This window comes from Rhodococcus sp. NPDC004095 (genome assembly GCF_053604015.1).
In genome coordinates this window covers 113,311-337,992 of sequence record NZ_JBSGGS010000007.1, presented here as the reverse complement: position 1 = coordinate 337,992, position 224,682 = coordinate 113,311, and the positions used below count along the sequence as shown (strand labels likewise).

At 69.3% G+C, this 224,682-nt stretch carries 225 protein-coding genes, 1 tRNA gene, 1 pseudogene and 2 riboswitches (2 of these 229 cut by a window edge); of the genes and pseudogenes, 96 read left to right on the top strand and 131 right to left on the bottom strand.

The window, feature by feature from the left end; genetic code table 11:
- A protein-coding gene (locus tag ACWEPG_RS16470) for a helix-turn-helix transcriptional regulator (RefSeq protein ID WP_452594811.1) crosses the window boundary here: on the top strand, positions 1-852 show its 3' portion. The gene continues 93 nt to the left of window position 1, outside the view; only the last 852 of its 945 coding nucleotides appear in the window; its start codon lies beyond the left edge, outside the window; its stop codon occupies positions 850-852.
- 52 nt (positions 853-904) lie between these two features.
- Here the strand turns inward: ACWEPG_RS16470 and ACWEPG_RS16465 are convergent, their stop codons facing one another.
- Positions 905-1,258, bottom strand: coding sequence for a VOC family protein (locus ACWEPG_RS16465; RefSeq protein WP_450133072.1), 354 nt, complete (start codon positions 1,256-1,258; stop codon positions 905-907).
- Between the two features lie 111 nt (positions 1,259-1,369).
- Between ACWEPG_RS16465 and ACWEPG_RS16460 the strand changes: the two genes are divergently transcribed.
- Positions 1,370-2,338, top strand: a complete 969-nt coding sequence (locus tag ACWEPG_RS16460) for a Dyp-type peroxidase (RefSeq protein WP_452594810.1) — start codon at positions 1,370-1,372, stop codon at positions 2,336-2,338.
- A gap of 69 nt (positions 2,339-2,407) precedes the next feature.
- Here the strand turns inward: ACWEPG_RS16460 and ACWEPG_RS16455 are convergent, their stop codons facing one another.
- The 5 genes from ACWEPG_RS16455 to purS all read right to left on the bottom strand — a co-directional run bounded on the left by ACWEPG_RS16455 (position 2,408) and on the right by purS (position 6,201).
- Complete coding sequence (locus tag ACWEPG_RS16455) at positions 2,408-2,887, bottom strand: carboxymuconolactone decarboxylase family protein (protein ID WP_450115370.1); 480 nt, start codon at positions 2,885-2,887, stop codon at positions 2,408-2,410.
- A complete protein-coding gene (locus ACWEPG_RS16450; RefSeq protein WP_452594809.1) occupies positions 2,884-3,993 on the bottom strand; it encodes an NAD(P)H-dependent amine dehydrogenase family protein in 1,110 nt (369 codons plus the stop codon). Before ACWEPG_RS16450 ends, ACWEPG_RS16455 begins: the two co-directional genes overlap by 4 nt.
- Positions 3,994-4,035: 42 nt before the next feature.
- The gene (locus ACWEPG_RS16445) at positions 4,036-5,067 is read right to left on the bottom strand and encodes an NAD(P)H-dependent amine dehydrogenase family protein (RefSeq protein ID WP_452594808.1); all 1,032 of its coding nucleotides are present in this window, start codon (positions 5,065-5,067) and stop codon (positions 4,036-4,038) included.
- A gap of 214 nt (positions 5,068-5,281) precedes the next feature.
- A complete protein-coding gene (purQ, locus tag ACWEPG_RS16440; RefSeq protein WP_450133075.1) occupies positions 5,282-5,959 on the bottom strand; it encodes a phosphoribosylformylglycinamidine synthase subunit PurQ in 678 nt (225 codons plus the stop codon).
- Positions 5,956-6,201 carry a phosphoribosylformylglycinamidine synthase subunit PurS gene (purS, locus tag ACWEPG_RS16435; RefSeq protein ID WP_007529998.1) on the bottom strand — a complete coding sequence of 82 codons (246 nt, stop codon included), beginning with the start codon at positions 6,199-6,201 and terminating at the stop codon, positions 5,956-5,958. Before purS ends, purQ begins: the two co-directional genes overlap by 4 nt.
- Before the next feature lie 206 nt (positions 6,202-6,407).
- On the opposite strand from purS, the gene ACWEPG_RS16430 reads away from it, so the two are divergent.
- A complete protein-coding gene (locus tag ACWEPG_RS16430) occupies positions 6,408-7,055 on the top strand; it encodes an MBL fold metallo-hydrolase (protein ID WP_452594807.1) in 648 nt (215 codons plus the stop codon).
- A 25-nt stretch (positions 7,056-7,080) separates the two neighbouring features.
- Here the strand turns inward: ACWEPG_RS16430 and ACWEPG_RS16425 are convergent, their stop codons facing one another.
- Positions 7,081-7,458, bottom strand: coding sequence for a VOC family protein (locus ACWEPG_RS16425; RefSeq protein WP_452594806.1), 378 nt, complete (start codon positions 7,456-7,458; stop codon positions 7,081-7,083).
- A gap of 79 nt (positions 7,459-7,537) precedes the next feature.
- On the opposite strand from ACWEPG_RS16425, the gene ACWEPG_RS16420 reads away from it, so the two are divergent.
- Together ACWEPG_RS16420 and ACWEPG_RS16415 are read left to right on the top strand one after the other, a co-directional pair.
- A complete protein-coding gene (locus tag ACWEPG_RS16420; protein WP_450133078.1) occupies positions 7,538-8,269 on the top strand; it encodes a TetR/AcrR family transcriptional regulator in 732 nt (243 codons plus the stop codon).
- Positions 8,270-8,388: 119 nt separating this feature from the next.
- Complete coding sequence (locus ACWEPG_RS16415) at positions 8,389-8,976, top strand: TetR/AcrR family transcriptional regulator (RefSeq protein WP_450115377.1); 588 nt, start codon at positions 8,389-8,391, stop codon at positions 8,974-8,976.
- Between the two features lie 6 nt (positions 8,977-8,982).
- Here ACWEPG_RS16415 and ACWEPG_RS16410 read toward each other — a convergent pair whose 3' ends face one another.
- The 6 genes from ACWEPG_RS16410 to ACWEPG_RS16385 all read right to left on the bottom strand — a co-directional run bounded on the left by ACWEPG_RS16410 (position 8,983) and on the right by ACWEPG_RS16385 (position 14,549).
- Complete coding sequence (locus ACWEPG_RS16410) at positions 8,983-9,687, bottom strand: DUF2334 domain-containing protein (protein WP_452594805.1); 705 nt, start codon at positions 9,685-9,687, stop codon at positions 8,983-8,985.
- 99 nt (positions 9,688-9,786) lie between these two features.
- On the bottom strand, positions 9,787-10,272 hold the full coding sequence (locus tag ACWEPG_RS16405) for a glutathione peroxidase (protein WP_450115379.1): 486 nt from the start codon (positions 10,270-10,272) through the stop codon (positions 9,787-9,789).
- Positions 10,273-10,292: 20 nt separating this feature from the next.
- Positions 10,293-10,445: a hypothetical protein gene (locus tag ACWEPG_RS16400; protein WP_452594804.1), complete on the bottom strand. Its 153-nt coding sequence runs from the start codon at positions 10,443-10,445 to the stop codon at positions 10,293-10,295.
- Positions 10,442-11,407 (bottom strand): class 1b ribonucleoside-diphosphate reductase subunit beta, encoded by a 966-nt coding sequence (gene nrdF, locus ACWEPG_RS16395; protein WP_450115381.1) that lies wholly within the window; start codon positions 11,405-11,407, stop codon positions 10,442-10,444. The genes ACWEPG_RS16400 and nrdF overlap by 4 nt, the downstream gene beginning before the upstream one ends.
- Positions 11,408-11,468: 61 nt before the next feature.
- Positions 11,469-13,589, bottom strand: coding sequence for a S9 family peptidase (locus ACWEPG_RS16390; protein WP_452594803.1), 2,121 nt, complete (start codon positions 13,587-13,589; stop codon positions 11,469-11,471).
- A gap of 78 nt (positions 13,590-13,667) precedes the next feature.
- On the bottom strand, positions 13,668-14,549 hold the full coding sequence (locus tag ACWEPG_RS16385) for a phosphoribosylaminoimidazolesuccinocarboxamide synthase (protein ID WP_450115383.1): 882 nt from the start codon (positions 14,547-14,549) through the stop codon (positions 13,668-13,670).
- 37 nt (positions 14,550-14,586) lie between these two features.
- Between ACWEPG_RS16385 and ACWEPG_RS16380 the strand changes: the two genes are divergently transcribed.
- Both ACWEPG_RS16380 and ACWEPG_RS16375 read left to right on the top strand, forming a co-directional pair.
- Entirely contained in the window at positions 14,587-16,008 is a 1,422-nt protein-coding gene (locus tag ACWEPG_RS16380; RefSeq protein ID WP_450115384.1) for an MDR family MFS transporter, read from the top strand.
- Positions 16,009-16,013: 5 nt separating this feature from the next.
- Complete coding sequence (locus ACWEPG_RS16375) at positions 16,014-16,358, top strand: SelT/SelW/SelH family protein (RefSeq protein WP_452594802.1); 345 nt, start codon at positions 16,014-16,016, stop codon at positions 16,356-16,358.
- A 10-nt stretch (positions 16,359-16,368) separates the two neighbouring features.
- Here the strand turns inward: ACWEPG_RS16375 and ACWEPG_RS16370 are convergent, their stop codons facing one another.
- The 3 genes from ACWEPG_RS16370 to ACWEPG_RS16360 form a co-directional block, all read right to left on the bottom strand.
- Positions 16,369-17,358 carry a pyridoxal-phosphate dependent enzyme gene (locus tag ACWEPG_RS16370; protein WP_452594801.1) on the bottom strand — a complete coding sequence of 330 codons (990 nt, stop codon included), beginning with the start codon at positions 17,356-17,358 and terminating at the stop codon, positions 16,369-16,371.
- Positions 17,359-17,459: 101 nt separating this feature from the next.
- Entirely contained in the window at positions 17,460-18,140 is a 681-nt protein-coding gene (locus ACWEPG_RS16365) for a PaaI family thioesterase (protein ID WP_452594800.1), read from the bottom strand.
- A 58-nt stretch (positions 18,141-18,198) separates the two neighbouring features.
- Positions 18,199-18,651, bottom strand: coding sequence for an HIT family protein (locus ACWEPG_RS16360; protein WP_450115388.1), 453 nt, complete (start codon positions 18,649-18,651; stop codon positions 18,199-18,201).
- Positions 18,652-18,809: 158 nt separating this feature from the next.
- On the opposite strand from ACWEPG_RS16360, the pseudogene ACWEPG_RS16355 reads away from it, so the two are divergent.
- Positions 18,810-20,219, top strand: a pseudogene (locus tag ACWEPG_RS16355) (FAD-dependent oxidoreductase); the annotation flags it as partial.
- On the opposite strand, the gene ACWEPG_RS16350 reads toward ACWEPG_RS16355, so the two are convergent.
- The gene (locus ACWEPG_RS16350; RefSeq protein ID WP_452594799.1) at positions 20,139-22,037 is read right to left on the bottom strand and encodes an ABC transporter ATP-binding protein; all 1,899 of its coding nucleotides are present in this window, start codon (positions 22,035-22,037) and stop codon (positions 20,139-20,141) included. The pseudogene ACWEPG_RS16355 and the gene ACWEPG_RS16350 sit on opposite strands and share 81 nt — an antisense overlap.
- A gap of 132 nt (positions 22,038-22,169) precedes the next feature.
- On the opposite strand from ACWEPG_RS16350, the gene ACWEPG_RS16345 reads away from it, so the two are divergent.
- Positions 22,170-22,589, top strand: a complete 420-nt coding sequence (locus ACWEPG_RS16345) for a MarR family winged helix-turn-helix transcriptional regulator (RefSeq protein WP_450115389.1) — start codon at positions 22,170-22,172, stop codon at positions 22,587-22,589.
- 61 nt (positions 22,590-22,650) lie between these two features.
- Here ACWEPG_RS16345 and purB read toward each other — a convergent pair whose 3' ends face one another.
- The 4 genes from purB to ACWEPG_RS16325 all read right to left on the bottom strand — a co-directional run bounded on the left by purB (position 22,651) and on the right by ACWEPG_RS16325 (position 26,995).
- On the bottom strand, positions 22,651-24,072 hold the full coding sequence (gene purB, locus ACWEPG_RS16340; protein ID WP_452594798.1) for an adenylosuccinate lyase: 1,422 nt from the start codon (positions 24,070-24,072) through the stop codon (positions 22,651-22,653).
- A 69-nt stretch (positions 24,073-24,141) separates the two neighbouring features.
- Positions 24,142-24,753 carry a TetR/AcrR family transcriptional regulator gene (locus ACWEPG_RS16335; protein ID WP_450115391.1) on the bottom strand — a complete coding sequence of 204 codons (612 nt, stop codon included), beginning with the start codon at positions 24,751-24,753 and terminating at the stop codon, positions 24,142-24,144.
- Between the two features lie 118 nt (positions 24,754-24,871).
- Positions 24,872-26,059: a pyridoxal phosphate-dependent aminotransferase gene (locus ACWEPG_RS16330; RefSeq protein WP_450133090.1), complete on the bottom strand. Its 1,188-nt coding sequence runs from the start codon at positions 26,057-26,059 to the stop codon at positions 24,872-24,874.
- Between the two features lie 9 nt (positions 26,060-26,068).
- Positions 26,069-26,995, bottom strand: coding sequence for a LysR family transcriptional regulator (locus ACWEPG_RS16325; protein ID WP_450115393.1), 927 nt, complete (start codon positions 26,993-26,995; stop codon positions 26,069-26,071).
- A gap of 122 nt (positions 26,996-27,117) precedes the next feature.
- On the opposite strand from ACWEPG_RS16325, the gene ACWEPG_RS16320 reads away from it, so the two are divergent.
- From ACWEPG_RS16320 to ACWEPG_RS16310, 3 genes are read left to right on the top strand one after another with little or no spacing between them, the layout of a single operon-like run.
- Entirely contained in the window at positions 27,118-28,491 is a 1,374-nt protein-coding gene (locus tag ACWEPG_RS16320; protein WP_450115394.1) for an MFS transporter, read from the top strand.
- Positions 28,492-28,517: 26 nt separating this feature from the next.
- A complete protein-coding gene (locus tag ACWEPG_RS16315; protein WP_450115408.1) occupies positions 28,518-29,255 on the top strand; it encodes a 3-hydroxybutyrate dehydrogenase in 738 nt (245 codons plus the stop codon).
- A gap of 58 nt (positions 29,256-29,313) precedes the next feature.
- Positions 29,314-30,135 carry an alpha/beta hydrolase gene (locus ACWEPG_RS16310; protein ID WP_450115409.1) on the top strand — a complete coding sequence of 274 codons (822 nt, stop codon included), beginning with the start codon at positions 29,314-29,316 and terminating at the stop codon, positions 30,133-30,135.
- A gap of 15 nt (positions 30,136-30,150) precedes the next feature.
- Here ACWEPG_RS16310 and ACWEPG_RS16305 read toward each other — a convergent pair whose 3' ends face one another.
- Positions 30,151-31,797 (bottom strand): GMC family oxidoreductase N-terminal domain-containing protein, encoded by a 1,647-nt coding sequence (locus tag ACWEPG_RS16305; RefSeq protein ID WP_450115395.1) that lies wholly within the window; start codon positions 31,795-31,797, stop codon positions 30,151-30,153.
- 269 nt (positions 31,798-32,066) lie between these two features.
- Here ACWEPG_RS16305 and ACWEPG_RS16300 point away from each other — a divergent pair, with 269 nt between their 5' ends.
- Positions 32,067-33,188, top strand: coding sequence for an alpha/beta hydrolase family protein (locus tag ACWEPG_RS16300; RefSeq protein WP_450115396.1), 1,122 nt, complete (start codon positions 32,067-32,069; stop codon positions 33,186-33,188).
- Positions 33,189-33,325: 137 nt separating this feature from the next.
- On the opposite strand, the gene purD is transcribed toward ACWEPG_RS16300, so the two are convergent.
- Genes purD through ACWEPG_RS16285 form a run of 3 tightly spaced genes read right to left on the bottom strand, consistent with a single transcriptional unit; the run spans position 33,326 to position 38,083 of the window.
- Positions 33,326-34,576, bottom strand: a complete 1,251-nt coding sequence (gene purD / locus ACWEPG_RS16295; RefSeq protein WP_452594797.1) for a phosphoribosylamine--glycine ligase — start codon at positions 34,574-34,576, stop codon at positions 33,326-33,328.
- Positions 34,577-34,586: 10 nt separating this feature from the next.
- Positions 34,587-36,836 carry a glycosyltransferase family 39 protein gene (locus ACWEPG_RS16290; RefSeq protein WP_452594796.1) on the bottom strand — a complete coding sequence of 750 codons (2,250 nt, stop codon included), beginning with the start codon at positions 36,834-36,836 and terminating at the stop codon, positions 34,587-34,589.
- Positions 36,833-38,083, bottom strand: a complete 1,251-nt coding sequence (locus tag ACWEPG_RS16285; RefSeq protein WP_452594795.1) for a glycosyltransferase — start codon at positions 38,081-38,083, stop codon at positions 36,833-36,835. Before ACWEPG_RS16285 ends, ACWEPG_RS16290 begins: the two co-directional genes overlap by 4 nt.
- A gap of 102 nt (positions 38,084-38,185) precedes the next feature.
- Between ACWEPG_RS16285 and ACWEPG_RS16280 the strand changes: the two genes are divergently transcribed.
- The 5 genes from ACWEPG_RS16280 to ACWEPG_RS16260 all read left to right on the top strand — a co-directional run bounded on the left by ACWEPG_RS16280 (position 38,186) and on the right by ACWEPG_RS16260 (position 42,228).
- Positions 38,186-39,268, top strand: coding sequence for a DNA polymerase III subunit beta family protein (locus ACWEPG_RS16280; RefSeq protein WP_452594794.1), 1,083 nt, complete (start codon positions 38,186-38,188; stop codon positions 39,266-39,268).
- Positions 39,265-39,774, top strand: a complete 510-nt coding sequence (locus tag ACWEPG_RS16275) for a hypothetical protein (protein ID WP_452594793.1) — start codon at positions 39,265-39,267, stop codon at positions 39,772-39,774. Before ACWEPG_RS16280 ends, ACWEPG_RS16275 begins: the two co-directional genes overlap by 4 nt.
- An 88-nt stretch (positions 39,775-39,862) precedes the next feature.
- Positions 39,863-40,363, top strand: coding sequence for a thioesterase family protein (locus tag ACWEPG_RS16270; RefSeq protein WP_452594792.1), 501 nt, complete (start codon positions 39,863-39,865; stop codon positions 40,361-40,363).
- A 39-nt stretch (positions 40,364-40,402) separates the two neighbouring features.
- Positions 40,403-40,828 carry an HIT family protein gene (locus ACWEPG_RS16265; RefSeq protein ID WP_450133099.1) on the top strand — a complete coding sequence of 142 codons (426 nt, stop codon included), beginning with the start codon at positions 40,403-40,405 and terminating at the stop codon, positions 40,826-40,828.
- Between the two features lie 245 nt (positions 40,829-41,073).
- Positions 41,074-42,228: an oxidoreductase gene (locus tag ACWEPG_RS16260; RefSeq protein ID WP_452594791.1), complete on the top strand. Its 1,155-nt coding sequence runs from the start codon at positions 41,074-41,076 to the stop codon at positions 42,226-42,228.
- Between the two features lie 174 nt (positions 42,229-42,402).
- Here the strand turns inward: ACWEPG_RS16260 and ACWEPG_RS16255 are convergent, their stop codons facing one another.
- From ACWEPG_RS16255 to ACWEPG_RS16245, 3 genes are all read right to left on the bottom strand, one after another.
- Complete coding sequence (locus tag ACWEPG_RS16255; protein WP_450133101.1) at positions 42,403-43,311, bottom strand: poly(ethylene terephthalate) hydrolase family protein; 909 nt, start codon at positions 43,309-43,311, stop codon at positions 42,403-42,405.
- A 75-nt stretch (positions 43,312-43,386) separates the two neighbouring features.
- Entirely contained in the window at positions 43,387-44,790 is a 1,404-nt protein-coding gene (locus tag ACWEPG_RS16250; RefSeq protein WP_452594790.1) for a sensor histidine kinase, read from the bottom strand.
- A gap of 5 nt (positions 44,791-44,795) precedes the next feature.
- A complete protein-coding gene (locus ACWEPG_RS16245; protein WP_450116596.1) occupies positions 44,796-45,500 on the bottom strand; it encodes a response regulator transcription factor in 705 nt (234 codons plus the stop codon).
- 119 nt (positions 45,501-45,619) lie between these two features.
- Positions 45,620-45,682, top strand: a riboswitch (guanidine-III (ykkC-III) riboswitch).
- Positions 45,683-45,696: 14 nt separating this feature from the next.
- Between ACWEPG_RS16245 and ACWEPG_RS16240 the strand changes: the two genes are divergently transcribed.
- Entirely contained in the window at positions 45,697-46,011 is a 315-nt protein-coding gene (locus ACWEPG_RS16240; RefSeq protein WP_450116595.1) for a DMT family transporter, read from the top strand.
- A gap of 49 nt (positions 46,012-46,060) precedes the next feature.
- Entirely contained in the window at positions 46,061-46,870 is an 810-nt protein-coding gene (locus tag ACWEPG_RS16235) for an ABC transporter (protein ID WP_450116594.1), read from the top strand.
- A gap of 18 nt (positions 46,871-46,888) precedes the next feature.
- On the opposite strand, the gene ACWEPG_RS16230 is transcribed toward ACWEPG_RS16235, so the two are convergent.
- From ACWEPG_RS16230 to ACWEPG_RS16220, 3 genes are read right to left on the bottom strand one after another with little or no spacing between them, the layout of a single operon-like run.
- Positions 46,889-47,599, bottom strand: a complete 711-nt coding sequence (locus ACWEPG_RS16230; protein WP_450116593.1) for a dienelactone hydrolase family protein — start codon at positions 47,597-47,599, stop codon at positions 46,889-46,891.
- A gap of 45 nt (positions 47,600-47,644) precedes the next feature.
- Positions 47,645-48,037 (bottom strand): tail fiber domain-containing protein, encoded by a 393-nt coding sequence (locus tag ACWEPG_RS16225; protein ID WP_450116592.1) that lies wholly within the window; start codon positions 48,035-48,037, stop codon positions 47,645-47,647.
- A gap of 7 nt (positions 48,038-48,044) precedes the next feature.
- A complete protein-coding gene (locus tag ACWEPG_RS16220) occupies positions 48,045-48,173 on the bottom strand; it encodes a hypothetical protein (protein ID WP_450116591.1) in 129 nt (42 codons plus the stop codon).
- A 156-nt stretch (positions 48,174-48,329) separates the two neighbouring features.
- On the opposite strand from ACWEPG_RS16220, the gene ACWEPG_RS16215 reads away from it, so the two are divergent.
- Both ACWEPG_RS16215 and ACWEPG_RS16210 read left to right on the top strand, forming a co-directional pair.
- The gene (locus tag ACWEPG_RS16215) at positions 48,330-48,692 is read left to right on the top strand and encodes a hypothetical protein (protein ID WP_450116590.1); all 363 of its coding nucleotides are present in this window, start codon (positions 48,330-48,332) and stop codon (positions 48,690-48,692) included.
- 126 nt (positions 48,693-48,818) lie between these two features.
- Positions 48,819-49,082, top strand: a complete 264-nt coding sequence (locus tag ACWEPG_RS16210) for a hypothetical protein (RefSeq protein ID WP_452594789.1) — start codon at positions 48,819-48,821, stop codon at positions 49,080-49,082.
- 239 nt (positions 49,083-49,321) lie between these two features.
- On the opposite strand, the gene ACWEPG_RS16205 is transcribed toward ACWEPG_RS16210, so the two are convergent.
- A tRNA-Thr gene (locus tag ACWEPG_RS16205) sits at positions 49,322-49,396 on the bottom strand.
- Positions 49,397-49,476: 80 nt separating this feature from the next.
- Positions 49,477-49,890, bottom strand: a complete 414-nt coding sequence (locus ACWEPG_RS16200; protein ID WP_452594788.1) for a VOC family protein — start codon at positions 49,888-49,890, stop codon at positions 49,477-49,479.
- Positions 49,891-50,000: 110 nt separating this feature from the next.
- Between ACWEPG_RS16200 and ACWEPG_RS16195 the strand changes: the two genes are divergently transcribed.
- From ACWEPG_RS16195 to ACWEPG_RS16185, 3 genes are all read left to right on the top strand, one after another.
- A complete protein-coding gene (locus ACWEPG_RS16195; RefSeq protein WP_450116587.1) occupies positions 50,001-50,942 on the top strand; it encodes a helix-turn-helix transcriptional regulator in 942 nt (313 codons plus the stop codon).
- A gap of 79 nt (positions 50,943-51,021) precedes the next feature.
- Positions 51,022-51,396: a nuclear transport factor 2 family protein gene (locus ACWEPG_RS16190; RefSeq protein ID WP_452594787.1), complete on the top strand. Its 375-nt coding sequence runs from the start codon at positions 51,022-51,024 to the stop codon at positions 51,394-51,396.
- Between the two features lies 1 nt (position 51,397).
- Complete coding sequence (locus ACWEPG_RS16185; protein ID WP_452594786.1) at positions 51,398-52,852, top strand: threonine/serine ThrE exporter family protein; 1,455 nt, start codon at positions 51,398-51,400, stop codon at positions 52,850-52,852.
- A 100-nt stretch (positions 52,853-52,952) separates the two neighbouring features.
- Here ACWEPG_RS16185 and ACWEPG_RS16180 read toward each other — a convergent pair whose 3' ends face one another.
- From ACWEPG_RS16180 to ACWEPG_RS16170, 3 genes are all read right to left on the bottom strand, one after another.
- Positions 52,953-53,186: an MbtH family protein gene (locus ACWEPG_RS16180; protein WP_450116584.1), complete on the bottom strand. Its 234-nt coding sequence runs from the start codon at positions 53,184-53,186 to the stop codon at positions 52,953-52,955.
- Positions 53,183-54,550 (bottom strand): lysine N(6)-hydroxylase/L-ornithine N(5)-oxygenase family protein, encoded by a 1,368-nt coding sequence (locus ACWEPG_RS16175; protein WP_450116583.1) that lies wholly within the window; start codon positions 54,548-54,550, stop codon positions 53,183-53,185. Before ACWEPG_RS16175 ends, ACWEPG_RS16180 begins: the two co-directional genes overlap by 4 nt.
- A 179-nt stretch (positions 54,551-54,729) precedes the next feature.
- A complete protein-coding gene (locus ACWEPG_RS16170) occupies positions 54,730-55,530 on the bottom strand; it encodes an alpha/beta fold hydrolase (protein WP_450133111.1) in 801 nt (266 codons plus the stop codon).
- A 174-nt stretch (positions 55,531-55,704) separates the two neighbouring features.
- Here ACWEPG_RS16170 and ACWEPG_RS16165 point away from each other — a divergent pair, with 174 nt between their 5' ends.
- The 3 genes from ACWEPG_RS16165 (at position 55,705) to ACWEPG_RS16155 (ending at position 58,482) form a co-directional block, all read left to right on the top strand.
- The gene (locus tag ACWEPG_RS16165; protein WP_452594785.1) at positions 55,705-56,640 is read left to right on the top strand and encodes a tyrosine-protein phosphatase; all 936 of its coding nucleotides are present in this window, start codon (positions 55,705-55,707) and stop codon (positions 56,638-56,640) included.
- 158 nt (positions 56,641-56,798) lie between these two features.
- Positions 56,799-56,972: a hypothetical protein gene (locus ACWEPG_RS16160; protein WP_450116580.1), complete on the top strand. Its 174-nt coding sequence runs from the start codon at positions 56,799-56,801 to the stop codon at positions 56,970-56,972.
- Positions 56,899-58,482: an alpha,alpha-trehalose-phosphate synthase (UDP-forming) gene (locus ACWEPG_RS16155; RefSeq protein ID WP_450116579.1), complete on the top strand. Its 1,584-nt coding sequence runs from the start codon at positions 56,899-56,901 to the stop codon at positions 58,480-58,482. The genes ACWEPG_RS16160 and ACWEPG_RS16155 overlap by 74 nt, the downstream gene beginning before the upstream one ends.
- A 67-nt stretch (positions 58,483-58,549) precedes the next feature.
- Here ACWEPG_RS16155 and ACWEPG_RS16150 read toward each other — a convergent pair whose 3' ends face one another.
- From ACWEPG_RS16150 to ACWEPG_RS16095, 12 genes are all read right to left on the bottom strand, one after another.
- Positions 58,550-59,164: a h domain protein gene (locus ACWEPG_RS16150; RefSeq protein WP_450116578.1), complete on the bottom strand. Its 615-nt coding sequence runs from the start codon at positions 59,162-59,164 to the stop codon at positions 58,550-58,552.
- Entirely contained in the window at positions 59,161-59,967 is an 807-nt protein-coding gene (locus ACWEPG_RS16145; RefSeq protein WP_450116577.1) for a hypothetical protein, read from the bottom strand. The genes ACWEPG_RS16150 and ACWEPG_RS16145 overlap by 4 nt, the downstream gene beginning before the upstream one ends.
- Positions 59,934-61,346: an MCE family protein gene (locus ACWEPG_RS16140; protein WP_450116576.1), complete on the bottom strand. Its 1,413-nt coding sequence runs from the start codon at positions 61,344-61,346 to the stop codon at positions 59,934-59,936. The genes ACWEPG_RS16145 and ACWEPG_RS16140 overlap by 34 nt, the downstream gene beginning before the upstream one ends.
- On the bottom strand, positions 61,343-62,575 hold the full coding sequence (locus ACWEPG_RS16135; RefSeq protein ID WP_452594784.1) for an MCE family protein: 1,233 nt from the start codon (positions 62,573-62,575) through the stop codon (positions 61,343-61,345). The genes ACWEPG_RS16140 and ACWEPG_RS16135 overlap by 4 nt, the downstream gene beginning before the upstream one ends.
- Positions 62,572-63,855 (bottom strand): MCE family protein, encoded by a 1,284-nt coding sequence (locus tag ACWEPG_RS16130; RefSeq protein WP_450116574.1) that lies wholly within the window; start codon positions 63,853-63,855, stop codon positions 62,572-62,574. Before ACWEPG_RS16130 ends, ACWEPG_RS16135 begins: the two co-directional genes overlap by 4 nt.
- Positions 63,852-64,904, bottom strand: a complete 1,053-nt coding sequence (locus ACWEPG_RS16125; RefSeq protein WP_450116573.1) for an MCE family protein — start codon at positions 64,902-64,904, stop codon at positions 63,852-63,854. Before ACWEPG_RS16125 ends, ACWEPG_RS16130 begins: the two co-directional genes overlap by 4 nt.
- Positions 64,901-65,926: an MCE family protein gene (locus ACWEPG_RS16120; RefSeq protein WP_450116572.1), complete on the bottom strand. Its 1,026-nt coding sequence runs from the start codon at positions 65,924-65,926 to the stop codon at positions 64,901-64,903. Before ACWEPG_RS16120 ends, ACWEPG_RS16125 begins: the two co-directional genes overlap by 4 nt.
- Complete coding sequence (locus tag ACWEPG_RS16115) at positions 65,926-67,107, bottom strand: MCE family protein (protein WP_450116571.1); 1,182 nt, start codon at positions 67,105-67,107, stop codon at positions 65,926-65,928. The genes ACWEPG_RS16120 and ACWEPG_RS16115 overlap by 1 nt, the downstream gene beginning before the upstream one ends.
- Positions 67,108-67,112: 5 nt before the next feature.
- Positions 67,113-67,964, bottom strand: a complete 852-nt coding sequence (locus ACWEPG_RS16110; RefSeq protein WP_450116570.1) for an MlaE family ABC transporter permease — start codon at positions 67,962-67,964, stop codon at positions 67,113-67,115.
- Between the two features lie 4 nt (positions 67,965-67,968).
- Positions 67,969-68,733 (bottom strand): MlaE family ABC transporter permease, encoded by a 765-nt coding sequence (locus ACWEPG_RS16105; protein ID WP_450116569.1) that lies wholly within the window; start codon positions 68,731-68,733, stop codon positions 67,969-67,971.
- Between the two features lie 615 nt (positions 68,734-69,348).
- Entirely contained in the window at positions 69,349-70,254 is a 906-nt protein-coding gene (locus ACWEPG_RS16100; protein ID WP_450116600.1) for a 3-oxoacyl-ACP reductase, read from the bottom strand.
- 120 nt (positions 70,255-70,374) lie between these two features.
- Positions 70,375-70,569, bottom strand: coding sequence for a ferredoxin (locus ACWEPG_RS16095; protein ID WP_450116568.1), 195 nt, complete (start codon positions 70,567-70,569; stop codon positions 70,375-70,377).
- A gap of 225 nt (positions 70,570-70,794) precedes the next feature.
- Between ACWEPG_RS16095 and ACWEPG_RS16090 the strand changes: the two genes are divergently transcribed.
- The 5 genes from ACWEPG_RS16090 (at position 70,795) to ACWEPG_RS16070 (ending at position 76,991) form a co-directional block, all read left to right on the top strand.
- On the top strand, positions 70,795-71,970 hold the full coding sequence (locus ACWEPG_RS16090) for an acyl-CoA dehydrogenase family protein (protein WP_450116567.1): 1,176 nt from the start codon (positions 70,795-70,797) through the stop codon (positions 71,968-71,970).
- A gap of 39 nt (positions 71,971-72,009) precedes the next feature.
- A complete protein-coding gene (locus tag ACWEPG_RS16085) occupies positions 72,010-73,122 on the top strand; it encodes an acyl-CoA dehydrogenase family protein (RefSeq protein ID WP_450116566.1) in 1,113 nt (370 codons plus the stop codon).
- 143 nt (positions 73,123-73,265) lie between these two features.
- Complete coding sequence (locus tag ACWEPG_RS16080) at positions 73,266-73,997, top strand: esterase/lipase family protein (RefSeq protein WP_450116565.1); 732 nt, start codon at positions 73,266-73,268, stop codon at positions 73,995-73,997.
- A 16-nt stretch (positions 73,998-74,013) separates the two neighbouring features.
- Positions 74,014-75,303, top strand: coding sequence for a lipase family protein (locus ACWEPG_RS16075; protein ID WP_450116564.1), 1,290 nt, complete (start codon positions 74,014-74,016; stop codon positions 75,301-75,303).
- Positions 75,304-75,368: 65 nt separating this feature from the next.
- The gene (locus ACWEPG_RS16070; protein WP_450116563.1) at positions 75,369-76,991 is read left to right on the top strand and encodes a long-chain-fatty-acid--CoA ligase; all 1,623 of its coding nucleotides are present in this window, start codon (positions 75,369-75,371) and stop codon (positions 76,989-76,991) included.
- Positions 76,992-77,113: 122 nt separating this feature from the next.
- Here the strand turns inward: ACWEPG_RS16070 and ACWEPG_RS16065 are convergent, their stop codons facing one another.
- From ACWEPG_RS16065 to ACWEPG_RS16055, 3 genes are all read right to left on the bottom strand, one after another.
- The gene (locus ACWEPG_RS16065) at positions 77,114-78,544 is read right to left on the bottom strand and encodes an NAD(P)-binding protein (RefSeq protein WP_450116562.1); all 1,431 of its coding nucleotides are present in this window, start codon (positions 78,542-78,544) and stop codon (positions 77,114-77,116) included.
- Between the two features lie 106 nt (positions 78,545-78,650).
- The gene (locus ACWEPG_RS16060) at positions 78,651-79,766 is read right to left on the bottom strand and encodes an NAD(P)H-dependent flavin oxidoreductase (RefSeq protein WP_450116561.1); all 1,116 of its coding nucleotides are present in this window, start codon (positions 79,764-79,766) and stop codon (positions 78,651-78,653) included.
- A complete protein-coding gene (locus ACWEPG_RS16055) occupies positions 79,766-81,418 on the bottom strand; it encodes an acyl-CoA synthetase (protein WP_450116560.1) in 1,653 nt (550 codons plus the stop codon). The genes ACWEPG_RS16060 and ACWEPG_RS16055 overlap by 1 nt, the downstream gene beginning before the upstream one ends.
- Before the next feature lie 79 nt (positions 81,419-81,497).
- Between ACWEPG_RS16055 and ACWEPG_RS16050 the strand changes: the two genes are divergently transcribed.
- Together ACWEPG_RS16050 and ACWEPG_RS16045 are read left to right on the top strand one after the other, a co-directional pair.
- A complete protein-coding gene (locus ACWEPG_RS16050; protein WP_450133126.1) occupies positions 81,498-82,322 on the top strand; it encodes a crotonase/enoyl-CoA hydratase family protein in 825 nt (274 codons plus the stop codon).
- Positions 82,323-82,436: 114 nt separating this feature from the next.
- Positions 82,437-82,889, top strand: a complete 453-nt coding sequence (locus ACWEPG_RS16045; protein WP_450117235.1) for a PPOX class F420-dependent oxidoreductase — start codon at positions 82,437-82,439, stop codon at positions 82,887-82,889.
- 126 nt (positions 82,890-83,015) lie between these two features.
- Here ACWEPG_RS16045 and ACWEPG_RS16040 read toward each other — a convergent pair whose 3' ends face one another.
- Both ACWEPG_RS16040 and ACWEPG_RS16035 read right to left on the bottom strand, forming a co-directional pair.
- Positions 83,016-83,981 carry a hypothetical protein gene (locus tag ACWEPG_RS16040; protein WP_450117234.1) on the bottom strand — a complete coding sequence of 322 codons (966 nt, stop codon included), beginning with the start codon at positions 83,979-83,981 and terminating at the stop codon, positions 83,016-83,018.
- A 163-nt stretch (positions 83,982-84,144) separates the two neighbouring features.
- Positions 84,145-85,185 (bottom strand): LLM class F420-dependent oxidoreductase, encoded by a 1,041-nt coding sequence (locus ACWEPG_RS16035; RefSeq protein ID WP_450117233.1) that lies wholly within the window; start codon positions 85,183-85,185, stop codon positions 84,145-84,147.
- 85 nt (positions 85,186-85,270) lie between these two features.
- Between ACWEPG_RS16035 and ACWEPG_RS16030 the strand changes: the two genes are divergently transcribed.
- Genes ACWEPG_RS16030 through ACWEPG_RS16010 form a run of 5 tightly spaced genes read left to right on the top strand, consistent with a single transcriptional unit; the run spans position 85,271 to position 89,829 of the window.
- Complete coding sequence (locus ACWEPG_RS16030; protein ID WP_452594783.1) at positions 85,271-86,242, top strand: Zn-ribbon domain-containing OB-fold protein; 972 nt, start codon at positions 85,271-85,273, stop codon at positions 86,240-86,242.
- A gap of 14 nt (positions 86,243-86,256) precedes the next feature.
- Positions 86,257-87,321, top strand: coding sequence for a thiolase domain-containing protein (locus ACWEPG_RS16025; RefSeq protein ID WP_450117231.1), 1,065 nt, complete (start codon positions 86,257-86,259; stop codon positions 87,319-87,321).
- The gene (locus ACWEPG_RS16020) at positions 87,321-88,496 is read left to right on the top strand and encodes a thiolase domain-containing protein (protein ID WP_450133130.1); all 1,176 of its coding nucleotides are present in this window, start codon (positions 87,321-87,323) and stop codon (positions 88,494-88,496) included. Before ACWEPG_RS16025 ends, ACWEPG_RS16020 begins: the two co-directional genes overlap by 1 nt.
- Before the next feature lie 15 nt (positions 88,497-88,511).
- Positions 88,512-89,375 (top strand): TIGR03619 family F420-dependent LLM class oxidoreductase, encoded by an 864-nt coding sequence (locus tag ACWEPG_RS16015; RefSeq protein ID WP_450117229.1) that lies wholly within the window; start codon positions 88,512-88,514, stop codon positions 89,373-89,375.
- Positions 89,376-89,382: 7 nt separating this feature from the next.
- The gene (locus ACWEPG_RS16010; RefSeq protein WP_452594782.1) at positions 89,383-89,829 is read left to right on the top strand and encodes a nuclear transport factor 2 family protein; all 447 of its coding nucleotides are present in this window, start codon (positions 89,383-89,385) and stop codon (positions 89,827-89,829) included.
- 183 nt (positions 89,830-90,012) lie between these two features.
- On the opposite strand, the gene ACWEPG_RS16005 is transcribed toward ACWEPG_RS16010, so the two are convergent.
- Complete coding sequence (locus ACWEPG_RS16005) at positions 90,013-91,275, bottom strand: cytochrome P450 (RefSeq protein ID WP_450116885.1); 1,263 nt, start codon at positions 91,273-91,275, stop codon at positions 90,013-90,015.
- A 163-nt stretch (positions 91,276-91,438) separates the two neighbouring features.
- On the opposite strand from ACWEPG_RS16005, the gene ACWEPG_RS16000 reads away from it, so the two are divergent.
- The 3 genes from ACWEPG_RS16000 (at position 91,439) to ACWEPG_RS15990 (ending at position 93,828) form a co-directional block, all read left to right on the top strand.
- On the top strand, positions 91,439-92,605 hold the full coding sequence (locus ACWEPG_RS16000) for a steroid 3-ketoacyl-CoA thiolase (protein ID WP_450116884.1): 1,167 nt from the start codon (positions 91,439-91,441) through the stop codon (positions 92,603-92,605).
- Between the two features lie 7 nt (positions 92,606-92,612).
- Positions 92,613-93,077, top strand: coding sequence for a nitroreductase family deazaflavin-dependent oxidoreductase (locus ACWEPG_RS15995; RefSeq protein ID WP_450116883.1), 465 nt, complete (start codon positions 92,613-92,615; stop codon positions 93,075-93,077).
- A 76-nt stretch (positions 93,078-93,153) separates the two neighbouring features.
- Positions 93,154-93,828 carry a GNAT family N-acetyltransferase gene (locus ACWEPG_RS15990; RefSeq protein WP_450116882.1) on the top strand — a complete coding sequence of 225 codons (675 nt, stop codon included), beginning with the start codon at positions 93,154-93,156 and terminating at the stop codon, positions 93,826-93,828.
- A gap of 66 nt (positions 93,829-93,894) precedes the next feature.
- Here ACWEPG_RS15990 and ACWEPG_RS15985 read toward each other — a convergent pair whose 3' ends face one another.
- Positions 93,895-94,809, bottom strand: coding sequence for an SDR family oxidoreductase (locus ACWEPG_RS15985; RefSeq protein WP_450116881.1), 915 nt, complete (start codon positions 94,807-94,809; stop codon positions 93,895-93,897).
- Positions 94,806-95,585, bottom strand: a complete 780-nt coding sequence (locus tag ACWEPG_RS15980) for an SDR family oxidoreductase (protein WP_452594781.1) — start codon at positions 95,583-95,585, stop codon at positions 94,806-94,808. The genes ACWEPG_RS15985 and ACWEPG_RS15980 overlap by 4 nt, the downstream gene beginning before the upstream one ends.
- Before the next feature lie 161 nt (positions 95,586-95,746).
- Between ACWEPG_RS15980 and echA20 the strand changes: the two genes are divergently transcribed.
- From echA20 to ACWEPG_RS15960, 4 genes are read left to right on the top strand one after another with little or no spacing between them, the layout of a single operon-like run.
- The gene (echA20, locus tag ACWEPG_RS15975; RefSeq protein ID WP_450133135.1) at positions 95,747-96,532 is read left to right on the top strand and encodes a (7aS)-7a-methyl-1,5-dioxo-2,3,5,6,7,7a-hexahydro-1H-indene-carboxyl-CoA hydrolase; all 786 of its coding nucleotides are present in this window, start codon (positions 95,747-95,749) and stop codon (positions 96,530-96,532) included.
- The gene (locus ACWEPG_RS15970) at positions 96,532-97,422 is read left to right on the top strand and encodes a CoA transferase subunit A (protein ID WP_050063664.1); all 891 of its coding nucleotides are present in this window, start codon (positions 96,532-96,534) and stop codon (positions 97,420-97,422) included. The genes echA20 and ACWEPG_RS15970 overlap by 1 nt, the downstream gene beginning before the upstream one ends.
- Entirely contained in the window at positions 97,419-98,168 is a 750-nt protein-coding gene (locus ACWEPG_RS15965) for a CoA-transferase subunit beta (RefSeq protein ID WP_450133137.1), read from the top strand. The genes ACWEPG_RS15970 and ACWEPG_RS15965 overlap by 4 nt, the downstream gene beginning before the upstream one ends.
- The gene (locus ACWEPG_RS15960) at positions 98,165-99,232 is read left to right on the top strand and encodes an NAD(P)H-dependent flavin oxidoreductase (RefSeq protein WP_450116877.1); all 1,068 of its coding nucleotides are present in this window, start codon (positions 98,165-98,167) and stop codon (positions 99,230-99,232) included. The genes ACWEPG_RS15965 and ACWEPG_RS15960 overlap by 4 nt, the downstream gene beginning before the upstream one ends.
- Before the next feature lie 102 nt (positions 99,233-99,334).
- On the opposite strand, the gene ACWEPG_RS15955 is transcribed toward ACWEPG_RS15960, so the two are convergent.
- Positions 99,335-99,613: a DUF2277 domain-containing protein gene (locus ACWEPG_RS15955; protein WP_452594780.1), complete on the bottom strand. Its 279-nt coding sequence runs from the start codon at positions 99,611-99,613 to the stop codon at positions 99,335-99,337.
- 148 nt (positions 99,614-99,761) lie between these two features.
- Between ACWEPG_RS15955 and ACWEPG_RS15950 the strand changes: the two genes are divergently transcribed.
- Positions 99,762-100,376 (top strand): TetR/AcrR family transcriptional regulator, encoded by a 615-nt coding sequence (locus ACWEPG_RS15950; RefSeq protein WP_452594779.1) that lies wholly within the window; start codon positions 99,762-99,764, stop codon positions 100,374-100,376.
- Between the two features lie 112 nt (positions 100,377-100,488).
- Here the strand turns inward: ACWEPG_RS15950 and ACWEPG_RS15945 are convergent, their stop codons facing one another.
- Together ACWEPG_RS15945 and ACWEPG_RS15940 are read right to left on the bottom strand one after the other, a co-directional pair.
- Entirely contained in the window at positions 100,489-101,643 is a 1,155-nt protein-coding gene (locus tag ACWEPG_RS15945) for an acetyl-CoA C-acetyltransferase (protein WP_450116874.1), read from the bottom strand.
- 15 nt (positions 101,644-101,658) lie between these two features.
- A complete protein-coding gene (locus ACWEPG_RS15940) occupies positions 101,659-102,282 on the bottom strand; it encodes a TetR/AcrR family transcriptional regulator (protein WP_450116873.1) in 624 nt (207 codons plus the stop codon).
- Between the two features lie 40 nt (positions 102,283-102,322).
- Here ACWEPG_RS15940 and ACWEPG_RS15935 point away from each other — a divergent pair, with 40 nt between their 5' ends.
- Positions 102,323-103,084: an SDR family NAD(P)-dependent oxidoreductase gene (locus ACWEPG_RS15935; protein ID WP_452594778.1), complete on the top strand. Its 762-nt coding sequence runs from the start codon at positions 102,323-102,325 to the stop codon at positions 103,082-103,084.
- Positions 103,085-103,226: 142 nt separating this feature from the next.
- Here the strand turns inward: ACWEPG_RS15935 and ACWEPG_RS15930 are convergent, their stop codons facing one another.
- Both ACWEPG_RS15930 and ACWEPG_RS15925 read right to left on the bottom strand, forming a co-directional pair.
- Complete coding sequence (locus ACWEPG_RS15930) at positions 103,227-104,036, bottom strand: SDR family oxidoreductase (RefSeq protein ID WP_452594777.1); 810 nt, start codon at positions 104,034-104,036, stop codon at positions 103,227-103,229.
- The gene (locus ACWEPG_RS15925; protein ID WP_452594776.1) at positions 104,033-105,232 is read right to left on the bottom strand and encodes an acyl-CoA dehydrogenase family protein; all 1,200 of its coding nucleotides are present in this window, start codon (positions 105,230-105,232) and stop codon (positions 104,033-104,035) included. Before ACWEPG_RS15925 ends, ACWEPG_RS15930 begins: the two co-directional genes overlap by 4 nt.
- Before the next feature lie 76 nt (positions 105,233-105,308).
- Here ACWEPG_RS15925 and ACWEPG_RS15920 point away from each other — a divergent pair, with 76 nt between their 5' ends.
- The 6 genes from ACWEPG_RS15920 to ACWEPG_RS15895 all read left to right on the top strand — a co-directional run bounded on the left by ACWEPG_RS15920 (position 105,309) and on the right by ACWEPG_RS15895 (position 111,668).
- Positions 105,309-106,886, top strand: coding sequence for a FadD3 family acyl-CoA ligase (locus tag ACWEPG_RS15920; protein WP_452594819.1), 1,578 nt, complete (start codon positions 105,309-105,311; stop codon positions 106,884-106,886).
- A gap of 2 nt (positions 106,887-106,888) precedes the next feature.
- Entirely contained in the window at positions 106,889-107,764 is an 876-nt protein-coding gene (locus tag ACWEPG_RS15915) for an enoyl-CoA hydratase (protein ID WP_450116886.1), read from the top strand.
- The gene (locus tag ACWEPG_RS15910) at positions 107,764-108,903 is read left to right on the top strand and encodes an acyl-CoA dehydrogenase family protein (protein ID WP_450116869.1); all 1,140 of its coding nucleotides are present in this window, start codon (positions 107,764-107,766) and stop codon (positions 108,901-108,903) included. The genes ACWEPG_RS15915 and ACWEPG_RS15910 overlap by 1 nt, the downstream gene beginning before the upstream one ends.
- Positions 108,900-109,889 (top strand): acyl-CoA dehydrogenase family protein, encoded by a 990-nt coding sequence (locus ACWEPG_RS15905; RefSeq protein WP_452594775.1) that lies wholly within the window; start codon positions 108,900-108,902, stop codon positions 109,887-109,889. The genes ACWEPG_RS15910 and ACWEPG_RS15905 overlap by 4 nt, the downstream gene beginning before the upstream one ends.
- A complete protein-coding gene (locus ACWEPG_RS15900) occupies positions 109,886-111,013 on the top strand; it encodes an acyl-CoA dehydrogenase family protein (protein ID WP_452594774.1) in 1,128 nt (375 codons plus the stop codon). The genes ACWEPG_RS15905 and ACWEPG_RS15900 overlap by 4 nt, the downstream gene beginning before the upstream one ends.
- Positions 111,014-111,182: 169 nt before the next feature.
- Positions 111,183-111,668, top strand: coding sequence for a nuclear transport factor 2 family protein (locus ACWEPG_RS15895; protein WP_452594773.1), 486 nt, complete (start codon positions 111,183-111,185; stop codon positions 111,666-111,668).
- Positions 111,669-111,672: 4 nt separating this feature from the next.
- Here ACWEPG_RS15895 and ACWEPG_RS15890 read toward each other — a convergent pair whose 3' ends face one another.
- On the bottom strand, positions 111,673-112,011 hold the full coding sequence (locus ACWEPG_RS15890) for a winged helix-turn-helix transcriptional regulator (protein WP_450116865.1): 339 nt from the start codon (positions 112,009-112,011) through the stop codon (positions 111,673-111,675).
- Between the two features lie 130 nt (positions 112,012-112,141).
- On the opposite strand from ACWEPG_RS15890, the gene ACWEPG_RS15885 reads away from it, so the two are divergent.
- A complete protein-coding gene (locus tag ACWEPG_RS15885; protein ID WP_452594772.1) occupies positions 112,142-112,489 on the top strand; it encodes a DoxX family protein in 348 nt (115 codons plus the stop codon).
- 3 nt (positions 112,490-112,492) lie between these two features.
- Here the strand turns inward: ACWEPG_RS15885 and ACWEPG_RS15880 are convergent, their stop codons facing one another.
- Positions 112,493-113,314 (bottom strand): HAD family hydrolase, encoded by an 822-nt coding sequence (locus ACWEPG_RS15880; protein WP_452594771.1) that lies wholly within the window; start codon positions 113,312-113,314, stop codon positions 112,493-112,495.
- Positions 113,315-113,397: 83 nt separating this feature from the next.
- Between ACWEPG_RS15880 and ACWEPG_RS15875 the strand changes: the two genes are divergently transcribed.
- Entirely contained in the window at positions 113,398-114,273 is an 876-nt protein-coding gene (locus tag ACWEPG_RS15875; RefSeq protein WP_450116862.1) for an aldo/keto reductase, read from the top strand.
- Between the two features lie 11 nt (positions 114,274-114,284).
- On the opposite strand, the gene ACWEPG_RS15870 is transcribed toward ACWEPG_RS15875, so the two are convergent.
- Complete coding sequence (locus tag ACWEPG_RS15870) at positions 114,285-115,481, bottom strand: cytochrome P450 (protein WP_450116861.1); 1,197 nt, start codon at positions 115,479-115,481, stop codon at positions 114,285-114,287.
- Positions 115,482-115,608: 127 nt separating this feature from the next.
- Here ACWEPG_RS15870 and ACWEPG_RS15865 point away from each other — a divergent pair, with 127 nt between their 5' ends.
- Together ACWEPG_RS15865 and ACWEPG_RS15860 are read left to right on the top strand one after the other, a co-directional pair.
- Positions 115,609-116,454 (top strand): SDR family oxidoreductase, encoded by an 846-nt coding sequence (locus ACWEPG_RS15865; RefSeq protein ID WP_450116860.1) that lies wholly within the window; start codon positions 115,609-115,611, stop codon positions 116,452-116,454.
- A complete protein-coding gene (locus tag ACWEPG_RS15860) occupies positions 116,451-117,182 on the top strand; it encodes an acetoacetate decarboxylase family protein (protein ID WP_452594770.1) in 732 nt (243 codons plus the stop codon). Before ACWEPG_RS15865 ends, ACWEPG_RS15860 begins: the two co-directional genes overlap by 4 nt.
- Here ACWEPG_RS15860 and ACWEPG_RS15855 read toward each other — a convergent pair whose 3' ends face one another.
- Positions 117,183-117,626: an SRPBCC family protein gene (locus ACWEPG_RS15855; protein ID WP_452594769.1), complete on the bottom strand. Its 444-nt coding sequence runs from the start codon at positions 117,624-117,626 to the stop codon at positions 117,183-117,185.
- A gap of 315 nt (positions 117,627-117,941) precedes the next feature.
- Between ACWEPG_RS15855 and ACWEPG_RS15850 the strand changes: the two genes are divergently transcribed.
- Positions 117,942-119,978, top strand: a complete 2,037-nt coding sequence (locus tag ACWEPG_RS15850; protein WP_452594768.1) for a neutral/alkaline ceramidase — start codon at positions 117,942-117,944, stop codon at positions 119,976-119,978.
- Between the two features lie 70 nt (positions 119,979-120,048).
- Here the strand turns inward: ACWEPG_RS15850 and ACWEPG_RS15845 are convergent, their stop codons facing one another.
- A complete protein-coding gene (locus ACWEPG_RS15845; RefSeq protein ID WP_452594767.1) occupies positions 120,049-120,924 on the bottom strand; it encodes an SDR family NAD(P)-dependent oxidoreductase in 876 nt (291 codons plus the stop codon).
- A 163-nt stretch (positions 120,925-121,087) separates the two neighbouring features.
- Here ACWEPG_RS15845 and ACWEPG_RS15840 point away from each other — a divergent pair, with 163 nt between their 5' ends.
- Positions 121,088-122,122: a 2Fe-2S iron-sulfur cluster-binding protein gene (locus tag ACWEPG_RS15840; protein WP_452594766.1), complete on the top strand. Its 1,035-nt coding sequence runs from the start codon at positions 121,088-121,090 to the stop codon at positions 122,120-122,122.
- Between the two features lie 80 nt (positions 122,123-122,202).
- On the opposite strand, the gene hsaB is transcribed toward ACWEPG_RS15840, so the two are convergent.
- Genes hsaB through hsaA form a run of 4 tightly spaced genes read right to left on the bottom strand, consistent with a single transcriptional unit; the run spans position 122,203 to position 125,746 of the window.
- Positions 122,203-122,784: a 3-hydroxy-9,10-secoandrosta-1,3,5(10)-triene-9,17-dione monooxygenase reductase subunit gene (gene hsaB / locus ACWEPG_RS15835; protein ID WP_452594765.1), complete on the bottom strand. Its 582-nt coding sequence runs from the start codon at positions 122,782-122,784 to the stop codon at positions 122,203-122,205.
- Positions 122,784-123,683, bottom strand: a complete 900-nt coding sequence (hsaC, locus tag ACWEPG_RS15830) for an iron-dependent extradiol dioxygenase HsaC (RefSeq protein WP_452594764.1) — start codon at positions 123,681-123,683, stop codon at positions 122,784-122,786. The genes hsaB and hsaC overlap by 1 nt, the downstream gene beginning before the upstream one ends.
- Positions 123,683-124,558, bottom strand: a complete 876-nt coding sequence (gene hsaD, locus ACWEPG_RS15825) for a 4,5:9,10-diseco-3-hydroxy-5,9,17-trioxoandrosta-1(10),2-diene-4-oate hydrolase (RefSeq protein WP_450112261.1) — start codon at positions 124,556-124,558, stop codon at positions 123,683-123,685. Before hsaD ends, hsaC begins: the two co-directional genes overlap by 1 nt.
- 12 nt (positions 124,559-124,570) lie before the next feature.
- Positions 124,571-125,746, bottom strand: a complete 1,176-nt coding sequence (gene hsaA, locus ACWEPG_RS15820; protein ID WP_450112262.1) for a 3-hydroxy-9,10-secoandrosta-1,3,5(10)-triene-9,17-dione monooxygenase oxygenase subunit — start codon at positions 125,744-125,746, stop codon at positions 124,571-124,573.
- Positions 125,747-125,983: 237 nt separating this feature from the next.
- On the opposite strand from hsaA, the gene ACWEPG_RS15815 reads away from it, so the two are divergent.
- The 3 genes from ACWEPG_RS15815 to ACWEPG_RS15805 are packed head-to-tail and all read left to right on the top strand — an operon-like array spanning position 125,984 to position 127,748.
- Positions 125,984-127,165: a Rieske 2Fe-2S domain-containing protein gene (locus ACWEPG_RS15815; protein WP_450112263.1), complete on the top strand. Its 1,182-nt coding sequence runs from the start codon at positions 125,984-125,986 to the stop codon at positions 127,163-127,165.
- On the top strand, positions 127,162-127,503 hold the full coding sequence (locus ACWEPG_RS15810) for a hypothetical protein (RefSeq protein ID WP_452594818.1): 342 nt from the start codon (positions 127,162-127,164) through the stop codon (positions 127,501-127,503). The genes ACWEPG_RS15815 and ACWEPG_RS15810 overlap by 4 nt, the downstream gene beginning before the upstream one ends.
- 29 nt (positions 127,504-127,532) lie before the next feature.
- Complete coding sequence (locus ACWEPG_RS15805) at positions 127,533-127,748, top strand: hypothetical protein (protein ID WP_452594763.1); 216 nt, start codon at positions 127,533-127,535, stop codon at positions 127,746-127,748.
- A 14-nt stretch (positions 127,749-127,762) separates the two neighbouring features.
- Here ACWEPG_RS15805 and dmpG read toward each other — a convergent pair whose 3' ends face one another.
- The 3 genes from dmpG to ACWEPG_RS15790 all read right to left on the bottom strand — a co-directional run bounded on the left by dmpG (position 127,763) and on the right by ACWEPG_RS15790 (position 131,572).
- The gene (dmpG, locus tag ACWEPG_RS15800; protein ID WP_452594817.1) at positions 127,763-128,815 is read right to left on the bottom strand and encodes a 4-hydroxy-2-oxovalerate aldolase; all 1,053 of its coding nucleotides are present in this window, start codon (positions 128,813-128,815) and stop codon (positions 127,763-127,765) included.
- A gap of 5 nt (positions 128,816-128,820) precedes the next feature.
- Positions 128,821-129,744, bottom strand: a complete 924-nt coding sequence (locus ACWEPG_RS15795) for an acetaldehyde dehydrogenase (acetylating) (protein ID WP_452594762.1) — start codon at positions 129,742-129,744, stop codon at positions 128,821-128,823.
- A gap of 205 nt (positions 129,745-129,949) precedes the next feature.
- A complete protein-coding gene (locus ACWEPG_RS15790) occupies positions 129,950-131,572 on the bottom strand; it encodes an FAD-binding protein (protein WP_452594816.1) in 1,623 nt (540 codons plus the stop codon).
- A gap of 125 nt (positions 131,573-131,697) precedes the next feature.
- Between ACWEPG_RS15790 and kstD the strand changes: the two genes are divergently transcribed.
- From kstD to ACWEPG_RS15775, 3 genes are all read left to right on the top strand, one after another.
- Positions 131,698-133,407 (top strand): 3-oxosteroid 1-dehydrogenase, encoded by a 1,710-nt coding sequence (gene kstD, locus ACWEPG_RS15785; RefSeq protein ID WP_450112266.1) that lies wholly within the window; start codon positions 131,698-131,700, stop codon positions 133,405-133,407.
- A gap of 13 nt (positions 133,408-133,420) precedes the next feature.
- Positions 133,421-134,281, top strand: coding sequence for a MaoC/PaaZ C-terminal domain-containing protein (locus ACWEPG_RS15780; RefSeq protein WP_452594761.1), 861 nt, complete (start codon positions 133,421-133,423; stop codon positions 134,279-134,281).
- A 77-nt stretch (positions 134,282-134,358) separates the two neighbouring features.
- Positions 134,359-136,143 carry a cholesterol oxidase substrate-binding domain-containing protein gene (locus ACWEPG_RS15775; RefSeq protein ID WP_452594760.1) on the top strand — a complete coding sequence of 595 codons (1,785 nt, stop codon included), beginning with the start codon at positions 134,359-134,361 and terminating at the stop codon, positions 136,141-136,143.
- 93 nt (positions 136,144-136,236) lie between these two features.
- Here the strand turns inward: ACWEPG_RS15775 and ACWEPG_RS15770 are convergent, their stop codons facing one another.
- Both ACWEPG_RS15770 and ACWEPG_RS15765 read right to left on the bottom strand, forming a co-directional pair.
- On the bottom strand, positions 136,237-137,679 hold the full coding sequence (locus ACWEPG_RS15770) for an MFS transporter (protein ID WP_452594759.1): 1,443 nt from the start codon (positions 137,677-137,679) through the stop codon (positions 136,237-136,239).
- Positions 137,676-138,512 (bottom strand): mycofactocin-coupled SDR family oxidoreductase, encoded by an 837-nt coding sequence (locus tag ACWEPG_RS15765; protein ID WP_452594758.1) that lies wholly within the window; start codon positions 138,510-138,512, stop codon positions 137,676-137,678. Before ACWEPG_RS15765 ends, ACWEPG_RS15770 begins: the two co-directional genes overlap by 4 nt.
- Before the next feature lie 186 nt (positions 138,513-138,698).
- Here ACWEPG_RS15765 and ACWEPG_RS15760 point away from each other — a divergent pair, with 186 nt between their 5' ends.
- Positions 138,699-139,607: a bile acid:sodium symporter family protein gene (locus ACWEPG_RS15760; protein ID WP_452594757.1), complete on the top strand. Its 909-nt coding sequence runs from the start codon at positions 138,699-138,701 to the stop codon at positions 139,605-139,607.
- Here the strand turns inward: ACWEPG_RS15760 and zapE are convergent.
- Entirely contained in the window at positions 139,490-140,554 is a 1,065-nt protein-coding gene (gene zapE, locus ACWEPG_RS15755; protein WP_452594756.1) for a cell division protein ZapE, read from the bottom strand. The genes ACWEPG_RS15760 and zapE overlap by 118 nt on opposite strands.
- A 68-nt stretch (positions 140,555-140,622) precedes the next feature.
- Between zapE and ACWEPG_RS15750 the strand changes: the two genes are divergently transcribed.
- Positions 140,623-141,276 (top strand): TetR/AcrR family transcriptional regulator, encoded by a 654-nt coding sequence (locus tag ACWEPG_RS15750; RefSeq protein ID WP_452594755.1) that lies wholly within the window; start codon positions 140,623-140,625, stop codon positions 141,274-141,276.
- A gap of 33 nt (positions 141,277-141,309) precedes the next feature.
- Here the strand turns inward: ACWEPG_RS15750 and ACWEPG_RS15745 are convergent, their stop codons facing one another.
- Genes ACWEPG_RS15745 through ACWEPG_RS15730 form a run of 4 tightly spaced genes read right to left on the bottom strand, consistent with a single transcriptional unit; the run spans position 141,310 to position 143,647 of the window.
- Positions 141,310-141,645, bottom strand: coding sequence for a DUF202 domain-containing protein (locus tag ACWEPG_RS15745; RefSeq protein ID WP_452594754.1), 336 nt, complete (start codon positions 141,643-141,645; stop codon positions 141,310-141,312).
- Positions 141,642-142,061: a YidH family protein gene (locus tag ACWEPG_RS15740; protein ID WP_452594753.1), complete on the bottom strand. Its 420-nt coding sequence runs from the start codon at positions 142,059-142,061 to the stop codon at positions 141,642-141,644. Before ACWEPG_RS15740 ends, ACWEPG_RS15745 begins: the two co-directional genes overlap by 4 nt.
- Complete coding sequence (locus tag ACWEPG_RS15735) at positions 142,048-142,965, bottom strand: TauD/TfdA dioxygenase family protein (RefSeq protein ID WP_452594752.1); 918 nt, start codon at positions 142,963-142,965, stop codon at positions 142,048-142,050. The genes ACWEPG_RS15740 and ACWEPG_RS15735 overlap by 14 nt, the downstream gene beginning before the upstream one ends.
- Positions 142,966-142,987: 22 nt before the next feature.
- Positions 142,988-143,647 carry a TetR/AcrR family transcriptional regulator gene (locus tag ACWEPG_RS15730; RefSeq protein ID WP_452594751.1) on the bottom strand — a complete coding sequence of 220 codons (660 nt, stop codon included), beginning with the start codon at positions 143,645-143,647 and terminating at the stop codon, positions 142,988-142,990.
- A 294-nt stretch (positions 143,648-143,941) separates the two neighbouring features.
- Between ACWEPG_RS15730 and ACWEPG_RS15725 the strand changes: the two genes are divergently transcribed.
- From ACWEPG_RS15725 to ACWEPG_RS15705, 5 genes are all read left to right on the top strand, one after another.
- The gene (locus ACWEPG_RS15725) at positions 143,942-145,438 is read left to right on the top strand and encodes an MFS transporter (RefSeq protein ID WP_452594750.1); all 1,497 of its coding nucleotides are present in this window, start codon (positions 143,942-143,944) and stop codon (positions 145,436-145,438) included.
- A 39-nt stretch (positions 145,439-145,477) separates the two neighbouring features.
- Positions 145,478-147,826: an arylsulfatase gene (locus ACWEPG_RS15720; RefSeq protein WP_452594749.1), complete on the top strand. Its 2,349-nt coding sequence runs from the start codon at positions 145,478-145,480 to the stop codon at positions 147,824-147,826.
- Positions 147,827-147,918: 92 nt separating this feature from the next.
- Positions 147,919-148,854, top strand: coding sequence for an ABC transporter ATP-binding protein (locus ACWEPG_RS15715; protein ID WP_450112280.1), 936 nt, complete (start codon positions 147,919-147,921; stop codon positions 148,852-148,854).
- Positions 148,844-149,656, top strand: coding sequence for an ABC transporter permease (locus ACWEPG_RS15710; RefSeq protein WP_450112281.1), 813 nt, complete (start codon positions 148,844-148,846; stop codon positions 149,654-149,656). Before ACWEPG_RS15715 ends, ACWEPG_RS15710 begins: the two co-directional genes overlap by 11 nt.
- Before the next feature lie 132 nt (positions 149,657-149,788).
- Positions 149,789-150,142, top strand: coding sequence for a VOC family protein (locus tag ACWEPG_RS15705; protein WP_450112282.1), 354 nt, complete (start codon positions 149,789-149,791; stop codon positions 150,140-150,142).
- 79 nt (positions 150,143-150,221) lie between these two features.
- On the opposite strand, the gene ACWEPG_RS15700 is transcribed toward ACWEPG_RS15705, so the two are convergent.
- From ACWEPG_RS15700 to ACWEPG_RS15675, 6 genes are read right to left on the bottom strand one after another with little or no spacing between them, the layout of a single operon-like run.
- Positions 150,222-151,949, bottom strand: a complete 1,728-nt coding sequence (locus tag ACWEPG_RS15700) for a CocE/NonD family hydrolase (protein WP_452594748.1) — start codon at positions 151,947-151,949, stop codon at positions 150,222-150,224.
- Positions 151,942-152,907 carry an MBL fold metallo-hydrolase gene (locus tag ACWEPG_RS15695; protein ID WP_452594747.1) on the bottom strand — a complete coding sequence of 322 codons (966 nt, stop codon included), beginning with the start codon at positions 152,905-152,907 and terminating at the stop codon, positions 151,942-151,944. Before ACWEPG_RS15695 ends, ACWEPG_RS15700 begins: the two co-directional genes overlap by 8 nt.
- 1 nt (position 152,908) lies before the next feature.
- Positions 152,909-153,826 carry an alpha/beta hydrolase gene (locus ACWEPG_RS15690; RefSeq protein ID WP_452594746.1) on the bottom strand — a complete coding sequence of 306 codons (918 nt, stop codon included), beginning with the start codon at positions 153,824-153,826 and terminating at the stop codon, positions 152,909-152,911.
- A gap of 12 nt (positions 153,827-153,838) precedes the next feature.
- Positions 153,839-154,966 carry an FAD-dependent oxidoreductase gene (locus ACWEPG_RS15685; RefSeq protein ID WP_452594745.1) on the bottom strand — a complete coding sequence of 376 codons (1,128 nt, stop codon included), beginning with the start codon at positions 154,964-154,966 and terminating at the stop codon, positions 153,839-153,841.
- A gap of 54 nt (positions 154,967-155,020) precedes the next feature.
- Positions 155,021-155,974: a phosphotriesterase family protein gene (locus tag ACWEPG_RS15680; RefSeq protein ID WP_452594744.1), complete on the bottom strand. Its 954-nt coding sequence runs from the start codon at positions 155,972-155,974 to the stop codon at positions 155,021-155,023.
- 46 nt (positions 155,975-156,020) lie between these two features.
- Positions 156,021-157,037 (bottom strand): phosphotriesterase family protein, encoded by a 1,017-nt coding sequence (locus ACWEPG_RS15675; RefSeq protein ID WP_452594743.1) that lies wholly within the window; start codon positions 157,035-157,037, stop codon positions 156,021-156,023.
- Positions 157,038-157,184: 147 nt separating this feature from the next.
- Between ACWEPG_RS15675 and ACWEPG_RS15670 the strand changes: the two genes are divergently transcribed.
- Positions 157,185-157,772, top strand: a complete 588-nt coding sequence (locus ACWEPG_RS15670; RefSeq protein WP_452594742.1) for a TetR/AcrR family transcriptional regulator — start codon at positions 157,185-157,187, stop codon at positions 157,770-157,772.
- Here ACWEPG_RS15670 and ACWEPG_RS15665 read toward each other — a convergent pair.
- From ACWEPG_RS15665 to ACWEPG_RS15640, 6 genes are all read right to left on the bottom strand, one after another.
- On the bottom strand, positions 157,732-159,441 hold the full coding sequence (locus ACWEPG_RS15665) for an MFS transporter (RefSeq protein WP_452594741.1): 1,710 nt from the start codon (positions 159,439-159,441) through the stop codon (positions 157,732-157,734). The genes ACWEPG_RS15670 and ACWEPG_RS15665 overlap by 41 nt on opposite strands.
- Positions 159,442-159,663: 222 nt before the next feature.
- Positions 159,664-160,587, bottom strand: a complete 924-nt coding sequence (locus ACWEPG_RS15660; RefSeq protein WP_450112291.1) for a LysR family transcriptional regulator — start codon at positions 160,585-160,587, stop codon at positions 159,664-159,666.
- Between the two features lie 41 nt (positions 160,588-160,628).
- Entirely contained in the window at positions 160,629-161,765 is a 1,137-nt protein-coding gene (locus ACWEPG_RS15655) for an NAD(P)/FAD-dependent oxidoreductase (protein WP_452594740.1), read from the bottom strand.
- Positions 161,762-161,971, bottom strand: a complete 210-nt coding sequence (locus tag ACWEPG_RS15650) for a ferredoxin (protein WP_450133178.1) — start codon at positions 161,969-161,971, stop codon at positions 161,762-161,764. Before ACWEPG_RS15650 ends, ACWEPG_RS15655 begins: the two co-directional genes overlap by 4 nt.
- Complete coding sequence (locus ACWEPG_RS15645) at positions 161,968-163,146, bottom strand: cytochrome P450 (protein WP_450112294.1); 1,179 nt, start codon at positions 163,144-163,146, stop codon at positions 161,968-161,970. Before ACWEPG_RS15645 ends, ACWEPG_RS15650 begins: the two co-directional genes overlap by 4 nt.
- Before the next feature lie 89 nt (positions 163,147-163,235).
- A complete protein-coding gene (locus tag ACWEPG_RS15640) occupies positions 163,236-164,003 on the bottom strand; it encodes an IclR family transcriptional regulator (protein WP_450112295.1) in 768 nt (255 codons plus the stop codon).
- Between the two features lie 59 nt (positions 164,004-164,062).
- On the opposite strand from ACWEPG_RS15640, the gene ACWEPG_RS15635 reads away from it, so the two are divergent.
- The 4 genes from ACWEPG_RS15635 to ACWEPG_RS15620 are packed head-to-tail and all read left to right on the top strand — an operon-like array spanning position 164,063 to position 168,010.
- Complete coding sequence (locus tag ACWEPG_RS15635; protein ID WP_450112296.1) at positions 164,063-165,199, top strand: cupin domain-containing protein; 1,137 nt, start codon at positions 164,063-164,065, stop codon at positions 165,197-165,199.
- The gene (locus tag ACWEPG_RS15630; protein WP_450112297.1) at positions 165,196-166,032 is read left to right on the top strand and encodes a fumarylacetoacetate hydrolase family protein; all 837 of its coding nucleotides are present in this window, start codon (positions 165,196-165,198) and stop codon (positions 166,030-166,032) included. The genes ACWEPG_RS15635 and ACWEPG_RS15630 overlap by 4 nt, the downstream gene beginning before the upstream one ends.
- A complete protein-coding gene (locus tag ACWEPG_RS15625) occupies positions 166,029-166,739 on the top strand; it encodes a maleylpyruvate isomerase family mycothiol-dependent enzyme (protein ID WP_450112298.1) in 711 nt (236 codons plus the stop codon). The genes ACWEPG_RS15630 and ACWEPG_RS15625 overlap by 4 nt, the downstream gene beginning before the upstream one ends.
- An 11-nt stretch (positions 166,740-166,750) precedes the next feature.
- The gene (locus ACWEPG_RS15620; RefSeq protein WP_450112299.1) at positions 166,751-168,010 is read left to right on the top strand and encodes an FAD-dependent monooxygenase; all 1,260 of its coding nucleotides are present in this window, start codon (positions 166,751-166,753) and stop codon (positions 168,008-168,010) included.
- Positions 168,011-168,092: 82 nt separating this feature from the next.
- Here the strand turns inward: ACWEPG_RS15620 and ACWEPG_RS15615 are convergent, their stop codons facing one another.
- From ACWEPG_RS15615 to ACWEPG_RS15590, 6 genes are all read right to left on the bottom strand, one after another.
- A complete protein-coding gene (locus ACWEPG_RS15615) occupies positions 168,093-169,262 on the bottom strand; it encodes a lipid-transfer protein (RefSeq protein WP_450112300.1) in 1,170 nt (389 codons plus the stop codon).
- Positions 169,259-169,669: a MaoC family dehydratase gene (locus ACWEPG_RS15610; RefSeq protein WP_450112301.1), complete on the bottom strand. Its 411-nt coding sequence runs from the start codon at positions 169,667-169,669 to the stop codon at positions 169,259-169,261. Before ACWEPG_RS15610 ends, ACWEPG_RS15615 begins: the two co-directional genes overlap by 4 nt.
- Entirely contained in the window at positions 169,669-170,670 is a 1,002-nt protein-coding gene (locus ACWEPG_RS15605; protein ID WP_450112302.1) for a bifunctional MaoC family dehydratase N-terminal/OB-fold nucleic acid binding domain-containing protein, read from the bottom strand. Before ACWEPG_RS15605 ends, ACWEPG_RS15610 begins: the two co-directional genes overlap by 1 nt.
- Positions 170,667-171,833: an acyl-CoA dehydrogenase family protein gene (locus tag ACWEPG_RS15600; protein WP_450112303.1), complete on the bottom strand. Its 1,167-nt coding sequence runs from the start codon at positions 171,831-171,833 to the stop codon at positions 170,667-170,669. Before ACWEPG_RS15600 ends, ACWEPG_RS15605 begins: the two co-directional genes overlap by 4 nt.
- Positions 171,818-172,927 (bottom strand): acyl-CoA dehydrogenase family protein, encoded by a 1,110-nt coding sequence (locus tag ACWEPG_RS15595; RefSeq protein WP_450112304.1) that lies wholly within the window; start codon positions 172,925-172,927, stop codon positions 171,818-171,820. The genes ACWEPG_RS15600 and ACWEPG_RS15595 overlap by 16 nt, the downstream gene beginning before the upstream one ends.
- Before the next feature lie 110 nt (positions 172,928-173,037).
- The gene (locus ACWEPG_RS15590; RefSeq protein WP_450112305.1) at positions 173,038-175,215 is read right to left on the bottom strand and encodes an acyl-CoA dehydrogenase; all 2,178 of its coding nucleotides are present in this window, start codon (positions 175,213-175,215) and stop codon (positions 173,038-173,040) included.
- Between the two features lie 127 nt (positions 175,216-175,342).
- Here ACWEPG_RS15590 and kstR point away from each other — a divergent pair, with 127 nt between their 5' ends.
- Positions 175,343-175,999, top strand: a complete 657-nt coding sequence (kstR, locus tag ACWEPG_RS15585; RefSeq protein ID WP_450112306.1) for a cholesterol catabolism transcriptional regulator KstR — start codon at positions 175,343-175,345, stop codon at positions 175,997-175,999.
- A 14-nt stretch (positions 176,000-176,013) separates the two neighbouring features.
- Positions 176,014-178,554 (top strand): trehalose-phosphatase, encoded by a 2,541-nt coding sequence (otsB, locus tag ACWEPG_RS15580; RefSeq protein WP_450112307.1) that lies wholly within the window; start codon positions 176,014-176,016, stop codon positions 178,552-178,554.
- Positions 178,555-178,621: 67 nt separating this feature from the next.
- Here the strand turns inward: otsB and ACWEPG_RS15575 are convergent, their stop codons facing one another.
- Positions 178,622-178,993, bottom strand: coding sequence for a nuclear transport factor 2 family protein (locus tag ACWEPG_RS15575; protein WP_450112308.1), 372 nt, complete (start codon positions 178,991-178,993; stop codon positions 178,622-178,624).
- A gap of 120 nt (positions 178,994-179,113) precedes the next feature.
- Positions 179,114-180,223 (bottom strand): LacI family DNA-binding transcriptional regulator, encoded by a 1,110-nt coding sequence (locus tag ACWEPG_RS15570; protein ID WP_450112309.1) that lies wholly within the window; start codon positions 180,221-180,223, stop codon positions 179,114-179,116.
- Positions 180,224-180,308: 85 nt separating this feature from the next.
- On the opposite strand from ACWEPG_RS15570, the gene ACWEPG_RS15565 reads away from it, so the two are divergent.
- Genes ACWEPG_RS15565 through ACWEPG_RS15550 form a run of 4 tightly spaced genes read left to right on the top strand, consistent with a single transcriptional unit; the run spans position 180,309 to position 186,846 of the window.
- Positions 180,309-181,439, top strand: a complete 1,131-nt coding sequence (locus tag ACWEPG_RS15565; RefSeq protein ID WP_450112310.1) for a metal ABC transporter solute-binding protein, Zn/Mn family — start codon at positions 180,309-180,311, stop codon at positions 181,437-181,439.
- Entirely contained in the window at positions 181,436-182,269 is an 834-nt protein-coding gene (locus ACWEPG_RS15560) for a metal ABC transporter ATP-binding protein (RefSeq protein WP_450112311.1), read from the top strand. Before ACWEPG_RS15565 ends, ACWEPG_RS15560 begins: the two co-directional genes overlap by 4 nt.
- Before the next feature lie 13 nt (positions 182,270-182,282).
- Positions 182,283-183,170, top strand: a complete 888-nt coding sequence (locus tag ACWEPG_RS15555) for a metal ABC transporter permease (RefSeq protein ID WP_450112312.1) — start codon at positions 182,283-182,285, stop codon at positions 183,168-183,170.
- 49 nt (positions 183,171-183,219) lie between these two features.
- Positions 183,220-186,846, top strand: coding sequence for a hydantoinase B/oxoprolinase family protein (locus tag ACWEPG_RS15550; RefSeq protein ID WP_450112313.1), 3,627 nt, complete (start codon positions 183,220-183,222; stop codon positions 186,844-186,846).
- Here ACWEPG_RS15550 and ACWEPG_RS15545 read toward each other — a convergent pair.
- From ACWEPG_RS15545 to carD, 8 genes are all read right to left on the bottom strand, one after another.
- Positions 186,843-188,246 (bottom strand): MFS transporter, encoded by a 1,404-nt coding sequence (locus tag ACWEPG_RS15545; protein WP_450112314.1) that lies wholly within the window; start codon positions 188,244-188,246, stop codon positions 186,843-186,845. The genes ACWEPG_RS15550 and ACWEPG_RS15545 overlap by 4 nt on opposite strands.
- Before the next feature lie 60 nt (positions 188,247-188,306).
- Positions 188,307-188,996 carry a ZIP family metal transporter gene (locus ACWEPG_RS15540; RefSeq protein ID WP_450112315.1) on the bottom strand — a complete coding sequence of 230 codons (690 nt, stop codon included), beginning with the start codon at positions 188,994-188,996 and terminating at the stop codon, positions 188,307-188,309.
- A gap of 170 nt (positions 188,997-189,166) precedes the next feature.
- On the bottom strand, positions 189,167-190,372 hold the full coding sequence (locus tag ACWEPG_RS15535) for an amidase family protein (RefSeq protein ID WP_450112316.1): 1,206 nt from the start codon (positions 190,370-190,372) through the stop codon (positions 189,167-189,169).
- A 63-nt stretch (positions 190,373-190,435) separates the two neighbouring features.
- Complete coding sequence (gene rlmB / locus ACWEPG_RS15530) at positions 190,436-191,413, bottom strand: 23S rRNA (guanosine(2251)-2'-O)-methyltransferase RlmB (protein WP_450112317.1); 978 nt, start codon at positions 191,411-191,413, stop codon at positions 190,436-190,438.
- Between the two features lie 2 nt (positions 191,414-191,415).
- On the bottom strand, positions 191,416-192,822 hold the full coding sequence (cysS, locus tag ACWEPG_RS15525; RefSeq protein ID WP_450112318.1) for a cysteine--tRNA ligase: 1,407 nt from the start codon (positions 192,820-192,822) through the stop codon (positions 191,416-191,418).
- Between the two features lie 11 nt (positions 192,823-192,833).
- Positions 192,834-193,310 carry a 2-C-methyl-D-erythritol 2,4-cyclodiphosphate synthase gene (gene ispF / locus ACWEPG_RS15520; RefSeq protein WP_450112319.1) on the bottom strand — a complete coding sequence of 159 codons (477 nt, stop codon included), beginning with the start codon at positions 193,308-193,310 and terminating at the stop codon, positions 192,834-192,836.
- Positions 193,311-193,322: 12 nt separating this feature from the next.
- Positions 193,323-194,030, bottom strand: coding sequence for a 2-C-methyl-D-erythritol 4-phosphate cytidylyltransferase (ispD, locus tag ACWEPG_RS15515; RefSeq protein ID WP_450112320.1), 708 nt, complete (start codon positions 194,028-194,030; stop codon positions 193,323-193,325).
- A gap of 22 nt (positions 194,031-194,052) precedes the next feature.
- The gene (carD, locus tag ACWEPG_RS15510; protein ID WP_345352957.1) at positions 194,053-194,541 is read right to left on the bottom strand and encodes an RNA polymerase-binding transcription factor CarD; all 489 of its coding nucleotides are present in this window, start codon (positions 194,539-194,541) and stop codon (positions 194,053-194,055) included.
- A 278-nt stretch (positions 194,542-194,819) separates the two neighbouring features.
- Between carD and ACWEPG_RS15505 the strand changes: the two genes are divergently transcribed.
- The 3 genes from ACWEPG_RS15505 (at position 194,820) to radA (ending at position 197,634) form a co-directional block, all read left to right on the top strand.
- The gene (locus tag ACWEPG_RS15505) at positions 194,820-195,440 is read left to right on the top strand and encodes a hypothetical protein (RefSeq protein WP_450112321.1); all 621 of its coding nucleotides are present in this window, start codon (positions 194,820-194,822) and stop codon (positions 195,438-195,440) included.
- Between the two features lie 170 nt (positions 195,441-195,610).
- Complete coding sequence (locus ACWEPG_RS15500; RefSeq protein WP_450112322.1) at positions 195,611-196,138, top strand: gamma carbonic anhydrase family protein; 528 nt, start codon at positions 195,611-195,613, stop codon at positions 196,136-196,138.
- A 95-nt stretch (positions 196,139-196,233) separates the two neighbouring features.
- Entirely contained in the window at positions 196,234-197,634 is a 1,401-nt protein-coding gene (gene radA, locus ACWEPG_RS15495) for a DNA repair protein RadA (protein WP_450112323.1), read from the top strand.
- Here the strand turns inward: radA and ACWEPG_RS15490 are convergent.
- The gene (locus ACWEPG_RS15490) at positions 197,631-198,191 is read right to left on the bottom strand and encodes a PaaI family thioesterase (protein ID WP_450112324.1); all 561 of its coding nucleotides are present in this window, start codon (positions 198,189-198,191) and stop codon (positions 197,631-197,633) included. The two genes, radA and ACWEPG_RS15490, sit on opposite strands and share 4 nt — an antisense overlap.
- A gap of 99 nt (positions 198,192-198,290) precedes the next feature.
- Between ACWEPG_RS15490 and disA the strand changes: the two genes are divergently transcribed.
- Positions 198,291-199,370, top strand: a complete 1,080-nt coding sequence (gene disA, locus ACWEPG_RS15485) for a DNA integrity scanning diadenylate cyclase DisA (protein WP_450112325.1) — start codon at positions 198,291-198,293, stop codon at positions 199,368-199,370.
- 71 nt (positions 199,371-199,441) lie between these two features.
- On the opposite strand, the gene ACWEPG_RS15480 is transcribed toward disA, so the two are convergent.
- On the bottom strand, positions 199,442-200,134 hold the full coding sequence (locus tag ACWEPG_RS15480) for a hypothetical protein (protein WP_450112326.1): 693 nt from the start codon (positions 200,132-200,134) through the stop codon (positions 199,442-199,444).
- Positions 200,135-200,218: 84 nt separating this feature from the next.
- Positions 200,219-200,851: a carbonic anhydrase gene (locus ACWEPG_RS15475; RefSeq protein WP_450112327.1), complete on the bottom strand. Its 633-nt coding sequence runs from the start codon at positions 200,849-200,851 to the stop codon at positions 200,219-200,221.
- A gap of 33 nt (positions 200,852-200,884) precedes the next feature.
- Here ACWEPG_RS15475 and ACWEPG_RS15470 point away from each other — a divergent pair, with 33 nt between their 5' ends.
- Positions 200,885-201,799 (top strand): A/G-specific adenine glycosylase, encoded by a 915-nt coding sequence (locus ACWEPG_RS15470; protein WP_450112328.1) that lies wholly within the window; start codon positions 200,885-200,887, stop codon positions 201,797-201,799.
- Positions 201,800-201,870: 71 nt separating this feature from the next.
- Here ACWEPG_RS15470 and ACWEPG_RS15465 read toward each other — a convergent pair whose 3' ends face one another.
- The 3 genes from ACWEPG_RS15465 to ACWEPG_RS15455 form a co-directional block, all read right to left on the bottom strand.
- Positions 201,871-202,236 (bottom strand): Imm51 family immunity protein, encoded by a 366-nt coding sequence (locus ACWEPG_RS15465; RefSeq protein WP_450112329.1) that lies wholly within the window; start codon positions 202,234-202,236, stop codon positions 201,871-201,873.
- A gap of 62 nt (positions 202,237-202,298) precedes the next feature.
- On the bottom strand, positions 202,299-203,051 hold the full coding sequence (locus tag ACWEPG_RS15460; protein ID WP_450112330.1) for an alpha/beta fold hydrolase: 753 nt from the start codon (positions 203,049-203,051) through the stop codon (positions 202,299-202,301).
- Positions 203,052-203,099: 48 nt separating this feature from the next.
- A complete protein-coding gene (locus tag ACWEPG_RS15455) occupies positions 203,100-204,566 on the bottom strand; it encodes an MFS transporter (RefSeq protein ID WP_452594739.1) in 1,467 nt (488 codons plus the stop codon).
- 100 nt (positions 204,567-204,666) lie between these two features.
- Here ACWEPG_RS15455 and ACWEPG_RS15450 point away from each other — a divergent pair, with 100 nt between their 5' ends.
- Together ACWEPG_RS15450 and ACWEPG_RS15445 are read left to right on the top strand one after the other, a co-directional pair.
- A complete protein-coding gene (locus ACWEPG_RS15450; RefSeq protein ID WP_450112332.1) occupies positions 204,667-205,062 on the top strand; it encodes a MarR family winged helix-turn-helix transcriptional regulator in 396 nt (131 codons plus the stop codon).
- A gap of 40 nt (positions 205,063-205,102) precedes the next feature.
- The gene (locus ACWEPG_RS15445; RefSeq protein ID WP_450112333.1) at positions 205,103-205,414 is read left to right on the top strand and encodes an antibiotic biosynthesis monooxygenase family protein; all 312 of its coding nucleotides are present in this window, start codon (positions 205,103-205,105) and stop codon (positions 205,412-205,414) included.
- 54 nt (positions 205,415-205,468) lie between these two features.
- Here ACWEPG_RS15445 and ACWEPG_RS15440 read toward each other — a convergent pair whose 3' ends face one another.
- Positions 205,469-206,260: a helix-turn-helix domain-containing protein gene (locus ACWEPG_RS15440; protein ID WP_452594738.1), complete on the bottom strand. Its 792-nt coding sequence runs from the start codon at positions 206,258-206,260 to the stop codon at positions 205,469-205,471.
- Positions 206,261-206,392: 132 nt separating this feature from the next.
- Between ACWEPG_RS15440 and ACWEPG_RS15435 the strand changes: the two genes are divergently transcribed.
- The 3 genes from ACWEPG_RS15435 (at position 206,393) to ACWEPG_RS15425 (ending at position 207,988) form a co-directional block, all read left to right on the top strand.
- Complete coding sequence (locus tag ACWEPG_RS15435) at positions 206,393-206,755, top strand: nuclear transport factor 2 family protein (RefSeq protein ID WP_450112335.1); 363 nt, start codon at positions 206,393-206,395, stop codon at positions 206,753-206,755.
- A 93-nt stretch (positions 206,756-206,848) separates the two neighbouring features.
- Positions 206,849-206,966: riboswitch (cobalamin riboswitch) on the top strand.
- A 27-nt stretch (positions 206,967-206,993) separates the two neighbouring features.
- Entirely contained in the window at positions 206,994-207,188 is a 195-nt protein-coding gene (locus ACWEPG_RS15430) for a CbtB domain-containing protein (RefSeq protein ID WP_450112336.1), read from the top strand.
- Positions 207,179-207,988, top strand: a complete 810-nt coding sequence (locus tag ACWEPG_RS15425) for a CbtA family protein (RefSeq protein WP_450112337.1) — start codon at positions 207,179-207,181, stop codon at positions 207,986-207,988. Before ACWEPG_RS15430 ends, ACWEPG_RS15425 begins: the two co-directional genes overlap by 10 nt.
- Before the next feature lie 83 nt (positions 207,989-208,071).
- Here the strand turns inward: ACWEPG_RS15425 and ACWEPG_RS15420 are convergent, their stop codons facing one another.
- The 6 genes from ACWEPG_RS15420 to ACWEPG_RS15395 all read right to left on the bottom strand — a co-directional run bounded on the left by ACWEPG_RS15420 (position 208,072) and on the right by ACWEPG_RS15395 (position 215,519).
- Positions 208,072-208,818: a DsbA family oxidoreductase gene (locus ACWEPG_RS15420; RefSeq protein WP_450112338.1), complete on the bottom strand. Its 747-nt coding sequence runs from the start codon at positions 208,816-208,818 to the stop codon at positions 208,072-208,074.
- Between the two features lie 182 nt (positions 208,819-209,000).
- Positions 209,001-209,180, bottom strand: coding sequence for a hypothetical protein (locus ACWEPG_RS15415; RefSeq protein WP_450112339.1), 180 nt, complete (start codon positions 209,178-209,180; stop codon positions 209,001-209,003).
- Between the two features lie 183 nt (positions 209,181-209,363).
- Entirely contained in the window at positions 209,364-209,798 is a 435-nt protein-coding gene (locus ACWEPG_RS15410; protein WP_450112340.1) for an OsmC family peroxiredoxin, read from the bottom strand.
- Between the two features lie 94 nt (positions 209,799-209,892).
- A complete protein-coding gene (locus ACWEPG_RS15405) occupies positions 209,893-211,524 on the bottom strand; it encodes an MFS transporter (RefSeq protein WP_452594737.1) in 1,632 nt (543 codons plus the stop codon).
- 131 nt (positions 211,525-211,655) lie between these two features.
- Positions 211,656-212,822 carry an alpha/beta hydrolase family protein gene (locus ACWEPG_RS15400; protein ID WP_450112342.1) on the bottom strand — a complete coding sequence of 389 codons (1,167 nt, stop codon included), beginning with the start codon at positions 212,820-212,822 and terminating at the stop codon, positions 211,656-211,658.
- Between the two features lie 150 nt (positions 212,823-212,972).
- Positions 212,973-215,519: an ATP-dependent Clp protease ATP-binding subunit gene (locus tag ACWEPG_RS15395; RefSeq protein ID WP_450112343.1), complete on the bottom strand. Its 2,547-nt coding sequence runs from the start codon at positions 215,517-215,519 to the stop codon at positions 212,973-212,975.
- A 415-nt stretch (positions 215,520-215,934) separates the two neighbouring features.
- Here ACWEPG_RS15395 and ACWEPG_RS15390 point away from each other — a divergent pair, with 415 nt between their 5' ends.
- On the top strand, positions 215,935-216,909 hold the full coding sequence (locus ACWEPG_RS15390) for an Acg family FMN-binding oxidoreductase (protein ID WP_450112344.1): 975 nt from the start codon (positions 215,935-215,937) through the stop codon (positions 216,907-216,909).
- Between the two features lie 14 nt (positions 216,910-216,923).
- Here the strand turns inward: ACWEPG_RS15390 and ACWEPG_RS15385 are convergent, their stop codons facing one another.
- From ACWEPG_RS15385 to ACWEPG_RS15340, 10 genes are all read right to left on the bottom strand, one after another.
- Entirely contained in the window at positions 216,924-217,889 is a 966-nt protein-coding gene (locus ACWEPG_RS15385) for an esterase/lipase family protein (RefSeq protein ID WP_450112458.1), read from the bottom strand.
- Positions 217,890-217,990: 101 nt separating this feature from the next.
- Positions 217,991-218,335 carry a histone-like nucleoid-structuring protein Lsr2 gene (locus tag ACWEPG_RS15380; protein WP_450112345.1) on the bottom strand — a complete coding sequence of 115 codons (345 nt, stop codon included), beginning with the start codon at positions 218,333-218,335 and terminating at the stop codon, positions 217,991-217,993.
- Between the two features lie 117 nt (positions 218,336-218,452).
- Positions 218,453-219,961 carry a lysine--tRNA ligase gene (gene lysS, locus ACWEPG_RS15375; protein WP_450112346.1) on the bottom strand — a complete coding sequence of 503 codons (1,509 nt, stop codon included), beginning with the start codon at positions 219,959-219,961 and terminating at the stop codon, positions 218,453-218,455.
- A 93-nt stretch (positions 219,962-220,054) separates the two neighbouring features.
- On the bottom strand, positions 220,055-220,477 hold the full coding sequence (locus tag ACWEPG_RS15370) for a rhodanese-like domain-containing protein (RefSeq protein WP_450112347.1): 423 nt from the start codon (positions 220,475-220,477) through the stop codon (positions 220,055-220,057).
- Positions 220,474-221,043: a cysteine dioxygenase gene (locus ACWEPG_RS15365; protein ID WP_450112348.1), complete on the bottom strand. Its 570-nt coding sequence runs from the start codon at positions 221,041-221,043 to the stop codon at positions 220,474-220,476. The genes ACWEPG_RS15370 and ACWEPG_RS15365 overlap by 4 nt, the downstream gene beginning before the upstream one ends.
- 169 nt (positions 221,044-221,212) lie before the next feature.
- The gene (locus ACWEPG_RS15360) at positions 221,213-222,028 is read right to left on the bottom strand and encodes a type III pantothenate kinase (RefSeq protein ID WP_450112349.1); all 816 of its coding nucleotides are present in this window, start codon (positions 222,026-222,028) and stop codon (positions 221,213-221,215) included.
- A 2-nt stretch (positions 222,029-222,030) separates the two neighbouring features.
- The gene (gene panD / locus ACWEPG_RS15355; RefSeq protein WP_450112350.1) at positions 222,031-222,471 is read right to left on the bottom strand and encodes an aspartate 1-decarboxylase; all 441 of its coding nucleotides are present in this window, start codon (positions 222,469-222,471) and stop codon (positions 222,031-222,033) included.
- Positions 222,472-222,487: 16 nt separating this feature from the next.
- The gene (gene panC / locus ACWEPG_RS15350) at positions 222,488-223,420 is read right to left on the bottom strand and encodes a pantoate--beta-alanine ligase (protein WP_450112351.1); all 933 of its coding nucleotides are present in this window, start codon (positions 223,418-223,420) and stop codon (positions 222,488-222,490) included.
- Positions 223,417-224,358 carry a Rossmann-like and DUF2520 domain-containing protein gene (locus ACWEPG_RS15345; protein WP_450112352.1) on the bottom strand — a complete coding sequence of 314 codons (942 nt, stop codon included), beginning with the start codon at positions 224,356-224,358 and terminating at the stop codon, positions 223,417-223,419. The genes panC and ACWEPG_RS15345 overlap by 4 nt, the downstream gene beginning before the upstream one ends.
- Positions 224,359-224,467: 109 nt before the next feature.
- Positions 224,468-224,682, bottom strand: partial view of a DUF6779 domain-containing protein gene (locus ACWEPG_RS15340; protein WP_450112353.1) — the 3' end only. It continues 847 nt past the right edge of the window; the window shows 215 of its 1,062 coding nt (coding positions 848-1,062); its start codon lies beyond the right edge, outside the window; it ends in the stop codon at positions 224,468-224,470.

Below are 224,682 nucleotides of genomic sequence, written 5' to 3'. Positions count from 1 at the left end.
GTCACGCAACGCACGGTGCGGCGAGATGTCGACCGGCTGCGTGAGATGGGCTATCCCATCGACGCCGACCTCGGCGCCCACGGCGGCTATCGCCTGGCGGCGGGCACGTCGATGCCGCCGCTGCTTCTCGAAGACGACGAGGCCGTCGCCGTCGCACTCGGGCTGCGCACGGTCGCCGTCCACGGCCTGCCCGAGCTCGCGGACGCCGGCGTCCGCGCGCTCACCAAGCTGAGCCAGTCGCTCCCCGCCCGGCTGCGAGAGCGTGTGCGCACCTTGGGCATTGCTGCCATTCCCCGGGCGCGGGCGTCGGGGAACACCGTCGACGCGGACGTCCTCACCGTGCTCTCCGCCTCGATCGCGAATCGGGAACGAGTCCGCCTGGAGTACGAGGATCGCAGCGGCCATCTCAGCGCCCGACACCTCGAACCACAACGGCTGGTCAACATGAATCAGCGTTGGTACCTCGTCGCGTTCGACCTCGATCGCGACGATTGGCGCCGCTTCCGGGCGGATCGGATCTCGGCTCCGCGAGGCACAGGAGCCCGGGCGCGGGAACTCATGCCCGACGAGGAAGTGCTCGCGCACCTCGAGCGCGCCGAGCTCGCGATGGCGCCGACACACCGGGCGGATGTGACACTGCACCTCCCGCTCGCGCTCGCCCGCATGCGTTTGCGTGATCACCTCGGTGACGGTGAGCTCACGGCTGAAGGCGATACGACCAGATGGCGCACCGCGTCGGACACCGTGGAGTGGCTGGCGTTACGGCTGCTCATTCTGGACTGCCGCTTCGTCGTGCACGGGCCTCAGGAGCTGAAGGATCAGCTCAGCAGGATCCACGAGCGGACCCGCTGATGGTCGGTGTGCGAGGCGCCCTGTCCCCGGTCGTCAGTGCTGCCCCAGGTCGTCAGTGCGGCTGCCCCGACACGCAGAAGCGATTGCCGTCCGGGTCGGTCAGCGTCACCCAGCGGAAACCGTCCATGTCGTGCCGCTCGTACTCGCTCGCGCCGGCGTCGACCAGCCGCGCCACCTCCGCGTCGAGGTCGGTCGACGACAGGTCCAGGTGCACCCGGTTCTTGCCGGGCGTCGGGTCCGGCACCTTCTGGAACGCCAGCTTGTAGGGTGCCCCCGGGATCCCGACCAGGTAGAACCAGCCGTCGTTGTCCGCCTCGACCCGGCCGCCGGTCTGCTCCGCCCACCAGGTCGCCAGCGGACCGGGCTCAGCGCTGTCGAACGTGATCATCGCCAGTGTCATCGTCATGGCGGCACGGTACTGCCGGGCACCGACATGTGCGCCGGCGCCGGTTCGCTCCGCTACGGTTGTCGCCCAGGACAGCCACTGCCTGCACAGACCGATCACGGAGTGAAACGAATGCCCGAAATCTTGCCCGCTGCAGCCGCTTCCGAGTCCCAGACGGTGGCGAGCCCGTTGACTCCGGCGGCGATCTTCCTGGTCGCGACGATCGACGAGGGCGGCGAGTCGGTGACGCGGCAGGTGCTCGCGGACGCGGCCGGCCTGCGGCGGTCGGTGGGGCTGCGACTGCCCGGTGCGGGGCTGGAGCTGATCGTGAGCATCGGGTCCGCGGCGTGGGACCGACTGTTCACCGGGCCCCGGCCGGCGCAGTTGCACCCGTTCCCGGTCCTGCGCGGCGCCAGGCATCAGGCCCCGTCCACGCCGGGTGACCTGCTGTTCCACCTCCGCGCGATGAGCATGGACGCCTGCTTCGAGCTCGCCCACCACCTCATCAAGCGGCTGTCGGGCGCGGCGACGGTCGTCGACGAGGTGCACGGCTTCCAGTACTTCGAGAACCGTGACCTGATCGGGTTCGTGGACGGTACCGAGAACCCGAGCGGGAAGGAGGCGGTGGCCGCCGTCACCGTCGGCGACGAGGACCACGCGTTCAGCGGCGGCTCCTACGTGCACGTGCAGCGGTACGTACACGACATGGACGCGTGGGAGGCGCTGCCGGTTCCGGAGCAGGAGAACGTGATCGGCCGCACCAAGCTCGACGACATCGAGATGGGCGACGACGTCAAACCGGCCAACTCGCACGTCGCGCTCAACGCGATCAAGGACGAGGAGGGCAACTCGATGGAGATCCTGCGCGCCAACATGCCGTACGGCCGCGTCGGCGACGGTGAGATGGGCACCTTCTTCATCGGCTACTGCCGTACCCCGGACATCACCGAGCGGATGCTGGAGAACATGTTCCTCGGCAACCCGCGCGGCAACTACGACCGGCTGCTGGACTTTTCGACGCCGGTGACGGGCTCCGCGTTCTTCACCCCGAGCGCCGACTTCTTCGACGCGCTGCCCGCCCCGCCGGCCCCCGTCGCCTAGCGGACCGGTCGGGCCGCTGGGCCGACCACCGATGCCGGCGCACGGGCCGTTCCGTGCACCGGCTCCCGCTCAGTGCCCGGGCAGCACGCAGGTGGTGTCCAGGCCGAGGACGTGGTTGAGCCGGCCGAACGCCAGCCACGACCCGATGCTCATCGACAGTTCGACGATCTCGGCCTGCGTGTAGTGCGCAGTCATCCGGTCCCAGAACTCGTCGTCGAGTCCGTGGTGGTCGAGGGCGTACCGCTCGGCGTACTCGGCGGCGAGGCGGGTGCGGTCGTCGAAGGCCTCGGTGGTGCGCCAGTTCTCGACATCCTCGTCGAAGCCGATCTCGACCTTGACGCCGTCGCGGTCGGTGCGCCAGTCCTGGCAGAAGATGCAGCCGTTGATCTGGGCGATCCGAAGCCGGGCCGCCTCGAACGCGCGCAGGTCGATGCTCGAGTGCTCGTACACCGACAGCGAGAACTGCGAGGCGGCGATCCCGATGCCGGGGACCATCTCACCCCACACGTAGCCGATCGGGTCCTTGCCCTCGGGGATGTCGATGTTCATACCGTCGTCCTTTCCGATGTCGTGAACCTGTCCGATGCGGTGAGCTTGCCGACGCCAGGGCGCAGCGGCACGTCGAGCGCGTCGTAGAGACCCGGCTCGGCGGCCACGAGCCAGTCGATGGCACCGACCAGGCGCCCGACCGCGGTCGCGTTGCCGCCGGCCGACCGGTTGCCGCCCTCGTCGGTGGCCTCGACGGCGACCTCGATCCGCGGCCTGCCCTCGATGATCACCTTGTGGGCGCCGGCGCCGCCGTCCGCGGGGCTGGGCCAGTCGGGCGCGCAGGACGGGTGGATGCGGGTGACGTGCTCGATCACGATTCGCGGCTCGCCGCCGACGATGCCCTGTACCTCGAACCGCAACGCGCCCTGGGTGCCCTCCTCGAAGTCGCCCATGGTCGCGGTGGTGACGGTGGATTCCAGGGGCCTGCGCAGGAGGGTCTCGCGGATCTCGTCGAGTTCGACACCGAGCGCCCGCGCCATCATCCGGACCTGACCGCCCCACACCATCGTCGGAATGCCGGGCGCAACCATCGGCGGCGCGTAGTCCATGGGCTGCCCCATGCCGACCAGCCACCGGACGGAATCGGGCTGGTCGTAGGTGGAGTAGTCGAAGATCTCCTGGCAGCGGATCACGTCGACGGTGGTCGCCAGACCGCTGAGCAGCAGCGGCAGGACGTCGTTGCCCCAACCGGGGTCGATGCCGGAGGCGAACAGCGATCCACCACCCTCGTCGATCGCGTCCTGGATCGCCTGACGCATCTCGGCGGGCGCGCTGCGGTGGTCGTACAGCGGATACGGGGATGTGGTCACGACGACGGCGCCGGCCCGGATCGCGACGACGATGTCGGCGAGCGCGTCGTCGGGTCGGATGTCGCCGGACGCCGCGTACACGACGGCGTCGGGCTTCGACGCCAGCACGGCGTCGACGTCGGCGGTGGCCGCGACTCCGAGCTCGCGGCCGACGTCGCCGAGGTCACCGGCGTCGCGGCCGACCTTGTCGGGGTTGTGGACGAGGACGGCGGCGAGTTCCAGTTCGGGATGCGCGTCGACGGCGCGGATCGCCGCGCGGCCGACATTTCCGGTGCCCCAGACGACCGTGGTGATCATGGCTGCGCACGCTACGACATGGAACAGGTTCTCGCGGCGGAATCAGGCGCTTCGCGCGACGTCGAGCGCGTCGTGCACGCCCGGCGGCCGGCCCGCCAGCACCGCGATCGCGTCGACAAGCCGGTCGACGGCGGCCGCGGCGCCGTCCCGGGACCCCGGCTCGATCGTGACCTCCACCCGCGGATCCCCCTCGACGACCACCAGGTGCACGGTCCCGCCCGCGGGCACGGTCGGCCAGTCGGGCGCGCAGTCGGGGTGGATCCGGCCGATGTGTTCGATGACGATCCGAGGCTCACCGTCCACGATGCCCTGCACCTCGAACCGCACCGCGCCCTGACCGCCCGCCTCGAACTTGCCCATGGTGTCGGTTTCGACGGTCACCTCGATCTGCACTCGGTCCACGGATTCCCGGATCAGGTCGAGTTCTACGCCGAGGGCGCGCGCCAGCAGCCGCACCCGGTCACCCCACACCATCGTCGGCATCCGCGGCGCCAGCATCGGCGGCAGGTAGGACAGCGGCTCTCCCATGCCCATCAGGTAGCGGACCGATCCGGGGAGGTCGTAGCCCGAGTAGTCGACGATCTCCCGGCAGCGGATCGACCGCGCGCCGGCGTCGAGGCCGCCGAGCACCAGCGGCAGCACGTGGTTGGCCCAGTCCGGGTCGACGTCACCCACGTACAGGGAACCGCGACCGGCCACGATCGCGGACTGGATCTCCTCGCGGACCACGGGTTCGGCGGCGCGGTGGTCGTGCAGCGGGTAGATCGGCGGCGTCACCACCACGGCACCGGTCCGCAGCGCCGCGACGAGGTCGGCGACCGCATCGCGAGACCGGGTGGTGCCGGAGCCGGCGTAGACCACCGCACCCGGACGCGTCGCGAGCACCGCGGCGGCATCGTCCGTGGCGACGATCCCGAGCGTGCGCCCGAGTCCGGCGAGGTGGCCGGCGTCGCGACCGACGCGGTCCCCGGCCGGCACGAGGACGGCGGTCAGGTCCAGCGCCGGATGCGCGTCGACGGCGCGGATCGCGTCCCGCGCGATGCTGCCGGCGCCCCACACGATGGTCGAGATCATGGCCGGACGGTAGCAGGACGGGGCGCACTCCGCCGCCGGGCACGTCCCGGGAAAAGCCGCGTGCACAGGGCTTTCCGCGCCTGCACACGGGTGTTCGGCGGACATCTCCCGTGTGCATGCGGGAACGGGTGTGTGCACGCGGGTTCTGTGCGGGGTGGGCACGGCATGACGAACGACGGCCCCGGGAGTCCCGGGGCCGTCGGTGCGTCCGACGTCAGGCGGAGACGACGCTCTCGAGGACGGAGTAGAACATGCCGAGCCCGTCGTCGCTCGGGCCGGTGAGCGGCTCGGTCGCGTGCTCGGGGTGCGGCATCAGGCCGACGACGCGGCCGTTCGCGGACGCGATGCCCGCGATGCCGCGCTGCGAACCGTTCGGGTTGTTGCCGGCGTAGCGGAACACCACACGGCCCTCCCCCTCCAGCTCGTCGAGCACCTTCTCCGACGCCTGGTAGCGGCCCTCACCCGACTTGAGCGGGATGAGGATCTCGGCGCCGGTCTCGTAGCGGGTGGTCCACGCGGTCGAGGTGGACTCGACCTTCAGCCACTCGTCGCGGCAGATGAAGTGCAGGCCCTCGTTGCGGGTCAGCGCGCCGGGCAGCAGACCGGCCTCGCAGAGCACCTGGAAGCCGTTGCAGATGCCGAGGACGGGCATGCCACCCTTGGCGGCCTCCACGACCTTGCCCATCACCGGCGCGAACCGGGCGATCGCGCCGCAGCGCAGGTAGTCGCCGTAGGAGAAGCCACCGGGGACGATGACGGCGTCGACACCCTTGAGGTCGGCGTCGCCGTGCCAGAGGCTGACGGCCTCGCCACCGGACAGGGTCACCGCGCGGGCGGCGTCGACGTCGTCGAGGGTGCCCGGGAAGGTGATGACTCCGATACGGGCGCTCATGCCTCGACGTCGATTCGCCGCACGGCCCAGTCCTCGATCACCGTGTTGGCGAGCAGGCCTTCGGCGATCTTCTCGAGCTCGGCGTCCTCGACGCTGCCGTCGATCTCGAGCTCGAACCGCTTGCCCTGGCGGACGTCGGACACGCCGGCGAAGCCCAGCCGGGACAGCGCCCCGACGATGGCCTGCCCCTGCGGGTCGAGGATCTCGGCCTTGGGCATGACTTCGACAACGACACGGGCCACGTGCTGCTCCTCGCTTGGTGCTGCGTTTGTGCCCGGGAGAATCACGCGGGCAACTGGCAGTTTACCGGTCCACCCGCCCACCCTCCGCACCGCCCGACCACCGCCGAGTGAACGGAACCGTTCAGTCGATCGGATCGACCGAATGCTTCCGTTCACTCGATCACCGGAACCGCTGGCCCGGTGTGAACCAGCGCATACTCGAGGGCATGCAGCTCACCCACTTCGGCCATTCCTGCCTGCTCGTCGAGCACCTCGGTTCGAAGATCCTCTTCGACCCCGGCAACTTCTCGCACGGCTTCGAGGGCATCACCGGTCTGGACGCGATCGCGATCACCCACCAGCATCCCGACCACGCCGACCCGGCCCGGTTGCCGGCGCTGGTCGAGGCCAACCCGGATGCGGCGCTGTACGCGGACCCGCAGACGGCGGCGCAGCTCGGCGACGGCTGGACGGCGGTGCGTCCGGGCGACGCGTTCAACGTCGGGCGGGCGCACCTGCGCGGCACCGGCGGCAGGCACGCGGTGATCCACCCCGACCTCGCGGTCATCGACAACACCGCGTTCCTGCTCGGCGACGACGAGCACCCGGCCCGGCTGCTGCACCCGGGCGACTCGCTGTACATCCCACACGAGAAGGTCGACGTGCTCGCGCTGCCCGCGGCCGCGCCGTGGCTGAAGATCTCGGAGGCGATCGACTACCTGCGCGCGGTGGCGCCTCGGGTGGCGGTGCCGATCCACCAGGCGATCCTCGCGGACCAGGCGACCGGCATCTTCTACGGCCGTTACTCCGAGATGGCCCCGGCCGGCACGGAGTTCCGGGTGCTGAGCGAGGAGTCGGGCACCGAGGTGTCCTGAGCCGGACCGCGCACAGGGGTTCCGCTCACAGCCACTGCACCAGTTGCCAGACGATGCCGTTGGGGTCCGAGAACTGGCAGTAGCGCTCACCCCAGGGCTCGGTCTCGGGTTCGGTGACGACGGTGGCACCTGCTGCGGCGATGCGGGCGAACTCGGCGTCGATGTCGTCGACGACGAACACGATCAGCAGGCCCTGACCTGCCGGTCCCGCGATCGACGCCGGCTTGAACGTGCCCAGGCCGGTGCGCAGGAAGATCACGTTGACGCCGGCGTCCGGGTGCGCGAGGGAGACGAAGCCGTCGTCGGCCATGGCCTCGGTGAAGCCGAAGTGGGTCTTGGCGAACTCCGCGGATGCGGCGGGGTCCGCGACGTTCAGGGAAAGCGCGGTGCCTGCGATCTTCATGTGACCTCCACTCGACGAGAAACCTTATGCAACGTACAACGTATTTCCCACATCGGATTGTTCCCACCGGAGGTGCCCGATGGCGCTGGACCTGATCGACCTGCTGTGGCGAGACCACCCCGCCGCACCGAAGGGCGGCACCCGGGGGCCGCGGTCGAAGGTCACCACGGCACAGACCGTCGACGCCGCGCTCGCCGTCGCCGACGCCGAGGGTCTGGACGCCCTGACCGTCCGACGGATCGCGGCCGACCTGGGGATCTCCACGATGGCGCTCTACACGCATGTGGGGTCCCGCGACGATCTGCTCGTGCTCATGGCCGACGCCGTCCGCGCGCGTCGGCCGCGGGCGCCGTACCGGAGCGACGCCTGGCGCGACCGGGTACGCCAGGTCGCCGAGGAGGAGCTGGCGCTGCACGCCGCGCACCGGTGGCTGATCGACGTCACCGACCAGCGCACGTCGTTCGGCCCCGGCACGATCGCGCACTACGACCACGACCTGCAGGCCTTCGACCCGACGCCCTTGGACGACGTCACCCGCGACGCCGCACTGACGTTCGTCACGGACTTCGTCCGGTCCGCGGCGCGTGCTCGCCGGCCCGACCCGCGGGCCGCCGACATCGCCGAGGCGTGGTCGAACTGGAACGAACGGCTGGGCACCTACCTCGGCGCGGACTTCGGCCTCGCGCGACGGGTCGGCGCCGCCGCCGGCGCGGCGATGAACACGTCGTACAGTCCGGACGCCGCCTGGAGTTTCGGGCTCGACCGCGTCCTGGACTCGTTGTCCGTCCTGATCGAGCCGGACCGCTCGTGACGCGGTCGAGCGTGCGCGACTGTCACTGTCGAGCGAGGCAGGTCGCGGCACGTCCGGTGTGTCGGCACCGTCACACCTCGGCGATCGAGGCCGACCGCGGACGTACCTAAAATGGTGCGGTGCCGAAACTGATCGACCACGACCAACGAAAGCAGGAGATCGCCGAGGCGGTGTGGCGCCTGATCCTGCGCCACGGCATCACCGCGGTCTCGGTGCGCGACGTCGCCGCGGAGGCCGACCTGTCGACCGGATCGCTGAGGCACACGTTCGCGAGCAAGGCCGATCTGCTTGCCTACTCGATGCGACTGGTCCACGTCCGGGCGCGGTACCGGATCCTCACACACGTGACCGTCGCGGAGCCGCGGGCCCGCGCGCTGGCGATGCTGTCCGAGCTGCTCCCCCTCGACGACGTCCGGCGCTGTGAGATGGAGGTCAACCTCGCCCTGGTGGCCGAGGCGCCGGCACATCCCGAGCTCGGGGCGATCGCGCTGGACGCGCAGAGGGACATGCGGCTCGGATGCGGGAAGATCCTCGCCGACCTGGCACGGCACGGTCTGGTCGCCGCGTCGCGGGACATCGACGCCGAGGCGATGCATCTGCACGCGTTGATCGACGGCGCGGCGATGCACGCCGTGCTCGGCGAGACGGACAGCCCGGAGAGTGCGCTGCGGATGGTCACCGAGCATCTCGACTCGCTCGCCGGGTAGACCCGGCTACGCAACCTCGAGGTCGTCCCGGCGCGACCGCCAGCGATAGGTGTCGGCGCGGGCCTCGTGGTGCAGGGCGAGGTCGACCGCGTCGAGCACGGCCTGCCGCGGACCGGGTTGCGCGAGCTGCTTGGCGGAGATCGCGAGCCGGACGATGCCACCGCGACGAGCGGTCCGACCGGCTCCGAGCACCAGCGCGCGACACCGCCACGGTTCCGAACGGAATCCGTCGCCGATGCCGAGCACCCGCGCCTTCACGACGGTGCCGCGGTCGAGGTCGTGAATGCCGGTGAGCCCGGCGAGCGGCCGGAATCCGGTGTGCGGCAACGCCGTCACCGCGCCCTGCGACGCCTGCCAGCGGGGCGCCGCGAACGCCCGGGTCCGCAGTCCCGTCTCCTCCATCACCCGGTCGGCGGCGAGCAGGCGCAGCGTCGCCTCGTGCTGCGGCAGGGCCGCGAACTCGGCGCGGCGCTTCTTGGTGGCGGCCTGGTCGTAGCCGTGCAGCACGATCGCGTCGCCGCCGTCCCGGCGGGTACGCAACCAGTCCTGGGTCGGTTCGTCCCGTACGAGTCGGTATTTGTCCTTGAGCCGCGGGGCGACCAGCAGCGACAGCGGTACACCCCGCGCGTCCATCTCGTCCGCGAACCCGGCTGCGAGTTCCCGGGTCTCGTCCCTGATCCCCGACACCGACACGATCAGCGTTGCGGCCATGCGGTCAGCCTGGCAGCCGAAGATGAACAGGCGCTGACGCGCTCGTGAGCGGTTTGTGGGTCCCTGGACCCGTGAACCGCGCACGAGCGGCGGAGCCGCCTACAACAGGGCGTCGATGGCCGACACGACCTCGGGGGCGTCCGGCTCGGTGCGCGGGCGGAAGCGGTTCGCGACGGTGCCGTCGGCGGTGATCAGGAACTTCTCGAAGTTCCACTGGATGTCACCGGCAGCGCCCTCGGCGTCGACGGCCTGAGTCAACTGCGTGTACAGCGGGTGCCGGTCGTCGCCGTTGACGTCGATCTTCTCCAGCAGCGGGAAGGTGACGCCGTAGGTGGTCGAGCAGAACTCCTGGATCTCCTCGGCGGTGCCCGGCTCCTGGCCCATGAACTGGTTGCACGGCACCCCCACGACGGTCAGACCGCGGTCGGCGTAGTCCTTCGCCAGCTGCTCGAGGGCGGTGTACTGCGGGGTGAGACCGCACTTGGAGGCGACGTTGACCAGCAGGATCGCCTTGCCGCCGAGGGCGCGCAGCGAGGTCGCCTCGCCGGCAAGGGTGTCGATGTCGATGTCGAGGAGATTCGTCATGGCGACCACCGTACGTGCGCTCAGCCCCGGGCGGCGGGCAGTGCCGCCAGGCCCGCGTCGATGGAGTCGAGGGAGGCCAGTGCGGCGCGATGGGTGGCGGCGTTGCCGAACTTCACCGCGACGACCTTGCCCGGGCTTCGTACGGCGCGACCGAGCAGGCCCGGACGAATCACCGCTCCCAGTCGGAGTCCTCCGTGGGCTCGGGGGTGGGCAGGGCGTACGCACTGCCCGCGCCGGAGAAGAAGTCGTGAGTCTCTCCCGCCCCCGGGTCGAGAGCCGCCAGGATCTCCGGGCGGACGATGCACTCGGCCGCCGCGAACCGCGGGCCGTAACCGAGGTTGGCCAGGGCCCGGTTCGCGTTGAAGCGCATGAACGGGAGCACCTCGCCGGTCCAGCCGACTCCGTCGTACAGGTCGTGCGCGTACCCGACCTCGTTGTCGTACAGCGCCTGCAGCAGCTCGTGGGTGTAGGTGCGGTGCCGGGCGCGCACGCGGCCGTCGGCCCGGTCCAGCGCCCGCCTGCAGGTGTGGCCGATGTAGAACCCGTGCACGGCCTCGTCTCGCATGATCAGCCGGATCAGATCGCCGGTGTTGGTGAGCACGCCGCGGGAGACGAAACGCAGCGGCAGGTAGAAGCCCGAGTAGAACAGGAACGACTCCAGCAGGACGGAGGCGGCCTTCCTGGCCAGCGGGTCGTCGCCGCGGTAGTGGTCCAGCACGATGCCCGCCTTGCGCTGCAGGTGGAGGTTGCGTTCGGACCAGTCGAACGCCTCGTCGATCTCCCGGCTCGAGCACAGGGTGGAGAAGACCGCGCTGTAGCTCTTGGCGTGTACCGACTCCATGAACGCCATGTTGGTCAGCACCGCCGCCTCCTGTGCGGTACCGGCGTCGGCGATCATCGCGACCGCGCCGACGGTGGCCTGTGCGGTGTCGAGCAGGGTCAGGCCGGTGAAGACCCGGATGGTCAGCCGGCGTTCGGTCTCGGTGAGGGCCCGCCACGAGGGCACGTCGTTCGACAGCGCCACCCGTTCGGGCAGCCAGAAGTTGCCGGTCAGCCGGTCCCACACCCGCACGTCCGTGGGGTCGGGCGGCCGGGTCCAGTCGATCGCGTGCGCGCGACCCGCGCCTGCGGCCACGTCCCCATTGTCCCCCGACGGGGTGGCCGGGGGACGTCGAGGGACCCGGTCGGCCCGGCGGTCAGCTCGCGCCGACGGTGTCGAGCACCCAGGCGTACTCGAACGCGACCTCCCGCCACTTCTCGTACCGGCCGCTGACGCCGCCGTGGCCGGCGCTCATCTCCGTCTTGAGCAGGAGCGGCGAGTCGCCGGTCTTGGTGGCGCGCAGCTGCGCCACCCACTTGGCCGGCTCCACGTACAGCACCCGCGTGTCGTTGATGCTGGTGATCGCGAGGATCGCCGGGTAGTCGTGGGCGCCGACGTTCTCGTACGGGCTGTACGAGCGCATGTAGTCGTAGACGTCCTTGTCCGCGAGGGGGTTTCCCCACTCGTCCCATTCGATGACGGTCAGCGGCAGGGACGGATCGAGGATCGAGGTGAGCGGGTCCACGAACGGCACGTTCGCCAGGATCCCGGCGAACAGCTCGGGCGCCAGGTTCGCCACCGCGCCCACCAGCAACCCGCCCGCGCTGCCGCCGTCGGCCACCATCTGCTGCGGCGTCGTGCGCCCGGTGTCGACGAGATGCCGTGCGCAGGCGACGAAGTCGGTGAAGGTGTTCTTCTTCGACAGCATCTTGCCGTTGTCGTACCAGTGCCGGCCCATCTCGCCGCCTCCGCGCACGTGCGCCACCGCGAACACCACGCCGCGGTCGAGCAGCGACAGCCGGGCCACCGAGAATCCGGGGTCGGTGCTGGCCTCGTAGGAGCCGTACCCGTACAGCAGCAGCGGCGCGGGGTCATCGCCGCCGCGGCGCCGCACCAGCGAGATCGGGACCCGGGTGCCGTCCTCCGCGGTGGCCCAGTCGCGGTGCTGCTCGTAGTCGGCGGGGTCGTACCCGCCCAGCACCGGCTGCTCCTTCCGCAGCAGCAGCGTCCCGGTCGCGATCTCGTAGTCGTAGACCCGGCTCGGCGTGATGAAGGACGTGTATCCCATTCGCAGCAGCGGGCTTTCCCACTCCGGGTTGGACCCGGCGCCGACCGAGTACAGCTCCTCGCCGAACTCGAGCTCACGCAGATCGCCGTACCCGGAGTCGGTGAGCGGCCACACCGCGAGTCGGGTCAGCGCCTCCCGCCGATAGCTGACCACCAGGTGACCGGCGAACGCGTCGACGTCCTCGAGGCGGACGTCGGCGCGGTGGGCGATCAGGGTTCGCTGCTCGGTCGGATCGGCGACCGGGGCGTCGACGAGGGTGAAGTTCTCCGCCTTGACCCCGTCCACGATCCCGTTGTGCAGGATCAGGAACCGGTCCTCACCGCCGACCACGGCGTGCTCGACGGCGTACTCGACGCCCTCCTCGCGGGGCAGTACGACGGTGAATTCGCCCTCGGGGTTCGCGGATTCGAGGTACCAGATCTCGGAGGTGATCTTCGAGCCGAGCCACACGGTCAGGTACTTCTCGCTCCGGGTGGATCCGAAGCCGACCCAGTACCGCTCGTCGGGCTCGTGGAAGACGCGCACGTCCGCGGACTGCGGCGTGCCCAGCTCGTGCCGCCAGACGGTGTCCGGCCGCCACGCGTCGTCCACGGTCAGGTAGAAGACGTGCCGGTTGTCCATCGACCAGGTCGCACCGGGCGCGGTGCCGGGGATCTCGTCGGCGAGCAGCTCGCCGGTGTCGAGGTTCTTGAACCTCAGCAGGTAGCGCTCGTCGCCTGCGGTGTCGACGGAGTACGCGAGCAGGGTGCCGTCCAGGGTCACCGACATCGCGCCGAGCGCGAAGAAGTCGTGACCCTCGGCGAGCTCGTTGCCGTCGAGCAGCACCTGCTCGCCCTCGATGTCGGTGTCCGCGGCGAGGACCGGCGGCGTCCAGTCGTCGGGCCCGGCGATCGGGCAGCGGCAGTGCACCCCGTACTGCTTGCCCTCGAACGAACGGGCGTAGTACCACCACTGCCCCATCCGGGACGGCACCGACAGGTCGGTCTCCTGGGTGCGGGACTTGATCTCCCCGAAGATCGACTCCCGCAGCGGCGCCAGGTGCTCGGTCTGCGCCTCGGTGTGGGCGTTCTCGGCCTCGAGATATGCGACGACCTCGGGGTCGCTCTTGTCCCGCAACCACTCGTAGTTGTCGACGAACGTGTCGCCGTGGTGGGTGCGCGGCTGGGGAACCTTCTTCGCGACCGGAGGCGCAGCGACGGGCGAACTCATGCCGCCCACCCTATGCGCTGTCCCCCGGTCGCCGTGGGCGCGCCCCGGGCGCGCCCCGAGTGCGGCCGGGACTGTCCTTTAGAGCCAGTCGGCGAAGGACAGTCCGGAGATCCGCTCGTATGCCTCGATGTAGCGGGAGCGGGTGGCGTCGATGATGTCCTGCGGCAGCGGCGGCGGGGGCGTGTCGGAGGCGCGGTCCCAGCCGGAGTCCGGCCCGGTGAGCCAGTCCCGGACGAACTGCTTGTCGAAGCTGGGCTGCACCTTGCCCGCCTCGTAGCCCTCCGCGGGCCAATACCGCGAGGAGTCGGGGGTGAGCACCTCGTCGGCGAGCACCAGGTTGCCGTCGGCGTCGATGCCGAACTCGAACTTGGTGTCCGCCAGGATGATTCCCCGCTCACCGGCGAAGATCGCGGCGCGGGAGTAGATGTCGAGGGTGTCCTCGCGCAGCTTGAACGCGAGGTTCTGACCGAGCTGATCGACGATGGTGGCGAAGTCGACGTTCTCGTCGTGGTCACCGAGCGCGGCCTTGGTCGCGGGGGTGAAGATCGGCTCAGGCAGCTGCGACGCCTCGACGAGACCCTCGGGCAGCTCGACGCCGCACACCGCGCCGGTGCGCTGGTAGTCCGCCAGCCCCGACCCGGTGAGGTAGCCGCGGGCCACGCACTCGACGGGCACCATGTTCAGCTTCTTGACCACCAGCGCGCGGCCGAGCACCTCCTCCGGGATGCGCTCGTCGTCCGGCGGCCCGGCCAGGTGGTTGTGCGCGGTCAGCCGGTTGAAGAAGAACACGCTCATCGCGGTGAGCACCCGGCCCTTGTCGGGGATCGGGGTGCTCAGGATGTGGTCGTAGGCGGAGATCCGGTCGCTGGCGACGAGCAGCAGGTGCTCGTCGTCGATGGTGTAGAGGTCGCGGACCTTGCCGCCGGCCAGGTGGGTGTAGTCGGAGAGTGAGGGGCGCACGGGCCAACCCTATCGGGTCTGCCCGATACTCGATCAGATGGCAATCGAGATCGACAGACGCGACATCGGGCTGCGTTCGGAACGCGGCCCCGTCCTGGCGTCGCTGATGCTGACCACCGCGCTGGTCGCGCTGGACTCCACGGTCATCGCGACCGCGGTGCTGACCATCGTCCGCGACCTCGGCGGCTTCGGCCAGTTCCCGTGGCTGTTCTCGATCTATCTGCTCGCGCAGGCGGTCTCGGTGCCGATCTACGGCAAGCTCGCCGACCTGTTCGGCCGCAAGCCGGTGATGCTGTTCGGCATCGCGTCGTTCTGCCTGGGTTCGGTGCTGTGCGGCCTGGCGTGGTCGATGCCGGCGCTGATCGCGTTCCGGGCGATCCAGGGTCTCGGCGCCGGCGCGGTGCAGCCGATGAGCCTGACCATCGCCGGCGACATCTACACCCTCGCCGAACGCGCGAAGGCCCAGGGCTACCTCGCCAGTGTGTGGGGCATCTCCGCGGTGGTCGGGCCGACGCTCGGCGGGGTGTTCTCCGAGTACCTGTCGTGGCGGTGGATTTTCCTGGTCAACGTGCCGCTGTGCGCGGTCGCCGCGTGGGCGCTGCAGCGGCACTTCTCCGAGCAGCCGCGCCGCGACCGGCCCCGGATCGACTATCTCGGCGCGGTGCTGCTGACCGGCGGCGCGGCCCTGGTGATCCTCGGCCTGCTCGAGGGCGGGCAGGCGTGGGCGTGGGGGGCGCCGGCGTCGATCGCGGTGTTCGGGAGCGGTGCGGCGCTGCTGGTGGCGTTCGCGGTGGTCGAGCGGCGCGCCGCGGACCCGATCCTGCCGCCGTGGGTGCTCACCCGCCGGGTGCTGGTGGTCAGCAGCACGATCTCGGCCGCGGTCGGCGCGATCATCATGGGCCTGACGTCGTACGTGCCGACGTTCGTGCAGGGTGTGCTCGGTACCGGCGCGCTGGTCGCCGGATTCGCGCTCGCCACCCTGACGATCGGCTGGCCCATCTCCGCCTCACTCGCAGGCCGGCTGTATCTGCGCGTCGGTTTCCGCGTCACCGCGCTGATCGGCGCGGCCGCGGCAGTCGCGGGTATGGCGCTGACGACCGGCCTGGACGCCGGGTCGCGGGTATGGGAGGTGGCGGTGATCTGCTTCGTGATCGGCGCGGGCATGGGCCTGGTGTCGAGCCCGACGCTGATCGCCGCGCAGTCCAGCGTGGACTGGTCGCAGCGCGGTGTCGTCACCTCGACGAACATGTTCGCCCGGTCGATCGGCAGCGCGGTCGGGGTGGCGGCGTTCGGCGCGATCGTCAACGCCCGGCTGGACGGAACCGACACCCCGGCACCGGAACAGTTGTCGGGCGCACTGCACCTGGTGTTCCTGGCCGTGACCGCGACCGCGGCGGTGATTCTGGTGGCGGCGGCGTTCATGCCGAGTCGTGTGCGCTCCCCCGATTTGGCAGGCTGAGGGTCATGGGATCCCCGGAGGCACATCGGGCGAGGGTGCGCATCACGTACTGCACGCAGTGCCAGTGGCTGCTGCGGGCGGCGTGGATGGCGCAGGAACTGCTGAGCACGTTCGGCACCGACCTCGGCGAGGTGGCCCTGGTCCCCGGCACGGGCGGCGTCTTCCTGGTCGAGGTCGACGGCGCCGTCGTGTGGGACCGGTCCCGCGACGGCGGCTTCCCGGAGGCGAAGGTCCTCAAGCAGCGGGTCCGTGACGTCATCGATCCGGGCCGGGACCTCGGCCACGCCGACCGCCCGCGGGACCCGCGCACGGGTCGCGCCGCGACGGGACTGCCGGACCCGCAGGGCTGAGCGACGACGCTCAGCGCGGTCCGTACGTGTCGACGAACACGATCGGCGCGTCCCCGAACATCGGGTGCCGGTCGAGGGCGATCGCGGCGGCGAAGGCCTTGGCGGTGTACACCGGATCGAGTGTGAGCCCGGCCGCGGCCGCGACCCGCTCGGCGGCGGCAGCCTCGACCGTCGGGTGGCCGTATCCCGGCCCGAGCCAACGCCGGGTGACGACCAACGATCCGGGCGCGAAGTCGACCGCACCGAGCCGGGCGCCGCGGCTGCGCAGCAGCCGCTCGGTGCGGCGCGCGAGCCCGATCAGATTGCCCTCCGCCAGCGGCAGGGTGTCATTGACCACGACCGCGACCACCCGGGTGTGCAGGCCGGCGAGCCGCAGGCCGAGCAGCAACCCGGCCGCGGTGCCACCGGACCCGACCGCGGTGACCACGGCCGCGGGCTCCGGCATCTCGCCGCGGTCGACCTGCGCGACCAGTTCCAGCGCGGCGTCGACGTAGCCCAGGGTCCCGATCGGGGTCGATCCGCCGGCGGGCAGGTAGTACGGGAGCCCGTTCCGGGCGAACAGCCAGGGGGCGGCCGCGATCGTGCGGGCCTTTGTGTGGGTCCGGTGCACCGTCGCCCCGGAGGCGTGCAGACGCGCGAGCTGTGCCCGAACGTGCTCGTCCACCGGCTGGTCGACGAGGGCCAGCGCGGTGTCGACGCCCTGCTCGCGCGCGTACAGCGCCGTCGCGAGCCCCCAGTTGGTGCCCAGCGCCCCGACGGTGAGGATCCGGCGCGAACCCCGGGCCGCGACGTCGGGCAGGATCCATTCCAGCTTGCGTATCTTGTTGCCGCCCCAGCCGCCGTCGCCGAACCCACTGTCGTCCTTGCACCACAAGCGGTTTCGGTCACCGAGACCGTCCAGCCGGGTCAGCGGTGTCGGCCGCGATCCGAGCCGCAGGTGCGGCAGCGTCGCGGCGAGCTCCGGGTAGCGGCGATGCAGTTCGGGGCGAGCGTCACCCATGACGTCGGCGCGCTTCTCGTCGTCCGTGCATTCGAGGTCCGAGCATTCGCGGTCCGTGCATCCGCGCAGATTACGCAACCCGCCGCGCCGACGTCGGCGGTTCAGCCTGCGGTCGACGCGGTCTGATCCGTAACCGCCTCGCGCGCCCAGCGCGGCAGGATGAAGATGCCCTCGGCCTCGACGGTGACGCCCTCGGCGTCGGCGATGTGTCCCCTCACGAACGCCTTGACGCCGTCGATCCGATCGAAGCGGGCCTCGGCGTGCAGGTCGCCCAGTGGTGTCGGGCGCCGGTAACGCAGCGTGAGTGTCCCGGTCATGCCGGGGCGGCCTGCGGCGACCGCGGTGTCCCCGAGGAGCTGGTCGAGGATCAGCGCGCTGACGCCGCCGTGGGTGAGCCCGGCCGGGCCCTCGTACTGCGGTCCGAGGCGGAAGTCGGCCCAGACGCGGCCGTCCGCGTCGTAGTGGAGTTCGAGCGGCGGCGCGACGGGGTTCCGCAGGCCGTCGGCGGCGTTGCCCCAGCCCCGCTTCCAGCCCGAGGCGCCCCAGCGGACGCCGTAGGGGCCGGGGATCGCCTTGCGCCGCAGCAGCGCCGTGGCCTCCTCGACGAGTTCGCGGGCGCGCCGGACGTCCGGGTCCTCGACCTCGGTTTGCACGGTGGCCGCGATCAGGGCGCGGACGCTGTCGGTCAACGGACCGTAGAGGTCGACCTGGCGCTGGATCTCCTCGTCGGACAGGTTGTCGCTGACGTAGAGAAGTCGCTGGTCGGGAATCGATTCGGTCACGTTGCCTCGCTCTGGTTCCGCACTACACGCAATGTGCATGCTACATACGTACGGATGGTCAACCGTCCGCGAGGCGTCGCCGGATGGTGCCGGCGAGATAGTCGAGGTCGTCGCGGCGCGGCATCGTCGGGCGACCCCGTAGCCCGAAGCCGTCACCGCCGCTGCGCGGGATGACGTGCAGGTGCACGTGGAACACCTCCTGCCCCGCGGCGACGCCGTCGGCGAGGAAGAGGTTGACGCCGTCGGCGCGCGGGCCGTCCTCGGGTTCGCCGGGGATCCGGGTTCCGCCGTCCCGCAGGGCCGTGGCGATCCGCTGCCCGACCGCGAACACCCGGCGTCCGTCCTCCGGGTCCAGCTCGGCCAGCCCGGACGCGTGCGCCTTCGGGACCACCAGCAGGTGCCCCGGGGTGAAGGGCCGGATGTCCATGAACGCGACGGTGTGCTCGTCCTCGTGGACGATGCTGGCCTCGGCCGTGCGGGCGACGATGGCACAGAAGACGCAGGGGGTCATGCTCGTCGATGTTATCGACGCGAAAGCCGAAGTTCCGTCGACCCAAGAGAATTGGGCACCCGTCCCGTCCAACGGGCAACCGCCTTCCCGACCCGACCCGGCGGACCTAGCGTGACCGGCACCACACCGATGTCCGGTGTCGACCACAGGAGAACCCGATGAGCGCACGCGTACCTGTCACACCGATCGACGCTGCCGAGATCGACACCTACGACCACGAAACCGACGTCCTGATCATCGGTTACGGCTGCGCCGGCGCCTCCGCCGCGCTCGAGGCGAACGCCGCGGGAGCCGACGTCGTGCTGCTGGAACGACAGAGCGGTGGTGGCGGTTCGTCGGCGCTGTCCGGTGGCGAGATGTACCTCGGCGGCGGCACCCCGATCCAGGAGGCGTGCGGATTCACCGACACCGCCGAGGACATGGAGAAGTTCCTGCTCGCCGCGCTCGGCCCGGACGCCGACCAGGAGAAGGTGGGCCTCTACAGCCGCGAGAGCGTCGCCCACTTCCAGTGGCTCGTCGACAACGGCGTGCCGTTCAAGCCGTCGCTGTGGGATTCGCCGACGTGGGTGCCGCCGACCGACGACGGCCTGATGTGGATGGGCGAGAACGCCTACCCGTTCCACGAGATCGCCGAGCCCGCACCGCGCGGGCACCGCGTCACGTCCGACGGCTTCGGCGGCAAGGTGCTGATGGCGGTGCTCGGCGAGGCCGTCGCCAAGACCGACGTCGCGGTCCACACCGACACCACCGCGCTGCGGCTGATCGTCGAGGACGGCCGCGTGGTCGGCGTCGTGGCCCGGCACTTCAACGACACCGTCACCTACCGCGCCCGCCGCGGCGTGATCGTCACGACCGGCGGATTCGCCGACAACAAGGAGATGCTCGCCCAGCACGCCCCGCAGCTGGTGGGGCTGGGCGTCAACTCCGACGGCGGCGACGACGGCCGCGGCATCGTGATGGCGCAGGGCGTCGGCGCGGCGGTCAAGCACATGTCCGCCGGTCAGGTCGGCATCTCGCTGGTGCCGGGAATGATGGTGCGCGGCATGATCGTCAACAGCGTCGGTCAGCGGTTCATCAACGAGGACGTCTACCCCGGCCTGGTGGGGCAGGCGGCCCTGTTCAAGCACAACCTGCAGGTGTGGGTGATCCTCGACGAGCAGGCGTACGAGGAGATCCCGGTCGACGAACGCTGGGGCGTGCAACCGCATTTCGTCGCCGAGACCCTCGAGGAGCTCGAGCGCGAGATCGGGATGCCCGAGGGCGCGCTGCAGACCACCGTCGGCGAGTACAACCGGTACGCCGAGCACGGCGAGGACCCCTACTTCCGCAAGTCCTCGCGCTGGCTGCGCCCGCTGCAGTCGCCGTTCGCCGCGATCGACGTCCGCCGCGGCATGGCGCCCCCGGAGTACGGCGACGGCGGCACCGGGGGCGGCGGCGCCGAGGTGTTCACGATCGGCGGCCTGCGCACCACCGTCGACGGGCGCGTCCTAGACCTCGACGGCGACCCGATCCCGGGACTCTTCGCGGCCGGCCGCGCGACGTCGGGCCTGCACTCGTGGGGCTACATCAGCGGCACCTCGCTGGGCGACGGCACGTTCTTCGGCCGCCGCGCGGGTGTCGCCGCGAGCGAGTAGCGCCGCGTACGAACCACCGCGGGCGACCAGGTCGTCGTGACTGCCGCTCTCGGCCACCCGGCCGTGGTCGAGGACGACGATCTGGTCGGCGCCCCGGACCGTGGAGAGCCGGTGCGCGATGGTGATCGTGGTGCGACCCCGGCTGACGGTGTCGAGGGCGCGCTGGACGGCGGCCTCGGTCTCGTTGTCCAGGGCACTGGTCGCCTCGTCGAGGACCAGGATCTTCGGGTCCCGCAGCAGGGTGCGGGCGATCGCCAGGCGCTGCTTCTCGCCACCGGAGAACCGGTGACCGCGGGCGCCGACCATGGTGTCGTAGCCGTCGGGCAGGGAGACGATCAGGTCGTGCACCTGGGCGGCGCGGGCCGCGTCCTCGATCTGCGCGTCCGTGGCGTCCGGGCGGGCGTGCCGCAGGTTGTCGCGGATGGTTGCGTGCAGCAGGTAGGTCTCCTGGGAGACGACGCCGACCAGTTCGGACAGTTCGGCGAGCGTGATGTCGCGCAGGTCGACGCCGTCGACGGTCACCCGGCCCGACGTCGGGTCGTGCAGCCGGGCCACCATCGACGCGAGAGTCGTCTTGCCGGAACCGGTCTCACCGACCAGCGCCAGCGAGCTGCCGGCCGCGGCGGTGATCGAGACGTGATCGACGGCGTCGCGGTCGGCGCCCGGGTAGCGCAGGACGACATCCTCGAAGCGGACGGTGCCCGCCACCGCGTCGCGGGGCATCGGGACGGGCCGCTCGGGATCGTCGATCTCGACGGGCAGGTCCAGGTACTCGAAGATCCGGCTGAACAGGGCCAGCGAGCTGGTCACCGAGACGCCGACGTCGAGCAGGCTCATCAACGGCCGGAACAGCGCCCCCTGCAGGCCGGTGAACGCGACCAGGGTGCCGATCGACATGCCACCGGAGGTCGCGGGCAGGCCGGCGACGAGGTACAGCAGCGCGGGGATGGCGGCGAAGACGATGTTCATCGTGGCCATCCGCCAGCGGCCGGAAAGCTGGGAGCGGACCTCGAGGTCGGACAGGTGCGCGGAGGTGTCGGCGAATCGCTGCGACATGGCGGGGCCGTTGCCGAGGGTCTTGCCGAGCTGGACGCCGCTGATGGACAGCGACTCCTCGATCTGCGTCTGCATGTCGGCGAGGGTGCGCTGGCGCTGCGTGGTGATCTCGCGGCGCATCCGGGCGACGCGGCGGGTGAGCCAGATCGCGGGCGGCAGCACGATCAGCGACAGCAGCGACAGCCGCCAGCTGAGCACCGCCATCGCGACCGCGGTGCCGACGACGGTGGTCACGTTCGAGGCGATGGAGGTGGCGGTGGAGGTGACGACGGTCTGCATGCCGCCGATGTCGTTGGTGAGGCGGGACTGGATCTCGCCGCCGCGGGTGCGGGTGAAGAAGCCCAGGGACTGGCGCTGCAGGTGGGTGAAGACGTCGGTGCGCAGGCCGTGCATGATGCGCTGGCCGACGGTGGTGGAGAGCCAGGTCTGGACGACGCCGAGCACCGAGCCTGCGACGGTGACGGCGAGCATCGCGATCACGGCCCAGACCAACAGCGGCACGTCCTGTTGCGGGATGGCGCGGTCGATGACGGCGCGCACGAGGAACGGGTTGGCGAGGGTGATCACCGAGGACGCGACGATGAGCGCGACGACGACGGCGATCTGGGTGCGGTAGGGGGTGAAGAGGGCGCCGATCCGGCGCAGGCTCACCGGCTTCTCGGCCAGTTGGGCGCGATCGGCGGGGTCGATCTTCATCTGGCGGCCCGGTCCGGGTCCGCCAAAGTGGGGGCTTGTCAATACAACCACCCCTCTCGAAGTGTCGGGGTAAGACATACTGAGGTTGCCTCACTATGAGGCAACCGTCAAGTGGCTGTAGGGTGAATCACCATGATCACCGACCGTCCCGACACGCTGCGGGACCTCGTGATGTCGACCGCGCGGGGCCTGCGCCGGCGCTGGGTGGCCGCCCTCGAACCGTGGCAGCTCTCCCCGCACGAGTACCGCGCGCTGCACGCGATCGGCCACGGTACCGACCCGGCACCCCGGCTCGGCGACGTCGCGAAGGCGCTGCGCATCGCGCCGCGGTCCGCGACGGAGGTCGTCGACCGGCTCCAGGACCGCGGCCTCGTCGAGCGGATCCCCGACGCACTCGACCGCCGGGCGACGTGCGTGCAGCTGACCGAGGACGGGCGGCGGACCGTGCGCGACCTGCAGCAGGCCCGCGACGCCGACGCCGACGACTACTTCGCCGCCCTCGACGACCACGACCGCGCCGAGCTGCGCCGCATCCTCGGCAAATTGCGCTGACGCGCCTGTGCGCGAGTTCGGTGACTCTGGCTACCGAACTCGCGCGCAGGCGGCGAAGCCGCTACAGGATCGGGGACGGCTTGTAGCCGGCCGCGTCCGGGTACTGCTCGACGAGCAGCTCGACCCGGCGCACGACCGAGGCGACCTGCGCCTCGGCGGCACCGATGAACGCCGACTTGTCGGCGAGCGCCGCGTCGAGGGCGGCGCGGTCCAGCGGCAGCCGGTCGTCGGCGGCGAGCCGGTCGAGCAGGTCGGGCTCGCGGCCCTCCTCGCGCATCGCCAGCGCGACCGCGACCGCGTGCTCCTTGATGACCTCGTGCGCGGTCTCGCGGCCGACACCGGCGCGAACCGCCGCCATCAGCACCTTGGTGGTCGCCAGGAACGGCAGGTAGCGGGTGAGCTCCTTCTCGATCACCGCCGGGTAGGCGCCGAACTCGTCGAGCACGGTCAGGAAGGTCTCGATCTGCCCGTCGATCGCGAAGAACGCGTCCGGCAGCGCGACACGGCGGACGACGGAGCAGAACACATCGCCCTCGTTCCACTGCGCGCCCGCCAGCTCGGCGGCCATCGAGGCGTAGCCGCGCAGCACGACCTGCAGGCCGTTGACGCGCTCGCAGGAACGGGTGTTCATCTTGTGCGGCATCGCGGAGCTGCCGACCTGGCCGGGCTGGAAGCCCTCGGTGACCAGCTCGTGCCCGGCCATCAGCCGGATCGTGTGCGCGAACGACGACGGCCCGGCGCCGACCTGCACGAGCGCGGACAGCACGTCGTGGTCGAGCGACCGCGGGTACACCTGGCCGACGCTGGTCAGCACGTGCGCGAAGCCGAGGTGTTCGGCGACCTTCGCCTCGAGGAACTCGAGCTTCTCGGTGTCGCCGTCGAGCAGGTCGAGCATGTCCTGCGCGGTGCCCATCGGGCCCTTGATCCCGCGCAGCGGGTACCGGTCGATCAGTTCCCGCAGCCGGGTCAGCGCGACGAGCAGCTCGTCGGCGGCGGACGCGAACCGCTTGCCGAGGGTCGTCGCCTGCGCGGCGACGTTGTGGCTGCGACCGGCCATCACCCGAGCCGAGTACTCGGCGGCCTTCTCGCCGAGCCGCGCCGCGACCGCGACACCATGCGCGTGGACGTGCTCCAGCGACCGCAGGACCTGCAGCTGCTCGACGTTCTCGGTGAGGTCGCGGCTGGTCATGCCCTTGTGCACGTGCTCGTGGCCGGCCAGGGCGTTGAACTCCTCGATGCGGGCCTTCACGTCGTGCCGGGTGATGCGCTCGCGGGCGGCGATGGAGTCCAGGTCGACCTTCTCGATCACCCGCTCGTAGTCGGCGAGCGCCTCGGCGGGCACCTCGATGCCGAGTTCGGCCTGCGCCCGCAGGACGGCCAGCCACAGCTGACGCTCGAGGACGATCTTGTGCTCGGGCGACCACAGCGCCTTCAGCTCCGGGCTGGCGTAGCGGGTGGCAAGGACGTTCGGGATGCGGCTCACGGACACCCAGTTTACGGCCCCGCCCCGGACTCCGAGTGCACGGCCGGGACTGGGGGCCGCCGCGGACGATTACACCGCGACGGACGGCGCGACGATGTCGATCACCTGCGACAACATCTCGCGGGCGAGTGCCTTCGGGTCGGGGTCGCCCTCGCTCAGTGCACCGACGACGGCACCGTCGACCACGTACACGAGCCGCCGCAACCCTTCCCGGTGCACCTCGCGGCCGGAGCGGTGCAGCACCAGCACGATCAGCGCGTCGAGGTCGGATCGCAGCCTCCGCTGGACCTCCCTCAGTTCCGGATGCCGCGCGAACGCGACGAACCGTTCGTACCGGTTGACCAGTTGGGCGTGACCGCCCTTCCCCTCCTCGAACACGCCGACGAGCATGTCGACGATCAGTTCCACCGTCGCCTCGACGCCACGGGAGCACGACGACACCTCGTCGATCCGCGCCTGCATGACATCGAGCTCGCGCGCGCCGCACCGTTCGACGGCGGCGGCCGTCAGGTCGTGCAGGGAGGCGAAGTAGTAGGTGGTCGACGCCAACGGCACCCCCGCCCGGGCCGCGACCGCGCGGTGCCGGACGGCATCGAAGCCGCCCTCGACGAGGAGGTCGGCGGCCGCGTCGACGAGCGCGAGCCGTCGACGCTCGCCCTTCGGAGTCGCCGCAGCAGTCACCGGGTCATTTTGGCAGCGGAGTCGAAAGCCGGTGCCGAAATGGCGAATTCGCGTTTGACACTTCCCGTCAGGTGAGAGCGCACAGGTCGCGGCCGGACACCGAGACGAACGCTCGGCGTCAGCCGCGCAGTGCCGCGCTGCGTTCGAGCCGGGCGAGGGCCTCGGCGACCTCGTGGGTCTCGCCGGCGAACGACATGCGCAGTGTCCGGTCGCCGTGAACGGTGTCGAAGTCGATGCCCGGCGCAACCGCAACCCCGGTCTCGCGCAACAGTTCCGCACACCACGCCGTGGAGTCGTCGGTGAGGTGGCCGATCCCGGCGTACACGTAGAAGGCGCCGTCCGCGGGGGCGAGTTCGGTGATGCCGAGCCGCGGCAGTTCGGCGAGCAGCAGGTCGCGGTTGACCGCATACCGCCGCACGTGACCGTCCAGTTCGGCGCGCGACTCCTCGGTGAAGGCGGCGACGGCCGCATACTGCGAGATCGCAGGCGGACACACGGTCATGTTCGACGCCAACCGCTGCAGTGGCCGCAGCATGGCGTCGGGCACCAGCGCCCAGCCGAGCCGCCAGCCGGTCATCGAGAAGTACTTCGACACCGACCCGATGACGATGGACTCGCGGGAGGTCTCCCATGCGCTCGAGACGGCCACCGGCACACCGCTCGGCTCGGTCGACGTCCCGAACTCGATGCCGTGGTAGATCTCGTCGGAGATCAGCAGGGTGCCGTGGTCCTCGCACCAGCGGGCGAGGGCAGCGAGTTCCACGGGGTCGATGACGGTGCCGGTCGGGTTGGCCGGGCTGGCGACGATCAAGCCCGCGGGCGGTGCGTCGAGCGCGTCGAGCATCGCGACGGTCGGCTGGTAGCGGGTCTGCGGTCCGCAGTCGAGTTCGACGACGCGGCAGCCGAGCGCGGCGAGGGTGTTGCGGTACGCGGGATAGCCGGGCCGGGCCACGACGACGGTGTCGCCGGCGTCGAACGCGGCGAGGAACAGCAGGGTGAACGCACCGGAGGACCCGGTGGTGACGACGACGTTCTCCGGGTCGACGTCGATTCCCGACTCGCGCGAGTGGTAGCCGGCGATCGCCTCCCGCAACGCCGCGATTCCGAGGGTTTCGGTGTAGCCGAGCACCTGGGTGTCGATCGCCTCCCTGGCCGCCCGCAGCACGGGCGCAGGCGCCGGCGTCGAAGGCTGTCCGGCGGCGAGGGTCAGGACGTCGCCGTGGGTGCGGGCCCGTTCGGTCGCCGCCTTCCACACGTCCATGACGTGGAAGGTGGGAACCTGGGACCGCTGGGATTCTGCACGCACACCTCGACGCTAGCGCGGCGGCGGCGTGGACGGACCCACTCCCCCCAGGAGGGCGCCCCGCTGCGCGTCGACGGTCTCCCGGAGCGCCCCGATCACCGCGGCGACCTCGGGACGACGCAGACCCTCGGGTCGGGTCACGAGCCAGTAGGCGAGCCGCGCCTCCACCTTCGTCGGCAGCACGCGTACCAGGTCGTCGTGGCGATCGGCCATGAAACAGGGCAGCAGTCCGATGCCCGCAGCGGCCCGGGTCGCCTCGACGTGCACGAAGACGTTGGTGGACGTCACCGATTCCCGCATCGAGACGGTCAGCCGCCGCGCCAGGTCGAGTTCGTCGACCTGCAGCATGGAGTCGATGAAGTAGACGAGGGAGTGGTCGGCCAGTTCGGCGACCGTCCGTGGCGAGCCGTGCTGCGCGAGGTACGCCCGCGACCCGTACAGGCCCAGGGTGTAGTCCGCCAGCCACATCGCTTCGGCACGGTGGACCTGGGGCTTGCCGACGACGACCTCGATGTCGAGGCCGGACCGCTGCTGCGACGCCCGTCGGGTCACCGCGACGATCTCGACGGACACACCGGGGTGTCGTCGGCGCAGTAGCGACCCGGCCGGCGCCGCGATGTAGGCGCTGAACCCGTCGGTGGCCGAGAGTCGGACGACGCCCTTGAGGTGGTTGTCGCCGGCCGGGTCGGCGACGAGTCCGCGCACGGCCGCTTCGACCCGTTCGGCGGCGGCAAGCGCCTGTCTGCCCAGATCCGTGAGCTCCCACCCGCCCGCGGCCCTGGCGAGCACCCGGCCACCGAGGCTCCGTTCGAGTGAAGCGATCCGCCGGGAGATGGTCGTGTGGTTGACGCCGAGATCGTCGGCTGCCGCGTTGAAGCGACCGGTCCTCGCGACCGCCAGCATTATCAGCAGATCGTCTGCGCTGGGCCCGGTCACCATAACTGCATATTCGCACATCGTGCGTGCAGCTTGCGTCATTGTGAGCGCAGAAATATGCATCGATACTCGGCAGGAACAAGCAGCTGTGGCACCGGTCACATCACCCGGACGAGGAGTTACGCATGAGTGTCGGCGAGTCGACGAGGGCGCAGGACAACCCGCCTTCGGGATTGAAGAAGGTGGTCGGCGCCTCGATGGCGGGCACCGTCGTCGAGTGGTACGAGTTCTTCCTGTACGGAACCGCGGCCACCCTCGTGTTCAGCAAGGTGTTCTTTCCCGCCGGCGGCAACGAACTCGACGCCGTCATCGCCGCCTTCGTGACCTACGCCGTCGGCTTCGTCGCCCGACCGCTCGGCGGCATCGTGTTCGGTCACTTCGGCGACAAGTTCGGCCGCAAGCAACTCCTGCAGTTCAGCCTCCTCCTCGTCGGCGTCGCGACCTTCCTGATGGGCTGCCTTCCCACATTCGGACAGATCGGCTACTGGGCTCCGGCGCTGTTGGTGACGTTGCGGTTCGTCCAGGGCTTCGCGGTCGGCGGCGAATGGGGTGGGGCCGTGCTGCTCGTCGCCGAGCACAGCCCGAACCGCTCGCGCGGATTCTGGGCGTCGTGGCCGCAGGCCGGTGTGCCGGCGGGCAACCTGGTCGCGACCGTCGTCCTGCTGATCCTCACGACGACGCTGACCGATGCCGCCTTCCTGAGCTGGGGCTGGCGCGTGGCGTTCTGGTTGTCCGCCGTGATCGTCCTCGTCGGCTACTACATCCGCACCAAGGTGACCGACGCGCCGATCTTCGTCCAGGCCCAGAAGGAGGCCGAGGAGATCAAGGCCACCTCGTTCAGCGTGGTCGAGGTGCTCAGGCGTTACCCCCGTGGCGTCCTGACCGCGATGGGGCTCCGCTTCGGCGAGAACGTCATGTACTACCTGGTCGTCACCTTCTCGATCACCTACCTGAAGGTGGTGGTGAAGACCGACACCGCGCAGATCCTGTGGTGGATGCTGATCGCGCACGCCGTCCACTTCGCGGTGATCCCGTTGGTGGGCCGCCTGTCCGACACCATCGGCCGCCGGCCGGTCTACATGATCGGCGCGGTCACGGCGGGCACCTGGGGCTTCTTCGCATTCCCGATGATGAACAGCGGCCACAGCGTGGTCATCCTCGGCGCGATCATCATCGGCCTCGTGTTCCACGCATTCATGTACGCGGGGCAGCCGGCGATCATGGCGGAGATGTTCCCGACGCGCATGCGGTACTCGGGTGTCTCGCTCGGCTATCAGGTGACGTCCATCGTGGCCGGCTCACTAGCCCCGATCATCGCGACCGGCCTCCTCAGCCGCTACGACTCCGCGTGGCCGATCGCGATCTACCTGGCAGCGTCCTGCCTGATCACTGCGGTCGCGGTGCTCGTGGCCCGGGAGACCAAGGGCATCTCGCTCGAGTCGGTCGACGCCGCGGACGCCCGGATCCTCGCGAGCGAGAAGGCCGGTGTCCCCGCGTGACCGAGCACACCCGACCGGAACAGACCCTGACAGGCAGGCGGGCACTGGTCACCGGCGGCGCCAGCGGCATCGGGGCGGCGTCCGCCCGCGCCCTCGCCGCCCGCGGAGCGCACGTCACCGTCGCCGATCTCGACGACGTGGCCGCCGAGTCCCTGGCCGAGGAGATCGACGGCTCCGCCTGGCGCGTCGACCTCCTCGACACCGGGGCACTCGAGAACCTGGTGCTGGAGACCGACATCCTCGTCAACAACGCCGGCATCCAGACGGTCAGCGCGATCGAGGATTTCCTCCCGGCCGACTTCCGGCGGATCCAGACCCTCATGGTCGAGGCGCCGTTCCTGTTGATCCGCGCGGCGCTACCGCACATGTACGCGAACGGATTCGGCCGGGTCGTCAATGTGTCCTCGGTTCACGGGCTGCGCGCGTCGGCCTACAAGTCCGCGTACGTCACCGCGAAGCACGGACTCGAAGGACTGTCGAAGGTGACGGCCCTCGAGGGCGGTCCGCACGGCGTTACGAGCAACTGCGTGAATCCCGGGTACGTCTCGACACCGTTGGTGCAGAAGCAGATCGCCGATCAGGCACAGGTGCACGGCATCAGCGAGTCGGAGGTTGTCGAGAAGGTCATGCTCACCGAGAGCGCGATCAAGCGCCTGGTCGAGCCCGCGGAGGTGGCCGATCTCGTCACCTGGCTGGCCGCCCCCGGCGCAGCGATGGTCACCGGTGCGTCCTACACCATGGACGGTGGTTGGACGGCACGGTGAGGCCGCCGATCGGCGCCGACCGGCACACACTGGAGCGGTGGTGCCGTCGGCGTCGATCCTGCTGCGTGTCCTGGTGACCGTGCTCGCCCTGCTGTGCGTCCTCGCGCTCGTCGCCTGGTGGTTCCAACGCCGGCTGATCTACTTCCCCGACAACTCCCCCGTGCCGCCCGCATCGAGCGTGTTGCCCGGCGCCGAGGACGTCCGGTTGACGACGGCCGACGGCCTCGAACTGCGCGGATGGTACGTCCCTCCGACCGCGGCGCCCGGTCGCGACCTCACCGTGCTCGTCACCAACGGCAACGGCGGCAACCGCGCGGGCCGGGCCTCCCTCGCGGCCGCGCTCGCCCGCGACGGCTTCGCGGTGCTGCTCTTCGACTACCGCGGGTACGGCGGCAATCCGGGGACGCCGACGTCCACGGGACTCGGACTCGACGCCCGGGCCGCACACCGGTTCCTGACACGGGACAAGGGCGTACGACCGTCGCGGCTGTTGCACTTCGGCGAGAGCCTGGGCACCGCGGTGGCGACGGACCTGGCGCTCGAGCATCCGCCGGCTGGACTGCTGCTCCGGTCGCCGTTCACCGACCTGGAGTCCCTCGCGCGCCGCATGTTCTTCGGGTTACCCGTCGGGTTCCTGCTGCGGGACAGGTTCGCGGTCGCGGACGCGGTGTCGCGCGTCGACGTCCCGACGACCGTCGTGTACGGCACCGCGGACGACATCGTGCCACCCGAGCAGAGCAGGGCCGTGGCGGCGGCCGCCCGTGGACCGGTCGACGTGGTCGCGCTGGACGGCGCCGGCCACAACGACGCCGTCATGTTCGGCGACGTCGTGGCCGGCGCGGTGGCCGCGCTGGCCGACCGGATCGACCCTCAGGAGTAGCGGGGCCCGTGTGCGCTACATGTCACTCGCGATGATGTTCTCGATGTTCCGCTCGGCGAGCGCGGTGATCGTCACGAACGGGTTCACGCCGGTGTTGCCGGGGACCAGCGCCCCGTCCATCACGTACAGCCCGGAGTAGCCGTTGAGCCGTCCGTGGTTGTCGGTGGCCTTGTTCAGCACGGCGCCGCCGAGCGGGTGGTACGTGAAGTGGTCGCCCCACGTCTTGGTGACGCCGAACAGGTCGGTCCGGTAGATCGTCCCTTCCTTCTTGTTGATCTTGTCGAAGACCGCCTTGGTCATGTCGATGCCCTTCTGGTTCTGCGCCGCAGTCCAGGTGAGGTCGACCTTGCCGGTGCCCGAGTTGAACTGGAACCGAGCGCGTTCCGGGTTCTTCGTGATCGCCAGGTAGAGGCTGACGTAGGTCTCGAGGCCCGCCGGGAGCGGGGCGATCTCGGCGAAGATCGGCGCCGCCGCGTCCGACCAGTTGTCGATGCCCATGGTGGGGATGGTGGCCTGCTTGCTGCCGGTGGCGTCCCACATGTGGTTCGCGCGGCCGACCATGATGTTGCCGTTGTTGCCCCAGCCCTCGCCGACCTCCGACGACAGGTTGGGCAGGTGCCCCTGCGCCTTCATCGAGACGAGCAGCTTGCTGGTGCCGACGCTGCCTGCGGCGAAGAAGACCTTGTCCGCGGTCACCGTCTTGGTTGCGACGACGTTGCCCTGCTCGTCGATCTGCTCCATCGTGACGTCGTATCCGGCGCCGGACGCGGGAGCGACCTTGGTGACGCGGTGCAGGCTGGAGATGGTGACCTTGCCGGTCGCCGCGGCCTGTGCGAGATAGGTCTTGTCGAGGGACTTCTTGCCTGCGTTGTTGCCGTAGATGACCTCGCCGCCGAGGGCCGAGGCGGCGGCCTGGCCGGCGGCCTCCTTCTTCATGTAGTCGAAGTCGTACACGTTCGGAACGAAAGCCGTTGCGAAGCCGGACCGCTCGGCGGTCTTGCGGCCGGTCCGGGCGAACCCGTACCACGGGGTCGACTCGAACCACGACTGATCGATGTTGTTCACACCCAGCGTCGAGTTCGCGCGCGGGAAGAAGGTGTTGTACATCTCGTTCGCGTCGACCGAGGGCAGGATCTCCTCGAACCAGGACCGCTTCGGGGTGACGGCCATACCGCCGTTGACGAGGGAGCCGCCGCCGACGCCGCGGCCCTGGTAGACCTTGATGCCCCCGAACTTCTCGGAGTCGAGCACGCCGACGTATTTGTCGATGCTCTTGTTGATGCCGAAGCCCATGAAGTTGCTGACCGGCTGATCCGTCGTGGTGGACAGCCACGTGGAGCGCTTGTCGGGGCTGAGCATGCCGGAGAAGATCTTGCCGTCGGAACCGGGGGTGGTCCACTCCCGGCCCATCTCGACGATGTGCGCGTCGATGCCGGCCTGGGCCAGGCGCAGGGCGGTGACCGAGCCACCGTAGCCACTGCCGATGATCAGGGCGGGCACCCGGTCGCCGGTGTTCAGCGCGCGTCGCGGCGCGGCGGCGGCGGACACCCACGACGAGGACAGTGCTGCGGCACCGACCGCGAAACCCGATGCCGCCAGGAACCTTCGACGGTTCAGCCGGGCGGAGGTGATGGCATTGCGGGACGTCCGGAACTCGCTCAACGAAGCCTCTTTCGGTCACAATCGAATATGGACTGACCCGTTATACAGTCGAGTTCTCGGCCGAACCTCCATTACCGGCAGGTAATTTGTGCACTTGGTAAGAATCATCCGAACCCATCGAAATTCCCTGCGAGACAGGCAGGTTCGACGGTAACCTCCTTGCCCGCGTCGCGTTCGAGGCATGAATCTCGGGAAACGACGCACCCCACGGCCGGGAGCGGCGTCACTAAGGTCGGGCAACGAGTACCGTCCCCGACCGAAAGGCCACCATGCCCAGAGCCACCCGACGCACCGCGGCCGCGGTCGCCGCCGCACTCGTGACCACGTTCGGCGCCGCCACCGGCGCCGGGCCCGCCGCGGCCGACCCGGCAGGCATCGTTGTCGAGAGCGCTCCGGCCGGTCCTGCGTCGGAAGTGCCGGGCGCGGCCGAGGCCCGCACCTTCACGTACCGGACCGCGGGGGCCGGCGGCCTGTCCGGAGGCATGGTGTTCGAACCCGAAGGCACCCCGCCGCAGGGCGGTTGGCCGATCGTCGCATGGGCGCACGGCACCGTCGGGATGGCCGACGGGGACGCGCCGTCGCGCAACGGGGTGAACTACCCCATCTATCGCACGCTGTTCGGGGACTGGCTCGACCGCGGATTCCTGGTGGTGGCGACCGACTACGCGGGTCTCGGAACCCCTGGCCTGCACCCGTACCTGGACGCCGACGTGGCTGCACGCAACGTCGTCGACTCGGTGCGAGCCGCCCGGGAGCTGTACCCGGCGGCGGCGTCGCGGTGGGCCGTCGCGGGCCAGTCGCAGGGCGGGCATGCGGCCCTCGCGACCGCAACGCGCGCCGAATCCCTGGCTCCCGAACTGGATTTCCGCGGCACCTTCGCCAGCGGGGCGCCGACCAACCTGGACCGCCTGGCCGCCCTCGCCGGACCCGACTTCCCGAACCTGCGGCTCGACGGACTGACCCTGTACCTCGCGTACATCGCTGCCGGACTGCGCGAATCCCGGCCCGACCTCGACCTGAATCAGTACCTGACGCCACTCGGCCGGGACCTGGTCGACGCCGCCGACACCACCCCACTCGCACAGTTCAAACCGCGCGCGAACGCGATGTCGGTCGGCAGCATGTTCGTGCGGTCACTGGCCGGCACGCCCGTCCCGCAGGCGCTGACGGACTATCTCGGGGTTTCCCCGTACGGCTTCGACCGTCCGGTCATGCTGGTGCAGGGGCTCAGCGATCGGGTCGTTCCGCCTGCGTTGGGCCTGTTGTTCGCGGCCGAACTCACGGTGGCCGGCCAGCAGTACCAGCTCGAACTGCCGTCCGCCGGGCACGTCGACGGCCTCGAACAGTCGATCCCCGAAGCGGGCGCCTTCCTCGAGCGCATCCTCCGCTGACCACCTCCCCGTACCCCCACCCGGCGACTGAACGGAAGCGTTCACTCGATCAGATCGACTGAATGTTCCGTTCACTCGCCGGGGCAGTCGGGCTCCGGACGCCCCTGGGACCGGGCGGGGTCGGACGACGGGCGGGATCAGATGCTGATGCGACCCTCGACGGCGGCGAGGCCGATGTCGGTGCGGAAGTGCCCGCCGGGCAGCTTGATCGCGTCGAGCCTGGCGTAGGCGTCGGCGCGGGCGCCCTCGAGGTCCGCGCCGGTTCCGACGACGCTGAGCACCCGGCCGCCGGCCGACACGACCGCACCGTCCGCGACCTTGGTCCCGGCGTGCAGGACACCTTCGCCCTCGGCGCCGACGATCTTGTCACCGGTGCGCGGGGTGCCCGGGTAGTTCTCGGCGGCCAGCACGACGGTGACGGCGGCGCCGTCCCGCCAGTGCAGCGGCGGCAGCGACGCGAGGGTGCCGGTCGCGGTCGCGTTCAGCGCCTCGCCGAGCGGCGACTCGAGCAGCGCCAGCACGGCCTGCGTCTCGGGATCACCGAAGCGGCAGTTGAACTCGACGACGGCCGGGCCCTCCTTGCCGATGGCCAGGCCGGCGTACAGCAGGCCGGAGAAACCGCTGCCCCGTGCGACCAGTTCGGCCGCGACCGGCTTGACGACGTCCTCGACGATCGCGGTGACGGTCTCGGCAGGCAGCCACGGCAGCGGGGTGTAGGCACCCATGCCGCCGGTGTTCGGGCCGGTGTCGCCGTCGCCGACGCGCTTGTGGTCCTGCGCGGGCAGCAGCGGCACCACGGTCTCGCCGTCGACGAGGCAGAACAGGGACACCTCGGGGCCGTCGAGGAACGACTCGAGCAGCACCGGGTGCCCGTGCTCGAGGATGTCGGCGGCATGCGCGCGGGCGGCGGCCCGGTCCGTGGTGACGACGACGCCCTTGCCCGCGGCGAGCCCGTCGTCCTTGACGACCCAGTTCGGGCCGAACCGGTCGAGTGCCTCGTCCAGCGTGGCCGGGTTGTCGACGACCTCGCTGTGCGCGGTCTTCACCCCGGCGGCGGCCATGACGTCCTTGGCGAACGCCTTGGAGCCTTCGATCCGGGCTGCGTCGGCGGACGGCCCGAAGCAGGCGATGCCCGCCGCCCGCACGGCGTCGGCGACACCGGCGACCAGCGGCACCTCCGGTCCGATCACCACCAGATCGGCCTCGACCTGCCTGGCGAGGGCGACGACGGCCTCACCGGAGGCCGCGTCCACCGGGTGCTGCTCGGCGATCTTCGCGGTGCCGGCGTTGCCGGGAGCCGCGAAGAGCGCCGTCACGCCCGGATCACGGGACAGGGCGAGCAGAAGGGCATGTTCACGGGCTCCGGAGCCGATAACGAGTACGCGCACGGACCTCAGACTACGTTCCGGTCTGCCCGGTCGGCGCGGTCAGGTCGTACAGCGTGACCCCGTCGACGGTGCTGGAGGTGAAGTTCTGCGTCACCCATTGCGTGATTTCCGACGCCGTACCGCTGCCGCCCATGCCGCCGCCCATGCCGCCGCCGGCGATGAAGTAGTGGACCTTCCCCTCGTCGACGTACTGCTGGAACTGCTGCAGGGTCGGTGACGGGTCACTGCCGTTGAACCCGCCGATCGGCATCACCGGCCGCTGGGTGGCCAGCTGGTAGCCCGATGCGCTGTTGGAGCCGATCGCGGCGGCGACCCAGGTGTAGCGGTCGGCGCCGTCGGTCAGCAGCGCGGTCAGTTCGTCGCTCGGCCGGCTGCCGTTGAGCAGCCCACCGACCGCGCCGCCACCCATGCCGCCGGGCAGCTCTCCCGTCGGCAGGCCGCCGGGCGCCTGCGCGAAGCCGTCCCGACCGACGCCGGGCGCCTGCCCCATCCCGCCGGGCATCTGCCCCATCCCGCCGGGCGTCTGCCCCATCCCGCCGGGCGTCTGCCCCATCCCGCCGGGCATCTGCCCCGTCCCGCCGGGCGACTGGCCCATCGCACCGGGCATCTGCCCGCCCATCCGCTGTCCGGCGGCGCGGCCGTCTGCACCGCCCGGACCGCCGCGGCCACCGAAGCCCATGCCCCCGGTGTTCGGGCCGGCGGAGACGATCGAGCCCGTGTGCGGGGTCGCGATGGTGTGGACGGCGTACGCGGTGGGCCCGGCCAGTCCCGCGAGCAGGACGGCGACCGCGACCCCGGCGGCGAGTCGGCCGGTCAACCGGGGCAGCAGCAACCCGGCTGCGGCGACCACACCGACGACGAGCACCACCCAGCGCAGCCAGGGCACGAAGGTTGCGCTGCGGCCGAGCAGCTCCCACGACCACACCGCGGTGACGAGCATCGTGACGGCGGAGGTCACGCGCACCCACAACAGGTCGCGGTGGCGCCAGGCGGTGACCGCGCCGGCACCGACGAGCGCGCCGATCATCGGCGCCAGCGCCACGGTGTAGTAGGCGTGGAAGATGCCGGCCATGAAGCTGAACACCAGACCCGTGGTCAGCAGCCAGGACCCGAACAGCACGAACGTGGCGCGTTTGCTGTCCGTGCGGGCGAGCCTGCCCCGCAACACGATTCCGAGGACGCCCAGGATCAGCGCGGCCGGGATCAGCCACGCGATCTGCCCGCCCTGAGCGGAGTCGAACATGCGGGTGATGCCGGTGCTCCCCCACATGCCGCCACCGCCTCCGCCGGGGCCTCCGGGCGGCATCCCGCCGGGCACCGCACCCACCGCCGTCTCGGCCACCGCGCCGCCGGCACCCTGGCCGGCGCCCAGCCCCTGGACGGCACCGCCGTCGCGGCCGGGGGTGACGCTGCCGCGCTCGTTGCCGTTGAGGCGGCCGAGCCCGTTGTAGCCGAGGGTCAGTTCGAGGATCGAGTTCTCCTGCGAGCCACCGATCCACGGCCGCGAGTCGGCGGGCCACAGTTCGACGGTGAGCAGCCACCAGCCGGCGGAGACCACCATCGCGGCCAGCGCCGCGAACAGCTGCGCGATCCGCTTGCCGAGCTTCGGCGGGCCGAACAGCAGGTAGGTCAACGCCAGCGGGGGCACCACCAGCATCACCTGCAGTTGCTTGGTCAGGAAACCGAACCCGACGAAGACGCCGGTGAGCACGAGCCAGCGGGTGCGTCCGTCCTCGATCGCGCGCAGCAGGGCCCACGCGGCGGCGAGCGTCAGCAGCACGAGAAGCGCGTCGGGGTTGTTGAACCGGAACATCAGCGCGGCGACGGGAGTCACCGCGAGCACCAGCCCGGCGAGCAGACCCGCACCCGCGCCGAAGCGGCGGCGGACGATCGCCCAGAGCAGCGCGACCGACGCGACCCCCATCAGCACCTGCGGCACCAGGATCGACCACGAGTTCAGGCCGAACGCCCGCACCGACAGTTCCATGATCCACAGGGACGCGGGCGGCTTGTCGACGGTGATGGAGTTCGCGGCGTCCGACGAGCCGAAGAAGAACGCCTTCCACGACACCGAACCCGCCTGCACGGCCGCGGAGTAGAAGGAGTTGGCCCAGCCGGAGGCACCGAGGTTCCACAGGTAGGCGACGGCGGTGCCGATCAGCAGGGCCGCGAGCGCCCACGGCTCCCAGCGCGACCGGGGTCGCGGTGCGGGGGCGTCGGGGACCACCGGTTCGTGGTCGAGTACGGAGGTTGTGGTCACTGGTCGACTCCCTGGGGCTGACTGCGGAACGGGGTGGGGTGCCGGAACACCCACCGGAGTGCAACGAAACGAGACACGGTGGCAACGAGATTCGCGACCACGAGGACCGCGAGCTCCACGTGTCGGGACGCGCCGGGCGCCCAGTGGTGCAGGACGAACAGGGAGCCGCTGGTGAGCAGCAGTCCGAACGCGAACACGGCGAGACCCTGCAATTGATGCCGGGCCGCGCCTTCGGATCCGCGGATGCCGAACGTGAACGCGCGATTGGCCGCGGTGTTGAGGACGGCCGTGATCAGCAGCGCCGTGAAGTTCGCGGCCTGCGCGCCGAGCGCCGAGTGCAGCATCAGGTACAGCACCATGTACGCGAGTGTCGACCCGATGCCGACGACGCCGAACCGCACCAGCTGCCCGACCATCCCGTGCGGGACCCCCGCGACGAGGGGCTCGCGGCCGAGGCTGGTGCGCAGCGCGGCCACGGGCAGTTTGCCGGTGGCCAGCGCCCGCCCGACCCGGACCACACCCTTGAGATCGGCGACGGCGGTCGCGACGATGTCGACGGTGCTGTCGGGGTCGTCCACCCAGTCGACGGGAACCTCGTGGATCCGCAGCCCGACGCGTTCGGCGAGGACCAGCAGTTCGGTGTCGAAGAACCAGCCGGTGTCCTCCACGAGCGGCAGCAGCTGGCGCGCGACATCGGTGCGCATCGCCTTGAAACCGCACTGGGCGTCGGAGAACCTGGCGCGCAACGCGCCACGGAGGATCAGGTTGTAGCAGCGGGAGATCACCTCCCGCTTCGGTCCGCGCACCACCCGCGACGAGCGCGAGAGCCGGGAGCCGATCGCGAGATCGGAGTGCCCCGACACCAGCGGCGCCACCAGCGGCAGCAGCGCGTTGAGGTCGGTCGACAGGTCGACATCCATGTAGGCGACGACCTGCGCGTCGGACGCGCTCCACACGGTCCGCAGGGCGCGGCCGCGGCCCTTCTCGTCGAGGTGCACCACCCGCACGTTGTCGAATTCGGCGGCGAGCCGGTTCGCGACGGCGAGGGTGGTGTCGGTGCTCGCGTTGTCCGCGACCGTGATCCGGCTGGGGTAGGGCATCGCGTCGGCCAGGTGCCGGTGCAGTCTACGAACACAGCGGTCGAGGTCGCGTTCCTCGTTGTAGACCGGGACGACCACGTCGAGCGTCACCGTGCCTGCGGCCGGCATCGGCAGCTGCGGGTCGCGGCGAAAGAGAGACTTCGTCATGGCAGCAACGGTGACGGCCGAACCTGCGCCCTCGCTGGACCGTGACTGGCAGTTTCCTGTGCGCCTTGACCTTCGGGTTACCTGAAGCCCGATGATGACCGGGTGTCACATGCCGAACTGATCACCATCGGGGTCTTCGCCCGGTCGAGCGGGCTGACCCCGAGCGCGCTGCGCTTCTACGCGGATTCGGGTCTGTTGCAGCCCGCCGAGGTCGATGCGGCGTCGGGCTACCGCTACTACACCCGCGACCAACTCGACCGTGCCGTGACGATCCGCCGGCTGCGCGAGATCGACATGCCGCTCGAGAAGATCGTGGAGGTCCTCGATGCCGGCCCCGAGGAGGCCGCCGTCCTGATCGACCGACACGTGGACGACCTCGCCGAGCAGGTGCATCGGGCCCGGCGGACGGCCGCCGAGGTGCGCGGGGGTCTCGGCCGCACCGGCGGGCCGCTGCCGGTGGCGACGGTGCCCGGCCCGGTGCTCGCGACGGCCGTCGAGCAGGTCCTCGCGGCCACCGCACACGAGCCGGACCATCCGGTGCTGGGCGGAGTCCGGCTCGAGGCGTCCGCCGCGTGCCTGGTGCTGACCGCGACCGACCGCTACCGGCTCTCGACGCGGACGGTGGCGCTCGATCCGCCCTGCCGGATGGACTGGGCGGGCACCCTCGACGGCGACGACCTGCGCCTGGCCCTGCCGTGGACGCGGCGCCGGACCGTCGTGGAGTTGGCCGCCGACCGCCACGGCCTGCACCTGCGCGCCGACGGCGACACCCGGCACTGCCGCCTGCTGGCCGACCCCTTCCCCGACCACCGCGCGATGCTCGACGCGCTCGCCCCGGTCGTCACGCGGGCCGTCGTGCCCCGGAACGCGCTGGTGCACGCCCTCGAACGGCAACGCGGCCATCGTGTGCTGCTGCGGGTGTCGGGATCGGCGGTGGCGGTGTCGACACCCGACGCGGCCGGGAGCCCGGTCGTCGTCGCCGCCGGTGTCCACGGACCCGACGCGGAGATCACCTTCGAGATCACCACGCTTCATCCGGCGGTCGCGACCGCGGTCGGACCCGACCTGATGCTCGACATCGCGGCAGCCGACCAGCCCGTCCTCGTCCGCTCGGCCGACGACGGGGATCTGACCACCGTGGCGATGCCCGTCCGCCCGACCCCTGACGAAGGAGACGACACATGAGCGCACCGAATCCGACCGACGACAGCACCATGGATGCGATCGCCGCGGCGACGACCGTCGGCCGGGGCGGCGATCCCGACACCGCCCGCAGCCAACTGCTGGCGCTGTGGGAGCGGATCACGCCGACCGGGGACGCGCTGCACCGCTGCACGCTGGCCCACTACCTCGCCGATCTGTACCCGGACCCGGCACAGGCCCTGATCTGGGACGTCCGGGCACTCGATGCGGCGGCGGCGCTCACCGACGAGCGCACGCAGCGCCACCATCCGGGACTGCGGGTGGCCGGCTTCTACCCGTCGCTGCACCTGAACATCGCGGACAATCTCCGCAGGCTCGGATCGTTCGACGCGGCCCGCGAGCACGTCGACGCCGGACGCGGGAGCGCGCACGCGCTCGCCGACGACGAGTACGGCGCCGTGTTGCGTCGCGCGCTCGACGAGGTCGAGGACGCGGTGCGGCAGCGGTCGACGACCCCGCGCCCGAGTGCGCCCGGCCGGGCGGGCTGACGGCACGGGACTGCCATCGCGGCCGCGCTGTCCCGCTCGGCGGGAATCGGCCACGATGCGGACCGGTCGAATTCCTAGCATTCGCGTCATGACCGAGGCCTCGTCCGTCCCCACCAGCGCGGGCCCGTGCCGGAGTTTCGAGGCCACCGTTCGCGACGACTGGATCGACGTCAACGGCCACATGAACGCCCAGTTCTTCGGGCTGCTGATCTACGACGCGCACGCCCGGTTCACGGATCTCATCGGTCTCGGGGACGACTACGTCGAGCGGACGCGGTTCGGCAAGGTGGTTGTCGAAAGCCACATCACCTACGAGCACGAACTGCGGCTCGGCGAATCGGTCGGCGTGGACTCCTGGTTGCTCGGGGTCGACGACAAGCGAGCGCACTTCTTCCACGAACTTCGGTCGCTGGCCTCCGGTCGACGCGTCGCCACGGGCGAGCAGTTGGACCTGCACTTCGACCTGCGGTCTCGTCGGGTGGCGCCGTTCCCGGCGGATGCCCGGGCCAGGCTCGCGCAGTTGTCGGCGGTGCAGTGTTCCGCCGGGGTCCCGGCCGGAACCGGACGCACCCCGGGCGTTCGGGCCTGAGGATCTCCCCGCCACGGGGCGGGGCGCATAATCGCAGCCATGGCATCCGTGTTCAGCATGATCATCGCCGGCGACCTGCCGGGCCGGTTCGTCTGGGAGGACGAGGACGTCGTCGCCTTCCTGACCATCAACCCGATCACCCAGGGGCACACCCTGGTGGTTCCGCGCGCCGAGATCGACCAGTGGCAGGACCTCGACGGCGAGGTGTTCGCGAAGTGCTCGCGCGTCGCGCAGATCATCGGCCAGGCCGTGCGGAAGGGCTTCGATGCGCCCCGCGCCGGCCTGCTGATCGCCGGCCTGGAGGTGCCGCACCTGCACCTGCACGTGTTCCCGGCGTACAGCCTGGGCGACTTCAACATCTCCGGTGCCGACCCGAACCCGTCGCCCGAGTCCCTCGACGAGGCGCAGGCCACGATCAAGGCGGCCCTGCGCGACCTCGGCCACGACGCGAACGTCCCCGCCTGACCGAAGCGTCCGATCCCCGCCCGTGCCCCTCGTCCGGCCCGCAGATCCCGCCGGTCCCCGGCATGAACGGAACCATTCAGTCGATCTACTCGACTGAATGCTTCCGTTCATGCCGAGCGGGGGGGCGGGCTGTGGCGGGGCTTTGGCGGGGCCGGCCGGGAAGGTCCCGGCGAGCGGGACATGACGTGCACGGCAACGGGTCGACGGGGTTGATTGGGGTTCCCTGCCCGTCCCCTTCAGGAGTTGTGACCGCCATCGTGACCGCCACCGATTCCCCGCTGTACCGTCCGTTGCGCGTTCGCGGGCTCGAGCTGCCGAACCGCATCGTGATGTCCCCGATGACGCGCACCCACTCCCCGGGCGGTGTGCCGACCGAGGACGTCGCGCAGTACTACCGGCGGCGTGCCGAGGGCGGCACCGGACTGATCGTGACCGAGGGTGTCGCGATCGGTCATCCGAGCGCGGTGGATCACCCGGACGTGCCGAACATCTACGAGCCTGCGGCCGTCGACGGGTGGCGGCGAGTGGTCGACCAGGTGCACGAGGCGGGCGGCCGGATCGCGCCGCAGCTGTGGCACGTCGGCCCGCTGTTCGGTGCGATGCGCCGCATCGACGACGTGACGCCGATGCGCCCGTCGGGCGTGTGGGGCGAGCCGGGCGTGACCTCCTACTCGCAGGACTACGTCGAGCGCGCCGTCGTGCCGACCGCCGCGATGACCGAGTCGGACATCGAGGCCGTGATCGCCGCGTACGCCGACGCGGCGCGGACGGCCGCCGAGATCGGCTTCGACGCGATCGCAATCCACGGCGGCCACGGCTACCTGCTGGACTCGTTCCTGTGGGCCTCGACGAACCTGCGGGACGACGCGTGGGGCGGAGACCTGCAGCGGCGCACCGCGTTCCCCGTCGCCGTGCTGCGGGCGATCCGCGAGGCGATCGGCGAGGACCTGCCGATCATCTACCGTTTCTCGCAGCACAAGCAGCAGGACTTCGCCGCGCGCCTCGCCGAGACGCCCGAAGAGCTGGGCGCCATCCTCGGTGCCCTCGTCGATGCCGGGGCGGATGTTCTCGACGCCAGCTCCCGCCGATTCGACGCCCCGGCGTTCGAGGGTAGCGACCTGTCGCTGGCCGGCTGGGCCAAGCGCACCACCGGTGCGATCACGATGGCCGTCGGTTGCGTCGGACTCGGCAAGTCGCTGCGCGACGGCCGCCTGGCCGGGCCGACGGTGGAGTCCGTCGACAATCTCGACGAGCTCGAACGACGCCTGGCCGCAGACGAATTCGACCTCGCCGCGATCGGGCGCCTGCACCTCGCCGACCCGCGCATCGCGGAGACGCTGCGCGCAGGCGGTCCGCTGCCCGAGTTCGACCGCCGCGTCCACGAGGCCGTCCTCACCTAGTCGACGGTGCCGGGCGGCCCCTCATTCCGCCCGGCACCGTCTTCCGCCACCGCTCCACCCGCCCCGTTCTCGGTGCGCCCGGAGGACCGCCGCACCCTCACGGGTACCCGATTTCGGGTCCTCCGGTTCTTCGAGTCCTGGCGATTCTTCGACGCCCCCCTCGGGTCCGTCGATTCACCAACCCTTGACCGCGGTCCCGTCCCACCCCGGATCCGCCAACAGCTCCGGTGCCGGACCGACGAAGGCGCGCGCGGCGTCGTTGTCACCAGCGAGGGTGAAGCGCAACCACGCGGTGAGGTACCCGCGGAATCCACCTCCGTCGGTCGGCCAGTTGTGCCCCACCCCCAGCAGGCGGCCGCGGGCCGCGGGACCCGGGCTCAGGCCCTGGTAGGCGGCCTGCGGAATGGCCGTCGAGACCGGATCCTCGGCCCCGGTCAGATAGAACACCGGACCGGTCAGGCGAGTCACGTCGATCACGTCGACGGGCCGAGTGGCCCACCAGGGGTCGGGTAGGTCGAGCACGGCGGTGGAGGTGATGAGCCCGTCGGAGTCGGTGCTGGCGTTGATCGAACCCCCGGCGCCCTGCGAATGTCCGACCGCGGCGACGTGAGCGATGTCGATGCGATCGTGAAAGACGCTCGCCGGGTTGTCGTTCTCCGCCAGGATGTAGCGCGCTGCCGCCAGGATCTCGGTCCCGTCGCCGGTGACGCTGCTGTCGGCGACCACGACGACGAAGCCCCAAGACGCCAGGTGGCGTAGCAACTCCTCGTACTGCCTGTACGTCGCGTAGCTTCCGTTACCGAAGGTGACCACCGGATGGCGGTCGGGACCGGTGGCGATGTCGGCGGGATGGAACACCTGATATCCGGGCACCGCAACCGATGTGACGGCGTGCATGCCGGTGGCCGCGTAGCGCTCGCTGACGGGTTGCCGTTCGGGAGTAGCGGGAGCCACCGGTGCCGCGGGAGCCGATGCGAGCGCCGGCGCCGAGAATCCGGACGCCATCGGCATCGCGATCATCGCGCTGACGATCAGTGTCCGGGCACATCGGGTGGAGGGCAGCAGAGGTCGCCGTAACGTCACGGACCCACCCTACCCAGCGCGGTCGGAAGAGAAGTCGGTGTCGAGCGCCGGCGTGGAACCGGTTCGCAGAACCGGCTACTCGTCCCCGCTGACACGCGGAAGCAACACCCGGAACACCGCTCCCCCACTGTCGGGGGACTCCACGGTCACGGTGCCACCGTGCGCGGCGACGAGGGCAGCGACGATGGACAGGCCCAGCCCGCTGCCACCGGACTGCCGGGTGCGGGACGAGTCGGCCCGGTAGAACCGCTCGAACACGCGGTCGCGCGCTTCGGCGTCGAGGCCCGGCCCGGTGTCGGCGACCTCGAGCAACGCGTGCTCGCCGACGGTGCCGACCCGCACCGTTATCGCGGCGTCGGCGGGCGTGTGGCCGAGAGCGTTGCCCACGAGGTTCGTCAGCACCTGACGGATCCGGGCGTCGTCGCCGAGCACCTCCGGCCGCCCCGGGCCGTCGACGACCTCCAGCGCGATGGACCGCTCGGGGGCGATGGCCCGGGCCGCGTGAACGCCGTCGGCCGCGACCGTCAGCAGATCGACCGGGACCTGTTCGAGTGGACGCTGCGCGTCGAGCCGGGCCAGCATCAGCAGGTCCTCGACGAGCAGGCCCATCCGGGACGCCTCGGACTCGATCCGCGACATCGCCTGACCGGCATCGGGAATCGCACCCTGCCGATAGAGTTCCGCGAATCCGCGGATCGTGGTGAGCGGGGTGCGCAGTTCGTGGCTGGCGTCGGCGACGAACCGCCGCATCTTCTCCTCGGAGCGGCGGGCCGACTCCTCGGACGCCTCGGTCGCGGCGAACGCCGTCTGGATCTGCTCGAGCATCCCGTTCAGCGCGACCGTCAGCCGACCGACCTCCGTGCGGTCCTCACGGATCGGGATCCGTTGGTGCAGACGCCCTTCCGCGATCGCGGCCGCGGTTTCCTCGACCTCCACGAGTGGTCGCAGGCTGCGGCGGACCACGAAGTACCCGATCACCCCCAGCGCGACGAGGACCACGACACCGATTCCGATCTGCAGACCGATCAGCCGTTCCACGGTCGCGTCGACGTCGCCGAGTCGCACCGCGACCGTGACGGCGCCGTCCGGCGTCGTCGACGTCAGCACCCGCCAGTGCTTGTCCGGGTCGCCGATCGAGCCGACCGTCGCCGGTCCCGACCCGGTGTACTCGGTGAGATCCGGATCGACCGGCAGGTCGTTGATCTCACGGGTGGCCCCGTCCGGGGTTTCGCTGCGCACGTAGAACTGGCTCGGAGGGCGTGACGGCCCCGGCTCCGAGTCCGGTGGCGGCAGCGGGTGCAGGCGGGGTTTCGCCCAGGTGTGCGACGCGTCCCGCAGCGAGGTGTCGATCCGGGAGATCAGCGAGTTCTTCATCGCCGAGGTCACCGCCACCCCGGACGCGAGCAGGCCCAGCGCAGCCAGCACCAGCAGCGCCGCCACCAGCGTCACCCGCAGAGGCGGCCGGCGCACTCCGCGCATCCGCGCTACCTCGGCTCACGCATGACGTACCCGACGCCACGCAGGGTGTGGATCAGGCGCGGCTCGGTGGTGTCCACCTTGCGGCGCAGGTACGACACGTAGGACTCGACGACACCGACCTCGCCGCCGAAGTCGTAGTGCCAGACGTGGTCGAGGATGCGGGGTTTGCTCAGCACCACACCGGCGTTGACCATGAAGTAGCGCAGCAGGGTGAACTCGGTCGGCGACAGCGACACCTGCTCCCCCGCCTTCCACACCTCGTGGGTGTCGTCGTCGAGCTCGATGTCCGCGAACGTGATCCGGGACGATTCGACGACGTTCGGGTCCCGGGTCACGCGGCGCAGGATCACCCGCAGCCGGGCCACGACCTCCTCGAGGCTGAACGGCTTGGTGACGTAGTCGTCGGCGCCGAGGGTCAGCCCTGTCACCTTGTCCTCGACGGCGTCCTTCGCGGTGAGGAACAGGACCGGGGCGTCGATGCCGTCGGCACGCAGCCGGCGCAGCAGGCCGAAGCCGTCCATGCCGGGCATCATCACGTCGAGGATCATCGCGTCGGGCCGGAACGCCTTCGCCTTGTCGAGTCCCTCGGCCCCCGCGGACGCGGTCTCCACCTCGAAACCCTGGAAGCGCAGACTCACCGACAGCAACTCGACGATGTTCGGCTCGTCGTCGACGATCAGGATCTTTGCATCGGGTTTGGTGACAGTCACTACGCCATCATCACCCCGATCCCTGTCCGGTCGCTGATCGCCATCTGGGAGTTTCCTGTGAGCCTCTGGTCAGATCGCTCACATCCGCTACTCCCCCCGTGTGAGCCGTTGCTACGGTGGAAGCGTCAACGACGACATCCGGACGAGCGCACCGTACCCGGCCAGCGAAAAGACGGTGCCTGGGAGGGATTTCGTCATGGCCTGGATTGTTCTCGTCATCTCAGGTGTCCTCGAAGCCGTGTGGGCGACCGCCCTCGGCAAGTCCGACGGCTTCACCCGGCTGGCCCCCTCCGTCGTGTTCGGCGTCGCGATCGTCGCGAGCATGGCGGGCCTGGCGTACGCGATGCGGACGCTGCCTGTGGGCACGGCCTACGCGGTGTGGGTCGGCATCGGTGCCGCACTGACCGTTGGATATGCGATGGTCACCGGCAGCGAATCCGCGTCGGTGATGAAGGTGCTGCTCATGCTCGGCATCGTCGGCTGTGTGGTCGGCCTCAAGGCCCTGCACTGACCCGCGACGGATCCGGTCGGCGTCCGTAATCGGCGGTTACAGTGATCGCATGAACCTGGTGGCGATGGTCACACTGCCGGCGAGGGTGGGCCTCCTGCTCACCGACACCGCGCTGGGCGTGGCCGAGTCGGCCCTGGGTGCGGCGCGCGTGGTGGTGTCCGCGTCGGTGACCGGCGACGTGGCGGGCCTCGGCGGCCTTGCCGCCGCGAACCCGTCCGGCCCGCTCAAGCTGCTGCAGCAGGTCGCCGAACTCGCCTCCGATCAGCGTCCGCTCGGGCAGGCGATGCGCCCGGGCGGTCCTGTCGACCGGCTCCTCGAACCGGGCGGCGTCGTCGACCGGCTCACCGCGCCCGGGGGCACCCTGGAACGGATCATCGAACCGGGCGGCCCCCTCGAACGCCTCCTCGCCCCGGGCGGGCCGGTGGAGCGCCTGCTCGACGAGGACGGCCCCGTCGAGCGGCTCCTCGCCCCCGGCGGCCTGCTGGATCGGCTCACGGCCGAGGACGGCCCGCTCGAACGACTCACCGCGACCGCCGGACCACTCGAAACCCTCACCAAGGAGGGCGGCATCATCGACCGTGCCCTCGAGGAGGGCGGCGTGCTCGAGTCCCTGCTCGCCAAGGACGGCCCGCTGGAACGGATCATCGCCGAGGGCGGTCCACTCGACCAGATCGTGTCGCTGTCGGAGACCCTCACCTCCCTCGCCCCGAACCTGGAACAGATGGGCGACAGCATCGAAATGCTCCGGGAGACCGTCGGTGTCCTCAGCGCCGCCGTGGGGCCGCTCGGTGAACTCGCGGGCAGACTGCCCGGACGCTGGCTCAAGAGCGGCCGGCCGAACGCGACCGAATTGCACTAGCCCCCAACGGCCCCGTCGTCAGGTGCTCGTCGTCGTCAGGTGCTCGTCGAGGAATCCGTAGACCCGGCGCCAGGCGTCCCGGGTCTGCTCCTCGCCGTACGCGAACCCGACGACCCGCAACAGCGGTGCCGCGGGACCGGCGGGCAGGTGGTTGGCGAAACTGTGCCCGACCCCGGAATACGTCTTGACGTCGTGCGGAATTCGCTGCCGGTCGAGGGCGGCGGACAGTTTCGCGCCTGCCCGCGGCAGGATCGGGTCGCGGGAACCGTAGCTGGCGACGATCGGGCAGGCCCCGCCGAGCGCCTCGTCCAGGTGCCGCGGCAACGGGCCGTAGAAGGGAGCGGACGCATCGAAACCCATGGGCGACAACGCCAACGCGAATCCACCGCCCATACAGAATCCGACCACCGCGACCGCGCCCGTGCAGTCCGAGCTCGCCCGCAGGTGATCGCGGGCGGCGAGCAGGTCCGTGAACGCCCGCCCCCGCCGGCGGATCAGGTCGCGGAACACGCCCGTCATGCAGCGCGCGACGCCGCCGCGCGAGTAGAGGTCCGGAGCCAGCGCCAGGTAGCCGTGGTCGGCGATGTCCCGTGCGATGCCGCGGATATCGGCGCCGAGGCCGAGCGCGTCGTGCACCACCACGACGCCCGGGTGCGGGCCGTCGCCGTCCGGCCGTTCGAGTACCGCGTCGATCGCGCCGTCCGGAGTGTCGATGGTGAGTGCTGGCATCGCTGACCTCCGGGCCGGATAGGGCGTCGGGTCAGGATAGCCGCCTCACCGCGGATCGGTTGGCGCCTCGGCCTCATTCGCGTCCCGCAGTCGGTCGAGCTCCGCCTCCACCGCGACCAGTCGCCGGTACAGCGCCTGGACGGCGGCCATGCAGACGCCGTTCGCGTCGACCTGGGCGATGCTGCGGTCCGAGGACCCCAGCCCGAAGGTCTGGGCGAAATCCTGCGCCATCGGCCCGAGGTGCCGGACCGATTCGTGGTCGAACCGGTAGGTCCACACACTGAGCGGGAGGCCGGCCAGGCGTTCGAGCACCTCGTTCGCCCCCTCCGGAACTCCGGATTCGGCCGCGACGCCACGGCGCCGGGCCGCGTGGGACCGCAGCCACGCGAGGGGATGGTGGACAACCACCGTCGATTGGCGGCCGTCCCGGTCACTCACCGGACGGTCAGGGCCGCAGCGGGCGGATGTGATGCTTTGCTCTGACGTCGCTGAGCAGAATCCCGATGCCGGCTCCGAGCAGGCTGATTCCGATACTCACCGCTGCCGCGCCGAGGCCGATCGCGAGTCCAAGCATGATTCCTCCAAGGCTCTCGTCGAGTCGATCGTCGGGGCGGCCTCGCGTGGGGCGGCCCCCACGAATGAACAATTCCACGCTCGTCCTCCCGCGGACCGATTGCAACAGTCCGACCGATGTCAGGTTTCCCCGGACGGTCTGATACAGATACCGGTCATGAAGCGCATCGTTTTCGCCGCAATCGCGGCCGCCTCCGTGTCCCTGCTCGCCGTCGGCTGCGGGTCGGACACCGACTCGACCGACACGTCGGCGGACGCCACGACGGCCGCATCGTCGTCGGACGATTTCGCGGAAACCGCTGCCACCGGCGACGTCTACGTCGACACCTGCAACGGCGTGTCCGCCTACATCCAGACACTCAAGGAATCCGGGCTCACCGCCGAGGAGAACTCGCCGGAGGCGATCGGCGAGGAGTTCATCACGCTGGCGAAGGCAGAGCCGGACTGGGCGGGCAAGTCCGAGCAGGACAAGGCGGACTTCGAACGTGGAGTGAAGGCCGCGGTCGCCGGTAGCTGCTGAGCGTCCACCGGCCCACGCGCCCCCGACGACTCCGGTCGCGGGGGGCGCGCTGCGTCGGAGGCAGGGACCGCGGTCATCCCCGCTCGAGGAAAAGACCGACCAAACCGCGAGCATACAATTGGCAAAATGGAAGCGCGGACAGTGAACAACCCCGCCCTGCGGTGGGAGGCGCTGTCCCGATGGGCGCTCGCATGGGATCCGCTGCTCGATCGCACGGAGCTCACCGGATGGGCCGGCCAACTGTCGGAGGTGATGACCGCGGTGGCGGACAGCGCCGTGATCTGGTCTCCCACCACGGACACCATCGTCGCTCCCCGTTCGCGCTCGTCGACCGATCTCGACGGGCGCATGTGGCGCGCCATCGAGTTGCTGACCGGAATCGAGCCGTGACGACAGGCGAGGGCGTCGGTGCAGCCACGAAATTCACCCCAGGTTCACCCCCGAATCCGCGCGGCGGCTACGCATCAGCAACCCCGATTCGCGCTACCGTTCCTTCACGTCGTTCTTGCCCTCCCCGGCGAACGACGCAGGCCCACCGGACCGAGCCCCCAATTCGGCCGGTGGGCCACAGCCCCAACTCGGCGGCATGAAAAAGGCCCTGAACTGCGGTTCGCAATTCAGGGCCTTGATGGAGCCCCCTGTCGGGATTGAACCGACGACCTTTCGCTTACAAGGCGAGTGCTCTACCACTGAGCTAAGGAGGCGGACAAAGCGCGCCCATCATATCCATCCGCCTCACGGACACTGAAAACCGGCGCGGCAAACGTCCTCCTCGCCGCGCACCTCACCCAACCTTCGAAGCGAGGACGTCGAGGTAGTGCTGGTTGTACATGACACCGAGGACGTTGCCGAAGGGGTCGACGACCGAGGCGGTGACGAATCCCGGTCCGCGTTCCAGGGGCTTGTCGTGGACGCTGGCCCCCAGCGAGAGCAGTCGCTCGAAGGCGGCCGTGGCGTCATCCACGTGCCAGTAGACGATCTGGCCTGCGGGCTGCTCGGTGCGGGCGTGCGGCGCGAACCGGGCGTCGACGATGCCGAGTTCGTGCTGGAGGTCGCCGATACGGAACTCGACGTACGCGGTGCGCCCGTCGACGTCGCGGGCGAAGTAGGGCTCGATTCCGAGCACCTCGGTGTACCAGTCCCTGGCGGCCGCGACGTCGTCGGCGAAGAAGCTGACGGTGGTGAGTCCTCGCAACATCGGTGATTCCCTTCGGTTCTGCCTGCAGTGGCTTTTCGGTTGATGACGAGATCCATCCTCACGGTCAAAGCGCTCATCAACTGAGCACTTTGTTTGGGAAACTCGACGACATGCGCGCAGACCGTCTCGTCGCCACCCTCCTGCTGATGCAGTCCCGCGGACGGGTCACCGCGGCCGAGGTCGCCGACGAACTCGAGGTGTCCGTCGCGACGGCCCGCCGCGACCTGGAGGCCCTGTCCGCGGCGGGCATCCCGGTGTACCCGCAGGCTGGGCGAGGCGGCGGCTGGTCCCTCGTCGGCGGTGCCCGCACGGACCTGTCCGGTCTGTCCGCGACCGAAGCGCAGGCCCTGTTCCTGCTCGTCGGCCCGGCGGCGGCCGTGTCGTCCGAGGCGAAGGCCGCGCTGCGCAAGCTCGTCCGTGCGCTGCCCCAGACGTTCCGGGCCGACGCCGAGGCCGCCGCAGAGGCCGTGATGATCGACCCGACCCGCTGGGGCGAACGCGAACGCGACCGGCCGGAGGTGGTCGCACTGCTACAGGACGCCGTGGTCCGCCGGCGCAAGGTCCGGCTCGCCTACGTCAACGGCGCGAGATCGCGCAGCGAGCGGCTCGTCGAGCCGTGGGGCCTGGTCACCAAGGACGACACCTGGTACCTGATCGCGGGGACCGACCGTGGCCGACGCACGTTCCGGGTGGATCGGATCGCCGAGGCGCAGACCACCGACCATCCCGCCGGGCGACCCGACGACTTCGAACTCGCCGCGACCTGGGAGGAGGTGGTCGGGAAGATGGAGGAGCGGCGATCGACCACCTGGGCGACCGTGCTGATCGAACCGCGATTCGTCCCGATCCTGCGTGACCACTTCGGCCGCCACTGCCACGCCGACGGCGACACCGACGACGGCCGCGCCCGTGTCCGCCTGGCCGCCCCGACCCCGCTGGACATCGCCCGCAACCTCGCCGGCTGGGGCGCGGCGGTCGAGGTGCTCGAACCGCAGACCGTACGAGACGAGCTGGCGCGGATCGGCACCGAACTGGCCGGGCGGTATGCCTAGGGCACCGCACCGTAAGGCGGGCGACGCCGCGCCCCGCGCGTCCACGCCCCGTCGCCCGGGAACCGATAGCGTGAAGGCCATGAGTACCTCCGAGATCGCCACGGTCCTCGCGTGGCACGACGCGCTGAACGCCTCCGACCTCGACACCCTGCTGGCGCTCTCCAGCGATGACATCGAGATCGCCGACGCGGAGGGGGCGGGCCAGGGCCTCGGCGCGCTGCGGGAATGGGCATCGACCGCCGGGCTGACGCTCGATCCCGGCCGCATGTTCGTGCACGAGGGAGTGGTGGTCGTCGAGGAGGCGACCAAGGTCGCGGCCCGCCCCGACGAGACGACCACCATGGCCATGGCCTTCCGGGTCGTGCACGACCAGGTCACCTCGGTCTTCCGGCACGACGACCTGGCCGCCGCGTTCGAAGCGACCGACCTGACGGAAGCGGACCTGGTGTCCTGACGTGTCGAGGTGGCGCAGTGTCCTCGACACACTGAGCAACCTCGTCGGAGAACGCGCTGTCGTCGACGAACCGGTCGCCGCGCCCACTCCCCTGCGGCCGATCGACCTCACCGACGATGCACGGGTCGCCGAGGTGCTCGATCTGGCGGTGCGCTCGGGCGAGGTGCTACTCGCGGCCGGGACGTCCGTCGCCGACACCACCACCCAGATCCAGTTCGTCGCCGCGACCTACGGGCTGGCCCGCTGCGACGTCGACGTCACATACAACTCGATCCGCGTCAGCGCGCACCGGGGTCCGACGATGCCCCCTGCCACCAGCATGCGGATCGTGCACTACCGATCGCACGACTTCACCCGCCTCGCCGCGGTCGACAAACTGACCCGTCAGCTGCGCACCGAGGCGATCGACCCGGCGATCGCGCTGGCGGAGATCAGCGCGATCAACCGGGCACCCCACCCCTACAACCGCTGGGTCGCGACATTCGGCTGGTCCGCCATGGCCGCCTCGGTGTCCGTGCTGCTGGGCGGCGGCGCGCTCGTCGCACTGATCAGCTTCCTGACGACCGCGGTCATCTACCTGATGAACCTGGGACTGAACCGGATCGGGCTGCCGTTCTTCTTCCAGCAGGTGGCGGGCGGTTTCGTGGCGGCCGCCCCGGCCGGAGTGCTGTACGCGCTGCGCGATCCACTCGATCTCGACGTCAAACCGTCGCTGGTCATCGCGGCAGGTGTGACCGTGCTGCTGTCCGGCCTGGCGCTGGTCGGATCGGTGCAGGACGCGATCACCGGCTCCCCGGTCACGGCGGTGGCACGGTTCTTCGAGGTGCTGATGATGACCGGCGGGATCATCGCCGGCGTGGCGATCTCGCTGCGGATCGCAGCGGCACTGGGGACTCCGCTGCCGGACACCACCCCGGCACCGATCTCACCCAGTTTCAGCGAAACGCCCGTGCAGGTCGCCGCGGGTGCGTTCACGGCGTTGTTCTTCGCCCTCGCCTGCTATGCCGAGCGCCGGGCGCTCCTGGTGGCAGGGCTCAGCGGCGCCGCGGGCATCCTCGTCTACTACTCCGTGCGGCTGATCCTGTCGATCGGACCGGTGGTCGGCACGGCCATTGCGGCGACGGTGGTCGGGTTCGTCGGCGGCCTGCTCGCCCGGCGGGCACTGACGCCGCCGCAGGTGATCGCGGTCGCGGGCATCACCCCGCTGCTGCCGGGACTCGCCCTGTACAGGGCTCTCTACGCACTGCTGAGCGACGAGTTGCTACTCGGAATCAGTGCCCTGCTGTCGGCGTTCGGCATCGGCGTCGCCCTCGCGGCCGGGGTCACGCTCGGTGAGTGGATGGCCCGCACCCTGCGGCGGCCGCGCATGATGCGCGGAACGGAAGCGCTCCGGCACCCGATCCTGCAGAGAATGCAGAACGGGCCCGGAGCGCGGAACCTCTGGTTTCGGCGTTGATCTGCCGGCACCGCCGGCGTGTTGATCCGCCGGCACCGCCGGCGTGTTGATCCGCCGGCACCGCCGGCGTGTTGATCTGCCGGCACCACCGGCGCGGTGACTAGCCGTTTCCGGCGGCCTTGTCCTTCTCCATCGCCTCACGCAGGCTCTTCGGCCGCATGTCGGTCCAGTTCTTCTCTACGTACTCGACGCAGGCCTGACGGGTGTCCTCACCGAAAACCACGCGCCAGCCCTGCGGCACGTCGGAGAAGGTGGGCCACAACGAGTGCTGGTCCTCGTCGTTGACGAGCACATAGAAGCGGCCGTCTTCGTCGTCAAAGGGATTCGTGCTCATTTGGCCTCGCTTGTCGCAAACTCGTTCGTGGTGCTCTCCACCCCTGTGGAAGTCTCGACCCTATCAAGGTCGAAGTCCGCTGATCGATTTATCACGATGGAATTCAAGATCTCTCCCGCGCGGACCGCCACGTTCGACAGCAGCGAGGCCGTCAAGCCGTGGGTCTTCTCGGTCCCGCCCTGAAGGTAGATGCCGGCGCGCACGTCGGCCGGGGTGTCGAGACGGTAGTCGCGGGCGACCCCGGTGACCACGTCACCGGCCGGTGCGAATTCCCCGAGCAGCTCGCGGAGCGGCGCAGGCGCGAAGCCGGTGGCCAGAACGAGCGCGTCGCAGGTCAGCGTGTCGGTGAGTCCGTCGAGGTTGCTCCGGATCCCCACCTCGATGGCGTCCTCACCGTCCTGCACGGACACGACGTCCGACGCCCGATGCATGAACAGCCGCCGCTTCCCGCTGACCAGTTCCTGGTACTCGGCGGTGTACAGCTCGTTGATCAGGTCGATGTCGACGACGGAGTAGTTGGTGCCCTTGTGCAGGCCGAGCAGCCGCTCCCGTTCGAGGGGGCTGGCGCCGTGGAACTCGTCGACGGTGGACGGATCGAAGATCCGGTTGGCGTACGGGCTGTCGTCGGCGGGGCTGTACCCGTACCGCGAGAACACGCTGTGCACCTCGGCCTGCGGGTAGTTCCGATGCAGGTACTGCACCACCTCGGCGGCGCTCTGTCCGGCGCCGAGCACCGCGAACCTCTGGTGCCGGACCTCGGGCATCTGCTCGAGGTGGAACAGGAACTTGTGATTGTGGAAGCAGCGCGGCGACGGCGTTGCCCATTCCGGCAGCCGCTCGCGCAGGCCTGCGCCGACCGCAATGTTTCGGGCGTACAGGGTCTGGCCGTCGGCGGTGTCAATGGCGAATTCGTCGACGGTGCCATCACCGGAGCGGACCCCGCCGATCCCGGTGACCGCCACCCCGTACCGGACGTCGGCGTCGACGCGCTCGGCCGCCCACTGCAGGTAGTCGTTGAACTCGTGCCGGGTCGGGAAGAACGTCTGGTGGTTGACGAAGTCGACCAGCCGACCCCGATCGAAGAGGTAGGAGAAGAAGCTGTAGGTGCTCGCCGGGTTGCGGAAGGTCACCAGATCCTTCGGGAACGCGATCTGCATGGTGGCTCCGTCGAGGAGCATGCCCGGATGCCAGACGAACCGGTCCTGCCGCTCGACGAAGCGCGCCCGCACCCGGTCCTCGGGTGCGCAGGTCGCGTTGTGTTCCTCGATCGCGATGGCGAGTGCGAGGTTCGAGGGCCCGAACCCGACCCCGACGATGTCCAACACTTCGGACCGGGAATCCCCGGCCGTCCGAGTCGAAGTCATGGCAGCAGTCCATCCTCGCCGTGGTGCGCGGCGGTCCCGTTGTTCCCAGCGCCCCGCGGTCGATCCGAGGCCCCCGTATTAGTAGCGCAGCCTACCCTAATACTCAACGGGTTCCGTGTGCGAGGCGAGGGCCGGAACCAGCCCTCGAGGAACCGGAACCAGCCCGTGCGGAACCGGACCTAGCCCTTGAGGAAGTCGAGGATCGCGGAGTTCACCGCGTCCGGGCGCTCGAGGTAGCCGTAGTGACCGCAGTCTTCCAACTCGACGTACTGGGCACCCGGGATGGCCTTCGCGACCTCCGCGGCCAGGGTCGGCGCCAGCAGGCGGTCGTCGGCGAATCCGATCGCCAGGCACGGCACCGTGATCCTGCCGTACGCGGACAGCCGGTCCCCGAAGTCGTCGAGGTTCTTCTGCGCCCGGACACCGGGCGAGGACTCGCCCTTCGAGAACGCGAAGATGTCGAGCCAGTCCTGCGCGGCCATCGGGTCGACCAGCGAGGCCGGCGACAGGTTCAGCACGGCCGTGATCGCCGCCCGGTACGAATCGGGCAGGACGATGCCCTGCCGATCCAGTTCCCGCTCACCCTCGGACAACGCCTTCTGCAGCGTGTCCCGGCGGCCGTGCGCGGCGAGGAAGACGGCCTTGCGAACCAGTTCCGGTCGGGAAAGTGCCAGTTCCTGGGCGATCCGGGCGCCGAGAGAGGTGCCGACGACGTAGGCCGGGCCGCCGAGGTGCTCGATCAGCGCGGCGGTGTCCGCCACCAGATCCTCGATCGTGAAACCGTCCGCGCATTCGTCGGTCGGCGCGATGCCGCGATTGTCGAACGTGCACACCCGGTAGCCCGCGGCGACCAGCGCAGGCACCTGGTGCAGGTCCCACACCCGGCCGGGGCTGCCCGTGCCCATGATCAGCACGACCAGATCACCGGAGCCCTTGACCTGGTAATTCAGCTGAATCCCGTTGATCGTGGCGAGCGGCATGAACAGACCTTTCCGAGGACGGCAACGACGCTGGTCACCGTACCCTGCGGCGGCCCGCCCGAACCCAGTGCATGGTGCACGCGAAGGCATGCTGAACGATCGACCAGAAACGCCTTCGGGCGGACCCGCGCCCTTGTAGCCTCGCACCGAGTTTCCCGGTCCACGAGGAGCACGATGAGTTCAGCACGCTCGACCCGTAGGTACTCACGCGCGATGGGCTTCACCCTCGCCGCCGCGATCGCAGCGATCCCCGCGCTCGCCGGCACCGCCTCCGCAACGCTGGTCGGCACCGCCTCCGCGGCCTCGGTGGACTGGGGCGACCTGAAGTCGGGATCGAGCAACTTCGGATCATCCGGCGAACAGCCGACACTTCCCGAGATCCCGCCGCCCTCCGCGGCCGCGATCCGGCTGGACGAGGCCAGGAACTTCCGCGACATCGGTGGCTACCGCACCTCCGACGGCCAGACCGTCCGCACCGGCCTGGTGTTCCGATCGAACAAGCTCAGTTCCCTCAGCGACTCCGACCAGGCCAAGCTGACCGCCGCGAACGTCACCCTCGACGTCGACCTGCGCAATGCGTCCGAACGCAAGGAGGCCCCGGACCGGATCCCCGCCGGCATCCGCTACCAGGTCGCGGACGTCGTCAGCCTCGAGAACGGCATCGGCTTCCACGAGGCCGTGCCACTGACCCTCGGGCGCGCCCTGATCGACGCCGCAACCAGCGGCTCGTCGGACATCGGACAAACCATCGGCTATCCGTTCATGGTCAACTACCGCGGATCGGACGTCGCGTTCCACGACCTGATCACGGCGATCGCGAACAACCCCGACGGCGCCACCGTCTACCACTGCAGCGCGGGCAAGGACCGCACCGGCTGGAGCACCGCGATCCTGCTGAGCATCCTCGGCGTGCCCCGCGACGTGATCAGCGCCGACTTCATGGCATCGAACGCCTATCTCGGCCGCGACGACGCCGTCGAACTGTCCTGGCTGAACGCCGCCTACGACCAGGCCGAGCGGATCTACGGCAGCATGGACGCCTACATTCGCGAGGGACTGGACATCGACCAGGCGACGATCGACACACTGCGCGCCAAGCTGCTCGTCTGACCGCGCCCGGACACGGTGGTCATCGCCCGCCCGGGCCCGAGAAGTGAGTGAACCCTAAACCAGACGGAACTGGCGCCGAGGGGCCCCGTTCTCTTAGAGTCGCGGGCAGAAATCCCCGGCTGCGCGTCCCGCAGCTTCCCCCTGGAGGAACCGGCATCATGGCCACCAAGACGACCACCGAGAACGACATCCCCGACGAGGAACTCGAACCCGTCACCGACGAAACCGCGCGACAGGCGCAGCGCGTCGTCGCCGCATATGCCGCAGACGCCGACGAATGCCGCATGTTGCTGTCTATGCTCGGCATCGGCCCCTCGGCCAAGATCGACTAGGTCGCCGACGCTGCCGGTCCGGCAGCGCGGCTTATGGAACAGGATCACAGTGGGCTCAGCCGCTTCGGAATTCGTCGTCGTCGCCAACCGGCTGCCCGTCGATCTGGAGAAGCTGCCGGACGGCAGCACCCGCTGGAAGCGCAGCCCCGGCGGACTGGTCACCGCCCTCGAACCCATCCTCCGCGGCAACAGCGGAGCATGGGTGGGCTGGCCCGGCGTCCCCGACACCGACCTCGAGCCGATCGTCGAGGACGGCATCGAGATGCACCCGGTCGCGCTGAGCTCCCAGGAGGTCGCGGACTACTACGAGGGCTTCTCGAACGCCACCCTGTGGCCGCTCTACCACGACGTGATCGTCCGCCCGGAGTACCGGCGCGAATGGTGGAACGCCTATGTCGAGGTCAACCGCCGTTTCGCGGAGCAGACGGCCGAGGCGGCCGCCGAGGGCGCGACCGTCTGGATCCAGGACTACCAGCTGCAGCTGGTCCCGAAGATGCTGCGGATGCTCCGGCCCGATCTGACCATCGGGTTCTTCCTGCACATCCCGTTCCCCCCGGTTGAACTGTTCATGCAGATGCCGTGGCGAACGGAGATCGTCGAAGGTCTGCTCGGCGCCGACCTGATCGGCTTCCACCTGCCCGGCGGGGCGGAGAACTTCCTGTTCCTCGCCCGTCGCCTGCTGGGTCACCAGACCTCCCGCGGCACCGTCGGGGTGCGGTCGAAACTCGGTGTCGTGCAGGTCGGTTTCCGCACCGTCCGGGTCGGCGCCTTCCCGATCTCCATCGACTCCGGCGCGCTCGACGTGCAGTCCCGCACCAAGGCGATCCGCGACCGCGCCCGGCAGATCCGCAAGGAACTCGGCAACCCGAAGAAGATCATGCTCGGCGTCGACCGTCTCGACTACACGAAAGGCATCGACGTCAGGCTCGACGCCCTGCACGAGCTCATTGCCGAAGGCCGGGTCGATCCCGCGGAGACCGTGATGGTCCAGCTGGCGACCCCGAGCCGGGAACGCGTCGAGTCGTACGTGCAGATGCGCGGCGAGATCGAGATGACGGTCAGCCGGATCAACGGCGAGTACGCGGAGGTCGGCCGGCCGGTCGTCCACTACATCCACCGTCCGATCGCCCGCGACGAGCTGATCGCGTTCTTCGTCGCCGCTGACGTGATGCTGGTGACGCCGCTGCGCGACGGCATGAACCTGGTGGCCAAGGAGTACGTGGCCTGCCGCAGCGACCTCGGTGGCGCGCTGGTGCTCAGCGAGTTCACCGGTGCCGCCGCCGAACTGCGCCAGGCGTTCCTGTGCAACCCGCACGATCTCGAAGACGTGAAGGACAAGATGGAGGCGGCGCTCACCCAGCCGCGCGAGGACGGTCGCCGGCACATGCGCGCCCTGCGTCGCCAGGTCCTCGCCCACGACGTCGACCGCTGGGCGAAGGCGTTCCTCACCGCTCTGTCCCGCGACTCGGTCGCCGGCCAGGCCCTGATGTCGACCGACCCGACCGACTGACCCGGGTACGAAAAATGGGGCGCCGCAGGATATTTCCTGCGGCGCCCCACTTTCGTGTCCCTGGGATCTACACCGGGGTGAGCCGCCCGGTCAGCCAGCGATCACCGTCCTTGTGCATCTCCATGCGAACCCGGCTGCCGGTGGTGGCCGCATCGGGAGCGTCGGAGCTGGTGGTGATCTGGTTGACGAACAGCAGCACCACCGCGTCGTCGGGGGTAGCGGAGACGACGGACCCGGCCTGCACGGTGGCCTGCACGGTCAGCTTCTTGTCCTTCGCACCCGGCGCGATGGTCTCCTGCACCAGGGTGTTGTACTCGTCCCGGAAGTCACCGGTCAGGCCGTCGGCCGCGGCGGCCAGCTGCTGATCGACCTCGTTGTAGTTGTAGGACAGCATCTTCGCGGCCTGGTCACTCGCCGCCGCCACCGCGTCGATGCGGGCCTGCTCGGTGGCCCGGTCCTTCAGGTATCCCGTAAACAGGATGCCGACGCCGACCGCGAGCGCGAGCACCAGCACGGCGGCCACGGCAGCGAGTGCCTTGGCGGTCGAGCCCGACTTCCCGACAACGGTTTCCGCCGACTCACCAACCGCAGTCTCGGTAACCGACTGCTCCGCACCGGTCGTGCCGGTCGCCGTGGGCTCCGTCACCGTCGACCCGTTCGTCTTCTTCTCGTCTTCGTTCATGGCACGAACTCCACCTTCGAGGCCGTCATGGTGCCACCGTCATCGGTGACGGTGACCCGCATGCGGAAGTCCCGCGGGCCGTTCTGCGTGCCGTCCGGGGTGCTGACGTCGGCGCGGGCGGCGACCAGCACCTTGCCGGTGTTGCCGTCCTGGCTCTCGAACCCGGCCTCGAGGATCTTGCCGACGGTGGTCACGCCGGCCTCCTGCACGACGCTGACGAAGGGATCCTCGCGTCCGTCGAACTCGGACCGGAATTCGCCGCTGGCGCCGGCCAGGATGCGCTCCACGTCCTCCTTGGCGGTGTCCGGCTTGATCGTGGTCAGGTTGAGCACGGTCTGACGGGCTGTCTGCACGAACGCATTTCGTTGTGCGTCCCGGTCGTTCGCGGCGTTTCGCTCAATCAACAGCCACACCGCGGACCCAACCAGGGCCACCACGAGCAGGCCCGCGAGCACCCACCCGAGACGGCCGCGGCGCGACCGGGCCGCCTCGGGCTCGGCCTCGTCGGCGACGTCCTCGCCCACGGCCGGCACGTCGGCCACCGTCTGCTCGTGCGCGGTCTGCTCCTGTGCGGCGGCCGAGGCCTGCGGCGCAGCGGCCTCGGGTGCCTCCCCTCCGGTCGCGGCAGCGCCGGTGTCCCGCAACGCAGTCGCGGCCGGAGCGAGCGCCTCCTTGCCCTCGGGCTCGGTGACCGCGGGCGCCGGAGCCTCCTTCGGAGGACCGGCGCTGCGGCTGGCCCGCCGGCGTGGAGCCGGATTGCTCTCGGGCGTCAGCCCTGCTGACGTGTCATCATCGTCTGCCACGTCGTGTCCTCTCTTGCTTTTCCACCCGACGCCAGCGCGGGCTGGGCGTACAGGCGGCCGTCGGGCCCGACGTATTTACCGGTTGTCGGGTCGTACGGGCGCGCCGTGGCGGGCACTCCCGAGGCTCCGTCGTACGACGCCGGAGCCGTCGTGTACGAGGGTACAGACGGATCCTGGACCGGACCGCTCGGCGGGTTGTTGCCCTGCGGAACGTATCCCGTGCGGCACTCCTCGACCGTGCCTGCGCGGCGGCCGGGGAACTCCTGGCACGGGTAGTTGCGCGCACCGCGGACCGCGGTGGGGTCGTCCGGTGCCACCTTGCAGAACAGGTCGGGCGGCGTGTCGGGGACAGATACTTCGTCGCCGGAACGCCACTGGTCGGGCGGGAGGAAGCCGGTGGTGCACGGCGGCGGATCGTTGGCCTGCAGGTAGAAGTTCGCGATCGCGCCGTCCTCGCGCGGTCCACTGAGCGCAGCGGTCATCAGCCCGGTGACCAGCGGCGGGTAGATCACCATGACCTGCTCGATGCTCTTGTTGTAGATCACGCCGACCTCACCCACGCTGACGAGGTTCGCCAGCAGCACCGGGAGGGTGGGCTGCAACTCCTGGAACAGTTCGGTGGCCTCCGCCGCGGCCTCCGGCCCCTTCTCGAGCAGGTCCCGGATCTGCGGGTCGCTGGCCCGCAACTGGTTGCTGAAGGTCACCAGATCGGCTGTCCAGGAGCGGATCGCATCGCTCGTGACCACCTGGGTGTCGAGCAGTGCGCCGGCCTGGTCGATCAGGGTCTTGGTGGCGTCGACGTTGGCGTTGGCCTCCTGCACGAACAGTCGCGCGGAGTCGATCAGCCGCTGCAGGTCCGGCCCGGCGCCGTTGAACGCCTTGAACGACTCGTCGACCACGGTGCGCAACTGGGTGTTCGAAATGCTCTTGACCAGGGTGTCGGCCTGGTCGAGCATCGCACCGACGTCCTGCGGCGTCGAGGTCCGGTCCATCGGAATCACATCACCGTCGGACAGGTACGGCTCGGAGTCGGAGCGCGGGATCAGGTCCACGTACTGCTCACCGATCGCGGACACGCTCTTGACCGCGGCATCGACGTCGGCGGGGATGTCGTAGCCGCTGCCGATCGAGAGCTTCGCGTCGACACCGTCCTCGGTGAGCACCACGTCCTCGACCTTGCCGATGTTGGTGCCGCGGAACGCGACGTTGGCGTTCGGGTACAAACCACCGGTGGACGGCAGCTGCACCGTCACCCCGAACTGCCCGATCCCGAACAGCGCGGGCAGGCGCACGTACTGCGTGGCCATCACGGCCAGCCCGATCACGGTGAGGATCGAGAAGATCACCAGCTGGGTGCGGACGAACTTCGTGAGCATCATGGTGTCGGCGCTCCTAGCTGCGGCAGGCCGGGAATCTGAATCTGCGGCAGCCCCGGAATCAACGGTGCGGGTGCGGGCTTCGGCTCCGCCTGGACGGGATTCGGGGCCTTCGGCGCGGGAGTCTGCAGCGGGTTGGCCGCCTCACCGGCGACGCCGGCGAACGCTCCCAGCGCACCTTCCACACCGGCGAGCCGGGTACCCGTGCTCGTCCCGCCGAGGAAGTTCGTGTCCAGCCGCTGGTTGGTCAAGTCGATCATCATCATCAGGTTGGCGTAGTCGCCGCGGAACACCTGGTCCAGGTTCTTCATCGCGAACGGGAACGTGAGCATCAGCGAGAGCACCTCGGTCAGCGCGTTGCCGGTGCCGGCCAACTGGTTCAGCAACGGGACGAGTGACTGCAGGTTCGCCTTCAGGTCGTCGCCGCTCTCGTTGATCACGCGGGTGGCGGTATCACTGAAGTTGCCCAGTGCGACAAGAGCATTGGTGAGGTTCTGCCGCTGACCCACCAGCACCTCCAGCGCCGGCGGGATCCCGTCCAGGGCGGCGGTGAGGATCTCACTCTGCTGGTTCACCGTGCCTGCCAGCCGGTCGATCCCTTCCATCGCGGAGATGATCTCGCCGCGCTGCGCGTCGAGGCTGCCGACGAGCTGGTCGAGCTGCGGCAGCAGATCCCGGATCGATTCCTCGCGGCCGCCGAGCGCCGCGTTCAGTTCACGGGTGATGTCGTTGATCTGCGCGAGCCCGCCTCCGTTGAGCACCACCGACAACGAGGACAGCGTCTGCTCGGTGGTCGGGTACGCCCCGGCCCGATCGAGCGGGATCACGTCTCCGTCCTGCAGCGTGCCCTTCGGCGCGACACCGGACGGCGGTGCGAGCTCCAGGTGCTGAGAACCGAGCAGGCTGGTCTGGCCGATCTTCGCGGTCGCGTTGGCCGGCAGCTCCACGCCGGGATTGATCGACACGGTGACGAGGGCGTGCCAGTCCTGTACCTCGATACCGCTGACGGTCCCCACCGTCACGTCGTTCACCCGGACCGGCGAGTTCTGCGACAACGTCGTCACGTTCGGCATCTCGATCGTGACGGTGTAGGAGCCCTCCTCGCCGCCCTCGGTGCCGGGCAGCGGAATCGAGTTGAGTCCGTTCCACTCGCACCCGGTGAGGGTGAGGGTCAGCCCCATCGCCACCGCGGCAAGCGCCGCCCGGCGACGGCGTGGCCAACGCGCGGTCATCGTCCGCCTCCCGGGTTGAGCAGTGCGCCAAGATCCTTGGGCACGTTGATCGTGGGCATGTTCGCGAGCGGACCTGAGGCCGGAGTCATGGCCGTGCGGGCCGGAACCTCACCCGCCAGGCTCGGCGGGGAGAACGCGATCTGGTCCGGCCGGGCGACAGCGGCGATCGCCGGGTTGGTCAGGAAACCCGGGTAGTTCATCGCGACCGAGTTCAGCACCGGTCCGAGGTATTGCGCGCACAGCTCGCCACTGCGGTCCGAATCATTGGTGCCGAGACCCTCGATCAGGCCGCACACCGCGTTGATCGGGTTGTTGGCGTTGCTCAGCGCGATGGCACCGTTGATCGAACCCGTCGCCGGACTGTAGATGTTGTTGAAGTTGGCCAGCGCGTTCGGCGCCACGTGCAGCACCTGTTCGAGCTGCGGCCGCTTCTCCACCAGCACGGTGGTGGCATCGGCGAGACGACCCACCTGCTCGCTCAGTGAATCCCGGTTCTCGGAGACGAAGCGCTGCACGTCATTCATCGCGACGTCCAGGTCGGTGAGAGCCACACCGAGTTCGTCACTCGTGTCGGCGAGCAGCGAGGACACCGACGCCAGACGACCACCGAACTGCACGATCTGCTCGTTGCTGGCCGACAGCGTCGACACGAACGCCTGCAGGTTCCGGATGGTCCCGAACAGGTCGGTGCGACCGTCCGAGAGCAGCTTCATCGTGTCGGACAGCTCGCGCAGGGTGGCACGCAGCGAATCCCCGTTGCCGTCGAGGTTCGCGGCGGCGGTGTCGATGAATCGCCCCAGCGAACCCTGGTCCGCGGCCCCCTGCGGCCCGAGTGCATCGGACAGCCTGGTCAGCTCGGTCTTGATCTCGTCCCACTCGACCGGAACGGCGGTGCGCTCCACCGGAATCTCGGCGCCGTCCGACATCGTGTCACCGCCGTCGTACACGGGGGTGAGCTGGACGAAACGCGCCGCGACGAGGCTCGGGGCGACGATGATCGCCTTCGCGTCCGCCGGAATATCCACGGAGCGATCGACATTCATCACCACGGTCGCACCGGTGCCGTTCGGATCGATGCTACCGATCGTGCCGACCTTCACGCCGAGAACGCGCACGTCGTCGCCCGCGTAGAGGCCCGTGGTGGACGGGAACTCGGCGGTGATCGTGGTCTTGCCGATTCCGGGGAAGAAATACAGCACTCCGGCGACCAGAGCCGCGACCACGACGGCGGCCCCACCGCCGATCAGCCACTTCTTCTTCGAGTTCATCTGGGCGCTCATCGGTTCGGGTCCTTGAGCTCGGTCTTGAGCGGCGGGAACTGTTGGAGGTCCTGTGGCACGTGCTCCGGCCAGACCAGTTGGTCGACCAGTGTCTGCACCATCGGACTGACTTGGAAGTTCGCGACGTACGCCATGAAGAACGGCCCGCTGCTGACGGCTTCGCCGAGCGCGGTCGCGTACGGGGCGAGTCCGTCGAGCCCGCGGCCGATGTTGTCCTTGTTGCGTTGCAGGATCTCGACCGTCTCGTTGAGCTTGTCGAGGGTCGGCTTCATCTGCTGCTCGTTGTCCTGCACCACGCCGGTGAGCTGGCGCGAGACGTACGAGATGTTGGTGATCAGCTCGCTGATCGCGTTGCGGCGCCGGTCCAGTTCGCCGAGCAGCTGGTTGCCGTCCACGACGAGCGAGTTGATCTGGTCGCTGCGCTGGGACAGGATGCCCGTCACGCTTTCGGCCCGGGCGAGCAGGTCCTTGAGGGACTCGTCACGCGAGTTGAGGCTTTCCGAGAGCCGGCTGATGCCGGTCAGCGCGGTCCGCAGCTCCGGCGGTGTGTCGGCCAGCGCGTCGGATGCCGCGTTGAGCGAATCGTTGAGCTGCTCGGTGTTCAGCTCCGACACCGACGTCGTCAGGTCGCCGAGCGCATCGTTGAGCGAATACGGCGAATTGGTGCGGTCCAACGGGATCGAGCTGCCGACCGGCATGACATCGGAGCCTTCCGGCGTCACCTGCAGCGACTTGCGCCCGAGGATGGTGTTGGTCTTGATGTCGGCTCGCGTGCTGTCGCCGAGCCGGATGCCCTCGTCCATCGAGAAGCCGACCCGCACGTCGGTGCCGTCGAGTTCGACCTTCTCCACCTTGCCGACGTTCACCCCGGCGACGGTCACGTAGTCGCCCGTGAGCAGGCCACCGGCGTCCTCGAAGTACGCCTGGTAGCGGACACCACCGGCGATGAACGGCAGCCGATCGTACTGCAGGCCGGCCACCACGAGGGAGGCCGCGACGACGAGCCCGATGACGCCGATCTGCACGGGGTTTCGTTCACGCTTGCTCATCGGAACGCGCACCTCCCTGTCGTCTGAGTCGGGGTCAACGGGTTCTCCACGTGCAACTCCTGGCCGTCCGGCCCGGAGAACTTGAACTTGACCGAACACGTGTAGAACTGGAACATGCTGCCGTAGGTGCCGGTGCGGATCAGCTTGCGGTATGCCTCGGGCAGTCGCTCGAGCACCCAGTCGACCTGGTCCTGACCGGCGACGAGCTGTGTGGCCACCCGGTTCGCCTCGGTGATCGTGGCCTGCAGATCGGGCCGGGTGCCCTCCAGCAGCTGCGCGAGATCGCCCGTGGCGGTGGCGATCTTCGGGATCGCCGCACCGATCGGATCGCGGTCCTGTGCCAGCCCGCTGACCAGTTGCTGCAGATGGTCCAGCGTGGACGAGAACTGGTCGCCCCGGTCGTTGATCGTGTTCAGCGTGGTGTTGAGGTTGGTGATCACGTCACCGATCAGCTGGTCGCGGTCCGCGAGGGTGGACGTGAACGAGCTGGTGCTGCCGAGCAACGACACCAGGGTCCCGCCCTGCCCCTGCAGGACCTGCAGCAGCGCGCCCGTGAGGTCGTTGACCTGGTCCGCGTTCAGGCCGCGCAGCAGCGGCTTGAATCCGCCGAGCAGCAGGTCCAGATCGAGCGCCGGAGAGGTCTGCGACTCCGGGATGGTGCCGCCGTCGGAGAGGGTGTCGGACGACCCGGCCCCCTCGAGCAGTTCCAGATAGCGGTCGCCGACCAGGTTCTCGTAGCGCACCGTGGCCCGGGTGCTCTGGAGCAGCGGGTACTTGGTGTCGACGTCGAAGCTCACCTCGGCGAGGTTGTCGTCGCCTACCTCGACGCCCTTGACAGTGCCCACAGGAACACCCGCGATGCGAACCTTGTCACCCGACTTGAGCCCGGAGGCGCTGGTGAACTCGGCGTTGTATCCGTCGGCACTGCTGAATCGGAACTGGCTGAAGACGACCGCCAGGCCGGCGAAGATCAGCACCATCACCGTGGTGAAGGCGAGCAGCTTGATCGTGGTGGGCCGCATCAGTTCTGCCCTCCCTGCGGCGCGACGCCCGCATACAGCCACTGGAACATCTTGGGCACGTTGAGCGATGCCTTCGTCGACGGGACGTACGGGACGGTCCCGGTGTCGGTGACGACGAACGGGGCGTTGCCGTCCCGCTTCGGATCGAAGTCCGGCAGACCCCAGCAGTTCGGTCCGCCCGAGGCGTTCACCTTCGGCAGATCGTTCGGGTAGGTGTACGGCGCGGCGCCCGGGAGGAAGCTCGCGCTCAGGGCGACGCCCGGCTGGTTACCGCCCTCGAGTTCTTCGGCGATCGGCCGGACGTTGTTCAGTCCGACGATCACGCAGGCCAGGCTCGGCGAGTATTCGGCAAGCAGTGATGTTGTCGGTACGAGCAGCGACAGGGACTTCGTCAGGTTCGCCTCGTTCTCGGTGAGCACCTGGTTGCCGGTGTTCGCCAGTCCGGTGACGTTCATCAGCAGCAGGTTCAGGTTGGCCTGTTCCTCGACGATGCTGCCGCTGGTGGCGGTCGCGTTGCCGAGCAGCGTCATCAGGTTCGGGGTGACGTCCGCGAACGTGTTGGTCACGGTCGCCGCCGACTCGAGGTCCTTCTGCAGCTGCGGCAGAACAGGATTCATCGTCTTGAGGTACGAATCGGTCTCCTCGAGCAGCTGACCGAGTTCGTCACCGCGACCGTTGAGCGCCGACGAGATCGCCCCGAGGGTGGCGTTGAGCTTCTCCGGTTCGATCTGCTGCAGCAGCGTCGACAGGTGCTGGAACAGGGTGTTGAACTCGACGGTCACCGAGGTCGCCTCAATGTTGGTTCCTGGCGACAACGACTGCGACGACGGGTTCTCGGGCACCACGAAGTTGACGTATTTCGCACCGAACACGGTGGTGGACTTGATCTCCACCGTCGAGTTCGACGGAATCAGGTGCAGCTGAGAGGGATCCATGTCCAGGTGCAGGACGGCCTGGCCGTCCACCTCGTCGATGGAACCGACCCGGCCCACCTCGACGCCGCGCAGCTTCACCTTGGCCTGGGGGTCCATCACCAGACCGGAACGTTCTGCGGTCACCGTCACCGGCTCGGTTTCCTTGAAACCGCCGGCGAACATAGTCAGGGCCACGGCCACAATTGCGACAAGGCTGCCAACCAGGATCAGCGCGGCGAGCTTCTTCTTCCACGTGGAATCGGTCATGCGCGCTATCCCGAGAGGTTGAAGTTGCCGGACCCGCCGTAGACGGCGAGCGAGATGAGCAGGGTCACGGTCACGACCGCGATCAGCGAAGTACGCACCGCGTTACCGACGGCCACACCGACGCCGACCGGGCCACCACCGGCGTTGTAGCCGTAGTAGGTGTGGATCAGCATGACCGCGACTCCCATGACGATGGCCTGCGCGAACGACCACAGAATGTCCGTCGGCATCAGGAACGTCGAGAAGTAATGGTCGTAGACGCCGGGCGACTGCCCGTTCATCACGACGGTGGCAAAGCGGCTGGCCATGAACGACGCGACGACGGCCAGCGAGTACAGCGGGATGATCGCGATCATCCCGGCCATGACCCGGGTGCTGACGAGGTACGGGATGGACGGGATCGCCATCACCTCGAGCGCGTCGATCTCCTCGGACACCCGCATCGCACCCAGCTGGGCAGTGGAACCGGCGCCGATGGTGGCGGCCAGGCCGATGCCTGCGATCACCGGTGCGGCGATGCGGACGTTGATGAACGCGGCGAAGAAGCCCGTCAGCGCCTCGACACCGATGTTGCCGAGCGAGCTGTAGCCCTGCACGGCGATCACGGCACCGGAGAACAGTGTCAGGAATGCGACGATGACGACGGTGCCGCCGATGACGGCGAGCGCGCCGGTGCCCATGCTGATCTCGGCGATCAGCCGGATCGTCTCCTTGCGGTAGTGGATGAGCGCGCGCGGCGCCCACACCAGCGCCCGCCAGAAGAACAGCGCCTGCTCACCGATGCTGTCGACGCCAAGACCCAGCTTGTGGATGCGCCGCCTCGTGCCCCGGAACTTTCCGGTCAGTGCGAATGCCATGCCCTCACCCCGCCGTCATCTTGATGCCGACGGCGGTCACCAGGACGTTGACGACGAACAGGGCCATGAAGGCGAAGACGACGGTCTGGTTCACGGCGTCACCCACGCTCTTGGCACCACCCTTCACGTTGAGGCCGAGGTAGCACGCCACCAGGCCGGCGATCATGCCGAAAAGTCCGGCCTTGAGCTGCGAGATCATCAGCTCCCCGAAACCGGTGAGCAGCGTGATGCCGTTGACGAAGGCGCCGGGATTGACGTCCTGCAGCAGCACCGAGAACGCGAAGCCGCCGACGATGCCGATGGTGCTGACCAGTCCGTTGAGCAGGAGCGCGATCACGGTCGACGCGAGCACGCGCGGCACCACCAGCCGCTGGATCGGGTCGATGCCGAGTACCCGCATCGCGTCGATCTCCTCGCGGATCGTTCTCGCCGCGAGGTCCGCGCAGATCGCGGTCGCGCCTGCGCCCGCGACGATCAGCACCGTCACCATCGGCCCGACCTGCGTGACCGCGCCCAGGGCAGCGCCGGCGCCCGACAGGTCGGCGGCGCCGATCTCGCGCAGCAGGATGTTGAGGGTGAAGCTCACCAGAACGGTGAAGGGAATTGCGACGAGCACGGTCGGCACCATCGATACCCGCGCGACGAACCAGGCCTGGTCGACGAACTCGCGCCCTTGGAACGGGCGCTGGACCATGGCGCGAAACACCTGCGCGGACATCTGGAAGAAGCCGCCGACGGCCCGCAACGGCACGGCAAGGAGGTCGTTCATCGCTCCTCCTCGTCAGAAGTCGGACGCGTGCCGCGGTTCGCGCACGCGAGGTTCGGAGAGACGTGTAGATTCCCCCCGGAGTCTGTGATCCAGGTCATACTAAATAGAACACGTTCACGTGTCAAAGTTGCCCTCCGCCCAGACCATTACCGCTGGTCAGAGCAGATCCAGCCAGGCGGGACCGGTTCGCGGACGAATGCGTGTTCATCGAATCCTCCACACCCGCGAAGGGTCGGTCGTCGACATTCACGAGACCGAGCACGGCGGCCGCATTGGCCACTCTCCGACGCATCCTCGAACGACTCACGTTGCCTGCCTTCACCTTTCACCGGGTGGGACGGCCGGCGTCCGACACGCCGACCCAGAACAACAACGGCGGGCGAGCGCCTGACGGCACCGCCCCACCCGCCGCAAACTCTGAGCTCACGCCGCCGGACAGCAGCTCCCTCGACCCCGGCCGCGCATGCGTCCGTCGGACACGTGCGCACACCGGGGTCGAGACTGCGTCAATTGCGACATATCAGCGCCGGTCACACCGCACAATGCGGAAACCCTCAGAGTACTTTTAACCGCGAACGAAATGGCCGTACCAGTGGTCCGGCGCGACGCGATACGTCAGCCGAGCGACTTGACGGCCTCGGTCGCAGCAAACATCCGGCCCGGGTCACGGCCGTCGAAGTAGTCTCCGAGCGACTCGGCCAGGCCCTCCGGGCTCCACTCGGCACCCGGCGCATCGAACTTCTGCTCCACGACGGGAGCGGCCATCAGGGCGACCATCGGGCCGTACACGATGAACACCTGGCCGTTGATCGCCTCGGCGGCAGGCGAGGCCAGGTAGGAGACGAGGTTGACGACGTGCTCGGGCGAGAGCGGGTCGACATCACCTTCCGGGGCGTCACCGAAGACGTTCTCGGTCATCGCGGTCCGGGCGCGGGGGCAGATGGCGTTGGCGCGGACGCCGTACCGCTCGAGTCCGCGTGCAGCGGACAGCGTCAGCGCGGTGATTCCGGCCTTCGCCGCCCCGTAGTTGGGCTGCCCGGCCGGGCCGAGCAACCCCGCCTCGGACGAGGTGTTGATGAGCCGGCCGTAGACCGGGGCGCCTGCGGCCTTGGACGCGGCGCGCCAGTGCACCGCCGCGTTGCGGCACAGCAGGAAGTGTCCGCGCAGGTGGACCTTGAGCACCAGGTCCCATTCCTCGTCGGACATGGAGAACAGCATCTTGTCGCGGACGATGCCCGCGTTGTTGACGACGATGTCGACGCCACCCAGTTCCTGGGCGGCCGCCATCAGGGCGTCTGCGGTGGCGCGCTCGCCGATGTCGCCGGGGACGAACACCCCCTTGCCCCCGAGGGCCTGGATCTCGTCGAGCAGCGCGTCCGCCTGCTCGCCGGCGGCGAGGTCGTTCACGACGACATTCGCGCCGGCCCGGACGAGGCCGAGGGCCTCGGCCTTGCCGAGACCCGAGGCCCCACCGGTGACGATCGCAACCTTGCCGTCCAGAGCTACCTCGCGACTAGCCAATCTCACCACTGCCTTCGTGAATCGATGCGGAACCGGCGGCGAGGCCGTCCTCGAGCACCCGCCCCATACGTGACGGCAGTCACCTTAGAACGTGTTCTCGTTTGCGGCAAGGTTCGATGATCAGAGCTCGAGCTTGAGAGCCGCTCGCGGGCACTGGGAGACCGCTTCCTCCATCAGCGCGACAGTCTCCGGATCGTCGCCGACGGGCTGCGTGACGATCAGGTTCTCGTCGTCGTCCAGATCGAAGACGTCGGGCGCGATACCGACGCACACCCCGTTGGCCTCACACCGGTCGAAATCAACCTTGACCTCCATTGATGAACCTCTTCTCTGATGGGATTCGAATGCCTGCAACCGTGAACCGCGGGCTGTGTCCCCGGTCATATCCACCATTAGACTAGAACCCGTTCCACTCCTGTGCAATGATGCGGAAAACCCGCCGTGACGGGCCAAAAGACCCGCCGGCGCCGACCGCGTCATCAGAACGCGCCGGCCTCGGATATCAACCACTAGAACCTGTGTCAGACCGGAGAGGGATAGATGCACATCACCTACACCGCGGAGCAGCAGAAGCTGCGGGAGGAGCTGCGTGCGTACTTCGCGAAGCTGATCACTCCCGAACGCCGCGAAGCACTGGCCGCCCAGACCGGCGAGTACGGCTCCGGCACCGTCTACCGGGACGTCGTCCGCGAGATGGGCCGCGACGGGTGGCTCACCCTGGGATGGCCGAAGGAGTACGGCGGACAGGAGCGGTCGCCGATCGACCAGCTGATCTTCACCGACGAGGCATCCATCGCCGGCGCCCCGGTGCCGTTCCTCACGATCAACTCCGTCGCGCCGACGATCATGCACTACGGCTCCGAGGAGCAGAAAAAGTTCTTCCTGCCCAAGATCTCGTCGGGCGAGCTGCACTTCTCGATCGGCTACTCCGAGCCCGGCGCGGGTACCGACCTCGCCAGCCTGCGCACCACGGCGGTCAAGGACGGCGACGACTACATCATCAACGGCCAGAAGATGTGGACCTCGCTGATCGCCTACGCCGACTACGTGTGGCTCGCCGTCCGGACCGACCCGAACGCCAAGAAGCACAAGGGCATCAGCATGCTGATCGTCCCGACCACCGCCGAGGGCTTCTCCTACACCCCGGTGCACACGATGGCGGGCCCGGACACCAGCGCCACCTACTACCAGGACGTCCGGGTCCCCTCGTCCGCACTGGTCGGCGAGGAGAACGGCGGCTGGGGTCTGATGACCAACCAGCTCAACCACGAGCGGGTCGCGCTGGTCTCGGCCGCCCCGATCCAGGGCGCGCTGCGCGACACCATCGAGTGGGCGCAGAACACCAAGCTGGCCGACGGCCGTCGCGTCATCGACCAGGAGTGGGTGCAGATCAACCTCGCCCGGGTGCACGCCAAGGTCGAGTACCTCAAGCTCCTGAACTGGGAGGTGTCCTCCGTGGATGCCCCGAGCAAGGGCGATGCGTCCGCGTGCAAGGTCTTCGGCACCGAGTTCGCCACCGAGGCGTACCGGATGCTGATGGAGGTCCTCGGGCCGCTGGCGTACCTGCGCCAGGACTCGAAGGGCTCGGTCCTGCGGGGCCGGGTCGAGCGAATGCACCGCTCCTCGCTGATCCTCACCTTCGGCGGCGGCACCAACGAGGTGCAGCGCGACATCCTCGCCATGACCGCGCTGGGACAGCCACCGGCCAAGCGCTGACCCGCCCCCATCCCCACGACAGCACCCGAAGGAATCATCGTGGACTTCACACCTACCGAGGCCCAGCACGACCTCGAAAAACTCACCCGGAGCATCGCCGAGAAGCTCACCACCAACGACCGCCTGCGCGAGCTTGACGCCGCCGAGGACCGCTTCGACGACAAGCTCTGGCAGGCCCTCGCCGACGCCGGCGTGCTCGCGGCGGCCCTTCCGGAGTCGGTGGGCGGCGGCGGATTCGGCATCCTCGAGCAGTGCACAGTGCTGCGTGAGATCGGTCGCCCCCTCTCCCCCGTGCCCTACCTCAGCTCGATCGTGCTCGCCGCCTCCGCGCTCGCCGAGTTCGGCGACGAGGGCCAGCGGGATCTGGCCCGGCGGGCCGGCGAGGGCACCGCGTTGCTGACCGTCGCGCTCGCCGAGGAACTGAACTACGACCCGGCACAGCCGGTCACCCGTGCCGATCGCAGTGGCGACGGCTGGGCGATCACCGGCACCAAGATCACCGTCCCCGCGGCCGCGTTCGCGGACGCGATCCTCGTGCCCGCCACAACCCCCGAGGGGGTCGCGGTGTTCGTCGTCGACCCGTCCGCGGCGGGCGTGCAGATCGACCGGCAGTCCACCACCGACTACAGCGCCGAGTCGATCGTCGACCTGTCCGGTGTCGTCACCAGCCAGGTGCTCGGCGGCGTCGAGCGCGGCTCCGAGGTCGTGGGCTGGATCCTCGACCGCGCCGCGGTCGGGCTGGCCGCCCAGCAGCTCGGCACCCTCGAGCGCGCGCTCGAACTGGTCGCCGAGTACGCCCGCGAGCGGGTGCAGTTCGACCGGCCGATCGGCAGCTTCCAGGCCGTCGCGCAGCGCCTCGCCGATGCGTTCATCGACGTCAAGGGCGTGCGATCGACGCTGTGGCAGGCGGCGTGGAGGCTCAGCGAGAACCTGCCGGCCGAGGCGGAGATCCGGACCGCGAAGTTCTGGGCCGCGGACGCCGGTCACCGCGTCTCGCACACGGTGATCCACGTGCACGGCGGAGTCGGCCTCGACCGGGATCACCCGGTGCACCGTTACTTCCTGGCCGCCAAGCACAACGAGTTCGCGCTCGGCTCCGCGACCGAGCAGCTCCGTCGACTGGGACAGGCCCTGGCGGACGTTCCGGCCTGAGCCACATCGACGAGAACGCCCGCGCCGCTCGGAGCAGCGCGGGCGTTCTCGTCGATTCGCCGGTCGATTCGACCGCGCGCCCATACCATTCGGTTCGGTATGGAGGCGTCGGGAGGAGTGCCGTGATCGGGTCGATCCGTGCAATGCATGCACTGTTGGCGACGGTGACACTCGGGGCGGCGATGTCCGGCGTCCCGGCGGCAGCCACCCCGGCGGGCGCCGCGCCATGCGTGCTGCTCGTTCACGACATCGGCCGGGACGCCGCGTCCTGGCACACCGCCGCGGATCGGCTCCGTGATCACGGCAGGTGCGCGGTTCCCGTGACGTGGGGCGCACCGGAGGACACGGACGTGCCGCTGCCCGTCGCGGGGTTGCGCGGAGCCGACGCGGGCGCCGACGACCTGGCCCGGACCGTCACCCGCACCGGAGACGGACCGTACGACGTGATCGCCCACGGCGCGGGTTCTCTTGTGGTGCAGCGCTATCTGCAGAAGTACGGGGCGGCCGCGATCCGGTCACTCACCACTCTCGGGCCGCTCTGGAACGGTACCGAGATGGGCGGGCTGGCCGCCGCCGAGGATGCGAGTCGCGCGCTCGGCACGTACGACCTCGTGCTCGGGCTGGAGAAGCCCGTCGTCGACCCGCTCTGCGCCGGCTGCCGCGAGCTGATCCGCGGTTCCGATCTGCTCCGGGACCTCCATCGCATCGGCGTCCCGACCCCGGGCGTGCACTACACGGACATCGCCACGCACTGCGACGAGCTGGCGCCGCCCGTCGCCGTGGAGGGCGTCACGCTGATCGTTCTGGACCACTGCATCTCGCACTTCGCACTACCCGACGATCCTGCGGCCCTCGAAGCCGCGCTCGGGCGATGAGGACAGGAGCAGTCGAATGCCTCGACACCCGCGCGGACGAACGGTGAACGGCCGCAGGATCACCGCGGCGGTGGCTGCCGTCGCCGCGGCCGCCCTGACGTTCGGACCTCCGGCCGCCGCCGCACCCCGTGAAGACCCCGGAACCCACACCGACCTCTATGACCCGCCGAACCCACTGCCGGCAGGCGAGCCGGGAGACGTCCTGCGCGTCGAACCGTCCGTGGCGGCCGTCGTTCCCGGTACGCCGGCCGTGATCGACGCGACCGTCACCCGCGTGATGTACCGCAGCGTGGGGGCGGCGGGGACACCCGTCGCCGTCGTCGGGACCGTGCTGGTTCCGACCGCCCCCTGGTCCGGTGACGGCCCGCGGCCGACGGTCGTGCTCGGCCCCGGCACCCAGGGCCAAGGCGATCAGTGCGCTCCGTCGAAACTGATGACCTTCGGACAGGAGTACGAGTACCTCCACATCGTCCCGCTGCTCACTCGTGGCTATGCCGTGGCGGTCACCGACTACGAGGGTCTCGGCACGCCCGGCGTGCACACGTACCTCAACAGGGAATCGCAGGGCCGTGCCATGCTCGATCTGGCCCGTGCCGCACAGCAGTTGACCGACCACGGCATCGACGAGGGCACCCGCTTCGGGTTCTGGGGGTACTCCCAGGGCGGCATGAGTTCCGCCGCCGCCGCGGAGCTGAAGGACGGCTACGCGCCGGAACTCCCTGTGGTCGGCGCGGTCGCCGGCGCCCCACCGGCGTCGCTGGCCGATCTCGCGGTCGCCGGGGACGGGTCGACGCTGTCGGGCGGAATCGGCTGGGTGGTCAACGGCTTCGCCGCCGCCCATCCCGAGCACGCCGACGCGATGCTGGCCGTGTTCGATGACGAAGGCCGCGCCGTCCTCGCCCGTGCCGCGAGCTCGTGCGTGTTCGACTTCCCGATGTTGAATCCGTTCCTTCCCACGAACCGGTACACCCGTGACGACCGGCCCATCGCCGAGCACCTGTCGGAGGAGCCCTGGGCCTCGATCGTGAAGCAACAGGAACTCGGCAACATCACACCCACGATTCCGGTTTTCGTCAGCTCGAACGTGAGCGACGACCTGGTTCTCAGGTCGGGCGTCGACACAATGGTTGCCAAGTGGTGCGCCGGAGGCGCTGACGTGGACTACCAGCGCTACGACCTGCCGCCGCTGTTCCCGAAGACCGCCACCGGCCACGCCGTCGGGCTCCTCCCCTCCGCCGCGCAGGGCCTGCAGTGGCTCGACCAGCAGTTCGCCGGCGGGCCGACCGGGAGCACCTGCAGCACGTGAGTTGCGATCCCACTGGCTGCGACAGGCACCTGGTCGCCCGCCCTCCCGCTGCCTACACTGCGGACATGAGCAACCCCGCGCCCACGGTGTCCGATCTGCTGCAGCGCCTCCGGGACGACCAGGAGAACGGAATCCTGTTCGAGGACACAGTGATTCCCTGGTCGAAGCACGTCGGCGAGTGCGTCGACACGGCCGCGGCCCTGGCATCGCTGTTGGATCCCGCGGCACCCCCGCACGTGGGGGTGCTGCTGGACAACGTCCCCGAGTTTCCGCTCCTGCTCGGGGCCACCGCGATCGGTGGCACCGTGCTGGCCGGGCTGAACCCGACCCGTCGCGGCGCCGCGCTGGCCGGGGACATCGCCCGGTCGGACTGTCAGGTCGTGGTGACGGACTCCGAGAAGGCCCGGCTGCTCGACGGCCTCGACCTCGGGGATGTCCGGCTGCTCCTCGTGGACACCCCCGAGTGGGACGCCCTGCTCGCCGCACACCGCGGCAGCCCGGTGCCGGACGTGACGCCGGGACTGGACGACCTGTTCATGCTGATCTTCACCTCCGGCACGAGCGGTAACCCGAAGGCCGTCCGCGTGACGCACAAGATGGTTGCCGGACCGGGCGTGATGCTCTCGCAGCGCTTCGGCCTGACCTCCGCCGACACCACCTATGCGTCGATGCCGCTGTTCCACTCCGGCGCCGTCATGGCGTGCTGGGCGATCGCCCTCGCCGCGGGCGGGAACTTCGCACTGCGGCGCAAGTTCTCGGCGTCAGGATTCCTCCCCGACGTGCGCCGGTTCGGAGCCACGTTCGCGCACTACGTCGGCAAGCCGCTCGCCTATGTGCTGGCCACCCCCGAACGGTCCGACGACGCCGACAATCCACTGAAGATCGTGTATGGCAACGAGGGCTCGCCGTCGGCGATCGCCGAGTTCGGCCGCCGGTTCGACGTCCGGGTCGTCGACGGGTTCGGGTCGACCGAGGGCGGCGTCCTGATCTCCCGGCTGCCCGGCACCCCGCCCGGCGCCCTCGGCCCACTGCCGGAGGGTATCGCCGTGCTCGATCCGGAAACCGGAACCCCCTGCCCGGTAGCCGAATTCGATTCGGCAGGGCACATCACCAACGCCGACAAGGCCACCGGTGAGCTGGTCAACACCACCGGCACCGGCAGCTTCGCCGGGTACTACAAGAATCCCGAAGCCGAGGCCGAGCGGGTCCGCGACGGCCAGTACTGGAGTGGTGACCTCGCGTACGTCGACGGCGACGGCTACGTGTACTTCGCCGGCCGCAGCTCCGGCTGGATGCGGGTGGACGGCGAGAACCTCGGCACCGCACCGATCGAGAACATCCTCGCCCGGCACCCGCGGGTGGTCGAGGTCGCGGCGTACGCGGTGCCCGACCCGCAGGTCGGTGACCGGGTGGCGGTGGCCGTCGTCGCCTCGGACGGGTTCGACATCGACGAGTTCGCCGAATTCCTCGCCAAGCAAGGCGATCTCGGACCGAAGCAGCTGCCGAGCTTCGTGCGGGTCACCGACGACCTGCCGAAGACCGCGACGTACAAGGTGCTGGGCCGGTCCCTGAGTGCACAGCGTTGGAACTCGTCCGACCCCACCTGGTTCCGGGCAGCCGGCACGACCACCTTCGTCCCCGTCACCCCCGACCTCGCGGCCGCACTGGACGCCGAACTCGACCGCTGATCGGGACCGAGGGTCGTCGCTGTGGGTGATGCCCGACGTCTCGAGGAACCCGGTCACCGCCACGAACGGAATTTCCAAGCCAGACGAAGAGGTCCGGCAGGCCGCCCGGGACGCTGGGCACCTCACGGAGCTGTGAGCGGACGTTCCGTGTCGTCACCGTCGCCGACCGCGCCGGACAGCAGCTCCATCAGCCTCGCCACCCCCGGTCGCACGCAGTCGGTGTAGCGCGCCAGGGCATCCCGAATCTCGGGTTCGTCGCGGCGCCCTCGCACGCCGCGTTGATGGTTGAGGCGGGACCGTTCCAGCCAGTCCACGACATCCGGCTCCTTCGACCAGGACCGCTCGGCCGCCATCTCGGTGAGCTTGCCTCGCACCCAGTCGAGCGGGACGTCGGGCAGTCGGTTCGTCGGGCAGAGGCGGTTCTTCTCCGCGACCTCTCGACCCGACGCCTCGACGTAGCCGACGAGCGCCGCATTGAACGGGATCAGTCCGGGACGGACCGGCTGCAACGTTATCCGGCCCGGCTCGAAGATCGGTAGGGCCGGAGCCCGATTCAGGCCCGCGGCAGCGCAGTGCACGTACAGGTCGTCGGGATCGGCGGGGACGGTGCCCTCGTCGAGTTCGATGGCGTGCGAGTCGACGCGGCGCACGTGACCGAGCCGAACGACCTCCTCGATCCGGCGAAGCTCGTCGACCTCGGCGGTGCTGGTCGTCGCCATCTTGAGCATCGTCGGCGTCACCGTCCGGTCGACGCGCAGGAGGAACCCATGCTCCTCGAGCCCGGTGAACAACTCCCCCAGCGACGTCGCGTTCGCCGCGGCCTGCATCTGCCGTGCCCCTCCGTCGACGATGCGCCCGACCAGATCGCCGTTCTGCACGAAATACCGGTTCACGAACCAGGATTCGCGTGGCTTGACCCACCGGATCAGCTCCGGCGCGACGCCGACTCCGAGCAGCCACACGCACGCGTCGATCGCGGTCTTTCCCGCGCCGACGATCACGTACCGGCCGGGTGGTGCCTGCACCGACACGAGCTCGCCCACCGGGATGCAGCGAACACCGGGTGCGACGTCGAAGGGCGGCGGAGTCGTTGCCGGTACGGACGGCGACAGGTACCTGGCGTCGACCACCGCTGCGCGGACGGTGACCTCGTACCGATCCCCCGTCGCGCGCGAGACGAATCCGTGGTCGCCGTCGTACTCGCACAGCGGGTGGTAGCGGACCGCGCCGGACGGCACCAGGTGCGAGTGCATCACCCGGTCGTAGTAGCCGCAGATCTCGGGGCCGGTCGCCCGCTCGTACATGCCCGCGTTCAGGCCGGTGACGTCGATGGCGTCGCCACCGAGCGGCAGTGAGTTCACACCGTAGAAGGAAGACGGCTGGTGCAGTCGCACGAACGGGTAGGCGTCGAGCCAGTGCCCGCCCGGCGCGTGCCGCCGGTCCACCACGATGACGTGGGCGGAACTGTCCGCCGTGAGCGCATCCGTGAACGCCATGCCCGCCGCGCCTGCTCCGATGACGAGGTAGTCGGTGTCGAGAGTGTGCGTCGCCATGTGCTCGCCTCCCCAACCACCATCCCAGCCGCGCCCGGATGTGTCCACGACGAGGGCCGGGCACGAATACTCGTGCCCGGCCCTCGGTGTGTGGCCCTACGGGTGTTCAGCCGCCCAGCTTGTCCAGCCGTGCGACGGTGGCCTCGAACTCGGCGACCAGATCGGCCATCGTGTCCGCGACCGGGCGGATCTCGTTCATCCGGCCGACGATCTGACCGGCGGGCATCGCGACGACGTCCGGGTTCTCGGCGGCGGCGATGCGCTGGTGCGCCTCCGCGACCAGGATGTTCTGCAGCGGCATCGGCAGCGCGTCGGGCGCACCCGGTGCCGACCAGGCGTCGGTCCACTTGGTCTTGAGCAGCCGGGCCGGCTTGCCGGAGTAGATCCGCGACCGGACGGTGTCGCTCGACGTCGCCGCCAGCAGCGCCCGCTGCGTGGCGGACGTGCCGTCCGCCGCGCTGCCGAGCCGGTACTCGGCGGCGGTGAGCCAGTACGAGCCCATCCACACGCCCTGTGCACCGAGCGCCATCGCCGCGGCGACCTGACGGCCGCTGCCGATGCCGCCTGCCGCGAGGACGGTGGCGGAATCGCCCACCGCGTCGACGATTTCGGGAACCAGCACCATCGAGGCGATCTCGCCCGTGTGCCCACCGGCCTCGTAGCCCTGCGCGATGACGATGTCGACACCGTTCTCGACGTGGCTGCGGGCGTGACCGACCGCGCCGGCCAGCGCGGCGACCGGCACCCCGTGCTCGTGCGCCTCGTCGATGATGTCCTTCGGCGGGGAACCGAGCGCATTCGCGATCAACGCGGGGCGGTGCTTGAACGCCACGTCGAGCTGCGCGCGGGCCACCGAGTGCAGCCAGCCGAGGACCCCGGTGGCGTGCTCGACGTCGTCGGACAGGGGCGGCACCCCCAGCTCCTCGAGGGTGCGGTTGACGAACGCGCGGTGCTCGGCCGGGATCAGCTTGTCCAGGTCCACGGCGGTGCCCTCGGTGGGCACCTTGGCCGGCATCACGACGTCGACGCCGTACGGCTTGCCGTCGGTGTTCTCGTCCATCCAGTTCAGGGTGGCCTCGAGCTCCTCCGGATCGTTGAACCGGACGCAGCCGAGCACGCCGAGGCCGCCGGCCCGCGACACCGCCGCCGCCACGTGCTCGGACGGGGTGAACGCGAAGATCGGGTACTTGATGCCGAACTTCTCGGCAAGATCGTTGTGCATCAGGAGTTTCCGTTGCCGTTCGTGTAGTGATCGTCCGCGTCGCGGGACTCGGTCTGCGCGGTGGCCCACTTGTAGTCCGGCTTGCCTGCCGGCGAGCGCTTGATCTCGTCGACGAACCACAGGCTGCGCGGCACCTTGTAGCCGGCGATCTCCTTGCGGGCCGCGGCCACGATGTCGTTCAGGCTCGGGCGGGCGCCGTCACGCGTGGCCACGACCGCGGCGACCCGGTTGCCGAAACGCTCGTCCGGGACACCGACGACGAGGCAGTCGAAGACGTCGGGATGCGTCTTGATCGCGCCCTCGACCTCCTCCGGGTAGATCTTCTCGCCGCCACTGTTGATCGAGACGGAGCCGCGGCCGAGCATCGTGACCGAGCCGTCCTCCTCGACGGTGGCGTAGTCGCCGGGGATCGAGTACCGGACGCCGTTGTACACCTTGAAGGTCGCGGCGGTCTTGGCCTCGTCCTTGTAGTAGCCGAGCGGGATGTGGCCGTGCCGGGCGAGCAGGCCGACCTTGCCCGAGCCGGGCTGGATCTCGTTGCCCTCATCGTCGAGGACGACGGTCGCGGCGTCGATCTTCACCCGCGGGCCGCCGGTGTGGGTGGCACCCTTGGTCACAGTGCTCAGACCGCCGAAGCCGGTCTCGGAGGAGCCGATGGAGTCGGTGATGTAGCGGTTGGGCAGCAGGTCGAGGAACTCGTCCTTGAGCGCAGGCGAGAACAGCGCCGCGCTGGAGGCCATCACGTACAGGCTGGAGAGGTCGTACGGCTCGCCGGTCTCCGGGTTGCCCGCCTTCAGCGCGTCCAGCATCGGCCGGGCCATCGCGTCACCGGTGATGAAGATGAGGTTGACCTTGTGGCGGTCGATGACCTGCCACACCTCGTGCCCGTCGAACTCGGGGTGCATCACCAGGGTGCCGCCGCCGAACAGACTGTGGAACACAGCGGACTGCGAGCCGCCGTGGATCATCGGCGGGATCGGGAAGCGCACCATCGCCGGGCTCGCGGCACCGACCTTGGCCAGCTCCCACTCGTCCTCGACGCGTTCGCCGGTGACGAAGTTGACTCCGCCGCCGAGCACCCGCCACCAGTCCTCGTGACGCCACATGACGCCCTTCGGCATGCCGGTGGTGCCGCCGGTGTACAGCATGAAGATGTCGTCGGGGCTGCGCTCACCGAAGTCGCGCTCGGGCGACCCCTCGGACAGGGCCTGCTCGTACTCGACGCCGCCGAAGGACGAGTAGTCCAGGTCGGTGCCGTCCTCGACCACGAGCACGGACTTGACCAGTGGCGTGTTCGGCAGCACGTTCGCGACCTTGTCCACGTACCTGCGCTCGACGACGAGCGCGGCCATGTCGGAGTTCTCGAAGATGTACTGCAACTCGTTCTCGACGTAGCGGTAGTTCACGTTGACCATCACCGCGCGGGCCTTGAACACGGCAACCATGGCCTCGATGGCCTCGATGGTGTTGCGGCTGTAGATACCCACCTTGTCGCCCGGCTTCACGCCGTGATCCTGCAGGTAGTGAGCCAGACGGTTGGTCCGCTCCTCCAACTGCGCGTAGGTGATCTCGCGGTCGCTGTCCAGCAGCGCCACACGCTCGGGGTTCAGGTCGATGGAGTGCTCGACAAAGTCTGCGATATGAAGGGCCACGCCCAACAAAGTAGAACGTGTTACCGTTTCATGCAAGAGTCAATTTGAGACCCAACTCACACGCATTCGGGAGCTACAAGTGTCCTCCACCACAGCCGAAATTTCCGACGTTTCGGACAAGTCCGCACCCTGCCTCGTGGAGAAGCGTGGTCACGTCCTGATCGTCACGATGAACCGTCCCGAGGCGCGCAACGCGCTCTCCCAGGAGATGATGGCGATCATGACGCAGGCCTGGGACCAGGTCGACAACGATCCCGAGATCCGCGTCGCGATCCTGACCGGAGCCGGCGGCACGTTCTGCGCGGGCATGGACCTCAAGGACATGAACAAGAACGCCCCCGGCGACAAGTTCGCCGGCGGCGGCTGGGACCTGACCAAGCTCCCCGCCCTGCTCAAGGGTCGGCGCCTGACCAAGCCGCTGATCGCCGCGGTCGAGGGTGCGGCCATCGCCGGCGGCACCGAGATCCTGCAGGGCACCGACATCCGGGTCGCCGGCGAGAGCGCCCGGTTCGGAGTGTCCGAGGCCAAGCTGGGCCTGTTCCCGCTCGGCGGGTCCGCGGTGCGCCTGGTCCGGCAGATTCCGTACACCGTCGCCGCCGACATCCTGCTCACCGGCCGCACCGTCCCGGCCGCCGAGGCGAAGGACCTCGGCCTGATCGGGTACCTCGTCCCGGACGGCGAGGCGCTGACCAAGGCGCTCGAGATCGCCGACCGGATCGCAGCCAACGGACCGGTCGCGGTGCAGGCGATCCTCAAGACCATCCGGGTCACCGAGGGCATGCACGAGGAGGATGCCTTCAAGCTCGAGGCCGAGATCGGCGCAGGTGTGTTCGCGAGCGACGACGCCAAGGAGGGCCCGCGCTCGTTCGTCGAGAAGCGTGCCCCGAAGTTCCAGGGCAAGTAGCCCGCACCACCGGGTACCGACACGGCCCGCCGTCGCACTCGCGACGGCGGGCCGTGACCGTCGGATCGGTTGACATCGCGGAACAATCCCGGCGGCACCCGGGTTGTGGCCGACATGAGCACCGACGCCGATTCCCGACTGCTCGACCTCGTTGCCGCCCACACCCGGGGTGTGCTGACGACGATCAAGCGCGACGGCAGGCCGCAGCTGTCCAACGTCGTCTACGCCTGGGATCCGGAGACTCGCACGGCGCGGGTCTCGGTCACCGCCGACCGGGCCAAGACCCGCAACGCCGCCCGCGACCCACGCGTCTCGCTACATGTGAGCGCGGGCGACTTCTGGTCGTACGCGGTGGTCGAGGGCGACGCCGAGCTGACCGCCGTCGCCACCGACCCGCACGACGCCGCCACGGACGAACTCGTCGACGTCTACCGCCGGGCCACGGGCACCGAACACCCGGACTGGGAGGAGTTCCGCCGCGCGATGGTCGCCGAACGCCGTCGGGTGCTGCGCATCCACACCCGCCGCGTGTACGGCATGGCCGAACTCCCGACCCCCTCCTCCTGACGCACTCCCCTGATGGCATGAACGGAAGCGTTCAGTCGATCAGATCGGCTGAACGTTCCGTTCATGCGATGACACGGCGGCGGAATTCCCCTGTGAACACCTGAGACCTGGTCGACCGCGCCCAAATCACGGTCGACCAGGAGCCACCGAATCGAGGACCACCGGTGGGCGTGGCCGACTCGCTGCCAACGCGTGATGCGCGCGCAACGCATCGCGCACGGTTTCCGGATCGTCCCGAACAGTCCGTGGAAGCGTCGACAGGACCACGATCCCGGCATTCTGCATTCGTGTCCGCCGCGCCGTCGTGGCCGCGTACGACTCGGGTGCGGTGTGCCAGTCGATCGAGTCGATCTCCCACGCAAGCCCCACACAGTCGATCCATCCGTCCGGTTGTGCAAGGAAAGTTCCGTCCTCGGACCGGATCGTGCGGTTGAAGACCATCTCCGGCAGGCCCGTCGACTGCCAGATCTGCCGCGCGAGCGCCTCGGGAACCGAGTGCACGTTCGCGTTCATCTCCTCGAGGACGACCCGGGCGAACGCGGACCCGCGGATGCTTCCCTCGGCGAGTTCCACGGCCAACTCCACCGCAGTGACGGCTTTGCGCTGGACCACCGCCGCGATCAGCGCCCGCGTCGAGTTCAGCGTCGTGCAACGCCGCGCGGCGTCGAGTAGCGCCCGCGGCAACGGCGCGCACGGCAGTCCCCCCCGGATCACCGGCTGCGGCAGTCGGGTTGTCCGCTCGACCCGGACGAAGGCGGTCGACTGCACTCTCCGCCGGTCGGGGAGCAAGACATGAACGTCTCCGGCCTCGGTCCCGAAACCATACTCGCGCAATGCGGTTCGGCCGGTCAGGACTGCACCATCACCGCAGTAGGCCAGACCGGCGACCAACCGCTGCCGGTGAGTCGGGTGGCCGTTGGTCAACTGGATGACACCAGGGAGAATCCTGCGCCACGAACCGTCCGGCCCACACCTGGACGTGATCGTCGACGACGACACCCCGAACGACACGAGCGTCGACACCCGGATGATCCCACTGTCGGCGACCTCGCCGAGCAACTGCCGTTCGCCGGCCCATCCCCCACGTCTCATACCGTCGATCTTGACCGGACCGACAGCGTCCCGCGCTCCCCACCGTGCACTTGTGAACAAGTCTCCGTGCCTGTGGACAACCTCACCGGCCCAGCATGAACGGAACATTCAGTCGATCTACTCGACTGAACGCTTCCGTTCATGCGGGGGCTATGGGCGACGGTCAGGCCGGCGTGACGACCTCGACGAGCTGGTGCATCTGCTCGACGTCACGGCAGGTGACCAGGAGCATGGTGACGCCGGCGTCCTCCCACACCTTCACCTGCTGACGGACCTCGTCGAGGTTTCCGATGATCATCGTGTCGGTGACCATGTCGTCCGGCACCATCGCGACCGCTTCCTCCTTGCGGCCGGACAGGAACAGCTTCTGGATCTCCTTGACCTCCTCGCCGTACCCCATCCGGGTGTACACCTGGGCGTGGAAGTTCAGTTCCGCGGCGCCCATGCCGCCGACGTACAGCGCGGTGATCGGCTTGAGCCGGGCGATCTCGGCGGCGCGGTCCTCGGTGACGACGACCTGGCACGTCGCGGCGATCTCGAAGTCCTCGCGGCTGCGGCGGGCACCCGGTCGCGCGAAGCCCTCGTCGAGCCACTCGTTGTACATCGGCGCGAGCCGCGGCGTGTAGTAGATCGCCAGCCAGCCGTCCGCGATCTCCGCGGTGAGCGCCACGTTCTTCGGCCCCTCGGCACCGAGCCAGATGGGCAGGTCGGCGCGCAGCGGGTGGGTGATCGGCTTGAGCGGCTTGCCCAGACCCATCCCGTCCTCGCCGCGGTACGGCAGCGGGTAGTGCGGCCCGTCGTTGGTCACCGCTGCCTCGCGCGCCAACACCTTTCGGATGACGGAGACGTACTCACGGGTGCGCGCCAACGGCTTCGGGAACGGCTGCCCGTACCAGCCCTCGACGACCTGCGGTCCGGACACGCCGAGGCCGAGGATCGCGCGACCACCCGACAGGTGGTCGAGGGTCAGCGCGTGCATCGCGGCATTGGTCGGCGTCCGGCCGGAAAGCTGTGCGACGGAGGTGCCGAGGCGGACCCGCTCGGTGCTCGAACCCCACCACGCGAGCGGCGTGAACGCGTCGTTGCCCCACGATTCCGCGGAGAACACGGCATCGAAACCACAGCGGTCGGCTTCTGTAACGAGTTCCTGCGCGTTCGCGGGCGGCTGCGCACCCCAGTATCCGAGTTGCAACCCCAGCTTCATTTGCGTGCCTCCGTGTTTTCCCATATCCGCCGCACTTCTTCAGTGACTCTTGCCACAGTAATAAGAACCTGTTCTACTCGAATCCGTGACCCCTGAAAAGACCCAACCGGCCGACCAGCCGCTGAGAGCACCGCTTAATCTCAAATTCGACTACACCCGATCGGTGGGACCGACCATCGGTGCGTTCGTGACCGGTCTCCGGGACCGGAAGGTCGTCGGCGCCCGCGGTTCCGACGGTCGCGTCCACGTGCCGCCACCCGAGTTCGACCCGGCCACCCTCGAGCCGATGACCGACTTCGTCGACGTCTCGGACACAGGCACGGTCGTCAGCTGGACCTGGATGCCCGATCCGATCGAGGGCCAGCCGCTGGGCCACCCGTTCGCGTGGGCACTGGTCAAGCTGGACGGCGCGGACACGTCGATCCTGCACGCCGTCGACGCCGGATCGGCGGACGCGATGAGTACCGGAATGCGGGTGCGGGTCCGCTGGGCCGACGAGCGAACCGGGCACATCCGCGACATCGCGTGCTTCGAACCCGGCGAGAGCGAGTCCACGCCGGCTCCCGCCGGCGGCGACCCGGTCACCGACATCGTCACCCCGATCGACCTGCACTACACGCACACCGCGTCGTTCGAGGAGTCGTACTACCTGCGTGGCCTGATGGAGGGCAAGGTCATCGGCGGCCGCACCGACGCGAACGGCAAGGTGTACGTCCCACCGCGCGGCGCCAACCCGACCGACGGTGTCCCCACCAAGGAGCAGGTCGAGGTCTCCGACAAGGGCACCATCACCACGTTCTGCATCGTCAACGTCCCGTTCATGGGCCAGCAGATCAAGCCTCCGTACGTGGCCGCCTACGTGCTGCTCGACGGCGCCGACATCCCGTTCCTGCACTTGATCCTCGATGTCGACGCCGCCGAGGTCCGGATGGGCATGCGCGTCGAGGCCGTCTGGCGGCCGAAGGACGAGTGGGTGTACTCACTCCGCAACATCTCCCATTTCCGCCCGAGCGGTGAGCCGGACGCGGACTACGACACCTACAAGCACCATCTCTAGGAGCCGGTAAGACCATGACAGACATTGCAGTCGTCGGCTTCGCACAGGCCCCTCATGTGCGCGAGACCACCGGCACCACCAACGGCGTCGAGATGCTCGTCCCCTGCTTCCAGCAGTTGTACGCGGAGCTGGGAATCACCAAGTCGGACATCGGTTTCTGGTGCTCCGGCTCGTCCGACTACCTGGCCGGCCGGTCCTTCTCGTTCATCTCCGCGATCGACTCGATCGGCGCCGTGCCGCCGATCAACGAATCGCACGTCGAGATGGACGCCGCCTGGGCGCTGTACGAGGCCTGGGTCAAGATCATGACCGGCGAGGTCGACACCGCACTCGTGTACGGGTTCGGCAAGTCCTCCGCGGGCAACCTCCGCCAGATCCTCGCGATGCAGATGGATCCGTACGTCGTGGCGCCGCTGTGGCCGGACTCGGTCTCGGTCGCGGGCCTGCAGGCGCGGCTCGGTCTCGATGCGGGCAAGTGGACCGCCGAGGACATGGCGGAGATCGCCAAGCGCAACCGCGCGGCCGCCAAGAACAACCCGAACGCCCAGCTCTCCGGGGACGTCGACGTCGAGGCGCTGCTGGCGTCCGAGTACGTCGCGGATCCCCTGCGGGCGCACGACTGTGCCCCGATCACCGACGGTGCTGCCGCGATCATCCTGGCCCGTGGCGACCGTGCCCGCGAACTCTGCGAGCGTCCGGCGTGGATCACCGGTATCGAGCACCGCATCGACTCCCCCAACATCGGGTCGCGCGACCTGACGGTGTCCCCGTCCACCGCCGCGGCCGCTCGTGCCGCGACCGGTGGTGACGTCTCGAACATCGACGTCGCCGAGTTGCACGCCCCGTTCACACACCAGGAGATCATCCTGCGTGAGGCGATCGGCCTGACCGACGCCACCACCATCAACCCCTCGGGTGGCCCGCTCACCGGCAACCCGATGTTCGCGGGTGGCCTCGAGCGGATCGGCTACGCGGCCCGTCAGATCATGAGCGGTGACGCCCAGCGCACCCTCGCCCACGCCACCAGTGGCCCTGTGCTGCAGCAGAACCTGGTCGCAGTCATGGAAGGACGCAACTAATGGCGAAGCAACTGGCAGCCGTCCTCGGCACCGGCCAGACCTATTACGTCGCCAAGCGGCACGACGTGACGATGGCGGGCATGATCCGCGAGGCCGTGGACCGCGCGATGGCCGACGCCCACGTCGGCTGGGACGACATCGACGCCATCGTCATCGGTAAGGCCCCCGACCTGTTCGAGGGCTCGATGATGCCGGAGCTCGCGATGTCGGACGCACTGGGCGCCAACGGCAAGCCGCTGCTGCGCGTCCACACCGCCGGCTCGGTGGGCGCCTCGACCGGCAACGTCGCGGCCAGCCTGGTGCAGTCCGGCGTGCACAAGCGAGTGCTCGCGGTGTCCTGGGAGAAGCAGTCCGAGTCGAACGCCATGTGGGCGCTGTCCACGCCGGTGCCGTTCACGATGCCCGTCGGCGCGGGCGCGGGCGGGTTCTTCGCCCCGCACGTGCGCTCGTACATCCGCCGCTCCGGCGCGCCCGATCACATCGGCGCCATCGTCGCGGTCAAGGATCGCCGCAACGGTGCGCTGAACCCGTACGCGCACCTCAAGCAGTCCGACATCACGGTCGAATCGGTGCAGGCGTCCCAGATGCTGTGGGACCCCATCCGATACGACGAGACCTGCCCGTCGTCGGACGGCGCCTGCGCGATCGTCATCGGCAACGAGGATGCCGCGCAGGAGATCCTGTCCGAAGGCCGCAAGGTCGCGTGGATCCACGCCACCGCGATGCGCACCGAGCCGCTGTCGTACGCCGGCCGCAACGTCGCCAACCCGCAGGCCGGCCGCGACGCCTCCGCCGCCCTGTGGAAGGCCGCGGGCATCACCGATCCGCTCACCGAGATCGACGAGGCCGAGATCTACGTGCCGTTCTCCTGGTTCGAGCCGATGTGGCTCGAGAACCTCGGGTTCGTGCCGGAGGGTGAGGGCTGGAAGTTCACCGAGGCCGGCGAGACCGCGATCGGCGGCCGGATGCCGGTGAACGCGTCGGGCGGCGTGCTCTCGTCCAACCCGATCGGCGCGTCCGGCATGATCCGGTACGCCGAGTCCGCGATGCAGGTGATGGAGCGGGCCGGCGACCACCAGGTCGACGGTGCCCGCAAGGCGTTCGGTCACGCGTACGGCGGTGGCTCGCAGTACTTCGCGATGTGGGTGGTCGGCTCCGACCGTCCCACCAACTAGGAGAGGAAGCCGCTCGTGAAGTTCACCGTCGGAATCGCGATGAGTCCGCTCGAGCAGTTGGTGCCGCTCGCGCAGACCGCGGAGGAGTGCGGGTTCGCGAACATCGGTCTGCCGGACTCGCTGTTCTACATGGAGACCGCGGCAGCGGACTACCCGTACACCCCGGACGGCTCCCGGATGTGGAACGCCGAGACCCCGTGGGTGGACCCGCTGGTCGCCGCCGCGGCGATGGGCACCGCCACCTCGACGATCGGCTTCTACACCAACGTCCTCAAACTGGGCTCCCGCAATCCGCTGCTGTTGGCCCGGCAGGTCGGCTCGGTGGCGAACCTGACGAACAACCGCTTCGGATTCGGCGTCGGGATCGGTTGGGCGCCGGAAGAGTTCGAGTGGTGCGGGGTGCCGTACGCGAAGCGCGGCGCCCGCGTCGACGAGATGATCGAGGTCATCAAGTTGGTCCTCGCCGGGGGCATGGTCGAGTACCACGGCGAGTTCTTCGACTTCGATCGGCTGCAGATGAGCCCGGCACCGAGCAAGCCGGTGCCGTTCTACGTCGGCGGCCACACCGGGGTGGCGCTCAAGCGCGCGGCCCGGGTCGGCGACGGCTGGACGTCCGCGATGATGAAGTTCCGAGATCTGGTCGAGACGAAGCGCAAGCTCGACGACCTGCGGGCCGAATACGGCCGGGAGAACGAGCCGTTCGAGATCCAGGCGGTGTGCATCGACCGGTTCGGCAAGGACGGCTACGCCGAGATGGCCGAGGCGGGCATCACCGACGCCATCGTCGTTCCGTGGCTGTTCGACGGGGTCCCCTTCGACGGTCCGCTCGAGGCCAAACAGGACTCGCTGCGCAAGTTCGCCGCCGAGAACATCCACTAGGAGCGAGATGACCGAGACCACCGAAACCCGGGCCGCCGCCGCCGGCGGCGGCGAGCATCCGGCCCTGATCGCCTCGCGCGCATCGCAGTCCGCTGCCAGTGGCAAGCGCAAGCAGGAGTGGCTGGACCTGTTCGCCGAGGACGGCTGGGTCGAGGACCCGGTCGGCCCTTCGGGTTTCGACCCCGAGGGCAAGGGACACCACGGCCGCGAGGCGATCTCGAAGTTCTACGACATGACCATCGCGAACACGGACTCGCTGGAGTTCATCATCGATGATCAGTTGCTCTGCGGGAACGAGGTGGTGAACATCGGCCGGATCCGCACGGTGATGGCCGGCGCCCAGGTCGACGCGGAGGGCGTGTTCGTCTACCGCGTCAACGACGAGGGAAGGCTGCAGTCGCTGCGGGCCTTCTGGGAAGTCGAGCGGGCGATGAAGACCCTGAAGAAGCTGTAGACCACAGCAGGACGCACGAAGGGCCGCAACCCGGAACGGGTTGCGGCCCTTCGTCATGTCTCCGCGGTCCGACGGCCTGTCAGGCCATGGAGGTCGGACCGTGGAAAGCCAGCAGCGCCGGCGGAACCGTGCGGTTCCACCGGCGCTGCTTCGCGCTCCTGTCAGCTCGCCCTCATCGAGCTGCTAGTGCGCGACCGGGCAACCCCCACCGGTGCCCTGGGTCTTGTAATCCACCTGGTATTCCTTGAGGCCGTTGAGCCAACCGGAACGCAGGCGCCGCGGGTTGGCGACCTCGACGATGTCCGGCAGGAAGTCCGCGATGGCGTTGAAGATCAGGTCGATCTCCATGCGGGCGAGGTTGGCGCCGAGGCAGTAGTGGGCGCCGGTGCCGCCGAACGACAGGTGCGGGTTCGGGTCGCGGAGGATGTCGAACGTGTGCGGGTTCTCGAACACCTCCTCGTCGAAGTTGGCCGACACGTAGTTCATCACCACGCGCTGACCCTTCTTGATCGCGACGCCGCCGACCTCGGTGTCCTCGAGCGCGGTGCGCTGGAAGGCGGCAACCGGGGTGGCCCAGCGGATGATCTCGTCGGCGGTGGTCTTCGGGCGCTCCTTCTTGTACAGCTCCCACTGTTCGGGATTGTCCATGAACGCCTTCATGCCGTGCGTGGTTGCATTGCGCGTGGTCTCGTTGCCGGCCACCGCGAGCACGATCACGAAGAAGCCGAACTCCTCGGCGGTGAGCGCCTCGCCGTCGACGTCCGCCTCGATCAGCGTGGTGACGATGTCGTCGCCGGGGTTGGCCTTGCGGGCCTCGGCGAGCTGGTAGGCGTAACCGAGGACCTCCATGGACGCGGCCGCCGGGTCCATGTCGTTGTCCGGGTCGTCATAGGAGGTCATCTGGTTGGACCAGTCGAACAGCTTTCCGCGATCCTCCTGCGGCACACCGATCAGCTCGGCGATGGCCTGCAGCGGCAGCTCCGCCGCGACCTGGGTGACGAAGTCACCGCTGCCCTCCGCGGCGGCGGCCTTCACGATGGACTCGGCGCGATCCTGCAGCTCGTCCTTGAGTCCGTTGATGGCGCGGGGGGTGAAGCCGCGGGAGACCAGCTTGCGCAGCTTGGTGTGCTCCGGCGCGTCCTTGTTCAGCAGCACGAACCGCTGCAGTTCGATTGCCTCACGAGGAATGTCGTCGGCGAAGCGCGGGATCGCCGTGTTCTCCCAGGTGGAGAACACGTCGCTGCGCATCGAGACGTCCCGGATGTCCTCATGGCGGGTGACCAACCAGTAGCCACCGTCGTTGAAGCCACCGACACCGTCGGGCTGCTCGACCCAGTACACCGGCTCGGTCTTGCGGACCTCGGCGAGCTCCTCGACCGGGAGCCGGTGTGCGTAGATGTCGGGATCCGTAAAGTCGAATCCCGCGGGAATGTTGGGCTGTGCCACTGCTGTCTCCTGCCCTCGCGAACCATGTCGCAAAGTGATCTGTAACACGTTCTAATAATATTGAAGCACACCCCCTCGATCTAGGGAAGATCTCACACCAGAGTCCTTGCCGCGCTGGGGAACCTGTTCTACTTTTTGAAGTACAGATGGAAAGGAGCCCGCAGTGGGCACACCAGTAATCGTCGAGGCCGTCCGGACCCCGATCGGAAGGCGCGGCGGCTGGCTGTCCGGCCTGCACGCAGCCGACACCCTCGGTGCCGTGCAGACCGGTCTGCTCGAGCGCGCCGGAATCGACCCCCTCCTCGTCGAGCAGGCCATCGGCGGCTGCGTCACCCAGGTCGGCGCACAGTCCAACAACATCACCCGCACCGCATGGCTCGCCGCCGGACTGCCCTGGCAGGTCGGCGCGACCACCATCGACTGCCAGTGCGGTTCCGCGCAGCAGGCCAACCACCTCATCGCCGGCCTCATCGCCACCGGCGCCATCGAGGTCGGCGTCGCGTGCGGTGTCGAGCAGATGAGCCAGGTCCCGCTCGGCGCGAACGTCGCAGGCGACCACGCGGGTCCGCGCCGCCCCGAGTCGTGGGACATCGACATGCCCGCGCAGTTCGAGGCGGCCGAGCGGATCGCCCGCCGCCGCGGACTGACCCGCGCGGATCTCGAGGTCCTGGGCGTGCAGTCCCAGGCCCGAGCGAAGCAGGCCTGGGACGAGGGCCGGTTCGACCGCGAGGTCCTCGCGGTCAAGGCACCGGTCGTCGACAAGGAGACCGGCCCGACCGGCGAGTGGCAGACCGTCACCCGCGACCAGGGCCTGCGTGAGACCACTGCCGAGGGCCTCGCCGGACTCAAACCCGTGATGGAGGGCGCCATCCACACCGCCGGCACCTCCTCGCAGATCTCCGACGGCGCCGCCGCGGTGCTGCTGATGGACTCCGACCGCGCCCTCGCCCTCGGCCTCAAGCCCCGCGCCCGCATCGTTTCCCAGGTGCTCGTCGGCGCCGAGCCCGAGTACCACCTCGACGGCCCCGTCCAGGCCACCACGAAGGTCCTCGAGAAGGCCGGCATGCAGATCGGCGATCTCGACCTGTTCGAGATCAACGAGGCCTTCGCATCGGTCGTCCTGTCCTGGGCGCAGGTGCACGGTCCCGACATGGACAAGGTCAACGTCAACGGCGGCGCGATCGCCCTCGGCCACCCCGTCGGCAGCACCGGTTCCCGGCTGATCACCACCGCCCTGCACGAACTCGAGCGTCGTGACGCCTCGACCGCCCTGATCACGATGTGCGCCGGTGGCGCGCTCGCGACGGGCACCATCATCGAGAGGATCTGACGCCGCGATGAACCGCCCACCGTTGCTCGACACGAAGTTCACCCGCTCGATGATCAAGTGGATGTCGAAGTCGAACGTGGTCGCGTATCGGGTGACCGGTGGGCGCATCGGCGGCAAGTGGCGGGTCGGCAGCGCCGCGAAGACCGGGCTGCCGATCTGCCTGCTCACGACGACCGGACGCAAGTCCGGTGAGCCGCGCGTGAGCCCGCTGCTGTTCCTCGAGGACGGCGGGAAGATCGTTCTCGTCGCGTCGCAGGGCGGCCAGCCGAAGAACCCGCTGTGGTACCTGAACCTGAAGGCCGACCCGAACGTGACGATCCAGATCCGTTCGCAGGTACACAATCTCGTGGCCCACGTGGCCGACGACGACGAACACGCCGACCTGTGGCCGAAGCTGGTGGCGATGTACCCGGAGTTCGACGACTACCAGGCGTGGACCGATCGGAAGATCCCCGTCGTCGTGTGCTCGTAGAAATTCCGCGCCCGGTGGCAGACAATGCGAGATGAATCGCGCACTGTTTGCCCAACCGGATGAGGGAGAGATTCGCATGACGGCCGGCCCCCAAGATCAGATCCTGGACCGACGCGAGCTCGCGAAGGCGCTTCTCAAGGCGCTCGAGATGCGGCACGAGGTCCTCGACGCGATCGTCGACAGTGACGACCACGAGGGCGCGGTACGGGCCGTCAGCGGGTTGCTCGGCTCCACCTCCGCGAACGCGGAGATCGTGCTCGGGCTTCAGCTGGGACGCCTGACGAGGCTCGAGCGGGACCGGCTGCGCGACGAGGTCCAGAACCTGGACGCGACGCTGAAGTGGCTGCCGGAGCAGCGGCCCGCCGCGACCGGCGGCGGGGTCCGGCTGCGACCGTTCAGCGCCAGCGACACCGATGCCGAGTTGTTCCGGCTGCGCTCCGAGGAACAGTTCGGAGACGACGGCAAGCCCTGGTCTGCGGACCGGGTGGCGGCCGAACGCGCGGACGGCCTGCGCCGGGTCGACGACGAGACGGCGGCATGGTTCGTGTGCGAGGACGTCAGCGGCGACGCCCCGCGCGGTGTCGGCCTGGTGTTCGGCGAACTGACGGGCCAGGAGGTCGACATCGCGGTGTGGGTCGCGCCGCAGTCCCGCAAGCACGGCTACGGCACCGCCGCCCTCAAGCAGTCGCGCACCGAGTTGGCCGCCTACTTCCCCGGCACCGTCGTCGTCGTTCGCACTCCCGCCGGATAGGCGCTACGCACCCGTGAGTCCTTTGGCCCTTCAGCGGGCCAAAGGACTCACGGACGGCGGAGCCGCCTACGCGCCGTAGACGGGCGTCGGCACCTCGGCCTTCGCCAGCAGGTCCGCGACGACCGGGCCCAGTTCCTTCGGATCCCAACGCTCGCCCTTGTCCTGGGCGGGTCCGTGGCGCCAGCCCTCGGCGACGGTGACCTTGCCGCCCTCGACCTCGAAGACGCGGCCGGTGACGTCCTTCGACTCGGCGGAGCCGAGCCACACGACCAGCGGGGAGACGTTCTCCGGCGCCATCGCGTCGAAGCCCTCCTCCGGAGCGGCCATCGCCTCGGCCATCGCGCCACCGGCACCGACGGTCATGCGGGTACGCGCGGACGGGGCGATCGCGTTGACCGAAACGCCGTAGTTCTTCAGCTCGGCGGCCGCCTGGATCGTCATCTCGGCGATGCCGGCCTTGGCCGCGGCGTAGTTGCCCTGGCCGATGGAGCCCTGCAGGCCCGCGCCCGAGCTGGTGTTGATGATCCTGGCGTCGACCGGACGTCCGGCCTTGGACTCGGCGCGCCAGTAGGCGGCGGCGTGACGCAGCGGCGCGAAGTGGCCCTTGAGGTGCACCCGGATCACCGAGTCCCACTCCTCCTCGCTCATACCGACGAGCATCCGGTCGCGCAGGAAGCCCGCGTTGTTGACCAGCACGTCCAGGCCGCCGAAGGTGTCGAGCGCCGTCTTGATCAGGTTCTGGGCACCCTCCCAGTCCGCGACGTCGTCGCCGTTGACGACCGCCTGGCCGCCGGCCGCGATGATCTCGGCGACGACCTGCTCACCGGGGCTCTCGCCGGTGGCGGTGCCGTCACTGCCGACGCCGATGTCGTTGACGACGACCTTCGCACCCTCAGCCGCGAACGCCAGTGCGTGCGCCCGCCCGATGCCGCGGCCCGCGCCCGTCACGATGACGACGCGACCGTCTACCAGTCCGCTCACTTGTTCTCCTCCGTTGTTGCCGCCGCCGCCAGGAAGGCGGGGCGCTCACCGCCACCGTGGACGGTCAGGGTCGAGCCGCTGACGTAGGACGCCAGCGGCGATGCCAGGAATGCTGCACAGTTCCCGATGTCGTCGGGGCGGGCGAGCCTGCCCAGCGGGACGGTCTCGCCGACCGCCGCCACACCCGCGTCGTCGCCGTAGAACAGGTGCGACTGCTCCGTCTCCACCATCCCGACGACGACCGAGTTGACCCGCACCTTCGGCGCCCACTCCACCGCCAGGGACTGCGACAGGCTGTCGATGCCGGCCTTGGCCGCGCCGTAGGCGGCGGTCCCCGGCGACGGCCGCGAACCACTCACGCTCGAGATGTTCACGATCGAGCCGCCACCGTCCTGAGCCTGCATCACGGCGTTCGCGGCCTGCGCGACGAGCAACGGCGACAACAGGTTCAGCTCGACGATCTTCGAGTGGAACCGGGGGCTCGCCTCGGAGGCCAGCGCGGACGGCGACCCGCCTGCGTTGTTGACCACGGCGTCGAGACGGCCGTACCGCTCGACGATGGTGTCCACCATCGCCTGCACCTGTTCGGGGTTGCGGACGTCGCAGGCGATGAAGTCGACGGCACGCCCGTCCACCTCGATCGGCTCGTCCGCGGGGCGCCGGGCACACGTCACCACCGTCGCACCCGCCCGCAGGAACGTGCGGCTGATACCCGCCCCCACACCCCGCACGCCACCCGTGACGAGCACGACGCTGCCACTCAGACCCAGATCCACCACGTACCTCCGCTGTCAGCGACCCCCTCACGGTCGCCCGATGATTCGCCTGCGAGCCGGGGGTGCCCTCCGTTCCACCGGTAACGGACTCCAGCCCGGCCCGCAGGTGTGCTAACTTACCAAGCAATCGCTTGGTTTGGCGACCTACCTAAGGAAACACGATGGGAATCACCTCAACTTCCGACGGGGCCGGCATCACCACGGTCACCGTCGACTACCCGCCCGTGAACGCCATCCCCTCGACGGGATGGTTCGAACTGGCAGACGCGATCCGCGAGGCCGGCAAGGACATGAGCACCCATGTGGTGATCCTGCGAGCCGAGGGACGCGGCTTCAACGCCGGCGTCGACATCAAGGAAATGCAGGCCACCGAGGGTCACGGCGCCCTGATCGCGGCAAATCACGGCTGCGCGGCAGCGTTCTCCGCCGTCTACGACTGCGAGGTTCCGGTCGTGGTGGCGGTCAACGGGTTCTGCGTCGGCGGCGGCATCGGCCTGGTCGGCAACGCAGACGTCATCGTCGCCTCCGACGACGCCATCTTCGGCCTGCCCGAGGTGGACCGCGGTGCGCTCGGCGCGGCCACGCACCTCGCCCGCCTGGTCCCCCAGCACATGATGCGCACGCTGTACTACACGGCCAAGAACGTCGACGCCCAGACCCTCAAGCACTTCGGTTCCGTGTACGACGTGGTCCCGCGTGCCGAACTCGACGCCTGCGCGCTGAAGATCGCCGGTGAGATCGCCGCCAAGGACACCCGGGTCATCCGGCGCGCCAAGGAAGCGATCAACCGCATCGACGTGATGGACGTGCACACCAGCTACCGGATCGAGCAGGGCTTCACCTTCGAGCTGAACCTGGCCGGCGTCGCCGACGAGCACCGGGACGAGTTCGTCGCCACCGGCAAGCCGAAGTCGAACACCACCGCACCCAAGGGAGAGGGCAACTAATGGCCGAGAAGCGCGACAAGCGCCGCTCACTGGACGAGGCCGTCGCCGGCATCCAGAGCGGGATGACCATCGGCATCGGCGGCTGGGGCTCCCGGCGCAAGCCCATGGCCCTCGTGCGCGCCCTCCTGCGCAGCGACGTCAAGGACCTGACCGTCGTCGGCTACCTGGGCCCGGACCTCGGTCTGCTGATCTCCGCCGGCAAGGTCAAGCGTGCCTACTACGGCTTCGTGTCCCTGGACTCGGCGCCCTTCTACGACCCCTGGTTCGCCCAGGCCCGCGTCGCCGGGACCATCGAGTCCCGCGAGATGGACGAGGGCATGGTCAAGGCCGGCCTGCAGGCCGCCGCCGCGCGCCTGCCGTTCATGCCGATCCGCGCCGGCCTCGGTTCGGATGCGCAGACCGTCTGGGGCGACGAGCTCAAGACCGTCGCGTCCCCGTACCCGGACGCCGACGGACGCACCGAGACCCTGATCGCGATGCCCGCGTTCAAGCTCGACGCCGCCCTGGTTCACCTGGATCTGGCCGACGAGCGCGGCAACGCCGCCTACACCGGCGTCGACCCGTACTTCGACGACCTGTTCTGCCTCGCGGCCGAGCAGCGCATCCTCAGCGTCGACAAGATCGTCTCGACCGAGGAACTCGTCAAGTCCGTCCCTAACCAGGCCCTGATCCTGAACCGCGCGATGGTCGACACCGTCACCGAGGCCCCGAACGGAGCCCACTTCACCTTCGCCGGCGGGTACAAGCGCGACGAGAAGTTCCAGCGCCACTACGCCGAGGCCGCCAAGACCCCTGAGGCATGGCAGGCCTTCGCCGACACCTACCTGTCCGGCAGCGAGGACGACTACCAGGCCGCCGTGCGCAAGTTCGCAGAGGAGCAGAACGCATGACCGAGGTAACCCGCGCCGAGTACTGCGCAGTCGCGTGCGCCGACCTGTTCGCCGATGCCGGCGAGATCTTCGCCTCGCCCATGTCGACCATGTCGCTCATCGGTGCCCGCCTGGCGAAGCTCACCTTCGAGCCGGACCTGATCATCACCGACGGTGAGGCCCTGATCCTCGCCGAGGCCCCGGCGATCGGCGCCTCCGCGCCGATCGAGGGCTACATCCCGTTCTCGAAGGTCTTCGACGTGGTCGCGTCGGGTCGTCGTCACGTGGTGATGGGCGCCAACCAGATCGACAAGTTCGGCAACCAGAACCTCTCCGCGTTCGGCCCGCTCGACAAGCCGACCCGCCAGATGTTCGGCCTGCGCGGCGCCCCCGGCAACTCCATCAACCACGCCACCAGCTACTGGGTCGGAAAGCACTCCACGCGAGTGTTCGCCGATCAGGTCGACGTGGTGTGCGGTGTCGGCTACGACAAGGTGGACCCGGAGAACCCGGCGTTCCGCTTCCTGAACAACTACCAGGTGATCACCAACCTCGGCGTGTTCGACTTCCAGGGTCCCGGCCGCACCTTCCGTGCCGTCACCCTGCACCCCGGCGTCACCGCCGAAGAGGTCGCCGAGAACACCTCCTTCGAGGTGGCCGGGCTCGCCGAGGCGGGTGTCACCCGCGAGCCGACCGCCGAGGAGCTGCGCATCATCCGAGAGGTGATCGACCCGAAGAACTTCCGCGACCGCGAGGTGTCGGCGTGAGCCCGCAGGTTCTCCGCACCCCGCTCACCGAGCTGGTCGGCATCGAGCACCCGATCGTGCAGACCGGCATGGGCTGGGTGTCCGGCCCGCGCCTGACCGCGGCCACCTGCAATGCCGGCGGACTGGGCATCCTCGCCTCGGCGACGATGACCTACGACGAGCTCGAGGCGGCGATCAAGAAGACCAAGCAGCTCACCGACAAGCCGTTCGGCGTCAACATGCGCGCCGACGCGTCGGACGCCGGCCAGCGGTGCGACCTGCTGATCCGCGAGGGCGTCAAGGTCGCCTCGTTCGCGCTGGCGCCGAAGAAGGACCTGATCGCCAAGCTCAAGGACAACGGCATCGTCGTGGTCCCCTCGATCGGTGCCGCCAAGCACGCCGTCAAGGTCGCCTCGTGGGGCGCCGACGCGGTGGTCGTGCAGGGCGGCGAGGGCGGCGGGCACACCGGCGGTGTCGCGACGACGCTGCTGCTGCCGTCCGTCCTCGACGCCGTCGACATCCCGGTGATCGCCGGCGGCGGCTTCTTCGACGGCCGCGGCCTCGCGGCGGCGCTGTCGTACGGCGCGGCCGGTGTCGCGATGGGCACCCGCTTCCTGCTCACCAGCGACTCGGCGGTGCCGGACTCGGTCAAACAGCAGTACCTCCAGCGCGGCCTGACCGACACCACCGTGTCCGTCAAGGTCGACGGCATGCCGCACCGCGTGCTCAACACCGACCTGGTGAACGCACTCGAGAAGTCCAGCTACGCAAAGGGACTCGTCGCCGCCGGCAAGAACGCGATGAAGTTCAAGTCGATGACCGGCATGAAGTGGTCGACGCTCGTCAAGGACGGCCTGGCGATGAAGAAGTCCGGCGACCGCACCTGGCAACAGATCATCATGGCCGCCAATACCCCGATGCTGCTCAAGGCCGGCCTGGTCGAGGGCAACACCGAGGCGGGCGTGCTGGCATCCGGTCAGGTGGTCGGCATGATCGACGACCTGCCCAGCTGCCAGGAACTGATCGACCGCATCGTCACCGACGCGGTCAAGCGCATCGACGCCCTCGGCGCGCTGAAGGCGTGATCGGGGCACCACCCCACCGCTCCTGACCGAAGGGCACCTTCGTCCGGTTGAACCGGACGAAGGTGCCCTTCCGCCGTTTCGGGGGCCCGCCGCTTCAGGGGCTCAGCCGTTTCGGACCGCCGCTTCGATCCGCGCCCGCACCTCCGGGCGGCGCAGCGGCGGCACGGTCGACGGGGGCTGACGACGCTCCGGCAGGGCGTCGAGCAGGCGTTCGGTGGCCGCGGTGACCTCGGCGACCGCCCGCTCGAACGGATCCCGGGTGTGATCGGACAGTTTGTGGATTCCGCTGACCTTCCGGACGTACTGGACCGCGGCGGCCTCGATCTCCTCCGCGGTCGCAGCAGGCTCCAGCCCACGCAACTCGGTGATGTTTCGGCACATGCCCCGACCCTAGTCCCGGCCCGCCGGTCCCGCCGACGCCCGAGCCTGCCCGGGATCCGCGACCGAGCCGTGCGGGCCGGCATGCCAACGACCGCACCCGTGTCGATCTCGGCGGCCCGCGGCCCCGTCTCCGGTAATGTCCGCCACTGTGAAGCTGACGCGTGATCGTGAGGAGACCGGTGGGCCGGGTCGTCCGCGCGATCCGCAGGTCGACCTCGCGGTGCTCGATGCCACCGTCGCACTGTTGGTCGAGGCCGGATACCAGAAGACCACCATCCAGGCGATCGCCCGCCGCGCCCGGGTCAGCGCACCGGCGATCTACCGGAGGTGGGCGACTCGGGAAATGATCATCGAGGACGCCGTTTTCGGGCTGCAGGAGGACAACGACCATCCCCTCCCGCCGGTCACCGACAACCTGCGCGCCGATCTGCTGGCGTGGACCCGCAAGTTCCTCGACCGCACCGCCCACCCCGCCGCCCGCTCGGCGATCCCCGGACTGCTGTCGGCGTACCACCACCACGACGGCGTACACGAGCGCCTCGTGCAACGCGCCGAGGCGCCGACGCGCGCCGCACTCGTCGAACGCATCCTCGAGGCGGTCCCCGATGCCGGCGCGCGCGCCGAGACCACCGCGGGCATCGTGTTCGACATGCTGGTGTCCGCCACGATGATTCGGGGCGTCGCGCACGGCTACGAGGGTGCCGACGAGTGGTGCGAGCACCTCGCCGACGCCCTCCACTCCGTCATCGCCGCCCTGCGGTAGCGATCCCACCACCACGCGGACCCTTCGCCGCGCTGCAGGCGGTTCTCGCACCGAAACGACCGGAGGGCACCCCCGCTACGCGGGAATGCCCTCCGGGGTCGGTCGAACGCGGTTACTGCGCCAGGCGCTCGATGATGGTGACGTTCGCGGTGCCGCCACCCTCGCAGATGGTCAGCAGGCCGTAGCGGCCGCCGGTGCGCTCGAGCTCGTTGAGCAGCGTCGCCATCAGCTTGGTGCCCGTCGCGCCGAGCGGGTGGCCGAGCGCGATCGCGCCGCCGTTGACGTTGACCTTCGCCGGGTCGGCGCCGATCTCCTTGATCCACGCCAGCACGACCGGGGCGAATGCCTCGTTGATCTCGATCAGGTCGATGTCGTCGATGCTCAGGCCGGTCTTGGCCAGCGCGTGCTGGGTCGCCGGGATCGGAGCGGACAGCATGAAGATCGGGTCGTCACCGCGCGCGCTCATGTGGTGGATCCGGGCACGGGGCTTGAGGCCGTGCTTGGCGACGGCCTCCTCCGACGCGAGCAGCAGCGCGCTGGCGCCGTCGGAGATCTGGCTGGCGACGGCGGCGGTCATCTTGCCGCCCTCGACGAGCACGTTCAGCCCGGCCATCTTCTCGAGGCTGGTCTCCCGCGGACCCTCGTCGACGGTGGCGTCACCGAGCGGGACGATCTCGTTGTCGAAGCGGCCCGCGGCGATCGCCGCCTTGGCCCGCTCGTGGCTCTGCAGCGCCCACTTCTCCAGCTCTTCGCGGCTGATGTCCCACTTGTCGGCGATCATCTCGGCGCCCTTGAACTGGGACACCTCCTGGTCGCCGTAACGCTCGGCCCAGCCCTTCGACTCCGCGGTCGGGGTGCTGAAGCCGTACTGCTCGCCGACGATCATCGCCGCCGAGATCGGAATCTGGCTCATGTTCTGCACGCCGCCGGCGACGATCAGGTCCGCGGTGCCGGACAGGATCGCCTGCGCGCCGAACTGGATGGCCTGCTGGCTCGACCCGCACTGCCGGTCGACGGTCACGCCGGGCACGTGCTGCGGCAGCCCGGCCGCGAGCCACGACATCCGGGCGATGTTGCCGGCCTGGCCGCCGATGGCGTCGACGCAACCGAACACGACGTCGTCGACCTCGGACGGGTCGATGCCGGTGCGCTCGACGAGGGCCTTGACGATGTGGGCGCCGAGGTCGATCGGGTGGACGCCGGCGAGGGCGCCGTTCTTCTTTCCGATCGGGGTGCGGATGGCATCGACGATGTATGCCTCGGGCATTGGAACTCCTCCGGGTTAGGACCGTGACTCGGGGCTGGACAGCCCGTCGAGAACGATGGCGAGGTACTGCTTGGCGACGGATTCTGCGGTCTTCGGTCCACCGGGCCGGTACCACCGGACCGCGACCCACACGGTGTCCCGCAGGAAGCGGAAGGCGAGCTCGATGTCGATGTCGGGGCGGAAACTGCCGTCCGCGACGCCGGATTCGAGGACGGACACCCACAGCGTCCGGAACTCCCGGTTGCGCTGGGCGATGTACGCGAACCGCTCGTTGCCGACGAGGTGCTTGGCCTCGTCCTGGTAGATCGCGACGGCCGCATGCGAACTGTCGATGGCCTCGAACGAGGCGACCACCAGCGCCTCGAGGGTCGCGCGGGTGCCCAGACCCGCGCTGGTAATGACCTGGTAGCGGCCGAACAGGTCGTCGAGGAATCCGCGCAGGATCTCGTCGACCATGGACTCCTTGGAGTCGAAGTGGTGGTAGAGGCTGCCGGACAGGATTCCGGCGGCGTCGGCGATGTCGCGGACCGTGGTGGCGCGGGTGCCTCGTTCCGCGAACAGTCCGGCCGCGAGGTCGAGCAGCTCGGCGCGGCGACCGGATTTGTTGGCGGACTCTTCGGTGCGGGACGGTGGTGTCACCCCAACAGCATACCAACCAAGCGATTGCTAGGGTCAATGGATGGTTGAGTCAGCGCGCAGTGCCGTCGTGACCGGAGGGTCCGGCGGAATCGGAATCGAGATCGTCAAAAACCTCGCCGCCGCGGGACATCCCGTGGCACTGACCTACCGGTCCAACGCGAGCCGGGCCGAGGCAGTCGTCGCCGACGTGGTCGCGTCCGGCGGCCGCGCCCGCGCCGACCGGGTCGACCTCACCGATCCGGACGCGGTCGCCGAGTGGGCGGAGGGCGTGCGCGCCGAGTTCGGCGATCCGGCGGTGCTGGTGCACGCGGCCGGGCCGCACATCCCGATGGTGCACCTGTCGAAGGTCTCCCCCGCGACCTACGCCGAGCACCTGAACGCCGAGGCCACCGCGTTCTTCGCCGTCGTCCACGCATTCCTGCCCGCGCTGCGCGCGACCGGCGGGTCGGTGGTCGCGGTGACCACCGCCGCCACCGATCGCTACCCGGTCCGGGACGGCCTGTCGTCCGGGACCAAGGGTGCCGTCGAGGCGCTGGTGCGGGCGTTCGCGGTCGAGGAGGGACGGTTCGGGGTGCGGTTCAACGCGGTCGGACCGGGCATGCTCACCGACGGCATGGCGGAGCGCCTGATCGGCAGCGACGACCTGGACGAGCGCGCGCTGGCCGTGGCAACGAGCCGGATCCCGTTGGGCCGATTCGGCTCGGCCGTGGACATCGCCGAGGCGGTCGGCTTCCTCGCGAGCGAGAAGGCCGGCTTCATCAGCGGCCAGAAGATCAACGTCGACGGCGGCTACTCCGTCTGACCGTTCCCCCGGACTTCCCTCCTACCCCACCCACCAACGACCGAATGTGGGATCCGGTCACTTGAAGTGACTGAATCCCACATTCGGTCAACCCGGGGTGGGTGCAGAGGATGGCGCGGCGTGGCGCGGACCCCCCGTTGCGTCAGGCGCGCTGGCTGGAGATGGAGACGATCTCGCCGGTCAGGTAGGTGGTGTAGTCGCTGGCGAGCATCGCGATGGTCGCGGCGATCTCCCACACCTCGGCGGCCCGGCCGTACGCCTCGCGGGACGCGAGGGTGTCGAGCAGTTCGTCGCTGGTGACCTTCGCCAGGAACGGGTGCTTGGCGATGGACGGGGCGACGGCGTTGATCCGGACGCCGTACTCGGCGGCCTCGATCGCCGAGCAGCGGGTCAGCGCCATGACGCCGGCCTTGGCGGCGGCGTAGTGCGACTGCGAGTGCTGCGCGCGCCAGCCCAGGACCGACGCGTTGTTCACCAGGACGCCGTTGTGCTCGACGCTCTTGAAGTACCGCAGCGCGGCGCGGGTCGCGCGGAAGGTGCTGGTCAGCGTGATGTCGACGACGCGGTCCCACTGCTCGTCGGTCATGTCGACGATCGGGGTCTCGCCGCCGAGACCGGCGTTGTTCACCAGCACGTCGATGCGGCCGAGCTTCTCGGCGGCACCGGCGATCAGGGCGTCGACCTGCTCGGTGCTGGAGACGTCGCACACGAACGATTCGATCTGCTGGCCGCCGAACTCGGCGGCCAGCTTCTCGACGGTCTCGCCGAGGCGGCGCTCGTGGAAGTCAGAGACCAGGACGTCGGCACCCTCGAGCAGCGCGCGGCGGGCGGTGGCGAAGCCGATGCCGGTGCCTGCGGCGGCGGTCACGACGACCTTCTTGCCCTTGAGCAGGTTGTGGCCCTCGATCTCCTCGGGGGCGACGGACAGCGGGGACTTGATGGTGGCGGTCACGGGCGTGCCTCTCGGGGAAGGCCGAGCACCCGCTCGGCGATGATGTTGCGCTGGATCTCGTTGGATCCGCCGTAGATGGTGTCGGCGCGAGCGAACAGCCACAGGCGCTGCAGGTCGTTCAGTTCCTCGCCGGGCTCGGTGTTCTCGACACCCACGAGCGAGGCCGCACCCTGGACCTCCATGGCGAGTTCGCCGAGGCCGCGGTGCCAGTTGGCCCACAGCAGTTTGGCGACCGACGCCTCGCCGCCGTTGGCGCTCGCGTCGACGCTGGCGAGCGTGCGCAGCGCGTGGGCGCGGATGACCTGCAGGCTCATCCAGGCGCGGGAGATCTTGTTGCGGATGGCGGGATCCTTGGCCGCGCCGTTGCGCTCGGCCAGTTCGACGATCGACTCGAGTTCACGGGCGAAGCCGATCTGCTGGCCGAGGGTCGAGACGCCGCGCTCGAAGGTGAGCGTGCCCATCGCGGTGGCCCAGCCGTTGCCCTCGCCGCCGACGACGAGGTCCGCGTCGGTGCGGGCGTTGTCGAAGAACACCTCGTTGAACTCGGAGGTGCCGGTCAGCTGGATGATCGGGCGGACCTCGATGCCCTCCTGGTTCATGGGAACCAGCAGGTACGACAGGCCCTTGTGGCGGGACGAACCCGGCTCGGTGCGCGCGACGACGAAGCACCAGTCGGCCAGGTGCGCGAGCGACGTCCAGACCTTCTGGCCGTTGACGACCCACTGGTCGCCCTCGAGGCGCGCGGTGGTCGACACGTTCGCGAGGTCGGAGCCGGCGCCCGGCTCGGAGTAGCCCTGGCACCACAGTTCGGTGACGGTCTTGATGCCCGGCAGGAAGCGCTGCTTCTGCTCCTCGGTGCCGAACGCGATGAGCGTCGGGCCGAGCAACTCCTCACCGATATGGCTCACGCGTGCGGGTGCGTTCGCACGCGCGTACTCCTGATGGAAGATGATCTGCTGGCTCAGCGTCGCCTCGCGTCCGCCGTACTCCTTCGGCCATCCGAGGCAGGTCCAGCCGGCGGCGGCCAGGTGGCGATCCCACTCGAGGCGTTCCTCGAACGCCTCGTGCTCACGCCCCGGCCCACCCAGGCCCTTCAGCTCGGCAAACTTCCCGGAGAGGTTCTCTTCGAGCCATTCGCGTACTTCTTTGGCGAATGCCGCGTCGGCGGCCTCGCTCTCACCCTGGCTAACGTCCACAGCGATACGGTACCCTACCAAGCACTTGCTTTGTATAGAGGTTCCGCCTCGTTGAGGAGAGATTGTGAGCACGAATGTGACCACCGGGCCCCGGACGACCCCGGCCACGCTGTGGCGCGCCGCTGAACAATTCGGGTCGAACGAGGCCGTTGCAGACGGATCCGAGCGCATCACCTACACCGAACTGCTCGACCGCGTGCGCACCGCCGCGCGGGCGCTGATGGCCAAGGGTGTCCAGGCCGGCGACCGCGTCGCGGTCTGGGCGCCCAACACCTACCACTGGGTCGAGGCCTTCCTGGCCGCCCAGTACGCCGGTGCGACGCTGGTGCCGATCAGCACCCGCTACACCGGCCACGAGGCCCTCGACATCCTCGAGCGCACCAAGGCGAAGGTCCTGGTCGTGCCGGATCGCTTCCTCAAGGCCGATCGCCTCGCGGACGTCCTCAAGGCCGCGGGCGAGGGCGGAATCCCGACACTCGAGCTCGTGGTGCGCACCCCGTCGGACGATCCGGCCTCCGGCGCCCCGACGACGGAGTTCCCGGGTGGCGAGATCCTCGAGTGGGATCAGATCACCGCGGCCGCCGAGCCCGTCTCGGCGGAAGAGGCCGACGCCCGCGCTCGCGCCGTCTCCCCCGACGACGTCGCCGACATCCTGTTCACGTCCGGCACCACCGGCAAGAGCAAGGGCGTCATGACCGCGCACCGCCAGACCGTCGGGATCGCCGACGCGTGGGCCGACTGCGCCGAGGTCGACGACAAGGACCGCTACCTGGTCATCAACCCGTTCTTCCACACCTTCGGCTACAAGGCCGGACTCATGGTGTGCATCCTGCGCGGCGCGACGATCGTGCCCGCCGCGGTGTTCGACGTCCCCACGATCATGAAGATGATCGCCGACGAGAAGATCAGCGTGCTTCCGGGCGCCCCGACGATCCACCAGACGATCCTCGACTTCCCGACCCGCGGCGACTACGACCTGTCGAGCCTGCGCGTCGCGATCACCGGCGCAGCGGCAGTTCCGGTGGTGCTCGTCGAGCGCATGCAGGCCGAACTGGGCTACGACGCCGTCATCACCGCCTACGGCCAGACCGAGGCGGTCGTGGTGACGATGTGCCGCACCGACGACGATCCGGTCACCGTGTCGACGTCGTCCGGCCGCGCGATCCCCGGCATGGAGGTCAGGATCGGCGAGCAGGGCGAGATCCTGGTCCGCGGCGAGAACATCATGCTCGGCTACCTCGACGACCCCGACTCGACGCGGAAGACGATCGACGAGGACGGCTGGCTGCACACCGGGGACGTCGGAGTCCTGGACGAGCGCGGCTACCTCGACATCACCGACCGGCTCAAGGACATGTACATCACGAACGGCTTCAACGTGTATCCGGCCGAGGTCGAGAACACCCTGGCACGCATCGACGCCGTCGCCGAGGCCGCCGTCATCGGCATTCCCGACGAGCGGGCCGGCGAGGTCGGGCGCGCCTACGTGGTCGTCAAGCCCGGCGCCACACTGACCGCCGACGAGGTCGTCGCGTTCTGCAAGGAGCGCCTGGCGGGCTTCAAGATTCCGCGCGAGGTTCGGATCGTCGACGGTCTGCCGCGCAACCCGTCCGGCAAGGTGCTCAAGAACGACCTCCGTGAGGGGAAGGCATGACCATGACCGTCAGCGACACGGAGGCCGGGGCCCTCCCCGACGAGGGCGACGTCGTCACCTACGAGGTCCGCGACCACGTCGCGTACGTGACGATGAACCGTCCCGACTACCGCAACGCGCAGAACTCGGTGATGACGTACGCCCTCGACGCCGCATTCGAGCGGGCCGTCGAGGACGACGACGTGAAGGTGATCGTGCTGGCCGGCAACGGCGAGCACTTCAGCGCCGGCCACGACATCGGGACGCAGGGCCGCGACCATCACGTGCACTACGAGAACAAGGCCGCCCTGTGGTGGGACCACCTCGGCAAGCCGGGTGGCGACCAGCGTTTCGCCCGCGAGACCGAGGTGTACCTGGGCATGTGCCGCCGCTGGCGGGAGATGCCGAAGCCGATGATCGCGCAGATCCACGGCGCGTGCATCGCCGGTGGTTTGATGCTCGCCTGGTGCTGCGACCTGATCGTCGCCTCGGAGGACGCGTTCTTCTCGGATCCGGTTGTCCGGATGGGCATCCCGGGTGTCGAGTACTTCGCCCACCCTTGGGTGCTGGGGTCGCGGTTCGCGAAGGAGATCCTCTTCACGGGCGACCGCTTCACCGCGCAGCGCGCGTACGAGGTGGGCATGGTCAACCGGGTCGTCTCGCGCGACGACCTGGAGGCCGAGACCCGTGAGCTGGCCGCTCGCGTCGCGCAGATGCCGCGGTTCGGTCTGGCACTGACCAAGAAGGCCGTCAACCAGTGCGAGGACCTGATGGGTCAGCGTGCCGGTATGGACTCGGTGTTCGGCCTGCACCACTTTGCCCATGCGCACAACGCCGAGGTGGGTAGGGACTCCCTGGGCGGAATGGACGTCAACAGTATGAAAGCGAAGGCGGAATAGTGGATCTCGAACTGGATGAAAAGGCCCGCGCCTTCCAGCTGGAAGTGCGCGAATGGCTCGCTGCCAACGTCCCGGCGGAGCCGCTGCCGTCGATGGACACCGCGGAGGGTTTCGAGGCCCACCGCGAGTGGGAGCACAAGCTTGCCGACGCCCGCCTGTCGACCGTCGCATGGCCGACGGAGTTCGGCGGCCGCGACGCGTCGATGATCGAGTGGATCATCTTCGAGGAGGAGTACTACAAGGCCGGCGCCCCCGGCCGCGTCAGCCAGAACGGCATCTTCCTGTTCGCGCCGACGTTGTTCGAGCACGGCACCGAGGAGCAGCTCGCGCGAATCATGCCGCGCATGTCCCGCGCCGACGACATCTGGGCGCAGGCGTGGTCCGAGCCGGAGGCCGGCAGTGACCTCGCGGGCATCCGCTCGACGGCCCGCCGCACCGAGGGCGGCTGGATCCTCAACGGGCAGAAGACGTGGAGCTCGCGCGCCACGTACGCCGACTGGGGCTTCGGCATGTTCCGCACCGACCCGGAGGCGCAGCGCCACAAGGGCCTGACGTACTTCATGTTCCCGCTGAACCAGGACGGCGTCACCGTGCGCCCGATCCCGCAGCTCGACGGCGAGCCCGGCTTCGCGGAGATCTTCTTCGAGGACGTCTTCGTCCCGGACACCGACGTCGTCGGCGAGGTCAACAACGGGTGGCGGGTCGCGATGAGCACCGCCAGCAACGAGCGCGGCCTGTCGCTGCGCAGCCCGGGCCGCTTCATGTCCGCGGTGGATCGGCTGATCGAGGTGTGGAAGGCGAACGCCGAGGACACCGACACCGCCGCCCGCGACCGCGTGGTCGACGCGTGGATCGGCGCCGAGGCGTACCGCCTGCACACCTGGGGCACCGTCACCCGCATGCTCGAGGGCGTCCCGCTGGGCGTCGAGGGCTCGATCAACAAGATCTTCTGGTCCGAGCTCGATGTCCGGATCCACGAGACGGCCCTCGACCTGCTCGGCGCCGACGGCGAGCTCGCCGGCAAGTGGCAGGACGGGTACCTGTTCTCGCTGTCCGGCCCGATCTACGCCGGCACCAACGAAATTCAGCGCAACATCGTTGCCGAGCGTCTGCTCGGACTCCCGAAGGCGGATCGATGAAATTCTCCCTGTCCACCGAGCAGCGCGACTTCGCGGACAGCCTCCGCGGACTGCTCGCCAACGCCAACACCCCGGCCGTCATCCGGTCGTGGGGTGAGAACGACACCGCCGCGGGTCTCGAGCTGCTGCAGCAGCTGGCCGAGACCGGCGTGACCGCGCTGGCCGTGCCCGAGGAGTTCGACGGCATCGCCGCGCACCCCTCCGATCTGGCCGTCGCGTTCATCGAGCTGGGCCGCGCCGCCGTGCCGGGCCCCATCCTCGAGACCGCCGCCGCCGTCCCTGCCCTGCTGTCGGCGCTGGGTGACCAGCAGCTCGCCAAGCGCTTCCTGCCCGGCATCGCCGAGGGCACCTCGCTGGCGTCGCTGGTGCTCGAGCCGTCCACCCCGCGGGCCCTCGACGCCGACCTGGCCGACCCGGTTCTGCGGGTCTCCGGCGACACCCTCGAGCTGGTCCGCGCGACCACGCAGCTCGAGTCGGTCGACCCGGCCCGTCGCCTGTTCGAGGTCGAGTCGGTCGAGACACTCGCGCAGGGTGCGGACGTCGTCGCGGCTGCGGAGAAGGCGTACGACCTCGCGGTCCTCGCCGCCTCCGCGCAGCTGATCGGCGCCGGCCACGCGATGATCGAGACCGCCACCGAGTACGCGAAGAACCGGTCCCAATTCGGCCGCGTGATCGGCAGCTTCCAGGCCGTCAAGCACCACCTCTCCGACGCCCTCGTGGCCGTCGAGATGGCGACCCCGCTGGTGTACGGCGCGGCGATCTCCATCGCCGAGGGTGCGGACACGATCGCCCGCGACGTCTCGGCCGCGAAGGTCGCCGCCGCGAACGCCGCCTACCTGGCGTCCCGCAAGGCGCTGCAGGTCCACGGCGCCATCGGGTACACCCTCGAGTGCGACCTGTCGCTGTGGCTGACGAAGACGCGGGCCCTGCAGTCCGCGTGGGGCACCGCCTCCGCACACCGCGCACGGATTGCGAGCGCGCTGTGAGTGGGGTCGGAGTGTTCGCGGAGGAGCAGATCGAACTCCGCAAGACGGTTGCCCAGTTGCTGGCCAAGCGCGCCGACGCGGCCGCGCTGCGCAAGACGCTCGAGTCGGGCGAGGCGTTCGACCGCGGCCTGTGGGACGTGCTGTGCCAGCAGGTCGGTGTCGCGGCGCTCGCGATCCCGGAGGAGTTCGGCGGCTTCGGTGCCACCCTCGTCGAGCAGCACCTGGTGCTCGAGGAGCTCGGCGCTGCTCTGACGCCGTCGCCGATGTTCGGCTCCGCGGTCCTGGCCGCGCAGGCGATCCTCGCGACCGGCAACACGGAGGCGTGCGAGCGCCTGCTGCCCGGCATCGCCGAGGGATCGTCCATCGCCGCCCTCTGCTGGGTGGGCCCCGAGGGCCACTGGCGCAGTGACGATGTCGCGTGCACGGCTGCAGGCAACGACGCCGACGGTTACACCGTTTCCGGTGCTGCCCACTACGTGCTCGACGGCGCACACGCCGACGTGCTCATCGTTGCGGCGTCGGTCGACGGCGCGATCGCGCTGTTCGAGGTCGACCCGTCCGCCGATGGCGTCGCCCGCCGCCGGCTGCCGACGATGGACCTGACCCGTCCGATGTCGTTGGTGGAGTTCGCTTCCGTCTCGGCCGTCCGGCTCACCGCCGGTGACGCGACGGCGGCGCTCGAGCGCGTGCGCACCATCGCGATCGTCGCGCTGTCTGCCGAGCAGGTCGGCGCCGCCGAGCGCTGCATGCAGATGACGGTCGACTACAGCAAGGACCGCGTCCAGTTCGGTCGCGCGATCGGCAGCTTCCAGGCGCTCAAGCACCGCATGGCGGACCTGTACTTCCTGGTCGAGACGGCGCGGTCGGCGTCGTACGCGGCGGTGTACTCGCTGAGCGAGGGCCTGCCGTCGGCAGCCGCGGACGCCGCGGTCGCGAAGGCGTACTGCTCGGAGGCGTTCAACGCGATCACCGGTGACGCGATCCAGCTGCACGGCGGCATCGCGATCACCTGGGAGCACGACGCGCACCTGTTCTTCAAGCGCGCGCACGGCAGCTCGCAGCTGTTCGGGCAGCCGGAGGAGTTCATCAAGGAGATGGAGTCGCTCGCGGGCCTGCCCGCATAAGTCGACGGCGGGCCTGACCGCACAGGTCGACGGGCTCGCGGGGTCTCACACCCCGCGAGCCCGGAATCTGCTCCCCCGCCCGCGTTTCCGGACCGGGACGACGGCTCTCGTATTCCCGGAATCGGCGAAAAACGCACATCACAGGAACGGCCGGTGTCATGCTCCGCGCATGGACATGGGCGCTCTCGAAGACATCCGCCAGCTCAAGTACCGGTACTTCCGGACCCTGGACCTGAAGCTCTGGGACGAGTTCGCGGACACCCTCGCCGACGACGTCGTCGGCGAGTACGGCACGCACGCGCTCGCCGATCCGCTGGTGTTCGAGGGACGCGAGGAGCTGGCCGGGTTCATGCGTCGGACCCTCGGCCCGTCGATCACGACGGTTCACGTCGCCAGCCACCCGGAGATCACCGTGACGGGCAACTCTGCTTCCGGGTCCTGGTGCTTCGAGGACACCGTAATCGTCCCCGACGCCAGGAGCCTGATCCGTGGTGCCGGGTACTACCGGGACTACTACCGGCGGGACCGGGACGGCCGCTGGCGAATCACCCGCACCTCGTACGCGCGAATCTACGAATCACTCGTGTCGCTCGACGACATCCCCAGTCACCGCTTGCTGTCCCACATGTGGTCGGATCGCCCGACGTCCGACTGAGAAGTCACGCGCCCTTCAGGTTGTCTCGCGCCCAGGTTGCGATGGCGTCGAGTGCCGGTATCAGCGCCTCGCTGGCCTCGGTCGCGCGATACACCACGGTCACCGGTGGCCCGTCGTCGACGGTGCGCTGCACCAGGCCCGCGGCCGTGAGCTCGGCCAGTCGCTCGGAGAGCACCGAGTCACTGATCCCGGCAACGGCCCGTTTGAGCTCGGAGAATCCTGCCGGGCCCTGCACGAGGGTGCCGATCAGCACCCCGTTCCAGCGCTTCCCGAGGAACTTGAACGCCTGACTCAGCCCGGCGTCACATGCCCGGGGCTCGTGGTGCTCGGCGTCCCTCTGCATTCCCCCACCCTACCAATCGACTCCAACGCCGAGAGTTGCTAGCTTTTTCGAAGTGAGCTAGCTTTCTCGATGTCACTAGCTTTTTCGAAGATGTCCGCGACGAGTGCGGCACTGCCCCCAGGAGTCACCCGTGTTCATCGCCGTCATGATCTTGTCCGTGTTGCTGGCCCTCGTCCTCACCATGTCCGCCGTGGGCAAGCTCGGCAAGAACCCCCAACAGGTCGAGTCCATGACCAACGTGCGCTTCCCCGTCGACAAGATGTGGATGCTCGCCGTCGCCGAACTCGCCGGCGCGGCAGGTCTGATCGCCGGCCTGTTCTGGTGGCCGCTCGGCCTCGCGGCCGCGATCGGCGTCGTCGCCTACTTCCTCGGCGCGATCGTCATGCACGTGCGCGCAAACGACAGGACCATCGCGCCCGCAGGTGTCCTGATGCTCGTGGCGGTCGCCGCGGCGGTGCTCGCGCCGATCGCCGCCTGACCGTCAGCCCTGCAGATCCACGATCTCCTCGAGGAACTGCGCGACCCCGTCGTCGTCGTTGGAGGGCAGCACCCGATCGGCGAGTTCGAGGATCTCGGACAGTGCGTTCGCAGGCGCCAGCGCGGTACCGGCCCAGCTCAGCATCGGCACGTCGTTGACCGCGTCCCCGATGACGGCAACCTCCGCTGCCGAGACACCTCGCGCGTCGCACAGCCGGGCGAGGGCGCTGGCCTTCGACACCCCGGTCGCCGCCATCTCGATGTACGGGGCACCCGAGTGGGTCAGTTCGACACCGTCGACCCCGGCCGCGGCCGCGAGCCGGTACAGCTCGTGGCCGGGCACCTCGGGATGCCGGGCGACGATCTTGACCATCGGCTCGGCCATCCGCGGCAACCGCTCCTCGAGGATCATCTCGTCCGGGGTCCGATGGTGGTCGGTGTAGTCGCACAGCGCCGCGTACTCGGGTTCGGCCACGAAGGTCGTCGGCCCGACGTTGGCGAACACCGCGCCCGGGACGAGGGTGCGCACGCGGTCCATCGCCGCGAGGGCCGCGGTGACCTCGATCGAGACGGTGCCGGTGATCTCGGGGCTGCCGTCGGCCAGGTCGAGGGTGACCGCGCCGTTCGCGCAGATCGCCTCCCCACGGAACCCGCAGGACCGGGCCAGCGCGTCGACCGAGTGCCTGGCGCGGGCCGTCGCCCACACCACCTCGACGCCGGCGTCACGCGCGGCGGCCATCGCCCGCGCCGTGCGCGGCGAGACCGTCCGATCGGACCGCAGCAGGGTCCCGTCGAGGTCGGAGGCCACCAGTCTGATTCGCGTCACCCCTCGATGATCCCAGCCCGGCGAGGCGGCCCTGCCGTTCGGGCCGCGACGCCACATGCCGCCGGCACACCTAGCCTGGATCCATGACCACTCCCGAGATCACCCTGAATTCCGGAACCGTCATCCCCCAACTCGGCCTGGGCGTCTGGCAGGCAGCGAACGACGAGACCGAGCGCGCCGTCCGCTTCGCACTCGACGAGGCCGGCTACCGGCACGTCGACACCGCCGCCGCCTACGGCAACGAGGAGGGTGTCGGCCGCGGCATCGCGAGCTCCTCGGTGCCCCGCGAGGACCTCTTCGTCACCACCAAGCTGTGGAACTCCGACCAGGGCCACGAACCCGCGCTGGCCGCGTTCGACGCGAGCCTGTCCCGCCTCGGTCTCGACTACGTGGACCTCTACCTGATCCACTGGCCGCTGCGGAACAGGGACACCCGGCTGCGCACCTGGGACGCACTCGAGAAGATCGCCGAGTCCGGGCGCGCCAAGGCGATCGGGGTGTGCAACTTCGAACCGCACCACCTGCAGGAGCTCGTCGACCGCGGCGGCGTGCTGCCCGCGGTCGACCAGGTCGAACTACACCCGCATCTCCCCCAGCACGCGATCCGCACGTTCGCGTCGCAGCACGGCATCGCGGTCGAGTCGTGGAGCCCCCTCGGCGGCACCAGCAACTCCGGGTGGGGCGATGCATCCAAGCCCAACACGCTGCTCGGCAATCCCGTCCTCACCGCCGTCGGTGAGCGCCACGGCAAGTCGCCCGCACAGGTCCTCATTCGCTGGCATCTGGACAACGGGCTGATCGTCATCCCGAAATCGGTGCACGACAACCGGATCGCGCAGAACATCGACGTGTTCGACTTCGCTCTCACCGAGCAGGACCTGGCCGAGATCGCGACTCTCGACAACGGTGCCAGGGTCGGCTTCCACCCCGACGAGATGAACCTCGGCGCCCCGGCGTAGCGGCAGGGTGCCTATCCGGTCGGCGCCGCCGCGGTGAACTTCACCGGCAGCTCCTCGAGTCCCGAGACGAAGTTCGCCGGCCTCAGCGGCAGCGGGTCGCTCCCTGCGAGGGCCATGTCGGGCAGGCGCTCGAGCAGGCGCTCGAACATCAGCTTGCCCTCGAGACGGGCGAGCTGGTTTCCGAGGCAGAAGTGGGTGCCGAATCCGAAGGCCACGTGCGGGTTCGGGTCTCGTCGGGTGTCGAAGACGTCGGGGTCGTCGAACACCGACTCGTCGAAGTTCGCGGACTCGAACAGCAGCAGCATCTTCTCGCCCTGTTTCAGGTCGGCGCCGAAGAAGGTGGTGTCCCGGGTGACAGTGCGGGCCATGTTCTTGATCGGCGACACCCACCGCAGCATCTCCTCGATCGCGAGCGGCAGGCCGGAGGGATCCGCGACCAGCCGATCTCGTTGATCCGAGTGCCGCATCAACTGCTCCATGCCGCCGCTCAGGACGTGGCGGGTGGTCTCGTCGCCGCCGATGAGGATCAGCAGCGCCTCGTTCACGATCTCCTGGTCGTCGAGGCGCTGCCCGTCGATCTCGGCCTGCACGAGGACGCTGATCAGGTCGTCGGACGGTTCCTTGCGCCGTTCGGCGATGGTGCGGAACGTGAATTCGTTGAATGCGACGTACGCGTCCATCATCGCCTTCAGCTGGTCCTCGGTCGCGTTGCTTCCCAACGCCTTCACCAGATCGTCCGACCAGCGCAGGAAGGTCTCGCGGTCCTCGGGGCGGACGCCGAGCATGTCTCCGATCACCGCCATCGGCAGTGGCGCCGCGAGGTCGGCGACGAAGTCGCACTCCCCCCGCTCGCAGACCCCATCGATCAGCTGATCGCAGATCTCGCGGATCCGCTCGATCTTCGCCTCGACCTTCTTACGGGTGAAACCGGTGTTGACCAGCCGGCGGCGTTGCAGGTGCTCGGGGTCGTCCATGTCGATCATCTGTGGCAAGGGGCCGGTCTCCGGACGGATGCCGCCGGCGTTGGAGAACAGCCCCGGATCACGCTCGGCGGCGATGAGCGCGGCGTAGCCGGCCGCGGCGGGCACCCCGTTGCGGTCCCGGAACACCGGCTCGTGTGCGCGCATCCAGGCGTACGCCCGCCTCGGATCGCCGAACTCCCCGGCGTAGAACCGCCCGTCGACCAGTTCGATGTCGGGTCGTCGCATCGTTGCCCGTCCCCTCGGTCCGCTCTCGACACGCTTCGGTCCGAAGCGTATGCCTTTCCGATGCAAACCATGTCCGGAAACGGGCCACGGTGGTAGAACAAGTTCCACCGATGCGAGGGGAGTGCGCGTGGACACGAACGGCTCGGGCGACCTGCAGGGCAAGTCGATCCTGGTGACCGGCGGCGGCAGTGGGATCGGCCTCGGGGTCGCGGACCTGCTCGCCCGCTCCGGCGCCCACGTGACCATCGTCGGACGCACCGAGGACAAACTCGCCGCGGCCGCGGCGACGATCACCCCGGAGCGTGGCGGCTCGATCACCCACCACGCCGCCGACGTCACCGTCGAGGACCAGATCGCGCGGGCCGTCGCGGCGGCCACCGCGGTCACCGGCCGACTCGACGGCGCGGTCGCCTGCGCGGGCGGCAACGAGACGATCGCCCCGGTCACCCAGATCGACGTCGACGCGTGGCGTCGCACCGTCGAACTCAACGTCACCGGCACCATGCTCACCCTCAAGCACGCGGCCCGCGAACTCGTCCGCGGCGGGGGCGGTTCCTTCGTGGCGATCTCGTCGATCGCGAGCAGCAACACCCACCGCTGGTTCGGCGCCTACGGCGTCTCGAAGTCGGGCGTCGATCACCTCGTCCAACTCGGCGCCGACGAACTCGGCGCGAGCAACGTCCGCGTCAACTGCATCCGCCCCGGTCTGACCCGAACCGATCTGGTCGCCCTGATCACCGAGGGCGGACCACTGCTCGAGGACTACCAGTCGTGCACCCCCCTGCCCCGAATCGGGGAGCCCGAGGACATCGCCCGACTCGCCCGTTTCCTGCTCGGCGACGAGTCCACCTGGATCACCGGGCAGATCATCAACGTCGACGGAGGCCAGATGCTGCGCCGCGGACCGGATTTCAGTTCCATGCTCGAACAGGTCTTCGGCGCCGACGGCCTGCGCGGGGTGGTGGCGCCGTGACCGCCCACGACGTGCTCGGACAGCAGGTCGAGATGCCGGTGCGGGTGCGGCAGGCGACCGCGTTCATGGCGATGTACTCGGTGCCGACCGCGGCGGCACAGCGACTGATCGACCCGACCGGCCTGCAGATCCTGCAGTTCCGGCCCGGCCGCGGACTGTGCGCACTGGTCTTCGTCGACTACGTCGACGGAGATCTCGGTCCGTACAACGAATTCGGCGTGGTCTTCATGGTCCGCGACCACCGCACGAGCGGAGGATCCACCCTCACCGATCTGACTGCACTCGCGAAGGGCCGTTCCGGCGCCCTGATCCACCAACTGCCCGTCGACGGCGACTTCACACTCGCCGCCGGCCGCGGGATCTGGGGATTCCCCAAGGTGCTGGCCGACTTCCGCGCCGATCACTCCTCGGACGTCAAACACGCGTCGGTCAGCCAGGACGGCCGGCTGATCGCGGACCTGACGGTCAAGCCCGGTTTCAGAACACCCGACCGGGCGTCGAGCACCACGATGCAGGCGTACTCACATCTCGACGGTGTCACGCGCCGCACCGACTGGGAGTGGAACCCGAGCGGAGTCCGCACCCGCCTCGGCGGGGCCGAACTGACGCTGGGTTCGCATCCGATCGCCGACGAACTGCGCTCGCTCGAACTGCCGCGGCGGGCGCTGATGACCACCTCCATTCCCGACCTGAAGATGGAGTTCGGCGACTCAATATCCTTGCAATAGCTAAGATTCCAGGATGGTCTTGGCGTTCTGCAGGCTGCCACGGACGTCGTGGCCGTAGAGCTTCTGGACGATCGGGTCCGCGAACTTGAACAGTCCGGTGCCGCCCTCGGCCTCCATGTGGAACGACACCCGGGTCCCGCCGTCGGCGGCGGCGAAGTCCAACTCCCGCGTGTAGCCGATCTTCGACTCCTTCGACCGGAACGCGATCCTCTTGTTCGCCTCGTACGCGCTCAGCTCCTCGGTGATCTCCAGCCGGACCCCGGCGACCTTGACCGAGAAGGACGACACGGCCCCGACCTCGTCGGGGGCGCCCGAGACCAGCTCGTAGTTGCCCAGATTGCTGTTCCACACCAGCACGTTCTCGGGGTTCGACAGGAATTCGAACACCTCCGGGAGCGGGCGCTTTATGTCAATCGATTCGTCGGTCTTCAACGTCTTGGCCATGACAATTCCTGCCTCGTGGTTGCGTGCATCGTGCCCGCGAGCGAGCACGATTGTGAGCGACCTTCAGCCGGGAACCCGGCGGCGGAATTCCAGAAGTCGCCCGCACAGCCCCGTTCTCAGCGCGACATCACGTCGCCGGGAGCGTGCACCAATTGGTTCCCCGACTGCGATCTTCCTGGCGTTCTCATGGTAGCCCCACAGGAATCGGTACAGAAGGCCCTGCGCGGGTCTTGCCAATTGCGGCGCGATCGTGTGAACTCCAAGTTGGACGATTGACCAAGTTTCATTTCGACGCCCTCGCAAAGGATTTCCGTAGTGAAGATCAGTCGACGCAGCGTGCTCGCCGGAGCCGCCGCCACGCCCGTCATCGCGGCCCTGTCCGCGGGGCCTGCCGCCGGCGCGCCCGTTCGCACCGCCCCCGGCGGGTCCGGCCTCCGGGTCGGGGTCGGCATCGCGGACGTCACCGGGCCGGTCGCCGAGAACGGCATGATGGGCTACTCCAGCTTCGAGCAGGTCGCACAGGGCCTGCACCAGCGCACGAGGGCCCGGGCCTATGTCTTCGCCGACGCCGCCGACGGGCGCGTCGTCTACGTGTGTGTCGACACCTGCATGGTGTTCCAGTCCGTGCACGACGAGGTCCTGCGCCGCCTGCACACCGCGTTCGGCGGGATCTACACCGAGCGCAACGTCATGCTCACCGCGGTCCACTCTCATGCCGCATGCGGCGGCGCGTCCCACGACTACGCGTACAACCTCGCGATTCTCGGCTTCCAGCCCCTGACCTTCCATGCCGAGGTGGACGGCATCGTCGACGCGATCACCGCGGCGCACGCGAACCTCGCGCCGGGCACCGTCGCGTACGGCCGCAGCGAACTCACCGATGCCAGCGTCAACCGCTCGCGAGTCGCCTTCGATCGAAACCCGCAGCGGGACAGGGACTACTACCCGCTCGGCATCGACACCTCGATGCGGACGATCCGGATCAGCCGCGGCGGCACGGATGTCGGTGCGATCAACTGGTTCGCCACCCACTGCGCGTCGCTGACCAACGAGAACTACCTGATCTCGGGCGACAACAAGGGCGCCGCCGCGTACTTCTGGGAACACGACGTCGAGGGCGTCCGGTACCTGGACGGCGCACCGGGATTCGTGGCGGCCTTCCCGCAGACCAACTCCGGCGACATGTCCCCGAACCTGCGTCTCGAGCCCGGCAAGGGGCCGACCGACGACGAGTTCGAGAACACCCGCATCATCGGCGAGCGTCAGGTGGCGGCCGCCCGCACCGCCTTCGCCGCCGCCGAACCGATGGAAGCTGCCACCGTCGACAGCCGGATCATGTACCTGGACATGGCGAACCAGGTAGTCGACGGCCGGTTCACCCCGGACGGCAAGCAGCGCCGCACCGCTCCGGCCTGCGTCGGCGCGGCGATGAGCGCGGGCAGCACCGAGGACGGTCCGGCCATCCCGATCTTCCCGGAGGGCACCCGCAACCCGGTCGTCGACGCTCTCGGCGGCATGAACGCACCGGTGCCCGACTGGCTCGCCGACGCGCAGGCCCCCAAGCTCGTGCTGGTGGCGGTGGGGTTGCTGCCGCCGGACGGCTGGGTTCCGCACGTGCTCAAGATCCAGATCATCCGGATCGGCGACATTTACGTGGTCGGCGGACCGGCCGAGTTCACCATCGTGTCGGGGCTGCGGATCCGTCGCACGGTCGCGGAGGAACTAGGCGTTCCGCTCGAGAACGTCGTCTTCCAGGGGTACGCCAACTCCTACTCGAGTTACTGCACCACCCCGGAGGAGTACGAGGCGCAGCAGTACGAGGGCGGCTCGACCCTCTTCGGCCGCAACACACTTCCCGCCTATCAGCAGGGCTACGCCCAGCTCGCGACAGCCATGCGCACCGGCGCCGAGGTCCCGCGCGGTCCCGCGCCCCGTGACCTGTCCGGCTTCCAGCCCAGCTTCGGCCCGGGCGTCCCGGCGGACGCCCCGCCCGCGGGACGGCAGTTCGGCGACGTTCTCGTGCAGCCGGCTCCGCGGGCGGAGGCGGGCGCCCAGGTGGTCGCCGAGTTCGTCACCGGGCACCCGAAGAACGACCTGCACCGCGGGGGCACCTTCCTCGAGGTGCAGCGGCTCGACGGCGGCCGATGGGTCCGGCACGCCGACGACGGCGACTGGTCCACCAAATACCGTTGGCGCCGTGAGGGTTCGAACGCCTCCGTCGCGCGCATCACGTGGGACGTTCCGGACGGCACGCCGAGCGGGCGGTACCGGATCCAGCACTTCGGCGACAGCAGGGACGGCGGCGGCGCGATCACCCCGTTCACCGGCACCTCCGCCGAATTCGACGTCTGAGGCCTTCGGTACTCGTGCTTGGTGTGCGAGCCTCCGGACTCGCACACCGCGCACGCGCTCCGGAGCGGACCTAGAGCATTCCCGCGAGTTCCTCCAACCCCCACGGCGGTTCGGTGTTGTGGTCGCGGTAGGCCAGCACCGTCGGTGTCGGGCGGTCGAAGCGACCGACGAATCCGCCCGAACCGACGAAGATCCGACCACTGACACCCTTGGCGAGGTCGCTGGCGAGGAACGCGTACAGCTGGGCCACGTACTCGGGCGGTGCCGGGTTGAGCGAACCGTACCGTGACGCGTCGTCGAGCATCCCCCGCCGGTGCAGCTCCTCGATGTGCTGCTCGTACTCCGCGCCCTCCGACAGGCGCGTCCGCGCACCCGGGCAGACCACGTTCGCACGTACCCCGGAGCCGGCGAGTTCGGCGGCGATCGCCATGGTCAGGCTGTTGACCGCCCCCTTGCCCGCCGGATAGCCGGTGCCGCCGTAGTCGCCCAGGTAGGCGAACGAACTCGTGTTGACGATGGCGCCGGAACCGCGCTCGGCCATCAGCGGGGCGATCAGCCTGCACGTCCGGAACGCGGTCGTCAGGTGCGCATCGAGCAGGGCATCCCACTCGTCGTCGGTGACGGTGAGAATCGACGACCCGGGAGGCTCGGCGACGCCGGCACAGTTGACGAGGATGTCGATGTCTCCGAACTCGCCCAGAGCGGTGTCGACCAGCTCCTGCGCGACCGCGCGGGACGACGCCGCCCCGGCGACCGCGACCGCGATGCCGCCCGCGGCCCGGATCTCGTCGGCGACCTGCTGCGCGACCGCGGCATCCCGACCGTTGACCACCACCCCGGCTCCCTGCGCCGCGAGGGCGTGCGCGACGGCCCGTCCGATTCCCCTGCTCGACCCCGTCACCACCGCGCCGCGTCCGGCCAGGTGCCGACCCACTTCGGTCGTCATCTCCCACCTCTCCTCGTGTCCGGGCCGTCGGCCCACAGCGTCCGCTCCCACGGCACCATTGCTTCCCAACGCGTGCCAGACTACAGTCCAGACACCTGTCCAGCACGGGTGAACGGGACATTCACCCGGAAGCCCGCCGAAACGCACGGGGAGCACCGAGACCATGCCCGCACCGACGATCCACCGCCTCCGCGTCAGCGACGTGATCGAGGAGACCCACGACGCCCGATCCGTGGTCTTCGAGGTCGACGCCACGCTGCGCGAGCGGTTCGCCTACCGGCCCGGGCAGTTCCTGACGCTGCGCATTCCCGGCACGGCGCAGGCCCGCTGCTATTCGCTCGCCAGCGCACCCGACCTCGACGAGGACCTGAAGATCACGGTCAAACGAGTCGACCGGGGCCTCGGGTCGAACTGGTTGTGCGACAACGTCCGACGGGGTACCGAGATCGAGGTCCTCGAACCGTCGGGCGTGTTCACCCCGCACGGCCTCGACGCTCGCTACCTGCTCGTCGCCGGCGGCAGCGGCGTCACCCCGATCATGTCGATCCTCAAGTCGGTGCTCGGCCGCGGCACGGGTGAGATCGTGCTGTTCTACGCCAACCGCGACGAGGACTCGGTGATCTTCGACGCCGAACTGCGCGAGCTGTGTGCACGTCATCCCGAGCGGTTGACGGTCGAGCACTGGATCGAGACCGACGACGGGCTGCCCACCACCGACCAATTGGTTCAGCGCTTCCGTCCATGGGCTTTCGACGAGGTCTTCGTGTGCGGGCCGCAACCGTTCATGGACTGCACCCGAAAAGCCCTGACGGAAATGGAGTTTCCTCGGGAGAAGCTGCACATCGAGCGGTTCACCTCCCTCGCAGCCGACCCGTTCGCCGTCGACGACACCCCGCCACAGGCCGCCACAGGGGACGGACCCGTCTCCACCGTGGTGGTGCGCAAGGGCGCCCAGACGCACACCCTGTCCTGGCCTGCCGATCAGCGTCTGCTCCAGGTGCTCGACGCCAACGGGATCGTGGTCCCATCCTCCTGCACGGAAGGGGTCTGTGCGGCGTGCGAGTGCCGGCTCACCGCGGGCCGGGTCGAGATGGTCGACAACCGGGTACTCGAGGAGGACGACCTCGCCGACGGCTACATCCTCGCCTGCCAGGCACTCCCCCGCACCGAGTCCCTCGAGGTCGAGTACGACGGGTGACCGGTGAACACCAAAAGGGCCCGCCCGCGCGAAGGTCGCGCGGACGGGCCCCTTGTCGCCCCTCCGGGTATGCGGTGGCCCTAGAGCCAGGTGTCCTCTGTTGTCGTGGTGAGGAACGCCTCGAGGTCGTCGCGCCAGGGCGCCGGCACGGTCTTGTCCGGTTCGATGGCGGTGTACTGACCACGGTAGAACAGCAGCGGCCGTTCGGTTTTGACCTCGCTCATCGACGAGACCCGACCGAACACGACGTAGTGGTCGCCGCCGTCGTGCACGGTCTCGACGGTGCAGTCGATGTGGGCGAGCGAGTTGTCGATGATCGGCGACCCGAGCGGCGAGGCCGTCCAGCCGATGCCCGCGAACTTGTCCGGTTCACGGGAACCGAAGCGGGCGCACACCTCCTGCTGCTCCTCGGCGAGGACGTTCACGCAGAACTTTCCGGTCCGCTCGATCGCCGCCCAGGACCGCGACTCCTTCGTCGGGCAGAACAGCACCAGCGGCGGGTCCAGCGACAGTGCCGCGAAGGACTGGCACGCGAACCCGACCGGCGCGCCGCCGTCTGCAGTGGTGATGATCGTGACGCCGGTGCAGAACTGACCGAGGACGGTCCGGAACTGGCGCGGGTCGATGCCGCTGTCGGGCACCGTCGCCTTCTCGGGGCTCATTACTTGAATCCCACCGTGAAGTCGTGCCCCCACAGGCTCACCGCGGTGGACTCGCGCGCGATCCAGGTGTCGTCCTCGACCTCGAGTCCTTCGCAACCGAATTCGACGTCGAAGCCGCCGGGCGTCTTCATGTAGAAGCTGAGCATCAGGTCGTTGACGTGCCGGCCGAGGCTGGCGGACATCTTGACCTTCTTGCGCAGCGCGCGGTCGAGGCACAGGCCGACGTCGTCGGAGTTCTCCACTTCGACCATCAGGTGCACGATGCCGCTGGGGTTCGGCAGCGGAGCGAACGCCAGGCTGTGGTGCCGCGGGTTGCAGCCGAGGAAGCGCAGCCATGCCGGGTCACCGTCCGCCGGGCGCCCGACCACCTGCGGGGGCAGGCGCATCGAGTCGCGCAGTTTGAACCCGAGCACGTCACGGTAGAACTGCAGGTCCGCCTCGTCGTCCTTGGTCGCGAGCACCACGTGCCCGAGTCCCTGCTCACCGGTCACGAACTTGTGACCGTACGGGCTCACGATGCGCCGGTGCTGCAGTGCGACGGTGTGGAAGATCTCCAGCCGCGACCCCGAGGCGTCCTTGCACTTGATGAACTCGACGACGTTGCGTTCGGCCGCCTCCTCCTTGGTGCCCTCCTCGAACTCCCAGTCGGCCTTGGCCAGACGTTCGCGGATCTCCTGCAGCCCTTCTGCGTTCGCGCACTCCCAGCCTGTCGCGTAGAGGCCGTCGCGCTCGCCGGGGACGATGACCAGGCGGGCCGGGTAGTCGTCCATGCGCAGGTACAGGGCCTCGGGGTCGGAACCCTTGCCCTCGACCATCCCGAGCACCTTGAGCCCGTAATCACGCCAGGCGGCCATGTCGGTCGCCTCGATGCGCAGGTACGCGAGGGAACGGATGCTCATCAGTTGCCTCCATCGAGAAGGAAGTCGGTTGCAAGACGGTTGAATTCGTCGAACTTCTCGAGCTGCGCCCAGTGCCCGCAGCCGCCGAACACGTGCAGCTGCGCGCGGGGGATCATCTTCAGCGCCACGAGGGCGCCGTCGAGCGGGTTGACCCGATCCTCGCGGCCCCAGATCAGCAGCACGCGCTGGCGCAGCTTGTACGCCTCGCGCCAGAGCATGCCCTTTTCGAACTCGCCGCTGGAGAAGGACTTGCCCATCGCCTTCGCCGCGGCCAGGGACTCCGGGGTGCTCGCCGCGGCGAACCGCTCCTCGACCAGTTCCGGGGTGACCAGCGACTGGTCGAACACCATGATCCGGAGGAACGCCTCGAGGTTCTCGCGGGTCGGCTGGTAGCTGAACTTGCCGAGGTTCTTCACACCTTCGGTCGGGTCGGGTGCGAACAGGTTGACGCTCAGGCCACCCGGGCCCATGAGCACGAGCCGGCCGGCCCGGTCCGGGTAGTCGAGCGCGAACCGCACCGCCGCACCGCCGCCGAGCGAATTGCCGAGCAGGTGAACGCGATCGGTGATGCCGATGGTGTCGAGCAGGTCCTTCAGTGCCGAGGAACTGTGCACGAAGTACTGCGGGTGTTCGGTGGGCTTGTCGGACTTGCCGTAGCCCGGCTGGTCGACGGCGAGCACGTGGAAGCGCTCGGCGAGGACGGGGATGTTCTTGGAGAAGTTCGACCAGGAGGAGGCGCCCGGGCCGCCACCGTGCAGCAGCACGATCGTCGGGCCGTTGCCGACGCCGGCCTCGTGGTAGTGCAGCTTCAGGTCCGGTCGGACCTGCGCGAAGCGGGAGGTCGATTCGTACGTGAGTTCTTCGGTTGCCGTCATGTGTGTCTCCCCCTAGACCATCGTGTCGGTCAGCGGCAGGCCGAACTCGGCGCCACCGAACATCACGTACGCGCGCTCGGCGTCGTTGGCCGCATGCACCCGGCCCGCATGGGCGTCGCGCCAGAAGCGCTGGATCGGAGTACCGTTCGCGAGCGCGGTGGCACCCGAGTTCTCGAAGAGCAGGTCGATCGAGGCGATCGCGCGGCCGGTGGCACGCACCTGGTCACGGCGCGCCCGCAGCCGCAGCTCCATCGGCACCTCTTCGCCCGCAACGAGATGCGCGTACTCGTCGGCCACGTTGCCGGACAGCTGGCGCCAGGCGGCGTCGATGTCGCTGGACGCCTGGGCGATCCGGATCTTGGCGAACGGATCGTCCTTGGCCTTCTCCCCCGCGTAGGCCGCACGCACCCGCTTGCCCTGGTGCTCGACGTGCGCGTCGTAGGCGCCGTACGCCATGCCGACGATCGGAGTGGAGATGGTGGTGGGATGGATTGTGCCCCAAGGCATCTTGTAGACCGGAGCGGTGTTCTGCTGCAGTCCCGGCGCGGCGAGGTCACTCATCGCCTTGAAGCTCAGGAACCGGTGCCGCGGCACGAAGACGTCCTTGACGACGACCGTGTTCGAGCCGGTGCCACGCAGGCCGACGACATTCCACACGTCGTCGATCTCGTAGTCCTCGCGCGGGATGAGGAAGCTGCCGAAGTCGACGGGGCGGCCGTCCTTGATCACGGGACCACCGACGACGACCCAGGTCGCGTGGTCGGAACCCGACGACCACGCCCACGCGCCGTTGACCTTGTAGCCACCGTCGACGACCTCACCCGCGCCCATCGGCGCGTAGGACGAGGAGATCCGGACGTCGGTGTCCTTGCCCCAGACGTCCTCCTGCGCCTGCTGATCGAACAGCGCGAGATGCCAGTTGTGAACCCCGATGATGCCGGCGACCCACCCGGTGGAGCCGCAGGCGCTCGCGATGTTGCGGACCGCCGTGTAGAAGGTGACCGGATCCGCCTCGAACCCGCCCCACTGCTTCGGCTGGAGAAGCTTGAAGAAGCCGACCTCCTGCAGGGCCTTGATCGAGTCGTCCGGGATGCGACGCAGGTCCTCGGTCTCCTGGGCACGCTCGCGGAAGGTCGGCAGTAGCTCGTTCAGCTTCTCCATCACCACGTGGCTGTCGTGCTCACTCACTGGTCGCTCCCTATGTCTGTCGATCTGACGGTCTGTCGATCCGGCTTCTTGCGCTCTTGCGTGTTCGGTGGTGCGCTCGCCCCTGAGACTAGAACACGTTCCCATTTGTGTCGAGGGGCGGCGAGCACAGCAGGTCAGGCCGCTACGACAGGAACAACTCGGCTCGAAATCTGGCGAAACTCTCCCGACTTCTATAACGTGTTCTAGTAACGGAGACGAAGGGATGTGAGGGCACAGATGACGCAAACGAGCGGCGCGCCCGCCAACCGCAAGGTTCGTGAAATCGACGTCGGAACCACGCCGACGCGGTTCGCCCGTGGCTGGCACTGCATCGGCCTCGAGCGCGAGTTCCTGGACGGCAAGCCGCACGCGGTGGAGGCGTTCGGCACCAAGCTCGTCGTCTTCGCCGACAGCGAGGGCAAGCTCAACGTGCTCGACGCGTATTGCCGGCACATGGGCGGCGACCTGAGCCAGGGCACCGTCAAGGGCGACTCGGTCGCCTGCCCGTTCCACGACTGGCGCTGGGGCGGCAACGGCAAGTGCACCGACATCCCCTACGCGCGACGGGTTCCGCCGCTCGCGCGCACCCGCTCGTGGACCACACTGCAGCGGAACAAGCAGCTGTTCGTCTGGCACGACCCCGAGGGCAACCCGCCGCCGGACGAGGTCACGATTCCGGAACTGCCGCAGGTTCTGACCGATGACTGGACCGACTGGGAGTGGCACCGCCTCGAGGTCAAGGGCTCCAACTGCCGCGAGATCGTCGACAACGTCGTGGACATGGCGCACTTCTTCTACGTCCACTTCGGGTTCCCGAAGTACTTCAAGAACGTCTTCGAGGGCCACGTCGCGTCCCAGTACCTGCAGAACCACGGACGCCCCGACGTCGGGAACATGGGCACGCAGTACGGCGAGTCCGTCCTCGACTCCGAGGCGTCGTACTTCGGCCCCTCGTACATGATCAACTGGCTGCACAACGACTACAGCGGCTACAAGGTCGAAAGCGTCCTGATCAACTGCCACTACCCGATCACGCAGGACTCGTTCATGCTGATGTACGGCGTCAGTGTGGAGAAGCCGAAGGGCCTGGACGAAGCGACGACCAACAAGCTCGCGCGCAAGTTCACCGAGGGCGTGACGATGGGCTTCGAGCAGGACGTCGAGATCTGGAAGAACAAGACCAAGATCGAGAATCCGCTGCTGTGCGAGGAGGACGGCCCGGTCTACCAGCTGCGCCGCTGGTACGAGCAGTTCTACGTCGACGTCGCCGACATCGACGAGAAGGCGACGCAGCGCTTCGAGTTCGAGATCGACACCACCAAGGCGGTGGAGGCGTGGCAGCGCGAGGTGGACGAGAACCTCGCCCGCCAGGCCGCGGAGAAGGCCGCCGCCGAAGCCGACAGCAAGACAGGCGTCTGACGATGACCTCGACCTGGTCCAAGGCCCCGGACTTCGCCGACAGCCCGGCCCGGGTCGAGGCCGTCCGCGCACAGACCGCCGTCGACCTGCAGACCTACCTCGACGACGGCCTGCAGGAGGTGGAGTGCCGGACCTGCCACACCTGCGTGCTGGTCCGTAAGAACAGCTACAACCACACCAGCATCCAGTGGCAGGCCGACCCGGCGACGGTCTGTCCCGAGTTCGCCGGCGCGGGCGCCCGCCCCGGCGCGCGGCAGACGTGCCCACGCCTGATGGCAAGCATCAATCACGCCGTCATGGAGGGCATCGTCGAGGTCCGCGACACGCAGTCGGAGTAGTCGACGAGCAGGAAGGGGCGTGCATCCGGATGGATGCACGCCCCTTCCTCGTCCCGGCGGCTGCTGTCGGTGGCCGGTGCCATACGGTCCTCTCACACCACAAGAACCTCAACCGCGGCGACTTCCTGGTCTACGACCGGTGCGCCAACGGCGCCCGCGATTTCGTGGGCGAGTTGGTCCTGTTCGATTCGGCCGACTTCGGCGACTGGGCGGCCGTCACGAAGTACCTCCTCGAGCGGACGTGATCCGGGGTCGAAGATCAGACCCCGGCCTGCTCGCGCTGCAGTTCCAGCGCGATGTCGATCAGCTGGTCCTCCTGGCCGCCGACGAGTTTGCGCTTGCCTGCGCGGACGAGCATCTCCGCGGCGGAGACCCCGTACCGCTCGGCCTGCCGCTCCGCGTGCTTGAGGAAGCTCGAGTACACGCCCGCATAGCCCATCATCAGGGCCTGCCTGTCCAGCAGGCACTCGGCCGGCATCACCGGTCGGACGACGTCCTCGGCGGCGTCCGCGATCGCGAAGAAGTCGATGCCGGTCTTGACGCCGATCTTGTCGCACACCCCGACGAACGCCTCGACCGGCGCGTTGCCGGCACCGGCGCCGAACCGGCGGGTGCTGCCGTCGATCTGCCGCGCCCCCGCCCGCACCGCCGCAACGGAATTCGCGACACCGAGGCCGAGGTTCTCGTGCCCGTGAAAGCCCACCTGCGCGTCGGGTCCGAGCTCCGCGACGAGGGCCTCGACCCGCTCGGCGACCTGTTCGAGCACCAGTGCGCCCGCGGAGTCGACGACGTACACGCACTGGCAGCCGGCGTCGGCCATGATCCGGGCCTGTTCCGCCAGCTTCTCCGGCGCAATCGTGTGCGCCATCATCAGGAATCCGACGGTCTCGAGCCCCCGCTCCCTCGCGAGACCGAAGTGTTGGACGGCCACGTCCGCCTCGGTGCAGTGGGTGGCGATCCGGCAGATCGAGGCGCCGTTGTCCTGGGCCTCGACGATGTCCTCCTTGACGCCGACACCGGGCAGCATCAGGAACGCGATCTTCGCCTGAGTCGCGGTGTCCACCGCGATCTTGATCAGTTCCTGCTCCGGGGTCCTCGAGAAGCCGTAGTTGAACGACGAGCCACCGAGCCCGTCGCCGTGCGTCACCTCGATGACCGGGACACCGGCGTGGTCGAGGGCGCCGACGATCGCGCGCACCTCCTCGCCGGTGAACTGGTGCCGCTTGTGGTGCGAGCCGTCCCGCAGTGAGGTGTCCGTGACCCGGACGTCCCACGAGGGGTCGAAATGTACTGCGCTGTCGATGAGAGTCATCTCGCTCACGCCTTCACGCTGAGAAGCTTCCGGGCGATCTCCTCGCCCACCCTGGTCGCCGCCGCGGTCATGATGTCGAGGTTGCCCGCATACGGCGGCAGGAAGTCCCCGGCGCCCTCGACCTCCACGAAGGTGGTCACCTTCGCGTGCCCACCGGACATCACGCTCGGCTCGTCGAACTGCGGATCGTTGAGCAGCCGATAGCCGGGCACGTACTGCGCGATGTCGGCGACCATCCGATGGATCGAGTCGGCGATCGCGTCGCGGTCCGCCTCCTCCGGGATCGCGCAGAAGATGGTGTCGCGCATGATCATCGGCGGCTCGGCCGGGTTCAGGATGATGATCGCCTTGCCCCTGCGCGCCCCTCCGATCACCTCCACGCCGCGGCTGGTTGTCTTGGTGAACTCGTCGATGTTGGCGCGGGTGCCCGGGCCCGCCGAGACGGACGCGACCGACGCGACGATCTCGGCGTACGGCACGTCGACGACCCGCGACACCGCGTGGACGATCGGGATGGTCGCCTGCCCGCCGCAGGTGATCAGGTTGACGTTCGGCGCGTCGAGGTGCTCGTGCAGATTCGCGGGCGGCACCACCGCCGGTCCGACCGCGGCCGGAGTGAGGTCGATGGCGCGGATGCCGGCGGCCCGGTATCTCGGGGCCGCGTCGCGGTGCACGTGGGCGGAGGTCGCCTCGAACACCAGGTCCGGTTTCTCGGGCCGGGCGAGCAGCCAGTCGATCCCCTCCGCGGAGGCCTCGAGGCCCATCGCGGCGGCCCGGGCCAGACCCTCGCTGGCCGGGTCGATGCCGACCATCCAGCGCGGCTCGAGCCACTCGGACCGCCGCAGTTTGTACAGCAGGTCGGTGCCGATGTTGCCCGACCCGACGATTGCCACACTTGCCCTGTTCTCCGACCGTCGTGCGTGAGCCATGGATTCCTCCTACTCGAACCGCGGGGATACGGACCCGAGCCCGGAGAAACCGGCATGGCACCGATCTCCCGGCCCGGACGTCGGCGGCGCGGGTGCACGAACCCTCGGGTCCGCACCGCCCGCGAGTTCGTCACGCAACTCGGTGCAGAGCATGTGCGGTTCCTTTCGGCTGCGGAGTCGGACTCGGTGCGGCCTCGGGCGCTGGCTAACTCACCAGCGGGACGGGGTCGGGACCCGCCTGGGTCCGCTGGGTGGCATGGACTGCCGCACGCCGGCCGGAAAACACGGCGTCGGCGAGCGACAGGCCGCTGACGTAGGAGTTCGAGCAGATTCCGACTGCGGTCCGACCGGCCGCATACAGACCCTCGATCGGGGCCCCGCCCTCCCCCAGGACCTCGCCGGAGTCCTCGTCGACGACCAGACCCCCCAGCGTGATCATCGGCAGCGGGTTGGTCAGGCTCTTCTTCAGCGAGACGTCGAACAGCGAGAAGGGACCGGTGCGCACCGGGCGGCGGAAGTCGTCGGGCTTGCCCATCGGGTCGAGTCCGCCGCTGTCGATGGCGTCGTTGTGCGCCGCGACGGTCGCCGCCAGCCCGGCCGGGTCGATGCCGACGCTGGCGGCGACCTCGTCGAGGGTGGCGGCCGTGGTTCCGTCCAGCCGCATCATCGTCTCGGCCTGGACCCGCTGGAACCAGTTCGTGTGCGTGCCCAGCTGCGACCGCGCCTCGGCGACCAGGTCCGCGTCGGCGACCAGCCAGCCGTGGCCCTCCCGCTCGGCGATCATCGCGTGCCCGAGGGCCGCGCCGTAACGGGACTCGTCGACCATCCGGTTGCCCTGCCGGTCGACCAGGATCGACCCCAGGAAGGCCGGGGGCGGCACGATGAACCGCCACGCCGAGATGTGGGAGAGCTTGTCGGTGGCGCCACCGGCCGAGACGCCCAACGCGATGCCGCTGCCGTCGTCGGCGGAGGTGCCGAGCGGGAGCCCACCGAGGTAGCGGGGTGCGTGCTCGGCGACCATCGCGCGGTTGCCGATGAATCCGCCGGCGCTGAGGATGACGCCCGACCGGGCCTCGATGCGGATCGGGCGCGCGTAGCGGGCCTCGATGCGTTCGACGAGCTTGTCCAGCCGCCGCCGCATCGGCGGGTAGTAGATCCCCGGCTTGGCCGACAGCGAGGACAGCCGCGCGTGCCGGGCTCGCACCCTCGCGGGTGCGTCGCGCAGGCTCAGACACTCCACGCCGACCACGGCGCCATTGTCGTCCGTGAGCAGCCGAACCGCACGCGTTTGCTGCTGAAGACGTAGTCCCTTGGTCAGTGCGGACTCGATCAGCGGCCGGTAGAGCATCTTCCCGGAGGTGCCGCGGCCCTTTGCCCGGTGTCCGCGCGGAGCGGGCGGCGCGACGTCTCGGAATCCGCCGGCGGCCTCGCTCCCGGAGTAGTACAGGTAGTGCCGATCCGTGGGGTACGACGTCTTGTACGGGCACAGCGACCCCTCGAAGGGGACCCCGTTGCTCATCAGCCATTCGATCGTCGCGGGGCTGTCCGCGCAGAACCGGCGCAGCGTCTCGGGCCGGACGGCGTCACCGACCTCTCGCGTCAGGTACGCGAACATGGCCTCGACGGTGTCCTCCACCCCCGCCTGGCGCTGCACCGACGTCCCGCCACCGGCATAGAAGATGCCACCGGAGATGGTGCTCGTCCCGCCGCCGGCGAACCGGTCCACCGCGACGACCTCGGCGCCCGCGTCCAGTGCCTCGACAGCGGCCGACGCACCCGCCACACCGGTGCCGACCACCACCACGTCGGCTGAAAGATCCCAGGACACGAGCACCGCCCTCCGCTGAAACTGAACGTGTTGCCATTTGCGTCCAAGCAGTTCGCCGCCGTCCGGGGATACTTCCTGGCAGAAAGCATGGACCTAGCGCCACATCATTCTATAACGTGTTCTACATGAGCAAGCAGGAATACGACATCGTCGTCGTCGGCAGCGGCGCTGCCGGCATGACCGCCGCCCTGACCGCCGCCCACCAAGGGCTGAGCGTGGTCCTTCTCGAGAAGGCCGCCCACTGGGGCGGTTCGACGGCCCGCTCCGGCGGTGGCGTCTGGATCCCCGGCAACAAGGCGCTTCTCGCCGCCGGCCGGCCGGACGACCGCGAGGAGGCGCGCAAGTACCTGCACTCGATCATCGGCACCGCGGCGCCGAAGGAGAAGATCGACACCTACATCGATCGCGGTGCCGAGGCGTTCGACTTCGTCCTCGACCACAGCCCGCTGAAGATGAAGTGGGTTCCCGGCTACTCGGACTACTACCCCGAGGCCCCCGGCGGCCTGTCCTCCGGACGCTCCTGTGAGCCGGCGCCTTTCAACGCGAAGGTACTCGGCGCCGAACGTTTCAACCTCGAGCCGCCCTACAGCAAGGCTCCGCTCAACTTCGTCGTCACCCAGGCGGACTTCGTCAAGCTGAACATGATGAAGCGCCAGCCCCGCGTCGGCATGACCCGCGCGATGCGTGTCGGCATCCGCGCCACCTGGGCCCGCGTCACCGGCAAGCACCTGCTCGGCATGGGCCAGGCTCTCGCCGCCGCCATCCGCAAGGGCCTGCAGGACGCGAAGGTCCCCGTTCTCCTGGAGACGCCGCTCACCGGCCTGATCGTCGAGAACGACCGCGTGATCGGCGTGCGCGCGACACACAAGGGCGAGGAGGTCGAGTACATCGCTCGCCACGGCGTCGTCCTGGGCACGGGAGGCTTCGAGCACAACGCGGAGATGCGCGCGCAGTACCAGCGTCAGCCGATCACCACCGAGTGGACCACCGGCGCCCCGGCGAACACCGGCGACGGCATCCGCGCCGGCCGCGACCTCGGCGGCGCCCTGGACGTGATGGCCGACGCGTGGTGGGGCCCGACGATCTTCAAGAGCGGCAAGCCGTGGTTCTGCCTCGCCGAGCGCAATCTTCCCGGCTGCATCATCGTCAACGCCGAGGGCAAGCGGTTCGGCAACGAGTCCGCCCCCTACGTCGAGGCGGTGCACACCATGTACGGCGGCACCTACGGCGAGGGCGAGGGTCCGGGCGAGAACATCCCGGCATGGCTCGTCTTCGACCAGCGCTACCGCAACAACTACATGTTCGCCGCACTCCAGCCGGGACAGAAGATCCCGTCCCGCTGGATGGAGAACGACAACATCGTCAGCGCGCCGACGCTGGCCGATCTCGCCGCGAAACTCGGTGTGCCCGAAGCGAATCTCGCCGCGACCGTGGAGCGCTTCAACGGGTTCGCCGCGACCGGCGTGGACGAGGACTTCCACCGCGGTGACAGCGCCTACGACAAGTACTACGGCGACCCGACCGTCAAGCCGAACCCGTGCCTGGCCGCGCTGGTGCAGGGCCCGTTCTACGCGGCCAAGATCGTTCCCGGCGACCTCGGCACCAAGGGTGGCCTCGTCACCGACGTCAACGGTCGCGTCCAGCGCGAGGACGGGTCGACGATCGAGAACCTCTACGCGGCGGGCAACACCAGCGCGCCCGTGATGGGTCACACCTACGCCGGCCCCGGCGCCACCATCGGACCCGCGATCACCTTCGGATACCTCGCCGCGCTCGACATCGCCAAGCGCGCGAAGACCGCCGAACCCGATTCCGCCGCAGCCACTTCGAACTGACAAGGAACCGACGTTGCCCATCGATCCCTCGATCGCGATCGGCGCCGAACTGCCGGCAGTCGACTTCACCTGGACCGCCTCGGACGTCCAGCTCTATCACCTCGGCGTCGGCGCCGGCGCACACCCGCTCGACCAGCGGGAGTTGCGCTACCTCGACGACGCGAAGCCGCAGGTGTTGCCCACCTTCGCCACCGTGGTCGCGAGCATCCACGCCACCGAGGCCCCGCGGGTCTCGTTCCCCGGCGTCGAGATCGACCTGGCGAAGGTCGTCCACGGCAGCCAGGAAGTGACAGTGCACCAGCCGATTCCGGCGCACGGCAGCGGCCGCACCACCACGCGGATCGCCGAGGTGTGGGACAAGGGCAAGGCAGCGGTGGTCGTGCAGGAGTCGATCACCACCGACACCGAGGGCAATCCGCTGTGGACGGCGCGGTCGTCCATCTTCGCCCGCGGCGAGGGCGGATTCGGCGGGGAACGGGGCCCCTCCGAGTCCGTCGAGTTGCCGGACCGCACCCCGGAGCACGAGGTCGAGGTGCCCACCCTGCCGCAGCAGGCCCTGCTGTACCGGATGTGCGGCGACCGGAATCCACTGCACTCCGATCCCGAATTTGCCAGCGGTGCAGGCTTTCCCGCGCCGATCCTGCACGGTCTGTGCACCTACGGCATCGTCTGCAAGGCTGCGGTCGACACCGCACTGGACGCCGACACGACCCGGGTGAAGGGCTACAAGGCCCGGTTCGCGGGTGTCGTCTACCCCGGCGAGACGCTTCTCGTCCGGATCTGGGAGGAACCGGGACGGCTGCTGATCTCCGCCTCCGTCCCCGAGCGCGAGAATTCTCCCGCATTGGCTGACGTGGTCCTCACCCTCGCCTAAGATCCTGGACACTCGACCAAGTCAGCTCGACACCCAGATTTCCCCCTCCCCCCTTTGCAACACGTCTGGAGTTACGCATGTCGAAATCGGACAGCAACACCGGGTTTTCCCGGCGCGGCTTCCTCACCGCGGGGGCCGGCGCCCTCGCGGTGACCGCAATGGGCGGGTGGACGCCCGTCTACGCCCTCCCGCTCGACACCGGGTCCCTCGGCTCCGGTTCCGGTTCGGGGTCGGCCGGTGGCGGCGCCACCCTGCCCGCACCCCCGAACTTCCCCACCGACATCGATCTCGCGCAGCAGGCCTACCAGAACTGGTCCAAGGAGATCATGCTGGACTCGGTCTGGACCGCGAGCCCGAAGAACTCCGGTGACGTTGTCCGCCTGACCAACTGGGCACACGCGAACGGTTACACGCTGCGACCCCGGGGCGCCATGCACGGCTGGACGCCGCTGACCGTCGTCGACGGCGCGTCCGTCGACAAGGTCATCCTCGTCGACACCACCAAGCACCTCAACGGTGTCGTCGTCAACGCGGCCGGTTCCCCCGCGACCGTGACCGCCGGCCCCGGCGCCACCCTCGACGCCATCACCTCGGCGCTGCAGGACAAGGGACTCGGCTGGGCGAACCTGCCCGCACCCGGCGTCCTGACCATCGCGGGCTGCCTCGCGGTCGACGCGCACGGCGCTGCGCTGCCCGCCGCCGGTCAGAGCGCGCAGCCCGGTCACACCTACGGCTCCCTGTCGAACCTCGTCACCTCACTGACCGCCGTGGTGTGGAACGGCACCGAGTACGCCGAGCGTTCCTTCTCGCGCAACGACCCGAAGATCCGGCCGCTGCTGACCGCCCTCGGCCGCACCTTCATCACCTCGGTCACCATGCAGGCCGGCCCGAACTTCCGGATGCGTTGCCAGAGCATCACCGACATCAAGTGGCAGGAACTGTTCGGCGCCAAGGGCGCGTCGGGCCGCACGTTCCAGAGCTACGTCGAGTCCAACGGTGGCGTCGAGGCGATCTGGTACCCCTTCACCGAGAAGCCGTGGCTCAAGGTGTGGTCCGTGTCGCCGAACAAGCCCTCCGGCGCGAAGGAGGTCAACGCCCCGTACAACTACCCGTTCTCGGACAACCTGCCCGAGACGATCACCGACCTGCTCGGCAAGATGAACAGCGGCGCGCCGGGTATCGCTCCCCTGTTCGGCCAGACCATGTACGCGACCACCGTCGCCGGCCTCGCCGCGACCAACTCGTCGGACATCTGGGGCTGGTCGAAGGACATCCAGTTCTACATCAAGGCCACCACGCTGCGGCTGACCGAGGGCGGTGGCGCCGTCATCACGAGCCGCGACAAGATCGGCCAGGTCATCCACGACTTCGCCGAATGGTTCAACGGGCGCATCGAGTTCTACAAGGCGAAGGGCCAGTACCCGCTCAACGGGCCCGTCGAGATCCGCTGCTGCGGCCTCGACCAGCCGGACGACGTCGTGGTGCAGTCGGCGGGTGCGCCCACCATCTCGGCGATGCGTCCGCGGCCGGACCACCCGGAGTGGGACACCGCGATCTGGCTGAACGTGCTCGGCGTTCCCGGCACCCCCGGCATGTTCGCGTTCTACCGCGAGATGGAGCAGTGGATGCGCTCGCACTACTCCGGTGACGACTACACCTTCCGCCCGGAGTGGTCGAAGGGCTGGGCGTTCGGACCGGAGAAGCCGTACACCGACGGCGGCATCATCAGTGGCGCACTGCCGCAGAGCTACCGCGACGGCCTGCCCGCGGGCGACAACTGGGACACCGCTGTCGCGGTGTTCAACGAGTTCGATCCGCACAAGGTCTACAGCAACACCTTCATGGATCAGCTGCTGCCGTGAGATCTCCCGCGGCGGGGTCGTCAGTGCCCGCCCCGCCGCGGTGACCCAACGCGATGAAGGTCCGGTGCCGTCGGCACCGGACCTTCATCGCGTTCACGGTCCTTCGCGTTCACCGCTCGGCGGCAGCAGCGCGACAACAACGGCCGCAACCGCCACCGCGGCGCCGATCCAGTACATCGTGGTGAACGCCGACAGCGTCGGCACCGTCACACCGGCCACGGTGATCGTCGATGCGGCCAGGACCGCCGCGCCGACCGCGGCCGCCGAGGACGTCCCGATCGACCGCATCAGTGCATTGACCGCATTGGCAGTGGCCGTCTGGTCGACCGACACCGCGGTCGTGATCATCACGGGCATCGCGGCCAGCGCCATCGCGACGCCGCTGGAGATCAACGCGGCACTGGTCACCACGACCGGAACCCCGGATCCACCGACCGCGCGAAGCACGTAGCCGACGGCGATGATCGCCGCACCGGTCGAGAGGGTCACCCGTGCGCCGCGGCTGCGGGTCAACCGCGAGGACAGCGGCGCGAGCACCACCATCAGCAGACCGCCGGGGACCATCGCCAGGCCGGCGGCCGCCTCGGACAGCCCGGGCCCGTAGCCGCTCTCGACCGGCGCCTGCAGTTCCTGCGTCGCGGTGTAAGCGCTGAGGAACATCGCGAAGCCGAGCAGCACCCCGCACACGTTGGCGATCAGCACCGGTCGCAGCATTGCGGTCCGCAGGTCGACGAGCGGGTCACTGCTGCGCAACTGCAGCCGCACCCACAGCGCCATCAACAGCACTCCGCCCACCGCGCATCCGACGGTGGCCCGACTACCCCACCCCCACTGACCCCCCTTGGAGATCGCGAGCAACACCGCGGTGAGCGCGCCCGTGAGGACCACCGCGCCGACCAGGTCGAAGCGGCCGCGTGCCCGCACCGGCGACTCGGGGACCACGACGATCAGCAGCACCACCATCAGCAGGCCGACGGCGCCGGTCACCCAGAACAGGGCGGGCAGACCGAGATGGGCGTAGATCACCCCGGCCATCGGCATGCCGAGCATGCTGCCGATGCCCATGGTGCCGCTCATCAACCCGACCGCCGCGCCCAGCCGCTCCGGCTCGAGGATGTCGCGCATCAACCCGACCCCCACCGGGAGCAGGGCGATCGCGAACCCCTGCATCACCCGGCCGACCACCACGACGGCGAACACCTGCCCGAGGGCCGCGATCACCGAACCGCAGACCATGACCGCCAGGCACAGCAGCATCATCGCGCGCTTGCCGGTCAGGTCCGCCAGTCGTCCGATCAACGGTGTGGCGACCGCGCCGGTGAGCAGGGTGGCGGTCACCAACCAGGATGCCGTCGTGTGGGAAACCCCCAGTGCCACGCTGAAGGCCGGCAGGATCGGCACGACCAGCGTCTGCTGGAGCGCGACGACCACGCCGGTGAAGCTCAGGACCGCGACGATCAGTCGCTGTCGCACGCCGCTGCCGGGGGCCGCCGATACGGCGGCCGGTCCGGCGGTGTGGTTCCGGGTGACGCTCACCCGGTGACGCGAGCGGCGTTGCCTGCGTCGATCGGAAGCACGGTGCCGCTGATGTGCGCGCTGGCCTCGGCGGCGAAGAAGAGGACGGCGCGGGTGATCTCCGCCGGTTCGAGCCACGGCACCGGCTGCGCGTGCAGGGACTGGAACACCGGCGCGACGTCGTCGCGCGTCGGGGTCTCCAGGTCGGGACGCATCATCGAGTAGAGCGCGGCGTTGTGGATCATCGGCGTCGAGATGTTGCCGGGGGCGATCGCGTTGACGGTGATGCCGTTCTGGGCGAGGTCGAGCGCCGCGCTCTTGGTCAGACCGATCACGCCCCACTTCGATGCGGCGTAGGCCGCCATGTTCGTGTTGCCCGCACGCCCGAGCATCGACGAGATCGTGACGATCCGGCCGTACCCGCGCGCGATCATTCCGGGCGCCACGGCGCCGACGGTGTTGAAGACACCGGTGAGATTGCTCGAGATGGTCTCGTTCCACTGCGCCGAGGTCATGGACTGGACCGGCGCGGCAACGGACACACCGGCGTTGGCGACGGCGATGTCGACGCGACCGAATTCGGCCTCGGCGCGCGCCACCAGGGCGTCCATGGCCGCGCGGTCGGCGGTGTCCGCCTTGACCGCGATGCAGCGCCGTCCGGCCGCCTCGACCAGCCGGGCCGTCTCGGCAAGGTCCTCCTCGGTGGCGAGCGGGTAGAAGACCGCCTCGCTGTTCTCGCAGCGGTCGCAGATCACGACGTCCGCGCCCTGCTCCGCGAAGGCCACCGCGTGCGAGCGCCCCTGTCCCCGGGCACCGCCCGTGACCAGTGCAACCTTGCCGTCGAAGTCACCCATGTCGTCCTCCTCCTAGTCGGGTTCGATCCATCAGTACCCCGTCGACGACCGTCGGCGCGCGACAATCTCGACCAGCGGTACTCCTCCGCCCACCTTGCCCCGAATTGTCTGGTTTCTCCGCACGACGGCCACCACTGTCGATATGTTGGGCCCGGCCGACCGACCGCCGACCACGATGGGGCTGCCATGGACTCCGCACTGTCGACCACCGCCCTGCCGATCGCATTGGCGATCATCATGTTCGGACTGGGTCTGTCACTGACCGTCGCCGACTTCGCCCGGGTCGCGCGGCACCCGAAGGCGGTCGCGATCGCCCTCGTGTGTCAGCTCGTCGTGCTGCCGGCGATCGCGTTCGGCCTGGTTCTGCTGTTCGACCTGCCGCCACTGCTCGCGGTGGGCATGATGCTGCTTGCAGCCTCTCCCGGCGGAACCACCGCGAATCTGTTCTCCCACCTGTTCCGCGGTGACGTCGCACTCAATGTGACTCTCACGGCGGTGAATTCGGTGATCGCGGTGGTGACGCTGCCGCTGATCACCAATCTCGCGATCGACCACTTCGACCCGCCGGAAGGTGGCGCGCTGGGACTGCAGTTCGCCAAGGTGGTGCAGATCTTCGCGATCGTGCTGGTGCCGGTCGCGGCCGGGGTGTGGGTTCGCCGGGTCCGGCCCGTGTTCGCGGACCGAATGGATCGCCCGGTTCGGATCGGTTCGGCCGTGGTGCTCGCACTGGTCATCGTCGGCACCGTGATCGCCGAACGCGAGAACGTCGGCGGCTACCTCGCCGACGTGGGTGTCGTGGTGCTGATCTTCTGCCTGCTCAGCCTCACGATCGGCTACTTCGTGCCCCGCGCGGCGGGTGTCACCGACCGCCAGTCCGTTGCCTGTTCGATGGAGATCGGTATCCACAACAGCACGCTCGCGATCACGATCGCGATCAGCTTGCTCGACAGCACCCGGATCGCGGTGCCCGCGGCGGTCTACGGCGTGGTGATGTTCCCCGTCGCAGCACTGTTCGGGTGGGCGATCACCCGCCGGCGCACTCCCGCAGGCGAACCGTCCACGGGACCGGACGAGGTCACCGCCGACTCCCGCTGACACAGCAACGAGAGGCGACTGCGGGCACGGTCCAGGTCCGGCCGGCCCGCCGCCGGCCCCGATCGCCAATCCGCGCCGATGACGGTGAGCGCGACGTCGGCGTCGTACAGGACGTCGACCAGCGTGCAGAACCTCGCCGCCCCGAATTCGGTCGCCTCACCGATCTCCGGAACGCCGCTGACGACCCAGCGGCGATGATCGGCCACGAGTTTCAGGTAGTCCGCGGCGCCCGTGGGCGCTTCACACAGATCCGCGAAATCGAACCAGACCAGTCCGTCACGACACGCCATCGCCGTCACGGGTCGGCCACAGGGAACGAGGGTGACCCGCTCGCCTTCCCGAGGCAGCTCACCGGCCGCCAACCGCGCCTGATACGCGCCGGACGCGAATCCACTTCCATCGGTGCGGGATCCGTTCCGATAATCCCGGCCCCCGTCCAGGCTCACCACGGTGAGCCTGCGGCGCAGACGATCGATCGTCGGCAGGAACGCATCGTGGTACAGCGGGTTCGGCATCAGTCCGTCCGGCGGGTAGTTGGACGTGAGCACCAGCGTCACTCCCCGCGCGTCGAGGGTGTCGAGCAGTCGCGTGAGCAGGACCCCGTCCGCGACGTCGTGGACGTGGAACTCGTCGAAGAACAGCACCTCGCAGCCGCCCATCATCCGGTCCAGAGCCTGCGCGATGCCTTCCGTGTGGACGAGCTCGTGCAGTCGGGTGAAGAAGTCGTGGAAGTGCACCCGCAGCGTCCGCGCACCCGACAGCGTCGCCCGCAGCACATCGATCATCCAGGTCTTGCCCCGTCCCACCGGGCCCCACAGATAGATCCCTCGCCCGCCGCGCGGGTCCAGGTCGGACAGGACCGCCGCGACGGCCCGCTGGTGCGGGTCGAGGGCGAACCCGCCTCGTCGAGCGGCGGCGTCGAACACTTCCTGCGGTGCGAGCGACATGCCCGGACTCTACAAATGTAGAGTCGACGAAGACAAGGCCGGAAGAGCCGACGTGAGCAGGGAGACACATGACCTCGACGGAGGACCGCCGGAAGTTGATCGCGGACGCCGCGCTGGACATCGTCGCGTCCGACGGCATCCGTGCCCTGACCCACCGCGCGGTGGACCGGCGGCTGCACCTCTCGCTCGGATCGACGTCGTACTACTTTCGCACCAAGCGGGAGCTGCTCTATGCCACGGTCGGGCACCTCCACGAGATATCTCGACACGAGTTCGCCCGATTCCTCGCCACGAGGACGGACACCCTGCCGGACCTTCCTGTCCTCGCCTCCGACATCGCGGCGGCGATCGACCACATGCTGGCCACCCGCGCCCGGGATCTGCGAGCCCGCTACGCACTCACCCTGGAAATGGTGCACGACAGGGAAATCCAGATCGCGCTGACGTCGAGCATCTTCTCGAAGACCCTGGCCGCAGGCATGGTCGCCGAACTCGGCTCCGCCCGGCCCGAGGTGGACAGCGCCAACTTCATCGCACTCCTCGAGGGGTTCGTGCTCGACCGGGTCGTCGGCGCAGGCGCGTTCATCGGGCCGAGGCCCGGCACTCCCGAGAGCGTGTCCGTACTCACCGCGGGAATCCTGACCTTCCTGCGCGGACTCGACCGGCGCGTCGACACCGACCCGAGCACCGCCGCCGAGCGGGATCCCGAACCGCAGCGGTGACCGGACAGGCCACGCGCCGCTGGACTGCGCCACTCACGCCGCGGCCGCCGCGACGATCACGGCACCCGCGGCCGCCGGGACCAGCACGGCGCCGAGCAGCAGTACATTCCACCCCCACTGCGGAGGTGCGCAGTCCGTCTCGAAGTCCTCACACGACCGTCGGTGCCGTCTGCGCGCGGTGCCGAGCAGCACCAGGGCGCCGAACAGCGCCACCCCGCCGACGGCCGCCGTCGCCCAACCGGGCCCCGGCAAGCACCTGACGACGAGCACGGCCAGAGCCGCAAGGGCGGCCGCCGTCCGCACCCAGGACAGCGCGGTTCGCTCGGGCTGCAAACCGGGGTCGGCCCGCACCCCAGGGGCGACGCTCATCGAACCGCCAGCACCACGAGCAATACGAGCGCGATCCCGCCGACCAGCACCACCAGCAACGCACCGAGTGCAGGCACCGGTAGGCCACGACCGTGCCGCAGTGCATTCTCGACGCCGAGCCAGCGCGCGAACGCGAACACCGACAGCGTCGCAGCGCCAGCAAGCATCCCCAGAACGAGAACGAGATGCACTGTACTGCTTACCGTTTCCGGCCCGAATGCCTCGAAGCCGACCGCACCGGCGATCAGCCCCATCGCCGTACGCATCCAGGCGAGAAAGGTGCGCTCGTTCGCGAGAGTGAACCGAGGATCGGGATCGACCCCACCCCTCAGCGCCTGCGGCCGCCATCGATGCAGCGCGACCGGACCGTCGCCGCGGGTGTCGACCCCTGCGGGCACGGCGTCAGCGAGGGACATCGCCGAGGATGGCGACGCGTTCCATCACCCGACGGTGCGGGAAGTAGTCGCTGGCGGCGTAGTGCTGGGTCGCCCGATTGTCCCAGAATGCAATCGAATTCGGCTCCCAATGGAACCGGCACTGGAAATCGGGGACCTTGGCCTGGTCGAACAGGCGCTGCAGCAACTGCAAGCCCTCGACCGGATCCAGGTCCGGGATGTGAGTGGTGAACAAGCTGTTGACGAACAGCGTCTTGCGTCCGGTCTCGGGATGCGTCCGCACGATCGGATGCCGCACCGGCGGATACTGCTCCTGCATGCGTTCCTGCTGCTCCGGCGACATCGACCGGCCGAACGACGGCATGAAGTCGTGGACCGCGTCGAGCCCGTCGATCGCGGCTTTCACCTCGTCGGACAGGCAGTCGTAGGCATTGCCCATGTCGGCCCAGAGCGTGTCGCCGCCGGCGGCGGGCACGTCGATCGCACGCAACACCGACCCGAGAGGCGGACGCTGCTGCCACGTCACGTCGACGTGCCAGATGTTCTCGGTGCCGGGGCTGTCCTCACCGCGCTCGAACCGGACCACCGACGGGACCTCGCCCTGCGGCAGCAGCGGATGCACCTCGAGCTCGCCCCAGTGCTGGGCGAAGTCTCGGTGCTGCTCGCCGGTGATGTCCTGCCCACGGAAGAACAGCACCTTCCACTCCAGCAGCGCGGTCCGCAGTTCCGCGATCACCTCGTCGCCGGGATCTCTCAGATCCACCCCGCGAACCTCGGCTCCGATGAACGGAGTCACCGGTCGCAGATCTATCGCGCGATAAGGCGCCGGGTCGAAGCCGTCGGGATTCCGGCGCATACCCCGAGGGCCGAATTCGATGGTGTGATCACCAATCTCAACTGTCCGCGAAGACGTCGACGTACTCATATCTGGCCTTTCAGGTCGATGGTCATCGTGCGGCCGGGGACCGCCGTCGGCGGCCGGCCTTGGAGTCCGCGGCTTCGAGGGATCCGACTGCCATGTCGATCAGATGGTCGACCGTTTCGTCGAAGGTGGCCTGTACGACCGGAAGCCCCTCGGTGCGCCGCTGTTCGTAGACGGCGAGGGCGGAGACGACCATGTTGTACATCAGGTCGACCCGCTCGTGGGCCGTGCGCCGCGACAGGTGCCCGAGCGCGCGCACGAGCCGGACCACAACCTCGCTGTTGGCGTCCCTGATCTCGTTCAGGGCGCCGCCCGCGAAGTCCACGGACGGCGACACCCTGGCGATGAATCGTGCATAGTGGCTGCCGTCGGGTGCTGCGCCGAGAAAGTCTGTGAGCGGCCGGATTCCGGCCTCCACCAGCGAGCGAAGGTCCTCCCCCCGGCCCTGCCCGTCGATTTCCGCGAGATATTCGTGGCGAGCCTGATTGATCTCGGTCATCCGGTACCGGAAGACCTCGATCAACAGCCCGTCCCGGCCGCCGAAGTGGTACTGCACGGCGGAGTTGTTGCGCTGACCGGCTGCTGCCGCCACGTCGCGCATGGACACCCCGTCGATGCCACGGTCGGCGAACATTCGCTCCGCCACCTCGATCATCGCGGACTTCGCATCATCGGAAGCAGCCATGCCGGAGACGATATAAGTCATTGACTTATCAGTCAAGACACTGCCTTAATTGTTCTATCCCTTTCCGCGACTGCACTATTCGAACCACAACCGAGGACAACCCTCACACGAGCCGGGCGCAACTCCCGGTGAGTGGGACCGACATTGCACCCCGCAACAAGGTGACTACCGTCACTTCTCCGGGCTCGGCGCCCACTCGCCGCCTCGTTCACGGACCTCCGCCCCTCCCCCGACGCACCTCCCGCGCAGGGGCCGGCCACCCATTGATTCGTATCCCTCAAGCAAAGGACCACGATGGCGCTCGATCTGAATCCAGCACACGGCCCCGTGCCGAGAAGCCGGCTGTTCGCCGTGCTCGCGGTGATCATTCTCTTCTCGGAGATCGCCACCTTCGAGATCCTGATGGTCTATCCCGCCATGCCGCACATGGCGCCGGCGTACCAGACACTGAACATCGCCTGGGTGGTCTCCATCGTGACCCTCACCGGAGCAACCCTGATGCCGTTGATCGGCAAGGCCTCCGACAAGTGGGGCAAGAAGCGGATCATCCTGTGCCTCGGAGCCGTCTTCGTCCTCGGCAGTGTGGTCTGTGCGCTGTCGACCTCGTTCACCGTGCTCCTGGCCGGCCGGGCCATGCAGGGGGTGCTCGTCGGAATCGTCGCCCTGTCCTACAGCCTGGTGCGGGAGATCATGCCGCGCGATTTCGTGCCGATCGCACTGGGCATGGTGGCGACCGGGATCGGCATGTCCGCGGTCGCCGGACCGTTCATCGCGGGCTGGCTGATCGACGGCTTCGGATTCGCGGGCATCTTCTGGTTCATGGCGATCTACCTCGGCATCCTGATTCCCGTCTACTGGCTCGTCGTTCCCGAGAGCCCCACCCGCGCCGATCGCCCCGTCGACTACCTCGGCACCGCCCTGCTCGGGCCCGGCGTCGCCATCCTGCTGCTCACGATCACCAAGGGAGCAGGCTGGGGATGGGGGTCGACACGGACGATCACGCTGTTCGCGGTCGGCGCACTGATGCTGGCCGGCTTCGTGGCCTGGCAGCGCGTCGCGCCGCACCCGCTGATCGACCTTCGCATCCTGTTCGGCCGCCGGTTCGGCCTGACCATCCTCGCGGTGGCGTGCGTCGGCTACATGATGAACGCGCACTCCATGCTGATGCCGACGCTGCTGCAGACCCCGGCGGGCCTTCCGGGAATCACCTACGGCGCCGGGCTCTCGGCCACCCAGTACGCGCTGTGGACGTGCCCCCTCGGCATCATGGCGATGGCCGCCGGCCCCTTCGGAGGCTGGCTGGCCAAACGATTCGGCGCCCGGCACGTCCTGCTTGCGTCCGCCACCCTGTTCGTCGGGGTGATGGTGCTCGGTGCGCAGCTCTTCACGCTGCAGTGGCAGGTCGCCATTCTCAGCGCGATCGCCGGATTCGCGGTCGGGTTCCTGCACTCGTCCAACGCCAACCTCGTCCAGGACTCGCTTCCCGCCGAGAACAGCGGGGTCGGCACCGCCATCGCCGGCGTGAGCATGCAGCTCACCTCCGCGATCGCGGTCACCCTCACCGGCGTGGTGATGTCACACCACGTTGCCTCGGTGAACCCGAAGACCCATGCGGTCCTCTACTCGGACACCGCACTGACGAACGGCTTCCTCGCCGCCGGTGCGGTCGGCCTCGTGGGAATCGTCATCTCGGCAGTGATGCGGCACGGACGGGCCCCCGCGACCGGCGGCATGGTCGAGGCATCCGAACGAGACTCGGCGACAGCCGACGCCGCGATCGCCGCACACTGACGCTCCGCTATCCGTCTGCCCCACAGGAGTTTCACCTCAATGAACCGATATTCGATCCCGATCGTCCGCACCGAGCCGCAGATCGCTCCCGCGGTCAACCTCTGCGACCAGCAGACCCCGTTCGCGCGGCCGACACCGATCCGCCCGCCCGCCGGGGCACCGAACGTCCTGCTGATCATGCTCGACGACGTCGGATTCGGCGCGTCGTCCGCGTTCGGCGGACCGTGCCGCACCCCAACCGCGGAGCGGCTCGCCGAGGACGGCGTCAAGTACACCCGTTTCCACACCACCGCACTGTGCTCCCCGACCCGCGCCGCGACGCTGACCGGGCGCAACCACCACAGTGTCGGGATGGGCGTCATTTCGGAAATGGCCGGTGCTGCAACGGGATACAACGGAACCCGTCCGGACTCCGCCGCCACGGTCGCTCGGGTGCTGCAGGGCAACGGCTACGCGACCGGCGCGTTCGGCAAGATGCACCAGACCCCCGCGTGGGAGGTCACCGAGGCCGGGCCGTTCGACCGCTGGCCGGGCCGTGAGGGCTTCGACAAGTTCTACGGCTTCCTCGGTGCCGAGGCCGACCAGTTCACCCCCGTCCTGTACGAGGACTTCAAGGTCGTGGACCTGCCCCGGACCCCCGAGGAGGGGTACCACCTCAGCGAGGACCTCGTCGACCACGCGCTGCAGTGGATCGAGGGGGTGCACACGATGGATCCGGACAAGCCGTGGTTCTGCTACCTGCCGTTCGGGGCCTGCCACGCCCCGCTCCAGGTGCCCGAGCGCTACCTCGACAAATACCGCGGCGAGTTCGACCACGGCTGGGATCGTCAGCGCGAGATCACCCTCGAACGCCAGAAGGCGCTGGGCGTGGTGGCTCCCGACACTGTGCTGGCGCCCTGGACGGGCGATCTGCCGCACTGGGATTCGCTGAGCGACGACCAGAAGAAGGTCTCCGCGCGCCTGATGGAGCTGTACGCGGCGTTCCTCGAGCACACCGACGACGAGGTCGGTCGCCTGACCGATCACCTGCGCGAACTCGGCATGCTGGAGAACACCCTCGTCATCTACATGCTCGGCGACAACGGGGCATCGGCCGAGGGCGGAATCGAAGGGTCGTTCAACTACCTCGCCAACCTCAACGGTTACCGCACCACCACCGAAGAGGTACTCGAGCGGTTCGACGAGCTCGGCACCCCGACGAGCTACCCGCACTACCCCGCCGCGTGGGCGCAGGCCCTCGACACCCCCTACCAGTGGGCCAAACAGGTGGCCTCGCACTACGGCGGCACCCGCAACGGCCTGGTCGTGCACTGGCCGGCCGGCATCACCGAGACCGGCGGTGTCCGCAACCAGTGGCACCACTGCGTCGACATCACCCCCACCATCCTGGAGGCGGTGGGCGTCCCGGCCCCGCACACGGTCGACGGCGTCGCGCAGAAGCCGTTGGAGGGGGTCGCGATGAACTACTCGTTCAACGACCCCAGCGCCGAAGAGCGGCACACCACACAGTATTTCGAGATCTTCGGCAACCGCGGAATCTACGATCACGGCTGGACCGCGGTGACCGTGCATCGGGCACCCTGGCTGATGGCGACCCACGGACTGGAACTCCCGAGCATGGACGACGATCGCTGGGAGCTGTACGACACCACCACCGACTGGTCCCAGGCGCGAGATCTCGCGCAGGAGTATCCGGAGAAGCTCGAACAGCTCAAGCGGAAGTTCCTCGTGGAAGCCGCCAGATACCAGGTGCTTCCACTCGACAACCGCACGGTCGGCCGGAACACCACCCCGGAGTCCCGGCCTCCACACCCTTTGCGGGGCAGGCACGGCATCACGCTGTACCCGCACATGAACGGGCTGGTGGAGAAGGCTGCGCCGTCGTTCTTCAACCGTTCGTACACGGTCACTGCCTCGCTCGGCACGGCCGGGCAGCCTTGTGAGGGAATGCTGATCGGAATCGGCGGCAGATTCGGTGGTTTCGCCCTGTACGTACTCGATTCACGTCCGGTCTTCTGCTACAACTTCAGCGGCGGTGGACGGACCTACGTTCGTGGCACCGATCCGCTCACCTCATCCGCCCAGGAGGTGTCCGTCGAGTTCGTCTACGACGGCGGCGGCACCGGCAAGGGCGGCACCGCGATTCTGTCCGTGAACGGCATCGAGGTGGCGCGGGAACGGATCGAACAGACCACGCGCGCGATGTTCAGCATGAACGAGCAACTCGATGTCGGGGTCAACCGTGGCAGCCCGGTGTCCGAGGAGTTCGCCGATCGCGGCCGGTTCGCGTTCACGGGCCGGCTCCACCACGTGCGGGTCGACCTTCCGCAGGCGGAGCACGGGGTGAGCGAGAGCGAACGCCGTCGGATCGCCCTCGCGACCCACTGACGGCCGCGGCCGCCCGGTCCCCGGGGTCCACAGCGACTCCGCGACCGGGCGGCCGGACTGCGCCCGGCGGGCGACCGTCCTATATTCGACGAGTGTTCTCAGCGCGGGCGCCGATCGTCGACGTCGACAAGCTGACCCGCCGATTCGGTCCGCGGCGGGGCATCACCGATGTCTGCTTCACCATCGCGCCCGGCGAGGTGTTCGGCTTCCTCGGACCCAACGGCGCGGGCAAGTCCACCACCATCCGGCTCCTGCTCGGTCTGTACCGCCCGACGTCCGGCCGGATGCGGCTGTTCGGCCTGGACCCGACCCGCGAGGGCGTCCGGATCAACCGCCGCGTCGGATACCTACCCGGTGAACTCGCGCTGTACCCCAAGCTGACCGGGGCACAGCACCTGGATCGGCACGCACGCATCCGGGGCCTCACCGACCGCACCTATCTCGACGAACTCGTGCGACGGTTCGGCGCCGAACTCGACCAGCCGATCCGCACGCTGTCCAAGGGCAACCGTCAGAAGATCGGGCTGGTGCTCGCCTTCATGCACCGCCCCGAGCTGCTCGTGCTCGACGAGCCGACGTCGGGGCTGGATCCGTTGATGCAGGACGAGTTCGCGCGGCTGATCCGCGAAACCGTCGACGACGGCCGCACGGTGCTGCTGTCCTCGCACGACCTCGAGGAGGTGCAGCGGCTGGCGCACCGGCTCTCGATCATCAAGGAGGGCCGGATCGTCGTCACCGACAGCGTCGACGGCCTGCGCCGCAGCGCCCCGCGCACCGTCGAGTTCCGGTTCGACCGCGCCGTCACCGCCGCCGACTTCGCCCACCTCGACGGGGTCGAGGTGCGCACATGCGCGGACGGCCGGGTGACGCTGTCTGTGACCGGGCCTGTCGCCGGCCTGTTGTCCCGCGCCGGGAGCCTGGGCGCGGTGGACGTCTCGGCCCGCCGCGCCGATCTCGACGAGCTGTTCCTGCGCTTCTACCGCGACGAGTCGCAGGGGGAGCAGACGGGAGTCCCCGATGCGCACTGAGACCCCGGCGACCGGCGCACTGCAGGTGGCGGGTATCGACCTGCTGCTTCGCCGTCGATCGATGATCTGGTTCGCGGTCGGGATGGGCATCTACGCCCTCGTCGTCATTGCGCTGTACCCGACGTTCAAGGACGACACCGGGCTCGACGACTTCGCCTCGAGCAGCGAGACCATGGCCGCACTGTTCGGGATCAGTGGCTCCCTCACCTCGCCGGTCGGGTGGTTGAACGCGAACATCTACGGCAACTTCCTGCCGCTGGTCGTGCTGCTGGTGACCATCGGCTACGGCGCCTCCAGCCTGGCCGGACAGGACGAGGACGGCACCCTTGGCCTGGTCGTGGCAGCACCGCTGGCCCGGCGCGACATCGCCGCCGCGAAGTTCCTCGCGATGACGCTCCTGGCGATCCCGGTGTGCGTGGTCACCGCGCTGTGTGTCGTGATCGGTCAGGGTTTCGAGCTGACCGTCGACTACGGCGCACTCGCCGGGACCACCATGGGGGTGATCCTGCTCGGCGTGGTGTTCGGCGGGCTGGCGATGGCCCTGGGCGCCGCGACCGGCAGCCGGGGAGCCGCCGTGGGAATCACATCAGCGGTGGCGGCCGCCGCCTACCTGCTCAATTCTCTTGCTCCCGTGGTGCACTGGCTGCACCCTGCCCGGTTCGCGTCACCGTTCTTCTACGCGATCGGCGACAACCAACTCGAGGACGGTCTGCCCCTCGCGTGGGCCGGCGTGCTCCTCGGGCTCGCGGCGCTGACGCTCCTCGCGACCCTCGCGGCATTCGCCCGGCTCGACGTCGACTAGGCCGTTCATCGGATCCGGAGTCGCCGCGGCCGGCCGCCGGGTGGCGCACGGCACGGCCATGCGCCGGCGACTGCGCGCCATTCTCGGCGGATCGCTCTAGTCTGTACGAACTTTCAACGAAGGAGAGAAGTCTTGAGCGACTACGAAGTGAAGATGATCGTGCTGTCCACCGACGATCTCGACGAGTCCATCGGGTTCTACAGCGACACCCTGGGCATGGCGTTGAAGTTCCGCGACGGTGCCCATTTCGCCGCACTCGACGGCGGCGGTGTGACCCTCGCGCTCGCGACCGCGGTCGATCATCCGATCCACGGCCAGGTGGTCGTCGGCATCAAGACCGCGGACGTCGACGCCGCCGCGAAGGCGATCGAGGAGGCCGGTGGCGGCATCGTGAAGGGCCCGTACGACGACGCGCACGAGCGCCGCGCGGTGGTCTACGACAACAAGGGCAACGGGCTGGTGTTCTACAGCCCGCTCAAGCGCTGACACACAGGGCCCGGAAACCCAGCGGCCCGGGTCGACTCCGTGCGGGAATCGACCCGGGCCGCTGCGCACGAACGGGTGACTACTTCCCCGCCGCGCCCGTCGTGAACGGCAGGACGAGCCGCGACGGGTGGGCGGCGTCCCGGTAGATCTTGTGGGTGACGGGGCGACCGACCGGCAGGTGGAAGGCGTCCGGCGGCAGCAGCGCGTTGTGTTCGTCGGCGAGGGGTTCGTTGTTGGACAGCTCCGCCACCAGTTTGTGGCCGGGCCGGAAGGCGTTCGCGAACGGGTACAGACGCAGCACGTACTCCTCGATCACACCCGGCTCGACCGGCACCGCGCGGGTGTGCGGGTGGTACGGGTCGCCCTCGGTGGTGCGCTCGTCGAGCTCACGGTGCGAGGCCTTCAGGTAGCCGGTGGTGATGAGCTGGCGCTTGCCATTCGGCGCGTAGTCCCACAGGCGCAGAATGAAATTCGTGTCGGGCTGGTCGATCTCGGCGAAGATGTGGGCCGCACCGGTGCCGATCATCTCGGTGGGTTCCTCGAAGACGGGTGTCTCCCACTCGAGGATCTCGACCTTGTCGGTGACGGTCAGCGGGGCCTGGTAGAACCCGTCCGGAGCGGCGTACTGCGCGCCCATCGGTTCCGGATCCGTGGAGAGCTTGCCCCGTGGGCGCAGGTACAGCGACCGGTGTTCGACGTCCTTCGGCGGCCACTGGTCGGCGGCGATCTTCTCGCGGGAGCCCTCGACGAACACGCTCACCGCGGGCTCGTCCATGATCCCGTTGTCGATGCCCTTGAGCCAGTGGTCGTACCACCGGAACATCTTGTCGTGCTCCTCGATGAAGGGGCGTGACTGCATTGGCGGGTACGGACCGATGTCGAGCTTCTTGGGCCCCTTCAGGGTGTGGAACAGCTCGATGGTGCCGTCCATCGTCCAGCCACGCCCCTGGTCGATCTGCAGGTAGACGGGGATGTCGATGTTCCGCGCGAGATTGACGGGGTTGCGTTCCTCGTACCACTCGCCGTCGACCTCGTTGGTAACGATGTCGAACCAGGCCTCGTGGTTCTTCGGGTAGTTCAGGACGTGCGCGAGGTTCGGCCAGGCCGCGACGTCGGGGTCGGCGAGGCGCTCGGCGACGCGCTTGGCGATCTCGTCTTCCGAGTAGGTCTCGAGCATGCGGGACTTGACCCGATCGGTGAACGCCCACCCCGAGTCACCGCCACGGCCTTCGCGGGCCGCGCGCGGCATGAACCACATGATGCCGCCGTGATAGGTGGTCTCGTAGAAGTCGTAGTGCCCGCCGGAGACGAAGATCGCCTTGAGATGCGGCGGACGTTCGGCGGCGGCGAGGATCTGCATCGACCCGAAGTAGGAGATGCCGATCATGCCGACGTTGCCGTCGCACCACGGCTGCGCCGCAACCCATTCGATGAAGTCGTACGCGTCCTGCCCGAGCGAAACACCACCGGCGTTGTAGTTGCCGATGTGCTCGCCCTCGGAGGCTCCGGAGCCACGGAGGTCACCGATGACGTGAACGTACCCCTCCTCCACCACCCGGGCGATGTCGCCGGCCTCGATGCAACCGTCCCACATCGGGCTCGGCCGTCGCTGCGGCGGCGTCGTGAGCGCGAGTGCCTGCAGTTCCTTGCCGTAGGGGCTCAGCGCAACCAGGGCGGGCCGCGGTGCGTCGCCCTCGCGGGCGTAGGTGTCGGCGGCGAGTTCGACGCCGTCCCGCATCGGAATCCGGAGGTTCTTGCGGATGTGGATGGTCTGTCCACCCGCATCGAAGGTGTCGACCTCAGCCATGGGTGTGCGGCTCCTGTCGTGTCGAAGGGTCGTGCTGGGTTCGGTAGCCGTGCAGCGTCGTGAAGAACGGGGACGGTTCGAGCGTCGGATCGTTCTCGTAGCCGAGGTCGTCGGCGACCGAGGCGAACGGCGAGTACGGCGAGTCGGTGTCGGGCAGTCCGCTGCACAGGCAGTGGTGCGCCGCGGCGGCGACCCTCGTTTCGACGTCGACGCTCTCGGCGAGCGCCTCGGCGGCCTGGGCGGCGTCGAGTTCGACGCCGTAGGCGACACCGTCGGTGCGCCGGTACGGGTGCCCGAGATACAGGTGCTGGGGGCGGATCTCGTCACGCAGGTACCGCAGGCTCGACCGGTAGCCGTCGGGATCCTCGTAGCCGGGGAATCCGTTGGCCGCTCCGTGCACCTGGACGGCGTCGCCGACGAACACCGAGTTCTGGCCCTCCACCACGTAGGCGACCGATCCCGCGGTGTGGCCGGGGATCGAGTGCACGGAAACGGTGACGTCGCCGCCGAGCGAGAGGGTTTCGCCTCCGCGCACCAGCACGGTCGGTTCCATCTCACCGGAGATGACCGCGTGCGTCGCCGCGGTGACCTTCGCGGCGCCCTCGGCGTCGTTCAGGTACGTGCCGCGTGCCCCCAGGTACTCGTCGACGTGCGCCTGCCGCGAGCGCAGCAGGTGGGCGTCGGCCTCGTGGATCACGACCTGCGCCTTCCGCCCCGTGGCCTCCCACAGCGAGTACGCCCCGCCGATGTGGTCGATGTGCCCGTGGGTCAACAGGATCCAGCGCACATCCTCGATCCGGCGGCCGAGCGCCTCGAGCGCGGGCGCCATGCCTTCGGCGGGCGACGACGCGATGCCGGTGTCGACGATCGCCGGCTCCGGGGCATCGATGAAGAAGGTGTAGAGACCGAACCGGCCCCACGGCGAGACGATGGGGTGGATCTTCACCTCGCTCGCCACGTCACTCCCCCTGTCGCGTCAGGAACTCGGCGGTCTCCTCGAAGACGCGGTGGAACTCGGGGATCCACGAGAAGTTCTGCACGAAGCCGTGATTGGAGCCTGCGTAGCGGCGGACCGTGACGTCGACTCCGGCCTCCGTCAGCCGCGCGCCGTAGAGTTCTCCTTCGTCGCGCATGGGGTCGAACTCCGCGGTGACGATCAGCGCCGGCGGCAGCCCGGTGAGGTCCGCGCGCTTGATCGGCGAGACCCGCGGGTCGGCGGGGTCGGCACCGCTGTCGAAGTAGAAGGAGTTGAAGCCCTTGAGGCCGGCGGTCTCGACACCGTAGCCTTCGGCGTTCTCCCGCAGGGATGCGTAGCGGTCGACGTCGAAGTCCAGATCGAGCGACGGGTAGTACAGGATCTGATGGGTGATGCGGTCGAAACCCTCGTCGTGCGCCGCCGCCGCCACGGCGGCGACGAACGTGCCGCCCGAGCTGTCGCCGGCCAGCGCGAGGGTCTCACCGTTCCACTGCAGCGTGTCGCCGTTGTCGGCGGCCCACCGCACCACTGCGAGGCAGTCGTCGAGTCCCGCGGGGAATGCGGCCTCGGGGGCGCGGCGGTAGCCGACGGAGACGACCTTCAGTCCCGTTTCCTTCGCCAGGTTCCGGGCGACATGGTCGTGCGTGTCGAGACTGCCGAGGAAGAACGCGCCGCCGTGGAAATACACGAGCAGTCCGTAGGAGGCGGCGTCGACCGGGGTGTAGATCCGGACGGGCACGTCGCCGGCGGTGGTGTCCTCGACGGCGTGCAGGGGCAGGCGGTCCTCGACGGGAGGAACCTGCGATTCCTCGCCGGCGCGCATGGCCGCCGGGTCGAGCGGGCCGTCCGGCGGTGCGGGCAGCGTCGCGAGGATCTCGGCGATCTGGGGGTGCAACGGCATGGCGCGCTCTCCTTACTTCGCGGCGGGCTGCTGGGCGGCGGGCTTCTGGCCCGGGAACACGTCGTTGACCTCGTCCTCGGTCCAGCCCTGGCGGGAGATGCGCTGGAGTTCGTCGGTCACCGGCTTGCGGGCGGCCTGGTAGGCCGCGAGTGCCTCCTTGACGGAGGCCTCGTCGCGCAGAGCATCGGCAAGCGCACCAGCGTCGAGGATCGCGGAGTTCGCGCCCTGACCCTGGTGATGCAGCATCGAGTGGGCGGCGTCGCCGACGAGGACGACCGAGTCCGAGTGCCACGTCTCGACCGGGTCGATGTCGTAGACGGCGCGCACATTGACGGTGTCCATGTCGAGATCGCGGGCGATCTGCACGATCCGCTCGTCGAAGCCGTCGAGCGTGGCGAGGAGGTCTTCCTTGGTGGCCTCCGGCGACCAGGTGCTGTCCGCACAGAGCGCGGTGACGTCGAAGGACACATCGTTGCGATGACGCAGCGGCAGGAAATACACCTTGGTGCCCTTGCCGATGTACATGCGCAGGTTGTCGTCGGTGGCCATGCCCTGTGCCGCGTCGGCGGAGATCACGGCGCGGTAGGCGTGCTCACCGGAGAACACGGGCCCCTGGTCGCGGAACAGTTCCTTGCGCACAACGGACTTGATGCCGTCGGCGCCGACGACGAGGTCGGCTTCGATGGTGGTGCCGTTGGTGAACGTGACGACGGACTTGTCGCCGCGGTCCTCGATGGTCTCGAGCTTGTGACCGAGCTTGACCATGCCCTCGGGGAGGACGCCCACGAGCGCGTCGATGAAGTCGCCGCGGTGGATGAGGTGGGTGTGGGTCCTCACCTCGTAGTCGTCCATGCCGGGCCAGCTGTCCTTCATGATGGGTTCACCTGTGGCGGTGAGGATCTCGAAGTAGTCGCTGGGCGAGCTGACCTTCGCGACGGCGTCGAAGATCCCCCACTCGCGGAAGCGCTGCATGCTCGACGGGCGCAGGCCGATGCCTGCTCCGACCTCGTGGATCTCGGTGGCCTGTTCGTACACGGTGACGTCGGCGCCGAGCAGGCTCAGCGCCTTGGCCGATGCTGCGCCGGCGTATCCCGCGCCGATGATGGCGATGGTCAGGTTCTTCAGATCGGATGACTGCATGGTCTTTGTCTCTCTGGAGGGGCGCGTCGTTGCGCCGGAAGATCCGGGGTGGCCTCAGGCCTGGATGGTGAGGAAGTCGGCAGGGTTCTCGACGAAGAGCTTGGTGATGGTGGCCTCGTCCAGTCCGGCCCGGCGCAGGTCGGGAATGAGGTCCTCGAACAGGTAGTTCACCGTGTGGCCGTTGACGCCCGGCCAGCCGAGGGGGCTGCAGTTGGCATCGACACCGGCGAGCACCCGGTCCAGGTGGCCCGCCTCGAGGAACCCGAGGAAGTGGTCCAGGCGCTCCTTGCGGGGGCGGGCCCAGAACGGCGGGTCCTCGAGTTCGGTCTCGTAGCCGAAGGTGTCGAAGCCGACCCGGCCGCCCTGCTCGGCGATCCAGCGGTCACGGGTCTGCGACGCGTTCACGCCGTCATCGGCGTGCCCGAACAGCACGCGGTCCAGCGGGAGGCCTTCCTCGGTGAAGATGGCGATGGCGTTCTCGGCGTCGATCGCCAGGTGGGTGAGGATCGGCACGCCGGTGTGCAGCGCGGCGCGGGCGGCGGCGCGGTAGATGCGCTTGTCCAGTTCGGTCATCTTGCCGCCGCGGCTGACTCCGACCTTGATGACGCCGGCACGGCTGCCGGTGTCCCCGATGCCGACGGTGATCTCGTGAACGAACTGCTGCGTCAGGTACTCCACGCTCGCGCGCTCGAAGAACGGCAGCGCGGTGTCGCCGCCGACGAATCCCGTGCAGGCGACGATGTGGACCCCGGTCTTGGCGGACAACGACTTGTAGTAGTCGATGTCGCGACCGTTGCAGATGCCGGTGACGTCGACGAAGGTCCCGCCGCCGTACTCGTGGAACTTGCGCAGCTTCGGGACGGTCTCGGAGTACCGCTCCTCCGGGGTCTTCCACCACCTCGTGTCCAGTTCGGACCCGGGCATGCCGTACCCGATGTGCTCGTGGATGGCGACGATGCCCAACTCCTCGGTCGGGATCGGTCCCAGGACGGTGTTCACTCTCGACACAACAACTCCCCTTCGGGAAAGAAAACTTCGGTGGTCAGGTCCGGTGTCAGCGCACGGGTGGTGCCGGGCGGGTCGACTGCACCGTCAGCAGCTCGCGCGGGTTGGCCACGAGGATGCGCTGGACGTCCTCGTCGCTCAGGCCCTGGGCCGCGAGGAGCGGTACGAACGCCGACAGGACGTGGCTGAACGGAACGTCGCGCGCGGGCTGCCCCTTCGCGACACCGATCGCGTTGCTCGAGAGCAGGATTCGGTTGCCGTGGCCGGCCTCTACGAGTTCGCGCACCACGGCTGCCCGCTCGTCGTCCGAGACGAAGGTGTCGCCCTCGGTCCCCACGTTGTCGATCGCGACGAAGGCGCCGAGGCGAGCGATCTCGAGCGGCGCGCCGGCGGCGACCGCGTCCTTGCGGTCGAGGCCGCCGACGACGACCCGGTCGGCAGGCAGCTTCTCGTCGAGGACGACCCCGAGGTCGGCCGTCGCGTCGGAGCCGTAGCGGATCGACGCGGCGACACCGGTGCTGCGCGCTGCGCGGGCGGCGCCGCGGAACAGGCTCTCCTCGGTGGCGGTCATACCGTCGTGGTTCGCGGCGATGACGACGATGCCCGCGGCGCCGCGACGCTCCACCCGGGGCACCACCATGCCCTCGGTGACCTCCTTGGCGAACAGGTCGGCGAACTTCTCCGCCGGCCACGGCGTCGGCGGATTGGTCTGCGGCGTCAGGAAATAGCCGCCGAGCAGGTTCTCCGGACCCATGCCCGTCGACGCGATGATGTGCACACCGGTCGAGCGGGAGAGCGCCTCGTACAGCTTCACATCGCGGCCGTGGAACATGCCGGTGCTGTCGACGATCGTCCGGCCGCCGTGGTTCCGGAAGTCGGTGAGCTTCGCCTTCAACGTCTCGAAGATCTCGGCGCGGTCGAAGGTGATGTCGAATGCGTGCTCCGCGCCGGGCATCACCGACAGCACCGCCTCGTGAATCGAGACGACACCCAGGTCGGCGGCGGAAACGGGGCCGAGGACCGTGCGGACGGTGCGTCCCTCGGCGGAGGTCTGGGTGCCCATCATCGGCACTTCCTTTCGTCGGCGTCGTGCCGGCACGACGTGGTCCAACTCACGGTAGATTTAGGATTACAGAGTGTCAAGTAACATTTCATTGCGATGTGTGGAGTTGCAAAATGCCACGTCAGTGCACTGAAGCTAGAATCTGGGTCCATGTCACTTCGCGCCGCGCAGAAGCAGATGACCTACGAGCTCTTCCTCGCCAAGGGGCTCGAGCTGTTCGACACCAAGGGCTACGCGGCGACGACGATCGACGACATCGCCACCGCGGCGGGCTCCACCCGAACCACCTTCTACCTGCACTTCTCGTCCAAGGCCGACGTGATGAGCGCGTTGCTGACCAAGGTCGACGGGATTCTCACCGCCGCGGACAAGCCGCCGCTGACCGAGCTGGTCGCCTCGGGTTCGCGCAGTGAGATCCGCGCGTGGCTGGACCGCAAGTTCTCCCAGTGGGACGAGATCAAGCCCTACCTCACCGCGTCCTACCAGGCCTTCACCGAGCCGGCCGTGGCGGCCAAGACCGAGCAGTGGTTCGAGGACGCCGTCGGCGAGATGATCGAAGGACTCAACAGGGCGGATCGTGTGGCGCCCGATCGTCGTCGGATCCGCTGCGTGCTCGCCTTCGGCCAGCTCGAACACCTCTCGCGCCGGTACTTCTCCGTCGGCTGGCTCACCCCCCGCGAGATCTGCCTCGACGAGATCACCGAATCGTGGTGCTACCTTCTCGAGGCGGCGAGCTGAGCACCGCTCGGCGGACGGGCACTTCCCCGACCACGTCGGCGACCTCGTGCGCGGCATCCGTGCCCGGATCGGCGGCGACAGCGGATTCCGGGCGACTGCCGACCAGACCGAACAGTGTCAGCGCGGCGGACGCCGCGGCGCACAGGGCACACACCAGGAAGGCCAGGGCGTAGCCGCTGCCGAGCGAGGTGAGCGCCAGATCGTGGATCGCCGCCGGCATCCGCACCATCGGGTTGTCGGGACCGGGGGCCCGAGTCGGATCGGTCGGCACCGGGATCACCGGCATCGAGTTGAGCGCCATCGCGCCGCCCTGGTCGCCGATCCCCATGACCGCGCCGGCATGGGCCTCACCGAGCCCGGACTCCCCCACGGCCGCATCGAGCCCGTCGCGGACCTTGCCGCCGGCGACACTGTTGGCCACCGCGGCGACCAGGACCGGCCCCAGCGCGAAACCGAAGTCGCGCAAGAGGTTCGTCGTGGCACTGGCCATACCGGCCAGGTGCAGGGGAACCGTGGTGATGGCCACCGCGGTGATCGAGGCGACCGTGAACGCGAAGCCGACACCGAGCAGCAGCATCGGGAGCAGGAAGTCCGTCCACTCCGACGTGTGGACGTCGAAACGCGAGCACACGAATCCGGAGGCGGCGATCAGACCGAAGCCCGCGGTCAGCACCCACCGGGGTGAGACCCGGTGGATCAGCCGGGACACGACCGGCACCAGCAGGAACGCCGGACCCTGGATGACCAGGAACAGGACGCCGATCTTCAGCGGCGACACGTGCTGGACCGCTCCGAGCCAGATGCTCATCGAGAAGCAGGTGCCGAGGAATGCGAACATGCCGACGACGGCAGTGATGCCCGAGATCGCAAAGGCCCTGTTGGCGAACAGGTTCAGGTGCAGCAGCGGAACCTCGGTCCGCAGTTCGATGACAACGAACGCGATCAGGCAGGCGACGCCGAGGAGGAAGCCCGCCACGATCGCGGTCTCCCCCCATCCGACCTCCGACCCCTGGGTCAGCGCCCAGAGCACCGCGACGAGACCGACGGCCAAGGTGAGCTGCCCGGGCACGTCGAGCCGGCGCCCCTCCGGCGCGGACGAGTCCTGAGCACCCGTCGAGACGACGAACGAGAGCAGTGCCGCAGCGATCACGACACCGAATGCCCAGCGCCAGTTGGCATATTCGGCAATCAGCGCGGCCATCATCGGCGAGACTGCCGCGCCGAGCGACAAGAAGCCCGCCCACAGCGCGATCGCCCGGGCGCGAGCCTGGGCGTCGGGTGCAACGGCGGCGATCATCGTCAGCGAAATCGGATACAGGGCACCGGCGCCGACGCCTGCCACGGCCTGACCCACCCACATCACCTGCACCGTGTCGGCGACCACGCACAGCGCCGCGCCGGCGACGATCAGCAGCGCCCCTCCGAGGAGCAGGCGCTTGCGCCCGAACATGTCGCCGAGGACTCCGAAGGTCAGCTCGAAGACAACCATCGTCGTCGCGAAGGCGGCGCTGATCCAGGTCAGTTCCGCGCCGGAGATGCTGAAGTGCTGCTGGAACGTGCCGTTCAGCGCTCCGGGCAGCGAGTACGCCACCTGCGCCACCATGACGGCGAGGCATGCGGCGACGAGGGTCGCCCGGTATCCGGACGGCCGCACGGACGTCTCACTCATCGATTGCTCCTTGGTCGAATGTCCTGGCCGTCGACCCGACAGCCGGAAGCGTTCTGTGACCCCCATCACGAACTGAGTGAGCAATCTGTCACATCGCACAACAGAGCGTCAAGTATTTGAACAGAGCATCAACCCAAGGCGGGTGGCCGAAGCGGGAGGCGGGCCTTCACACGCGGGAGGCCGGACCCCGGCGCGCTCCGAGCAGGGTGGCCCGAGGTTCGGTCAGACCTCGTCGAAGGCGGCGACCTCGACCAGGATGCGACGCAACCATCCGACGAATTCGTCGTCGGCGAGGCGCGGGTTCCACACCATGTCGATGTCCAGCGACGGAATCGGCAGCGGGAACTCTTCGATGCGCAGGTCCTCCCGGGTCGCCACCGCCACCCGGTAGGTGTGGATCGCAACGCCGCCGGCCTGCGCCACCAGGTGCGGGATCGTCATGAAGTCGGAGATCAGCTGCCCGATCCGGTACTGCACACCGTGCGCGTCCAGGGCGGCGTAGGGCATCACCCGATGCCGGGCGTCGTAGGTCGCGTGGGGCAGCGTGGTGAGCAGGTCGAGCGCCGTCGCGGCGGGATCGGTGTCGGGATGCGCGATCACGACCCAGCGATTCTCGTAGAGCCGCTCACGCGGATAGGGCGCGGCGAACGCCGTCGGCAGCAGGACGACGTCGACCCCGTCGTCGGTGAAGTCGCTCGGCTGCGGATCGACGAAAGTGCGCAGCCGCAGGGTCGAGTTCGGCGCCCGCTCGGCGATCAAGCGCGCCAGCGCCGGACCGATCACGAACGCGATACTGCTGGTTGTCGACACCGTGATCGTGCGACGGTCACGCGCGGGGTCGAAACCGGCGAAGTTCACCACGCGCGCGGCCTGCCGCAGCACCTCGCGCAGCGGCGCGACCAGCTCGTGGGCGCGGGGAGTCAGGACCAGACCGGTCCCCTGCCGCACGACCAGGTCGTCACCGATCAGCCGGCGCATCCGGCCCAGCGCGTGACTCATCGCCGGCTGCGACATGCCGACCCGCTCGGCGGCGCGGGTGACCGACACCTCCTCGAACAGCGCGAGCATCGGCACCAGCAGGTTCAGGTTGACCGACGCGAGTCGCTCCAGAGCGAGATCACTCGGGCGGTCCCGGGATTCGTTCATCAACCCGGACTGTACGCGCCCGTTCGCCGATGCCCCATCGGTCACACGAGGGCAGCTGCGCCGCTGTGAGCCAAGCGGCGCAGCTTCGGAATCGGGATGCGGTGGTTGACCGCCACCGCGACCCCCGCGCCGTCGTCGTGCGTCCAGTGCATCACCGAAGGTCCGCACGGGCTCTCACCGACGAGAAAACCGGGACCACCGGTCACGGGCAGGTGTCCGACCGCCTTGAGGTTCACCCCGAACTGTTCGGTCCAGAAGTAGGGGTTCAGGTCGAGTTCGGGCGCGTCGTCGCCCGTGAGCAGTGCCGCCGCAGCGACCTTCGCCTGGTCGATCGCGCTGCTCCACAACGGGATCCGGCGCACACCCCACCGGGTCGGGACGGCAGCGACATCACCGGCAGCGACGATGTCGGCGCGCAGACGGCAGCGGGTGTCGGTGACGAGGCGACCGTCCGGACACAGCGCGCCCAGCCACTCGGTGTTGGGGATGTCGCCGACGGCGCTCACGATCAGGTCCGCACCGATCCGGGATCCGTCACCGAGAAGCACGGAGCCCCCGCCGATCCCAGTGGCCACACCGGTGACGACGGTGAGACCACGGTCGAGGGCCGCGGCGGTCAAGGTGTCCGACAGGTACCGGCCCAGATGGGTCAGCATCGGCGGTCCGTCCGCGACGAGCGTGACCCGGCTGCCCGCCGACAGTGCCGCCGATGCGATCTCCATGCCGAGCGGACCGGCGCCGACGACCACGACGGACGGCTGCTGCGCGAGCCGTTCGCGCAGCACGAGCGCGTCGTCGAGAGTGCGCAGCGTCAGCTCGGGGCTGTCGGCTCCGTCGAGCCGCCGCGCGCGAGAACCGGACGCGATGACGAGCCCGTCGTAGCCGAGTTCGGTGCCGTCGTCGAACCTCACGCGACGGATGTCGGGGTCGAGCCCGACCACGGCGACCCCGAGGATCTCGGTGGCCCCGTGGGTGGGCGGCGCCAGTTCGTGGGAGCCGCCGTCGACGAGCAGTGCCTTCGACAGTGCCGGTCGCGAGTACGCCGCGCGCGGTTCGTCGCCGACGACGGTCAGATCGCCGTCGAATCCGTTGGCGCGGAGGCTGTCGCACGCGGTCTGGCCGGCGATGCCGTTGCCGACGACCAGGATGCGGCGTGGTGTGCCGGTGGTGGTCGTCATTGCCGTCCCGTCAGGGCGAGTTCGAGTGCGGCGACGGGGCAGACCCGGACGGCGGCGCCGGCGGCGGCGGCTTCGGGGCTGCCGTCGGTGAGCTCACCGGCGTCGATGACCAGTTCGCCGTCGTCGTCGAGGTGCATCAGGGCGGGAGCGGCTTCTTCACACAGTCCGTGGCCCTCACAGCGGGGCCGGTCGAGGACGATTCTCATGCGGGAACAACCTCCAGGATCTCGAGTTCGTCGATGGAACGGGTGATGTTGCTTGGCAAGCGGATCGGGTCCGCGCAGACGAGTCGCCTGGCGTGGACGGCGAGCGCCGCGATGACCGCGTGCGCTTCGAGCCGGGCCAGGCCCTGTCCCGCGCAGCCGTGCGGGCCGTACCCGAAGGACAGGTGGTCGGCCGGGTTGCGTTCGACGAGGAACTCGTCGGGGTTCGCGTAGTGCCGCGGGTCTCGGTTGCCTGCGCCGAACAGGACCGCGACCTGGGTTCCGGCGGGCACGTCGATGCCCTCGATCTCGACGTCACGGGTGACTTCCCTGCCCCAGGCGTGGACGGGCGCCCAGAAGCGAAGGACCTCGTTGAAGGCCGCCGAGACCAGGGAGGGGTCCCGGCGGACGAGCTCGAACTGATCGGGATGCTTGGCGAACAGCGCCACGACGTTGCCGATCGCGGAGATCGTGGTGTCCACACCGGCACCCAGGTACTGATGGATGATGTGACCGGCGGTGTTCGGCGGGATCGCGCCGCGGGCCTCGGCGTCGAAGATGCCGCGTCCCACCGATCCCGGGGCCAGGTCCTCGGCCCGGACACCGGCACACCAGGCGTAGAGCTCCCCCGCGATCGGGAAGTTCTCGGCGGTGCGCTGGTTCATCGGGCCGATGACCTCCATCGCGGCCTGTCCCCAGCGCAGCATGTTCTCCCGGACCTCGCCGGTGAAGCCGATCAGGTCGGCGACCACTTCCAGCGGAAACGCGCGGGCGAGGGCGTCGATCGCCTCGAAGGAACCCTGCGCGACCAGATTCGCGACCAGAGCGTCGGCCTTGGACTCGATCTGCCCCTTGAGTCCACGCAGGGCCCGCGGGGAGAGGTTCTCGGTGAGGGTCGCCCGCAGCTCGGTGTGGATCGGCGGATCCGAGGCGAGCGAAGTGCCCTGTAGCGCCTCGTTCACCGCCGGATTGAAGCCGATCGTGCGGGACGAGAACGTCGCGGGATCGCCGAGCGCGGCTCGGATCGTGTCGTAGCGGGTCAGGGCATGGACGTTGTTGGCGGGCAGGTGCACGACCGGGCCGAGCTCGCGGATCTGCGCGAACGTCGGGTACGGATCGGTGAGGACATCGTCGGCGAAGAGGTCCACGTCGGAGGTGGGCGGGGGGCTGCTGGTCATGCCTCCAGTGAAGTGACTGCAGTCACATTAATCCAACTCATAGTTTGCATGGATCGGCATTCACCTCGTTCATGGTTCCGGGGCGTGGTTCAGCGGGCCAGGTCGGCCTCGATGCCGTCCGCGGCCATGCGCAGGGTGGCCACGAGCGCCGGCAGCCGCTGACGGTCGTAGCGGACCGAGGGCATCGAGACCGACAGTCCGGCAACGACTTTCCCGGAGGCATCGCGCACCGGCACGCCGACCGCGACGACTCCGCGTTCGGAGCGCCCCTGGTTGACCGCGAAGCCCTGCCTGCGGATTCGGGTCAGTTCGGCCCTCAGCCGGGCCAGGTCCGGCGAGTCCCCCTCGGCCTCCTCGTAGCGCGCGACACCCACCTCGCCCAGTTCGCCGGGCTCGAGGTCGGCGAGCAGCAGCAGGCCGCCCGATGTGCGGCGCGCGGGAAAGACCATGCCCTCTCGCGAACCCACCCGCAGCGCCTGCGCGGACTCCACCGAGGCGATGAACCGGACCTCCGCACCGGTGCGGATGGTCAGGTTGGCCGACTCCCCCAACGCCTGCACCAGGCGTTCCATGTGCGGCAGTGCCGCCGATCGCAGGAGGGAGGTGGCCGAACGGGAGTGCTCGGCCAGCTCCAGGACCGGCCCGGCGCCGTACTGCCGTCCGGGCCGTTGCACCGCGAAGTCCCGGAAGACGAGCATCTGCAGCAGACGGTGCGCGGTGGACCGGGCGACCCCGAGCCGCTCGGCCGCCTCCGCGACGGTCAGGTCCCCCTCCAACTGCAGGATCGTCGCCAATCGCAGGGCGTGGTCCACGCTCGCGATCGCGTAGGCAGGCGGGGTCTTCTGCGGGTTCTGCACAGAATTCTGTATAGCAGAATCAGTTGTTCTGTACTGAGAAACAGCCTCACCCTGGAAGCATGACTTCGACCGACAACCCCGTCCGGCTCCGGGCCGTCGAGGCCCCGGGCCAGCCGGAGGTGACCCCGGCGCTCGAGGAGCTCTACCGCGGCTTCGAGTCCGAACTGCTGGTGCCGCTGTGGACCGAGATCGGCGACCTGATGCCCGCCCACCCACGCTCGCGTGCCGTGCCGCACCTGTGGAAGTGGGAGAACCTGGTCCGGCTCGCCGAGCGGGCCGGCGAGATCGTCCCGGTCGGTCGGGGCGGCGAGCGACGCGCGATCGCGCTGGCCAATCCGTCCCTCGGCGGACGCCCCTTCGCCACCCCCACCCTGTGGGCGGCCATCCAGTACCTCATGCCGGGCGAGGACGCCCCCGAGCACCGGCACACCCAGCACGCGTTCCGCTTCGTCGTCGAGGGCTCCGGGGTGTGGACGGTCGTCGGCGGGGACGCCGTCCCGATGAACCGCGGCGACTTCCTGCCGCAGGCGGGCTGGAACTGGCACGCGCACCACAACGCCACCGACAGGCCGATGGCCTGGATCGACGGACTCGACATCCCGTTCCAGTACCTGACGGAGGCACAGTTCTTCGAGTTCGGCCGCGACGAGATCACCGACGCGGAGCGGATCACCCCCGAGCGGTCCCGCTCCGAACGGCTGTGGGGTCACCCCGGGCTGCGCCCGCTGAGTGCGAACCCGGTCGCGCCGGGCACCCCACTGCTGTCCTACAAGTGGGAGCACACCGACCGTGCGCTCACCGACCAGCTGGCGATCGAGGCCGAGGGCCACGGCGGCACCGTCGAACCCGGCCACGCCGCGGTCCGCTACACCAATCCGCACACCGGAAGCGACGTCCTGCCGACGATGCGCACCGAGTTCCACCGCGTCGCGCGGGGCGCCGAGACCGCCCCGGTGCGGGAAACCGGGTCGAGCGTCTACCAGGTCTTCGACGGCTCGGGCACGGTCACCGTCGGCGACCACAGCTGGACCGTCACCCGCGGCGACCTGTTCGTCGTACCGTCCTGGACCGCCTTCTCGGTCCGATCCGAAGCCGGCGGCACCGACTCCGATTCCGGCGCCCTCGACCTGTTCCGCTTCGGCGACGCCCCCGTCTTCGAAGCACTCGCGCTCAACCGAATGGAGATTTCCCGATGAGGCTCAGCACAATTCGCACCGGCGGCTCGACCCGCGCAGTCAAGCTCGAGGGCGACCTGCTTGTCGATCTGGGCGATGCCGATCTGGGTGTCTTCCTGGCCCGCGACGACTGGCGAGAACGGGCCGCCGGTACCTCTGCCGACGGTGCCGCCACCTACCCGCTCGAAGGCGCCGACTTCGCGCCGGTGGTCCCGCAGCCGTCGAAAGTGGTGTGCGTCGGGCACAACTACACCAACCACATCAAGGAGATGGGCCGCGAGCTGCCCTCCTACCCGACGCTGTTCCCGAAGTTCGCCGACACGCTGATCGGCGCCAACGACGACGTCGTCAAGCCCGCCGAGACCGACGCCCTCGACTGGGAGGTCGAGCTCGTCGTCGTCATCGGCAAGCAGGTCCGCCGAGCGAACGACGCCGAGGCCGAGGCCGCGATCGCCGGCTTCACCGTGATGAACGACATCTCGGTGCGCGACTGGCAGTTCCGCACGATCGAGTGGACCCAGGGCAAGATCTGGGACTCCTCGACCCCGGTCGGCCCGTTCCTGGTCACTCCCGACGAGGTCGGTAGCGTCCGCCCCGCGCTGAAGGTCACCACGACCGTCGACGGCGAGGTCATGCAGCACGACGACACCGGAACACTGCTGTTCGACCCGGTCACCCTCGTCAAGTACGTCTCGACCGTCATCCGGCTCAACCCGGGTGACCTGATCGCGACCGGCACTCCCGCCGGCGTCGGGCACGCCCGCGACCCGAAGGTCTACCTGGTCGGCGGCGAGACCGTCGTGACCTCCGTCGAGGGCCTCGGTGCGTGCACCAACAAGGTGATCAAGGAATGACCCGCGAGTTCGCCGACACCCGCCGGTGGATGCAGCAGGGCACCGCGCTGTACCTCGCCGGTGTCGCGGGCCTCGACGAGGCGGGTCTCGCCGCGCCGTCCGGCCTGCCGGGTTGGAGCCGACGCCACCTCGTCGCCCACGTCGCCGCGAACGCCGAGGCCCTCGGCAACCTCGTGCACTGGGCCGAGACCGGGATCACCACCCCGATGTACGCCTCCCCCGACGCCCGCGCGCAGGGGATCGAGGAGGGTGCCCGGCGACCGGCGGCCGAACTGCTGTCCTGGGCACCGTCCTCGGCGGAGTGGCTCGAGGCGGAGATGGGCCGGCTCACCGACGAGCAGTGGAGCCGGTCGATCGTCACCGCCCAGGGGCGCACCGTCCCGGCAACCGAGATCCCGTGGCTGCGCACGCGCGAGGTCTGCATGCACGCGGTCGATCTCGGCACCGGCACCACGTTCGCCGACCTGCCGGCCGACTTCCTGGCTGCGCTCGGCGACGACATCGTCGCCAAGCGCAGCGCCGCACCCGCCGTCGCACTGCGGCTCGAGGCGACCGACGCCGACATCGCCTGGGACCTGCCGGGCACCGAAGCGGCGGTCATGGTCGCCGCACCCCTGGCCGACCTGATCGCCTACCTCAGCGGCCGCGCCGCCTACCTGTCGACCACCGACGGATCCCCCGCGCCGGCGCTGCCGGCATGGCTGTGAACGGAGACACCATGAACACACCCGACGTCATCGTCGTCGGCGGCGGCATCGGCGGTCTCAGCGCGGCGTTCGCGCTGACCCGGAAGGGCCTGACCGTCCGGGTACTGGAGCGGGCAGCGGCCTTCGGCGAGGTCGGTGCCGGTCTGCAGATCGCACCGAACTGCACCCGCATCCTCGACGAGTACGGGCTGCTCGACGAAGCCAAGAGCCTCGGCGTCGTTCCCGAGGCGATGGTCATGCGCGACGCCGTCGATGCAACGGAGCTGACCCGGCTGGACCTGGTCGACCTCGAAAGGCGTTACGGTTTCCCGTATCTGGTCATCCACCGGAGCGACCTGCACGGGATGTTCCTGCGGGCCTGCGAGCGCGCCGGCGTCGAGCTGATCACCGATGCCAAGGCCGTCGCCTACGAGAACACCGCAACAGGAGCGCTCGTCCGCCTCGCGAACGGGGACGTACACGAGGCCGGCCTGGTGATCGCGGCCGACGGCCTGCACTCCGTTGCCCGCAAGCTGCTGGTCGAGGACGAGCCGGTCTCGTCCGCGTACGTCGCGTACCGCGGCACGGTCCCGGTCGCGGACCTGGGCGACCGGCCGGTGGACCTGTCCGAGGTCGTCGTCTACGTCGGTCCCCGGCACCACTTCGTGCACTACGGACTGCGGGGCGGCGAAATGCTCAACCAGGTCGCCGTTTTCGAGTCTCCCAAGGCACTGGCCGGAGAGGACGACTGGGGCACCCCCGACGAGCTCGACGCCGCGTTCACCGGGGCCTGCCCGGAGGTCCGCGAAGGCATCCCGTTCATGTGGCGGGACAAGTGGTGGCGGATGTTCGACCGGGACCCGATCTCGAACTGGGTGCACGGCCGGATCGCGCTGCTCGGCGACGCGGCACACCCGCCACTGCAGTACATGGCCCAGGGCGCGATCATGGCCATCGAGGACGGCTGGGTGCTCGCCGAGCACGTCGCCCGGCTGCGGGACACCGACTCCGGTGCCTCGGTCGACTGGGACGCAATCCTGGCCTCGTACAACGCGGTTCGGCCCGAGCACTGCCGCCGCGTGCTCACCACCGCACGCGCGTGGGGTGAGCTGTGGCATCTCGACGGCGTGCCGCGTGAGCAGCGGAACCTGCTGCTGCGGGACCGCGACACGCACGACTACACCTACACCGACTGGATCTACGGGCCCACCGCCCTGTTCCCGGAAGACGAGGCACCGATGTACCCGATCGTGCCCCTCGCCTCGGCGGCCGAGCTGGTTCTGGACCGCTAGCCGCCGAGAACGAGAAACGGGTGGCTCCCGCACTCCCCACAAGGGACTGCGCCGGGAGCCACCCGTTTTCGGTTCCGGAGGGTCAGGCCGTGAGCACCAGGCCCGACGTCGGGACGCCGGTGCCGGCGGTGACGAGCACGTTCTGCACGTCCGGCACCTGGTTGACGGAGGTGCCGCGGATCTGGCGCACGCCCTCGGCGATGCCGTTCATGCCGTGGATGTAGCCCTCGCCGAGCTGGCCGCCGTGCGTGTTGAGCGGCAGCCGCCCGCCGAGTTCGATCGCGCCGTCGGCGATGAAGTCCTTCGCCTCGCCGCGACCGCAGAACCCGAGCTCCTCGAGCTGCATCAGCACGTACGGGGTGAAGTGGTCGTACAGCACCGCCGTCTGCATGTCCTGCGGCCGCAGCCCCGACTGGGCCCACAACTGGTCGCCCACCAGACCCATTTCCGGCAGACCGCTCAGGCCGTCCCGGTAGTAGCTGGTCATGATGTACTGGTCGGCCCCGCTGCCCTGCGCGGCGGCGGCGATGATCGCCGGCTTGTTCGGCAGATCCTTCGCCCGCTCCGGAGACGTCACCACGATCGCGATGCCGCCGTCGGTCTCCTGACAGCAGTCCAGCAGGTGCAGCGGCTCCGCGATGTAGCGCGAGTTCTGGTGGTCCTCGATGGTGATCGGCTTGCCGTAGAAGAACGCGTTCGGGTTGGTCGCGGCGTGCTTGCGGTCGGCGACCGCCACCCGGCCGAAGTCGGCACTGGTCGCACCGTAGACGTGCATGTAGCGCTGCGCGATCATCGCCACGAACGACGCCGGGGTGCTCAGGCCGTGCGGGTACGAGAAGGCGTTGTCGGTGCCCGACGAGTTCACCTGCTGCACCAGAGCCGAATTGACCTGGCCGAAGCGCATTCCCGACCGCTCGTTGAAGGCGCGGTACGCGACGACGACGTCCGCGACGCCGGTGGCCACGGCCATCGCCGCCTGCTGGATGGTCGCGCAGGCCGCACCGCCCCCGTAGTGGATGCGGGAGAAGAACTTCAGGTTCGGGATGCCCACCGAACGGGCCACGGCCACTTCGGTGTTGGTGTCCATCGTGAACGACGTCAGCCCGTCCACGTCCGACGGCTTCAGGCCCGCGTCGTCGAGGGCGGCCTGCACCGCTTCCGCGGCCAGACGCAGTTCGCTGCGACCGGAATCCTTGGAGAAGTCGGTGGCGCCGATGCCGACGATCGCGGCCTTGCCGGACAGCTCGCTCACTGGGCTGCTCCATCCATCACGAGGGTGACCGTGGACTTGATGTGGTCACCGAGGCTGTCCTTGCCGACGATGTCGAGGGTGACCAGGCCGTCCTCGACGGAGGCGACCGAGCCGGTCAGGGTCAGGGTGTCGTACGCGTACCACGGCACGCCGAGACGCAGCTTGATCGACTTGATCACCGCGCGCGGGCCCGCCCAGTCCGTGACGTACCGCTGCACCAGGCCGGTGTCGGTGAGGATGTTGACGAAGATGTCCTTCGACCCGCGCTGCTGCGCCTTGTCACGGTCGTGATGGACGTCCTGGAAGTCCCTGGTGGCCAACGCCGTCGACACGATGAACGTCGGGTCGCCATGAATGGACAGGGGCGGCAGGGTCTCCCCCACCGTCGCGGTCAGGGTCGAGCTCATCACTGCTCCTTCACGGGACGCCACGCGTACAGGGTCCACGGCTGCTGGTCGGTCTCGTCGTCGCCGGGCAGGTCGAGGAACTCCACCTGGACGCGCTGGCCGATGGTCACGTCGGCCGGGTCGATGCCGCGCAACTCACCGAGCATGCGCACGCCCTCGTCGAGTTCGACGAGCGCGACCACGAACGGCAGCGAGCGGCCCGGCACCTTCGGCGCGTGGTGCACCACGTGACTGAACACGGTGCCCTGACCGGACGCGACCACGTAATCGGTCCGCTCGGACTTGTCCTTCCAGATCGCGGGCACCGGCGGGTGCTGCAACGACCCGTCCTGCCGCTGCTGGATCCGCAACTCGTGGGCGGCCACACCCTCCCAGAAGAACTCGGTGTCCCGCGAGACCGACGGGCGCAGCATCCGAGCCGGGTTCAGGTCGTCGAGCGAACCACCCAGCGACGAGGACGCCTCTGTGCGGGTCGGCTCGGCCTCGGACTTGGCCGGCGGCGCGAACTTCAGGATCCGGAACAGCATCTCGGCGACGACCTCGTCGCCCACCTTCCAGTAGTTGCGCGTGGTGAAGAACCAGCCCTCACCGAGGCCCGTCTTCTTCGGTCCCACAACGTCTTCGAGGACCGACTCGATGGTCACCTCCTCACCGGGACGCAGGTAGCGGTGGTAGGTCTGGTCGCAGTTGGTGGCGACCACCGAGGTGTACCCGGCCTCGTCGAGGATCTCGGTCATCCGGCCGAGCGGGTCGTCCTCCTCGCGCACCGCACCGAGACCGCGCATCGTCCACACCTGTGCCATCGCGGGCGGTGCCACGAGGCCGCCGTGACCGGCGGCGATCGCCGCGTCCTCGTCGACGTAGATGGGATTCTCGTCGCCGATCGCCTCGACCCAGTTGCGGATCATCGGCATGTTGATCGGATCACGACCCTTGCGCGGCTTGCTGGCGCCGCCGTCCCGAACCCGCTGCGCCGCAGCGAGAATGTCCTGCTCGCTCATCGGCGTGCCACCTTCGGCAGACCCAGACCGGCGGTGGAGATGAGGTCACGCATGACCTCGTTGACGCCGCCGCCGAAGGTGATGGTGAGGTTGCGCTTGGTCTGCGCGTCCAGCCACCTCAGCAGGTGCCCGGTCTCGGGGTCTGCCAGGTCGCCCCAGCGGCCCACGACCTCCTCGGCCAGGCGACCCATACGCTGGATCTGCTCGGTGGCGAACACCTTCGTCGCCGAGGCGTCGGCCATGTCGACGGCGCCCTCCGCCGACGCGACCTGCCAGTTGAGCAGTTCGTTGAGCCGGTAGATCGCGCGGATCTCACCGAGCGCACGCTGCACGTCGGGCTGCGTGACGAGCGGCCGCCCGTCCGGGCCCGGACGCTTCGCCCACTCGCTGATCTGGTCGTACAGCCCGCCGACGCGGCCGGACGGGCCGAGCATGACACGCTCGTGGTTGAGCTGGGTGGTGATCAGCTTCCAGCCCTTGTTCTCCTCCCCGACGAGCATCGAGGCCGGCACGCGCACGTTCTCGTAGTACGTGGCGTTGACGTGGTGTGCGCCGTCCGCGGTGATGACCGGGGTCGACGAGAAGCCCGGATCCGTGGTGTCGACGATGAGGATCGAGATGCCGCGGTGGCGGTCCTCGGTGGTACCGGTGCGGCAGGCCAGCCAGATGTAATCGGCGGCGTGTCCACCGGTGGTGAAATACTTCTGGCCGTTGACGATGTAGTGATCACCGTCGCGGACCGCGGTGGTGCGCAGCGACGCCAGGTCGGTGCCCGCCTCGGGTTCGGTGTACCCGATCGCGAAATGCACCTCGCCGGTGAGGATGCCGGGCAGGAACTTCTGCTTCTGCTCCTCGGTGCCGTACACCTGCAGGGTCGGGCCGACGGTCTGCAGCGTCACCGACGGCAGCGGCACGTCCGCGCGGACCGCCTCGTTGGTGAAGATCTGCTGCTCGATCTCACCGAAGCCCTTGCCGCCGAACTCCTTCGGCCAGCCGACACCAAGCCAGCCGTCGCGGCCCATGCGGCGGATGACCTCGTGGTAGACCGGGCCGTGCCGGTCGGTGAGCATGATCTCGGCCTCCTCCGGCGAGATCAGGTCGGCGAAATACTTCCGCAGTTCCGCCTGGAGCTTCTTCTGCTCGGGGGTCAGATCGATGAGCATGCTGCCTCCACACCGAGGTCGCGGGCGCCGAGGGCGCCGAGAATGGACAGACGGGACGACGGGCCGCCGACGAGCCGGACGAAGTCCTTGGTCTGCTCGTAGTACAGATGCGCCGGGTAGGTCACGTCGGCGCCGAGACCGCCGTGCATGTGGATGCACTGCTGCATCGCCACCGGCAGCTGCTCGGCCAGCCAGTAGGCGGCCACCGCGGTGTCCTCTGTGGCGTCGAGGCCCTCCGCGAGTCGCCAGCACGCCGACGTCGCGGCCAGCTCCAGCGTGCGAGCGGTCACGTAGGAGTCGGCGAGTTGCTGCGAGACGGCCTGGAATGCGGCAATCGGCTTGCCGAACTGCTCGCGGGTGCTCACGTGCTTGGCGGCCAGGTTGGTCATCCCGGTCCCCAGGCCCGCGGCCTGTGCGGCGACCGCGGCGAGCGCGATCCGGTACAGCTCCTCGACCCGGGCACCCGTGAGCAACGCTCCCGAGTCGATGCGCACGCCGTCGAGCGCCATCGTGTATTCCGGCGCCAGGGACGGGGTGAACGTGCGGGTGAGCGTGACGCCGTCGGCGTCGGGCGCCACGACGGCCACCCCGGCCGACGTCGGCACCAGCACGAAGGCGGCCTGCTCGGCGTACCGCACGCCCACCTTGCGGCCGGTCACGACGTATCCGTCGCCGTCGGCGGTCGCCGTGGTCGCCGGCGTCGCGGGCAGCGGCGCGCCCGGCTCGCTCAGCGCCGCGGTGAGGATCGCGCCGCCGGCCACACCGGCGAGGAACCGCTGCGGGTCACCGCCGAGCGCGAGCAGCGGCAGCACACCGAACCCGAGGGTCTCGAGAACCGGGACCTGCGCCGCATGCCGGCCGACCTGGCCGAGCAGCACACCGATCTCGGCGATGCCGAGGTCGTCGCCGCCGAGCGCGGACGGCAGCGGCAGCGAGAGCACCCCCTCGTCGGCGAGACGCTGCCACAGGGTGGCGTCCCACACGGGGGCGTTGCGATCCATGGCCGCGAGCGTCTCTGCGCTCGCCGCCGTCTGCAGCACGGCAGAGGCCACCTCGGCCACCGCCTGCTGTTCACTGCCAAGAGTGAAGTCCACCTGAGAAACCGTCCTATCGAAATACGTGGAAATCAGTGCACGTGTGACTGATCAGCATTGAAACACCGGGTTCGCGGCCGAGCCCGCCGCGTTCCCACTCTCCAGTAGTGCTAGCCGCGCGGCAGCCCGAGCAGCTGTTCGGCGGCGACGGTGAGCAGGATCTGCTCGGTGCCTCCGGCGATCGTCAGGCACCGGGTGTTGAGGAACTCCCGGGACAGCGGCCCTTCGACCGCGCCGCCGACGCCCGCGCACTCGAGCGCGTACTCGGCGACCGCCTGCCGGTGCCGCACACCGACCAGCTTGCGCACGCTCGACGCCGGACCGGGATCCTGGCCGTCGAGCTGACGCAGGGTGGTGCGGTGCTCGAGCAGCGAGCCGACCATCGCGTCACCGACGAGAAAGCCGATCCGGTCCTCGGTGACCGGATCCGTGCCCCCGCGGCCTGCCAGCTCGAGGAGCTCCTCCATCGCCTTGCCGAGCGAGGACCCGCCGCTCATCGCGACGCGCTCGTTGGCGAGGGTGGTGCGCGCCAGCCTCCAGCCGCCGTTCACCTGCCCGACCACGCAGTCGTCGGGCACGAAGACACCGTCGAGGAACACCTCGTTGAACAGGGCGTCGCCGGTGATCTCCCGCAGCGGCGAGATCCGGATCCCCGCACTGCGCATGTCGACCAGGAAGTAGGTGATGCCCTTGTGCTTCGCTGCGTCCTTGTCGGTGCGAGCCAGGCAGATCGCCCAATCCGCTTCGCGGGCAAGGGAAGTCCACACCTTCTGGCCGTTGAGGACCCAGCCTCCGTCGACCTTCTCCGCGGTCGTGCGCAGGGAGGCCAGGTCGGAGCCTGCGCCCGGCTCGGAGAACAGCTGGCACCAGATCAGGTCACCGCGCAGGGTCGGCATCGCGAACCGCTCGATCTGCTCGGCGGTGCCGTGCTCGAGGACGGTCGGCACCGCCCACCACCCGATCACCAGGTTCGGGGTCTCGAGCCCCGCGCGGGCGAGCTCCTCACCGATGAGGATCTGTTCGGCCGCCTTCGCGGACTTCCCGTACGGCGCGGGCCAGTGCGGGGCGAGGTAGCCGGACTCGGCGAAGGCGACGCGACGGTCGGTCTCGGGCACGGCGACGATCGCCTCGATCTCGGCGCGCACCGAGGCGCGCTGCGCCTCGAGGTCGCCGAGGTCGACGGTGAGGTGTCTGCGCGCACCGGCGCGGGTCAGCTCCGCCACGCGCGCCCGCCACGCGGCGCCGCCGCCGAGCAGCTGCCGCAGGGAGACGACCCGTCGCAGGTAGAAGTGCGCGTCGTGCTCCCACGTGAAGCCGATGCCACCGAGCACCTGGATGCAGTCCTTGGCGGTGTCCACGGCGGCGTCCAGCGCCACGGACGCGGCGACGGCGGCCGCGATCGGCAGCTCGTCACCGGTCTCGGCGGCCACCGCGGCGTCCCACGCGACCGCGCGGATCTGCTCGACGCGGCACAGCATCTCCGCGCACAGGTGCTTGATCGCCTGGAACGAGCCGATCGGCTTGCCGAACTGCTCGCGGATCTTCGCGTACTCGACGGCCGTGGTCAGGCACCAGCCCGCGATGCCCGCGGCCTCGGCGGCAGCCAGCGTCGCCGCGAGGTCGCGCACCAACCCGGGACGCACCTCCGAGAGCACGCGGTCCGACGAGACCCGCACCCCGTCACAGGTCACCGTCGCCAGCGGGACGCTCACGTCGACGTTCTGGACGGCTTCGACCGTCAGCCCGGGCGCGCCGGCCTCGACCAGGCACCAGACAACATCACCCGAGGCTTCGCCCGAGGTGGTGTCGCCGGCCCGGGTGGCGGGCACCAGCACGCCGATCTCGGGTGCGCCGCCGAGCGCGAACCCGGCCGCCCCGGTCAGCACCACGGTGCCGTCGGCGTCGACGGCGGCGCTCACGTCGCCGTCCAGCACGACACCGACCGGCAGCGCACCCTCGGCGAGTTCCGGACCCCACTGCTTGGCGGCCGGCTCTCCGCTGCGACCCACGACGAGTGCGGCGAGCGCGGTCGAGAGCACCGGACCGGCGGCGAGGGACGCGGCGGACTGCTCGAGCATCACCGCGAGGTCGACGACCTCACCGTCGGCGCCACCGACCTCCTCCGCCTGCGCGACCATGAACAGGCCGAGTTCGGCGAGCGCGCCCCAGTGCGTCCGCCACGAGTCGGTCGGACCCTGGCGCAGCGTCTCGACCGGATTCGCCGAACGGGCCCAGGACTGGATCGATTCCTGGACCGCACGCTGCTCGTCTGTCGTGGCAATACTCACAAGTCTGGCCACCCTTTCAGTGCTGACAAAACCCTCTAGAACGTGTTCTAATCTCTTAGTCGGCTCTCAGTCAAGGCCGGAACCGAAGTGCACATAAAACCATTAGACATTTCAAGGAAGCTCGTCGATGACCTCCTCCCCCCGCACCCGCTCCGCCGGCAAGGCCGGAGCGAACGGCGCCGTCTCCACGCTGACGGACGACGACCTCAGCTCGAACGCGCAGCGCGAACGTCGCAAGCGCATTCTCGACGCGACTCTCGCGCTCGCGTCGAAGGGCGGATACGAGGCCGTGCAGATGCGGGCGGTCGCCGAGCGCGCCGACGTCGCGGTCGGCACCCTGTACCGGTACTTCCCGTCGAAGGTGCACCTGCTGGTCTCGGCGCTGGGCCGCGAGTTCGAGAAGATCGACTCCCGCAAGAAGATGCCGCCCGGCGACAGCCCGATCGAGCGGATGCACCTGATCCTCGGCCAGATCACCCGGGCGATGCAGCGCGACCCGCTGCTCACCGAAGCGATGACCCGCGCATTCATGTTCGCCGACGCGTCCGCCGCGGCCGAGGTGGACCAGGTCGGCCGGCTGATGGATTCGCTGTTCGCCCGCGCGATCAGCGACGGCACGCCGACCGAGGAGCAGCTTCAGATCGCCCGCGTCATCTCCGACGTGTGGCTGTCGAACCTGGTCGCGTGGCTGACGCGCCGCTCGTCGGCCACCGATGTCGCCAACCGTCTGGAACTGACCGTCGAACTGTTGCTCGGTGGGTACAAGCTCAAGCACAGTTCGTAAGTAGACTTTGCGCGGTGAGTGCGCAGGATCTACCAGTCGAGCTCCGACGGCGTCTCGTCTCCATCGCGAGGACGCCGCGACTTCTCGTGACCTCCGACTACGACGGCACCATGGCGCCGATCGTGTCGGATCCGGCGAAGGCGTTCCCCCATCCGGACGCGGTCCGCGCCCTGCGCGCACTCGCGATCCTGCCGGGGACCACGTCCGCCGTCGTATCCGGACGCGCCCTGCGCGATCTGGCGGTGCTCTCCCGGTTGCCGGTCGAGGTGCAACTCGTCGGCAGCCACGGCTCCGAGTTCGACGTGGGGTTCGTGCACGAGATCAGCGACGACGCCCGCCGCCTCCTCCGGGAACTCACCACCGAGTTGCAGGGCATCGCCGCCGAGAGCCCCGGGGTCGCCGTCGAAGTGAAACCGGCGAGTGCCGCACTGCACGTGCGCAACGCGAGCCCCGAGGTCGGCGAGGCCGCGCTCACCCGGGTCCGCCAGGGCGCCGCCAAGTGGAACGGCGTCCAGGTCACCGAGGGCAAGGCCGTCATCGAACTGGCGGTCATCACGACCGACAAGGGTGAGGCGCTCGACATCCTCCGGCACCGGGAGGGCGCCTCCGCGACGGTGTTCTTCGGCGACGACGTCACCGACGAGAAGGCCTTCGCGCGCCTGCAGGGACCGGACGTGGGGGTCAAGGTCGGCGAGGGCGACACGCTCGCCGAGTTCCGGATCGACCGCACCGAGGACGTGGGCGCGGCGTTGGCCTTCCTGCTCGAGGAACGCCGCACCTGGCTGAACGGTGAGAGCGCGCCGCCGATCGAACGGCTCACGATGCTCGCCAGTCCGCGCACGGTCGCGCTGCTGACCCCGGAAGCCGGGGTGACCTGGCTGTGTCACCCCGAACCGGACTCGGCGGCGGTGTTCGCGCACCTGCTCGGCGGGGTCGGGGCCGGGCACTTCACCGTCGAGCCGTACCGGGCCGGGCTGCCGCTGAGCCAGAGCTACGTCGACGGCACGATGACGGTGGAGACGCGCTGGGCGAGCCTGCAGGTCACCGACTACCTGCCGCACGACGTCCCGGCCGGACGGACCGAGCTGACCCGGGTGATCACCGGCCGGGCGAAGGCCGTGGTGACGTTCGCACCGCGTCCCGAGTTCGGCCAGGTGCAGGTGCACCTGGAGCCGGAGGAGAACGGTCTGCGGGTGTACGGCATGAACGATCCGCTGGTGCTGCGCTCGCCGGGTGTCGAATGGGAGATCGTCAGCGACGGCGTCCAGCAGACCGCACACGCGGTCATCGACCCCTCAAACGGGCCGATCGTTCTCGAACTACGTTGCGGCACCACGGATCTGAGCCCATCACCCGTACCGGAACCGGACCGCCGCGCACAGGCGGAGTCGTACTGGCGGGACTGGGCGGACGATCTGGAACTGCCGTCCCGCAAGCGTGGACTGATGAAGCGGTCGGCGCTGACACTGCGCGGGCTCGTGCACACCGACTCCGGTGCGATCCTCGCCGCAGCCACCACCTCGCTCCCGGAGGAACTCGGCGGCGTCCGCAACTGGGACTACCGCTACTGCTGGCTGCGGGACGCGTCGATGACCGCGTCCGCCCTGGTGACACTCGGCTCGCTCGGCGAGGCCGAGGGGCTCCTCGAGTGGGTGCACCGGGTCCTCGAGAGCATCCCCGGCCCCGAACGACTGCACCCGCTCTACACCATCCACGGCACCAATCTGCCGCCCGAGGCCGTGATCGACTCGCTGCCCGGATACGGGGGCTCGCGCCCCGTCCGCGTCGGCAACGCCGCGAACTCGCAGGTCCAGTTGGACGTGTTCGGACCGATCGTGGAGCTGATCGCGGACCTGGCGCAGGCCCGCGAGAAGAAGGGGATCGCCGAACCGCTGACCGACCGGGACTGGGACCTCGTGCTGGCGATGGTGTCCGCCGTGCAGCGCCGGTGGGCCGAGCCCGACAACGGCATCTGGGAGATCCGCGGAAACCCGCGCCACCACGTGTACTCGAAGGTCATGTGCTGGGTGACGGTCGACCGCGCGCTGAAGCTGGCCACGGACTTCGGCCGCTCCGCGGGAGTGGACTGGGAGGCGTTGCGGCACGAGATCGCCGACGAGGTCAAGGATCGCGGCTGGAGTGACCGCGCGAACTCGTACACCGCCGCCTACGACGGCACCGACCTCGACGCGGCCACCCTGCACATCGGCCTGTCCGGGCTGATCGACCCGTCCGACCCGAGGTTCGCGGCCACCGTCATCGCGACCGAGGCCGAACTGCGCAGCGGGTCGACCGTGTACCGGTACCACCACGACGACGGCCTGCCGGGCGGCGAGGGCGGCTTCCACCTGTGCGCGGCCTGGCTCGTCGAGGCGTACCTGCTGATCGGGCAGCGCGCCGACGCGGAGGCGCTGTTCGCGCAGCTGGTCGCCGCGGCCGGGCCCACCGGGCTGCTCGCCGAGGAGTACGACCCCGTCGCCGAACGCTCCCTGGGCAACCACCCGCAGGCGTACAGCCACATCGGGCTGCTTCGCTGCGCCCAGCTGCTGAGCTAGCGCCTGCGGCGCCTGTGAGTACTTGTGGTGGCCCTGGCAACCACAAGTACTCACAGGCGCGAAGCGCCTACGAGACGGTCATGTCCTCCGGCGCCCAGTAGGCGCGCAGTTCGACGATCTCGCCGGCGTCGTTGAAGCGGAAGGTGTCGATCGGAGCGGACGTGTAGGTGGTCCCGCCCGCCTTCGACACCACACTGAAGTGGGCCACTGCTTCGCCGCCCGCGACCCGGACGGCGAGCAGTTCGGCGGTGTTCTCCATCGCGGCACCACGATCGAAGAACTCCACGAGCGCGGCGCGACCCACCTTCGGCTCGCTGCCGACGGGATCCTCGACGACGGCGTCGTCCGCGAACAGGGCGGCCCGCTCGGTACCCGAACCTTCCGCGATCAGACGCACGTAGCTCTCCACGACTGAGCGCAGTTCCTCCGGTGTGGCCATGTCGAATCTCCCTTGCGATGAAACGATTTCGGTGCGGCTCGATAACCCGCGGGTCCACGCTAGGGGGACCCGCGGGTCATCGACCGCGCCATTCCGCTCATCGGGACGATGCGAGTGCGGCTACTCCGCCGGACCGCGTTCCCACCGCCGGGGCGGGGCCGCGGTGCGACCGCGCACCAGCTCGGTGTCGAGTATCTCGACGGTCGCGACCCCGGAATGCGAGTCCCGCAGCAGCATCGCGCCCGCTCGGCGCCCCTTCTCCTCCGCCGGCTGCCGGACGGTGGTCAGCCCGACCCGCGACGCGTCGGGCACGCCGTCGAAACCGGTGATGGACAACTCTGCGGGCACGTCGATGCCGCGCCACCGCGCGAACTCGAGCGCACCGAGCGCCAACACGTCGGTCGTGCACAGCAGCGCGGTGATGCGCGGGTTGAGCACCAGTGCCCGTTCGGCCGCCGCGTGCCCGGCACCGACCGTGTGCTCGGCGCTCTCGAAGACCGTGAGCGACAACGGATCCAGACCCGCGTCGGCCAACGCGTCCTGCACCCCGGCGATACGTTCGCGCTGAACGTGGAAATTCGGTGACAGGAGCCGCTCGGCATCGGCCCGACCGTTGCGCGCATCGTGACCGAGCCGCATGCACAGCACCCCGATCTCGGTGTGACCCAACGAGATCAGGTGATCGGCGAGCTCACGCATCGCGCCGCGGTCGTCGATGCCGACCAGGGCCGCCCCTGCGATCCGGCGGGGCTGGTCGCACACGACCACGGGCAGGTGCCGCTCGAGCACCGCGGCGAGGTGCGGATCGTCGTCGGCGACGGAGTAGACGACGAACCCGTCGACCCCCGCCTGCTGCACCACCGCCGCGGCGTCGACCTCGTCACGCCCGGGGCCGGCGGGAATCAGCATCAGCCCCTGCCCGGCCTCCTCGCAGGATTCGCTCAACCCGGCCAGGAAGCTCATCGCCGCGGGGTCCCGGAACGAGTAGCTGAGCGCCTCGGTCAGCAGCAGGCCCACGGCTCCCGCCTTGCGGGTGCGCAGCGACCGGGCCACCGGATCGGGGCCGGGGTAGCCGCGACGTTTGGCCGCCTCGAGCACGCGGGCACGCAATTCGGCGGAAAGCTGATCGGGGCGGTTGTAGGCGTTCGACACCGTGGTACGGGACACCTTGAGCTCCGCCGCAAGGGAGGCCAGGGTCGCCTGACGATGCGGATGACGAGAGCGGGGCATAACGGGACGGTACGCGCTCACCGGGTGACCGAGAGCACGGCCCCGCCAATGTACAACGGAAACGGTTTCCATTAATATTTTCGGCATGCCCTTCTCATCACTGCCGTTCCGCCGCGCCCGCGTCCACCTCCGTGGACGGACCGGCCGCGCGACGGCCGCGGCACTGGGACTGGCAACCGCCGCCACGCTGGGCCTGAGCGCGTGCGGCACCGCCACCTCCGACACCGGTCACGACGGCCGCATCAGGGTCGTCGCGTCGACCAACGTGTGGGGCTCGGTAGCCGCCGCCGTCGCCGGTGATCACGCGGACGTCACCTCGATCGTCACCGAACCGTCCGCCGATCCGCACTCCTACGAGGCCAGCCCCCGCGACGCCGCCGCCGTGACCGATGCGGACCTGGTCGTCTACAACGGCGGCGGTTACGACGAGTTCATCGAGGACATCCTCGGCAGCGGCCCCGACAAGCCGACGGTCAACGCCTTCGAACTGTTCGGCGCGGATACCGACCTGCACGCCGGGCACGACCACGACGCCGCGCATGACACCGCGGGCGAAGCCGGGCACGAGGCGACGGAGGGCGGCGAGTCGCACGCCGGGCACTCGCACAGTCACGACAACGGCGGGGTCAACGAGCACGTCTGGTACGACATCCCCACCGTCGACACCGTCGCCCACACGATCGCGGCCGAGCTCGGCGCGCTCGACCCGGCGAACGCCGCCGCGTACACCGCGAACGCCGAGACGTTCCACGGGAAACTGCACGGCATCGCCGACGCCACCGCAGAGATCGCCGCGAAGCACCCGCAGACCGCGATCGCGCAGACGGAGCCGACCGCGTTCTACCTGCTCGCCGCCGCCGACCTGCACGATCAGACGCCCGCCGACTTCACCCGGGCCGTCGAGGAGGGCAACGACCCGCCGCCGGCCGCGATCGCCGCGACCCGCGACCTGCTGACCGGCAAGAAGGTGGCCGTCCTCGTCTACAACAGCCAGACCGAGGACAAGGTGACCCGCGACATCCGGTCCACCGCGGAGACCGCGGGACTCCCGGTCGTCGAGGTCACCGAGACCCTGCCCGACGGTCTCGACTACGTGCAGTGGCAGACCGAGACGGCGGAGCGGCTCGCCGAGGCACTGGACGGCGCCGCCGCCGAGGCACTGGACGGCGCCGCCGCCGAGGCACTGGACGCCGCCGCGACCGGACCCGCCGCGTGACGGCCGCGGTCGCGCTGAAGGGCGCCGAACTGTCGTACGGCAGGCGCACCCTGTGGTCGGGGCTGGACCTGGACGTCGAACCGGGCGAGTTCGTCGCCGTCCTCGGCCCCAACGGGTCCGGCAAGACGTCACTGCTCAAGATGCTGCTCGGCCAGGTGCCGCTGACCGCGGGCACCGCGCGCATCGCAGGCAGTCCCGTCCGCGTCGGCAACCCGAACGTCGGTTACGTCCCGCAGCAGAAGACGATGGACGAGGGACTGCCGCTGCGCGGTCGCGACCTCGTCGGCCTCGGTGTCGACGGGCACCGCTGGGGCACCGGCCTGCGCGGCCGCAACGCCCGGAAGGCGATCGTCGACGCCGCGATCGCCGAGGTCGGCGCGCAGGCGTACGCGAACGCCCCCGTCGGCTCGCTGTCCGGGGGCGAGCAGCAGCGGCTGCGGGTGGCTCAGGCCCTGGTCGGTGATCCGAAGGTGCTGCTGTGCGACGAGCCACTGCTCAGCCTGGACCTGGCGAACCAGCACCGCGTCTCCGACCTGATCAACCAGCGCCGGCGCCGGCACGACACCGCGGTCCTGTTCGTCACCCACGAGATCAACCCGATCCTGCCGCTCGTCGACCGCGTCCTCTACCTCGTCGACGGCCGGTTCCGGATCGGCACCGCCGCCGAGGTGATGACCTCCGAGGTGCTCTCCGAGCTGTACCGCACCGAGGTCGAGGTGCTGCACGTGCGCGGCCGCCTAGTCGTCGTCGGGACCGGCGACGCGATCGACGCCCTCGGCGGCGCCGGTGAACTGAACACCGACTGCGCACACCACGAGGACCACGAATGAACGAGAACCTCGCATGAACGACAAACTCACCGGGGCGCTGTCGAGCATGCTCGACTGGCGGACGACCATCGACCTGCTGCAGTACGACTTCGTCCAGCAGGCGTTGCTCGCCGCCGCGATCCTCGGCCTGCTGGCCGGCGCGATCGGCCCGCTGATCATCAGCAGGCAGATGTCCTTCGCCGTGCACGGCACCAGCGAACTGTCACTGACCGGCGCGTCCGCCGCCCTGCTCGCCGGGATCAGCGTCGGGGTCGGCGCCATCGTCGGTTCGGTGATCGCCGCCGTGTTGTTCGCGCTGTTGGGAAGCAAGGCGCGCGAACGCGATTCGGTGATCGGCGTGATCATGTCGTTCGGTCTCGGCCTGTCGGTGCTGTTCATGTGGCTCTACCCGGGCCGCACCGGCACCAGCTTCTCCCTGCTCGTCGGGCAGATCGTCGGTGTCGGCAACAGCGGACTGCAGTTGCTGCTCGTGTTCGCGGTGATCGTGCTCGCCGTGCTCGTCGTCGTGTACCGGCCGCTGTTGTTCGCGAGCACCGACCCCGAGGTGGCGCGCGCCCGCGGGGTGCCGATCCGCGGACTGTCGCTGGTGTTCGCCGTGCTCGTCGGCGTCGCCGCCGCGCTCGGTGTGCAGATCGTCGGCGCCCTGCTGGTGCTGTCGCTGCTCATCACCCCCGCCGCGGCGGCCGCCCGCGTCACCTCCAGCCCGCTCAAGACCACGCTGCTGGCGATCCTGTTCGCCGAGCTAGCGGCGGTCGGCGGGATCCTGCTCTCGCTCGCCCCCGGTGTGCCGGTGTCGACGTTCGTCACCACCATCTCGTTCGTGATCTACCTGGTGTGCCGGGCGATCGGATCGCGGCGCCGCGCGAACTCGGGAAGGGTCGCGGTCGCGGCCGGGCACTGAGCCGAACGCACCCTAGGATTGACCTCCGATCGTTCGCGATGGGAGAACCGTGACTGGTAAGCGTTGGGAATTCTGGGTTGATCGTGGTGGCACGTTCACCGACATCGTCGGCCGCCGACCCGACGGCACCCTGGTCACTCACAAGCTGCTGTCGGAGAACCCGGCCCGGTACGCCGACGCAGCCGTCGCCGGCATCCGCGTGCTGCTCGGGTCGAGCGCCGACCCGATACGGCCCGAGGCTTCGCCCGGAGAGGTCGCCGTCACCGCCGACCGGGTCGAGCAGGTCCGAATGGGGACCACGGTGGCCACCAACGCACTGCTCGAGCGCACCGGGGCGCGTACGGCCCTCGTCATCACCAAGGGGTTCGGTGACGCGTTGCGGATCGGATACCAGAACCGGCCGCGCATCTTCGACCGGCAGATCGAGCTGCCGGAGTTGTTGTACGAGCGCGTGATCGAGGTCGACGAACGCGTCACGGCCGACGGAACCGTCCTGCGCACACCGGATCTCGACCGACTGGCCAACGAGCTCCGGCAGGCCCGCGCAGAAGGCATCGGTGCGGTGGCCGTGGTGTGCATGCACAGCCATCTGTATCCCGATCACGAGGCGGCGATCGGTGAGCTCGCCGATCGCATCGGGTTCCCCCAGATCTCGCTGTCCAGCGTGGCCAGCCCGCTGATGAAGCTGGTGCCGCGCGGGGACACCGCGGTGGTCGACGCCTACCTCTCGCCGGTGCTGCGCCGCTACGTCGATCTGGTGACCGGTCAGCTGCCGGGCGTGCGGCTGATGTTCATGCAGTCCAACGGTGGCCTCGCCGAGGCGGGCCACTTCCGCGGCAAGGACGCGATACTCTCGGGCCCGGCCGGCGGCATCGTCGGCATGGTGCGCATGTCCCAGATGGCCGGCTTCGACAAGGTGATCGGCTTCGACATGGGCGGCACCTCGACCGACGTGTCGCACTTCGCCGGCGAGTACGAGCGCGTGTTCGACACCCAGGTTGCCGGGGTCCGGCTACGGGCACCGATGCTGGACATCCACACCGTCGCTGCAGGCGGCGGCTCGATCCTGCACTTCGACGGCAGCCGGTACCGCGTCGGCCCGGACTCGGCCGGCGCCGATCCCGGTCCCGCCTGCTACCGGGGTGGCGGACCACTCACCGTCACCGACGCCAACGTGATGCTCGGCCGCATCCAGCCCGACCACTTCCCCCTGGTGTTCGGGCCGGGCGGCGACCAGCCCCTGGACAGCGCCGTCGTGCGCAGCCGCTTCACCGAGCTGGCGGCCGACATCCGCGCACGGACCGCGGACGACCGCTCACCCGAACAGGTGGCCGAGGGCTTCCTGCGCATCGCGGTGGCGAACATGGCCAACGCGGTCAAGCACATCTCGGTGCAGAAGGGGCACGACGTCACCGAGTACGCGCTGACCACGTTCGGCGGTGCCGGCGGCCAGCACGCATGCGCGGTCGCCGACTCGCTGGGCATCCACACCGTGCTGGTCCCGCCGATGGCCGGCGTCCTCTCGGCGCTGGGCATGGGCCTGGCCGATACCACGGTCATGCGGGAGCAGTCGGTGGTCGCGGCGCTGGGACCGGACACCATGCCCCGGATCCTCTCCGTCGCCGAGGCGCTGGAGTCGGCGGCCGTCACCGAACTCGGAGACGAGGGGGTCCCCGCGGACCGGATCCGGCTGACCCGGCGCGCGCACCTGCGCTACGACGGCACGGACACCACGGTGTCCATCGACCTGACCGATCCCGAGACCATGACCGCCGAGTTCGAGGGCGTGCACCTGCGCACCTATTCGTTCCTGATGGATCGCCCGCTCGTCGTCGACGCTGTGGCCGTCGAGGCAACCGGGCTCACGCACCATCCGGACCTGACCGGTGTCGCGGCGGCGCCCGACGACGCGCCCGGCGAAGCCCCCGACACCGTCCGGATGTACCACGACGGCGCCTGGCACGACGCGCCGCTGTACGAACGCGCACGCATGCGGCCCGGGGATGCGGTGACCGGACCGGCGATCCTCGCCGAGGCCAATTCCACCACCGTGGTGGACCCGGGCTGGCGCGGCACGCTCACCGCGGCGGGGCACCTGCTGCTCGAACGGGTGACCGCTCGGGGCGAGGCCGCAGTCGGCACGCAGGCCGACCCGGTGATGCTCGAGATCTTCAACAACCTGTTCATGTCGATCGCAGAGCAGATGGGCGCGGCCCTGGAGTCGACGGCGCAGTCCGTGAACATCAAGGAACGACTCGACTTCTCGTGCGCGCTGTTCGATCCGGACGGGAACCTGATCGCCAACGCCCCCCACATCCCGGTGCACCTCGGTTCGATGGGCAGCAGCGTCAAGGAGGTCATCGCACGCCGGCGGAACGACATGCGGCGTGGTGACGTCTACGCCGTCAACGACCCGTACCACGGCGGCACCCACCTCCCCGACATCACAGTCATCACACCGGTTTTCGATGAGCCGGGCGCACAGATCCTGTTCTACGTCGCCTCCCGCGGACACCACGCCGAGATCGGCGGGATCACCCCGGGGTCGATGCCTGCCACCAGCCGGGAGATCGACGAGGAGGGGGTGCTGTTCGACAACTGGCTGCTCGCCCGCGACGGCCGCATCCGCGAAGCCGAGACCCTCGACCTGCTGACCGGCGCGCGGTACCCGTCCCGGAATCCCGAAACCAACCTCGCCGACCTTCGTGCCCAGATAGCCGCGAACGCAAAGGGGGTCGACGAGGTCGCGAAGATGATCGGCCACTTCGGACTCGACGTGGTCGAGGCCTACATGCGGCACGTGCAGGACAACGCCGAGGAGGCGGTGCGCCGGGTCGTCGACACCCTCACCGAGGGCTCCTACCGGTACGAGACCGACTCCGGTGCGGTGATCGCGGTGCGGGTGAGCGTGGACCGGCAGAGTCGCTCGGCGACAATCGATTTCACCGGAACGTCGCCACAGCTCGAATCGAACTTCAACGCGCCGTCGTCGGTCGCGACGGCCGCTGTGCTCTACGTGTTCCGCACCCTCGTCGCCGACGACATCCCGCTCAACGACGGCTGTCTGCGGCCCCTGCACCTCGTCATCCCCGAGGGGTCGATGCTGGCGCCGAGCCATCCGGCCGCCGTCGTCGCCGGCAACGTGGAGACGTCGCAGGCCGTGACCGGCGCGCTGTACGGGGCGCTCGGCGTGCAGGCCGAGGGGTCCGGGACGATGAACAACGTCACCTTCGGCAACGACCGGCACCAGTACTACGAGACGCTCGGCTCCGGGTCCGGTGCAGGCGACGGGTTCGACGGCTCGTCGGTGGTGCAGACCCACATGACCAACTCCCGCTTGACCGACCCCGAGGTGCTCGAGTGGCGGCTCCCGGTACTCCTGGAGGACTTCGCGATTCGGCGCGGCAGCGGCGGCGACGGGCGCTGGCGCGGCGGCGACGGCGCGGTCCGCAGGCTCCGGTTCCTGGAGCCGATGCTGGTGAGCACGCTGTCGGGACACCGCCGGGTGCCGCCGTACGGCATGGCCGGCGGCTCCCCCGGCGGCCTGGGCAGCAACCGGGTCGAACGCGGGGACGGGTCGGTGGTACGGATGGCAGCCTGTGACTCGGTGGAGGTGCAACCGGGCGACGTCCTGGTCGTCGAGACGCCGGGCGGCGGCGGTTACGGCACCCCCTAGCGGCCGGGTCGGGCTCGCGGTCGGGTCGCCCGCATCGCCGTCAGCACACCGAGCACGGCGATCGCGGCGAACACCCCGTACAGCAGTCGCGCCGACCCGGTCGTCGACGTCCCCAGATTCACCAGCACGCCGGCGATCGCGGACCCGACCGCGTTCGACACCAGCTGCACGGTGTTGATCGCCGACGCGGCCCGCGCGCCCTGCACCGGGTCCTCGGAACTGGCCATGGCGAAGGCGGCGAGGTGCGGCCATGCGGCACCGATTCCGGCACCCACGACCGCCAACGCGACCGCCCACAACCAGATCACCGAGCCGGGGGCGTCGGAGCGCTGGCACATCGCCAACGCCGCGAACCCGGCGATCACGGCCGCGCCACCCGCCACCACGATCGCCCGCACGGTCCGGGCCCGGTGCGCGCCCGCGCTCGCCACCTCGCCGAGTGTCCAGCCGATCGCGAGCGCCGCGCCGAGAAACCCGGCCATGAGCGGTGCGAGCCCACCGAGCCGCTGCCCGAACAGTGGCACGAACGTCTCCGCCGTCGACGCGACCGCGAGGAAGCCGATGGTCAGGTACGTCCACTTCAGGGTGCCGCCGCGGGCGAAGGTCACCGAGGGCAGCACGCTGCCGCCCCGGGCGCGTTCGTATCCGACGAACACCGCAAGCAGCACCAGCGCGGCCGCGACGCCCACCGCGGTCCCGGTACCCGAGCCCGCGACACCGGCCACGCTCATCACCAGCGCGGCAGCCGAGAGCAGCACCATCGACACCACCGGCACGGTCTCGCCGGTCGACTCGGGTCGGCCGCCGACGATGTAACGGGGCACCAGGGCCGCGATGCCGACGCCGAGCACGGCGAGCGCGACGAACGCCAGCCGCCACGAACCGAACTGCGCGAACGCACCCCCGACGGTGGGTCCGACGAAGGTGCCCACACCCCACATCGCGGACACCAGGGCGGAGGCCCGCGTCCACAGGCCGGACGGCAGCACCGACCGGATCAACGCGTATCCGAGCCCACTGATCAGTCCGCCGCCCGCGCCCTGCAACGCACGCCCCGCGAGCAGCACCCACATCTCGGGGGCGAGCGCGCACACCACCGTGCCCGCGGTGAACGCGGCAATCGCGACCAGGTAGGCAGCCCGAGGCCCGACGAGCGCCAGCAGCCGACTGACCAGTACCGCGGACGCCACCGACGCCACGAGGAAGATCGTCGTGGCCCACGCGAAGAACCTGTCGCCGCCGATGTCCTCGACGGCGGACGGCAGCAGGCTGGCGGTCAGATAGATGTTGGTGGCGTACAGCGCGACCCCACCGGCCAGCACCACCATCGACCCGAGATGAGCGGGCCCAAGCAGATCTCGCCAACCCCTGGGTCCGGCTTCCGTGTCGATCACATGCACGACATCAACCGTAGAACCTCGAGTTCGGTCGAGGTCAAACCCGCCCCGCCGCCCCCAGGGCTAACCGCCCAGCGCGAACGCGACCAGGAACCCCAGCGCCGTCGACAGGCCGACCCACCAGCCACCCTCCCGATACGCCTCGGGCATCAGCGAATCGGCGAGGACCGCAATCGTGGCGCCACCGGCGAAGGCCTGGATCACCGCGATCCGCGACGGTGGAATCGAGTCGGACGCGGCGTACGCGAGCACCACCACCAGCACGAGCACGACTGCGGTGACGGTCCACAGCACCGCGGCGCGGCGCCGGTCGAAGTTCGGTTGCTTCCGCATCGACGCCGCGCCGGCCACCGCCTCCGGCACGTTGCCGACCGCGATCGCCACCAGCAGGACGAGCCCGCCCTCGACGCCGAGCGAGACTCCGAGGGCGGTGTTCTCGGGAATGCCGTCGAGCAGCGCGCCGAGCATCAGCGCCCAGCCGAGGGCGGCGGGTCCGAGCTTGTTCTCGATCAGGTGGTCGGCGACCACGTAGACCAGCGCACCGAGCATCAGCGCGATGCCGGCGACGACGACCCCTTCCGACTCGAACGCCGGCTGGAACAGTTCGGTCGACACCGCGGCCACCATCGCGCCCGCGCCGAACGCCATCAGCGCGGCCAGCAGCGGCCGCGGCAGGTCGTAGCGCAACCCGACGAACGCGCCGACGAGCATCGGCAGGGCGGTCCCGAGACCGTAGAGGAGGGCGGTCGCCATCCCGGGATCGTACGGCGGCGGAGCGGCGACCGCGGGTAGGCGACGGTGAGGGGGCGAGCGCGCTCGAAGCGGGTGGTTGACGTGCATCCACGCTCGCGGCACGGCCCCGCTCCGTGCCGCGAGCGGACAGGTGAGCGCCAATCGGCTCGCCGTGGAGTGCCGTGGCGGCGCTAGGCGACTCCGGCAGCACGGACGGCGGCTGCGAGCGCGAGCACGTCCAGGTCGCGGCCGCGGGGTCCGACGATGCACAGACCCACCGGGATCTCCACCGGCAGAGGCACGCTCACCGCGCAACGTCCGGTGGCACCGGCGATGCAGGTGAGCGCGAAGGTCGCGGCCCGCTCCCGTTCGATCACCTCGCCGCCGAGGATCGCCTCCGCAACGGTCGGCGCCACGGAGGACGCCGAGGGCACCAGCAGCAGGTCGTCACCGAGCAGGGCGTCCACCCGGGATGCGAAGCTCCACAACCTGTCCCAGGCCCGCCGCCGGTCCAGTGCGGTGTACCCGGCCGCCGTGTCGAACCGGGCGCCCACGTCGGGGTTCAGCGTGGCCCGGTGCCGGGAGATCCACGCACTGTGCGCGTGCCACGCCTCCCAGCCCTGGACGGTCTGGAAGTCGCGGACGGCGCCCGGCAGGGCGCCGGTGTCGATGTCACACCGTTCGATCGCCGGGAGGTTCGCGGCGTTCGTCCACCGGGTGACGGCCGCGGCCACGGCGTCCCGCACCTCCGCGGAGGCGAGCGCGACCAGCGCGTCGCACACCAGCGCCCGCGCGAACGTCCGCGGCTGCTGCGGCGGCAGCAGCACCCGACCGACCGCATGCAGGGTGCCGGGATCGCGCGCCAGCCACCCGACGGTGTCGAAGGACGGCGCCAGCGGCAGCACCCCGACAGCGGACACCGCGGCGTGCGTGGTGCGGATCCCGTACAGCCCCTGGTACGACGCGGGCACCCGGATCGACCCAGCGGTGTCCGTGCCGAGCCCGACCGCAGCATCGCCGAGCGCGACTGCGCTGGCCGGACCGGAACTCGATCCTCCTGGGATCCGTTCGGGTGCAGCGGGATTGGGAGGCGTCCCGTAGTGGGCGTTGGTCCCGGCGAGGCTGTAGGCGAACTCGTCGGTCCGGGCGATCCCCGCGACGGACGCGCCCGCCGCAAGCAGGGCCGCGACCACCGGCGCGGTGCGGGTGGCCGGCGAAGCCTCCGCGAGCCGGACCGGATTGCCGGCACCGACACGATGACCCGCGAGGTCGAACAGGTCCTTGACCGCGACGGCCATGCCGTCGAGCGGTCCGGATCCTGTGGGTTCGACCAGCGGGGACCCGCACTCGCGCCACACTGCGGAAGCGGAGCGACCCCGGTCCCCTGCGTCGATCATGCGCACCCCCGGGGCCGCGAGTCCTTCCGGTCCGCGCGCGGGCCGAGAGGACTCACGGGCGCGTCAGCGCCGCTGCCGGGCGATGTCCGCGAGCACGACGCCGGCCGCGACGGACGCGTTGAGCGACTCGACCGGGCCGGCCATCGGGATGCTCAGGATGGTGTCGCAGGTCTCGCGCACCAGACGCGAGAGGCCCTTGCCCTCCGAGCCGACCACGACCACGACCGGACCGGTGCCGTCGTACTCGTCGAGGGTGGTGTCGCCGCCGGCGTCGAGGCCGACGACCTGCACACCCTTCGCGGCCCAGTCCTTGAGCGTGCGGGTCAGGTTGGTGGCCTGCGCGATCGGCAGTCGCGCCGCGGCACCGGCGCTGGTCCGCCACGCGACCGCGGTGACCGACGCGCTGCGCCGCTGCGGGATCACCACACCGTGACCGCCGAACGCCGCGACCGAGCGGACCACCGCACCGAGGTTGCGGGGGTCGGTGATGTTGTCGAGCGCCACCAGCAGCGCCGGCTCCTGCTGGGTGCGGGCGTTCGCGAGGAGGTCGTCGGGGTGCGCGTACCGGAACGGCGGCACCTGCAGCGCGACACCCTGGTGCAGGCCGTTGGCGCTCATCCGGTCCAGGTCGGTGCGCGGCACCTCGAGGATGGAGATGCCCTTGTCCGCGGCGATCTGCACGCTCTCGGACAGCCGGTCGTCGTTCTCGGTGCCGACCGCGACGTACAGCGCGGTCGCGGGCACACCGGCCCGCAGGCACTCGAGGACCGGGTTGCGGCCGAGCACGTTCTCCGGGCCGTCGGTGCCCTTGCGGGGCGATCCGCCGCGCCCGCCCGACCCACCGCCGACCGGTCGACCGGCGCCGGCCTTGGCCGCCGCACGGGCCCGCTTGGCGGCGGGGTGCTTGGTCCGCTCGACCGCGGGCGGGGTGGCGCCGCGGCCTTCGAGGCCCTTGCGCCGCTGGCCGCCGGACCCGACGACCTGGCCCTTCTTGGTGCCGGACTTGCGGACCGCGCCGCGCCTGCTCGAATTGCCTGCCATCACTACCCTGCTTCGTTGTGGTTCTTCTCGAGGGACCACTCGGGTCCGTTGGCGGTGTCGGTGACCGCGATGCCCGCGGCCGCGAGCCGGTCCCGGATCGCGTCGGCCGCCGGCCAGTCCTTGTCGGCCTTGGCCTGCTGCCTGGCGTCCAGACTGGAGCGAACCAGCACGTCCAGCGCGGCGTGCGCGGCGGACGCGTCGGTGGAGTCGCTCGTCCAGTGCGGGTCGAGTGGGTCGACGCCGAGGATGCCCATCATCGCGCGCACCTGCCCGGCGATCAGGACGGCGGTGTCGAGGTCACCGGCGGTCAACGCCCGGTTGCCCTCGCGCTGACGACCGTGGATCTCCGCGAGCGCCTTCGGCACCCCGAGGTCGTCGTCGAGCGCGGCCGCGAACTCCGCGGTCCAGGTGCCGACCGGCACCTCCCCCGCGCGTTCCGCGGTCTTGAGCACGAACGCCTCGATGCCCCGGTAGGTTTCCGCGGCGACGTCGAGCGCGTGATCGGAGTACTCCAGCATGGACCGGTAGTGCGCGCCGCCGAGGTAGAACCGGAGTTCCTGCGGGCGAACCCTTTTCAGGACGTTGGGCACCGACAGCACGTTGCCCAGCGACTTCGACATCTTCTCGCCGCCCATGGTGACCCAGCCGTTGTGCAGCCAGTACCGGGCGAACCCGTCCCCGGCGGCCCGGCTCTGCGCGAGCTCGTTCTCGTGATGCGGGAACACCAGATCCAGTCCGCCACAATGGATGTCGAACTCGCCACCGAGGTAGGCGCCGGCCATGGCGGAGCACTCGAGGTGCCAGCCGGGCCTGCCGCGTCCCCACGGCGTCGGCCAGGACGGCTCGCCCGGCTTCTCGGCCTTCCACAGCGTGAAGTCTCGCGGGTCGCGCTTGCCCTCGGCCGCGCTCTCGCCCTGGTGGACGTCGTCGAGCTTGTGCCCGGACAGCGCGCCGTACTTCTTCCAGCTGAGCACGTCGAAGTACACGTCACCCGCCGCGGCGTAGGCGTGCCCGGCGTCGATGAGCCGCTGCATCAGCTCGACCATCTGGGTGACGTGCCCGGTCGCCCGCGGCTCCGCGGACGGCGGCAGCACACCGAGCTGGTCGTAGGCCCAGGTGAACGACCGCTCGTACGTCGCGGCCCATTCCCACCACGGCCGACCCGCGTCGGCGGCCTTGTTCAGGATCTTGTCGTCGATGTCGGTGACGTTGCGGACGAACGCCACGTCGTGGTCGTGCGCGAGCAGCCACCGGCGGAGGACGTCGAACGCGACACCGCTGCGGACGTGGCCGATGTGCGGCTCACCCTGCACGGTCGCCCCACACAGGTAGATCGACGCGTGGCCGGGGACCAGCGGAACGAAGTCACGCAGGGCCCGCGTTTCGGTGTCGAAGAGTCGCAGGGTCACGACGTGCGATCCTACCGGTCCGCCGTGGCCGCGATGACCAGCGCCGTCGCCACCGCAGCGATGCCCTCGCCGCGACCGGTCAACCCGAGTCCGTCGGTGGTCGTCGCGGACACCGACACCGGCGCGTCGAGCACAGCCGAGAGCGCGTCCTGGGCCTCGACGCGCCGCGGACCGATCTTCGGCCGGTTGCCGATCACCTGGACCGCCGCGTTGCCGACCGCGAGACCGTGCTCGTCGAGCATCCGACGGACCTCCGCGAGCAGCGCCGCGCCGCTGGCGCCCGACCACTCGGGGCGACCGGTCCCGAACACCGATCCGAGATCGCCCAGGCCGGCCGCGGACAGCAGCGCGTCGCACAGTGCGTGCGCGGCGACGTCGCCGTCGGAATGGCCGGCGCAGCCGTCCTCTCCCTCGAACAGCAGGCCCGCGATCCAGCACGGCCGCCCCGGTTCGATCGGATGAACGTCCGTGCCGATGCCCACTCGCACTGCCCTGTGCTCCTATTCGTCGGTGTCCGGATCCGTCAACGCTCGCGCCAACGCGAGGTCGAGGGGGGTGGTGATCTTGAAAGCCAGTGGTTCGCCTGCGATGGTGCGGACCCGCGCCCCGATCCTCTCGACCAGCCCCGCGTCGTCGGTGGCGGCGGCGTCGGTGGCGTCGTAGGCCCGCCGCAGCAGGTCCGCGGCGAAACCCTGCGGCGTCTGCACCGCACGCAGCTCCGACCGCTCCGGGGTGCCGGTGACCACCCCGAGCAGGTCCACCGACTTGATCGTGTCGGCGACCGGCAGGGCCGGGACAACCGCCTCCCGTCCCGCGCGCAGCTCGGCAACGACCCGGGCGATCAGCGCGGGCGGGGTCAGCGCGCGGGCCGCGTCGTGCACGAGCAGCAGGTCCGCGTCGGCGGCCGCGGCGATACCCGCGCGCACCGAGTCCGTCCGTTCCGCACCGCCGCCGACCACGTCGACACCGGCGGGCAGGTCGTCACGGGTCCGCTCGACCAGGTCCGGCGGCACGATCACCACCACCCGGTCGACCGCGCCGGAGTCGAGCAGACCAACGACCGCCCACTGCAACAGCGTCCGCCCCCTCAGGGTCACGAAAGCCTTGGGCACGTCCTCGCCGAGCCGCGTCCCCTGCCCGGCGGCCGGAACCAATGCAACGACCCGGCCTCCGCTGTGCGCGTCGACCGGGCCTGTCACGGTGTTCATCTGTGTTTGTCCGCGTCGGGCGTCAGGACGCTGCCGCGAGAACCTCGTCGAGGATGGTTTCGGCCTTCTCGTCGTCCGTGCCCTCGGCGAGCGCGAGCTCACCGACGAGGATCTGACGGGCCTTGGCCAGCATCCGCTTCTCTCCGGCGGACAGACCGCGATCCTGCTCACGGCGCCACAGGTCGCGAACCACCTCGGCCACCTTGTTCACGTCGCCGGAGGCCAGCTTCTCCAGGTTCGCCTTGTACCGCCGCGACCAGTTGGTCGGCTCCTCGGTGTGCGGCGCGCGCAGCACCTGGAAGACCTTGTCGAGCCCTTCCTGACCCACAACATCACGAACGCCGACGTACTCGGCGTTCTCTGCGGGGACCCGGACGGTGAGATCGCCCTGGGCGACCTTCAGTACGAGATATTCCTTTTGTTCACCCTTGATGGTGCGAGTTTCGATTGCCTCGATCAGCGCCGCTCCGTGGTGGGGGTATACGACGGTGTCTCCGACCTTAAAAATCATCTGTCCCGTGCCCCTTTCGATCTGCCCAGTTTATCACGGGTTCCTCCGACACCGGTTCCAACGTCCCTGGTCAGACGCACAGCGGGCTGATCGGAGGGGTTGACACCAGGTCACGAACCTGCATCGGCGCGGCCGGGGAAGACGCCGCCCCACCGGAATTCGGCACACCGGTACACGACACCGCGCCCGCCAAAGATCGACCCGGGGAGGCCGCGCGCGGAGGGAACTACTACTCTGCCTAGTTGAGTTACACGACCCGACGCCGTGGAGGACACCCCGTGACAGCACTGAATGCGTCGACTCGCCGAGTCGCCACCGCCGTTGCCCTGGCCGCAGCAGCTGCCATCTCGCTGTCCGCCTGCAGCGCGGGCCAGATCACCCAGACCTCCACCCAGGTCGCCGCCGTCAACGGCAACTACGCGAACCAGGGCGACATCTCGCTGCGCAACGTGCACATCGTGTACCCGAACAGCGAGGAGTACAGCCTGAAGCCCGGCGGCACCGTCGCCCTCGCGTTCACCGCCGTCAACGAGAGCCAGCACCAGCCCGAGCGGCTCGCGAAGATCAGCACCGACAAGGCTGCGTCCGTCACCATCGCGGGCGAGGTCGGAGGCCGCGTGATCCGGCCGCAGACCGCGCTGAGCTCCGGCGTCCCGGACGCCACCGTGACCGATGACGGCGAGAAGATCGAGACCGACATCATCCTGGTCACCCTCAACGACATCGCCGAGGGCGTCTACCCCGGCCTGACCGTGCCGGTCACCTTCACGTTCGAGCGCGCCGGGGACATCGTCGTCGACGTCCCCGTCGACGCGGGACCGATCCTCGACCGCCACGAGTCCGACAAGTCCGGCAACGAGGGTGCCGGCACCCTCGCCGACCACGTCGCCGGTCACTGACCCGATCGCCGTCCGACGGCCCCCGACCTGCACCAGGTCGGGGGCCGTCGCCGTTTCCGGGGTCCCTCGCCGGACACCACACGAGAGTGGCGCAGGCCGGCGGGTCGGGTGCTGATCGGCCAAAATGGGATGCGACACAACCTGTTCGACCCGACGATCAGGAGCAGCACATGACCGGACCCCACGTGGTGCCCTTCGACGACGCAGCGCCCACCGTCGCCGGCTCGGCGTGGCTGGCGCCGACCGCCACCGTGATCGGAGACGTGACACTGCACGAGGAGGCCGGCATCTGGTACGGCGCGGTCGCACGCGGCGACGCCGCGCCGATCACCGTCGGCGCGGGCAGCAACATCCAGGACAACGTGACGATGCACGCCGACCCCGGCTTCCCTCTGACGGTCGGCGCGAACGTCAGCGTCGGCCACAACGCGGTCCTGCACGGCTGCACCATCGGCGACGACTCGCTGATCGGCATGGGCGCCGTGGTCCTCAACGGCGCTCGCCTCGGCGCGAACTGTCTCGTCGCGGCCGGTGCCGTGGTGCTCGAGGGCGCCGAGATCCCGGCCCGCTCACTGGTGGCCGGAGTTCCCGCCAGGGTGCGACGCGAGCTCACCGACGAGGAGATCGCGCACATCGCCCACAACGCGGAGAGCTACCGCGCGCTCGCCGGAAAGCACCGGGCCGCAACGACTTCCTGACACCGCATGCTGCCGGACGCCGACTCACCCGGAACCGCCGGGTGCCACGGCGACCGGGAGGACGGGTGTCGGTCCCTGCGCCTAGGGTTTCCTCCGTGGCCAAACCGAAGACCAGCTACCGATGCACCGCCTGCCAGTACACCGTCGCGAAGTGGGTCGGCCGCTGCCCGGAGTGCGGCGAGTGGGGGTCGGTCGAGGAGGCCGCCCCCGTCCTCGCTGCCGTCGCGAACCGGCCGGGCGCGAGCGGCGCGCGCGCGGGCACGGGCCTGGTCCCCACCTCCCCCGCCACCCCGCTGACGCAGGTCAGCGCGACCGTCAGCCGCGCCAAGCCGACGGGGGTACCCGAACTCGATCGGGTGCTCGGCGGTGGCATCGTGCCTGGATCGGTGGTGCTGCTCGCCGGCGAACCGGGAGTCGGCAAGTCGACCCTGCTGCTCGAGGTCGTGCACCGCTGGGCGCGCCGGGGTCCCGACGACCGGTCCCTGTACGTGACCGGCGAGGAGTCCGCCGGGCAGGTCCGATTGCGGGCCGACCGGACCGGCGCCGTCCACGACCGCGTGTACCTGGCCGCCGAATCCGACCTCGCGACGATCTTCGGCCACGTCGAACAGGTCAAACCGACCCTGCTGATCGTCGACTCGGTGCAGACGATGCTCGCCGCCGACGTGGAGGGCGTCACCGGTGGCGTCACCCAGGTGCGGGCGATCACCTCGGCGCTGACCACCCTCGCGAAGACCAGCGGCATCCCCGTGCTGCTCATCGGGCACGTCACCAAGGACGGCGCGGTCGCCGGTCCGCGCGCCCTCGAGCACCTGGTGGACGTGGTCCTGCACTTCGAGGGCGACAAGCACTCGACGCTGCGGATGCTGCGCGGGGTGAAGAACCGGTTCGGTTCCGCCGACGAGGTCGGCTGTTTCGAACTGCACGAGGACGGCATCGAGTGCGTCACCGACCCGTCCGGGCTGTTCCTGCACCACCGCGACGACACCGCCCCCGGCACGGCTGTCACCGTCGCGATGGACGGCAAACGCGCCCTCCTCGGCGAGGTGCAGGGACTGGTGGTGCCCACCCAGAACCCCTCTCCGCGCCGGGCGGTGAGCGGCATGGACGCAGCACGGGTTGCCATGGTGCTGGCGGTGCTCGCCAAACACGCCAACATCCGCACCCACGACAAGGAGGTCTACGCCGCGACGGTCGGCGGCATGCGGCTGACCGAACCCTCCGCCGACCTCGCCCTCGCGCTGGCCATCGTCTCCGCCGACCGCGACAAGCCGCTGCCGTCCGGGCTGGTCGTGCTCGGCGAGGTCGGACTCGCCGGTGAGGTACGCCGGGTCACCGCGGTCGGCCGCCGACTGGCCGAGGCCAAACGGCTCGGGTTCACGCACGCGGTGGTGCCGCGCGACTCCGGGCCGCATCCGGCCGGCATGCGAGTCGACGAGGTCGCCACGATCAGGGAGGCCCTGCGCGTGGTCCCCCGCCGGATGGAGGCCGTCTAGAGCGTCGAGTTGCCGAAGTTCGGGACCGTCGGCACACCGTCGACGAAGTCGCGCATCGGTTTGAAGTGCTCCGGCTTGATGGTCAGGAACAGTCCGCGGGAGGTCCCGGCGACCTCGTCGCTCGCGGTCGGCCCCTCCACGATCCGGACCTCCGAGCTGGCGTACACCTTGCGGCGGACCATGCCGTCGATGCGGGCCCGGAACTCGAGCACCGATCCGAGCGGGATCGGGCGGGCGAAGTCGACCTGCAGGTGACCGGTCACCACCGGCACCCCCAGAACCATGCAGGCCATGCCCTGCGTCTCGTCGAACGCCGTCGTCAGGATGCCGCCGTGAATGACGCCCGGGCCGCCCTGGAAGCGCGACTCGACGGTCAGCCGCCCCACGACCTCGATGCCCTCCGTCGCAGTGAAGTGCATCGCCGCACCGGTCGGCTGGTCGTCGCCACATCCGAAGCATTTCGCCCAGTGCTGAGGCAGCGCCTCACCCGGCGCGGGAAAGAAATCGGGACGGGTGGGGATTTCGAGATCATCGGGCAACGTCCAGGTACCGCTCATGTCTCGGTAATCTAGTCGCGACATGTCCGCGTGGGACGATCGCCTCCCGTGCACCGGTACGGCGCCGCGCGGATTCCAGCGAGGCAAGGGGGGACGGCGATGGACGACACCGCGGCCACGCTTCGCGAAACGATTGCCCGGCTGGCACCGGGCACCGAACTGAGGGACGGGCTGGAACGGATCCTGCGCGGACGCACCGGCGCACTGATCGTTCTCGGCTACGACGACCAGATCGAGGAGCTCTGCGACGGCGGATTCGAGCTCGACGTGGAGTTCGCCCCCACCCGGCTGCGCGAGCTGTCGAAGATGGACGGGGCGGTGGTGCTCTCGACCGACGGCACGCGCATCGTCCGCGCGAACGTCCAGCTGGTGCCCGACTACAAGATCCCGACCGTCGAGTCCGGCACCCGGCACCGGGCCGCCGAGCGGACCGCGATCCAGACCGGCTACCCGGTGGTGTCCGTGAGCCAGTCGATGAGCATCGTCTCCGTGTACGTCGGCGGCGTCCGGCACGTACTGGAGGGCTCACCGACGATCCTGTCGCGCGCCAACCAGGCGGTCGCCACCCTCGAGCGGTACAAGTCGCGGCTGACCGAGGTCACCAACGCACTGTCCGTCGTCGAGATCGAGGACTTCGTCACACTCCGTGATGCGCTGACGGTGGCGCAGCGGCTGGAGATGGTCCGCCGGGTGTCCGTCGAGATCGAACGCGACGTCCTCGAACTCGGCACCGACGGCAGACAGCTGGCGCTGCAGCTCGAGGAGCTGGTCGGCAACAACGACGTGGCCCGCCAGCTGGTGGCGCGGGACTACCTGGCCGGCCCCGGCCAGCCGTCCACCGAGTCGGTCGAACACACCCTCGCCGCACTCGACAAGCTGACGGACGCGGATCTTCTCGACCTGACCACGCTCGCCCGGGCGTTCGGGTACCCGGGGACGATCGAGGCGCTGGACGCGCCGATGAGCCCCCGCGGATACCGCGTGCTGGCGCGGGTGCCGCGCCTCCAGTTCCATCAGGTGCACCGGCTGGTCGCCTCGTTCGGCACGCTGCAGGGGCTGCTCGCCGCGACGGCCGCCGACCTGCAGGCGGTCGACGGGATCGGTGGGCTGTGGGCCCGGCACATCCGGGAGGGGTTGTCCCGGCTCGCCGAGACATCGATCACGGGCCCGTTCGATTGAGCGGCTGGGCCGCCCGTGAGCGAATTTCACCCTCACCGAGATGAAGTTCACTCACGAGCAACGAAAGCGCATCAGCTCAGGTTGAACGGCTCCGGGGTGCTGCGCAGGTTCCCGAGCTGCCCGACCACGGTGTAGGCGCCGGCGCCGACCGGGTCCCGGGGTGCGGCGCATCCCGGCTCGGAGGTCGCCCCGGACCACTTGACCGTGAACGCAGCCTGCTCACCGGGCTTGAGTGTGCGCAGGTCGGGCGCGGCGTTCGGGTAGCAGTCGTTGTTCGACCACAGCCGCTGCTGGCCGTCGAGGGTGTAGACGAGGACCTGCTGCATCCCCGCGCCGAGGTCCCGGTCGCACGTCCCGTTGCCGATGTTGGTGATGACGATCCCGAACTCCGGCTCCTCCCCCGCCGGGTACGTCGCCTTGTCGGCGCTGACCTTGATGGCCAGGGAGTTGTCGGCGCACTGGCCCGCGGGCGCGGCGACGGCGGTACCGGACGGGGAGCCCTCGCCGGACGCCGCCGACGACTCCGATCCGGACGCGCCGCCCGCGGCGGAACTCGACTCGGTCGCCGATCCGGAGGCCGAGGTCGTCGACGTCAGCGACGAACTCACGGCCGCCGCATCAGCGGCGGGATCGTCGTCGCCCCCGCCGCGGAGGGCGGAGACGATCCAGATCAGCAGGAGAAGCGCGACGACCCCAGCACCGATGGCAAGCCAGCGACGTCGCCAGTAGATCTCGGGGGGCAGCGGCCCGGACGGTTCCATCACGGATACCACGGTAGGTGCCCGCGGTACACGCACCCTCAACCAGGTCCGGCGTGTCGTCCACCTGTCCGCGTGTCAGGCCTCCGGTCAGCTTTCGTCTGCGGTCTCTCCGACGTCGCCGACCACACTGATCAGCTTCACGCTGCCGTCGGCCAGCGTGTAGGTGACACCGACGATCGCGCAAGTGCCCTTCTCGACCTTCTCGGCGATGATCCGGGACCGGTCCATGAGCAGGCGGCCCGTCTCGATCACGTGCCGGCCTTCGAGCTCGTCGACGGTGCTCAGTCCCTCGTTACGGCCCATCAGGATCGACGGGGTGACTCGTTCGACGAGGCTGCGGATGAACCCGCCGGGGACCTCGCCGTCGTCGAGTGCCTTGAGCGTCGCGGCGACCGCCCCGCAGCTGTCGTGGCCGAACACGACGATCAGCGGCACGTTGAGTTCACCGACCGCGTACTCGATCGATCCGAGGACGGCGGTGTCGATGGTGTGACCTGCGGTACGCACGACGAACATGTCGCCGAGCCCCTGGTCGAAGATGATCTCGGCGGCGACGCGGGAGTCCCCGCATCCGAACAGCACCGCGGTGGGATGTTGTCCCTTGACGAGCTCCGCTCGGTCGGCGATGCCCTGGCTGGGATGCAGCGGCTGGTCACTGACGAACCGCTCGTTACCCTCCTTGAGGGCCTTCCAGGCTGAAATGGGGTTCGAATTGGGCATGTCAGCCATTGTGCACCCCTCCCCGAAACGGACATGGTGGCGACCTGGCGAAACAGCGAAGGGCAGAGTGACGATCCGGTGAAATCCAGCGCACTGATCGGCTGGTACGAGCGTGCGGCGCGTGACCTGCCGTGGCGGCACGACGGGGTCACGGCCTGGCACATCCTGATGAGCGAGATCATGCTCCAGCAGACCCCGGTCGCCCGGGTGGCGCCGATCTGGGAGCAGTGGGTGGCGCGCTGGCCGGTGCCGTCGGCGATGGCCGCGGCGGGCCAGGGCGAGGTGCTCCGGGCGTGGGGCAAGCTCGGCTACCCGCGCCGGGCGCTGCGCCTGCACGAGTGCGCGGGCGTGCTCGCCGCCGAACACGGCGACGTGGTGCCGGACGACGTGGACGTGCTGCTGTCCCTGCCCGGCATCGGCGCGTACACCGCCCGGGCCGTCGCGTGCTTCGCCTACGGACAGCGGGTTCCGGTGGTGGACACCAACGTTCGGCGGGTCATCGCCCGCGCCGTGCACGGGGCCGCCGAACCGGGCAACCCGTCGACGAACCGGGACCTCGCCGACGCGGCGGTGCTGCTGCCGCGGACCCGGGCCCGCGCGGCGGTGTTCTCGGCGGCGCTGATGGAACTGGGGGCGACCGTGTGCACGGCCCGCACCCCCGACTGCGGACGCTGCCCGCTCGACGACTGTGCGTGGGTGGCGGCCGGACGGCCCGCGCACACCGGACCGCCGCGCAGGGTGCAGAAGTTCGCGGGCACCGACAGGCAAGTGCGCGGCCGCCTCCTCGACGTCCTGCGGGACAGTCACGGACCCGTGGAACGCGCACGGCTGGACCAGGTCTGGCTCACCGACGTCGCACAGCGGGACCGGGCACTGGACTCGCTGCTCGTCGACGGACTGATCGAGCAGACCGAGGACGGGCTCTTCGCCCTCGCCGGGGAGGGCTGAGTCGGTTCGCCCCAGCCGGTTTCGCCCCAGTCGGTTTCGCCCCAGTCGGTTTCGCCCCAGTCGGTTTCGCCCTAGTCGTCGAGGCCGAGCTCGATCGAGCGGGCGAGAGCGGCCCCCAGCGCGTCGGCGTCCAGAACCAGGGTGTGCAGGGTCCGTGCGGCGATCAGCAGGGCGTCGAGGTCGTTGCCGTACACGCTGACCATGCCGCCCTCGGGATCGAAGCCCACCGCGTCGAGTGTCGCCGGGGACCGATCCGTCAGCACCGCCTGGAGTGCCCCCGAGAAGTCGTAGCCGGAACCCTCGATTCCATGTGCCTCCAGCGCCGTTCGGTGCTGATGGTATTCGGGCCCACCGGGCGAGTAGATGATGCTGGAGCCGTTGTCCCCGGTGACGAGAAGGACTGGGCGGAGGGCGTCGAAGTCGCTGGGAGTTGCCATGGCGCAACCGTATCCAAGCCGTCCGACACCAGCGCGAACCGGAGTTCGGTGCTACCGGGCGACTACGGCCGGTCGACGTCGGCGAGGAAGGTCTCGACAGCCGCGCGGTACTCGGCGGGCCGGTCGTCGTGCACGAGATGTCCCGCACCGGCGACCCACTCGTAGCGGGTCTCGGCCCTCCTCGGCATCCGCGCCATCTCCCGCATCTGCCCCGCCGGGGTGATGGTGAACTCGCCTTCGAGCAGCAGCGCGGGCGCCTGCACCTCCGCCCACTGCGACCAGAAGTCGCGGGTGCCCCACTCCTCGGAGATGTCGCGCCAGACGGGCACCTCACCGTGCAGGTGGTAGCCGTCGTCGCGGCGGTCGAACGAGTCCATGAAGTACTGCGCGGCAACGGGTCCGAAGAACTCGACCATGTGCTGCTCGTCGCGGAACGGGGTCGGCCAGGACCCGATCATCGCCGCCCACTCCGCTGCGGTTCGCCCCCGAAAATCGGGCGCCATGTCCTCGACGACCAGTGCCCGCACCCGGCCGGGGTGGGCGGCGGCGAAACACCAGCCGTGCAGTCCGCCCATCGAGTGACCGATCACGGCCATCGGCTCGTCGATCGGGTCCAGCGCGGACGCAAGGTCGGCGACGAACGCCTCGGTGGTCAGTTCCGTCGGCGCCGGGCGGCCGTGCCCGGCCGCGTCGAACGTGTACACGTGGCCGTGATCGCGCAGCCATGGCACGTGTCGACGCCAGGTTCGGGCGCTGCCCATCAGCCCGTGGAGCAACAGAATCGGCCGGCCGGTCCCACCCTCGTCATGCAGCACGGCACCGAGGCTAGCCCGGTGCCGCGCCACATCGGTGAACAACTCCGATCAGTCCTGCCAGGGCGTGGGGACCGCGGTGTATCTCCGGCGCCGGATCGACGGTGCGACGGTGATCGCCAGACCGACCAGCGCCACACCGGTCACCAGGACGAGACCGGGCCGGAACTGGTCGAAACCGGCGCCGGCCGATCCCCCGGCATGCGATCCGGCGGTGACCAGCGCGGTGGTCAGTGCCAACACGAGCGCGGCGCCGACCTGGGCGGAGGTTTGCACCAACCCCGAGGCCAAGCCCTGCTCCGCGTCGTCCACACCGGCGGTGGCCTGCGCCATGATCGAGGTGAAACCGAGTGCGAACCCGATGCCGAGGAGGATCGCGGCGGGCAGGATCGCCACCGCGTACGTCGGCTGATCACTGCCGACGAACAGGAACCACAGGTAGCCCAGGCTGAGCGAGGTGAGCGCGGCCAGGATCATCGGGGAGGTTCCGAACCGGTCGATCGGCCGACCGACGAACGGCGATGTCACCGCGACGATCAACCCGGTCGGCAGCAGCGCCAGCGCCATCTTCAACGGCGACCAGCCCAATACAGACTGCAGGAAGATCGTCATCATGAACTGGAAGCTCAGGTAGGAGCCGAACAGCGCGACGACGGCAAGGTTGGCCCGCACGATGGTCCCGACCCGCAGGATGCTCAGCCGCACCAGCGGGTGCGGCACCCGGTTCTCGATCGCGAAGAACGAGATCAGCAGGGCCGCAGCGAGTACGAACGATCCGAGGGTGAGCGGATCTGCCCATCCGCGGGTCGGTGCGGACACCACGGTGTAGACGGTGAGCAGCATTCCCGTGACGAGGGTGACCGCGCCGACGAGGTCGTGCCCTCCGCTGTCGGCCGGACGGTCCTTCGGGATCAGCACCCACGCCGCCGCGAGCGCGGCGACCGCGAACGGCACCGGCATCAGGAACGTCCACCGCCAGCCCGCGCTGGTGAGCAGACCGCCGAGGATCAGTCCGGACGAGTAGCCACTCGCGCCGAAGACCGAGAAGATCGACAGCGCCCGGTTGCGGGCGGAACCCTCCCGGAACGTCGTGGTCAGGATCGACATCGCGGTCGGAGCGGTGAACGCCGCGGCGAGGCCCTTCACGAACCGCGTCACGATGAGCAGGGTTCCGTTGTCGACGACGCCTCCGATCAGCGACGCGACCGCGAAGACGGACAGTGCCACGAGAAAGACGCGGCGGCGGCCGAGCAGGTCGGCGGTGCGCCCACCGAGCAGCAGCAGGCCACCGAAACCGAGCACGTAGCCGTTGATGATCCATTGCAGCGAGGTGGTGTCGAGGCCGAGTTCGGCACCGATGGACGGGAGCGCGACGCCGACCATGGAGACGTCGAGTCCGTCGAGGAACATCACGACGCAGAGCACCGCGAGGATCCCCCAGAGGCGGCCGGTCCAACCCTGTTCGGGGGCTGGGGAATCCGGCGTTGTCAGGTTCGAGGTGGTTCCGGTGACAGTCACGTCGGCAAGATTAGATGCACACGCAATCAATGCACAAGCATAAATTTCCTTTGCATTTATTTTGCTTGCACCGATCCGGAGGCCGAACTAGGATGCGGCCATGACGACAGAAGCGGAGCTGCGCGACAGTTGGCGCGCCCTGCTCAGCCGGTACAACGGCATCGCATGCGAGCTCGACCGGCAGATGCAGAGCGCACACGGGCTGAGCATGAGCGACTTCGAGACACTGGACCGCCTGGTGTCGGTGACCTGCACGCATCCACGGATGCAGGAACTGGCCGCCGACATGTACCTCAGCCCGAGCGCCCTCTCCCGCAGCGTCGCCCGGCTCGAGAAGGCCGGCCTGGTGTCGCGATCGCTGTGCGAATCCGACCGTCGAGGCGTCTTCGTCGACGTCACCGACGCCGGACGCGAGGTGCATGCCGACGCCGGCAAGATCCAACTGGCGGTACTGACCGAACATCTCGGCGAACCCGACACCGCCGCCGCGGGCTGAACCGGCCGGCACCGGGCCCGGCGGGAGTACCCTCGCGGCCATGGCAGTCGTGAAGATCAACGCAATCGAGGTGCCCGAGGGCGCCGGTCCGGAGCTGGAGAAGCGGTTCGCGCAGCGCGCGGGCACCGTGGAGAACTCGCCGGGGTTCCTCGGCTTCCAGCTGCTGCGTCCGACGGGCGGTGAGACCCGCTACTTCGTCGTGACCCAGTGGGAGTCCGAGGACGCCTTCGCCGCATGGCGTGACGGCGACGCCCGCGCCGCGCACGCCGGCGAGGCCAAGAAGCCGGTCGCGACCGGCGCCTCGCTGCTCGAGTTCGAGGTCGTCCTCGACGTCGCGGCGAAGCAGGCCTGACCCACCCCCTTCCGGCAGCGCCGGCCGCGCGCTTTCGCGGCGGCCGGCGCGCCGTCAACCCGCGAACCGACGCAGCGCCTCGGCCGTGCGTTCGTCGGCGGCGTGGAACGTCTCGATCGCCAGCTCCGCCACGGTGACGTCGAGCGGCGTCCCGAACACCGTCGTTGCGCTCAGGAGTGCCAGTTCACCTGCCGCCGTACGGATTCGGATCGGCACCACCAGCGCGCCCGGCTCCGGTTCGACCGCGGGATCGGCGCACGGATAGCCCGCGAGCTCGGTGGCGAGACCACCGAGCACCAGGTCGCCGGTCGCGGCAATCTGGTGCTCGAGGCGGCGCAGCACGTGGGCTCGCCACTGGCCGAGGTTCACGATCCTCGGGGCCATGCCCTCCGGGTGCAGACTCAGGCGCAGTACGTTGACCGGGGGCTCGAGCAGGTCCGCAGAGCAGCCGTCGACCAGCAGCGCGACCGCGTCGTTGCCGTCCACCAGGTGCCAGTGCCGGTCCACGACCACCGCCGGGGAAGGCAGATGTGCGTGCAGGATCTGCGCGATCGCCCGCGCCACCGAGGCCATCGGGACGTCACCGAGCGCATGCTCCGGGTAGGCGGGCGCGAAGCCCGCCGCAAGGAAGAGCGAATTACGTTCCCGCAGTGGAATGTCCAGCTGTTCACTGAGCCTCAACAGCATCGCCCGGGTCGGGCGCGAACGCCCCGTCTCGAGGAAACTGACATGCCGGGCCGACACCTCGGCACGGCCGGCCAGTTCCAGCTGACTCATCCGTCGGTGTTCACGCCAGTGGCGCAACAGATCACCGACCGGCCGATCCCGTCCCACGAGTGTGGTCATCGCCCGAGCCTAAGCGCGACCGGGGAGGCGGATCCATTACCTCCCGGGTAATCGACGACCGGCCGCACCGGCCGCACAGTGGTCTCGTCAGTCGGCCACCCGGGCCGGCACAACCGATCGAAAGAGGCTCCCATGAGCGACTTCGACACCCTCGCCGCCAGGTACATCGCGGTCTGGAACGAAACCGACCCCGGCGCGCGCCGCACCGCGATCGAGGAACTATGGGCGCCGGACGGTCGCTACGTCGACCCGACGGTCGCGGCGTGCGGTCACGCGGAGATCGACGCGACGATCGACGCGGTACAGGAGCGGTTCCCCGCGATGCGCTTCCGGCTCCGCGGCCCGGTGGACGGCCACCACGAGCAGGCGCGGTTCGGTTGGCAGCTCGGGCCCACCGGCGCCGAGGACCTGATCGAGGGCTTCGACGTCGTCGAGCACGACGAGGCGGGACGGCTCGTGCACGTGCTCGGGTTCCTCGACAAGGTTCCCTCCTGAGCCTCCCGACGGGCGGCCCGGACACCTTCCGGGCCGCCGAGGGATCGGGCGGTGGCGCCGTGTCCCGATTGACAGCGGAGGCAGGTCGGTGCGACAGTGCGCGAGTAATTGCGATGCCCGACGGGAATCCGGTACGAGTCCGGAGCGGTCGCGCCACTGTAATCGAGGGCTTCCTCGACAGCCAGACACCGTCGTCATCGCCTGTGCTTTGAGGGACGCGTAATCCCAAGGAGGAACGATGGCTGTTGTTCACACCCCCAGCAGGTCGACCGAGTCGGTCGGTGTTGCCCTGATCATCGCGGGCGTGGTCCTGCTCGCGATGCTGACCCTGTACCTGGTCGGTTTCGACCAGGGCGCGGTCTCGCGCACCGGCATGTACATGCACGAACTCATGCATGACGGCCGACACCTGCTGGGACTGCCGTGCCACTGACCGACACTTTCACGAAACTCCTCGTCCGCGGCCTGCTGGCCGGCCTCGTCGCAGGCCTGTTGGCCGGTGCCGTCGCGTTCGTGATCGGCGAACCGCACGTCGACGCGGCCATCGCGATCGAGGAAGCCGCCTCCGCCCCGGCCGAGGAGCACGCGCACGACACCACGGCGGCACACGACCACGGCGACGCCGAGGCCGGTGCAACGGCGGGCCACTCCCACGGCGACGACGCCCTGGTCAGCCGCGACGGCCAGCGGGCCGGGCTGTTCCTCGCGACCACGCTCGCCGGCCTGGCTCTGGGCGCGATCTTCGCGGTCGTCGCCCACTACGCACGCCGAGTCACCACGCTGTCCGGCCCGGTGCTGGCATTGGCACTGGCCGGTGCGGGCTGGCTCGCGATCGAGGCGGTGCCGTTCTTCAAGTACCCGGCGAACCCGCCCGCCGTCGGCGACCCGGACACCATCAACCAGCGCACCTGGCTGTGGCTCGCGTCGGTCGTCCTGGGTCTGTTCGCGGTGGCCGTGGCCGTCTACGTCGCACGCCTGGTGGCGTCCACCGGCTACCTGTCCATCCAGGTCGCGGCCCCGGTGCTGGCATTCCTCGCGGTCGTCGCCGTCGGCTACGTCGTGATGCCCGGCATCAACGAGGTCGGCGAGGACTTCCCCGCGACACTCCTGTGGGAATTCCGCATCTCGTCGCTCGCCATCCAGGCGACGCTGTGGCTGGCCCTCGGACTCGGGTTCGCGTTCCTCACCGAGCGCGCGACCCGTATGCAGCCCGCGCTCGCCGGCACGCGCTGACCCGTCCCCACCTGCCTGAAGGGCACCGTCGTTCGCATTGTCCGAACGAAGGTGCCCTTCAGCCGTTGGTGGGGTCTGGCGCCTCAGACGGCGCAGGAGCCGTCGGTGCAGGTGCCGTCCGCGTCGGCGGCACCGGCGAGGGTGACGATCGGACTCGCGTCGGCGTAGGCCTTCTCCAGCAGCTGGGTGAAGACCTCGACGGGCTGGGCGCCGGAGACACCGATCGCCCGGTTGGCGACGAAGAACGGAACCCCGGAGATACCGAGCGCGCGGGCCTGCGCGAGATCGTCACGCACGCGGTCGGCCTCGGCGTCGGAATCGAGGGCAGAGCGGACGGCGTCGGCGTCGAGCCCGGCCTCCGCGGCGATCGCGACCAGCTCGTCGCGGTCGTCGACGACTCGACCCTGTTCGAAGTGGGCGCGGAACAGCGCGGCCATCAGGTCCTCACCGCGGTCGCCTGCGAAGTGGACGAGCCGGTGCGCGTCGAAGGTGTTGGCCGCGATGACGGTCTCGAAGTCCATCGTCAGCCCGTCGGCGGCGGCGGTGCTCGCGACGTGCGCGAACATCTGCTTCACCTGATCAGCGGGCATGCCCTTCATCTCGACGAGTGCGTCGATCTCGGGGCGCCGCAGTCCGACCGGGGTGTCCGGGGAGAGCAGGTAGGACCGCCACACGACCTGCACCTGATCGCGGTGCGGGAACTGCGCGAGAGCGGTCTCGAACCGCTTCTTGCCGATGTAGCACCACGGACAGGCGATGTCGGACCACACCTCCAGCACGACGGGGGCGGACGGGTCAACGGATTCGAGGCTCACGACTGGTTGAAACATCGATCACCGTGAGTTTTGTTCCAGGGCCCGTCGGCCGGGTCGTCCCGGCATCAGGCGCCGGACAGGTGACCGAATCCCGATTGCGTCACAGGCGCAAATACGAACTGCCCCGGGAACCATTCGGTGCCCGGGGCAGTTTTCTTACATCGATTGAAATTGTTCGGTGCCGCGCGATTTCACTCCTACTTCGCGTCGGGGCAATCCTTCACCCACTTCACGTTCCCGTTGAAATTGCAGCTGCCGGCATGGGTGCCTACTGCGAACGCCGGGGCGGCGAAGCCGAGCGGCACAGCAGCAAGCGCCCCTACCAGGGCAATCTTCGCGACGAGATGGCGGGCGGGAGCCTTGACGGAGTTGGCCACGTTATTCGATCCTCACTTCGGCGGCAGTCGTTGGTCCGAGGCGACGGATTAACCGAAGTCTCACGATGTGCCATTTTTTCAAAGGGAATTCCGCGTCTCACGGCGTCTTCACGCATCGGCGCGGCGAAATCCATGATAAATGAGCTCACGCCATTTTGCGAGGATCAATCTTTTGTACAGCGATCAAACGAGCGCCGCGTCCAGGGTGATCGGCACACCCGTCAACGCCTTGCTGACCGGGCACGTCTCCTTCGCCGCCTGCGCGACCCGCGCGAACCCGTCGGCGTCGAGACCCTCGACCTCACCCCGGACGGTCAGCGTGATCCCGGTCAGCTTGAATCCGGGATCGTCGGGGCCGAGACCGACGACAGCGGTGACCTCCAGGCTCTGCGGCACCCCGCCTGCCTCACCGATCAGAGCCGACAGCTGCATCGCGTAGCACGCCGAGTGTGCCGCCGCGATCAGCTCCTCGGGGCTGGTGGCGCCATTCGCCTCCTCCGCGGCGCGTTTCGGGAAGGAGACGTCGAACGTCGCCAGGCCCGAGCTGGTCAGCTCGGTCTGGCCGGAGCCCTGCTCGAGGGTTCCGTTCCATGCGGTGCGTGCGATACGAGTGGGCATGAGCGATTCCTTCCGAGTGGCGGACGAGCGGACACCACCAGTCTCGTCCCGGCCGCCCCCCGCGAGCGCCCTTTTCGGCGCACCGGCGACCGGCCTAGGACTCGGCCATCTTCCGGTCCGGATCGTCGGCGGTGTCCTCGGACGCGTACCGCTCGAGCAGTGCACGCTCCGCATCCCCTCGGGGGAACGCGAAGAACACCAGCGCGGCACCGATCAGCACGATCACGATCGCGGCGGCGTACGCGCGGTTGTCGCCCTCGAGGAAGGCCGAACGGGCCGCGGCGATGATCTGCTGCGCGTACTGCGGATAGCGCTCGGCAATGTTCACCGCCCCCGCGAACGACTTCTCCAACGCGGTTTGCGTCTGCTCGCTGACCTCGGACGCCTGCGGGGTCGCGGCGATGGTGGCCGAGAACGACGCCGTGTATCCCGCGGTGAGCAGTGCACCGAGGATGGACTGCACGATCGCACCACCGAGATCGCGCTGCAGATCGGCTGTGCCGGAGGCCATTCCGGCACGCGACACCGGGACGGACCCGGTGAGGGAGTGCGACGCCGGGGTTCCCGCCAGGCCCACGCCTGCGCCGAGGAGCATGAAGCCGAGCGCGATCACCCAGTAGTCGGCGTCCTCATTCCACAGCAGCAGCGCCACCGCGAGTCCCGCGACAATGGCGACGTACCCGGTCAGCAGCGTGAACCGCGATCCCCTGGACTCGACGAGCCGGGCCGAGTGCGGCGCGACCAGGATCATGACGACCGCGGCGGGCAACGCCGCCGATCCCGCCGCGATGGTGGAATACTCGAGCACGTTCTGCAGATACTGCTGGCTGACGTACATCGCCCCCATCAGCGTGCCGAACACGATGATGCCCGCCACCGCAGCGACCCAGAAGATCCGGCGCCTGGCGATCCTCAGGTCGAACAGGGGGTTGCGGGCGCGCAACTGGCGGAGGACGAACACGATCCCGGCGACCGCCGCGATCCCGAGCGCGACCAGAGCCGTCGTCTTCATCCCGTCCACGGGGAGGAAGTTGATGCCGAGCACAAGGGCACCCACCAGGACCACCGACACCATCCCTCCCAGATGGTCGACCGGATCGGACGACTCGTTGACGTGGCTCGGCACGAACACCATCGTCATCGCGAGCGCCACCAACACCAGCGGAATGGTCACCAGGAACACCGAACCCCAGAAGAACCATTCCAGCAGGGCCCCGGCGACCAGCGGACCCAGCGCGGACAACCCGCCGCCAATCGCCGACCACAACGCGATCGCCTTGGTTCGTGCCGCGCCCGCCCACAGTGCGGTGATCAGGGCGAGGGTGGTCGGGTAGGCCATGCCCGCGGAGAGGCCGCCGAGCACCCGGGCGAGAAACAGCACCTGCTCGTTCGGCGCGAATCCGGCGAGCAGGGAGGCAGGCAGCGACAGCAGCATGCCCAGCACCAGCATCGTCTTGCGGCCGTAGCGGTCCCCCACCGCGCCGAGATAGAGCACCGACGCGGCCAGGCCCAGCGAGAACCCGACCGCGATCAGGTTCAGCGACGTCTGACTGGCGTCGAAGTCGCGCCCGATGTCGGGCAGCGCGACGTTCGCGACGGCAAGGTTCAGATTCGCCACGGCCGCAACGAGAATCAGCGTCGTCAGCACCAGCGACGCACGCGCGGGACGGGTCTCCACGAGGGTTGCCACCGTACAAGTGGACACCACGTCCGCACCTTCCGCCATCGATCCGGGGAACACCGTGGCAAACCGCGTGGTCCGGTGTAGCCTCGGCCTGCACTTCCCACGGACGGCAAGCCGGCGGTGATCCGTCGGGCCTCTCGTCACCGGCGACCCGGCCGACCGGTGCGGGCCGGTCACTGCCCCCAGAAGCGCATTTCAGGGAACCGCGGTGACGGACCGTCCAGGAGCGCGCCGTCACGATCACGAAGAAACCGGTCGAACATCGCGGGGACGTACTCGCGCTGCACCGCGATCGCGCGCTCGGGCGAGCCGATCCCGGCCGCGGTGGTGATCGACGGCAACACCCCCGAGGCAATGGGGATGAAGACGGGTAGGTCCGAATAACTGAAGTGCCCGGAGTCGAGTAGGGCAATCGCCCGCACCCAGCCGCGGTGGTTCGTCAGGAACGGACCCCACGTCGGATCCCAGGTCACCGGGCCGCCACCCCTCGACCGGTAGGTGGCCCCGCTCGCCAACAGCAGGACCGGTCGATCCGGCGGCTCCGTCACCGCGGACGACGGCTCGTCGTCGGACCCGATCGCTCCGTCGAGGTCGACGACGGCATCGACGCGCGCGTCCACCCGCATCACCTCCACCGCTGTGTACCCGCCGTACGAGTGCCCGAACATCCCGACCCGGTCGAGGTCGAGGCCCTGTGCGAGGCCAGCGGGGAGCGCGGCCTGCTCGGCGTCCGGGTTCACGCCTGCCGCGATCCGGGACAGATCGTCGAGCACGAAGCGGCTGTCGGCGACCCGGACATCGATCATCGACTCGTCCCGCAGCACCGCGGTGTCCACGTACTCGACGCGCTCACCGGGGAACGCCACCGCCGGGGTCTCGAAGGTGTGATCCATCGCGACCACCACGAAGCCACGGCTCGCGAGCTCCTCGGCCATCACCGTGTATACGCCGCGCGCGGTGCCGAAGCCGGGCGAGAACAGCACGGTCGGCACCGCCCCGAGCGCATCGTCGACCGGGGCTCCGACGTACGAGTTCCCCGTCACTCCGGTCAGGGGACGCCCGCCGAGCGGGTAGCCGAGAGCCGCCTCGGCACCGGTGTAGCCGGCGCGTGGACGGCCGGCCACGTCCCGCGCCGGATACCACACGGTGACCATCAGTTCGCGGCGCCGGTCAGGATGCCAGGGGTCGGCGCGGCCTTCGTCGATCAGGTGCAGTGCCGCACTGCCGACCGGGTACGGTCCGGTCGGTGTCGGCAACACCACCCCCTGCGCATGGGCCACCGGCACGGCGAGGGCCTGCACCAACCCCGCGACGAGCACCAGCACAGCCGCGGCGGTCACGCGTACGAGCCTGCGCTCGGACACCGGCGCCCCCTGCGATCGTTCGTCGTTCGATCATAAGAAACTCCGCAACCGGCAACCGGCAACCGACCCACACACCACGACGCCCCGGAAGCGGATGCTTCCGGGGCGTCGTGGTGTGTGCTGTGGCTACTCGCCTGCGGCGGTGTCGGACTCGCCTGCGCTCGCCAGCGCCTCGGCCGGCGAATCGGGAACCTTGACCGGCTTCGGGGTTCCGGTGAACGTGAACTTCGCGTTCTCGCCGGCACCCTCGCCGTCCCAGCCCTCGACGTCGACCAGGACGATCTGGCCCGGGCCCAGCTCGTTGAAGAGGATCTTCTCCGACAGCTGGTCCTCGATCTCGCGCTGGATGGTGCGACGCAGCGGCCGCGCACCCAGCACCGGATCGAAGCCACGCTTGGCGAGCAGCGCCTTCGCCTGCTCGGTCAGCTCGATGTCCATGTCCTTGTTCTTCAGCTGCTTCTCGACACGGCCGATCATCAGATCCACCATCTCGATGATCTGTTCCTGCGTGAGCTGGTGGAAGACGATGATGTCGTCGATGCGGTTGAGGAACTCGGGACGGAAGTGCTTCTTGAGCTCGTCGTGAACCTTGAGCTTCATGCGCTCGTAGTTCGACTCGCTGCCGCTGCCGGACGAGAAGCCCAGCCCGACGGCCTTCGAGATGTCGGCGGTGCCCAGGTTCGAGGTGAAGATCAGCACCGTGTTCTTGAAGTCGACCGTGCGACCCTGACCGTCGGTGAGGCGGCCGTCCTCGAGCACCTGCAGGAGGGTGTTGTAGATCTCCTGGTGCGCCTTCTCGATCTCGTCGAACAGCACCACCGAGAACGGCTTGCGCCGCACCTTCTCGGTGAGCTGGCCGCCCTCCTCGTAGCCGACGTAACCCGGAGGGGCACCGAACAGCCGCGAGGCGGTGAAGCGGTCGTGGAACTCGCCCATGTCGATCTGGATGAGCGCGTCGTCGTCGCCGAACAGGAAGTTCGCCAGCGCCTTGGACAGCTCGGTCTTACCGACACCGGACGGGCCGGCGAAGATGAACGAACCGGACGGACGCTTCGGATCCTTCAGGCCGGCACGGGTGCGGCGGATCGCCTTCGAGACCGCCTTGACGGCGTCCTCCTGGCCGATGATCCGCTTGTGCAGCTCGTCCTCCATACGGAGCAGACGGGTGGTCTCCTCCTCGGTGAGCTTGAACACCGGGATGCCGGTCCAGTTGCCCAGGACCTCGGCGATCTGCTCGTCGTCGACCTCGGCGATGACGTCGAGGTCGCCGGAGCGCCACTGCTTCTCCCGCTCGCCGCGCTGCGCGACCAGCTGCTTCTCCTTGTCGCGCAGGCTCGCGGCCTTCTCGAAGTCCTGCGCATCGATCGCGGACTCCTTCTCCCGGCGCGCGTCGGCGATCTTGTCGTCGAACTCGCGCAGGTCCGGCGGCGCGGTCATCCGGCGGATGCGCATCCGGGCGCCTGCCTCGTCGATCAGGTCGATCGCCTTGTCCGGCAGGAAGCGGTCGTTGATGTAGCGGTCCGCGAGGGTGGCCGCCGCGACGAGCGCACCGTCGGTGATCGAGACGCGGTGGTGCGCCTCGTACCGGTCCCGCAGACCCTTGAGGATCTCGATGGTGTGCTCGACCGTCGGCTCACCGACCTGCACCGGCTGGAACCGGCGCTCGAGGGCGGCGTCCTTCTCGATGTACTTGCGGTACTCGTCGAGGGTGGTCGCACCGATGGTCTGCAGCTCGCCGCGGGCCAGCTTCGGCTTCAGGATCGAGGCCGCGTCGATCGCGCCCTCGGCCGCGCCGGCACCGACCAGGGTGTGCAGCTCGTCGATGAACAGGATGATGTCGCCGCGGGTGTTGATCTCCTTGAGGACCTTCTTCAGGCGTTCCTCGAAGTCACCGCGGTACCGGCTGCCCGCGACCAGGGAACCCAGGTCGAGGGTGTAGAGCTGCTTGTCCTTGAGGGTCTCGGGGACCTCGCCGTTGACGATGGCCTGCGCCAGGCCCTCGACGACGGCGGTCTTGCCGACGCCGGGCTCGCCGATCAGCACCGGGTTGTTCTTGGTGCGACGGCTGAGCACCTGCATGACGCGCTCGATCTCTTTCGAGCGGCCGATGACCGGGTCGAGCTTGCCCTCGAGCGCGGCCTGCGTCAGGTTGCGGCCGAACTGGTCGAGAACCAACGAGGTGGACGGGGTGCCTGCCTCGCCGCGGCCTCCGCCGGTCTCCGTAGGCTCCTTGCCCTGGTAGCCGGACAGCAGCTGGATGACCTGCTGACGGACCCGGTTCAGGTCGGCGCCAAGCTTGACCAGCACCTGGGCGGCGACGCCCTCGCCCTCACGGATCAGGCCGAGCAGGATGTGCTCGGTGCCGATGTAGTTGTGGCCGAGCTGCAGCGCCTCGCGCAGGCTCAGCTCCAGCACCTTCTTCGCACGCGGGGTGAACGGGATGTGACCGGACGGGGCCTGCTGCCCCTGCCCGATGATCTCTTCCACCTGGCTGCGCACGCCCTCGAGGGAGATACCCAACGACTCAAGCGACTTCGCCGCCACACCCTCGCCCTCGTGAATGAGGCCGAGCAGGATGTGTTCGGTGCCGATGTAGTTGTGGTTGAGCATCCGGGCCTCTTCCTGGGCCAGGACAACAACGCGCCGTGCGCGGTCGGTGAACCTCTCGAACATCGCTCTCCCTCACGTTCTTTATGGGTAGATCCCCAGCGGGATTTACGAGCCGCACCTCCACTCTAGTGGCCGGTGATGCGACCTGCGCCGCCTCCATCCCATTGAAGACGGGGACAGTCTGCATGCTTACCTGTCCCAACGCAGCAGCCAGGGGTTTCGTTTCCCGACGGCGCTACGCCATCAGCGAACAGTGCCGGAAGGGGCGGTTTGCTCCCCCGCAATGCGTTCCTATTGTCCGAACGAGAAACGGTCGAGGAAATTCCCGCCGCCGAACATCGAGGTTTCCGACCGGCGGCCCGGAACACGATTCGCCGCGCTCGGACGACGGGCGACGAAGTCGGGACCATCGACCCTAGCCTCGGGATTCGGCCCGGCCGAGACTTGTCCACAAGGACAAGATCGTGAGGACCACGCCATGGACGCCATCATCCCCGACACCGATGTCGTACGCACCGCAGTGGACCTGGCCTGCCGGGCCCCGTCGGTGCACAACAGTCAGCCGTGGCTGTGGCGTTACGACGCAGGCCGGCTCGACCTGTACGCCGACCCCAGCCGCCTCCTGGTTGCCGCCGACCCGCGCGGCCGGCAGCTGCTCATCAGCTGCGGCGCGGCCCTGCACCATCTGACGGTCGCGCTGACGGCACTGCGCTGGTGTGCCCACGTCGACCTGCTCCCTGACCCCGCACAGCCGCAACTGGTGGCGACGATCCGCTTCAGCCGGGATGCGCGACCCCAGTCGCACGATTTCGACCTGCTCGCCGCGATCCGGCGGCGCCGCACCGACCGCACCGCGTTCGCGCCGCTGCCCGACAACCCGTTGCTGCACAAACTGCTCGGCACCGTCACCGACGACGACGTGACGGTGACCTTCCTGGCCGCCGACACCCGCCCCACGCTGGCCGAGGCCACCGAGCTGAGCTCCGCGGCACGCCGATACGACGCCTCCTACCAGGCCGAACTGCACTGGTGGGCCGGGCACAGCTTCGAGACCGAGGGCATCCCGGAGAGCGCACTGGCGACCCGCGCCGAGCGCGCGAAGGTGCCGGTCGGTCGTACGTTCCCCGACCCGCACACCGCACCGGTCCCGGGTGATGACGCGGTCGACGAATCGACCGTGCTGGTGCTCAGCACCCGGGGGGACGGCCCCACCGACTGGGTTCGGTGCGGTCAGGCCCTGTCCGTGGTCTCGCTCGAGGCGACGGTGCAGCGGCTCGCCACGTGCCCGCTCACCCACCTGACCGACATCGATCGCAGCCGCGACGTCATCCACGCGCTCGCCCCCGAGGCCGGGTTCCCGCAACTGCTGATCCGGGTCGGCACGCCGACCCACCCGGCGACGTTGAACGACACCCCGCGCCGACCGGTCACCCAGGTGCTGACCTTCGCTTAGGGCGTGCCCCAGTACTAGCCGACGACCGGCGGGACGAACACGCACGGCACCGGTCGCGGATGCGCGGGATCGAGCGCGTTGAGCACGAGCGTCGCCGCGACCGGTTCACCGGCAATGGAGAGGTGGTCGCCGAAGTTCCGGTCGCAGCGGTCCTGGACGAGGATGTTGGTTGCGTTCGGACCCTCCTCGTAGCCGCTCGTGTACGGGATCACGACCTCGTCGTACCGGGTGATGATGTTCGTGTAGGTGATGCCCGGCGCGTAGACACCGCCGTCACGCAGCGCGGTCATGAACCGGGATCCGGCGACGAACTGCCCGCACGCGGAGCACAGCGGGGCGATCGCAGGCCCGGCCACGTCGAGCCCGCCCTGACGGAGCGCGGCGAGGTTCGTGTCCAGCTCGAACGCTCCCTCTCCGTTCCACAGCGGCGCCAGCGAGACGTACTTCCCCACCTTGTCGGCGCCACCGAGGAACTTGACCCAGTACGTCGGCATGAGGGTGCCCTGGGAATGGCCGACGATGTCGACCTTCCGCGCGCCCGTTGCGGCGAGCACCCGATCCACGAACGCACCGAGTTGTGCGGCGCTCTCCTCCATCGGGGCCATCCCACCGAGGGCGCTGATCGGCCACGGGAGAGCCTCGTGGGCGCCGTAGGTCAGGGCGAAGACGCAGTAACCCTCGTTCGCCAGCAGAGGCGCGTAGGTCGCCCAGTTGGTCTGCCGGTTGCCTGCGGTGCCGTGCACGAGCACGACCGGCTCCGGATGCTCCGCGGTGGGCTTGCAGTTCCAGTCGTTCGACCCCGGGGCGGATCCGCCGGGATTGCCGAGTTCCAACGGGACGCCGGCCAGGAACTGGTACGGAACGGGGAGGGGTGCCGGTGTCGCGCGGACATTACCGGCGCCGAGAAATAGAGTCGCCGATGCAAGAATTAACGCAGCGAACAATGCGGCACCGAGCCTGACACCGGAGACATTTCGCACTCGCACCACGCACCCCCCTTTGTTGACGCCGTTTCCCCTGCCCGCAGGCTAGCAGCGCAGCCATGCGTGGACAGGGGAAACGGGCAGGGAAATGTGGTGGTTCAGTTTGCCTTGTTGTACAGCTCGGTGATTTCGGCGGAAATTCGACCCCGGGCGGACACGGGATGGCCATTGCGCCGCGCCCACTCGCGGATCGCGGCACTCTGTTCGCGATCCACCGCCACTCGGGACTTTCCGGCGACCTGAGCAGGCTTTCCGCGACGACGACCCGTCGACTTGCGTGCGTGCGAAACCCACACCTCGAGCTGCTCACGCAAACGGGCCGCATTCTCCGACGACAGATCGATCTCGTAGGTCACCCCGTCGAGCCCGAACTCAACCGTTTCGTCAGCTGTCGACTCCTGATCCACGTCGTCGATCAGAGTGACGGTGACCTTCTTTGCCATGACCCGAGTTCCCTTCGCAATAACGCGCATTCCGAGCCCCGTGCACCGGATTCCGCGAGTCTACCCCCGCACCGAGAATACCGAATGTCGGATAATGGCAAATCTATTAGAAATCGATCACCGCGCGGACGGCCGGACAATTGGGAACAAGATGGTTTCCCGGATACCGAATCCGGTCAATGCCATCAGCAGTCGGTCGATGCCCATACCGGTGCCGGTGGTCGGCGGCATGCCGTGCTCCATCGCCGCGAGGAACTCCTCGTCGAGGGCCATCGCCTCGTCGTCACCGGCCGCGGCCAGACGCGCCTGATCGACGAACCGCTCGCGCTGGATGACGGGATCGACGAGTTCCGAGTACCCGGTGGCCAACTCGAAGCCCCGCACGTACAGGTCCCACTTCTCCGTGACCCCGGGCAGGCTGCGATGCTGCCGGGTCAGCGGCGACGTCTCGACCGGGAAGTTGCGGACGAACGTCGGCTCGTGGAGCTGATCGCCGCACTGGTGCTCCCACAGCTCCTCGACGAGCTTGCCGTGACCGTAACCCTTGTCCTTCGGCACCTCGAGACCCACCTTCGCGGCGAGCGCGAGCAGCTCGTCGACGGTGGTGTCCGGGGTCACCTCGACGCCGATCGCGGCGGACAACGACGGATACATCTCCATCGTCTTCCACTCGCCGCTCAGGTCGTACTCGGTGCCGTCCGCCAGCGTGACGACCTGCGTGCCCAGGGCGTTCTGCGCAACCTCCTGGATCAATTCGCGGATCATCGTCGCGGAATCGTCGTAGGTGCCGTACGCCTCATAGGTCTCGAGCATCGCGAACTCCGGCGAATGCGTCGAGTCGGTGCCCTCGTTGCGGAAATTCCGGTTGATCTCGAAAACCTTCTCGATGCCACCGACCACGCAGCGCTTGAGGAACAGTTCCGGAGCGATCCGCAGGTACAGGTCGATGTCGAGCGCGTTCGAGTGCGTGATGAACGGCCGGGCTGCGGCACCACCGGCGATGGTCTGCAGCATCGGGGTCTCGACCTCGAGGAAGCCCCGGCGTTCGAGCGCGTTGCGCAGTTCCCGCACCACCGAGACCCGCTTGCGGGCCATCTCACGGGCCTCGGGCCGCACGATCAGGTCGACGTAGCGCTGACGGACGCGCGACTCCTCGTTCATCTCCTTGTGCGCGACCGGGAGCGGACGCAGCGACTTGGACGCGAGCTGCCACGAATCGGCCATCACCGACAGCTCGCCGCGGCGGGAGCTGATCACCTCGCCGCGCACGAACACGTGGTCGCCGAGGTCGACGTCCGACTTCCATGCGGCGAGGGCGTCCTCACCGACGTTCGCGAGGCTGAGCATCGCCTGCAGCTGGGTGCCGTCGCCCTCCTGAAGGGTCGCGAAGCACAGCTTGCCCGTGTTGCGGACGAAGATCACCCGGCCCACAACACCGACCTGCTCGCCGGTCGCGGTGTCCGGCTCCAGGTCGGGGTACTTCGCGCGAATCTCCGCCAGCGAGTGGGTGCGCGGCACCGAGACGGGATACGCCTGCCCGCCCTGCTCCAGGATCCGCTCCCGCTTCTCGCGGCGGATACGAAGCTGCTCGGGGGTGTCGTCGTGCTCGGCTGCTACATCACTCACGGTTGACCAGGGTAATGCCCCGCCGTGAGGAGCGACCGCGACGGTCGTCCCAAGCGGCCGACGGGACCCGCCGACGCCGGGCGTGACCGCCGCTCAGTGAGCGGCGACCGCCTCGGTGTCCCGGATCAGGTGCCGGGACCGGGTGGCGACGCCGAGCAGGCCGGCGGCCCGGATCGCCTGGTACCCGCCGACCAGATCACTGGCCCGGCGCAGACCCAGTTCCTGCAGCGCCGCCGCGGCCAGGCTGGAGGTGTACCCCTCGGAGCAGACGACGATCCACTCGACGTCGTGGTCGGCGGCCAACGCGATGCGCGCGTTGCTGGCCGGGTCGAGTCGCCACTCGAGCACGTTGCGCTCGATCGCCAGCGCGCCGGGCAGGGTGCCCTCGCGATCGCGCTGGGCCTGCGGTCGGATGTCGACCAGGATGGCGCCCCGGGCGACGGCGTCCGCGAGTTCGAACACGGTGGTGCGCCGGTAGGCGCTGCGGGCATTCTCGAGCATTTCGTCGATGGTCATGCCGACAGTCCTTCCGGGAGATCGGTGAGCTCGGTGCGGGTGCGGCGCAGGCTGCCGCGATCGGTGACCTCGTAGTACGACATCGCGGTCAGTGGTGGTGAGTAGGCGTGCACGCTCAGTGTCGGCAGGCCGGGTCCGGCGGCGCTGTCAGGCGCCTGCATGACGTCGTGCACCCATCCCAGCGGGAACGACGCCTGGTCGCCGGCGTCCAGCGTTCGGTACTTGAGTTCGGTTCCGCCCCAGCGATATTCGGCCAGCGATCCGCTGAGGACGGTGAGCGCGCCGAAAGAACCGGCGTGATCGTGCAACTCCGTCGCCTCACCGGGGACCCAGCTGATCAACCAGACGTCGACGTCGTCGTCCGCGTGCAACCGGGTGGACCAGCGCTGCTCGGTGGGAAAGAGGCCGCCCGCGGGAAGCAGATGCGCGAACCGGCCGTCGAGCACGTCCTGCGCGCCCTCGTCGGTGATGCGCAGCAGGTCAGCGGGGCGGAGCCGGCTCGGGGACACCGACGGTCGCGAGGCGGGAACGGACGCAAGGGTGGAGACCACAGATGTGGAAAGCATGGAAGTAACTCCAGGAGAATGTGAACAGCGGAGGCGAATGGACGTGCCTCAACCGAGTCGAGGCGGCAGTCAGCCTCGACAACACTCCTGAGCAACCATGCGAGCAATCACGTCGACCAGTGTGACACAGATTCGAAGTCTGGCAAAGGTTCGGGCGGAAAGAAGTCGGTCACACCACCGGCGAACGCTTGGCCGCGCGGCGGGCCTGGGTGCGCTCGTACACGATGCGGAGACCCTCGAGTGCGAGGTCGCGTTCGAGGTGCGCGATGGTCTCGGACTCCGGCATCACCAGCGGCGCACTGTCTCCGGTCGCGATCACCGTCACGTCGTCACCCGCGAACGCGGGCAGCTCCGCCCGCACCCTCCGCACCAGGCCGTCCACCAGCCCGGCGAATCCGAACACCGCGCCGGCCTGCATGCACTCGACGCTGTTCTTCCCGACCACCGCGCGGGGACGCACCAGTTCGAACTTGCGCAGCGCAGCCGAGTGCGAGGCGAGTGCGTCGGTCGAGGTCTCCAGCCCCGGGGCGATCGCGCCGCCGAGGAACTCCCCCTTCTCCGACACGACGTCCACACAGGTCGCGACCCCGAAGTCGACGACGATGCACGGACCGCCGTAGAGATGGTGTGCGGCAAGACTGTTCACGATCCGGTCGGCCCCGACCTCCTTGGGATTGTCGACCAGCAGCGGCACCCCGGTACGAACCCCGGGTTCGACCACCACGTGCGGGACCTGCCCCCAGTATCGGGACAGCATCACCCGCAGTTCACGCAGCACCGACGGCACCGTCGACAGCGCCGAGACGCCGACGATCTGCTCGACCCGCGAGCCGAGCAGTCCCCGCAGCATCAGCGCCAACTCGTCGGCCGTCATCCGCGGGTCGGTGCGCATGCGCCAATCCTGCTCCAGCCGTGCGTGTTCCCCGCTGCCGGTGAACACACCCAGCGAGATCGTGGTGTTGCGGACGTCGACCGCCAGCAGCACGGCTACACCAGCGCCGAGGTGTTCTCCAGGGTGCTCAGCATCCGTGGAGTGATCAACCCCGAACCCTCCGGTGCGTGCGCCGGATCCGACCCCAACTCGACCTGCCGGTTGTCGGCGTCGACGAACACCACGCGCGGGTTGTAGTCGCGGCACTCCTGCTCGTTCATCACGCCGTACGCGATCAGAATGACGAGATCACCGGGGTTCACGAGATGCGCTGCCGCACCGTTGATCCCGATCACACCACTGCCACGCTCACCCGCGATGACGTAGGTCTCGAGCCGGGCACCGTTGTCGATGTCGACGATGCACACCTGCTCACCCTCGAGCAGGTCGGCGGCGTCCATCAGGTCCTGGTCGACGGTCACCGAGCCGACGTAGTGCAGGTCGGCGTGGGTGACGGTGGCGCGGTGGATCTTCGACTTCATCATCGTGCGAAACATGTTCAGCCCCTTAGGTCTAACGGGTGATCTGGTCGTCGGCGGTGGTCGCCGCGGAGGTGGTCTGGGAGTCGGTGTCCCGTTCGAGGAATCCGGTGCCGACAGCGACACCGACGTTGTCGATCAGCCGGGTGGAACCCACCCTGGCCGCGACCAGCAGGCGCCCGTCACCCCGTTCGGGGGCCGGACCGAGATCGACGCCGCGGACCTCGAGATAGTCCACCTCGACCTCCGGCGTGGCGGCGAGCACCTCGCGAGCAGTCGCGAGGATCGCCTCCGGTCCCCCGGCCGCCGCGTGGGCGCCAGCGACGAGGGCCGCGGAAATCGTGGCAGCAGCGGCTCGTTGGTTCTCGTCGAGGTAACGGTTCCGCGAGGAGAGCGCCAGGCCGTCCTGTTCCCGCACGGTGGGGACTCCGCGGATCTCGACGTCGAAGTTCAGGTCGCGGACCATCTGCCGGATCAGCGTGAGCTGCTGGTAGTCCTTCTCGCCGAACCAGGCGGTGTTCGGGGAGACGATCTGCAGCAGCTTCGCGACCACCGTCAACATTCCGGCGAAATGCGTTGGACGGCTGGAACCTTCGAGCTCGGCCCCGACGGGGCCGGGGTGGATCATGGTGCGCTGCCCATTCGGGTACATCGCGGCGGCCGTCGGAACGAACGCCAGCTCCACGCCCTCCCCACGCAGCAGCTCCAGGTCCGCGTCGAGGGTGCGCGGGTAGGCGTCGAGGTCCTCCCCCGCTCCGAACTGCAGCGGATTGACGAAGATCGAGACCACCACGACCGCACCCCGCAGCTTGGCCTGCCGCACCAGTTCCAGGTGACCGGCATGCAGCGCACCCATGGTGGGCACGAGCGCCACCTGCCTGCCGACCCCGCGCAGCGCCCGGGTGACCTTCGTCAGCTCGGCGGGCTCGTGGTGCACGGTCAGCTCGCCGCGCGTGTAGCCGTTCACGATTGGTCCTCCAGCATCTCGATCAGCGCCGGGTCCGCCCCGACGATCTGCGCCGACCGCAGCGACAACGCCCGATAGCCGGCCGCAAGTTGTGGGTCCACCTCGCCGAGCACGCGCAGGTGGGTCGCGACCGCGGCCCGGTCGCCACGCGCCACCGGGCCGGTCAACGCGGCGGAACCGCGGCGCAGCGCGTTGTCGAGCGCGGCCGACAGCAGCGGCGCGAGCACCCGCTCGGCCACACCGTTCGGGGCACCGTCGACGGCCTGCTGCCCGAAGAGTTCGTCCCCGGCCAGGGCCACGCGCAACGCCGCCACCGCGTCGGACACGAGGGTGACCAGGTGATTGCTGCCGTGCGCGAGGGCCGCGTGATACAGGGGCCGCACCTCTTCGCGGACCCGCACGGGCTCGCCGCCGATCTCGAGGACCAGTGACTGGGCGATCGCATATCCGATCTCGTCCGCGGCGGTGATCCCGAAGCAGGCCGACGCCAGGCGGGCCACGTCCTCGTCGTGTCCGGTGAACGTCATCGCCGGATGGATCGCCAGGGGCACCGCGCCGATCTGTGTCAGCGGGGTCAGCACACCGATACCGTTCGCTCCGGACGTGTGCGCGACAAGGGTCCCAGGCCGAACCGATTCGGTGGCGGCAAGGCCGTGCACCAGGTCCGCGAGCTCGTCGTCGGGGACGGCCAGGATCAGCAGCTCGCAGCGGGCCGCGACATCGGCGGCAGGCAGAATTTCGGAGTCCGGCAGACGCTGCTCGGCACGGCGCACCGAGGCGTCGGATACTGCGGAGCACGCCACCACCAGGTGGCCGACTCGTTCGAGTGCCGCACCGAGTGCGGTGCCGACGCGTCCCGCCGAGACGATTCCCACCGTCAGTCGTGCGGGCGCCGGGTCCGGAAAAGACCCGTCTCGAGTGATCTCTGATGAGGTCACCGTTGTTCCTCTCGTTCGTTCCAGTCCCGCGGTGCGGGTACCGGACGTTCACAGCGAGGATAGTCGGCAACTCCGACGCGCCGCCATGGTCGAGAAAGTGATCTATGGCTCACTCGCGACGGCGGCGACCCGCCCGGGGGCCCTCCGAATCCGGGGACGCGGCCTGCATGTTCGCCATGATCTCGGCGACGGTGAGCCCGCTCGAGTGGGCCCCGGCGACATCACCGGGTCCCACTTCGTCTTCGGTCGAGCGGCGCCGTGAGCGGCGCGACGGCGGCGCCAGTTCGTCCTCCGGCGTCGGGCCTGCGGGTGCATCGGTGGCAG

Coding starts and splice junctions, on each gene's coding strand:
- ACWEPG_RS16465 (WP_450133072.1), bottom strand. CDS start 1,258: ATGACGATGACACTGGCGATGATCACGTTCGACAGCGCTGAGCCCGGT.
- ACWEPG_RS16460 (WP_452594810.1), top strand. CDS start 1,370: ATGCCCGAAATCTTGCCCGCTGCAGCCGCTTCCGAGTCCCAGACGGTG.
- ACWEPG_RS16455 (WP_450115370.1), bottom strand. CDS start 2,887: ATGAACATCGACATCCCCGAGGGCAAGGACCCGATCGGCTACGTGTGG.
- ACWEPG_RS16450 (WP_452594809.1), bottom strand. CDS start 3,993: ATGATCACCACGGTCGTCTGGGGCACCGGAAATGTCGGCCGCGCGGCG.
- ACWEPG_RS16445 (WP_452594808.1), bottom strand. CDS start 5,067: ATGATCTCGACCATCGTGTGGGGCGCCGGCAGCATCGCGCGGGACGCG.
- purQ (WP_450133075.1), bottom strand. CDS start 5,959: ATGAGCGCCCGTATCGGAGTCATCACCTTCCCGGGCACCCTCGACGAC.
- ACWEPG_RS16430 (WP_452594807.1), top strand. CDS start 6,408: ATGCAGCTCACCCACTTCGGCCATTCCTGCCTGCTCGTCGAGCACCTC.
- ACWEPG_RS16425 (WP_452594806.1), bottom strand. CDS start 7,458: ATGAAGATCGCAGGCACCGCGCTTTCCCTGAACGTCGCGGACCCCGCC.
- ACWEPG_RS16420 (WP_450133078.1), top strand. CDS start 7,538: ATGGCGCTGGACCTGATCGACCTGCTGTGGCGAGACCACCCCGCCGCA.
- ACWEPG_RS16410 (WP_452594805.1), bottom strand. CDS start 9,687: ATGGCCGCAACGCTGATCGTGTCGGTGTCGGGGATCAGGGACGAGACC.
- ACWEPG_RS16405 (WP_450115379.1), bottom strand. CDS start 10,272: ATGACGAATCTCCTCGACATCGACATCGACACCCTTGCCGGCGAGGCG.
- ACWEPG_RS16390 (WP_452594803.1), bottom strand. CDS start 13,589: ATGAGTTCGCCCGTCGCTGCGCCTCCGGTCGCGAAGAAGGTTCCCCAG.
- ACWEPG_RS16380 (WP_450115384.1), top strand. CDS start 14,587: ATGGCAATCGAGATCGACAGACGCGACATCGGGCTGCGTTCGGAACGC.
- ACWEPG_RS16375 (WP_452594802.1), top strand. CDS start 16,014: ATGGGATCCCCGGAGGCACATCGGGCGAGGGTGCGCATCACGTACTGC.
- ACWEPG_RS16370 (WP_452594801.1), bottom strand. CDS start 17,358: ATGGGTGACGCTCGCCCCGAACTGCATCGCCGCTACCCGGAGCTCGCC.
- ACWEPG_RS16360 (WP_450115388.1), bottom strand. CDS start 18,651: ATGACCCCCTGCGTCTTCTGTGCCATCGTCGCCCGCACGGCCGAGGCC.
- ACWEPG_RS16350 (WP_452594799.1), bottom strand. CDS start 22,037: ATGAAGATCGACCCCGCCGATCGCGCCCAACTGGCCGAGAAGCCGGTG.
- ACWEPG_RS16345 (WP_450115389.1), top strand. CDS start 22,170: ATGATCACCGACCGTCCCGACACGCTGCGGGACCTCGTGATGTCGACC.
- ACWEPG_RS16325 (WP_450115393.1), bottom strand. CDS start 26,995: ATGGTGACCGGGCCCAGCGCAGACGATCTGCTGATAATGCTGGCGGTC.
- ACWEPG_RS16320 (WP_450115394.1), top strand. CDS start 27,118: ATGAGTGTCGGCGAGTCGACGAGGGCGCAGGACAACCCGCCTTCGGGA.
- ACWEPG_RS16300 (WP_450115396.1), top strand. CDS start 32,067: ATGCCCAGAGCCACCCGACGCACCGCGGCCGCGGTCGCCGCCGCACTC.
- ACWEPG_RS16285 (WP_452594795.1), bottom strand. CDS start 38,083: ATGACGAAGTCTCTCTTTCGCCGCGACCCGCAGCTGCCGATGCCGGCC.
- ACWEPG_RS16275 (WP_452594793.1), top strand. CDS start 39,265: ATGAGCGCACCGAATCCGACCGACGACAGCACCATGGATGCGATCGCC.
- ACWEPG_RS16270 (WP_452594792.1), top strand. CDS start 39,863: ATGACCGAGGCCTCGTCCGTCCCCACCAGCGCGGGCCCGTGCCGGAGT.
- ACWEPG_RS16265 (WP_450133099.1), top strand. CDS start 40,403: ATGGCATCCGTGTTCAGCATGATCATCGCCGGCGACCTGCCGGGCCGG.
- ACWEPG_RS16250 (WP_452594790.1), bottom strand. CDS start 44,790: ATGCGCGGAGTGCGCCGGCCGCCTCTGCGGGTGACGCTGGTGGCGGCG.
- ACWEPG_RS16240 (WP_450116595.1), top strand. CDS start 45,697: ATGGCCTGGATTGTTCTCGTCATCTCAGGTGTCCTCGAAGCCGTGTGG.
- ACWEPG_RS16235 (WP_450116594.1), top strand. CDS start 46,061: ATGAACCTGGTGGCGATGGTCACACTGCCGGCGAGGGTGGGCCTCCTG.
- ACWEPG_RS16230 (WP_450116593.1), bottom strand. CDS start 47,599: ATGCCAGCACTCACCATCGACACTCCGGACGGCGCGATCGACGCGGTA.
- ACWEPG_RS16220 (WP_450116591.1), bottom strand. CDS start 48,173: ATGCTTGGACTCGCGATCGGCCTCGGCGCGGCAGCGGTGAGTATCGGA.
- ACWEPG_RS16215 (WP_450116590.1), top strand. CDS start 48,330: ATGAAGCGCATCGTTTTCGCCGCAATCGCGGCCGCCTCCGTGTCCCTG.
- ACWEPG_RS16210 (WP_452594789.1), top strand. CDS start 48,819: ATGGAAGCGCGGACAGTGAACAACCCCGCCCTGCGGTGGGAGGCGCTG.
- ACWEPG_RS16200 (WP_452594788.1), bottom strand. CDS start 49,890: ATGTTGCGAGGACTCACCACCGTCAGCTTCTTCGCCGACGACGTCGCG.
- ACWEPG_RS16195 (WP_450116587.1), top strand. CDS start 50,001: ATGCGCGCAGACCGTCTCGTCGCCACCCTCCTGCTGATGCAGTCCCGC.
- ACWEPG_RS16190 (WP_452594787.1), top strand. CDS start 51,022: ATGAGTACCTCCGAGATCGCCACGGTCCTCGCGTGGCACGACGCGCTG.
- ACWEPG_RS16180 (WP_450116584.1), bottom strand. CDS start 53,186: ATGAGCACGAATCCCTTTGACGACGAAGACGGCCGCTTCTATGTGCTC.
- ACWEPG_RS16175 (WP_450116583.1), bottom strand. CDS start 54,550: ATGACTTCGACTCGGACGGCCGGGGATTCCCGGTCCGAAGTGTTGGAC.
- ACWEPG_RS16170 (WP_450133111.1), bottom strand. CDS start 55,530: ATGCCGCTCGCCACGATCAACGGGATTCAGCTGAATTACCAGGTCAAG.
- ACWEPG_RS16165 (WP_452594785.1), top strand. CDS start 55,705: ATGAGTTCAGCACGCTCGACCCGTAGGTACTCACGCGCGATGGGCTTC.
- ACWEPG_RS16160 (WP_450116580.1), top strand. CDS start 56,799: ATGGCCACCAAGACGACCACCGAGAACGACATCCCCGACGAGGAACTC.
- ACWEPG_RS16155 (WP_450116579.1), top strand. CDS start 56,899: ATGCCGCAGACGCCGACGAATGCCGCATGTTGCTGTCTATGCTCGGCA.
- ACWEPG_RS16150 (WP_450116578.1), bottom strand. CDS start 59,164: ATGAACGAAGACGAGAAGAAGACGAACGGGTCGACGGTGACGGAGCCC.
- ACWEPG_RS16140 (WP_450116576.1), bottom strand. CDS start 61,346: ATGATGCTCACGAAGTTCGTCCGCACCCAGCTGGTGATCTTCTCGATC.
- ACWEPG_RS16135 (WP_452594784.1), bottom strand. CDS start 62,575: ATGACCGCGCGTTGGCCACGCCGTCGCCGGGCGGCGCTTGCCGCGGTG.
- ACWEPG_RS16130 (WP_450116574.1), bottom strand. CDS start 63,855: ATGAGCGCCCAGATGAACTCGAAGAAGAAGTGGCTGATCGGCGGTGGG.
- ACWEPG_RS16125 (WP_450116573.1), bottom strand. CDS start 64,904: ATGAGCAAGCGTGAACGAAACCCCGTGCAGATCGGCGTCATCGGGCTC.
- ACWEPG_RS16120 (WP_450116572.1), bottom strand. CDS start 65,926: ATGCGGCCCACCACGATCAAGCTGCTCGCCTTCACCACGGTGATGGTG.
- ACWEPG_RS16115 (WP_450116571.1), bottom strand. CDS start 67,107: ATGACCGATTCCACGTGGAAGAAGAAGCTCGCCGCGCTGATCCTGGTT.
- ACWEPG_RS16110 (WP_450116570.1), bottom strand. CDS start 67,964: ATGGCATTCGCACTGACCGGAAAGTTCCGGGGCACGAGGCGGCGCATC.
- ACWEPG_RS16105 (WP_450116569.1), bottom strand. CDS start 68,733: ATGAACGACCTCCTTGCCGTGCCGTTGCGGGCCGTCGGCGGCTTCTTC.
- ACWEPG_RS16095 (WP_450116568.1), bottom strand. CDS start 70,569: ATGGAGGTCAAGGTTGATTTCGACCGGTGTGAGGCCAACGGGGTGTGC.
- ACWEPG_RS16090 (WP_450116567.1), top strand. CDS start 70,795: ATGCACATCACCTACACCGCGGAGCAGCAGAAGCTGCGGGAGGAGCTG.
- ACWEPG_RS16080 (WP_450116565.1), top strand. CDS start 73,266: ATGCATGCACTGTTGGCGACGGTGACACTCGGGGCGGCGATGTCCGGC.
- ACWEPG_RS16075 (WP_450116564.1), top strand. CDS start 74,014: ATGCCTCGACACCCGCGCGGACGAACGGTGAACGGCCGCAGGATCACC.
- ACWEPG_RS16070 (WP_450116563.1), top strand. CDS start 75,369: ATGAGCAACCCCGCGCCCACGGTGTCCGATCTGCTGCAGCGCCTCCGG.
- ACWEPG_RS16065 (WP_450116562.1), bottom strand. CDS start 78,544: ATGGCGACGCACACTCTCGACACCGACTACCTCGTCATCGGAGCAGGC.
- ACWEPG_RS16060 (WP_450116561.1), bottom strand. CDS start 79,766: ATGCACAACGATCTTGCCGAGAAGTTCGGCATCAAGTACCCGATCTTC.
- ACWEPG_RS16045 (WP_450117235.1), top strand. CDS start 82,437: ATGAGCACCGACGCCGATTCCCGACTGCTCGACCTCGTTGCCGCCCAC.
- ACWEPG_RS16040 (WP_450117234.1), bottom strand. CDS start 83,981: ATGAGACGTGGGGGATGGGCCGGCGAACGGCAGTTGCTCGGCGAGGTC.
- ACWEPG_RS16035 (WP_450117233.1), bottom strand. CDS start 85,185: ATGAAGCTGGGGTTGCAACTCGGATACTGGGGTGCGCAGCCGCCCGCG.
- ACWEPG_RS16025 (WP_450117231.1), top strand. CDS start 86,257: ATGACAGACATTGCAGTCGTCGGCTTCGCACAGGCCCCTCATGTGCGC.
- ACWEPG_RS16020 (WP_450133130.1), top strand. CDS start 87,321: ATGGCGAAGCAACTGGCAGCCGTCCTCGGCACCGGCCAGACCTATTAC.
- ACWEPG_RS16010 (WP_452594782.1), top strand. CDS start 89,383: ATGACCGAGACCACCGAAACCCGGGCCGCCGCCGCCGGCGGCGGCGAG.
- ACWEPG_RS15995 (WP_450116883.1), top strand. CDS start 92,613: ATGAACCGCCCACCGTTGCTCGACACGAAGTTCACCCGCTCGATGATC.
- ACWEPG_RS15990 (WP_450116882.1), top strand. CDS start 93,154: ATGACGGCCGGCCCCCAAGATCAGATCCTGGACCGACGCGAGCTCGCG.
- echA20 (WP_450133135.1), top strand. CDS start 95,747: ATGGGAATCACCTCAACTTCCGACGGGGCCGGCATCACCACGGTCACC.
- ACWEPG_RS15970 (WP_050063664.1), top strand. CDS start 96,532: ATGGCCGAGAAGCGCGACAAGCGCCGCTCACTGGACGAGGCCGTCGCC.
- ACWEPG_RS15965 (WP_450133137.1), top strand. CDS start 97,419: ATGACCGAGGTAACCCGCGCCGAGTACTGCGCAGTCGCGTGCGCCGAC.
- ACWEPG_RS15955 (WP_452594780.1), bottom strand. CDS start 99,613: ATGTGCCGAAACATCACCGAGTTGCGTGGGCTGGAGCCTGCTGCGACC.
- ACWEPG_RS15945 (WP_450116874.1), bottom strand. CDS start 101,643: ATGCCCGAGGCATACATCGTCGATGCCATCCGCACCCCGATCGGAAAG.
- ACWEPG_RS15935 (WP_452594778.1), top strand. CDS start 102,323: ATGGTTGAGTCAGCGCGCAGTGCCGTCGTGACCGGAGGGTCCGGCGGA.
- ACWEPG_RS15915 (WP_450116886.1), top strand. CDS start 106,889: ATGACCGTCAGCGACACGGAGGCCGGGGCCCTCCCCGACGAGGGCGAC.
- ACWEPG_RS15905 (WP_452594775.1), top strand. CDS start 108,900: ATGAAATTCTCCCTGTCCACCGAGCAGCGCGACTTCGCGGACAGCCTC.
- ACWEPG_RS15895 (WP_452594773.1), top strand. CDS start 111,183: ATGGACATGGGCGCTCTCGAAGACATCCGCCAGCTCAAGTACCGGTAC.
- ACWEPG_RS15890 (WP_450116865.1), bottom strand. CDS start 112,011: ATGCAGAGGGACGCCGAGCACCACGAGCCCCGGGCATGTGACGCCGGG.
- ACWEPG_RS15875 (WP_450116862.1), top strand. CDS start 113,398: ATGACCACTCCCGAGATCACCCTGAATTCCGGAACCGTCATCCCCCAA.
- ACWEPG_RS15870 (WP_450116861.1), bottom strand. CDS start 115,481: ATGCGACGACCCGACATCGAACTGGTCGACGGGCGGTTCTACGCCGGG.
- ACWEPG_RS15855 (WP_452594769.1), bottom strand. CDS start 117,626: ATGGCCAAGACGTTGAAGACCGACGAATCGATTGACATAAAGCGCCCG.
- ACWEPG_RS15845 (WP_452594767.1), bottom strand. CDS start 120,924: ATGACGACCGAAGTGGGTCGGCACCTGGCCGGACGCGGCGCGGTGGTG.
- ACWEPG_RS15840 (WP_452594766.1), top strand. CDS start 121,088: ATGCCCGCACCGACGATCCACCGCCTCCGCGTCAGCGACGTGATCGAG.
- hsaB (WP_452594765.1), bottom strand. CDS start 122,784: ATGAGCCCCGAGAAGGCGACGGTGCCCGACAGCGGCATCGACCCGCGC.
- hsaC (WP_452594764.1), bottom strand. CDS start 123,683: ATGAGCATCCGTTCCCTCGCGTACCTGCGCATCGAGGCGACCGACATG.
- hsaD (WP_450112261.1), bottom strand. CDS start 124,558: ATGACGGCAACCGAAGAACTCACGTACGAATCGACCTCCCGCTTCGCG.
- ACWEPG_RS15815 (WP_450112263.1), top strand. CDS start 125,984: ATGACGCAAACGAGCGGCGCGCCCGCCAACCGCAAGGTTCGTGAAATC.
- ACWEPG_RS15805 (WP_452594763.1), top strand. CDS start 127,533: ATGGATGCACGCCCCTTCCTCGTCCCGGCGGCTGCTGTCGGTGGCCGG.
- dmpG (WP_452594817.1), bottom strand. CDS start 128,815: ATGACTCTCATCGACAGCGCAGTACATTTCGACCCCTCGTGGGACGTC.
- ACWEPG_RS15795 (WP_452594762.1), bottom strand. CDS start 129,744: ATGGCTCACGCACGACGGTCGGAGAACAGGGCAAGTGTGGCAATCGTC.
- kstD (WP_450112266.1), top strand. CDS start 131,698: ATGAGCAAGCAGGAATACGACATCGTCGTCGTCGGCAGCGGCGCTGCC.
- ACWEPG_RS15775 (WP_452594760.1), top strand. CDS start 134,359: ATGTCGAAATCGGACAGCAACACCGGGTTTTCCCGGCGCGGCTTCCTC.
- ACWEPG_RS15765 (WP_452594758.1), bottom strand. CDS start 138,512: ATGGGTGACTTCGACGGCAAGGTTGCACTGGTCACGGGCGGTGCCCGG.
- ACWEPG_RS15760 (WP_452594757.1), top strand. CDS start 138,699: ATGGACTCCGCACTGTCGACCACCGCCCTGCCGATCGCATTGGCGATC.
- zapE (WP_452594756.1), bottom strand. CDS start 140,554: ATGTCGCTCGCACCGCAGGAAGTGTTCGACGCCGCCGCTCGACGAGGC.
- ACWEPG_RS15750 (WP_452594755.1), top strand. CDS start 140,623: ATGACCTCGACGGAGGACCGCCGGAAGTTGATCGCGGACGCCGCGCTG.
- ACWEPG_RS15745 (WP_452594754.1), bottom strand. CDS start 141,645: ATGAGCGTCGCCCCTGGGGTGCGGGCCGACCCCGGTTTGCAGCCCGAG.
- ACWEPG_RS15740 (WP_452594753.1), bottom strand. CDS start 142,061: ATGTCCCTCGCTGACGCCGTGCCCGCAGGGGTCGACACCCGCGGCGAC.
- ACWEPG_RS15735 (WP_452594752.1), bottom strand. CDS start 142,965: ATGAGTACGTCGACGTCTTCGCGGACAGTTGAGATTGGTGATCACACC.
- ACWEPG_RS15730 (WP_452594751.1), bottom strand. CDS start 143,647: ATGGCTGCTTCCGATGATGCGAAGTCCGCGATGATCGAGGTGGCGGAG.
- ACWEPG_RS15725 (WP_452594750.1), top strand. CDS start 143,942: ATGGCGCTCGATCTGAATCCAGCACACGGCCCCGTGCCGAGAAGCCGG.
- ACWEPG_RS15720 (WP_452594749.1), top strand. CDS start 145,478: ATGAACCGATATTCGATCCCGATCGTCCGCACCGAGCCGCAGATCGCT.
- ACWEPG_RS15710 (WP_450112281.1), top strand. CDS start 148,844: ATGCGCACTGAGACCCCGGCGACCGGCGCACTGCAGGTGGCGGGTATC.
- ACWEPG_RS15700 (WP_452594748.1), bottom strand. CDS start 151,949: ATGGCTGAGGTCGACACCTTCGATGCGGGTGGACAGACCATCCACATC.
- ACWEPG_RS15690 (WP_452594746.1), bottom strand. CDS start 153,826: ATGCCGTTGCACCCCCAGATCGCCGAGATCCTCGCGACGCTGCCCGCA.
- ACWEPG_RS15685 (WP_452594745.1), bottom strand. CDS start 154,966: ATGCAGTCATCCGATCTGAAGAACCTGACCATCGCCATCATCGGCGCG.
- ACWEPG_RS15675 (WP_452594743.1), bottom strand. CDS start 157,037: ATGATGGGCACCCAGACCTCCGCCGAGGGACGCACCGTCCGCACGGTC.
- ACWEPG_RS15670 (WP_452594742.1), top strand. CDS start 157,185: ATGTCACTTCGCGCCGCGCAGAAGCAGATGACCTACGAGCTCTTCCTC.
- ACWEPG_RS15665 (WP_452594741.1), bottom strand. CDS start 159,441: ATGAGTGAGACGTCCGTGCGGCCGTCCGGATACCGGGCGACCCTCGTC.
- ACWEPG_RS15660 (WP_450112291.1), bottom strand. CDS start 160,587: ATGAACGAATCCCGGGACCGCCCGAGTGATCTCGCTCTGGAGCGACTC.
- ACWEPG_RS15655 (WP_452594740.1), bottom strand. CDS start 161,765: ATGACGACCACCACCGGCACACCACGCCGCATCCTGGTCGTCGGCAAC.
- ACWEPG_RS15650 (WP_450133178.1), bottom strand. CDS start 161,971: ATGAGAATCGTCCTCGACCGGCCCCGCTGTGAGGGCCACGGACTGTGT.
- ACWEPG_RS15645 (WP_450112294.1), bottom strand. CDS start 163,146: ATGACCAGCAGCCCCCCGCCCACCTCCGACGTGGACCTCTTCGCCGAC.
- ACWEPG_RS15635 (WP_450112296.1), top strand. CDS start 164,063: ATGACTTCGACCGACAACCCCGTCCGGCTCCGGGCCGTCGAGGCCCCG.
- ACWEPG_RS15630 (WP_450112297.1), top strand. CDS start 165,196: ATGAGGCTCAGCACAATTCGCACCGGCGGCTCGACCCGCGCAGTCAAG.
- ACWEPG_RS15625 (WP_450112298.1), top strand. CDS start 166,029: ATGACCCGCGAGTTCGCCGACACCCGCCGGTGGATGCAGCAGGGCACC.
- ACWEPG_RS15620 (WP_450112299.1), top strand. CDS start 166,751: ATGAACACACCCGACGTCATCGTCGTCGGCGGCGGCATCGGCGGTCTC.
- ACWEPG_RS15610 (WP_450112301.1), bottom strand. CDS start 169,669: ATGAGCTCGACCCTGACCGCGACGGTGGGGGAGACCCTGCCGCCCCTG.
- ACWEPG_RS15605 (WP_450112302.1), bottom strand. CDS start 170,670: ATGAGCGAGCAGGACATTCTCGCTGCGGCGCAGCGGGTTCGGGACGGC.
- ACWEPG_RS15600 (WP_450112303.1), bottom strand. CDS start 171,833: ATGCTCATCGATCTGACCCCCGAGCAGAAGAAGCTCCAGGCGGAACTG.
- kstR (WP_450112306.1), top strand. CDS start 175,343: ATGACCTCCTCCCCCCGCACCCGCTCCGCCGGCAAGGCCGGAGCGAAC.
- ACWEPG_RS15575 (WP_450112308.1), bottom strand. CDS start 178,993: ATGGCCACACCGGAGGAACTGCGCTCAGTCGTGGAGAGCTACGTGCGT.
- ACWEPG_RS15570 (WP_450112309.1), bottom strand. CDS start 180,223: ATGCCCCGCTCTCGTCATCCGCATCGTCAGGCGACCCTGGCCTCCCTT.
- ACWEPG_RS15565 (WP_450112310.1), top strand. CDS start 180,309: ATGCCCTTCTCATCACTGCCGTTCCGCCGCGCCCGCGTCCACCTCCGT.
- ACWEPG_RS15555 (WP_450112312.1), top strand. CDS start 182,283: ATGAACGACAAACTCACCGGGGCGCTGTCGAGCATGCTCGACTGGCGG.
- ACWEPG_RS15540 (WP_450112315.1), bottom strand. CDS start 188,996: ATGGCGACCGCCCTCCTCTACGGTCTCGGGACCGCCCTGCCGATGCTC.
- ACWEPG_RS15535 (WP_450112316.1), bottom strand. CDS start 190,372: ATGATCGACGCAGGGGACCGGGGTCGCTCCGCTTCCGCAGTGTGGCGC.
- rlmB (WP_450112317.1), bottom strand. CDS start 191,413: ATGGCAGGCAATTCGAGCAGGCGCGGCGCGGTCCGCAAGTCCGGCACC.
- ispD (WP_450112320.1), bottom strand. CDS start 194,030: ATGAACACCGTGACAGGCCCGGTCGACGCGCACAGCGGAGGCCGGGTC.
- carD (WP_345352957.1), bottom strand. CDS start 194,541: ATGATTTTTAAGGTCGGAGACACCGTCGTATACCCCCACCACGGAGCG.
- ACWEPG_RS15500 (WP_450112322.1), top strand. CDS start 195,611: ATGACCGGACCCCACGTGGTGCCCTTCGACGACGCAGCGCCCACCGTC.
- ACWEPG_RS15490 (WP_450112324.1), bottom strand. CDS start 198,191: ATGAGCGGTACCTGGACGTTGCCCGATGATCTCGAAATCCCCACCCGT.
- disA (WP_450112325.1), top strand. CDS start 198,291: ATGGACGACACCGCGGCCACGCTTCGCGAAACGATTGCCCGGCTGGCA.
- ACWEPG_RS15475 (WP_450112327.1), bottom strand. CDS start 200,851: ATGCCCAATTCGAACCCCATTTCAGCCTGGAAGGCCCTCAAGGAGGGT.
- ACWEPG_RS15470 (WP_450112328.1), top strand. CDS start 200,885: ATGGTGGCGACCTGGCGAAACAGCGAAGGGCAGAGTGACGATCCGGTG.
- ACWEPG_RS15465 (WP_450112329.1), bottom strand. CDS start 202,236: ATGGCAACTCCCAGCGACTTCGACGCCCTCCGCCCAGTCCTTCTCGTC.
- ACWEPG_RS15450 (WP_450112332.1), top strand. CDS start 204,667: ATGACGACAGAAGCGGAGCTGCGCGACAGTTGGCGCGCCCTGCTCAGC.
- ACWEPG_RS15445 (WP_450112333.1), top strand. CDS start 205,103: ATGGCAGTCGTGAAGATCAACGCAATCGAGGTGCCCGAGGGCGCCGGT.
- ACWEPG_RS15440 (WP_452594738.1), bottom strand. CDS start 206,260: ATGACCACACTCGTGGGACGGGATCGGCCGGTCGGTGATCTGTTGCGC.
- ACWEPG_RS15435 (WP_450112335.1), top strand. CDS start 206,393: ATGAGCGACTTCGACACCCTCGCCGCCAGGTACATCGCGGTCTGGAAC.
- ACWEPG_RS15430 (WP_450112336.1), top strand. CDS start 206,994: ATGGCTGTTGTTCACACCCCCAGCAGGTCGACCGAGTCGGTCGGTGTT.
- ACWEPG_RS15420 (WP_450112338.1), bottom strand. CDS start 208,818: ATGTTTCAACCAGTCGTGAGCCTCGAATCCGTTGACCCGTCCGCCCCC.
- ACWEPG_RS15410 (WP_450112340.1), bottom strand. CDS start 209,798: ATGCCCACTCGTATCGCACGCACCGCATGGAACGGAACCCTCGAGCAG.
- ACWEPG_RS15405 (WP_452594737.1), bottom strand. CDS start 211,524: ATGGCGGAAGGTGCGGACGTGGTGTCCACTTGTACGGTGGCAACCCTC.
- ACWEPG_RS15395 (WP_450112343.1), bottom strand. CDS start 215,519: ATGTTCGAGAGGTTCACCGACCGCGCACGGCGCGTTGTTGTCCTGGCC.
- ACWEPG_RS15390 (WP_450112344.1), top strand. CDS start 215,935: ATGGACGCCATCATCCCCGACACCGATGTCGTACGCACCGCAGTGGAC.
- ACWEPG_RS15380 (WP_450112345.1), bottom strand. CDS start 218,335: ATGGCAAAGAAGGTCACCGTCACTCTGATCGACGACGTGGATCAGGAG.
- ACWEPG_RS15370 (WP_450112347.1), bottom strand. CDS start 220,477: ATGACCATCGACGAAATGCTCGAGAATGCCCGCAGCGCCTACCGGCGC.
- ACWEPG_RS15365 (WP_450112348.1), bottom strand. CDS start 221,043: ATGCTTTCCACATCTGTGGTCTCCACCCTTGCGTCCGTTCCCGCCTCG.
- panD (WP_450112350.1), bottom strand. CDS start 222,471: ATGTTTCGCACGATGATGAAGTCGAAGATCCACCGCGCCACCGTCACC.